The organism is Streptomyces arenae, assembly GCF_022343545.1.
In the GTDB taxonomy this organism is placed as follows: domain Bacteria; phylum Actinomycetota; class Actinomycetes; order Streptomycetales; family Streptomycetaceae; genus Streptomyces; species Streptomyces humi.
In genome coordinates this window covers 341,062-512,883 of sequence record NZ_JAKQYH010000064.1, presented here as the reverse complement: position 1 = coordinate 512,883, position 171,822 = coordinate 341,062, and the positions used below count along the sequence as shown (strand labels likewise).

The 171,822-nt window shown below is 71.8% G+C and carries 148 protein-coding genes, 1 rRNA gene, 1 pseudogene and 1 riboswitch (1 of these 151 only partly in view); of the genes and pseudogenes, 45 read left to right on the top strand and 105 right to left on the bottom strand.

Annotation, left to right across the window (positions count from 1 at the left end; all coding sequences use genetic code 11):
- Positions 1 to 304 (bottom strand): 16S ribosomal RNA (locus tag MB828_RS30230); the annotation flags it as partial.
- Positions 305 to 858: 554 nt separating this feature from the next.
- Between MB828_RS30230 and MB828_RS30225 the strand changes: the two genes are divergently transcribed.
- Positions 859 to 1,308 carry a PTS sugar transporter subunit IIA gene (locus MB828_RS30225; RefSeq protein WP_046732004.1) on the top strand — a complete coding sequence of 150 codons (450 nt, stop codon included), beginning with the start codon at positions 859 to 861 and terminating at the stop codon, positions 1,306 to 1,308.
- 110 nt (positions 1,309 to 1,418) lie between these two features.
- Positions 1,419 to 3,089, top strand: coding sequence for a phosphoenolpyruvate--protein phosphotransferase (gene ptsP / locus MB828_RS30220; RefSeq protein WP_301650933.1), 1,671 nt, complete (start codon positions 1,419 to 1,421; stop codon positions 3,087 to 3,089).
- 69 nt (positions 3,090 to 3,158) lie between these two features.
- Here the strand turns inward: ptsP and MB828_RS30215 are convergent, their stop codons facing one another.
- Together MB828_RS30215 and MB828_RS30210 are read right to left on the bottom strand one after the other, a co-directional pair.
- On the bottom strand, positions 3,159 to 4,052 hold the full coding sequence (locus tag MB828_RS30215; protein WP_301650932.1) for a hypothetical protein: 894 nt from the start codon (positions 4,050 to 4,052) through the stop codon (positions 3,159 to 3,161).
- 36 nt (positions 4,053 to 4,088) lie between these two features.
- Entirely contained in the window at positions 4,089 to 5,363 is a 1,275-nt protein-coding gene (locus MB828_RS30210; RefSeq protein WP_301650931.1) for an MFS transporter, read from the bottom strand.
- A 45-nt stretch (positions 5,364 to 5,408) separates the two neighbouring features.
- On the opposite strand from MB828_RS30210, the gene MB828_RS30205 reads away from it, so the two are divergent.
- Positions 5,409 to 6,728 (top strand): aminotransferase class I/II-fold pyridoxal phosphate-dependent enzyme, encoded by a 1,320-nt coding sequence (locus MB828_RS30205; protein ID WP_301650930.1) that lies wholly within the window; start codon positions 5,409 to 5,411, stop codon positions 6,726 to 6,728.
- 18 nt (positions 6,729 to 6,746) lie between these two features.
- Here MB828_RS30205 and MB828_RS30200 read toward each other — a convergent pair whose 3' ends face one another.
- Positions 6,747 to 8,714: an acetoacetate--CoA ligase gene (locus tag MB828_RS30200; RefSeq protein ID WP_301650929.1), complete on the bottom strand. Its 1,968-nt coding sequence runs from the start codon at positions 8,712 to 8,714 to the stop codon at positions 6,747 to 6,749.
- Positions 8,715 to 8,925: 211 nt separating this feature from the next.
- Between MB828_RS30200 and MB828_RS30195 the strand changes: the two genes are divergently transcribed.
- Positions 8,926 to 11,286 (top strand): glycoside hydrolase family 31 protein, encoded by a 2,361-nt coding sequence (locus MB828_RS30195; RefSeq protein WP_301650928.1) that lies wholly within the window; start codon positions 8,926 to 8,928, stop codon positions 11,284 to 11,286.
- Positions 11,287 to 11,296: 10 nt separating this feature from the next.
- Here MB828_RS30195 and MB828_RS30190 read toward each other — a convergent pair whose 3' ends face one another.
- Positions 11,297 to 11,830, bottom strand: coding sequence for an NUDIX domain-containing protein (locus MB828_RS30190; RefSeq protein ID WP_301650927.1), 534 nt, complete (start codon positions 11,828 to 11,830; stop codon positions 11,297 to 11,299).
- Between the two features lie 188 nt (positions 11,831 to 12,018).
- On the opposite strand from MB828_RS30190, the gene MB828_RS30185 reads away from it, so the two are divergent.
- The 5 genes from MB828_RS30185 (at position 12,019) to glpK (ending at position 17,992) form a co-directional block, all read left to right on the top strand.
- Complete coding sequence (locus MB828_RS30185) at positions 12,019 to 12,465, top strand: Zn-ribbon domain-containing OB-fold protein (RefSeq protein WP_301650926.1); 447 nt, start codon at positions 12,019 to 12,021, stop codon at positions 12,463 to 12,465.
- Positions 12,462 to 13,652 carry a lipid-transfer protein gene (locus MB828_RS30180; protein ID WP_301650925.1) on the top strand — a complete coding sequence of 397 codons (1,191 nt, stop codon included), beginning with the start codon at positions 12,462 to 12,464 and terminating at the stop codon, positions 13,650 to 13,652. The genes MB828_RS30185 and MB828_RS30180 overlap by 4 nt, the downstream gene beginning before the upstream one ends.
- 113 nt (positions 13,653 to 13,765) lie before the next feature.
- A complete protein-coding gene (locus MB828_RS30175; RefSeq protein WP_301650924.1) occupies positions 13,766 to 15,406 on the top strand; it encodes a GGDEF domain-containing protein in 1,641 nt (546 codons plus the stop codon).
- A gap of 306 nt (positions 15,407 to 15,712) precedes the next feature.
- Positions 15,713 to 16,450 carry an MIP/aquaporin family protein gene (locus MB828_RS30170; protein ID WP_133026099.1) on the top strand — a complete coding sequence of 246 codons (738 nt, stop codon included), beginning with the start codon at positions 15,713 to 15,715 and terminating at the stop codon, positions 16,448 to 16,450.
- A 21-nt stretch (positions 16,451 to 16,471) separates the two neighbouring features.
- Positions 16,472 to 17,992: a glycerol kinase GlpK gene (gene glpK, locus MB828_RS30165; protein WP_301650923.1), complete on the top strand. Its 1,521-nt coding sequence runs from the start codon at positions 16,472 to 16,474 to the stop codon at positions 17,990 to 17,992.
- Positions 17,993 to 18,052: 60 nt separating this feature from the next.
- Here glpK and MB828_RS30160 read toward each other — a convergent pair whose 3' ends face one another.
- From MB828_RS30160 to MB828_RS30140, 5 genes and pseudogenes are all read right to left on the bottom strand, one after another.
- On the bottom strand, positions 18,053 to 18,658 hold the full coding sequence (locus MB828_RS30160; protein ID WP_046731991.1) for a GTP-binding protein: 606 nt from the start codon (positions 18,656 to 18,658) through the stop codon (positions 18,053 to 18,055).
- Positions 18,639 to 22,313 (bottom strand): annotated as a pseudogene (locus tag MB828_RS30155) (hydantoinase B/oxoprolinase family protein). The gene MB828_RS30160 and the pseudogene MB828_RS30155 overlap by 20 nt, the downstream one beginning before the upstream one ends.
- A gap of 24 nt (positions 22,314 to 22,337) precedes the next feature.
- A complete protein-coding gene (locus tag MB828_RS30150; protein ID WP_133026097.1) occupies positions 22,338 to 22,733 on the bottom strand; it encodes a DUF742 domain-containing protein in 396 nt (131 codons plus the stop codon).
- Between the two features lie 9 nt (positions 22,734 to 22,742).
- Positions 22,743 to 23,177, bottom strand: coding sequence for a roadblock/LC7 domain-containing protein (locus MB828_RS30145; protein ID WP_046731989.1), 435 nt, complete (start codon positions 23,175 to 23,177; stop codon positions 22,743 to 22,745).
- On the bottom strand, positions 23,174 to 26,014 hold the full coding sequence (locus MB828_RS30140) for a sensor histidine kinase (protein WP_301650922.1): 2,841 nt from the start codon (positions 26,012 to 26,014) through the stop codon (positions 23,174 to 23,176). The genes MB828_RS30145 and MB828_RS30140 overlap by 4 nt, the downstream gene beginning before the upstream one ends.
- A gap of 442 nt (positions 26,015 to 26,456) precedes the next feature.
- Here MB828_RS30140 and MB828_RS30135 point away from each other — a divergent pair, with 442 nt between their 5' ends.
- A complete protein-coding gene (locus tag MB828_RS30135) occupies positions 26,457 to 26,924 on the top strand; it encodes a hypothetical protein (RefSeq protein WP_133026095.1) in 468 nt (155 codons plus the stop codon).
- Positions 26,925 to 26,960: 36 nt separating this feature from the next.
- Here MB828_RS30135 and MB828_RS30130 read toward each other — a convergent pair whose 3' ends face one another.
- The 4 genes from MB828_RS30130 to MB828_RS30115 form a co-directional block, all read right to left on the bottom strand.
- On the bottom strand, positions 26,961 to 31,556 hold the full coding sequence (locus tag MB828_RS30130) for a hypothetical protein (RefSeq protein WP_301650921.1): 4,596 nt from the start codon (positions 31,554 to 31,556) through the stop codon (positions 26,961 to 26,963).
- Between the two features lie 39 nt (positions 31,557 to 31,595).
- A complete protein-coding gene (locus tag MB828_RS30125) occupies positions 31,596 to 32,465 on the bottom strand; it encodes a hypothetical protein (RefSeq protein WP_133026093.1) in 870 nt (289 codons plus the stop codon).
- 133 nt (positions 32,466 to 32,598) lie between these two features.
- On the bottom strand, positions 32,599 to 34,125 hold the full coding sequence (locus MB828_RS30120) for a hypothetical protein (RefSeq protein WP_133026092.1): 1,527 nt from the start codon (positions 34,123 to 34,125) through the stop codon (positions 32,599 to 32,601).
- Positions 34,126 to 34,258: 133 nt separating this feature from the next.
- Entirely contained in the window at positions 34,259 to 34,954 is a 696-nt protein-coding gene (locus MB828_RS30115) for a GntR family transcriptional regulator (RefSeq protein WP_133026091.1), read from the bottom strand.
- 150 nt (positions 34,955 to 35,104) lie between these two features.
- Here MB828_RS30115 and MB828_RS30110 point away from each other — a divergent pair, with 150 nt between their 5' ends.
- From MB828_RS30110 to MB828_RS30090, 5 genes are all read left to right on the top strand, one after another.
- Positions 35,105 to 36,424 carry an MFS transporter gene (locus MB828_RS30110; RefSeq protein WP_301650920.1) on the top strand — a complete coding sequence of 440 codons (1,320 nt, stop codon included), beginning with the start codon at positions 35,105 to 35,107 and terminating at the stop codon, positions 36,422 to 36,424.
- Positions 36,421 to 37,260: a putative hydro-lyase gene (locus MB828_RS30105; protein ID WP_301650919.1), complete on the top strand. Its 840-nt coding sequence runs from the start codon at positions 36,421 to 36,423 to the stop codon at positions 37,258 to 37,260. Before MB828_RS30110 ends, MB828_RS30105 begins: the two co-directional genes overlap by 4 nt.
- A 19-nt stretch (positions 37,261 to 37,279) precedes the next feature.
- On the top strand, positions 37,280 to 38,038 hold the full coding sequence (locus MB828_RS30100; RefSeq protein ID WP_133026089.1) for a LamB/YcsF family protein: 759 nt from the start codon (positions 37,280 to 37,282) through the stop codon (positions 38,036 to 38,038).
- A 158-nt stretch (positions 38,039 to 38,196) separates the two neighbouring features.
- On the top strand, positions 38,197 to 38,814 hold the full coding sequence (locus MB828_RS30095; RefSeq protein WP_301650944.1) for a 5-oxoprolinase subunit B family protein: 618 nt from the start codon (positions 38,197 to 38,199) through the stop codon (positions 38,812 to 38,814).
- Positions 38,811 to 39,680: a biotin-dependent carboxyltransferase family protein gene (locus MB828_RS30090; RefSeq protein WP_301650918.1), complete on the top strand. Its 870-nt coding sequence runs from the start codon at positions 38,811 to 38,813 to the stop codon at positions 39,678 to 39,680. The genes MB828_RS30095 and MB828_RS30090 overlap by 4 nt, the downstream gene beginning before the upstream one ends.
- Positions 39,681 to 39,698: 18 nt before the next feature.
- Here MB828_RS30090 and MB828_RS30085 read toward each other — a convergent pair whose 3' ends face one another.
- From MB828_RS30085 to MB828_RS30065, 5 genes are all read right to left on the bottom strand, one after another.
- The gene (locus tag MB828_RS30085) at positions 39,699 to 40,550 is read right to left on the bottom strand and encodes an SGNH/GDSL hydrolase family protein (protein WP_301650917.1); all 852 of its coding nucleotides are present in this window, start codon (positions 40,548 to 40,550) and stop codon (positions 39,699 to 39,701) included.
- Positions 40,547 to 41,833, bottom strand: a complete 1,287-nt coding sequence (locus MB828_RS30080) for a glycosyltransferase (RefSeq protein WP_301650916.1) — start codon at positions 41,831 to 41,833, stop codon at positions 40,547 to 40,549. The genes MB828_RS30085 and MB828_RS30080 overlap by 4 nt, the downstream gene beginning before the upstream one ends.
- Entirely contained in the window at positions 41,830 to 42,960 is a 1,131-nt protein-coding gene (locus MB828_RS30075) for a glycosyltransferase family 4 protein (RefSeq protein ID WP_301650915.1), read from the bottom strand. The genes MB828_RS30080 and MB828_RS30075 overlap by 4 nt, the downstream gene beginning before the upstream one ends.
- A gap of 277 nt (positions 42,961 to 43,237) precedes the next feature.
- On the bottom strand, positions 43,238 to 44,656 hold the full coding sequence (locus MB828_RS30070; RefSeq protein WP_301650914.1) for a HEAT repeat domain-containing protein: 1,419 nt from the start codon (positions 44,654 to 44,656) through the stop codon (positions 43,238 to 43,240).
- 300 nt (positions 44,657 to 44,956) lie between these two features.
- Positions 44,957 to 45,349 (bottom strand): ankyrin repeat domain-containing protein, encoded by a 393-nt coding sequence (locus MB828_RS30065; protein ID WP_301650913.1) that lies wholly within the window; start codon positions 45,347 to 45,349, stop codon positions 44,957 to 44,959.
- A gap of 301 nt (positions 45,350 to 45,650) precedes the next feature.
- Between MB828_RS30065 and MB828_RS30060 the strand changes: the two genes are divergently transcribed.
- Positions 45,651 to 45,845: a hypothetical protein gene (locus MB828_RS30060; protein WP_046731976.1), complete on the top strand. Its 195-nt coding sequence runs from the start codon at positions 45,651 to 45,653 to the stop codon at positions 45,843 to 45,845.
- Positions 45,846 to 45,882: 37 nt separating this feature from the next.
- Positions 45,883 to 47,466, top strand: coding sequence for a hypothetical protein (locus MB828_RS30055; RefSeq protein WP_301650912.1), 1,584 nt, complete (start codon positions 45,883 to 45,885; stop codon positions 47,464 to 47,466).
- A gap of 126 nt (positions 47,467 to 47,592) precedes the next feature.
- Here the strand turns inward: MB828_RS30055 and MB828_RS30050 are convergent, their stop codons facing one another.
- Positions 47,593 to 49,092, bottom strand: coding sequence for a PLP-dependent aminotransferase family protein (locus MB828_RS30050; protein ID WP_301650911.1), 1,500 nt, complete (start codon positions 49,090 to 49,092; stop codon positions 47,593 to 47,595).
- A gap of 109 nt (positions 49,093 to 49,201) precedes the next feature.
- On the opposite strand from MB828_RS30050, the gene MB828_RS30045 reads away from it, so the two are divergent.
- The 4 genes from MB828_RS30045 (at position 49,202) to MB828_RS30030 (ending at position 52,650) form a co-directional block, all read left to right on the top strand.
- A complete protein-coding gene (locus tag MB828_RS30045; protein WP_071659698.1) occupies positions 49,202 to 49,855 on the top strand; it encodes a YczE/YyaS/YitT family protein in 654 nt (217 codons plus the stop codon).
- Positions 49,852 to 50,619: a glycerophosphodiester phosphodiesterase gene (locus tag MB828_RS30040; RefSeq protein ID WP_301650910.1), complete on the top strand. Its 768-nt coding sequence runs from the start codon at positions 49,852 to 49,854 to the stop codon at positions 50,617 to 50,619. The genes MB828_RS30045 and MB828_RS30040 overlap by 4 nt, the downstream gene beginning before the upstream one ends.
- A gap of 40 nt (positions 50,620 to 50,659) precedes the next feature.
- Positions 50,660 to 52,006 carry an MFS transporter gene (locus MB828_RS30035; protein ID WP_301650909.1) on the top strand — a complete coding sequence of 449 codons (1,347 nt, stop codon included), beginning with the start codon at positions 50,660 to 50,662 and terminating at the stop codon, positions 52,004 to 52,006.
- 269 nt (positions 52,007 to 52,275) lie between these two features.
- Positions 52,276 to 52,650, top strand: coding sequence for an RNA polymerase-binding protein RbpA (locus tag MB828_RS30030; protein ID WP_010046329.1), 375 nt, complete (start codon positions 52,276 to 52,278; stop codon positions 52,648 to 52,650).
- Positions 52,651 to 52,793: 143 nt separating this feature from the next.
- Here the strand turns inward: MB828_RS30030 and fxsA are convergent, their stop codons facing one another.
- The 4 genes from fxsA to MB828_RS30010 all read right to left on the bottom strand — a co-directional run bounded on the left by fxsA (position 52,794) and on the right by MB828_RS30010 (position 57,082).
- On the bottom strand, positions 52,794 to 53,357 hold the full coding sequence (gene fxsA, locus MB828_RS30025) for an FxsA family membrane protein (RefSeq protein ID WP_301650908.1): 564 nt from the start codon (positions 53,355 to 53,357) through the stop codon (positions 52,794 to 52,796).
- Positions 53,358 to 53,551: 194 nt separating this feature from the next.
- Entirely contained in the window at positions 53,552 to 54,346 is a 795-nt protein-coding gene (locus tag MB828_RS30020) for a polyprenol monophosphomannose synthase (RefSeq protein WP_301650907.1), read from the bottom strand.
- 575 nt (positions 54,347 to 54,921) lie between these two features.
- On the bottom strand, positions 54,922 to 56,526 hold the full coding sequence (locus MB828_RS30015; protein ID WP_301650906.1) for an amidohydrolase: 1,605 nt from the start codon (positions 56,524 to 56,526) through the stop codon (positions 54,922 to 54,924).
- 115 nt (positions 56,527 to 56,641) lie between these two features.
- A complete protein-coding gene (locus MB828_RS30010) occupies positions 56,642 to 57,082 on the bottom strand; it encodes an Lrp/AsnC family transcriptional regulator (protein WP_004002750.1) in 441 nt (146 codons plus the stop codon).
- 266 nt (positions 57,083 to 57,348) lie between these two features.
- Here MB828_RS30010 and MB828_RS30005 point away from each other — a divergent pair, with 266 nt between their 5' ends.
- Positions 57,349 to 57,807: a hypothetical protein gene (locus tag MB828_RS30005; RefSeq protein ID WP_301650905.1), complete on the top strand. Its 459-nt coding sequence runs from the start codon at positions 57,349 to 57,351 to the stop codon at positions 57,805 to 57,807.
- Position 57,808: 1 nt separating this feature from the next.
- Here the strand turns inward: MB828_RS30005 and MB828_RS30000 are convergent, their stop codons facing one another.
- Together MB828_RS30000 and MB828_RS29995 are read right to left on the bottom strand one after the other, a co-directional pair.
- A complete protein-coding gene (locus MB828_RS30000; RefSeq protein ID WP_301650904.1) occupies positions 57,809 to 58,912 on the bottom strand; it encodes a phosphotransferase family protein in 1,104 nt (367 codons plus the stop codon).
- Positions 58,913 to 58,926: 14 nt separating this feature from the next.
- Complete coding sequence (locus MB828_RS29995) at positions 58,927 to 60,027, bottom strand: hypothetical protein (RefSeq protein ID WP_301650903.1); 1,101 nt, start codon at positions 60,025 to 60,027, stop codon at positions 58,927 to 58,929.
- 147 nt (positions 60,028 to 60,174) lie between these two features.
- Between MB828_RS29995 and MB828_RS29990 the strand changes: the two genes are divergently transcribed.
- On the top strand, positions 60,175 to 60,417 hold the full coding sequence (locus tag MB828_RS29990; RefSeq protein WP_301650902.1) for a hypothetical protein: 243 nt from the start codon (positions 60,175 to 60,177) through the stop codon (positions 60,415 to 60,417).
- Here MB828_RS29990 and MB828_RS29985 read toward each other — a convergent pair.
- Positions 60,380 to 61,552: an acyl-CoA dehydrogenase family protein gene (locus MB828_RS29985; RefSeq protein WP_133026071.1), complete on the bottom strand. Its 1,173-nt coding sequence runs from the start codon at positions 61,550 to 61,552 to the stop codon at positions 60,380 to 60,382. The genes MB828_RS29990 and MB828_RS29985 overlap by 38 nt on opposite strands.
- 330 nt (positions 61,553 to 61,882) lie before the next feature.
- Here MB828_RS29985 and MB828_RS29980 point away from each other — a divergent pair, with 330 nt between their 5' ends.
- Positions 61,883 to 63,115, top strand: a complete 1,233-nt coding sequence (locus MB828_RS29980) for a glycoside hydrolase family 18 protein (RefSeq protein WP_301650901.1) — start codon at positions 61,883 to 61,885, stop codon at positions 63,113 to 63,115.
- A gap of 55 nt (positions 63,116 to 63,170) precedes the next feature.
- Here the strand turns inward: MB828_RS29980 and MB828_RS29975 are convergent, their stop codons facing one another.
- The 5 genes from MB828_RS29975 to MB828_RS29955 all read right to left on the bottom strand — a co-directional run bounded on the left by MB828_RS29975 (position 63,171) and on the right by MB828_RS29955 (position 68,244).
- Positions 63,171 to 63,830, bottom strand: coding sequence for a TetR/AcrR family transcriptional regulator (locus MB828_RS29975; RefSeq protein WP_133026069.1), 660 nt, complete (start codon positions 63,828 to 63,830; stop codon positions 63,171 to 63,173).
- A 65-nt stretch (positions 63,831 to 63,895) separates the two neighbouring features.
- Positions 63,896 to 64,036, bottom strand: a complete 141-nt coding sequence (locus MB828_RS29970) for an SCO1431 family membrane protein (RefSeq protein WP_343236213.1) — start codon at positions 64,034 to 64,036, stop codon at positions 63,896 to 63,898.
- Between the two features lie 95 nt (positions 64,037 to 64,131).
- The gene (locus MB828_RS29965; protein WP_301650900.1) at positions 64,132 to 65,517 is read right to left on the bottom strand and encodes a peptidase C39 family protein; all 1,386 of its coding nucleotides are present in this window, start codon (positions 65,515 to 65,517) and stop codon (positions 64,132 to 64,134) included.
- Between the two features lie 240 nt (positions 65,518 to 65,757).
- Complete coding sequence (locus MB828_RS29960; RefSeq protein WP_301650943.1) at positions 65,758 to 67,212, bottom strand: amino acid permease; 1,455 nt, start codon at positions 67,210 to 67,212, stop codon at positions 65,758 to 65,760.
- Between the two features lie 81 nt (positions 67,213 to 67,293).
- Entirely contained in the window at positions 67,294 to 68,244 is a 951-nt protein-coding gene (locus MB828_RS29955; protein ID WP_301650899.1) for a hypothetical protein, read from the bottom strand.
- A 246-nt stretch (positions 68,245 to 68,490) separates the two neighbouring features.
- On the opposite strand from MB828_RS29955, the gene MB828_RS29950 reads away from it, so the two are divergent.
- On the top strand, positions 68,491 to 69,111 hold the full coding sequence (locus MB828_RS29950) for a uridine kinase family protein (RefSeq protein WP_301650942.1): 621 nt from the start codon (positions 68,491 to 68,493) through the stop codon (positions 69,109 to 69,111).
- A 429-nt stretch (positions 69,112 to 69,540) separates the two neighbouring features.
- A complete protein-coding gene (locus tag MB828_RS29945) occupies positions 69,541 to 71,403 on the top strand; it encodes an AAA family ATPase (protein ID WP_133026063.1) in 1,863 nt (620 codons plus the stop codon).
- Positions 71,404 to 71,624: 221 nt separating this feature from the next.
- Here MB828_RS29945 and MB828_RS29940 read toward each other — a convergent pair whose 3' ends face one another.
- The 9 genes from MB828_RS29940 to MB828_RS29900 form a co-directional block, all read right to left on the bottom strand.
- On the bottom strand, positions 71,625 to 72,713 hold the full coding sequence (locus MB828_RS29940) for a hemolysin family protein (protein ID WP_301650898.1): 1,089 nt from the start codon (positions 72,711 to 72,713) through the stop codon (positions 71,625 to 71,627).
- The gene (locus MB828_RS29935) at positions 72,710 to 74,038 is read right to left on the bottom strand and encodes a hemolysin family protein (RefSeq protein ID WP_301650897.1); all 1,329 of its coding nucleotides are present in this window, start codon (positions 74,036 to 74,038) and stop codon (positions 72,710 to 72,712) included. Before MB828_RS29935 ends, MB828_RS29940 begins: the two co-directional genes overlap by 4 nt.
- A gap of 256 nt (positions 74,039 to 74,294) precedes the next feature.
- Positions 74,295 to 74,750 (bottom strand): PH domain-containing protein, encoded by a 456-nt coding sequence (locus tag MB828_RS29930; RefSeq protein ID WP_133026060.1) that lies wholly within the window; start codon positions 74,748 to 74,750, stop codon positions 74,295 to 74,297.
- A 14-nt stretch (positions 74,751 to 74,764) separates the two neighbouring features.
- Positions 74,765 to 75,613 carry an ATP phosphoribosyltransferase gene (hisG, locus tag MB828_RS29925; RefSeq protein WP_133026059.1) on the bottom strand — a complete coding sequence of 283 codons (849 nt, stop codon included), beginning with the start codon at positions 75,611 to 75,613 and terminating at the stop codon, positions 74,765 to 74,767.
- 44 nt (positions 75,614 to 75,657) lie between these two features.
- Positions 75,658 to 75,930 (bottom strand): phosphoribosyl-ATP diphosphatase, encoded by a 273-nt coding sequence (locus MB828_RS29920; RefSeq protein WP_030946750.1) that lies wholly within the window; start codon positions 75,928 to 75,930, stop codon positions 75,658 to 75,660.
- 34 nt (positions 75,931 to 75,964) lie between these two features.
- A complete protein-coding gene (gene ribH / locus MB828_RS29915; protein WP_301650896.1) occupies positions 75,965 to 76,450 on the bottom strand; it encodes a 6,7-dimethyl-8-ribityllumazine synthase in 486 nt (161 codons plus the stop codon).
- Positions 76,451 to 76,476: 26 nt separating this feature from the next.
- Positions 76,477 to 77,766, bottom strand: coding sequence for a bifunctional 3,4-dihydroxy-2-butanone-4-phosphate synthase/GTP cyclohydrolase II (locus tag MB828_RS29910; RefSeq protein ID WP_301650895.1), 1,290 nt, complete (start codon positions 77,764 to 77,766; stop codon positions 76,477 to 76,479).
- Positions 77,763 to 78,404, bottom strand: a complete 642-nt coding sequence (gene pnuC, locus MB828_RS29905) for a nicotinamide riboside transporter PnuC (protein WP_301650894.1) — start codon at positions 78,402 to 78,404, stop codon at positions 77,763 to 77,765. The genes MB828_RS29910 and pnuC overlap by 4 nt, the downstream gene beginning before the upstream one ends.
- On the bottom strand, positions 78,401 to 79,006 hold the full coding sequence (locus MB828_RS29900) for a riboflavin synthase (protein WP_301650893.1): 606 nt from the start codon (positions 79,004 to 79,006) through the stop codon (positions 78,401 to 78,403). The genes pnuC and MB828_RS29900 overlap by 4 nt, the downstream gene beginning before the upstream one ends.
- A gap of 155 nt (positions 79,007 to 79,161) precedes the next feature.
- Positions 79,162 to 79,292: riboswitch (FMN riboswitch) on the bottom strand.
- Between the two features lie 330 nt (positions 79,293 to 79,622).
- Between MB828_RS29900 and MB828_RS29895 the strand changes: the two genes are divergently transcribed.
- Positions 79,623 to 80,357, top strand: coding sequence for an SDR family oxidoreductase (locus tag MB828_RS29895; RefSeq protein WP_301650892.1), 735 nt, complete (start codon positions 79,623 to 79,625; stop codon positions 80,355 to 80,357).
- Between the two features lie 143 nt (positions 80,358 to 80,500).
- Here the strand turns inward: MB828_RS29895 and MB828_RS29890 are convergent, their stop codons facing one another.
- Positions 80,501 to 82,144 (bottom strand): ROK family protein, encoded by a 1,644-nt coding sequence (locus tag MB828_RS29890; RefSeq protein WP_301650891.1) that lies wholly within the window; start codon positions 82,142 to 82,144, stop codon positions 80,501 to 80,503.
- 123 nt (positions 82,145 to 82,267) lie between these two features.
- Between MB828_RS29890 and MB828_RS29885 the strand changes: the two genes are divergently transcribed.
- A complete protein-coding gene (locus MB828_RS29885; RefSeq protein ID WP_301650890.1) occupies positions 82,268 to 83,482 on the top strand; it encodes an MFS transporter in 1,215 nt (404 codons plus the stop codon).
- On the opposite strand, the gene MB828_RS29880 is transcribed toward MB828_RS29885, so the two are convergent.
- Entirely contained in the window at positions 83,442 to 83,900 is a 459-nt protein-coding gene (locus MB828_RS29880; protein ID WP_133026050.1) for an acyl-CoA thioesterase, read from the bottom strand. The genes MB828_RS29885 and MB828_RS29880 overlap by 41 nt on opposite strands.
- Positions 83,901 to 84,044: 144 nt before the next feature.
- Positions 84,045 to 85,313 (bottom strand): alginate lyase family protein, encoded by a 1,269-nt coding sequence (locus MB828_RS29875; protein ID WP_301650889.1) that lies wholly within the window; start codon positions 85,311 to 85,313, stop codon positions 84,045 to 84,047.
- A gap of 138 nt (positions 85,314 to 85,451) precedes the next feature.
- Between MB828_RS29875 and MB828_RS29870 the strand changes: the two genes are divergently transcribed.
- On the top strand, positions 85,452 to 86,831 hold the full coding sequence (locus MB828_RS29870) for a uracil-xanthine permease family protein (protein ID WP_301650888.1): 1,380 nt from the start codon (positions 85,452 to 85,454) through the stop codon (positions 86,829 to 86,831).
- 85 nt (positions 86,832 to 86,916) lie between these two features.
- A complete protein-coding gene (locus tag MB828_RS29865; RefSeq protein WP_301650887.1) occupies positions 86,917 to 87,603 on the top strand; it encodes a DUF5995 family protein in 687 nt (228 codons plus the stop codon).
- A 30-nt stretch (positions 87,604 to 87,633) separates the two neighbouring features.
- Here MB828_RS29865 and MB828_RS29860 read toward each other — a convergent pair whose 3' ends face one another.
- The 10 genes from MB828_RS29860 to MB828_RS29815 all read right to left on the bottom strand — a co-directional run bounded on the left by MB828_RS29860 (position 87,634) and on the right by MB828_RS29815 (position 99,141).
- A complete protein-coding gene (locus tag MB828_RS29860; protein WP_133026046.1) occupies positions 87,634 to 89,331 on the bottom strand; it encodes a flavin monoamine oxidase family protein in 1,698 nt (565 codons plus the stop codon).
- A 62-nt stretch (positions 89,332 to 89,393) separates the two neighbouring features.
- Positions 89,394 to 90,182 carry a carbon-nitrogen hydrolase family protein gene (locus tag MB828_RS29855; protein ID WP_301650886.1) on the bottom strand — a complete coding sequence of 263 codons (789 nt, stop codon included), beginning with the start codon at positions 90,180 to 90,182 and terminating at the stop codon, positions 89,394 to 89,396.
- Between the two features lie 146 nt (positions 90,183 to 90,328).
- Positions 90,329 to 90,721: a DUF742 domain-containing protein gene (locus MB828_RS29850; protein WP_301650885.1), complete on the bottom strand. Its 393-nt coding sequence runs from the start codon at positions 90,719 to 90,721 to the stop codon at positions 90,329 to 90,331.
- 7 nt (positions 90,722 to 90,728) lie between these two features.
- Entirely contained in the window at positions 90,729 to 91,184 is a 456-nt protein-coding gene (locus MB828_RS29845; RefSeq protein ID WP_301650884.1) for a roadblock/LC7 domain-containing protein, read from the bottom strand.
- Entirely contained in the window at positions 91,174 to 93,567 is a 2,394-nt protein-coding gene (locus MB828_RS29840; RefSeq protein ID WP_301650883.1) for a sensor histidine kinase, read from the bottom strand. Before MB828_RS29840 ends, MB828_RS29845 begins: the two co-directional genes overlap by 11 nt.
- Before the next feature lie 111 nt (positions 93,568 to 93,678).
- Positions 93,679 to 95,142 carry an HAD-IA family hydrolase gene (locus MB828_RS29835; protein WP_301650882.1) on the bottom strand — a complete coding sequence of 488 codons (1,464 nt, stop codon included), beginning with the start codon at positions 95,140 to 95,142 and terminating at the stop codon, positions 93,679 to 93,681.
- A 71-nt stretch (positions 95,143 to 95,213) separates the two neighbouring features.
- Entirely contained in the window at positions 95,214 to 96,278 is a 1,065-nt protein-coding gene (locus tag MB828_RS29830) for an ABC transporter ATP-binding protein (protein WP_301650881.1), read from the bottom strand.
- Positions 96,279 to 96,281: 3 nt separating this feature from the next.
- Complete coding sequence (locus tag MB828_RS29825; RefSeq protein WP_133026039.1) at positions 96,282 to 97,100, bottom strand: ABC transporter permease; 819 nt, start codon at positions 97,098 to 97,100, stop codon at positions 96,282 to 96,284.
- Entirely contained in the window at positions 97,085 to 97,984 is a 900-nt protein-coding gene (locus tag MB828_RS29820; protein ID WP_301650880.1) for an ABC transporter permease, read from the bottom strand. Before MB828_RS29820 ends, MB828_RS29825 begins: the two co-directional genes overlap by 16 nt.
- Positions 97,981 to 99,141 (bottom strand): ABC transporter substrate-binding protein, encoded by a 1,161-nt coding sequence (locus MB828_RS29815; RefSeq protein WP_301650879.1) that lies wholly within the window; start codon positions 99,139 to 99,141, stop codon positions 97,981 to 97,983. Before MB828_RS29815 ends, MB828_RS29820 begins: the two co-directional genes overlap by 4 nt.
- Before the next feature lie 236 nt (positions 99,142 to 99,377).
- On the opposite strand from MB828_RS29815, the gene MB828_RS29810 reads away from it, so the two are divergent.
- Positions 99,378 to 100,118 carry a GntR family transcriptional regulator gene (locus MB828_RS29810; RefSeq protein WP_301650878.1) on the top strand — a complete coding sequence of 247 codons (741 nt, stop codon included), beginning with the start codon at positions 99,378 to 99,380 and terminating at the stop codon, positions 100,116 to 100,118.
- A 177-nt stretch (positions 100,119 to 100,295) separates the two neighbouring features.
- On the opposite strand, the gene MB828_RS29805 is transcribed toward MB828_RS29810, so the two are convergent.
- The 4 genes from MB828_RS29805 to MB828_RS29790 all read right to left on the bottom strand — a co-directional run bounded on the left by MB828_RS29805 (position 100,296) and on the right by MB828_RS29790 (position 103,824).
- Positions 100,296 to 100,748 (bottom strand): Lrp/AsnC family transcriptional regulator, encoded by a 453-nt coding sequence (locus tag MB828_RS29805; RefSeq protein WP_046726552.1) that lies wholly within the window; start codon positions 100,746 to 100,748, stop codon positions 100,296 to 100,298.
- Positions 100,749 to 100,882: 134 nt separating this feature from the next.
- Complete coding sequence (locus tag MB828_RS29800) at positions 100,883 to 102,325, bottom strand: GuaB1 family IMP dehydrogenase-related protein (RefSeq protein ID WP_301650877.1); 1,443 nt, start codon at positions 102,323 to 102,325, stop codon at positions 100,883 to 100,885.
- Between the two features lie 152 nt (positions 102,326 to 102,477).
- Entirely contained in the window at positions 102,478 to 102,789 is a 312-nt protein-coding gene (locus MB828_RS29795) for a barstar family protein (RefSeq protein WP_301650876.1), read from the bottom strand.
- Between the two features lie 87 nt (positions 102,790 to 102,876).
- Positions 102,877 to 103,824, bottom strand: coding sequence for a Dyp-type peroxidase (locus tag MB828_RS29790; RefSeq protein ID WP_301650875.1), 948 nt, complete (start codon positions 103,822 to 103,824; stop codon positions 102,877 to 102,879).
- Positions 103,825 to 104,033: 209 nt separating this feature from the next.
- On the opposite strand from MB828_RS29790, the gene MB828_RS29785 reads away from it, so the two are divergent.
- Both MB828_RS29785 and MB828_RS29780 read left to right on the top strand, forming a co-directional pair.
- The gene (locus MB828_RS29785) at positions 104,034 to 105,332 is read left to right on the top strand and encodes an MFS transporter (protein ID WP_301650874.1); all 1,299 of its coding nucleotides are present in this window, start codon (positions 104,034 to 104,036) and stop codon (positions 105,330 to 105,332) included.
- A 57-nt stretch (positions 105,333 to 105,389) separates the two neighbouring features.
- The gene (locus MB828_RS29780; protein ID WP_301650873.1) at positions 105,390 to 105,992 is read left to right on the top strand and encodes a TetR/AcrR family transcriptional regulator; all 603 of its coding nucleotides are present in this window, start codon (positions 105,390 to 105,392) and stop codon (positions 105,990 to 105,992) included.
- Between the two features lie 121 nt (positions 105,993 to 106,113).
- Here MB828_RS29780 and MB828_RS29775 read toward each other — a convergent pair whose 3' ends face one another.
- Positions 106,114 to 107,157, bottom strand: a complete 1,044-nt coding sequence (locus MB828_RS29775) for a sugar-binding transcriptional regulator (protein ID WP_165941597.1) — start codon at positions 107,155 to 107,157, stop codon at positions 106,114 to 106,116.
- Positions 107,158 to 107,235: 78 nt separating this feature from the next.
- Positions 107,236 to 107,922: a ribulose-phosphate 3-epimerase gene (gene rpe / locus MB828_RS29770; protein WP_301650872.1), complete on the bottom strand. Its 687-nt coding sequence runs from the start codon at positions 107,920 to 107,922 to the stop codon at positions 107,236 to 107,238.
- 297 nt (positions 107,923 to 108,219) lie between these two features.
- On the opposite strand from rpe, the gene MB828_RS29765 reads away from it, so the two are divergent.
- The 3 genes from MB828_RS29765 to MB828_RS29755 all read left to right on the top strand — a co-directional run bounded on the left by MB828_RS29765 (position 108,220) and on the right by MB828_RS29755 (position 112,413).
- Entirely contained in the window at positions 108,220 to 110,439 is a 2,220-nt protein-coding gene (locus MB828_RS29765) for an MMPL family transporter (RefSeq protein WP_301650871.1), read from the top strand.
- Between the two features lie 91 nt (positions 110,440 to 110,530).
- Complete coding sequence (locus tag MB828_RS29760) at positions 110,531 to 111,739, top strand: sensor histidine kinase (protein WP_301650870.1); 1,209 nt, start codon at positions 110,531 to 110,533, stop codon at positions 111,737 to 111,739.
- A complete protein-coding gene (locus tag MB828_RS29755) occupies positions 111,736 to 112,413 on the top strand; it encodes a response regulator (RefSeq protein WP_301650869.1) in 678 nt (225 codons plus the stop codon). The genes MB828_RS29760 and MB828_RS29755 overlap by 4 nt, the downstream gene beginning before the upstream one ends.
- A 68-nt stretch (positions 112,414 to 112,481) precedes the next feature.
- Here MB828_RS29755 and MB828_RS29750 read toward each other — a convergent pair whose 3' ends face one another.
- Both MB828_RS29750 and fmt read right to left on the bottom strand, forming a co-directional pair.
- Entirely contained in the window at positions 112,482 to 113,909 is a 1,428-nt protein-coding gene (locus MB828_RS29750; RefSeq protein WP_301650868.1) for an RsmB/NOP family class I SAM-dependent RNA methyltransferase, read from the bottom strand.
- Between the two features lie 97 nt (positions 113,910 to 114,006).
- Positions 114,007 to 114,939, bottom strand: a complete 933-nt coding sequence (gene fmt / locus MB828_RS29745; RefSeq protein WP_301650867.1) for a methionyl-tRNA formyltransferase — start codon at positions 114,937 to 114,939, stop codon at positions 114,007 to 114,009.
- 233 nt (positions 114,940 to 115,172) lie between these two features.
- On the opposite strand from fmt, the gene MB828_RS29740 reads away from it, so the two are divergent.
- A complete protein-coding gene (locus tag MB828_RS29740; RefSeq protein WP_046726560.1) occupies positions 115,173 to 115,721 on the top strand; it encodes a hypothetical protein in 549 nt (182 codons plus the stop codon).
- Between the two features lie 360 nt (positions 115,722 to 116,081).
- Here MB828_RS29740 and MB828_RS29735 read toward each other — a convergent pair whose 3' ends face one another.
- The 14 genes from MB828_RS29735 to pyrR form a co-directional block, all read right to left on the bottom strand.
- Positions 116,082 to 118,232: a primosomal protein N' gene (locus tag MB828_RS29735; RefSeq protein WP_301650866.1), complete on the bottom strand. Its 2,151-nt coding sequence runs from the start codon at positions 118,230 to 118,232 to the stop codon at positions 116,082 to 116,084.
- Positions 118,233 to 118,518: 286 nt separating this feature from the next.
- Complete coding sequence (gene metK / locus MB828_RS29730; RefSeq protein ID WP_046726563.1) at positions 118,519 to 119,727, bottom strand: methionine adenosyltransferase; 1,209 nt, start codon at positions 119,725 to 119,727, stop codon at positions 118,519 to 118,521.
- A gap of 239 nt (positions 119,728 to 119,966) precedes the next feature.
- On the bottom strand, positions 119,967 to 121,196 hold the full coding sequence (coaBC, locus tag MB828_RS29725) for a bifunctional phosphopantothenoylcysteine decarboxylase/phosphopantothenate--cysteine ligase CoaBC (RefSeq protein WP_301650865.1): 1,230 nt from the start codon (positions 121,194 to 121,196) through the stop codon (positions 119,967 to 119,969).
- A gap of 73 nt (positions 121,197 to 121,269) precedes the next feature.
- Positions 121,270 to 121,542 carry a DNA-directed RNA polymerase subunit omega gene (gene rpoZ, locus MB828_RS29720; RefSeq protein ID WP_005319902.1) on the bottom strand — a complete coding sequence of 91 codons (273 nt, stop codon included), beginning with the start codon at positions 121,540 to 121,542 and terminating at the stop codon, positions 121,270 to 121,272.
- A gap of 51 nt (positions 121,543 to 121,593) precedes the next feature.
- Positions 121,594 to 122,187 (bottom strand): guanylate kinase, encoded by a 594-nt coding sequence (gene gmk, locus MB828_RS29715; RefSeq protein ID WP_301650864.1) that lies wholly within the window; start codon positions 122,185 to 122,187, stop codon positions 121,594 to 121,596.
- A 60-nt stretch (positions 122,188 to 122,247) separates the two neighbouring features.
- On the bottom strand, positions 122,248 to 122,571 hold the full coding sequence (locus MB828_RS29710; protein WP_003977346.1) for an integration host factor: 324 nt from the start codon (positions 122,569 to 122,571) through the stop codon (positions 122,248 to 122,250).
- A gap of 267 nt (positions 122,572 to 122,838) precedes the next feature.
- Positions 122,839 to 123,684, bottom strand: a complete 846-nt coding sequence (pyrF, locus tag MB828_RS29705) for an orotidine-5'-phosphate decarboxylase (protein ID WP_301650863.1) — start codon at positions 123,682 to 123,684, stop codon at positions 122,839 to 122,841.
- Complete coding sequence (locus tag MB828_RS29700) at positions 123,681 to 124,787, bottom strand: quinone-dependent dihydroorotate dehydrogenase (protein WP_301650862.1); 1,107 nt, start codon at positions 124,785 to 124,787, stop codon at positions 123,681 to 123,683. Before MB828_RS29700 ends, pyrF begins: the two co-directional genes overlap by 4 nt.
- 158 nt (positions 124,788 to 124,945) lie before the next feature.
- Positions 124,946 to 128,257 carry a carbamoyl-phosphate synthase large subunit gene (carB, locus tag MB828_RS29695; protein ID WP_301650861.1) on the bottom strand — a complete coding sequence of 1,104 codons (3,312 nt, stop codon included), beginning with the start codon at positions 128,255 to 128,257 and terminating at the stop codon, positions 124,946 to 124,948.
- A complete protein-coding gene (gene carA, locus MB828_RS29690) occupies positions 128,250 to 129,392 on the bottom strand; it encodes a glutamine-hydrolyzing carbamoyl-phosphate synthase small subunit (protein ID WP_301650860.1) in 1,143 nt (380 codons plus the stop codon). The genes carB and carA overlap by 8 nt, the downstream gene beginning before the upstream one ends.
- Entirely contained in the window at positions 129,389 to 129,958 is a 570-nt protein-coding gene (locus MB828_RS29685; protein WP_046726570.1) for a hypothetical protein, read from the bottom strand. The genes carA and MB828_RS29685 overlap by 4 nt, the downstream gene beginning before the upstream one ends.
- Entirely contained in the window at positions 129,955 to 131,241 is a 1,287-nt protein-coding gene (locus tag MB828_RS29680; RefSeq protein WP_133026020.1) for a dihydroorotase, read from the bottom strand. The genes MB828_RS29685 and MB828_RS29680 overlap by 4 nt, the downstream gene beginning before the upstream one ends.
- A 5-nt stretch (positions 131,242 to 131,246) precedes the next feature.
- Positions 131,247 to 132,227 (bottom strand): aspartate carbamoyltransferase catalytic subunit, encoded by a 981-nt coding sequence (locus MB828_RS29675; RefSeq protein ID WP_133026019.1) that lies wholly within the window; start codon positions 132,225 to 132,227, stop codon positions 131,247 to 131,249.
- A gap of 83 nt (positions 132,228 to 132,310) precedes the next feature.
- Positions 132,311 to 132,901, bottom strand: coding sequence for a bifunctional pyr operon transcriptional regulator/uracil phosphoribosyltransferase PyrR (pyrR, locus tag MB828_RS29670; RefSeq protein WP_301650859.1), 591 nt, complete (start codon positions 132,899 to 132,901; stop codon positions 132,311 to 132,313).
- 253 nt (positions 132,902 to 133,154) lie between these two features.
- On the opposite strand from pyrR, the gene MB828_RS29665 reads away from it, so the two are divergent.
- Complete coding sequence (locus tag MB828_RS29665) at positions 133,155 to 133,658, top strand: transcriptional regulator BldD (protein WP_020938842.1); 504 nt, start codon at positions 133,155 to 133,157, stop codon at positions 133,656 to 133,658.
- A gap of 249 nt (positions 133,659 to 133,907) precedes the next feature.
- Here the strand turns inward: MB828_RS29665 and nusB are convergent, their stop codons facing one another.
- The 13 genes from nusB to MB828_RS29600 all read right to left on the bottom strand — a co-directional run bounded on the left by nusB (position 133,908) and on the right by MB828_RS29600 (position 146,902).
- Positions 133,908 to 134,339 carry a transcription antitermination factor NusB gene (gene nusB, locus MB828_RS29660; protein WP_046726574.1) on the bottom strand — a complete coding sequence of 144 codons (432 nt, stop codon included), beginning with the start codon at positions 134,337 to 134,339 and terminating at the stop codon, positions 133,908 to 133,910.
- Between the two features lie 2 nt (positions 134,340 to 134,341).
- Entirely contained in the window at positions 134,342 to 134,908 is a 567-nt protein-coding gene (gene efp / locus MB828_RS29655) for an elongation factor P (protein ID WP_046726575.1), read from the bottom strand.
- Positions 134,909 to 134,960: 52 nt separating this feature from the next.
- Positions 134,961 to 136,067 carry an aminopeptidase P family protein gene (locus MB828_RS29650; RefSeq protein WP_301650858.1) on the bottom strand — a complete coding sequence of 369 codons (1,107 nt, stop codon included), beginning with the start codon at positions 136,065 to 136,067 and terminating at the stop codon, positions 134,961 to 134,963.
- A 234-nt stretch (positions 136,068 to 136,301) separates the two neighbouring features.
- Positions 136,302 to 137,129, bottom strand: coding sequence for a Pro-rich N-terminal domain-containing protein (locus tag MB828_RS29645; protein WP_301650857.1), 828 nt, complete (start codon positions 137,127 to 137,129; stop codon positions 136,302 to 136,304).
- Between the two features lie 152 nt (positions 137,130 to 137,281).
- The gene (gene aroB / locus MB828_RS29640) at positions 137,282 to 138,373 is read right to left on the bottom strand and encodes a 3-dehydroquinate synthase (protein WP_301650856.1); all 1,092 of its coding nucleotides are present in this window, start codon (positions 138,371 to 138,373) and stop codon (positions 137,282 to 137,284) included.
- Complete coding sequence (locus MB828_RS29635; RefSeq protein WP_301650941.1) at positions 138,370 to 138,873, bottom strand: shikimate kinase; 504 nt, start codon at positions 138,871 to 138,873, stop codon at positions 138,370 to 138,372. The genes aroB and MB828_RS29635 overlap by 4 nt, the downstream gene beginning before the upstream one ends.
- Positions 138,874 to 138,884: 11 nt before the next feature.
- Positions 138,885 to 140,069, bottom strand: a complete 1,185-nt coding sequence (gene aroC / locus MB828_RS29630; protein WP_301650855.1) for a chorismate synthase — start codon at positions 140,067 to 140,069, stop codon at positions 138,885 to 138,887.
- 163 nt (positions 140,070 to 140,232) lie between these two features.
- A complete protein-coding gene (locus MB828_RS29625; RefSeq protein ID WP_301650854.1) occupies positions 140,233 to 141,072 on the bottom strand; it encodes a shikimate dehydrogenase in 840 nt (279 codons plus the stop codon).
- A complete protein-coding gene (gene mltG / locus MB828_RS29620; protein WP_301650853.1) occupies positions 141,053 to 142,801 on the bottom strand; it encodes an endolytic transglycosylase MltG in 1,749 nt (582 codons plus the stop codon). The genes MB828_RS29625 and mltG overlap by 20 nt, the downstream gene beginning before the upstream one ends.
- A gap of 122 nt (positions 142,802 to 142,923) precedes the next feature.
- Positions 142,924 to 143,388 carry a Holliday junction resolvase RuvX gene (ruvX, locus tag MB828_RS29615; protein ID WP_301650852.1) on the bottom strand — a complete coding sequence of 155 codons (465 nt, stop codon included), beginning with the start codon at positions 143,386 to 143,388 and terminating at the stop codon, positions 142,924 to 142,926.
- Positions 143,389 to 143,402: 14 nt separating this feature from the next.
- Positions 143,403 to 146,075, bottom strand: coding sequence for an alanine--tRNA ligase (alaS, locus tag MB828_RS29610; RefSeq protein WP_301650851.1), 2,673 nt, complete (start codon positions 146,073 to 146,075; stop codon positions 143,403 to 143,405).
- On the bottom strand, positions 146,075 to 146,449 hold the full coding sequence (locus MB828_RS29605; RefSeq protein WP_301650850.1) for a hypothetical protein: 375 nt from the start codon (positions 146,447 to 146,449) through the stop codon (positions 146,075 to 146,077). The genes alaS and MB828_RS29605 overlap by 1 nt, the downstream gene beginning before the upstream one ends.
- Positions 146,450 to 146,461: 12 nt before the next feature.
- Positions 146,462 to 146,902 (bottom strand): DUF948 domain-containing protein, encoded by a 441-nt coding sequence (locus MB828_RS29600; RefSeq protein ID WP_133026009.1) that lies wholly within the window; start codon positions 146,900 to 146,902, stop codon positions 146,462 to 146,464.
- A gap of 151 nt (positions 146,903 to 147,053) precedes the next feature.
- Here MB828_RS29600 and MB828_RS29595 point away from each other — a divergent pair, with 151 nt between their 5' ends.
- Positions 147,054 to 149,219: an ATP-binding protein gene (locus MB828_RS29595; protein WP_301650849.1), complete on the top strand. Its 2,166-nt coding sequence runs from the start codon at positions 147,054 to 147,056 to the stop codon at positions 149,217 to 149,219.
- 27 nt (positions 149,220 to 149,246) lie between these two features.
- On the opposite strand, the gene rpsD is transcribed toward MB828_RS29595, so the two are convergent.
- From rpsD to MB828_RS29580, 3 genes are all read right to left on the bottom strand, one after another.
- A complete protein-coding gene (gene rpsD, locus MB828_RS29590; protein WP_046726586.1) occupies positions 149,247 to 149,861 on the bottom strand; it encodes a 30S ribosomal protein S4 in 615 nt (204 codons plus the stop codon).
- Positions 149,862 to 150,170: 309 nt separating this feature from the next.
- On the bottom strand, positions 150,171 to 151,526 hold the full coding sequence (locus MB828_RS29585) for a replication-associated recombination protein A (protein ID WP_133026007.1): 1,356 nt from the start codon (positions 151,524 to 151,526) through the stop codon (positions 150,171 to 150,173).
- 55 nt (positions 151,527 to 151,581) lie between these two features.
- Positions 151,582 to 152,238, bottom strand: a complete 657-nt coding sequence (locus MB828_RS29580) for a vitamin K epoxide reductase family protein (RefSeq protein ID WP_301650848.1) — start codon at positions 152,236 to 152,238, stop codon at positions 151,582 to 151,584.
- A 145-nt stretch (positions 152,239 to 152,383) separates the two neighbouring features.
- Here MB828_RS29580 and MB828_RS29575 point away from each other — a divergent pair, with 145 nt between their 5' ends.
- The 4 genes from MB828_RS29575 to MB828_RS29560 are packed head-to-tail and all read left to right on the top strand — an operon-like array spanning position 152,384 to position 155,908.
- Complete coding sequence (locus MB828_RS29575; protein WP_301650847.1) at positions 152,384 to 153,250, top strand: ABC transporter ATP-binding protein; 867 nt, start codon at positions 152,384 to 152,386, stop codon at positions 153,248 to 153,250.
- Positions 153,247 to 154,095 (top strand): ABC transporter permease, encoded by an 849-nt coding sequence (locus MB828_RS29570; protein ID WP_301650846.1) that lies wholly within the window; start codon positions 153,247 to 153,249, stop codon positions 154,093 to 154,095. Before MB828_RS29575 ends, MB828_RS29570 begins: the two co-directional genes overlap by 4 nt.
- Positions 154,053 to 155,288: a sensor histidine kinase gene (locus MB828_RS29565; RefSeq protein WP_301650845.1), complete on the top strand. Its 1,236-nt coding sequence runs from the start codon at positions 154,053 to 154,055 to the stop codon at positions 155,286 to 155,288. The genes MB828_RS29570 and MB828_RS29565 overlap by 43 nt, the downstream gene beginning before the upstream one ends.
- Positions 155,285 to 155,908, top strand: a complete 624-nt coding sequence (locus tag MB828_RS29560) for a response regulator (RefSeq protein WP_301650844.1) — start codon at positions 155,285 to 155,287, stop codon at positions 155,906 to 155,908. Before MB828_RS29565 ends, MB828_RS29560 begins: the two co-directional genes overlap by 4 nt.
- 30 nt (positions 155,909 to 155,938) lie before the next feature.
- Here MB828_RS29560 and hisS read toward each other — a convergent pair whose 3' ends face one another.
- Positions 155,939 to 157,201, bottom strand: coding sequence for a histidine--tRNA ligase (hisS, locus tag MB828_RS29555; protein ID WP_301650843.1), 1,263 nt, complete (start codon positions 157,199 to 157,201; stop codon positions 155,939 to 155,941).
- Between the two features lie 13 nt (positions 157,202 to 157,214).
- The gene (locus tag MB828_RS29550) at positions 157,215 to 157,928 is read right to left on the bottom strand and encodes an MBL fold metallo-hydrolase (RefSeq protein ID WP_133026000.1); all 714 of its coding nucleotides are present in this window, start codon (positions 157,926 to 157,928) and stop codon (positions 157,215 to 157,217) included.
- A 178-nt stretch (positions 157,929 to 158,106) separates the two neighbouring features.
- Here MB828_RS29550 and MB828_RS29545 point away from each other — a divergent pair, with 178 nt between their 5' ends.
- The gene (locus tag MB828_RS29545) at positions 158,107 to 158,928 is read left to right on the top strand and encodes a peptidylprolyl isomerase (RefSeq protein WP_301650842.1); all 822 of its coding nucleotides are present in this window, start codon (positions 158,107 to 158,109) and stop codon (positions 158,926 to 158,928) included.
- 135 nt (positions 158,929 to 159,063) lie between these two features.
- Positions 159,064 to 160,293, top strand: a complete 1,230-nt coding sequence (locus tag MB828_RS29540) for a DUF349 domain-containing protein (RefSeq protein WP_301650841.1) — start codon at positions 159,064 to 159,066, stop codon at positions 160,291 to 160,293.
- A 72-nt stretch (positions 160,294 to 160,365) separates the two neighbouring features.
- Here MB828_RS29540 and MB828_RS29535 read toward each other — a convergent pair whose 3' ends face one another.
- The 11 genes from MB828_RS29535 to pdxS form a co-directional block, all read right to left on the bottom strand.
- A complete protein-coding gene (locus MB828_RS29535) occupies positions 160,366 to 162,930 on the bottom strand; it encodes a RelA/SpoT family protein (RefSeq protein WP_133025997.1) in 2,565 nt (854 codons plus the stop codon).
- Between the two features lie 228 nt (positions 162,931 to 163,158).
- Entirely contained in the window at positions 163,159 to 163,707 is a 549-nt protein-coding gene (locus MB828_RS29530; RefSeq protein WP_301650840.1) for an adenine phosphoribosyltransferase, read from the bottom strand.
- On the bottom strand, positions 163,704 to 164,807 hold the full coding sequence (gene secF, locus MB828_RS29525) for a protein translocase subunit SecF (RefSeq protein WP_133025995.1): 1,104 nt from the start codon (positions 164,805 to 164,807) through the stop codon (positions 163,704 to 163,706). Before secF ends, MB828_RS29530 begins: the two co-directional genes overlap by 4 nt.
- A 3-nt stretch (positions 164,808 to 164,810) precedes the next feature.
- A complete protein-coding gene (secD, locus tag MB828_RS29520) occupies positions 164,811 to 166,577 on the bottom strand; it encodes a protein translocase subunit SecD (protein ID WP_301650839.1) in 1,767 nt (588 codons plus the stop codon).
- A gap of 144 nt (positions 166,578 to 166,721) precedes the next feature.
- On the bottom strand, positions 166,722 to 167,246 hold the full coding sequence (yajC, locus tag MB828_RS29515; protein ID WP_301650838.1) for a preprotein translocase subunit YajC: 525 nt from the start codon (positions 167,244 to 167,246) through the stop codon (positions 166,722 to 166,724).
- Between the two features lie 252 nt (positions 167,247 to 167,498).
- Entirely contained in the window at positions 167,499 to 168,572 is a 1,074-nt protein-coding gene (gene ruvB, locus MB828_RS29510) for a Holliday junction branch migration DNA helicase RuvB (protein ID WP_301650837.1), read from the bottom strand.
- 28 nt (positions 168,573 to 168,600) lie between these two features.
- Positions 168,601 to 169,206: a Holliday junction branch migration protein RuvA gene (gene ruvA, locus MB828_RS29505; RefSeq protein WP_301650836.1), complete on the bottom strand. Its 606-nt coding sequence runs from the start codon at positions 169,204 to 169,206 to the stop codon at positions 168,601 to 168,603.
- Positions 169,203 to 169,742 (bottom strand): crossover junction endodeoxyribonuclease RuvC, encoded by a 540-nt coding sequence (ruvC, locus tag MB828_RS29500; protein WP_133025989.1) that lies wholly within the window; start codon positions 169,740 to 169,742, stop codon positions 169,203 to 169,205. Before ruvC ends, ruvA begins: the two co-directional genes overlap by 4 nt.
- A 122-nt stretch (positions 169,743 to 169,864) precedes the next feature.
- Positions 169,865 to 170,617 (bottom strand): YebC/PmpR family DNA-binding transcriptional regulator, encoded by a 753-nt coding sequence (locus tag MB828_RS29495; protein ID WP_133025988.1) that lies wholly within the window; start codon positions 170,615 to 170,617, stop codon positions 169,865 to 169,867.
- Between the two features lie 51 nt (positions 170,618 to 170,668).
- Positions 170,669 to 171,271 (bottom strand): pyridoxal 5'-phosphate synthase glutaminase subunit PdxT, encoded by a 603-nt coding sequence (gene pdxT, locus MB828_RS29490; RefSeq protein WP_133025987.1) that lies wholly within the window; start codon positions 171,269 to 171,271, stop codon positions 170,669 to 170,671.
- Positions 171,272 to 171,277: 6 nt separating this feature from the next.
- Positions 171,278 to 171,822, bottom strand: partial view of a pyridoxal 5'-phosphate synthase lyase subunit PdxS gene (pdxS, locus tag MB828_RS29485; RefSeq protein WP_133025986.1) — the 3' portion only. It continues 361 nt past the right edge of the window; 545 of the gene's 906 nt are visible here — the last part of the coding sequence; its start codon lies off the right edge, out of view; it ends in the stop codon at positions 171,278 to 171,280.

Sequence of the window (171,822 nt, the reverse complement as noted above, 5' to 3'; positions counted from 1 at the left end):
GGCCGGTCGCCCTCTCAGGCCGGCTACCCGTCGTCGCCTTGGTGAGCCACTACCTCACCAACAAGCTGATAGGCCGCGGGCTCATCCTTCACCGCCGGAGCTTTTAACCCTCACAGATGCCTGCAAGAGTGTTATCCGGTATTAGACCCCGTTTCCAGGGCTTGTCCCAGAGTGAAGGGCAGATTGCCCACGTGTTACTCACCCGTTCGCCACTAATCCCCACCGAAGTGGTTCATCGTTCGACTTGCATGTGTTAAGCACGCCGCCAGCGTTCGTCCTGAGCCAGGATCAAACTCTCCGTGAATGTTTTCCCGTAATCGGGACGACACCACGAGAGCGGAACGACCGGAGGAATGATCCGACCGTTCACAGCGTCCTCGCTGTGTTATTTCTTCAAAGGAACCACGTCCCAGCCGATGTCGGCCGGAGACGGGGTATCAACATATCTGGCGTTGACTTTTGGCACGCTGTTGAGTTCTCAAGGAACGGTCGCTTCCTTTGTACTCACCCTCTCGGGCTTTCCTCCGGGCTTCCCTTCGGTGTCCCAAACTCTATCAGTGTTTTTCCGGCCTCCTGACCACCCTCCCGCAGGCATGCGGAAGATGATCCGAAGTTAGGATCTGATGAGTTTGGGTTCTGCCGACCGAGGACGCTTTTCCGCGCCGCTCGGCCCCAAGCAGGAGTACGACTGTACACGGGGCCTCGAAGGCCATGCAAATCCATTGGACTGGTGGTCTAGACCACTTGCTGGTAGCTTCCATGCGGAACCGCCACTTCACATGACATACGCTGCTGCTCAGTGCCGTCCGGGACAGGTAGTGACGGCCCGTAAGCAGCTCCACTCCTGGGAGGCTTCCCATGACCACCGTGACGTCCCCTCTCGCAGGACGCGCCATCGGACTGGCCGCGGTGCCCGATCCGGTCTTCTCCGGGGCCATGGTCGGCCCGGGTACGGCGATCGACCCCGCGCGCGAGCCTTCAGAGGTCGTGGCGCCCGTGGACGGGGTCATCGTCTCTCTGCACCCGCACGCGTTCGTCGTGGTCGACGCGAACGGCCACGGCGTCCTCACCCACCTCGGCATCGACACCGTCCAGCTCAACGGCGAGGGCTTCGAGCTGCTCGTCAACAAGGGCGACACCGTGAGCCGCGGCCAGGGCGTCGTGCGCTGGAACCCGGCCGCCGTCGAGGCCGCCGGCAAGTCCCCGGTGTGCCCCGTCGTCGCTCTGGAGGCCACCGCCGACTCCCTCGGCGACCTGCGCGAAGACGGCGACGTGAAGGCCGGCGACAGTCTCTTCACCTGGAACTGACCCGTCCGAGACGGACGACCTCGCCGCAGTGCCGTCATATGACGGAGCGGGCGGCGACCACCACAACCATCGCGGCGGCGGGACCCGCCGCACTATCGGAGACGGGTGAGATGGAGACAACGCTGCGAGGCGTCGGCGTGAGCCACGGAGTGGCGATCGGCGAGGTTCGGCACATGGGAACGGCGGTGCTGGAGCCGCCTGCCAAGCAGATCCCGGCGGAAGAGGCGGAGCGGGAGCAGGGCAGGGCCCGGCAGGCCGTGGAGGCGGTGGCCGCCGACCTGATGGCACGCGGCAACCTGGCCGGCGGCGAGGCCCAGGCGGTGCTCGAGGCGCAGGCCATGATGGCCCAGGACCCCGAGCTGATGGCGGACGTGGACCGGCGTATCGCCGTCGGCAGCACCGCCGAGCGTGCCGTGTACGACGCGTTCGCCGCGTACCGCGAACTGCTGGCCGGCGCCGGCGAGTACCTCGCCGGTCGGGTGGCCGACCTGGACGACGTGCGGAATCGTATCGTCGCCCGGTTGCTCGGGGTTCCGATGCCGGGTGTCCCGGACAGCGACGAGCCCTATGTCCTGGTGGCCCGGGACCTGGCGCCGGCGGACACCGCACTGCTGGACCCGACTCTGGTACTCGGCTTCGTCACCGAGGAGGGCGGGCCGACGAGTCACAGCGCGATCCTGGCCCGGGCGCTCGGTGTGCCGGCCGTCGTGGCGCTGCCGGGCGCCGGTGAGCTCGCCGAGGGCACGGTCATCGCCGTGGACGGCAGCACCGGCGACATCTTCGTGAACCCGAGTGCGGAGAAGAAGGCGGAGCTGGAGGCCGCGGCCGCCGCGCGCAAGGCCGCGCTGGCCGCCTCGACCGGTCCGGGCGTCACCGCTGACGGGCACAAGGTGCCGCTGCTGGCCAATGTGGGCGGGCCCGCGGATGTGCCGGCGGCCGTGGCCGCGGGTGCCGAGGGCGTCGGTCTGTTCCGTACCGAGTTCCTGTTCCTGGACGACAGCAAGAACGCTCCTTCCGAGGAGAAGCAGGTCGAGGCCTACCGTCAGGTGCTCGAGGCGTTCCCCGAGGGCCGGGTGGTCGTGCGGGTGCTGGACGCGGGTGCCGACAAGCCGCTGGACTTCCTGACCCCGGCCGACGAGCCGAACCCGGCGTTGGGCGTGCGTGGGCTGCGGACTCTCCTCGACCACCCCGACGTGCTGCGCACCCAGCTGACCGCGCTGGCGAAGGCGGCGGAGGGGCTGCCCGTCTACCTCGAGGTCATGGCGCCCATGGTGGCCGACCGTGCCGATGCCAAGGCGTTCGCGGACGCCTGCCGGGAGGCCGGGCTGCGGGCCAAGTTCGGCGCGATGGTGGAGATCCCGTCGGCCGCGCTGCGGGCGCGCTCGATCCTTCAGGAGGTCGAGTTCCTGTCGCTGGGGACCAACGACCTGGCGCAGTACACCTTCGCCGCGGACCGTCAGGTGGGTGCGGTGTCCCGGCTGCAGGATCCGTGGCAGCCCGCGTTGCTCGACCTGGTGGCGCTGTCGGCGGACGCGGCGAAGGCCGAGGGCAAGAGCTGCGGTGTGTGTGGTGAGGCCGCGTCCGATCCGCTGCTGGCCTGTGTGCTCGCGGGTCTGGGTGTCACCTCCCTGTCCATGGGTGCGGCGTCGATTCCTTATGTCCGGGCGATGCTGGCGAAGTACACCCTGGCCCAGTGCGAGCGGGCCGCGGCGGCCGCGCGCGCGGCCGACAGTGCCGACGAGGCCCGCGCGGCGGCTCAGGCGGTGCTGTCCGGCGAGTAGCCGGCCGCGGCCGGGCTCGGCTGTCCTTCCAGGGGCGCTCCACCTGCGGGTGGGGCGCCCCTGGCGCGTTCAGTGGTGGTGGCCCGCTGGCTTCTCCTGGGTGCCGAGGTCGGGTGGTGCGCAGTAGTCGACGTCGGATTCCGGGGAGATGAGGTCGCCGGATTCGATGTCGGTGCAGTAGGCGTCGAAGACCTCTCCGGCGGTGAGCGGAGCGAGGGTGTCGCCGCGCAGGCGCCAGCCGTAGACGCGGTCGGGGGTGCCCGGGGTGCTGGTTCGCATGACGAGCCCGCCGGGGCTGCGGGTGGCGAGGCCGAGGGCCAGGACGCTGGTGAATTCGAGGGTCTCGGCCTCGTCGAGCTGGGTGGTGCCTTCGGTGTCCTGGTCGGCGTGGAGGACGGTGACGAGGGTTTCGGGTGATCCGGAGATGCTGCACACGAGGTGCCGGTCGCCTGGTGGGGCGGTGTCGAGGATGCGGGTGAGGAGGTGGGAGGCGCGGGTGAAGGCGGCTCGTCCGATGTCTTCGCCGCAGGTGGGGCAGGGGCCGAGGCGGGCGAGGAGGGTGCTCGCGTACTCCCAGGTGGCCTGGCGTACCGCCTCGTCGACGAGGTCGGGGACGAGGTCGGTGAGGGGCCGGCCGTCGTAGGGGATGGTGGGGCCGGTGGCGGCGAGTTCGGCGGTGAAGCGGGTACGGCTCGCGGAGGCGTCCGGGTCGAGTCCGGTGTGGGTGCAGAACTCGGCGTATTCCTCGGGGTCGAACAGGGCGAGGGTGGTGTGGGTGCCCTCCGAGGCGCGGGTCCTGAGGAGGGCTTCGATCTGGTGGAGGTAGGTGAGGTGGTCGTCGAAGGTGAAGGTGCGGTAGCGCCGCATGGCGCGGAAGTCGTGTTCGTCGGTCAGCAGGCCGATGGTCCCGGCGATCTCGCGGCGCAGGACGCGTCGCAGTGCTCGGTGGTCGGTGCGCGCCATGGTTTTCCCCCTGTGTGCGGTCGATCAATCGGTCGATCAATGCTCACTCACCGTAACCGGCGCCACTGACAGTGAGGGTCGCGGCAGTCGGTCGCGGACGATCCGGTGCTGAATTCCGCAGGTCAGGGCGATGGCGACGCCGAATGCTGTCCAGCCGAGCGGGCCGGTGGCGATGGCGGCGGTGACGGCGAGTGGACCGATGCTGCGCTGGGCGGACTGCGCGAGGCCGTGGACGCCGAGGTAGGTGCCCTGGGCGCTGTCGGGTGCCAGGGCGACGGAGAGTTCCCAGGAGATGGTGGCGTGCAGCATCTCGGCGACGGTGAAGGCGGTGGCCGCGGCGGTGAGCAGGAGGACCGCGGTGAGGGTTCCGCCGGCTGCGGAGAGGGCCATCGTGGTGCCGCCGAGGGCGAACGCGGCGGAGAGCGGGACGAGGAGCCGGCGGGCGGCCTCGCTGCTGGTGCCGAAGCGGGCGAGCGGTACCTGGAGTGCCACGACCAGCACGTTGTTGAGGACGAGCAGCAGGGGTGCGAGGCCGTGCGGGACGTCGGTGCTGTGGGCGATGGCGAGGGGCAGGCCGATCTTGAAGACGGCGTCGTCGAGGAAGAGGACGGTGTCGGTGGCGACGTAGGCGAGGTAGGTCCGGTCGCGCCAGGGGTTGGCGGGCTTCTGGGGCTTCGCGCCGGTCCTGGAGCCGGTCACGATCCGGGAGGGTGAGGGGGGCTCACCGCAGCGCAGGGTGAGCAGGGCCGCCGCGACGAAGGACAGGGCGTCGCCCGCGAGGAGCCAGCGGTAGGCCGTGGTGGTGCCCACGGCGAGGGCCGCCGCGGCCGCGAGCCCGCCCAGGGCCCAGCCGGCGTTGGCGAGGGTGCGGCTGAGTGCCTGGTAGCGGACTCGGTCGGGTCCGGCGATGCGGGTGGCGTAGAGCTTGGTGAGGACGTTGGCGGCGCGGTCGCCGAGGGCGCCGACGGCCGAGACGGCGAGCAGCAGGGCGTAGTCGTCGGTGGTGAGGAGAGCGAAGGAGGCGAGGGCACGCAGGAGTTGGAGGGCGATCAGGACGCGGGTGAGGGGCAGGCGGTCGGCGAGGCGGCCGCCGAGTGGTGCTCCCGCGATGCCGATGGCACCCGAGAGGGCGGCGAGGGTGCCGACTTCGGCGAGGGAGAGTCCGGAGACGTAGGTGAAGTACAGGACCGAGACCGACGCCCACAGCCCGCTGCCGACGCGGTCGACCAGGGCGATGACGAGCATTCTGCGCCCGTCGCGGCCTCCGGGTATGCGTTCGGGCCGTTCGGTCGCGCCGGGCGTTCTCTGCACTGCTCCCCCTTGCCGGAAATTATGTACTGATACATACTTGCCAACGTGGTAACACAATATGGGATCACCGGTACGACAGCCAAGGGGATTGCCGCGTCCGTGGAACAGGGCGTGGCAGAGGGCGCGTTGGCCCCGGAGGCGGCGCTCCCGCCGGTCCGGCGGCTCGCGGCGGAGCTGGGGGTGAGTCCGGGCACGGTCGCGACGGCGTACAAGGAGCTGCGCGGGCGCGGGATCGTGGTCACGCGCGGGCGTGGCGGCACGGTCGTCGCGCCCGCTCCGGCGGTGGCGTCCAGGCGGCCGCCCAGGGTCCCCGCGGGGCTCCGCGATCTGGCCGGCGGCCATCCCGATGCCGCCCTGCTGCCCGGCCTGGTGCCGCCCTCGCGACTGTCCCCCGGCGCCCGGTCGCACCGTTCGGCACCCCGGCTCGCGAGGCTGGAGGAGGCCGTACGCGACTGGCTGCGGCCGGACGGCGTCCCGGTGGACCACGTGACGTTCGCGCACGGGGCGCTGGACCTGATCGGCCGCATTCTCTCCGTGGAGCTGCGGCCCGGCGACGCCGTGGCCATGGAGGACCCCGGGTACCACCATCTGCTCGACCTCGTCCCGGCGTTGGGGCTGCGGATCGTGCCGGTGGCCGTGGACGACGAGGGGATGCGTCCGGACGGTCTGAGCAGGGCGCTGCGCGCGGGTGTGCGCGCCGTGGTGTACAGCCCGCGGGCGCAGAATCCGTACGGCGGCTGTTTCTCGGCCGCGCGCCGGGACGCCTTGGCCGAGGTGCTGCGCAAGGAGTCCGACGTCCTGGTCGTCGAGAACGATCACGCGTCCTCGGTGACCGACGCCCCGCTGCACTCGGTGGCAGGCGCGGGCCTCGCGCGCTGGGTGCATGTGCGGACGGTGAGCAAGTTCCTCGGCACCGACCTGCGGTGGGCGGCGGCCGCCTGCGACGCGACGACGCTCGCGCGCCACGACGGTCTGCTGCTGCTGACGTCGGGCTGGGTCAGCCACCTGTTGCAGGAGACGGTTCTCGGGCTGATGACGGACACGGACACGCGCGCGTTGGTGGCGCGTGCGCGTGCGGCGTACTCAGTGCGCCGGGAGACGATCGCCGCGGAGCTCGCGGGGCGTGGGATCGCCTCGCACGGGGCGAGCGGGATGAACCTGTGGGTGCCCGTGCGCGACGAGTCGGCCGTGGTGAACGGCCTGCGGTCGTACGGCTGGTGGGTGGCGGCCGGGGCGCGTTTCCGGCTGTCGTCCGGCCCGGCGGTACGGATCTCGACCGCCGGTCTGGAGCCTGCCGACGCGGTGCTGCTGGCCTCGGACTTCGCCGCGGTGCTGGGCGAGTCCGAGGCCACCTACGGCGGCTGACCGCGCGCCGCGCGAGGGTCAGGCGCGCTTGCGGGCGAGGTCCTCGTAGAAAGCCAGCAGATCGAGGTTGTCGATGGAGCCCGGGTTGACGGCCTTCTCCAGGGGGGCGCCCTGGAGGAGCCGCTTCACCGGGACCTCGATGCGCTTGCCGGTGAGGGTGTGCGGGACGCCCGGCACCTCGATGACCTCGTCGGGGACGTGCCGGGGAGAGAGCTGTTCACGGATGGCCTGCTTGATGCGGTCCAGCAGGGCCTCGTCGAGGACCGCGCCGGGCGCCAGGTGGACGAAGAGGGGCATCCAGTAGCCGCCGTCGGGCTGCTCGATGCCGATGACCAGGGACTCCCTGATCTCGGGCAGCCGCTCGACGACCTCGTAGATGTCGGCCGAGCCCATCCGGACGCCCTGCCGGTTGAGCGTGGAGTCGGAGCGGCCGTGGATGACGACCGAGCCGCGCGCGGTGACGGTGATCCAGTCGCCGTGGCGCCAGACGCCGGGATAGGTGTCGAAGTAGCTGTCGTGGTAGCGGCTGCCGTCGGGGTCGTTCCAGAACCGGATCGGCATGGAGGGCATCGGGTTGGTGACGACCAGTTCGCCGACCTCGTCGACGACCGGGTTGCCGTGCGGGTCCCAGGCCTGGAGGTCGGTGCCCAGGCTGGGGGCCTGGAGTTCGCCGGTGTGGACCGGGAGGGTGGGTACCGCCCCCGCGAAGCAGGAGCACACGTCGGTGCCGCCGCTGACGGACGCGATCCAGAGGTCGGCGCGGACCTCGTCGTGCAGCCAGCGGAAGCCGTCGGGGGGCAGCGGCGAACCGGTGGTGGCGACGCACTGCACGCGGGAGAGGTCGAAGTCGCGGGACGGGTGGACGCCGGCCTTGCGGCAGGCCATCACATAGGCGGCGGACGTGCCGTAGAGGGTGGCTCCGGTGCGTTCGGCGACCCGCCACTGGGCGCTGACGTCGGGGTAGCCGGGGCTGCCGTCGTACAGGACGATCGTGGTGCCGGTGAGGAGGCCGGAGACGAGGAAGTTCCACATCATCCAGCCGGTCGAGGTGTACCAGAAGAAACGGCTTTCCGGGCCGAGGTCGCAGTGCAGGCCGAGCTGTTTGAGGTGTTCGACGAGGATGCCGCCCTGCGACTGGACGATGGCCTTGGGCAGACCCGTGGTCCCGGACGAGTAGAGCACCCACAGGGGGTGGTCGAACGGGACCTGTTCGAACTCGGGGTCGCTGTCGGCGGCGGTCAGGTCCGACCAGTCCAGGGCGCCCTCCGGCGCCGGAGTGCCGAGCAGCGGGATGTGCACGACCGCGCGCAGGGTCGGCAGTTCGGCGCGGAGTTCGGCCACGGTCACGCGGCGGTCGTGCTCCTTGCCGCCGTAGCGGTAGCCGTCGACGGTGAACAGGACGACGGGCTCGACCTGCTGGAAGCGGTCCAGGACGCTGCGGGCGCCGAAGTCGGGGGCGCAGGAGGTCCAGACGGCACCGACGGCGGCGGTGGCGAGGAGGGCGACCACGGCCTGCGGGATGTTCGGGAGGTAGCCGCTGACGCGGTCGCCGGGGCGGACTCCCAGGGCGCGCAGCCCGGCGGCCAGCGAACCCACCTGGCGGCGCAGTTCGGCCCAGGTGACCGGTTGGGGTTCGTGGGTCTCGTCGACATACAGGAGCGCGGGCTCGTCCGCGCGGGTGGCGGCGGCCCGCAGGGCGTGCTCGGCGTAGTTCAGGGTGGCGCCGGGGAACCACTCGGCGCCCGGCATGGAGCGGTCGCCGAGCACGCGCGCGTAGGGCGTCGAGAACCGCACGTCGAAGAAGTCCGTGAGGGCCTTCCAGAAGGTGTCCAGGTGGTCGACGGACCAGCGGTGCAGGGCCGGGTACCCGCCGTCGGCGGGTGCTCCGTGGTGGTCCGCCGCCCAGGACTGGAACCTGGTGATGCGTGCCTGGGCGATCCGCTCCGGATCGGGCTGCCAGAGCGGCTGGGGGTTCGCGGTCGACATGGGGCGGCTCCCGGGCTTCTGCGCTGGTGGGCGTGGGACGCGCACGGGCTGGGGTGTGCGCGTGACGCGGCTGACAGGGACGATGCCATGTGATCGACTTCTGCACCAGGGCGCTCCACATGGTCCGCGTCGTGAAGATGTGGTCCCGGCACGGGTGAACGGCAGTTGAACGGCGCGCATGTGTGGAGCGTGGAGTGGCAGGGTGAGCAGCATGGACGGTCGTGACCTGGTGCGTTCGGTGAGAGTGGTCGGTTCGAGGAAGGCGGCTCTGGGGTTGCGTACCGTACGGGCCGCGTGGCGCAGGCGGCGGATCGACGCCGCCGGGCTGCCCGCGCGGGGGGCGGAGCGCGCCCGGGTGCCCGGGCCCGTGCTGGGGGCGGAGCCCGGCCCGGGGGGCGGAGTGATCCGCTTCAGCCGCTCCGAGCTGCGGATCACGGTCGCCGTGAACGGAGCGGTCTTCTGGGGCTGGGACGGGGCCGGTCCCGAGCCGTCCTACGCGCTCGCGGGCCGCGGTCCCGAGCCCGACCCGCGGGCGGTCCTCGAACCGGACACGGACGGCGGCTGGCGGGTCGTGGCGGAGCGGGTGAAGGTCAGCGTCTCGCGGCACGGCGCGATCGAGGTGTGCACGCCCGGCGGCGTGATGCTGCGGCGGGATCTGCCGCCGCGGTGGTGGGAGCCGGTGGGCGGGGGTGCGGCACGCTGGGTGCAGCGCTCGGAGGTGGCGGCGGACGCGCGGTTCTTCGGGCTCGGCGGGCGGCCCTCGGGACCTCGGCTGCGGGACGGGACGTACCGGCTGTGGAACACCGATCCGGGGCACGCCTTCGGCCCCGGGGACGATCCGCTGTACATCACCATGCCGGTGCAGTTCGTGCTGGCCGACGCGGCCGCGCACCTGGTGTTCCACGACACCTCCTGGGACGGGACGGTGACCCTCCGGGCGGGTGAGGAGGGTGCCGGTTCCGGTCATGACCGGACCGGGCGGAGCGAGCTGCGCATGGACGGTGGGCCGCTGCGCTGCTGGGTGATGGTGGGCACCCCCGCGCGCGTGCTGCACACCTGGGCCTCGCTGACGGGTCCGCCGGCGCTGCCGCCCGCGTGGGCCCTGGGTCACCACCACGCCCGCTGGGGCTTCGGCAGCGAGCAGGAGGTACGGCGGATCGTCGCCGGCTACCAGGAGCGTGATCTGCCGCTGGACGCCGTCCACCTGGACATCGACCACTACGACGACCACCAGGTGTTCACCGTCGACCAGGAACGCTTCCCGAAGCTGCCGACCCTGGCGGAGGAGCTACGGCGGGACGGGATCCGGCTGGTGTCGATCGTGGACCCGGCGGTGAAGGCGGAGCCGGGCAACCCGGTCCACGCCGGCGGGACGGCCGTGGACGCCTTCGTGCGGGACTCGGCGGGGCGGCCGGTCGAGGGCGTGGTGTGGCCCGGGGAGTCGGTCTTCCCCGACTTCACGCACGCGCGCGTACGCAAGTGGTGGGGCGGTCTGTACGAGGAGCGGCTCGCCATGGGCTTCGCCGGGTTCTGGCACGACATGAACGAGCCGACGTCCTTCAACGCCTTCGGCGAGTCGACGCTGCCGCGCTCGGCACGGCACGCTCTGGAGGGGCGCGGCGGCGACCACCGTGAGGCGCACAACGTGTACGCGCTGTGCATGGCCCGGGCGGCCTACGAGGGGCTGCGGGAACTCGCGCCCAAGGAGCGCCCGTTCCTGTTCTCGCGCTCGGGCTGGGCCGGTATGCAGCGCTACGGCGGCGCCTGGTCGGGTGACGTCGCCACCGGCTGGCCGGGGCTGCGCGCGTCGTTGTCGCTGGTGCTGGGGCTGGGGCTGTGCGGGGTGCCGTACTCCGGGCCGGACGTGGGCGGGTTCGACGGGAGCCCGTCGCCCGAGCTGTTTCTGCGCTGGTTCCAGCTGGGCGCCTACCTGCCGCTGTTCCGTACGCACGCGAGCATGCGCGCGGGGCGCCGGGAGCCGTGGGAGTTCGGGACCGAGGTGCTGGAGCACGCGCGCGGGGCGCTGCTCGAACGGCGGCGCCTGCTGCCGTACTTCATGACGCTGGCGCAGCTGGCGAGACGCACCGGCGCACCCTACGTGCGGCCCTTGTGGTGGAGCGCGCCGGAGAACCGGGCGCTGCGTGACTGCGAGGACGCCTTCCTGCTGGGCGACGCTCTGCTGGTGGCGCCGGTGCTGGATCCGGGCGCCGACCGGCGTGCGGTGCAGTTGCCCCGGGGGCGCTGGTACGACACGCGGTCGGAGCGGGCCTACGAGGGTCCCGGGCAGGTCCTCGTGGACGCCCCGCTGTCCCGGATCCCGGTGCTCGCGCGCGCGGGTGCCGTCCTTCCCGTACGGGGCGAGGACGGCGGGACGCATCTGGAGGTGTGGGCGCCCGTCCGGGGCCGGACGGGCGGCGGGCTGGTCGTACCGGACGCGGGCGACGGCTGGGACGAGCCGGAACTCGAGCGTTATGTCGCCCGTTGGGAGGGCAGGCGGGTGGTGGTCCGGCGCGAGGGGGAGAACGGCGTGAGCGAGCCGTCCCGCCCCGTCCGGGTCAGGGGGCTGAGCTGAGCCGGAGGGCTCAGTAGCGGCCCTCGAACCACGCGCGGACGGCCACGCTGTGCAGGGGGAAGGCGAGTTCCTCGGCACGGCGCAGCAGGTGCCAGCCCTCCGTCTCGTCGGTCGCGCCCGACGCCGGGAGGCCTTCGGCCGGGCGCTCCGGGAGGAGGCCGAACAGCAGCAGGTGCCCGTCCGGGGAGCTCATGGCGTCGACGAGGCGTACGTCGCGGGCCGCCGCGTCGATGCCGGTCTCCTCCTTGAGTTCGCGGACGACGGCCTGCCGCCAGTCCTCGCGGTCGTCGACGAAGCCTCCGGGCAGCGCGACGCCGCCGCGTGCGGGGGCGACGGTGCGGGTGATGACGACCAGGGCGGTGCCCTTCGTGTCGTACACGGGCTGGAGGGCGATCGCCACCGGCAGCGGGTTGCGGTAGGCGGTGTGGCCGCAGGCCGGGCAGGTGCGGGGCCAGCCGGAGATGCCGTCTCCGTAGGCCGCTCCGCAGCTCGAACAGTGCGAGCCCGGAGCGGAGTTGGCAAGGGGGTGTTGATTTTCGGACACGCGCGGACTTTATCCGATCACGAGAACGTCGTCCTACGGTCGGGGGAACGCCTCCTTCCGGAAGTGAAGCGACACTGAGTGACCGGGACACCCGCCGGGGGGCACCGTTCGACGGCGCGGCCTGCCCAATTCGGGCGACCCGTGGCACACTTCTGACGTTCCGTCAGATCCAGTGCCCTGGAGGGACCATGTCGCGTACTGGCACGCCCGCGGTCGACGGCTGGTTCACCGGCGAGGGAGACGGCTTCAGGCTGCTGGGCACCCGCTGCGCGGCCTGCGCCGCGGTCTTCTTCCCGCGTGAGGACGTCCACTGCCGCAACCCCGGGTGCGAGGGCGGCGACCTGGTGGAGGTCCCGCTGTCCCGGCGAGGACGGATCTGGTCTTTCACCGACAGCAGATACCGGCCGCCGTCACCCTATGTGAGCGACCCGGAACTTCCGTGGGAGCCGTACACGTTGATCGCTGTGGAGCTGGAGTCCGAGCGGATCGTGGTGCTGGGGCAGGCGGTTCCCGGGATCACCGTCGCCGACCTGGCGGTGGGCACGGAGGTGGAGGTCGTCCCCGGCGTGCTGTACGAGGACGCGGAGACGACCTGGACGACCTGGCACTGGCGGCCGATGGGGGTGGCGGCATGACGACCGACGTGGCGGTGCTCGGCGTGGGCATGCACCCCTGGGGAAAGTGGGGTCGCGGCTTCGCCGAGTACGGGACGGCCGCCGCCCGCGCGGCCCTGGAGGACGCGGGGCTCCGGTGGCGGGACATCGGCTCGATCGTGGGCGCGGACACGGTGCGTGGCGGGTATCCCGGCTACGTCGCGGGCGCGACCTTCGCCAAGGCGCTGGGCTGGCAGGGGGCCCGGGTCACCAGCGTCTACGCGGCGTGCGCCTCCGGGGCCCAGGCCGTCGCCGCGGCACGGGCTCAGATCCTGGCGGGGCTCGCGGATGTGGTGCTCGTGGTGGGTGCGGACGCGGCGCCCAAGGGCTTCTTCCGGCCCGCGGGCGGAGACCGCCCCGACGATCCCGACTGGCTGCGGTTCCGGCTGCTCGGGGCGACCAACCCGGCCTACTTCGGGCTGTACGCCCGTCGGCGGATGGCCGTGTTCGGGGACACCCCCGAGGACTTCGCGCTGGTCAAGGTGAAGAACTCGGCGGCCGGGGCGGCGAATCCGTACGCCCGCTACCGCAAGCGGGTCACCGCCGAGGAGGTCGCCGCCTCCCAGGTGGTCGCCGATCCGCTGCGGCTGCTGGACATCTGCGCGACCTCGGACGGCGGGGCCGCACTGGTGCTGTCCAGCCTGGAGTTCGCCCGCCGGCGCGGGGTGGCGCGGCCGGTGCGGATCCGCGCGGTGTCCACGGTCACACCGCGCTATCCGAGCACGGTGCTGGACCTGCCGGACATCGCCACGGACTCGGCGGCCGTGACCGGCCCGCCGGCGCGGACCTTCCGGGCGTCGATCGCACGGGCCGCCTACGAGGAGGCGGGCATCGGCCCCGAGGAACTGTCCCTGGCGGAGGTGTACGACCTGTCCACCGCACTGGAGTTGCAGTGGTACGAGGATCTGGGGCTGTGCGCCGAGGGCGAGGCGGCGAAACTGCTGCGTGAGGGGTCGACGGCCCTGGGCGGACGCATACCCGTCAACACCAGCGGCGGTCTGGCCTCGTTCGGGGAGGCGGTACCGGCCCAGGCGATCGCCCAGGTCTGCGAGCTCACCTGGCAGTTGCGAGATGCGGCGGGTGAGCGGCAGGTGGCGCACGCGCGCGTGGGGATCACGGCCAACCAGGGGCTGTTCGGGCACGGTTCGTCCGTGATAGCGGTGCGCTAGCCGGCCCGGAGCGGACCCCACAGCTCGCACACTGGGCGTGACCACCCCAAAAGGGTGCGTGAACGTCTCATGAACTGCCCTTGGGCGGAGGCCCGGTGGGCCACCATGCTGCCGTGCCCTCCTGGACGGATGCTCTCCGTTTCGCCTTCCAGCCCGTGGTCAACCTGACGACCGGCGCGACAGCCGCACTGGAGATCCTGGCCCGCCCCGAGACCGGTGACATCCTCGCCGAAGCGCACCGGAACCCCGAACTCGACGGCAGGCTGGCCGTGCTGGCCTTCCGCGCGGCGGCCCGCAAGGAGACCCTCCTGCCGCTGCACATCAACGTGTTCGCGGCCACGCTCGCCGACCTCGGAGGCATCGGCCCGCTGCCCGGGGCGATCCGCGAAGCCGGACGGATGCCCTGGGAGGTCACCCTGGACATCGTCCCGCCGTACGCGCACGTGCCGCAGCGGGCCCTGCTGGAGGCCGTCACGGCGCTGCGCGGTCAGGGTTTCAGGATCAGTGCGGACGGCATCGGCGACGGGGACGTGCCCCTGCGGCTGCTCACCGACCTCTCCCCCGACCTGGTCAAGCTGGACGCCTCGCTGCTCGGCCGGCCTGCCGCGGTCCGGGCCATGCGCACCCTGTGCGAGGAACTGGGCGCCCTGCTGGCCGTCGAGGGCGTCGAGACGGAACGCCAGTACGCGGCGGCCCTCTCGGCCGGGGCCCAGCTGGCCCAGGGCGAACTGTTCGCACCGCCAGCCCGGATCCCGGTGGCGGACGTATACGTTCCGCCGCGCTCCCCCGCCGCCGCGCCGACGGCGCGCTCCGGACCCTTCGTACGGGAGTTCGTCAGACCCGCCGCGCTGCTGCCGGTCACCGCGTCGGCACTGCAGGTGCGGACGCTGCTGACCGGCTCCCCCGACGTCTCCGGCGTCCTCCTGGTGGACCAGGCGGGAGCCCCGGTCCGGTCGGTGCACAGGTCCCGGTTCCTGCTGTCCATGTCCGGCCGCTACGGGCACGCCCTGTACGCGGACCGTCCGGCCGTCAAGCTGGGCGACGCACCCCGCACGGTCGGTGTCGACGCGACCGCCTGGGAGGTGCTGGACGTGGTGGCCGTCGGCGGCCGGGACCGCGCCTCGGACGATGTGGCCGTCGTCGACCGGCTGGGGCGCTGTGTGGGCGTCGTACGCCTCGCCGACCTGCTGCGGGCGCTCGCGGAGACCCGGGTCGAGGAGGCGGCCGGACTGAACCCGCTGACGCGGCTGCCCGGTTCGGACGCGATCACCCAGGAGGCGGACCGGCGGGTCGCGGGCGGCCGGGGCTTCGCGCTCAGCTGGCTGGACATCGACCACTTCAAGCAGGTGAACGACGGGGCCGGCTTCGCCGCGGGCGACGAACTGATCCGCTCGGTGGGACGGGCGCTCCAGCAGGCCGCCACCGGGCACGCGCGCGTGGGGCACATCGGCGGCGACGACTTCCTGGTGCTGGCCGACGAGACGGGACTGGGTCCGGTCGCCGCCGTCCTCGATCTGCCCTGGTCGGCGGGCGGCCGTCCGGTCTCGCTCTCCCTGGCCACCGTCGTCTGCGGTCCGGGCAGTGTGGCCGACCACCGGCAGGCGGCCGCGTACCTGGCGCCGCTGAAGAAGGCCGCCAAGGCGCTGCCCGGGGCGAGTTGGGTGCTGGGGCGGGCAGGGCTGCCCGGGTACGAGATCCGGCACGGCTCGGGCGCGTCCTGGGCCCAGGCCGGTTACGCGGTGGTGGAACCGTGAGAACGGTTCTCCGACGGGTTGCCTGTCATCGTTGCGGTCGACGACCTTGACGCTCCCTGGGCGCCGGTGAAAACTTCCCGTGTCGGTCGACATCGCCGTACATTCTCGGCGTAATCAGGCACTGCGCCATGGGCTGCTCCTGTCTGAAGGCCCGTTCTCCCATGGGCGATTCGGCTGCTACGGCACGCTCGTCACGGACGCCGGGCGGGGCGCAGGACCTTCCCTGCCTTCGGCTGACGTCGCCAAGGGAACCGTTCCTGCTCTAAGCACCGGGGTCGATCCCCGGCCAGCGCCCTAGGAGCCGCCATGAGCAACGGAGACATATTCGTCGGCGAGGTCATCGGTACGGCCATCCTGATCCTGTTCGGTGCCGGTGTCTGCGCCGCGGTCACGCTCAGACACTCCAAGGCCCGGGCCTCGGGCTGGGTGGTGATCGCGTTCGGCTGGGGCTTCGGTGTGCTGGCGGGTGCCTACACCGCCGCCCCGCTGTCCGGAGGGCAGCTCAACCCCGCCGTGACCATCGGCATCGCCGTCGACACCGGCAAGTGGGGCAAGGTCTGGATCTACCTGCTCGGCCAGTTCGTCGGCGCGATACTCGGCGCCGTCCTGACGTACCTGGTCTACCTGGCCCAGTTCCAGGCCAACGTGCCCGACCCGGAGTCGGGCGAGGAACCGACGCCGACGCTGGGCATCTTCTCCACCATCCCGGAGATCCGGAACCCGGTCGCCAACCTCGTGACCGAGATCATCGCGACGGTGGCGCTGGTCCTGCCGATCCTCGCGTTCGGACTGACCAAAGGGCTTGGCGAGTCCGGCGTCACCGTACTGATCGTCTCGCTGCTCGTCGTCGGCATCGGGCTGTCGCTCGGCGGGCCCACCGGCTACGCCATCAACCCGACACGCGACCTGGGCCCCCGGATCGTGCACACCTTCCTGCCGATCCCCCACAAGGGCACCTCCGACTGGGGCTACGCCTGGATCCCGGTCGTCGGCCCGCTGGTCGGCGGGGCGCTCGCGGGCCTCATCTACAACGCAGCCTTCTGATCCAGCGACCAAGGGGTAGCCATGCCGGACACCGCCGAGAAGTACGTCGCCGCCATCGACCAGGGCACCACGTCGAGCCGCTGCATCATCTTCGACCACGGCGGCGCGATCGTCGCCGTCGACCAGCGTGAGCACCGCCAGATCTTCCCCAAGCCCGGCTGGGTGGAGCACGACGCCACCGAGATCTGGTCCAAGGTGCAGGCCGTGGTGGCGGGGGCGCTCGCCAACGCGGGGCTGCGCGCCGACCAGCTGAGCGCGCTCGGCATCACCAACCAGCGCGAGACGACGGTCCTGTGGGACCGGGCCACCGGCAAACCCGTGCACAACGCGATCGTCTGGCAGGACACCCGCACCGCCGCGCTCTGCAACGAACTCGGCGGCAGCGACGGCCAGGACAGGTTCCGCGAGCAGACCGGACTGCCGCTCGCCAGCTACTTCTCCGGGCCCAAGGCGGCCTGGCTGCTGGACAACGTGCCCGGGCTCCGGGACCGGGCCGAGCGCGGCGAGATCGCCTTCGGAACCATCGACTCCTGGCTGATCTGGAACCTCACGGGCGGCGTCGACGGCGGCCGGCACGTCACCGACGTCACCAACGCCGGGCGCACCATGCTGATGGACCTGGAGACCCTGCGGTGGGACCCCGCCATCCTCGCTGCCATGAACATCCCCGCGGCGGTCCTGCCCGAGATCAGGTCCTCCGCCGAGGTGTACGGCACCGCGGTCGGCCAGCTCGCCGGCGTGCCGGTGGCGTCCGCGCTCGGCGACCAGCAGGCGGCCGTCTTCGGGCAGGCCTGCTACGACGTCGGCACGGCGAAGAACACCTACGGGACCGGCAGTTTCCTGCTGCTCAACACCGGCGACCGGCCGGTGCCGTCCAAGAACGGGCTGCTGACGACGATGGGCTACAAGATCGGTGACGAGGCGCCGGTGTACTGCCTGGAGGGTTCGATCGCCATCACGGGCGCCCTGGTCCAGTGGTTCCGTGACCAGCTCGGCATCATCCGCACCGCCGACGAGATCGAGACCCTGGCCGCGAGCGTCGACGACAACGGCGGCGCCTACATCGTGCCGGCCTTCTCCGGTCTGTTCGCCCCCTACTGGCGTTCGGACGCGCGTGGCGTCGTCACCGGGCTGACCAGGTACGTCACCAAGGCACATCTGGCCCGCGCGGTCCTGGAGGCGACCAGCTGGCAGACCCGGGAGGTCGTGGACGCCATGTACCAGGACTCGGGGGTGCAGATCACGACCCTGAAGGTGGACGGCGGCATGACCGGGAACAACCTGCTGATGCAGCACCAGGCCGACGTGCTCGGGGTTCCGGTGATCCGGCCCCGGGTCTCCGAGACGACCTGCCTGGGCGCCGCCTACGCGGCCGGCCTGGCCACCGGCGTCTGGAACGACCTGGACGAACTCAAGTCGCACTGGCAGAGGGACGTCGAGTGGACGCCCGCCATGGAGGCGTCGGTGCGCGACCGTGAGTACGCCAACTGGCGCAAGGCGGTTGAGAAGAGCTTCGGCTGGCTCGCGGAGGACGACGCCTGACCCCCTTGGGACCACGGCCCGTACCCCGGTCGGCGGGGGTGCGGGCCGTGCCGCCGCCGCTCAGGTGGTGACGGCCTGCCGGTGCGCCGCCGCGTAGGCCATCGCGTGCTGTACGACGCCGATGAGCACCTCCTTGACCGACCCGCGGTCCCGGGCGTCACAGAGGACGACCGGTACGTCCGGGTCGAGGTCGAGGGCGCGGCGCACGTCGTCCACCGGATAACGGTCGGACCCCTCGAAGCAGTTGACGCCGACGAGGAACGGTATGGAACGCCGCTCGAAGTAGTCGACGGCGGCGAAACAGTCCTCCAGACGGCGCGTGTCGGCGAGCACCACGGCTCCCAGCGCGCCCTCGGACAGTTCGTCCCACATGAACCAGAACCGTTCCTGTCCGGGGGTGCCGAACAGGTAGAGCACCAGGTCCTCGCGCAGGGTGATGCGGCCGAAGTCCATGGCGACGGTGGTGGTGTGCTTGCCCTCGACGCCGGAGGTGTCGTCGACCGGTCGCCCGGCCTCGGTGAGCAACTCCTCGGTGCGCAACGGCCTGATCTCGCTGACCGCGCCGACCAGCGTCGTCTTGCCCACGCCGAAGCCGCCGGCCACGAGGATCTTGAGCGTGACGGGCTCGACCGGGGGCTTGCCGCGCTCAGATCGCCCGAAGATCATCGATCTCTTCTCCTGCTTGATGAGGGTCGTTTGCTTGCTGCGGGTCGTTTGCTTGCTGCTATTCGTTCTTGACGGAGCCGGGTGGCGGAGGTCCGTATCCGCCGCCGCCCGGGGTCTCGATGACGAGTACGTCGTCGGGGCCGACGTCCGCCGCGTCGCTGCCGCCGAGTTCGGTGACCGTGCCGTCCGCCCGCTCCACCCGGTTGGCGCCGAGCGCGCCGGGTGCGCCGCCCGCCATACCGTACGGCGGGACGCGGCGGTGCTGGGAGAGGGTGGAGACGGTCATGGGTTCGAGGAAGCGGATACGGCGGACCGCGCCGTCCCCGCCGTGCCAGCGGCCCGCGCCGCCGCTGCCCCGCCGCACGGCGAACTCGTCGAGGCGGACGGGCAGTCGCCACTCCAGGACTTCCGGGTCGGTGAGCCTGGAGTTGGTCATGTGGGTCTGTACGACGCTCGCACCGGGGAATCCGTCACCGGCTCCGGATCCGGAGGCGACGGTCTCGTAGTACTGGTGGCGCTCGTTGCCGAAGGTGACGTTGTTCATGGTGCCGGAGCCCTCGGCCTGGACGCCGAGCGCCGCGTAGAGGGCGCCGGTGAGGGCCTGGGAGGTCTCGACGTTGCCCGCGACGACGGCGGCCGGCGGCTCGGGCGCGAGCATCGAGCCGGGCGGTACGACGACGTCCAGCGGCCGCAGACAGCCGTCGTTGAGCGGGATGTCGTCGGCGACCAGGGTGCGGAAGACGTACAGGACGGCAGCGTTGACGACGGAGAGCGGGGCGTTGAAGTTCGTGGCGAGCTGCGCGGAGGTGCCGGTGAAGTCGATGGTCGCGCGCCGCCTGTCGCGGTCCACGCGCACGCGCACGCGCACCCGGATCACGGCGCCGGAGTCGGTCTCGTAGGCGTACTCGCCGTCGTCCAGGGTGTCGAGGACCCGGCGGACGGCGGCCTCGGCGTTGTCCTGGACGTGCCGCATGTAGGCCTGGACGACGTCGAGGCCGAACTCCTCGATCATCCGGCCGACCTCGTCGACGCCCTTGCGGTTGGCGGCGATCTGGGCGCGCAGGTCGGCGAGGTTGGTGCGGATGTTGCGGGAGGGGTGGCGGGCGTCGGCGAGCAGCCGGTGGGTCTCGGCCTCCCGGAACCGGCCGTCCTCGGCGAGCAGCCAGTTGTCGAAGAGGACGCCCTCCTCGTCGATGGTCCGGCTGTTCGCGGGCATCGAACCGGGGGCGATGCCGCCGATCTCGGCGTGGTGGCCGCGGGAGGCGACGTAGAAGAGGATCCGGTCACCCTCCGTGCCGAAGACGGGCGTGATCACGGTGACGTCGGGGAGGTGCGTGCCGCCGTGGTACGGGTCGTTGACGGCGTAGGTGTCGCCCGGACGCATCGAGGCGCCGCGACGGCGGATGACCTCCTTGACGCTGGTGCCCATCGACCCCAGGTGGACGGGGATGTGCGGGGCGTTGGCCACCAGGTTTCCGTCGGGGTCGAACAGGGCGCAGGAGAAGTCGAGGCGTTCCTTGATGTTGACGGACTGGGCCGTGGACTCCAGGCGGGCACCCATCTGTTCGGCGATCGACATGAACAGGTTGTTGAAGACCTCCAGCAGGACCGGATCGACTTCCGTGTCGAGATCGGAACTCTGCGTGACCGTCGTGCGTTCCAACAGCAGATGCCCGTCGTCGGTCGCCGCGGCCCGCCAGCCGTCGTCGACGACGGTCGTGGCACTGGCCTCGGTGATGATCGCCGGGCCGGTGACGGACACGCCGGGAGGCAGCTCCTCACGGCGGTGGAGGGGGACGTCGCGCCAGGCACCGCCGGTGTGCAGGTGGACGTTCAGCGGGGCGGCGGGACGGCCTTCGTACGGGGCGAGGGCGGACAGATCGGGGGGTGGGGTGATGCCGGTGGCTTCCACGGAGAGGGCTTCGACGACGACCGGGCGGTCGAGCGTGAAGGAGTACGTGGCGCGATGACGTTCTTCGAAGGCGTGTCTCATCGCGTCGGGCTCGCCGAGTTCGACGGTCAGGGCGGTGTCGGTGCCGTCGTAGCGGAGCTGGGCGCGGCGGGTGACCTCGACACGGTCCTCGGGTACGTCCTCGGCGCGCAGTTCGGCGCGGGCTGCGGCCTCCAGGTCGTCGGCGGTCTTGCGGACGCCGGGCATGGCTGCGGGCTCCAGAGGGACCTCGACGGACTGTTCGCGCATGGCGGTGGTGTCGGCGAGCCCGATCCCCAGCGCGGACAGGACGCCCGCCATCGGCGGCACCAGCACGGTGCGGATGCCGAGCGAGTCCGCGACCAGGCACGCGTGCTGTCCGCCGGCGCCGCCGAAGGTGGTGAGGGCGTAGCGGGTGACGTCGTGGCCCTGCTGGACGGAGATCCGCTTCACGGCGCCCGCGATGTTGGCGACGGCGATGCTCAGGTAGCCCTCGGCGACCTGTTCCGGGGTGCGGTCGTCGCCGGTCCGTTCGCGGATCTCTCGTGCGAGGTCGGTGAAGCGGGCGCGGACGAGGCCTGCGTCCAGGGGCTGGTCCCCGTCCGGTCCGAACACCTGCGGGAAGTGGGCGGGCTGGATACGGCCGAGCATGACGTTGGCGTCGGTGACGGCGAGCGGGCCGCCGCCCCGGTAGCAGGCCGGGCCGGGGTCGGCGCCGGCCGAGTCCGGGCCGACGCGGTAGCGGGAGCCGTCGAAGTGCAGCACCGAGCCGCCGCCCGCGGCCACGGTGTGGATGTCCAGCATGGGGGCGCGCAGCCGGACGCCCGCGATCTGGGTGGTGAAGACCCGGTCGTACTCACCGGCGAAGTGGGACACGTCGGTGGAGGTGCCGCCCATGTCGAAGCCGATCACCCGGTCGAAGCCGGCGAGCCGGGACATCCGGGCCATGCCGACGATCCCGCCGGCCGGTCCGGACAGCACGGCGTCCTTGCCGCGGAACTGTCCGGCCTCGACGAGGCCGCCGTTGGACTGCATGAACATCAGCCGCACACCTTCGAGTTCGTCCGCGACCCGGCGGACGTAGCGGCGCAGTACGGGCGAGAGGTAGGCGTCGACGACCGCGGTGTCCCCGCGCGGGACGAGCTTCATCAGCGGGCTGACCTCGCTGGACAGCGAGATCTGCGGGAAGCCGGTACGGGCGGCCAGGTCGCCGATCGCCCGCTCGTGGGCGGGGTGCAGGTGGCTGTGCAGGCAGACGACGGCCACGGCGCGGATCCCGTCGTCGTACGCCTCCCGCAGCGGGCCCGCCAGGGCGTCCAGGTCGGGCGGGCGCAGGACGGTTCCGTCGGCGGCGATCCGCTCGTCGGCCTCGATCACCCGCTCGTACAGCAGCTCGGGCAGGTCGATGCGGCGGGCGAAGATGCGAGGGCGGTTCTGGTAGGCGATGCGCAGGGCGTCGCCGAAGCCGCGGGTGATGACCAGGAGGGTGCGCTCGCCCTTGCGCTCCAGCAGCGCGTTCGTGGCCACGGTGGTGCCCATGCGGACGGCGTCCACGGGGTCGCCGGAGCCGGCGAGGAGTTCACGGACGCCCGCCACGGCGGCGTCGGCGTACCGCGCGGGGTTGTCGGAGAGCAGTTTGTGGGTGAGCAGCCGGCCGTCCGGGCGCCGCGCCACGACGTCGGTGAACGTACCGCCGCGGTCGACCCAGAACTGCCAGCCTGTCACGTCACTACTCCGCTTCCGTGCCGGTCACAGCGCCCGGAGGCCGTTGATCACGTCGCGCAGAATGCTCTCGTCCACCAGCTCGGCCGGGGGTACCGGCCGGTTGACATGGACGAGTTCACCGTCGACGAGGTCGCCGATGAGGACCCGGACCACTCCGATGGGCAGATCGAGTTCCGAGGCCAGTTCGGCGACCGACTGCGGGACGTCGCGGCACAGCTCGACGATGTCGACGTGTTCCGGGGACAGCATCCGGTCGTCCTCGGGGTCGTCCGCGTGGGGCTCCGTGACGACCACCGCGATCAGGTCGAGGCGGTGCTGGGCCGCACTCGTGGTGCGGCCGCGCGTCATGGCGTACGGACGGACGACCGGTCCGGCCTCGTCGTCGAACCAGTGACTTCTTCCCTGGACGTCTCCGCTCATGTCATCTCACTACCCGCCCGCGGGCAGATCGGTGCGTGGAGCGGCCCCCAGATGTACGCCGACCCGCTTGACCAGCAGAGTCATCTCGTACGCGACCTGGCCGACGTCGGAGTCGGCGTCGGAGAGGACGGCGAGGCAGCTGCCGTCGCCGGCGGCGGTGACGAACAGGAACGCGTCGTCGAGCTCGACGACGGTCTGCCGGACACTGCCCGCCTCGAAATGCCGGCCCACGCCCTTGGCGAGGCTGTGGAAGCCGGAGGCCACGGCCGCCAGGTGCTCGCTGTCCTCTCTGGTGAGGTCCTTGGAGACACCGGTGGGCAGGCCGTCGCCGGAGAGCACGACGGCCTTGCGGATGCTGGCCACCCGGTCCACGAGTTCGTCCAGGAGCCAGTTCAGCTCGCCCTTGTTCGTCGCCGTGTGGCCGGTCGTCTTCGGATCGGTCATCGACCGTCCCCCTTAGTCGTTCCTTGTGCTGTGCCGTTCCGGGACCCGTCGTCCGTGGCGTTCTCCTCACGTCCGCGCTGCCAGCCGCGCTGGAGCGAGGCCATGCGGCTGCGGACTTCGTCGGCGTCGCGCTCGACGGGTTCCGGTTCGCGCGGAGCGGGTCGTGCGGGGTCCTGCCGCAGCTGTGGGGCCAGGTTGGCCTGCCGTACCCGCCGGGGCAGCGGACGGGTGCCGGACTCGGCCTCCGGGGATGTGCTGCCGAGGGGCGGGACGGAGTCGTCGGTGCCGCTGCCGGCGGTGATCTCGGAGCGGCGGGCGCGCCGGGGCAGGGCGGCGGGCCCGGTGGGTGCTGCCGGAGCCGCCGGGTGGTCCGCGGCTCGCTCGGCGGGGCCGGTGGCGCCGTGCGCGGCGGGATCGGTGCGGCGGCGGGACGGCAGCGGGGCGAGTCCGCCCGGTTCGGGGCGGGCCGGGTCGGCCGGTTCCCGCTCGTCGGGCGTGGCGCGGCGGGAGCGCTGCTCGGTGACGGGCTTGCCGTGCGAGCTGACCAGCTTGGGCGCCCGCCGCCTGGGCAGCGGCACGGGTTCGCCGGGGCGCTCGTCGTGGAAGCCGTCCGCGCTCCTGAGCTCGGTCCCGGGCTCGGGCTCGTGCTGATGAAGCTCGCTCACGGCGGCCCCGGTGTCGTCTCCGGCCCGCGCGCGGGAGCGGCGAGGGCGGAACAGTCCGCCGCGTTCGCTGTCGTCACCCGTGAGGGCGCCCGGGAAGCCGTCCAGCGCGTCCAGGTCGACGGGGGCCTCCAGCTCCACCGGCCCGTCCAGCAGAGCGGCCGGCATGCCGGGCCGCTGCGCCGGTACCTGGGTCAGGGCGGTGGCGCGGCTCTCCTCGGCCGCCGGCTCCACGGCGGAGTGATCGCGGTCGAGGCGGAAGCCGATGCCGTTGGTGTCGGGGACGTCGTCGGTGAGCAGCACGTCGGGTATGAAGACGACGGCGGTGGTGCCGCCGTACGGGGACGGCTGGAGCGAGACGCGGACGTTCTGGCGCTGGGCGAGGCGGCTGACCACGAACAGGCCGAGCCGGTCGGTGTCGGAGAGCTCGAACTCCGGGGTCTCGGCGAGCCTGAGGTTGGCCTCGAGCAGTGCCTCGGCGGCCATGCCGAGACCCCGGTCGTGGATCTCCAGGGTGAAGCCGTTGGCGACGCGTTCGCCGACGACCTGCACGGCGGTGTGCGGCGGCGAGAACACCGTGGCGTTCTCGAGGAGTTCGGCCACCAGGTGGGTGAGGTCGGCGACGGCGGGGCCGGTGACGGCGACGCGGGGCAGCCGGCGTACCTCGATGCGCTCGTAGTCCTCGACCTCGGCGACGGCGGCGCGCACGACGTCCATCAGCTGGACGGGCCGGCGCCACTGCCGCGAGGGGGCGGCGCCGGAGAGGATCACCAAGCCCTCGGCGTGCCGGCGCATCCGGGTGGTGAGGTGGTCGAGGCGGAAGAGGTCGGCGAGTTCGTCGGTGTCCTCGGTCCTGCGTTCCATGGTGTCGAGCAGGGTGAGCTGCTTGTGCAGCAGGACCTGGCTGCGGCGGGCGAGGTTGACGAAGACCTCGGAGACTCCGGACCGCAGTTCGGCCTGCTTGACGGCGGCCTCCACGGCGGCGCGCTGCAGGGTGTTGACGGCCTGGCCGACCTCGCCGATCTCGTTCCTGTCGTACTCCAGGCGCGGGACCTCGGTCTCCACGTCGACCTGCTCCCCCGCGGACAGCCGTCGCATCACGCTCGGCAGCCGGACCCCGGAGGCCTCGTGCGCCTCCTGGCGCAGCAGCCGCAGGTCGCGGATGAGGGCGCGGCCGACCCGGACCGACATGACCAGCGAGAACAGGACGGCGACCAGACCGAGGACGCCCACCACCGCGGCCTGGACGATCACGCTGACGGCGACGGGCCGGATGCGGTTCTGGTAGCCGTCGGCGACCTGGTCGTCGAGTGTGCCCAGTTCCTTGAGGACGTTGCCGGCGGCGGTGTCCCAGCTCTTCGCGCTGACGTCGTCGGGCGTCCCGGAGCCGAGGGCGATCACGGACTGCTCCGCGGCCCGCAGCGGAGCGGTGGTGGCGTCCTTCCAGAAGCGGTCGAAGCGGTCGCGTTCCGACGCCGGCAGCAGCGGCAGGCTGGTGTCGTACAGGAGGGTGCGCTGGGCGACGAGGTCGGAGATCTCACGGGTCTCGTCGCGGGAGACCTTTCCGACCACCAGGGAGGAGCCGAGCAGGGCGTCCTCGCGGGAGAGGAGTTCCCGGGCGAGGGTGAGGTTGTCGAGGGCGTGGCCCTGCTTCTCCATCGCGACGTCGTTCATGCCGTCGAGGCTGGTGAGCAGCGCGTAGCAGGGGTCGACGAGGCGGTTGTACAGGTCGAAGGCCTGGGCGCGGGCGACGGTGCCGCCCTCGACGCTGCGGCGCAGGGGGGCGATCCCGTCGAACGCGTCGAGCACGGCGGTGAGGCGTTCGCTGTCGTCGGCGTTCAGGCCGTCGCGGACGTTCTCCTTCTTGGAGTTGCCGCGGAGCTCGGCGACCGCGCTGTCGGTGGCGGTGCGGGTGCGGCGCAGGGCGGCCAGCGCGTCGGCGGCGCGCGGGTCCGCGAGATAGACGAGGGTCTGCCGGCGTTCCTGCTGCAGGACCTGAATGGCGTCGTCGGTCGGGTAGCCGATGTCCTCGACGACGGTCGACACTTGGAACAGCCGGCTGACTTCGCGTCCGGTGAGCACGGCCGCGAAGCCCCAGACGGCGGTCAGGGACACCAGCGGCACGAGAAGCAGCGCCACGATCTTCCGGCGGATCGACTTCCCGCGAAAGCGCATGGCCTCCCCCAGCTCGACCCCCGTCGCACGGGGGTACATATGTGCGTCAACAAACGGCGCGAGCCTACTACCGCCACATGGATAACTCGAAGACCTGTCCGGACGGTGAACTTCCGCATCGGGGCCGGGACATGGCGGACAGACAGGACAGACAGGAGGAGTTGTCCGGGCATTGCGGGAGATTGCCACCGCGATCGCGTCGACTTCGCGCGAGTAGGTCGGGAACGGCACGAAGGATCAGTTGGCCGGAATTTTTCGCTGGTTGGGAATCTTCGGGCGAGTTCGTTCGTCCTTGTTGATGGGTGACGGGTATGGAATCGGCCACAGGAGCCGCATCCCGTACCCGGGCGGCGTAAAACAACGTAAGCCGGGCAGCCACTGGGGAGTCGGGGTCATCGGACCCCGGGGCAAAGGTCTGCCGGCGGTGGGGAGTGACACGTTGATGGGGACGGCTCAGCAGCGCTTGGCGTCCGAGGACGGTGCGGCGACGCGCTCGACGGTGCAACAGCAGGCGCAGTACCGGCCGTTGTGGGTCGAGGAGCCCGCCAAGCGGTACCGGATGCCGGATCCGGTGCGCACGGCGGGGGTGCGGGCGCTGATCATCATCTCGGTGACGCTGATCCAGGCCATGGTGGCGTTCTTCTGCACGATGGCGGAGTCCTGGCTGGCGTTCCCGATGGTGATCAGCAGTGTGGCAAGCACGGTGGTGGCCACCTGGAGCGTGGTCGACGTCTGGGTGACCCGCCAGGTGTGGAACCAGCGCAACGGCGTGGTCTCGGAACCGAGCAGTACGGCGCGGACGCTGCGCCGGGAGCGGCGCGCGGCCCGGCGGCAGGAACGCGCCGCCGAGCGGGAGCAGGAGCGGATACGGCGGCGCGGCGGCCGGACCGGGCAGCTGTCCCACCCCTGAGGCCGTCGCGGCGGCCCGGAGTCCGGCAGAAGGACTTCAGGCCGACGGCTTCTTGAACATCCGAGTGGCCGTGATCTCGCTGTGCACCGCCTCGCCGGCCCCCGGCTGCTGCGGCAGCCCGGGCCGGAGATGTTCCTCCACGCTGATGTACTTCAGACCGGCCCGTAGATCGGCGTCGTTGCGCAAGCGAATGACCAACGGGAACTCGGCCAGCGCGGTGGTGTCGAACAGACCGGTCGTGTAGAGCAGTTGCACGCCCAGCGCGTCCGACACGGCTCGCTGGAGCTCCAGCAGGTAGGTGGCGTTGGCCCGGCCGATGGGGTTGTCGAGGAACAGGGTGCCGGCGTGCCGGTGCTTGTCCCGCCCCCGGTCGTTGGACCGCAGCGCGGCCATCGTGCAGTACAGGGCGATCGCGGCGGTCAGCAGCTGCCCGCCGGAGAACACGTCGCCCATCTGCCCCACCGGCACCCGCTCCGCGCGCAGCACCGCGTCCGGCTTGAGGATTTCGACGGCGATGCCCTTCGGTTGCAGGGCCGCGCCGACACCTCGCAGCAGCAGGGACATTCCGTCCCGTCGCAGATCGGAGTTCTTCTTCACGGCCGCGCGGGTCGCCTCGTCGACGACCTCGCCGAGGCGTTCGGTGAGGGTGGCCTGGTCGGGCTCCTCGAAGCGGATGCGCAGGAACTCCTGCCCGGACCACTCGCCGAGCCCCTCGGGCAGCCGGGACAGCCGCTGGGCGGACCGCAGGGTGGCCAGCGCGGACTCCACCAGCCCGCGCAGCCGGTCCACGATCGAGTCCCGGTTCCGTTCCAGCTGGGCCAGTTCGTCGGTGAGTACCCGCAGCCGGGGCGCGAAGGCGTCGGCCCACTTCTGGGCGTGCTCGGGCAGCGCGGCGGCGGGCAGCTCACGGATCTGCTGCCGGGCGGGGGTGCGCACCGCCTCGTAGCGGGTGGAGTTGGCGTGCCGTACGAGGATGTCGCTCGCCTCGCGTACGGCGGCCTCGGCGGCGGACAGGTCACCGGCGCAGCCGCGCAGCGACCTGCGGGCCTCGGCGGCGGCCTGCCGGGCCTCCTCCGGGCTGCCGGGATAGGGCTCGGTCTCCCCCGGCTCGTCCTCGGCGCTGTGTTCGCGCAGCAGGTCGCGGAGCATGGCGGCGAGTTCGTCGAAGCCGCCCGCCGCGTCCTCGGCCGCCCGGTGGGCGTCGAGCAGCTCGGCGTGGGCTTCGCGGGCCTGGGTCAGCGCCTCGGTGCGGGAGGCCAGTTCGGCCGTGGTCGTGCGCAGCAGGGCCTGCGCGTGCTCGGCGTCGCGCGGCTGGAGTTCCTCGGGAAGCTCGGTGTGGGCCTCGCCGTCCTCGGGGGCGTGCCGTTCGGCCTCCCCGCGCAGCCGCCCGAGCTGCTCGCTCGCGGTGGACATGCGCGTCTCCAGGAGCTGCACCAGTTCCTCCGCGCGGGCGGCGGCGGCCTGCCGGGAGGGCCCGTCGGAGCCGTCCGGCGACTGGAGCAACTGCTCCGCGCGGGTGCGGACCTTGTTGCTCAGCCGGTTCAGCTCGGCGAGGGCGGCGCTGTCGTCGCTCTCCGCGCGGGCCTGCTCGGCCCGGAGGTCGGCGCCGACGCCGACCTTCTCGTAGACCTGGGAGGCGGTCCGGTAGGCCTCCCGGAGGGCGGGCAGTGAGGACTTCGGGGCGTCCTCGTCCGCCTCCGGTACGTCGTCGGGGGCGCCGGCGATCTCGGAGCGCTCGGCGCGCAGCGCACGGGCGGTACGGCGGGCGTCGTCGGCGGCCCGCTGGGCGCCGCGCCGGTCCTCGTCGGCGGCTCGCGCGCGCTCCAGGCAGGACTGGGCGCGGGCCTCCGACTCGGTGGCCTCGTCGGCGAGTTCGCGCAACTTGACCTGCCAGCCGGCCCGCTCCCGCAGCCGGAACGCGAGGCCGGCGAGGGCGTCGGCGGCACGCCGGGCCTTCTGGGCGGCCTCCTGCCGTTCGTCGCGCAGCCGCGCGGCCTCGGCGGCGGCCTCCTCGGCCTCGGACCGGACGGTCCGGGCCTCGGCCAGCTCGGCCTCGGACTCCTCGGCGAACACCCGCGCCTCCTGGGCGGCCCGCGCCAGCTCGACGAGCTGTCCGGCCGGACAGCCGGTGCGCCAGGAGGCGAGCCGGGCGGCCAGTTCACGGTCCTTGCCGAGCCGGGCGGCGAGGGCCCGGATCTCCTCGTCCCGCTCGGTCGCCCGTGCCCGCAGCGCCTGCCGCTCCTCGTCGGCGGCGTGCTCGTCGTGCATGGCCGGGTTCGGCGGTACGAGGAACACGTCGCCGGGGGTGGCGTCGGCGGGCGGGGTCGGCGCGAGCAGGGCGGCGGCCGTGCCGACGGCGACGGCGGAGCGCGGCAGCAGGGCCGCGTCGCCCAGCGCCTCGCGGGCCCGGGCGTGGGTGTCGGGGTCGGTGATGATGACGCCGTCGACCAGTTCGGGGCGGGCGGCGAGGACGCGCGCGTGGTCGGCGGGGTCGACGGCCTGTGCGAGATAGCGCCAGCCGGGCAGCGCCGGGATGCCGTGCTCGCCGAGGAACTCGACGGTGGCCAGCACGTCGGGTCCGGGCGGCAGCAGGCCGCCGTCACCGAGGGCGCCGAGGATGCGGGAGTCGTCGGCGGCCGCCGTGCGCAGCTCGAACAGGTGGCGCTCGGCGGAGCCCACGGCGTCGTCGAGGAGTTCGCGCAGTTCGTCGGCGAACCGGTCCAGTTCCTCGGGGGTGAGCGTGTCGTCGCCGCCCTCGTGCCGGGGCCGCGGAATGGTCGTACGGGAGCCGGTGAGGCCCAGCAGTTCGGCGAGCCGCTCCTCCGCGGCCAGGCCCTCGGCGAGCCGCTTCTCGGCGTCGTAGGAGCGCCCGGCCGCCGTCGCCGCGTCCGCCGCGCGGGCGGCGGTGAGTTCGGCGCGGGACTCGGCGGAGGCCGCCTCGCGGGCGAGTTCGGCCGACCTGTGGGAGGCCTCGCGGGCGGTGTCCCAGGCGGCCACGGCGCTCTTCTCGGCGTCGCTCGCGGCCAGGGCGGCCCGGGCCGGGTCGGCGTCGGGCGCGCTGTCGTCGAGCCAGCCCGCGCGGACCGCCTCGGCGGTCTCCTGCTGGACCTCGCTGAGGCGCTGGCGCAGGTGCCCCACCTCGCTACGGGCGCGCTGCGCCTCGGTGGCGGCGGCGGTGGAGTCCCGGTACGCGGAGTCGCTGACCTCCTGGAGCGCGGCGGACCGCTCCTCCTCCTCGTTGGCGAGGTTCTCGGCGTTCTCGGCGGCGGCGTGCAGGGCCCGTACGAGGTCGACGGCGGCCTTGGCGCGGGCGGCGAGGGCGGGGGCCGCGTCGCGTTCGGCCTCCTGGATGGCGGCGGCCACCCGGGCGACGCGGTCGGCGGCGGCGCGGTGCCGCAGTACGGCCTCGGCGGCCTGCCAGGCGGAGTGCAGGGTGCGCGCGTCGGCCAGCTCGCGCTTTTGTGCGGCGGCGGACTTCTCGCCCGCGGCCAGCGCCAGTGAGGCGTGCCGGTAGGCGAGTTCGGCGGCGATCAGCGCGCTGCGCTCGCGGGCGCCCTCGGAGTGGGTGACGGTGTGGGCGGCGGCCGTGACCCGCTGGGCGAGGTCGGCGGCGCGCGTCCGTTCCTCGACGCCCCGCGCGGACAACCGCCGGGCCAGCGTGCGGGTACGGCGTTCGGCGCCCGCGTGGATGTCACGCGCGCGGGAGCGTGCCTCGGCGGCCTCCACGATCCGCCCGAGCAGGTCCACCGAGCCGGCGGTGAAGTCCCGTTCGGCGATCAGTTCGGCGCGCCGTCCCAGTTTGTTGCCGAACCCGCCGACCAGGTCGGCGAGCCCGTCCGTGTCCCGGGTGTCGGTGACGGCGCGCAGCAGCAGGTCGGTGAAGTCGGAGTCCTTCTTGACCGCGAACAGGCCGGCGGCCTCGCCCTCGTCGGCGTTCATCTCCCGTTGGTAGCGGAAGAGCTCGGGGTCCAGGCTGAGGTCGCCGAGGTGCTCGATCCAGCGGTCGTGGATCTCCTCCCAGTGCACTTCGAGGTGCGGGTAGAACTTGCCCGCCTCGGTGATGGCGTCCCGGAAGCCCTTCATGGTGCGCCGCCGCCCCTGCGCTCCGGAGGCGCCCTCCACGGGCGGCCGTACGGCGGTGGACTCGGCGACCGGAAGACTGTCCAGGGAGAGGCCCGGCCCGGGCCGGAACGAGTACCAGGCCTCCGCGAACTTGCGCGGGTCGTTGGAGACCTGCCGCCCCCGCCACTCGCTGACCTTGCCGACGACCACGCACTCACCGGTGAGCGTGTGCTGCCACTCCAGGGCGACGTGCCCGCAGTCGTCCGCCAGCAGGAACTTGCGCAGCACGCCCGAGCTCGCGCCGCCGAGGGTGTTGCGGTGCCCCGGCAGCATCACCGAGAAGATCAGCTTGAGCAGCACCGACTTGCCGCCGCCGTTCTCCAGGAAGAGCACGCCGGCGGGCGCGGGCCGGCGCGGCGGGCCGACCGGCTCCTCCTCGAAGAACTCCGCCTGGGCGGGCGCGGGGTCGGGCACCGGTTCGCCGACGCCCCGCAGGTCCAGGACGGTGTCGGCGTAGCGCGCACCGGCCGGCCCGATCGAGTAGAGGCGGATCCGGGACAGCTCGTACATGGTGGACTCTCGTAAGACGTGGGAAAGGGTTCTGAGGGCTCAGGAGTGGAACGGCAGCCCGGCGTCGGCGACCAGGTCCAGGTCCTCGGTGTGCTCGGCGGGCATCAGCGTGGCCGTGCCATCGGTGACCGGGACGACGCCGAGTTCCAGCAGCTCGGTCATGGCGGCACCGCCGGCCATGTCCCGCACCTGGAGCTGGTAGCGGGCGGTCGTGCGGTAGGTGCCGCCCTGGTCGTCGCCGGTGCGCTGGAGGAAGCCGGAGTCGGTGAGGAAGGCGACCGCCTTGCCGATGATGCCGGTGGTGGAACCGGCCAGCCTGCGGGCGTCCTTGGTGGCGCCGGTCGCGCTGCGTCTGGCCCAGATCCGCCAGGCGGCCTCCAGGCCGGGCGCGTCGGTGGCCGGGTCGGTGTTCTCCCCCAGCTCCTCGGCACGCTCCTCCAGACGGCGGCAGGCCTGGCGGACGAAGGCGTCGACGCCGTTGACCGTGATCCGTCCGATGTAACCGTCGTCGGCGAGGTCCTCGGGGCGCGGGAACGCCAGCGCGGCGACGGCGAGATGGGCGAGCCCGTGCAGGAACCGGTCGCCCCCGTCCGCGGACGTCCGACGTGCGTAGTCGCCCATGCGAACGGCGAACACCGAGTCCTCGGCGGCGGTCACGGCCATCCCCGCGCGGGGCGACACCTCCAGCACCACCAGCCCGAGCCCGGCGGCCACGGCGTCCGCGAGCCGCGCGAAGGCCGGGTCCTCACGGTAGCGCCGCAGCAGTTCGGTGTACTCCTGATCACGGGCGGGCTGCAGCTTGGGCTGCAGCCCGAAGGCGACGAGCCGCGCGGCGTCGGCGGCATCGGCCGGCGTGACGGCAGCGGGCGCCGCCCCGGCGGACGCCTCAGCCTCGACGTACTCGCTCACAACGACAACTCCCTTGACTTGAGAACAGCGGTCGGCGCAAGCGCCCCGTAAGGGGCGCGGGGCCGTGTCGGATCTGCGGCTACCGCCGCGTGGGCGCGACCAGCCACAACGGACTCGCATCCGGCGCCCGGCATCAGGCCGCCTCGGTCCGATCCGCAGCCATCCCGACCGCGTCCAGCAAAGCCGTCCCCACGATCAGATCCGCCCCACCGAACTCGGGATCGTCCAGCTCGGTCCCGTCGTCCACCGCGAACAGCAGCTTCTCCTCGCCCTGCCGATACGCCGTACCCACCGCAGGACTGGCCGCGTGTACGGCCAACAAGGCCACCAGATAGGGCAGATCGGGATCGGACCGCCGTGCCTCCGCCAGCAGCCCCGACAGCCTCCGCGGGGCGTCGGCCGGGAGATCCAGCAGTTCCATCGCCGCAGCCAGCTGCTCCTCGCTGAACCGGCTGTCGTCCGGCGTGGCGATGAGGTCCGGCTCCGGCATCTCCGCGCCCAGGTGCTCCCGCTCCACGGGCGGCGTGAGCAGTATGTCGACGAGGTCGCCCACCCGGACCGACACCGGCGTCCGCAGCCCGGTCCCGCGCGCGAAGAACGCCCCCGTGACCCGGCTCGCCTGCTCCAGCGGCAACGGCAGCAGCGGCGCCAGGAGATGTCCGTACAGGTCCGTCCCGGACGTGGTCATGGGCGTCGCGAACGCCTGCCGGTCCTGCTCCGCGCGGAACAGCGGCCCGGCTTCCAGCAGTCGCGACTGCAACTGGGTGTGGCGTCGGATGCAGTCCTTGACGATGTCGACGAGCTCGGCGGCGCGCCGCTTGTTCTCGGCGTCCTCCGTCTCGTCACGGGCCTTGCGGATGTTGGTGAGGATCGCGTTCTCGTGCCGGTACCGGTCGGCGACGTGGTCCAGCGCCTCGGCGATCATGTCGGGCACGGCGTTGAGCCAGTCCACCGCGCGCACGTTGCGCCGGGTGGCCTCCAGGGCGCGGCGCAGGGTCTCCGAGTACTGCACGGTGCGGTAGCGGGCCTGCTCCGCGGCGAGCTGGGCGTCGGCGAGCCGGCCGCGGTTGATCAGCACCTCCAGCTTGACCTCGGCGGCGATCTGGGCGCTGGTGACGTCCGTGTCGAGGGCGCCGACCAGGACGTTGACGGCCTCGTCGGTGGTGCGGAGGTAGACCGTACCGCCGGGGCCGGGCACCTCCTCGATCAGCTTGAAGTCGTAGTCCCGGCGGACGTACGAACCGTCGGGCGCGAAGGTGCCGTACACCGCGCGGAAGCCGCGGTCCACGCTGCCCACGTTGATCAGGTTCTCCAGGACCCAGCGGGCGACCCGCTCGTGCTCGGCGGTGGGACGGTGCGGGGTCTGGGCGGAGATGCGGGGGATGAGCCGGGCGACGATCTGCTCGTGGTCGGCGCCGGTGTCGAAGTCCATGTTCAGCGTGACCAGGTCGATGGCGGAGAGGGCCACCTCGGCCATGCCGTACACCGAGTACTCGCCGGCCAGGTTCGCCTTGCGCGCGTCCAGGTCGTGCAGCGGCGCGGTGCACGCGAGCGCGCGCAGCCGCCGCGCCAGCCCTTCGTCGGCGGCCGGGCCCGGTGCCGGGCGCGGCCCCGCGCTGAGCTGGGGCGGAACGCTGTCCGTCGGTGCAGGCGAAGTCACGGTGCACAGACTAGGTCCTTGGTCTGACAACGGCCCAAACGGCGCGGGTGGCTCCGCCGGGAGCGCCGGGTACCACAGCCCGGTTCTCGGAGTGCGGCTCGGTGGGGGTTGATCGCGCAGTTCCCCGCGCCCCTCACGGGGCGCTGTCGACCCGGCGGCGGTAGACGTCCACCACGCGTTCCAGGGAGTCCGTGAGGTAGGTCTCGAGCAGGCGTTCCGCCCCGCGCCGGTCGCCGGTCCGGAGCGCCTGGAGGATCTCGCGGTTCCGGGCCAGGTACGGCTCGTGCAGGGCGTGGGGGTCGTCCACCACATGGAAGGCCAGGCGGAGTTCGGCGAAGACGCTGCGCATCAGTTCGTCGGTGCGTTCGCTGCCAGCGAGGGCGACGAGTTCCCGGTGGAAGTGGATATTGGCCGTGCCCACCGCTTTCCAGTCATCCGCGGCGGCCGCCGACTGCCCCTCGGCGACCGCCGCGGACAGGGCGTCCAGGGCGTACGGCGGCTCGCCGAGGCCGCGCACGACGGCGCATTCGACGAGGACACGGGTGCGGTAGATGTCCTCGACGTCCTCGACGGTCAGGACCCGCACGAACACACCCCGGTTGAGCTCGTGGACCAGCAGCCGTTCGTGGGTGAGCAGCCGGAACGCCTCGCGCAGGGTGTTGCGGGAGACCCCCAGGGCGCCGCCGATGCCGTCCTCCGACAGGCGGGTGCCCGGCGGGAAGAAGCCGTCGGCGATCCGGCTCCTGAGGATGTCGGAGACCCGTTCGGCGGTGCTGGTCCGCCCGAGGAGGGCGCGGTCGTCGGCCAGTCCCGTCAGCTGCTCTGCCATGCCCGGAATTCAACCGCAGACCCAAGAACGAAACAACGTAGGTATTGAGGGATCGTTGAACAATCCTCTACGGTGCTCATCACGCTCCTCATGGAACGGCTCCGCACTGCTCAGTTCCCGCACCCTCCGTCCCTCAACTGCGAGGTGCTCATGAGCACGACCCCTCCACCGCAGGCCGTGACCTCCGACACATCCCCGGCCAGGGGCGAACGCACCGCCGAGGACGGCGCGTTCGGCTGGCTGCGCGCCCTCGGCCCCCGCGGCCGACGCGCGTTCGCCGGTGCTTTCGGCGGTTATGCCCTGGATTCGTACGACTACTTCACCCTGCCGCTGAGCATGGTCGCGCTCGCGGCGTACTTCGGTCTGGACAGCGGCCAGACCGGCCTGTTCACCACGGTCACCCTGGTGGTCTCCGCGGTCGGCGGCGCCGTGGCGGGCGTCTTCGCGGACCGGGTCGGCCGGGTCCGGGCCCTGATGATCACGGTGATCACCTACGCGGTCTTCACGGTGGCCTGCGGTTTCGCCCCCACCTACGAGACCCTGCTGGTGTTCCGCGCGCTCCAGGGCCTCGGTTTCGGCGGCGAGTGGGCGGTCGGCGCGATCCTGGTCGCCGAGTACGCGAGCGCCCGGCACCGGGGCCGCACCCTGGGCGCCGTGCAGAGCTCATGGGCCGTCGGCTGGGCCCTCGCGGCGATCGTCTACACGCTGGTCTACTCGTTCGTCGGCGATGACATGGCCTGGCGGGTGATGTTCTGGACCGGCGCGCTGCCCGCGCTCCTCGTGGTGTGGCTGCGCCGCCGGGTGCACGACGCCCCGCAGGCGACGGCGGTGCGCGAACAGAACGCGGAGCGCGGCTCGTTCACGGCGATCTTCCGGCCGGGTACCGCCGAGGCACCCGGTCTGCTGCGCACCACGGTCTTCGCGGGTCTGCTGTCCACCGGCGTGCAGGGCGGCTACTACACGCTGGCGACCTGGATCCCGACGTACCTCAAGTCCGAGCGCGGGCTGTCGGTCGTGGGTACCGGCGGCTACCTGACCTTCCTGATCTCCGGTGCCTTCCTCGGCTACCTGACCGGCGGCCACCTCACCGACCGGCTGGGCAGGCGGCGCAACATCTGGCTGTTCGCGCTGCTGTCGGCGGTCTGCGTGCTGGCGTACGCGAACATCCCCGCCAGCGCCAACACGCTGCTCCTGCTCCTCGGTTTCCCGCTCGGGTTCTGCATGTCGGCGATCTTCAGCGGCTTCGGTTCGTACCTGAGCGAGCTGTACCCGACGGCGGTCCGCGGTACCGGGCAGGGCTTCACGTACAACGCGGGCCGCGCGGTCGGCGCGGTCTTCCCGACCCTGGTGGGCTTCCTGGCCGACAGCTGGGGCGTCGGCGGCGCGCTGGTCTTCGGCGCGGCCGGCTACGGACTCGCCGCCCTGGCGCTGCTCGGACTGCCCGAGACGCGCGGAAAGGAGCTGGAGTGAACCGCACGGAACCCGTCCTCGTGACGGAGGACCGCCCTGTCGTCCTGACCGACGGGCACGCGCACGCGTGGCGCCCGGAAACCGCCCGGGCCCGCTTCCGGGAGGGCCTCACGGGCGCCACCGCCGGCGTCGCGGCCGGCCACACGCAGGCCAACCTGATCTCGGTGCCCGCCGACTGGGCCTACGACATGCTGCTGTTCTGCCAGCGCAACCCCAAGCCCTGTCCGGTGCTCGACGTCACCGACGCCGGTGCCACGGGCACCGTGCTCGCCGAGGGCGCGGACCTGCGCACCGACCTGCCGCGCTACCGGGTCTGGCGGGACGGGGAGTTGACGGACGAACCGACGGATGTGACGGCGTACTGGCGGGACGACCTGGTGTCTTTCCTGCTCGGGTGCAGCTTCACGTTCGAGTGGGCGTTGGCGGGCGCCGGGGTGCCGATCCGTCATGTCGAGCAGGGCCGGAACGTGCCGATGTACGTGACGAGCCGCCCGTGCCGCCCGGCCGGGCGGTTGCGCGGGCCGATGGTGGTGTCGATGCGTCCGGTGCCGCCACGGCACCTGTCGGCGGCGATCCGGGAGAGCAGTCTGCTCCCCGCGGTGCACGGCTCCCCCGTACACTGCGGCGATCCTTCGGCGCTCGGCATCGCCGATCTCGGCCGTCCCGATTTCGGCGACCCGGTGGACGCCGATCCGGACGACATCCCGGTGTTCTGGGCGTGCGGGGTGACCCCGCAGGCGGCGGTGATGGCCTCGCGGCCGCCGTTCGCGATCACCCACGCGCCAGGTCAGATGTTCATCAGCGACGCCCGCGACGAGCAGTTCCGCGTGGCCTGACAGGAGAGACAGCGGATCCATGACCTCGATCGATCTGAACGCCGACCTCGGTGAGGGGTTCGGCCGCTGGCGGCTCACCGACGACGAGCAGTTGCTGTCCGTCGTCACCAGCGCCAACGTGGCCTGCGGTTTCCACGCCGGGGACGCGGCCACCATGCGGCGGGTGTGTGAGCTGGCGGCCGGACGCGGGGTGACGATCGGTGCCCAGGTGTCCTACCGGGACCTGGCGGGGTTCGGGCGGCGCGCGATGGACGTGCCGCCCGCCGAGCTGGCGGCCGAGGTGGCCTACCAGATCGGCGCCCTCGAGGTCTTCGCCCGCGCGGCGGGCTCGCGCGTGGCGTACGTGAAACCGCACGGGGCGCTCTACAACCGGGTCGTGCACGACGAGGAGCAGGCCGCCGCGGTGATCGACGGGGTGCGCCTCGCGGACGGCTCGTTGCCCGTCCTGGGGCTGCCCGGCTCCCGGCTGCTGGCGCTGGCCGGGCAGGCGGGGCTGCCGGCCGTCACGGAGGCGTTCGCCGACCGCGCCTACACCGACCAGGGCACACTCGTGCCGCGCGGGCACGAGGGCGCGGTGGTGAGCGATCCGGAGGCGGTGGTGGAGCGCTCCGTGGAACTGGCGCGCTCCGGGGCGGTCACCGCGCACTCCGGCGCCCGCATCGCCGTACGCGCCCGCTCACTCTGCCTGCACGGCGACACCCCGGGCGCCGTGGAGCTGGCGCACAAGGTGCGCGCACGGCTCACGGAGGCGGGCGTGACCGTGGCGGCCTTCGCATGAACACACCAGCGGAGACCGGCACCCGAACCGGAGCCACAGCCGGAGCCGGAGCCGGAGCCACAGCCGGAGCCGGAGCCGGAGCCACAGCCGGAGCCGGAGCCGGAGCCGGAGCCACAGCCGGAGCCGGAGCCGGAGCCGGAAGCATCATCCCCATGACCATGACCACCCACCTCGTGGGCGACGACGCCCTTCTCATCGAGGTCGGCTCCGGCGCGGAAGCGCAGTCCCTGCACGCCGAGTTGGTGCGCCGCCGCGCGGAGGGCTCGCTGACGGTCCGCGAGATCGTGCCGGCCGCCCGCACGGTCCTGCTCGACGGCCTCGACGACCCCGCCCGCCGGGCCGCCGAGCTGACCACCGCCGAGTTCACCCGCACTCCCCCGCGCGCGCTTGCCGCGGTCGAGCTTCCCGTGCGGTACGACGGCCCGGACCTCGCCGACGTCGCCGCCCACTGGCAGGTGTCCGAGCTGGAGGTGGCCCGCATCCACGGGGGCACCGAGTTCACCGTCGCCTTCTGCGGCTTCGCGCCCGGCTTCGGCTACCTGACCGGACTTCCGGCCCGCTACGACGTGCCGCGCCGGGCCACCCCGCGCACGGCCGTTCCCGCGGGCGCGGTGGCACTGGCCGGGCCGTACACCGGCGTGTACCCGCGCTCCTCGCCGGGCGGCTGGCAGCTGATCGGGACGACGGAGGCGGTGCTGTGGGACCACGCGCGCGTACCGGCCGCGTTGCTGGCGCCGGGGACGCGGGTGCGGTTCGTGCCGGTGGGGGACGAATGACGGACCGCGCGCTCGTCGTCGTACGGGCCGGGGCACTGACCACCGTGCAGGACCGGGGGCGGGCCGGGCACGCGCATCTCGGTGTTCCCCGGTCCGGGGCCCTGGACGCGCCCGCCGCGGCCCTCGCCAACCGGCTGGCCGGCAACCCGCCCGAGGCCGCGGTCCTGGAGACGACTCTCAACGGCTGTGCCCTGCGGCCGCGTTCCGCGGTGGTGGCCGCGGTCGCGGGCGCGCCGTGCCCGGTCTCGGTGGGCGGACGCCCGGCCGCGTGGGGCGCGCCCGTCGTGGTGCCGGCCGGGGAACTCCTGGAGGTGGGAGCGGTCGTGTCGGGGGTACGGAGCTACGTGGCCGTCTCCGGCGGGATCGCCGTCGAGCCGGTGCTGGGCAGCCGGGCCACGGACCTGCTCTCCGGGCTCGGTCCCGCCCCGCTGACCGACGGCACGGTGCTGCCGCTGGGCACTCCGGCGGGACCCCACGCGCGCGTGGACGTCGCCCCGCAGCCGTCCCCGCCGGCGGAACTGGTGCTGCGGGTGACGCCCGGACCGCGCGCCGACTGGTTCACACCCGAGGCCTTCCGGGTGTTCACCTCGCGCGCGTACCGGGTGTCGTCGGCGAGCAACCGCATCGGGCTGCGCACGGAAGGCCCCGCCCTGGAGCGGGCCCGTCCCGGTGAACTCCCCAGCGAGGGGATGGTGCTGGGCGCCGTCCAGGTCCCGCCGGACGGCCGCCCGGTGGTGTTCCTGGCCGACCATCCGACCACCGGCGGTTATCCGGTGATCGCGGTGGTCCGCACCACCGACCTCCCCGCCGCGGCCCAGGCGGCCCCGGGCATCCCGGTCCGTTTCGTGGCCGTGCGCCGGCGCTGAGCCGCCCCGGCGCCCTCCTCACGCGGCGTCGGCCGGGCGCTCCGGTGGCTGGAGGGCGGCCAGCGCGGCGGAGACGGCGGCCGACGCGCTGAGGTCCAGGCGGGCGCTGGTGCCCTTGCGGCGGTGCCGCATCTCGTCGAGGGCCAGGCGCAGCAGTTGGGGCAGCAGGTCGCGGCAGCGCCTGACCACCCAGGCGGTACCTGCGGTGGCCAGCCAGACCAGGCTCGCCTTCTTGGTCGGCGCCGGGAACTCGGGTTCCGCGGACGGCGCCGTCCCGGTGGCCTTGCCCAGCGGGGCGAGCAGGGCGTGGAAGCGGGCGGCCAGCTGCCGGTGGCCGCGCTCCCCCGGGTGCAGCCGGTCCGCGCTCCACATCGCGCGGTCGGCCAGCCAGGCCCCCTCGGACGCGTGCAGGTGGACGGCCCCGTACCGGTCGGACAGCGCGTGCACCACCGTGTTCACGGCACGCTGCCGGCGGGCCAGCGGGCGGGCCAGGGCGCCCGGGAGCCCGAGCATCGAGCCGGGGTCGGGCAGACAGGCCGTGAGCAGGGTCGCGCCCGACGCGGTGAAGGCCGCGTAGACCTGGTCCAGCCGTTCGGCCACCGCCTGGATGTCGAAGGTGCAGCGCAGGGTGTCGTTGACGCCTATGACGACGGCGACGATGTCGGGACGCAGTTCCAGCGCGACCGGGGTCTGGCGTTCCAGCACGTCCCGGGTCTGTGCCCCGCTGACCGCGAGGTTGGTGAAGTGCACGTCCCGTACGGCGAGTCCGCCGGCCAGCAGTGCGGCCCAGCCGCGCCACCCGTCGCCGGCGGGGTCGCCCACGCCCTCGGTCAGCGAGTCCCCGAGCGCCACGAACCGAACGGTTCTCATGCCACGCCCTCCGGCACGACACGGCGGACGGGTACCGCCGTCCCGCTCTCGTCACGGCGGCCGGGCGCCGGCGCGTCGTGGGCGTTCAGGAACGCCTCCACGGCCGTCCCCCAGTCGAAGCACTCCGCACGCGCGCGTGCGGCCTCCCGGCGCTCGGCGGCGGGCCGCTCCAGGAGCATCTCCACGGCGTCGGCGAACGCCTCCCCACGGTCGGCCGCGACGGCCCCCGCGGACCCGATGACCTCGGGCAGCGCGGAGGAGGCGCTGGCGACCACGGGCGTCCCGCAGGCCATCGCCTCCAGGGCGGCCAGCCCGAAGGTCTCGGCCGGTCCGGGCGCCAGACAGACGTCCGCGGACGCCTGGAGCGCGCCCAGGGTGTTCCGGTCGGACACGTGCCCGAGGAAGGTCACCGGCAGCCTGCGGTCCCGCGCCCGCTGTTGGAGACGTTCCCGCAACGGCCCGTCACCGGCGACGAGCAGCACCGCCCGGCGGCCGCGCCGCACCATCGCCTCCAGGGCGTCGAGCGCGGTGCCGGGCCGCTTCTCCACGGACAGCCGCGAGCACATGACGAGCAGCGTCTCGTCCTCGCGCGCGTAGCGTGCCCGCAGGTCGAGGTCGCGCAGCGTGGGGTGGCGGCCGGTCAGGTCGACACCCAGGGGAGCGCGTACGACGTTGCGGGCTCCGATCCGGATGAACTCCCGTTCGGCGAACTCGGTGGTGCACACCACGCGCGCGTAGGTGTGCGCCGTACGGAGGTTGAGCGCGTCGGCGGTGCGCCGGGACATGTTCTCGGACATGCCCCAGGTGCGCAGGACCCCGTCGGCGGTCTCGTGGGAGACCATCACGGCGGGGATCCGGGCACGCCGTGCCCAGCGGCCGGTCCAGCGCAGGGTGGTGCGGTCCGAGACCTCCAGGCGGTCCGGAGCGAGGTGTTCCAGCAGGGTCCGCACCCGCCGCTTGTCGACGAGGACGCGGTAGCCGCCGGTGCCGGGCAGCAGCGGGCCGGGCAGGGTGATGACCCGGCCCTGCTCCTCGTCCCGGTCGGAGTAGCGCTCACCGGGCACGATCAGGACCGTTTCGTGGCCGGCGGTCACGAAGCCCTTCCCGAGCTCGCGCAGCGCGGTGCGCAGCCCGCCCGAGGAGGGGGCGACGAAGTTGGCCAGCCGGACGATGCGCAGCGGAGCCGGCCCGCTGGACGGCGAGGCCGACGGGGAGGGCGACGCGGAGGCCGACGGGGAGGCCGAAGCGGAGGCCGACGGGGAGGGCGACGCTGAGGTGGTCATGCCGCCACCACCGGCCGGCGCGCCGCGAGCACGTCCTCGTAGTGGCCGATCAGCTGGTCCCCGACCGCGGCCCAGGTGCGGCCCTCGACGGTGGCACGGGCGGCGGCGCCGAACGCGGTCCGCAGGCGGGCGTCGGCGACGAGGGAGGCGACTGCCTCCCGTACGGCGCCGGCGTCGCGCGGCGGCACCAGGAAGCCGGTGCGGCCGTGGTCGACCAGGTCGATGGGTCCGCCGGCGGCGGGTGCCACCACCGGGACGCCGCTCGCCATGGCCTCCTGCACGGTCTGGCAGAAGGTCTCGAAGGGGCCGGTGTGGGCGAAGACGTCGAACGAGGCGAAGATCCGGGCGAGGTCCTCGCCGGTGCGGCGGCCGAGGAAGACGGCGCCGGGCAGGGCCTCGGTGAGGTGGGCCTGGCTGGGCCCGTCACCCACGATCACGACCTTGACGCCGTCCAGGCCGCACACCCCGGAGAGGAGTTCGATCTGCTTCTCGGGGGCGAGCCGGCCGACGTAGCCGACGATGACCTCGCCGTTCGGGGCGATCTCCCGGCGCAGTGCCTCGTCGCGGAACTCGGGGCGGAAGCGGACGGTGTCCACGCCCCGCTGCCACAGCTGGATTCTGGGCACCCCGTGGGCCTCCAGGTCGCCGATCGAGGCGGTGGACGGGGCGAGGGTGCGGTCGGCCGCGCCGTGGACGGACCGGATCCGCCGCCAGGCGGCCGCCTCGCCGGCGCCCACGTAGGTGCGGGCATATCCGGCCAGGTCGGTCTGGTAGACGGCGACGGTGGGGACACCGAGCCGGGCGGCGGCGGCCATGCCGCGGACGCCGAGGATGAAGGGGCTGGCCAGGTGCACCACGTCGGGGCGGTGCTCGATCAGCGCGGCGGCGAGCCTGCGGCTGGGGAGAGCAACGCGGACCTGGGGATAGCCCGGGAGCGGAAGGGAGGGGACGTGGACGACAGGGCAGGGCGCGGCGGCCGCGGCAAGCCTGTTTCCGGGGGCGGGGGCCGGAGCGACGACGAGGGGAGCGTGACCGCGGTCGACGAGGTGTCGGGCGGTCTGAAGCGCGCAGTGGGCCACGCCGTTCACATCGGGGGGAAAGGATTCGGTCACGATGACGACACGCATACCGGTGTTGTCGCCGCACTGGACGTGGGCGCGTCAAAGTGGATCTTTCCGGTTGTTAAACGTCCCATGAGCGTTGCTCTGCACACCCGAGCGGTCCAGCCGGTGTCCATGCCCGGCTGATCCGCCGGTCACCGTTCGTTCACCCGTCGGGCGGTCATACGCGCGTACGACGTGCGCGGGATCCCCAGTGGTTCCCGGAGTGAAGCCCTGTCCCCCGTGAAGCCGCGTCCCCGCGAAGCCGCGTCTCCCGTGCAGCCGTGTCCCCCGTGGTGTCGTGTCACACGGCGGGCGTGTCCGGTCCGATGCGGCTGCGTACGGCCGTCTGGACCTCGGCCTCCTCGGCGGGGTCGGCGGCGAGCCGGCGGAGTTGTTCGACGACGCGGGCGTCACCGGTCTCGGCGTGCCGGGCGGCGATCTCGCGGGTGGTCTCCTCGCAGTCCCAGAGGCATTCGACGGCGAAGCCGGTGGCGAAGGAGGGGTCGGTGGCGGCCAGGGCGCGGGCGGCGCGGCCGCGGAGGTGGGAGGAGGCGGTCTCGCGGTAGACGTGGCGCAGGACGGGAGCGGCACAGGCGATGCCGAGCCGTCCGGTGCCGTCGACGAGCGTCCAGAGGGTCGGAGCGTCGGGGCCCTCGCCGCGTACGGCCTCCCGGAGTGCCGCGAGGACCAGTTCACTGTCCTGGGCACCGCCCCGGCAGGCGAGCATCCGGCCGGCGGCGGCGCCGAGGGCGTCGGGCCGGCGGGCCCAGCCGCGGGCCCGGTCGACGGCGGCGATGCTGCGCATGCGTTCGAAGGCGTCGACGGCGGCCTCCACCACGGTGGCCGTGCCGTCGTCGACCGCGCCCTCGATCAGGGCGAGCGCGTCACGGTCGTTGCTGTCGGCGAGGTAGCGCAGCGCGGTGCAGCGGGCTCCGTCGGTGCCGCTCCGGGCGGCCCGGAGGATCTCCGGCCGGTCCTCGGGTCCGGCCACGGCGACCAGACACCGGGCGGCGGGCACATGGAGTGCCGCCCCCCGCTCGATGCCCTGCTGGGCCCACTCGAAGACCGCCTGCACGCTCCAGCCCGGACGGGGCCCGGCAGGTCGCATCTGGCGTTGCCAGCGGTCGAAGCAGCCGGTCTCCTGAGCGGCACGCACGCGCGTGGCGATCGACGCGCGGGGATCCTCGGCCCACAGTCGCCAGGGACGTGGTTCGAAGGCGTCGCGTACGGCGGCGGCCAGCTCGGCCTCGCCCTCGGCGTCGGTGGCGAAGCGGGCGAGCACCGGGGCGGCGAGGGCGCGCAGGCCCGCGTCGTCGTCCCGCAGGGCCAGCTCGTCCAGGGCCCAGGCCCAGTTGGTGCCGACTGCCGCGTACCTGCGCAGCAGTTCGAGCGCGTCCCGCCTGCCGTAGGAGGCGAGGTGCCCGAGCACGGCCAGCGCGAGGCCGGTGCGCGACTCCTCGGGGTCGAGGACGTCCTCGGGGTCGAAGAGGTGCGCCTCGATGGCGTCCAGCCCGCCGTTCAGGTCGAGGTAGAGCCGGGCGTAGTAAAGGGAGCGGTTCTCCACCTGCCAGTCGTGGCGGGGGTCGCTCAGCACACAGTGGTTCAGAGCCGCGAGCGCCTCGGCGCGCGGGGCGGTGAGCGCGTGCAGCGTGCCGTCGCCTCGGCCCCGCTGGAGCAGGCCGAGCAGCGTGCCGCTGGGCGCTATGACCGGATCGAACATGGGAAACAGCCTCACATCAAGCGTCGACGCAACCGGAGAACACGCACTACCTGGCCGCGTGACACAACGTCGGAGCGCCCGCCGTCTCTTGCTTGCTGTAGACCATTTCTCTCTGCCTCTCGTCAGTGGCCCATGCGGGCCGATCACGGCCCGCGCGGTGCGGCAACACCTGCCCAGCCATCGCGTCCGTGAATCACGACGTCATGATGACCCGGCACTTCGACCTGCCGCGACCGAAATTTCGGCGGCCCTGTACCGCCTCCCCCGTTTTGTGTCTTTTAGCTGGTCAGAACAGATGGGTCAGTGGGTACCGAACAGTTCCAGAAGGTCCGTCTTGCCGAACATCCGGGCGGTGTCGACGGCTGACGGAGTGCCCGCCGCCGGGTCCGCGCCCGCCTCGAGGAGCACTTTGATCACTTCCGCCTCACCTTTGAAGACCGCTCCGGCGAGCGGCGTCTGCCCTCGGTCGTTGACCCGGTCCGCCTCGGCGCCCCGGGCGAGCAGCTCACGCACCGCCTCGGCGTGCCCGTGGTAGGCGGCGAGCATCACGAGGGAGTCGCCGCGGTCGTTGGTGAGGTTGGCCGGAACGCCCGCGTCGACGTACGCCACGAGCGCCTCGGTCCCGCCCTGCCGGGCCAGATCGAAGATCTTGGTCGCCAGCTCCACGACCTCGGGGTCGGGGGCTTCGCTCATCGCCGGGACCGCCTCTCCTGTGTACTGCGGGGACTTGCGCGGACTTGCGTGGACGGAGGGAGCGTACGGCAACGGACGGGCCGCACGGCCGTACGAGTGATTCGCCAGCGTACTGGTTCAGGGTGCACATGACCGGATCTGTCCGAGGTAAAGATCACGGCAGCCACACGTCGAGAATGCTCCGCCAGCCGGGTGAAATCAACCGAAATTCACCCAATCGCACCTTTAATCATATGGATACCTGCTGTGATGCTGGAAGAACTCATGGTGACTGTCCCCCCTCGACACCAGGAGATCTCACATGATCCTCTCCATCTCAGGCGTCATCGTGCTCGGCATCATCGTCTTCCTCTTCTTCCGCAAGGACGGACTGAAGCCGTCGCACGCCACGGTCTCGGCGCTCTTCGGGTTCTATCTCGCGAGCACGGCCATCGCACCGAGCATCAAGGCGGGCGGCGAGAGCCTCGCGAGCCTGCTCGGCGGCATCAAGTTCTGACGGTCCTCCCGCCCGTACGCACCACCAGGAGACAGCAGTGGCCCGGCGCCCCCTCCCCCGCATCCTGAGCAACGGCACCGCGCAGCTCGCCCGAAGCCGGGAGCTGGCCCGGACGGCTGCCGACAACGCCACCGACGTCCTTCACCCGCTCATCACCGTCACCCGCGGACTGGGCAGGCTGGCCTCGGCCGGGCGGCAGAGGTGGGCACAGACCCCCAAGGACAAGCGCGGGCCACTGCTCTTCCTGGTGGCCTCGGTCGTCCTGGTCGTGGCGCTGGTGCCGTACGGACCGCTGCTCGCCGTCATCACCCTGATGGCGGCGAGCGCCTGGCAGGGCCGTGACCGCACCCCGCCCCCGCCGGAGGGCCCCGACGAGTCACAGACCGAGCGGCTCCAGTCCCTGTACGAGGCCCTGGTGCCGTACTTCTCGGCCGCCGAGGACCCGGCGCCGCTGTACGCACACGGCGGGGAGTGGGAGAAGGCCTTCCTCGCCCACGAGTTCGACGACACGGGCCGGATCGGCCAGCTGGTGCTCCGCTACCCCGCGTACTTCCCGGACGGCGAGCCCGCGGCCCGCGCGCAGATCGAGCATCTGCTCACCGCGAAGTCCGGGCGGGGCCGCGAGTACCACTTCGCGTGGGACGAGGAGGCCAACCAGCTCACCGTGACCGTCCTCGCCCCGCTGCCCACCGACATCGCGGCCCAGCGCTTCGTCACCGCGCCGGGCGAGACGGTCCTCGGCTTCACCGACCCCACCGAGGTCCTGCGCACCCTCCCGCTCGCGTACGGCGAGGAGCAGCGCGACGTGCCGCCGGTCGTCTGGCGCACGGGCGCCCGTTCCACCGAACCCCACCTGCTGGTCGTGGGCCGCCCCGGCAGCGGCACCTCGACGCTGCTGCGCTCCGTCGCCCTGCAGGCCCTCCAGTACGGTGACGTGCTCGTCGTGGAGGGCGGCGGCACCGGCGAGTACGCCTGCCTCGGCGGCCGGGACGGGGTCCTCGCCGTGGAGTGCGGCCTGACCGGGGCGCTGGCCGCCCTGGAGTGGGCCGCGCACGAGACGGAACGGCGGCTCATCGCCCTCAACCTGGCGCGGCAGGGGGGCCACCCGGCGCCGGAGGACTGCCGACGTCCGCTGTGGGTCCTGGTGGACCGCCCGAGCGCCTTCGTCCACCTGGCCTCGGCCGACGGCCACCAGGACCCGCAGGCCCTCCTCCAGGTCCCCCTCCGGCACGGCCGCGCGGCGAACGTCACCGTGGCGGTCGCCGAACACCTCGACGCCTCGGACGCGCTGAGCGAGGCGGTACGGCAGCACACCCGCGCGCGTGTCGTCCTCGGACCGGCGCTGCCGGACGAGCTGGCCGCGGTGCTGGGGGCGCCGCCGCACACGACCCCGCTGACTCATGTGCCACCGGGGCGGGGTTACGCCCGGCTGGGGCACGGTCCGGTGCTGCGCCTCCAGGTACCGGCGACACCGGACCCGTACGACGACGCGACGAGCGACGCGGACCGGGAGGCGGTGCTGGCGCTGCTGCCGCCCCTGCACGCGCCCGCCCAAGCGATACCGGTGGAAGCGGTGCCCGCGGACGCGGTGCCGGCGGAGGCGGCCGTCGCCGAGGGCTGACGTACCGGCCCTGGCCACCCACCCGCGGCCGGCCCGCTACGCCACGACCGAACCCCGGCCGGCCCGCTACGCCACGAACGAACCCCGGCCGGCCCGCTACGCCAAGAACGAACCCCGGCTGGGCCCCTACGCCACGAACGACCTAGGCGACTCGCTCCCCCCGCTGGCCCCCGACTCCACCAGACGTGCCGCCGCGGCCAACCGCATCGCCGCCTCCTCGGCCACCGCTCCCCCCACGGTGAACGGGAGGCGCACATACCCCTCGAAGGCCCCGTCGACCCCGAAGCGGGGCCCGGACGGGACCCTCACCCCCACCCGCTCGCCCGCCTCCGCGAGCCGGGAGCCGGAGAGTCCGCCGGTCCGCACCCACAGCGTCAGCCCGCCCTTCGGCACCTCGAACTCCCAGTCCGGCAGCTCCCGACGCACCGCGGTCACCAGCGCCTCCCGGTTCTCGCGCGCCTGGGCCCGGCGCAGGTCGACGGCGTGCGCCCAGCCCTCGGTGCTGAACAGCCAGTTCACCGCGAGCTGTTCCAGTACCGGAGTCCCCAGGTCGGCGTAGGCGCGCGCGGCGACCAGGCTGCGGATGACATCGGGAGCGGCCCGCACCCAGCCGATCCGCATGCCCGCCCAGAACGCCTTGCTGGCCGAGCCGACCGTGATGACCGTCGAGCCCGCCGGATCGAAGCCGCAGACCGGGCGGGGCATGGTCACGTCCTCGTCCAGCCACAGCTCGCTCATGGTCTCGTCGGCGACCAGCACCGTCCCCGCCGAGCGGGCCGCGTCCACCAGCCGGCGCCGCTGGTCGTCGTCGGCGAGCGCCCCGGTGGGGTTGTGGAAGTCGGCGACCACGTACGCGATCCGGGGCGCCGCGTCCCGCAGGACCTGACGCCAGCGGTCCACGTCCCAGCCGCCCAGCCCTTCGGCCATCGCCACCGGCACCAGCCGGGCGCCCGCCTCCCGCATCAGCTGGAGGATGTTGGCGTACGAGGGGGACTCGACGGCGATGCGCTCGCCCCGGCCGCCGAAGAGATGGCAGATGGCATCGATGGCGCCCATCGCCCCCGTGGTGACCATGATCTGCTCGGGCATGGTGGGGATCCCGCGGGCGGTGTAGCGCTCGGCGATCATCGAGCGGAGGATCGGGAGCCCCGCCGGGTAGTCACCGTGGGTGTGGGCGTACGGCGGCAGTTCCTCCAGCGCTCCCTGAACGGCCCGGGTCAGCCAGGGCTCCGGGGCCGGCAGGGCCGCGGTGCCCAGGTCGATCACCGAGCCGAGCGCTTCGGGGGGCAGTGGCTCCAGACCCCGGGCGGGCAGCGGGTTGCCCGCCGGGACCGCGGTCCAGCTGCCGGCGCCCCGCCGGGACTCCAGGAACCCCTCCGCGCGCAGCGCCTCGTAAGCGGCGGCGACAGTCGTCCGGCTGACGGACAGGGAGAGCGCCAGTTCGCGCTCGGCGGGCAGCCTGGCGGCGACCGGGACGCGGCCCTCGAGCACCAGCAGCCGGACGCCGTCGGCGAGCGCGCGGTAGGCGGGCGGCCGCCGGGTGCCGGGGCCGGCCGGGCGGTCCTGTTGCGAGTTGAGCAGCCGGGCGAGCTGCGCGGCTCCCACCGCCGAAGTCCACTGCGCCATGAGAATCAGTCCACCTTCCCCGAATTGGCCATGGATGGCTCTCCCTCCCAAGCCACAGAGTGACACGGGTCAGTCCACCTTTTCCACCTTTCCCATCGGGGGGTCCCCCTTGTCCACGCAAGGCCGTCTCGGGCGACGGTTGGTCCAGCTCTATGCCGGGCTCACGCTGTACGGCGTGAGTTCCGCCCTTCTCGTCGTGGCCGGTCTGGGTCTGGAGCCGTGGGGCGTTCTGCACCAGGGGCTCGCCGGGCACACCGGGCTGAGCATCGGCACGGTGGCGATCGTCGTGGGTGCGGCCGTGCTGCTCCTGTGGATCCCGCTGCGCCAGCGTCCGGGGCTCGGCACCGTCTCCAACGTGTTCGTCATCGGCCTCGCCATGAACGCCACCCTCGCCGTCGTCCCGGTGGCGCACGCGTTCGCCGTTCGGGTCCCGTTGATGGCGGCGGGCATCGTGCTGAACGGAGCGGCGACCGGTCTGTACATCGCGGCGAGTTTCGGGGCGGGGCCGCGGGACGGCCTGATGACGGGGCTGCACCGTCGTACCGGCCGGTCGATCCGGCTGATCCGGACGGCCATCGAGGTCGCCGTCGTGGTCACCGGTTTCGCGCTCGGCGGGACGATCGGAGTCGGCACCCTCCTGTACGCGGTGGCCATCGGACCACTCGCACAGCTGTTCCTCAAGGTGTTCGCCGTCCCGGCGGCACCCGGCCGCAGCACGGTCGTTGCCGCGGGGTCACCCGGGCAGGTCATACTGCGCAAGTGAGCACGCTGATCCGCCACCCGTACCTCGACCACCCCGGCCCCATCGCCTTCGCCCACCGGGGCGGGGCCGCGGACGGCCTGGAGAACACCGTGGCGCAGTTCCGGCGCGCGGTCGGCCTCGGCTACCGCTACATCGAGACCGACGTGCACGCCACGGCGGACGGCAGGCTCGTCGCCCTCCACGACGACACCCTGGACCGGGTCACCGACGGGGCCGGCCGGATCGCCGACCTGCCGTGGGAGGACGTACGGCACGCGCGCGTGGGGGGCCGTGAACCGCTTCCCCTGTTCGAGGAGCTGCTGGAGGAGTTCCCGGACGTCCGCTGGAACGTGGACGCCAAGGCCGAGCCGGCGCTCCGCCCGCTCCTCGACCTGATCGAGAAGACGGACTCCTACGACCGTGTCTGCGTCGGCTCCTTCTCGGAGGCGCGGGTGCTGCGCGCCCAGCGGCTGGCGGGGCCGCGGCTGGCCACCTCGTTCGGCACCCGCGGTGTGGTCGGGCTGCGGCTGCGCTCCTGGGGGCTGCCGGCGGCGGTGCGCCGCTCGGCGGTCGCGGCGCAGGTGCCCGAGTCCCAGTCGGGGGTCCCGGTGGTCGACCGGCGGTTCGTGCGCGCCGCCCACGCGCGCGGGCTGCACGTCCACGTGTGGACGGTCAACGAGGCGGAGCGGATGCACCGGCTCCTGGACCTGGGTGTCGATGGCATCATGACCGATCACATCGACACGCTGCGCGAGGTCATGAGGGACCGGGGCGTCTGGGTCTGAGAAGCGCGGCCGCACCGCTGCGGAGAGGGCGAGGGCACGGGTGGGCACCGAGACCGTGCGGACGGAGGCCTTGGACGAGGCCACCGAACTGCGGCGCGAACAGCGCGGATGGTATTTCTACGACTGGGCCTGCTCGGTCTACTCGACGAGCGTCCTCACCGTGTTCCTGGGTCCCTACCTGACGTCGGTGGCCGAGCACGCGGCGGACGCCGACGGCTATGTGCACCCGCTCGGCATCCCGGTCCGGTCCGGCTCCTTCTTCGCCTACTCGGTCTCCCTGTCGGTGATCGTCGCCGTGGTGCTGATGCCCCTGGTGGCCGGCGCGGCCGACCGCACCGGCCGCAAGAAGCACCTGCTCGGCGTGGCCGCGTACACCGGGGCCGCGGCGACGACCGGGATGTTCTTCCTGGACGGCGACCGCTATCTGCTGGGCGGCCTGCTGCTGATCGTCGCGAACGCGGCCCAGTGCGTCGCGCTGATGCTCTACAACTCCTACCTCCCCCAGATCGCGCCGCCGGAGGAACGCGACACCGTCTCCTCGCGGGGCTGGGCCTTCGGGTACGCGTCCGGTTCCCTGGTGCTCGTCGCCGACCTGGTCCTCTACTCGGCGCACGACTCGTTCGGCCTCTCCGAGACGGAGGCGGTCCGCATCTGCCTGGCCGGTGCCGGTCTGTGGTGGGGCCTCTTCGCCCTGATGCCGCTACGGCGGCTGCGCGACCGGGGCGGCCGGACCGCCGGGGCGACCGCGCCGGGGCTGCGTCAACTCGCTTCGACCGTCCGGGACATGCGACGTCACCCGTTGACGCTGTCCTTCCTGCTCGCGTACCTCGTGTACAACGACGGCATCCAGACGGTGATCTCCCAGGCCTCCGTCTACGGCTCCGAGGAACTCGGGCTCGGTCAGTCGACGCTCATCGGTGCCGTGCTGATGGTGCAGGTGCTGGCCGTGGCGGGCGCCCTGACGATGGGACGGCTCGCCCGGGCGTACGGGGCGAAGCGCACGATCCTCGGCTCACTGGTGGCGTGGACGGTGACGCTGGCGGCGGGGTACTTCCTGCCGGCCGGGGCACCGGTGTGGTTCTTCGTGCTCGCGGGCGGGATCGGTCTCGTCCTCGGCGGCAGCCAGGCCCTGTCGCGCTCGCTGTTCTCCCATCTCGTACCGCCCGGCAAAGAAGCCGAGTACTTCGCGGCGTACGAGGTGAGCGATCGGGGGATGAGCTGGCTGGGACCGTTGTTGTTCGGGATCACCTACCAGCTGAGCGGAAGCTACCGTTCGGCGATCATCTCGCTGGTGGCCTTCTTCGTCATCGGGTTCGCGCTGCTCGCGCGGGTACCGGTACGGAGGGCGATCCGTGAGGCCGGCAATCCGGTTCCGCACAGGATCTAGCACGGAAGATTTAGCGTTCAACGCGAAAGGGCGGTAGTGTACGCGTTTGGCCTGCCAGGCGTACCGTTACTGCGCGTCAAAGATGCCGAAACGCTGGGTGACATCTGTTAGCAGATGTGACAAACCGGGCGCTGGTGGGTACAACAAGGGGCGGCTACGACGGCGACGCATGACCCAGAACGGGAATCTTTACCGCCGACCGGACGTTGACCGGATGACGACGACAGCGACACCTGTCCTGTGGGCGACAAGCCCGGGAGGCACGATTCATGAGTGAGCGAGCTCTTCGCGGTACGCGCCTCGTGGTGACCAGCTACGAGACGGACCGCGGTATCGACCTGGCCCCGCGCCAGGCCGTGGAGTACGCATGCGAGAAGGGGCACCGGTTCGAGATGCCCTTCTCGGTCGAGGCGGAGATCCCGCCGGAGTGGGAGTGCAAGGTCTGCGGGGCCCAGGCACTCCTCGTGGACGGCGACGGCCCTGAAGAGAAGAAGGCCAAGCCCGCGCGTACCCACTGGGACATGCTGATGGAGCGGCGGACCCGTGAGGAACTCGAAGAGGTCCTCGAGGAGCGTCTTGCGGTTCTGCGCTCCGGGGCGATGAACATCGCGATTCATCCCAGGGACAGCCGTAAGTCCGCATAGTTCCGTTTAACGGGAAGCCGACACAACCGATCGAGGGCGCCGTACGTTCTGTGAACGTACGGCGCCCTCGGTTTTCGGCGTTTCCGGATCTCTTCGGCCTCTCCGGTTCTCGGCATCCCGGCGCGGGGCCCGCGCCGGCGGGGTCAGCGGGTCAGTGGCGGCCGCTCCCCCGCAGGCTCGTCACCCCGGTCCGGTCCGCCGTTCCTGATCACCTCGCCCTGGACCACCTTGCCGTCCGGGCGGTGCATACGGGCCTGCTGGAAGGCGTTGCCCAGGGTGCCGGGGGCGGCGGCGCGCAGTCTCCGGTCCAGGGCGCGTTCCGTGCGGCGGGAGACGGCCTTCTGGACCGGCGGCAGCAGGAGCAGCAGACCGAGGGCGTCGGAGACCAGGCCGGGGATCATGAGGAGCAGGCCGCCCAGCATCATCAGCCCGTTGCCACCGCCGCGCTCCGGGGAGCCGCCGCGCCGGATCGCCTCGTTGAGGCTCTGGAAGGCCCGGCGGCCGGCCCGCTTGATGACCACGGAACCGGCCACCAGGCCCGCCACGAGCAGCAGGAACACCGTCATCCCGCCGGCCGCGCCCGCGACCACCGTCAGCAGCCAGACCTCCAGCACCAGCCATGCCGCGAGACCCAGCGGCAGATATCTGGCGAGCCGGGAGCGGCGGGGCCGGGTGGTGTACGGAGGGGTCTGCGCGCCAGTCGTCATGCCCCCAGTGTGCCTGGGCCCGGCTCAGTGCGGGATAAGGGGATGATCAGCCGCATCTGTGAGGTTTCCTGGCCCCGGCCATGGGGGCCGCGGCCTGCGCCCCCTGGACTGCGGGCGCCCGGCCGCCAGGGCTCCCGACGTCGGTCCGCCAGGGCTGCCGGCGTCGGTCCGCCAGGGCCGCCGGCGCTCGGCCGCTAGGGCCGGCCGCCCTTGCCGGTGATCTTGCCGACCCGCTCGGTGACGCCCCACGAGGTGACCCGCCACAGGGCCTCCACCAGGATGTCCCGGCTCATCTTGGAGTCGCCCAGCTCACGCTCCACGAACGTGATGGGCACCTCGACGACGTGGAAACCGGCCTTGACCGCGCGGCGGGCCAGGTCGACCTGGAAGCAGTAGCCCTGGGAGGCGACCTCGCTGAGACCGAGGCCTTCCAGGGTCTCGCGGCGGAAGGCGCGGTAGCCGCCGGTGATGTCGCGCAGCGGGAGGTCGAGGGCGAGCCGGGAGTACAGCGAGCCGCCCCGGGAGATGAACTCGCGCGACTTCGGCCAGTTGACGACCCGGCCGCCGGGCACCCAGCGGGAGCCGAGTACCAGGTCGGCGCCCTTCAGCGCGGTGAGCAGCCGGGGCAGTTCCTCCGGCTGGTGGGAGCCGTCGGCGTCCATCTCCACGAGCACGCCGTATCCGTTGTCCATGCCCCAGCGGAAGCCCGCGAGGTAGGCGGCGCCGAGGCCTTCCTTGCCCTTGCGGTGCAACACCTGGACGTGGTCGTCCTCGGCGGCCAGTTCGTCGGCGAGCTTGCCCGTCCCGTCGGGGCTGTTGTCGTCCGCCACCAGAACGTGCGCCTCGGGGACGGCCTGGCGCACCCGGCCGACGATGGACTTGATGTTCTCCGCCTCGTTGTAGGTCGGAATGATCACCAAGGCCGTGCCGAGCGGACCGAACTGCCTACCCTGGGCCTTTGCCGCGAGGGTCCCGTCGCCGTCGTTCACTGCTGCCCCTTCATGTCGTACGCAGGGGTCCACCATAGTGGCCACGGCCTGCGCCGACGTGACGGCTCGTGCGTACGGTGGTGTCGATTGCACAAGAACGGGGTAAGGATGCCCGTTTCAGGCGGCCGCCATCCGGGTCCTGCCTGCGGATGGGGGCCCGGCGCTCTTCGGGCCGACCTGGGGCCCGCTGGCTGCGGGTCGACCGAAAGCCGTTGTCTACTGAGCTCCGGGCCCCACCCGGGTCGCACCTCCCGACCGGCCGGAACGTTCCCTCGTCGGCGCGGGCGCTGAGCCTGGCTCCCAGTGACGGTGCCCCGGTGCGGCACACCGTCCCTGACCCAGCGGCGCTTGCGGCGAGTGCGCGAACTGCTCCCCGGTCGGGCGTCCGGTGGTGGACTCCGCCGAACCTACCGGCCCCCTGCCGCTGGCTGTCAACAGCCGTTTGACCTGCATGAATACCCACAAACCCCTGGTCAGAGCGGAGGATGCGCAGGTCGCGCGACAGGCCGGCGGCCGATGATCACGACCACGCCACCCCGGGAGATCACTCGCCCGGCCGTACGAATGCGGTCCGCTCACTCGCCCGGTCGTACGAACACCGTTCGGCCGCCGACCACCGTGCGCAGGCAGACCGGCAGCTCGTGGCCCGGGGTCAGATCGGGCAGGCCGGGGGTGCCGGAGCGGGGGTCGGTGGACCAGCGGGCGACCCGGTCGTCCGGTGCCTGCACCACCAGTTCCTCGGTCCGCCAGACCGCGTAGTCGGCGGGCGCACCGGGCACCAGCACGCCGGCGTCGTCCCGGCCGGTCGCCCGCCAGCCGCCGCGGGTGTGCGCGGTGAACGCGGCGCGGACCGAGACGCGGTGCTCGGGCGTGTGGTGGAAGGCGGCGGCCCGGACGGTCCCCCAGGGGTCGAGCGGGGTGACCGGGCTGTCGGATCCGAAGGCGAGCGGGACCCCGGCCTTCAGGAGGGCCGCGTAGGGGTTGAGGGTGCGAGCCCGTTCGACGCCGAGGCGCTGGGCGTACATGCCGTCCGCCCCGCCCCACAGCGCGTCGAAGGCGGGCTGCACGGAGGCGATCAGGCCGAGTTCGGCGAAGCCGGCGATGTGCTCCGGCGAGAGCATCTCGGCGTGCTCGACCCGGTGCCGGGCGGCCCGGACGCGGGCGAGGCCGACCTTCTCGGCGGCGGTGCGCACGCCCTCCACGACGGCGGTCACGGCGGCGTCGCCGATGGCGTGGAAGCCCGCCTGGAGTCCGGCCTCGGTGCAGGCGACGACATGGGCGGCGACGGCTGCCGCGTCCAGGTAGGCGGCGCCGGTGTGGTCCGCGTCGGCGTACGGCTCGTGCAGGCAGGCGGTGTGCGAGCCGAGGGCACCGTCGACGAACAGGTCGCCGGCGGCACCGAGCGCGCCCAGCTCCCGCGCCTTCTCGGCGTCCTCCTCCGCCCAGTAGCCGACGACCCGCGGGCCGGAGAGTTCGGCGGCGAGGCGCAGCAGCCCGGTGAAGTCGGCCTCGGAGGAGATCTTCGGCCCGCCGCACTCGTGCACCGTGCCGATGCCGAGCGAGGCCGCGTGCGCGAGGGCGGCGCGCTGGGCCTCGGCACGCTGCGCGGGCGTCACGGCCGCGAACGCCGCGGCGCGCACGGCATGGTGGGCGTCGCCCGTCAGCGGGGCGTCCTGCCGGGCGGCCGGATCCGGGACCAGGTCCAGCAGGGCGGTGGTGACGACGGCCGAGTGGACGTCGATACGGGAGAGGTAGAGCGGACGTCCGCCGGTGGCCGCGTCCAGCTCGGCGCGGCTCGGCGGCCGGCCACCGGACCAGCGGGAGGCGTCCCAGCCGTGCCCGAGCAGCACCCGGTCCTCAGGGCGGGCCGCGGCGAAGTCCCTGACCAGCGTCAGGGCCTCGGCCGCCGAGTCCGCACCCGACAGGTCGAGCCCGGTCAGCGCGAGCCCGGTGGACGTGGTGTGGACGTGGGCGTCGGTGAAGGCGGGGGTGACCAGAGCACCGTCCAGGTCGACGACCTCGTCGACCCCGTCAGCGAACGCGTCGGCGGCTCCCTCGGACCCGACCCAGGCGACCTGCCCCCGCTCCACGACCATCGCGGTCGCGAACGGATCGGCGGGACTGTGCACCTCGCCACGCCGGAGGAGAACGGTCTTGTGCTGGTCGGCGCGATCACTCATAGGGAACAGTCTGGCGCCTCACACCGTCAGCCGTTGGACCGGGGGCTCCCGGAGGAACTGCGCGACCAGCCACAGACCACCCGCACCCGGCGAACGGCCGGCACCTCACCGGCGCTCAGATCCTCGGCGGCCGTGCCTCGTACGGCGTCGACAGCACCACCGTCGTCCGCGTGGACACCCCCGCCAGGCTGCGCAGCCGCGCCAGCAGCTCCTCCAGCTCATGGGGCGTGGCCACCCGTACCTTGAGGATGTAGTTCTCGTCCCCGGCCACACTGTGGCACGCCTCGATCTCGGGGACGCCGGCCAGCCGGTCCGCGATGTCGTCGGGGGCGCTGGGATCGAACGGTTTCACCGAGATGAACGCCGTCATGGGCAGCCCGACGGCCTCCGGGTCGACGACCGCGGCATAGCCGCGGATGACGCCCCGCTGTTCCAGCCGGCGCACCCGCTGGTGCACGGCCGACGTGGAAAGGCCCGTGGCCTTGCCCAGGTCCGTGTAGCTCATCCGCCCGTCCTTGACGAGCAGCTGCACGATTTGACGGTCGAGCTCCTCCATGGCGCAAAAGCTACAGGGCGCCCGATCTCGTCGGATACCTCAGCGGCGCAGGTCATAGCCGGTTCGTGATGTCACGGAGGGCAGGCTGTGGGTCGACTGAGGGACAAAAACACCGCACCGGGCACCTGCGAGCGGCATGTGACGAACGACACAGCCCCCGGGCGGGCTCTGTGATGGTCTCGTGATTACCGCCGAGACCGGACGGGAAGTGCTTGCTGTGGTCGAGGCCGCAGTGCCGTCACGGCCCAGCCCGAGGGGGAGTACCCATGCAGAGTCTTCAGCGCCCTGGTCGCACCACGCCCAAGCGCCCGCAGTTGGTCGTCGAGCCCGAGCCGGAGGGCGTCGAACCCGACCTCTACGAGGCCGAGGAACTGGACGCCTACGACACCTTCGAGATGTTCCGGGTGGTCTGCCCGGACTGCGCGCAGCCCATCGCGCTGCTGGCGGACGAGGAGTTCCTGCCGGAGCACGCGCTGTGCGCCTCGCCGTGGAACCCGTTCGGCCTGACGGTCTGTGCCGGTACGGGCCGCGCGGCCGCCGACGCCACGTCCGCGGACGAGTCGGCCGAGCCGCAGGAGCAGGACACCGCCCTCCTGCTCACCCTCCCGCAGGGTCTGGACTGGCGGACGCAGCCCTTCTCGCACGTCGGCGGCCCGGGCTCACGCCCGATGCGCGTGCCGGCGATGCGCTTCGGCGGCGGCACCGTCAGCCGTCAGGCCGCCTGAGTCACCGCACCTCACTCCAGTACCTGCCCTGCACCATGGCGCGCAGGCTGCCGTGGTGCAGGATCAGTGTGTCCGGATCCGCAGGGACGGCGGCCTCGCCGAAGTACACCTGCCGGTAGGCGATGCGCAGCATCACGATCGCGTGCCGCAGGGCGGCGTACAGGGTGTAGAACTCCATGTCCCGCGGGGTGTGGCCGGTCAGGCGGGCGTAACGGGCCTCGACGCGGTCGCGGCGCAGGAAGCCGGGCAGACCCGGCTGCCCGGAGGCGGCCGTGAGGTCCTGGAAGAAGCGGTGCAGGTACACGGTCCAGCCGAGGTCCACCTCGCGCGGGGCCGGTGCCGCCATCTCCCAGTCGAGGACGGCGACGGGGTCGAAGCCGTCGTAGACGATGTTGCCGATACGTGCGTCACCCCAGTTGAGGACCGGGGTGCCGGGCTCGTGCGGCCACAGTTCCGTCAGCCGGTCGAACGCGGCCTCGATCAGGGGTGAGCGGGCGAGTCCGTCCACCACCCAGTCGTAGTAGGCGCGTTGGGAACGGACGTGCCGGCTCAGCGCGTCGCCCTCACCCGGCAGCGCGAGGAACCCGGCCCGCGCCAGGGGGACCTGGTCGTGGACGCGGGCCAGCAGGCCGACCGACGCCGCTTCGAGGTGCTCGCGCTCGCCGTCGGTCGCCGCGTGCAGCCAGTTCCCCTCGTACGTGTAGGGCATGACGTCGGGCGGGACCCGCCCCGCCACCCGTGCCATGACGAAGAAGGGCGCGCCGAGCGGTTCCGGGTCCTCTTCGAGCCACAGCACCCGCGGCACGGGCACGTCCGTGTGCTCGCCGACCAGCCGCATGGTGCGGTACTGCCGGGTCATGTCGTACGAGGGGAAGACCGTGTACGCCGACGGGTCCGCCGCCAGCCTCAACGCGCATGCCCGGACGGGCGGTCGGGGGTGCTCGATGTCGAAGAGCAGGGTTTCGCTGGAGAGGCCGTTGGAGGCGGGCACGGTGACGTCGACGGCTCTGGCGCCGGGAAGCCGGGCGTCCAGCCAGGCAGTCAGCCGCCGCGCGAGTTCGGCGGGATCGCGGGTCGTGGTGCGCGGGCGCGGTTTCGCGGCCATGCCGGCCTCCTCGCTCAGGGCGCCACCGAGTCGAAGCCGGTGAAGCCGCTCGGGTCGTGTCTGCCGAACGAGCCGTGCTCGAAGATCCCGTAGCCGACGCGGCCGTCCAGACGGAACCGGGCGGAGTGGTCGGTGACGCCGTAGGCGGCGCGGGGATGCGCCGCGGTCATGTCGTAGGTACGGCGGTCGGTCCACCCCGGACCCTGCCAGGTGCCGTGCTGCCAGTCGTCGGCGGGCGGGTAGCCGGCGCCGACCGCGAGCGGCGAGGAGGCGAGGATCTCCACCTCCAGGTCCCGGGGTTCGCGCGGGCCGCCGAGGTGGACGACGGCCCGCTCCGGGTGCCGGGTACCGCTGCGGTAGCGGATCTCGGCCTGGGGCCAGCCGAGTTGGCGATCGGGGTGGCCGTCGCGGAGCAGGGTGGCGTCGTTGAGGGTGCGGTAACCGTCGGCGTCCTCCTGGACGACGACCATCAGGAAGCGGTCCTCGAAGCGGACCGGGGACCAGATCCAGTGGAAGCCCTCGGTCGGGTGCGCCTCGGCGAGCCGGCCGCCCTCCTCCCCCGGGATCGGCCGGACACCCCAGCTGCGGTCCCGGGTGCCCGTCCAGCCGCCCGGGTCGACGCGGAACTCCGCGCCGCCGGCCCGGATCACCCCGGAGACTTCCCCGGCCTGCACGAACCTGCGGCCCTCCAGCGTCAGCCGGTCACCGCGGCGCTGGAGGTGGTGCGGCTCCCACAGGGGCGGGAAGCCGGCGGTCCAGGTGAGGTCGTAGGAGACCAGGTCGTCGTCGCAGGCCAGGCGGAAGCGTCGGAGCGGCTCCGCCACCTCGATGCGCAGCGGGCCGACCGTCAGGCGCATCCGGTCCTCGCCGAGGGCGTCCGAGGCGCGGACCGCGTGCAGGGTGTCCCCGGTGCGCAGGGTGGCGTAGGCGTCGATCACACCGACGTTCGGATAGACGCCGAGGCCGAGGACGAGCAGGGCGGCGCCGGAGTGGTCGAGGACGTGGAAGATGCAGCGGTCGTAGGCGTTGCGGTCTCCGGTGGCGACGTGCCGCATGGAGAGCGGGACCTGGTGCACGGGGTACTCGTCGAGCGGTACGGGACGGTCGTCGGCCACGGCAGGCCTCCCCCGGTGGCTGGAGACGGTCCGGCTGACGGTACGTCAGAAGGCGTCGGGAGGCCAGATCCGGGAGCGGACGTCCGCGAACTCACGCGCGATTCGCGGGATCGGTGACCTGGGCGGCCGCCGCCGCGTTGGCCGGGCATGACGACCACGTACTCGGTCCTCGGCCGTCAGCGCCGGATCTTCGTCCCCCCGCCCGGGGCCTCGCTCCCGCCGCCCGCGCCGCAGGATCCGCCGATCTACCGCGAGTTGATGCGGGTCTGGGCCGACCGAGGCCGCGCCCTGCCGGGCCGCCACGACCCGGAGTGGGTCAGGCTGGCGGCTCCGACGGTCGTGCGGGGGCAGTTCAGCGGCTTTCCGGCCCTGCCACATGACGGGCGATGACCATCCGCTGGATCTGGTTGGTCCCCTCGACGATCTGCAGCACCTTGGCCTCCCGCATGTAGCGCTCGACCGGGAAGTCCGCGGTGTAGCCATAGCCGCCGAGTATCTGGACGGCGTCGGTGGTGACCTTCATCGCGGTGTCGGTGCAGTGCAGCTTGGCCATGGCGGCCTGCCGGGCGAACGGGCGGCCCGCGTCGCGCAGCCGGGCCGCCGCGAGGTAGAGGGCGCGTCCGGCCTCGATCTGGGTGGCCATGTCGGCGATCATGAAGCGCAGGCCCTGGAAGTCGGCGATGGGGTGCCCGAACTGCCGCCGCCCGGTGGCGTAGGCGACCGCCTCGTCCAGGGCGGCCTGGGCCAGGCCGATCGCGCAGGCCGCGATGCCCAGCCGGCCCGAGTCCAGGGCGGACAGGGCGATGGCGAAGCCCTGCCCCTCCTCGCCGAGGCGGCGCTCGTCCGGGACCCGGACGTCGTCGAAGTGGACCTGGGCGGTGGGCGAGCCCTTCATGCCCATCTTCTTCTCCGGCACCGCGCCGCTCAGGCCCTCGGCGTCGCCGGGGACCAGGAAGGCGGTGATGCCGTGCGAGCCCTCGCCGCCGGTGCGGGCCATGACCGTGTAGAAGTCGGCGATGCCGCCGTGGGTGATCCAGGCCTTGGTGCCGTTGATCACCCAGGAGTCGCCGTCCCGGACGGCCCTGGTGCGCAGGGAGGCGGCGTCCGAGCCGGAGGCGGGCTCGGAGAGGCAGTAGGCGCCCAGCAGGCCGCCGCCGAGTATCGCGGGCAGGTGCTCGACCTGCTGCTGCTTGGTTCCGTAGGCGGCGAGCGGGTAGCTCGCGAGGGTGTGCACGCTGACCCCGAGGCCGACGGTGAGGCGGGCCGCGGCCAGCTCCTCCAGGACCTGGAGGTAGACCTCGTAGGGCTGGTCGCCGCCGCCGTACTCGGCGTCGTACGGCAGGCCGAGCAGGCCTGATTCGGAGAGCAGGGTGAAGACCCCGCGCGGGAAGCGTCCGGCGTCCTCCTCCTCGGCCGCCTCCGGCGCGATCTCGCGCCGGGCGATGTCCCGGACCAGCGAGAGCAGGTCTCTCGCCTCTTCCGTGGGCAGTTGACGCTCCACCGGCTGCGGGTCGCGGTCGGACATGGCGTCGGTCTCCTCCCTGTCGGGCACCAGCGGTCACGGCCCATCGGGTAGGGGCTGCTCCGCCTGTCGTTCGGGTGCGGCCGAAGGGACGTTTCCGGGTCTCGGAAGCTGCTGACCTGCGGCTGCGCAGTGAGTATGCCCGATCGGGGACCTCCCGTCACCAGTTAACGACCGCTTACTTCCGGAATTCCAGGCCAACATCCCGCCGCATCGAAATTGGTCCGAACCATTGACCCTACTGGTCTAGTCCTCCTAAGGTTCATGACCAACGCTTTACCGCGTTCATGCCAATCGGCGCGCGTTCCCCTCTCCCCCAGGAGGAGACACCCGATGCACACTCCCCACCGCTCCCGGTTCCGGGCGCTGCTCTCCGCGGCCTGTTGTGCCGTCCTCGGTGCCGGCCTGCTGGCCGGCGCGGGCACCGCCTCCGCGGCCGCCCCGTCCGCCCCGCAGGTCAAGGCCGGCTCCAAGGTCGTCGGCTACTTCACCGAATGGGGCACCTACCAGCGCAACTACCTGGTCAAGAACGTCGAGACCTCGGGCTCGGCCGCGAAGCTCACGCACATCAACTACGCCTTCGGCAACGTGACCGGCGGCAAGTGCGCGATGGGCGACTCCTACGCGGCCACCGACCGCGCCTACACCGCCGCCGAGTCGGTGGACGGGGTCGCGGACACCTGGGACCAGCCGCTGCGCGGCAACTTCAACCAGCTGCTGAAGCTGAAGAAGAAGCACCCCAACCTCAGGATCCTCTGGTCCTTCGGCGGCTGGACCTGGTCGAGCGGCTTCGGCGAGGCCGCCAGGAACCCGGCGGCCTTCGCCCAGTCCTGCTACGACCTGGTCAAGAACTCCAAGTGGGCCGGCGTCTTCGACGGCATCGACATCGACTGGGAGTACCCGAACGCCTGCGGCAACACCTGCGACACCAGCGGGCGGGACGCGTTCCGGAACGTGCTGGCGGCGCTGCGCGCGAAGTTCGGGAGCAGTGCACTGGTGACGGCGGCGATCACGGCCGACGCCACCAGCGGCGGCAAGATCGACGCGGCCGACTACGCGGGCGCCGCCCAGTACGTCGACTGGTACAACCCGATGACGTACGACTACTTCGGCGCCTGGGCCTCGACCGGCCCGACGGCTCCGCACTCGCCGCTGAACTCCTACTCCGGGATCCCGACGGCGAACTTCTACACCTCGGCGACCATCGCCAAGCTCAGGGGCCTCGGCATCCCGGCGGCCAAGCTGCTGCTCGGCATCGGGTTCTACGGCCGCGGCTGGACCGGCGTCACCCAGGCGGCCCCCGGCGGCACCGCGACCGGCCCGGCGGCGGGAACCTACGAAGCGGGCATCGACGACTACAAGGTGCTCAGGACGAAGTGCCCGGCGACCGGCACGGTGGGCGGCACGGCGTACGCCAAGTGCGGCAGCGACTGGTGGAGCTACGACACCCCGGCGACCATCGGCACCAAGATGACGTACAAGAACCAGCAGGGCCTGGGCGGCACCTTCTTCTGGGAACTGAGCGGTGACACCGCGAGCGGTGAGCTGATCAAGGCCATCAACTAGCCCCCCGCACGGGGGCCTGGGGCGGGGGTACCACGAGACCTCCGCCCTTCGTGCGTCAGCCGTCCCGGCGGGCCGGGGCCGGGGCGGGGTAGGACGGGTCGAGCTCCTCGATGGCGCGGAGCGTGCCGCCGAGGGTCTTGACCAGCAGCTCGCACATGGTGTCGCGGGAGAGCCCGGGACGGTCGATCCACTCGAGGGTGGCGCCCTCCACGCTGCACAGCCAGGAGAGCAGGCCCATCCGGGCCAGCGGGGCGATGTCGGTACGGCCGTAGGCACCCTCGGCGATGGTGGCGACGATCGCCTCGCGCACCCCGTCCCGGATGGCGTGCACCTCGGTGTCGAAGCCGACCCCGCCGCTGACGATCGTGCGGTACGCGGCCTGGTGGTGCTCCGCGTACCGCAGATAGCTGTCGATGGTGCGGTGGACGCGGTCCACCTGAGGCAGTTCCAGACCGCTGGCGGCGTAGGTGACCAGGTCGGCGACGGAGTCCTGGATGATCGCCAGGTAGTAGCCGCGCTTGGACTGGAAGTAGTAGTAGATCAGCCCTTTGGCGACATGCGCCTGCCTGGCGATGTCGTCCATGGAGAGCGCGTCGTACGAGGTGTCGGCGAACAACTTCCGCCCGATGGCGATGAGTTCGGCGCGACGGGCCACCGAGCGCTCGGTGCCGCGCGCCCGCGGGCGGGCGGTGGCACGTTGTTGACTGATATTCAAATTCGACCCTGGTCTCAACAGGCTGCGGGACATCCGCAGTATGTCAGCTCGGGTCGCGCGTCAGGTCAGAGCAGCCCGAGTTGGGTGACCAGCATGGCGACGACCACGACCAGGGTCCAGCCCATGACATGTTCCAGAACCTTCGGGCCGTCGTCCTTCGGGCCGCCGGTACGGGCGCGGGCGGCGGTGGCGGAGTGCGTGGTCATGACGTCCACCATGCCACCGATTGCGGCTTTTGCGGCGGAGAGCTTGGTCACAGGACGGTGGCCCCCGGAGCGCCCGGGGCCACCGTCGTGGCTGGTCAGCGCAGGCCGACCGCCGCGAGCGCCTTGGTCTGGGCGGGCGTCGGGGCCGCCGGGAAGTACACGTAGCAGACCCCTCCGGTGCCGGACGTCACCTTGCCGCTGGCGTTGTAGCGTTTGGTCCGCAACCAGATGTTCTCGAACTCCCGCCGCGCGTAGACCCGCCGGACCGCGTCGTCGTCGGGCGAGAACGGGTCGTTGGCGATCACGTCGCCGTCCGCGGTGAAGCCGATCACCGTCATGAGGTGTCCCGAGGTGCCGTAGCCGGCCCCCGTGAGCTCGCTCGACAGGAACGACTGGGAGGTCATGGCCGGGATGCCCGCCGCGATCAGGGTCTCCAGGTCGGTGAGCGACCCCAGGCGGGTCACCACGCCCTGGAGGTCCTGGAAGGTGGCCGCGTAGGCGGCGTTGAACGGCCAGTTGCCGCAGCCGGCGTACTGGTAGTCGTAGGTGTAGCGGGCCGCGTGGCAGATCTGGGGGTCCGCGTACGACGGGTCGACCCAGGCCAGCTGGGCGGCGGTGAGCCGGCCGCCCCAGTACTCGACGATCATCTGCGACGAGGTGGGGCTGCACCAGGCCTCGCCGCCGTTGTCGTACTCCGGGTACTGGCCTTTGTGGATCTCCTGGGAGTACCGCGGGACCTTCAGTTCCCGGGCGAGACCCGGGGTGGAGGCGGGCACGGTGAAGCGGTCCGGGACGTCGGAGCCCATGGCGCCGAGCCGCCAGACGGTCGGGGTGAGCTGGGTGCCCGGCTTGCGGTAGAGGGTCAGGCGCAGCTGGTACGAGGCGAGGCGCAGGCCGGTGGAGGCGTCGCCGATGGCGAAGGTGTCCGTGGAGATGCTGCTCCTGCCGTCGCCCTGGCCGTCCACGGAGGTCCGTCTGATGTCCTGGTCACCGGCCGCCCAGCGGCCCATCACGTACCAGGGCGTGTCCGTGCCGTCGGAGTAGGTGCCGTGCAGTTCGACCTTGATCCAGGTGCCGGCCGGGGTGTCCGCGTTCCAGGAGGCGATGACCTCGGTGGCGGGGACGGCGACCCGGTGCACGGGGCCGGTCCAGGTGCCGTACTCCCAGGTGGCGGTCTTGCCGGTGTGGGGGTCGGTGTAGGAGGTGCTGCCCGCGGGGGTGCCGACGACCACACCGGGCCGGTCGCCGGCGACGGCCTCGACGCCGGCCGCGGTACCGGTCCGCCAGTCGCTGTAGGTGGTCCAGCAGCAGTACTCGACCTGGCTCGGGTCGGCCCGGCCGGTGCCGTCGGCGTCGGGGTCGCTCTCCGTCGCCGCGGCCGCGGGGACGGCGGGGACCACGCTCTGCGCCACGGCGGCCGCGGCGACGGAGGCGGCGGCTGCCAGCACGGTTCTGCGGGACGGCTGTTCGGCTCTGCTCATGGGTGAAAGACCCCCAGGGTGCGCGTCGCGGCTGGTCCGGGTGCGGGACTGTGCGCCCACTATGAAGCAGTCATCTGGCCCCTACCAGCACTTCCGCCCGAGCCACGCCCACCAATATTGGTCCTGTCCACTGAAAGGCCCCGGGGCCGGCGCGGGGCCGGCACCGGGGCGTCCCCGCACGGGGTGCCCGTACGGGGTGCCTGTACGGGGTGCCCGTACGGGCGTGTACTCGCGCAGGGGTCAGATGAGGTCCATCGCGGCGACCTCGTCGGGGCCGCCGTAGCTGACCGGACCCTGGAAGCGGCGGCGGGCGGTGGCGAACCACCACACCGTGGCGACGACCAGGACGACGGCGAGCGCGATCGGCGCGTAGTTGAAGGAGTCGACGGTGATCGGCGAGGCCTGCGGCAGCATGAACAGGATGCTGCTGAGCAGGATCCAGACCACCGCCAGCCAGCCGACCGGCCTGCTCCAGCGGCCCAGGTTCCACGGCCCCGGCTGGAACTCGTCACCGAGGCGCAGCCGCAGGAACACCGGGATGGCGTAGGCGAGGAACAGGCCGACGACGTTGACGCTGACGATCGCGGTGAACGCCGTGTGCGACCACCAGCCCGGCACCACCAGGGCGAGCGAGCAGGCCACGGCGAGCCAGACGGCCTTGACGGGCGTCCGGGTGCGGGGCGAGACCGAGTGCCAGAGCCGGGAGCCCGGCATGGCGCCGTCCCGGGAGAAGGCGAAGATCTGCCGGGTGTTGCTGGTGAGGTTGGCGAGACCGCAGAAGAGCATGGCGCCGATGACGACGAGCAGCATCGCCTTGGCCCAGCCCAGGCCGAGTCCGTCGATGAGGATCTGGACGGGCGGCGCGGAAGAGCTCGCCACCTTGGCGTAGTCACCGATGCTGTACACCAGGGCGAGCATCAGGATCAGGCCGGTGACCGCCGAATAGCCGATGGAACGGATGATGCCCTTGGGGGCGTTGACGGTCGCCTGAACCGTTTCCTCGGACATGTGGAAGCTGCCGTCGAAGCCGGTGAAGGTCCAGCTGGTGACCAGCAGGCCGAGCATGCCGCCGTAAAGACCGTTGGTGAAGCCGGTGTTGTTCACGAAATGCGTCACGAAGGACGCCGACTGATGATGGTCGGGCATCACGATCAGTGTGCTCACGATCACCACGAGTCCGATCAGCAGCCACCACACGGAAATCCGGTTCAGCACGGCGACGAGCTGGACGGTGTAGGTGTTGGCGAGCCCCTGGAGCACGATGATCACGGCCGTGATCAGCACCGTCTGGTGGGCGGTCGGCGTGTACGAGGTCCACTGGAGGGCGATGAACGCCTGGATGAAAGTGGCCGCCGCGTATCCGGTGGCGGCCGTACCGCCGATCTGGCCCACGAAGTTGAGCCAGCCCGTGTACCAGGACCAGGCACCCTTGTGGCGTTTGGCGAGCTTGCCGGCGGAGAAATACAGCGCACCGCTCGTCGGATAGGCGGAGGCGACTTCCGCCATGGCGGCGCCGATGCAGAGCACCATCACGCAGACGCCGATCCAGCCGAACACGAGAATGCGGGGGCCGCCCGCGTTCATACCGAATCCGAAAGAGGAGAAGATTCCGGAGAGGATATTGATGATGGTGAAGGAGATCGCGAAATTGTCGAACGCGTGGAATCGGCGGGTGAGTTTCCGCGGATAACCCATCGCGTGCAGGGTCGCGTCGTCGTCGAGCACGATCGGATCCGCTGTGCGTTCTGACACTTGCCGGCCTTTCGCTGGGCGTGACTAGGAGGGAACGGACAGGCCGCAGGCGCGGCGGGCCCGGGAGAGCTGGTCGGCGGGTTCGCCGAAGACGCTCCAGGGCATCCGGGAGGCGTACGGCCCCATGGCCGTGAAGACCGCCCGGGCCTCGAACTCGCGCCGGGCCATGACCAGCGCGTGCGCGAGGTAGGCCAGGTCGAGCACCGGGGTGAAGGGGTAGCCGGCCACCGCGGGCAGCCAGTTGCGGTAGATCGACAGGGCCGTGGCGCGCCACTGGGGCTGCTCCCAGACCCGCTCGGCGAGCAGCTGGGTGGGGTTGTGGCTCTCCACCAGCGCGACCAGGGGCAGCAGCCGCAGCACGGAGTCGGCGGGGGCGCGCTGGGCGAGGAAGGCGGCGACGTCCCAGGCCGCGTTGACCGAGCCGCCGTACCGGGCGAAGAAGAAGGACAGGAAGCGGTGGTGGGCCTCGCGGTGCCAGGGGTCGAGGCTGAGGGTGTGCGCGAACAGCCGCCAGGGGCCGGGCGGGGAGGTCAGCAGGCCGCCGGGGGCAGGGTCGTGCGGGCGGTGCAGCCGGGCCATGGCCAGCTTGGCGGCCCAGGGCGTGGGGTCGGCGGGGTTCATGGCGGCGGCCCGCTCGCAGGCGGTGAGCGCGATGCGCTCCAGCGCCTCGGCCCGCTCGTCGTGGGCGTCGGCCGCCCGGATGGCGCGCTGCACGGCGACCCGGGCCCACATCAGGGCGGCCTCGGGGCCGGGCTCCTCGGCCAGCCAGCGTTCGACCAGATCGGTGCCGGCCGCCTCGGAGGCCAGGACCAGGGAGCGGTGGGCGCGCAGGGCGAAGTCGGAACGCGTCTCGGCCAGGGCCTCGCGGGCACTCAGATATCTTCCGGCGCGTACGTCGACGCAAACGCTCGCCAGCAAGCGGTCATCGGCCGCCGGATGCCATACGTACTGCCCCTCGAATAACTCCGCGGCCATCTTCCCCTGTCCGTCCCCGTACGACGCGTGCACGCTGAAGGCACCCTACTCACGGCCGGGGAGGGCGGGAACGTCCGAATTCGACATATCGGTCAGCCGGTCGGAAATATTAATGGGGCCGACGAAGATCGGCCAGAAATTGGTTCAATGCGCTACTTCTTCGGGGCCGCGGACGTCCGCTATGCGCCGCACTACTAGAATGTTTCCGGAAAACGCCGCCCACCGCAGCACACCTCGGGAATCGTCATTCACCACCTCGCCACCGCGCTCCAGGGCCTGCCGCCCTCCTGCGGTCCGGTCCGCCTCGTCGCGGTCGACGGGCACGCCGGCTCCGGAAAGACCACGTTCGCCGGGCGGTTGGCCGCCGCGCTGGGGGGTGCGCCGGTGCTGCACCTGGACGACATCGCCAGCCACGAGGAACTGTTCGACTGGACCGGCCGCCTGCTGACCCAGGTGATCAAGCCGCTCGGCCGGGGCGAGACGGCGCACTACTCCCCCTACGACTGGCGCACCCGCCGGTTCGGTCCGCCCCGCCCGCTGCCGGCCGCCCCCGTGGTCCTGGTCGAGGGGGTCGGCGCCGGGCGCCGGGCCCTGCGCCCGTATCTGGCGCGGCTGCTGTGGATGGAGTTGCCGCACGAGGAGTCGTGGGCGCGGGGCAGGATCCGGGACGGCGCGGAACAGCGGGACTTCTGGGTCAGGTGGGTCGCCGCGGAACGCGACCACTTCGCCGAGGACCCGTCGAGACCGCACGCCGACCTCCTGGTGACGGGGACACAGCAGGGGTACGAGGTGCTGCCGGGGCCAGGATCGACAGCTGGACCGTACCAGGGCGTCACCCACCGTGACGGGCCGTCGGCAGTGTGCTGAACTTGTGAAGACGCGCCCCGAAGAAGTTGCCCGAGTACCTCAACTCGGCTTGACCCAAGGGTCGTACAGGTCTTACGTTCTCAAGGAGCGGCCGTTCGCAGCCGCCCACAGACGCGAAGCCCCCGGTTGTTCCCCCGTGATCGGGGGCTTCGTTCTGCCTTTTACCCCTTTTGCGCCTCTCACGCGCGCCCTGCTGCTCACCCACGGTCACCGTCCGGTGTGCGCCCCATCTGCTCCCACCTCGTCAAACGGCCTGTACGTCACCCTTCGGCAGGCGGTGGAACCGCAGGTACGATGCCCTCGGTGCGACCTTCGAACGGCTGCTTCGCGCACCTGCAACTCCGGTCCGCGGCACAGCGGTTCGACCAACGGCGGCCATCGGGGGGAGCCCGGGGGCCAACAACGGGGGCACGGTTTGTGGGGGACGTGATGGAATTCGGCACGCAGGGCCCCGAGGCCCCGGCCGACCTCGCCTGGCTGCGAGGCGTGGACGCCTACACGATGGGCGCCTATCCGCAGGCGGAGGAGGAGTTCCGCACCGCGGTGCGGATGGATCCCGGGATGGCCGACGCCTGGCTCGGCCTGCACGCGCTGCGCGTCGACACGACGACCGCGCTGCTGCGGATGTTCCGGCACCGGGACCGCTTCGGCGAACAGCGCGGCCGCCACCGCCGCACGCTCAACTCCTGGTACTGGCTGGGCTGGTGGGTGCAGCCGGTACTGGAGAGCCCGCGGGACCTGCTGCTGGCCCACGCCTCGCACTGGCTCGACGGCAGACACGTCCCGGAACTCGACCGGGCCCTCGCCGGACTGCCGCCCGTGGACGCCGACCACCACGTCCGCTTCCTGCACTCCTGCCGGGCCTACCTGGTCAAGGACTGGGAACAGCTGGTACGGCACACCGACCCGCTCCTCGACGATCCCCTGCTCGGCATCGAGGCGGGCCTCTTCGGCGGCATGGCCCGCGTCCGTCTCGAGATGTACGGCCAGGCCGAACCCCTGCTGTCGGCCGCGCTGATGCGGTGCCGCAGCGAGCAGCCGCAGCGCAAGGAGCTGCGCTACTGGCTGGCCCGGGCGCACGAGGGCACCGGCCGCAGCGCCGCCGCGCTCCCGCTCTATCGGGCGGTGCACCGGGTCGACCCGGCCTTCATGGACACCTCCGCCCGGCTGGCCGCGATAGCCGAGGGCGACGGGTACGACGACACGGCCGACTTCGCGTCGATCACGCTCACCGGGGCCGGGCAGGACGTCGTGGACGGGCCGGATCTGCTCGACCCGCTGTTCGGCACGGAGGGACGGGAGCTGCGGTTCGGCGAGGCCGAACCGCCGGCCGGGGCGATGCCGTCGGTGATCGACCCGGCGGTGCGCGAGAAGGTGGTGGCGTCGCCGCCGCTGCCGGCCGGGCCGACCGACCCCGCGTTACTCGAGGAGGCGCTCGCCGAACTGGAGCGCATGGTCGGGCTCGAGCCCGTGAAGCGGCAGGTCAAGGCGCTGTCCGCGCAGTTGAACATGGCCCGGTTGCGGGCCGGGCAGGGCCTGCCGGTGCAGCCGCCGAAACGCCACTTCGTCTTCTCCGGACCGTCCGGGACCGGCAAGACCACCGTCGCCCGGATTCTCGGCCGGGTGTTCTACGCGCTGGGGCTGCTGGGCGGCGACCACCTCGTGGAGGCGCAGCGGGCCGACCTCGTGGGCGAGTACCTCGGCCAGACCGCCGTGAAGGCCAACGAGCTCATCGACTCCGCGATCGGCGGTGTGCTCTTCGTCGACGAGGCCTACTCCCTCTCCAACTCCGGGTACGGCAAGGGCGACGCGTACGGGGACGAGGCGCTCCAGGTGCTGCTGAAGCGGGCCGAGGACAACCGGGACCACCTGGTGGTGATCCTGGCGGGCTATCCGGAGGGCATGGACCGGCTGCTGGCCGCCAACCCGGGGCTCTCCTCCCGCTTCACCTCCCGCGTGGACTTCCCGTCCTACCGTCCGCTGGAGCTGACCTCCATCGGGGAGGTGCTGGCCGCGGAGAACGGTGACGCGTGGGACGAGGAGGCGCTGGACGAGCTGCGCTCCATCGCCGGGCACGTGGTCGACCAGGGCTGGATCGACGAACTGGGCAACGGCCGGTTCCTGCGCACGCTGTACGAGAAGAGCTGCGCGTACCGGGACCTGCGGCTGTCGACGTACCCCGGGGTCCTGACGAGGGACGACCTGGCGACACTGCGCCTGCCGGACCTGATGCAGGCGTACGGAGAGGTGCTGTCGGGCCGGGGACCGCAGGACCCGTCGGCCGGGATGTAGGTGCGGGTGGGCTGGGGCCGGGGGTGGGGACGCTCACCGGCGCCGGCCGCGCGCCGCCCGCGCCCACCCTCCCCAGGTGAAAGACACGGCCGGGCAACGCGCCCCAAAGGGGCGCTGGGGGACCCCCGGCCGAAGGCTGGGGGAGGAACTGCGCGACCAGCCCCGACCGGCCCGCAGCTTCCCACGCCGCTCAGCCCCCGGCCACCCGCTCGCCACGGCGCTCAGCCCACCGGCACTTCCTCCGGCTCCCCGCTCACCCTCGGCTCCGGTGGCCTCGGTGCCGGCGGCCGGTCCCGGTGCGCCGGGTCCGTCACCTCGCCGACCAGTAGCTCCAGGACGTCCTCTAGCGCCGCCAGCCCCAGCACCCTGCCCTTCCCGTCGGCCACCTGAGCGAGGTGGGTCGCCGCCCGGCGCATCACCGTCAGCGCGTCGTCGAGGGGCAGCTCCGCCCTCAGTGTCGTCATCGGGCGCCATATCTGCTGCGGCACCGCCCGGTCCGAGTCCTCCAGGTCGAGTACGTCCTTCACGTGCACGTAGCCCATGAAGGCGCCGGACTCGGCGGCGACCGGGAACCGGGAGAAGCCGGTGCGGGCGGTGAGCTCGACGATCTGGCCCGGCGTGACCGACGGGGGGACCGTGATCAGGGACTCACGGCGCAGGAGCACGTCGGTCACCGGGCGGGAGCCCAGCTCCAGCGCGTCCTCCAGCCGCTCCCGCTCCTCGGGGTCGAGGAGCCCCGCCTGGCCGGAGTCCTCCAGCAGCCGGTTGAGCTGCTCGCTGGTGACGACGGCCTCGACCTCGTCCTTCGGCTCCACCCGGAAGAGCTTGAGGATGCCCTGGGCGCAGGCGCCGAGCGCGACCGTGATCGGCCGGCACACCCGGGCGAACGCCACCAGGCCGGGGCTCAGCCAGAGCGCCGCCTTCTCCGGTGCCGCCATCGCCAGGTTCTTCGGCACCATCTCGCCGATGACCAGGTGGAAGAAGACGACTCCGGCCAGCGCGATCACATAACCCAGAGGATGGATCACGCCCTCGGGCAGACGGGCCGCCTCGAACAGCGGTTCCAGCAGATGCGCCACCGTCGGTTCGGCCACCGCGCCCAGGGTCAGCGAGCAGACGGTGATGCCGAACTGGGCGGCGGCCATCATCTGCGGCAGGCGCTCCAGGCCGTACAGCACCTGGCGGGCCCGTGCGGTGCCCAGCGGTTCGATCTGGCTGCGGCGGACCGAGACCAGCGCGAACTCCGCGCCCACGAAGAAGCCGTTGGCGAGGACGAGCAGCCCGGCGAAGACCAGTTGGAGAACGCTCATCGGGCGGCCTCCGCGGTGACGGGGGCGATCCGGACCAGCCGGACGCGTTCGGCCCGGTAGTGGCCGACCCGGCGGACCGAGAGGCGCCAGCCGGGCAGTTCCGCGCGGTCGCCGGGCGCCGGGATACGGCCGAGCAGGTCGGCGACGAGTCCGGCGACCGTCTCGTAGGGCCCTTCCGGCACGTCCAGCCCTATCCGCTGGAGGATGTCGACGCGGACACTGCCGTCGACGTCCCACGCGGGCTTGCCGTCCTGGGAGGGGGCGGCGGCGAGCTCGGGCGCGTCGGGGCTGTCGTGTTCGTCGCGGACCTCGCCGACGAGTTCCTCGACGATGTCCTCCAGGGTGACCAGGCCGGCCGTGCCGCCGTACTCGTCGACGACGACCGCGATGGGCTGTTCGCTGCGCAGCCGGGCCAGCAGGGGCTGGACCGGAAGGGTCTCGGGGACCAGCAGCGCCTGCCGGGCGATCCGCCCGACCGGGGTGTGCAACCGGTCGTGCGCCGGGACCGCCAGCGCGTCCTTGAGGTGGGCCATCCCGACGATCTCGTCGATCTTCTCGCGGTAGACGGGGAACCGGGACAGGCCGGTGGCCCGGGTGAGGTTGACGACGTCCTCGGCGGTCGCCGAGTCCTGGAGCGCGCTGACCTTCACCCGGGGGGTCATGACGTGCTGGGCGGTCAGCTCGCCCAGGGACAGGGTGCGGACGAACAGGTCGGCCGTGTCCTGTTCCAGGGCACCGGCCTGGGCGGAGTGCCGGGCCAGCGAGACCAGCTCGCCGGGGGTGCGGGCGGAGGCCAGCTCCTCCGCGGGTTCCACGCCGAGGGCCCGGACCAGCCGGTTGGCGACCGTGTTCAGCGCGGCGATGACCGGCCGGAACAGGCGGGAGAAGCGGGCCTGCGGGCCCGCCACGAACCGCGCGACCTGGAGGGGCTTGGAGACCGCCCAGTTCTTGGGCACGAGTTCGCCGATCACCATCTGGATGGCCGAGGCCAGCAGCATGCCGACGACGACGGCGATACCGGAGACGGCGCCCTCGGGGAGGCCGATCGCGGTGAACGGGCCGCGCAGCAGCGCGGCCAGCGCCGGTTCGGCGAGCATGCCGACGACCAGGGAGGTGATGGTGATGCCGAGCTGGGTGCCGGACAGCTGGAAGGACAGTTCCCTCAGCGATTCGACGACCGTGACGGCGCGCTTGTCGCCGTCGGCGGCGGCCTTCTCGGCCTCCGGGCGCTCGACGGTGACCAGGCCGAACTCGGCGGCCACGAAGAAGCCGTTGGCCAGGATGAGCAGGAACGCGGCTGCCAGGAGCAGCAGGGGGGTGGTCATGATGCCGCCGCCTCCGCTTCGCCGCGGACTCCGCCGGGGCGGTCCACGGGATGTCGGGAGGGGGCGGCGCAGGTACTACAGGACGATCCGTCCATCGCCGGAGAGGGTCACTCCTCGGGTAGCAGGAACCCCTGTGCGCGGAGCGCGCCACAGGGGCGGAGGCGGGACGTGAAAAGCCTCCGCCAACAGATTAATCAAGACAGGGGCCGATGCGGCAGGGTCGGCGGCCCGGATACGGCCCCCAAGTTGCGTGATCTCAGCCCTGATGCTGCTCGGGGTCGTGGATCGCGTGGGCCTCGGCGAGGGCCCGCAGGGCCTTGGCGTCGGCGATGGCGCGCTGCTTGGCGATGCCGGGCTGGATGCCGAGCGCGGGCAGGCTGGTGCCGTCGCTGAGGTCGAGGAACACCCAGGGGTCACCCGGGCGGAGGTTCACCTGGAGGATCTCCGCCCACTGGAGATGCCGCTTGGCGGCGATGTTGACGACGGTGACCCCGGACTCGTCGGCGACCACCTTCACCCGGGCCAGCTGTGCCAGCACCCAGAAGATCAGTGCGCCGGTGACGACGAAGCTGAGCTTCTCCCCCGGACCGAGCTGCTCAAGGAGCAGCGCGACACCGGAGATGGTGACGAAGATCGCGACACCGGCGGTGAGCAGGATCACTCGCGTGTGGCCCGGCCGGAAGGTGACGGGCAGCGTGGGAGGCTCGGACATCTCTCGCGGGCCCCTCAGAGGCGGCAGGCGTGGATGGCCGTGGTCAGGATGGCGCGGGCACCGAGGTCGTAGAGGTCGTCCATGATGCCCTGGGCGTCCTTGGTGGGGACCATGGCGCGGACGGCGACCCAGCCCTCGTTGTGCAGCGGGGAGACGGTCGGCGACTCCAGGCCCGGCGTGAGGGCGACAGCCTTCTCCAGCTGCTGGACCCGGCAGTCGTAGTCCATCATCACGTACGTCCGCGCGACCAGGACGCCCTGGAGCCGGCGCAGGAACTGCTGGACCTTGGGCTCCTCGGCGTCCGCGCCGGTGCGGCGGATCACGATCGCCTCGGACTTCATGATCGGTTCGCCGAAGACCTCGAGGCCGGCGTTGCGCAGGCTGGTGCCGGTCTCCACGACGTCCGCGATGACCTCGGCGACGCCCAGTTCGATGGCCGTCTCGACGGCGCCGTCCAGGTGGACCACGGAGGCGTCGACGCCGCTGTCGGCGAGGTGCTTGCCGACGATCCCCTCGTAGGAGGTGGCGACCGTCTTGCCCGTCAGGTCGGCCAGGGAGTTCGCCGCTCCCGGCTTCGAGGCGAAGCGGAAGGTGGAGCGGGCGAAGCCGAGCGGCAGGATCTCCTCGGCGTTGGCGCCGGAGTCGACGAGCAGGTCACGGCCGGTGATGCCGATGTCGAGGCGGCCGGAGGAGACGTAGATCGCGATGTCGCGGGGGCGGAGGTAGAAGAACTCCACGTCGTTGACCGGGTCGACGATGCGGAGTTCCTTGGACTCCCGTCGCTGCCGGTAGCCGGCCTCATGCAGCATGTCCGCCGCAGGGCCTGAGAGGGAACCCTTGTTGGGGACGGCGATGCGCAGCATGGGGTCGGCTTCCTTTGCTCTGGGAGGGGGTGACGGCGGGTGGTTCACAGGTGGGCGTAGACGTCGTCCAGCGAGATGCCGCGGGCGACCATCATCACCTGGACGTGGTAGAGCAGCTGCGAGATCTCCTCGGCGGCCGCTTCCTTGCCCTCGTACTCGGCGGCCATCCAGACCTCGGCGGCCTCCTCGACGACCTTCTTGCCGATGGCATGGACGCCCTTGCCGACCAGCTCGGCGGTGCGGGACGTGGCGGGGTCGCCGTGGGCGGCCTTGTGCTGGAGCTCGGTGAAGAGCTCCTCGAAAGTCTTGTTGGACATGGTGAGCGCCAGACTACGCCAAATGCCGCCTCGCTCAGTGCCAGGGTTCAGATACTGAGCGGAGCGTGGCCGCCGTCGCCACCGCGGCGGTCACCGCCTCGTGGCCCTTGTCCTCCTGCGAGCCGGGCAGGCCGGCGCGGTCCAGCGCCTGCTCCTCGTTGTCGCAGGTGAGCACGCCGAAGCCGACGGGGACGCCGGTCTCGACGGAGACCTGGGTGAGGCCCTGGGTGACGCCCTGGCACACGTACTCGAAGTGCGGGGTGCCGCCGCGGATGACGACACCGAGCGCGACCACCGCGTCGTAGCCGCGGCCGGCGAGGACCTTCGCGGCGACCGAGAGCTCCCAGGTACCGGGGACCCGGAGCAGGGTGGGCTCGTCGATGCCCAGGTCGCGCAGGGCGCGCAGGGCGCCGTCCACCAGTCCGTCCATCACCTTCTCGTGCCACTGGGCCGCGATGACGGCGACCCGCAGGTCGCTGACATTGCGTACGGACAACTCCGGTGCACCCTTGCCGCTCACGTACGTCTCTCCTCAGTGCTGTTTCTCTACTGGTTCGCGCAGGTGGCCACGGCCGGCGTGTCCAGCCAGGGCAGGTCGTGGCCCATCCGGTCCCGCTTGGTGCGCAGGTAGCGGAGGTTGTGCTCGCCCGCCTGCACGGGCATCGGCTCGCGCCCGCTGATCTTGAGACCGTGGCTCAGCAGCGCGTCGCTCTTGTCGGGGTTGTTGGTCATCAGGCGGACGCTGCGCACGCCGAGGTCGGTCAGGATCCGGGCGCCCGCGCGGTAGTCGCGGGCGTCGGCGGGCAGGCCGAGTTCGAGGTTGGCGTCGAGGGTGTCGCGGCCGCGTTCCTGGAGTTCGTAGGCGCGCAGCTTGGACAGCAGCCCGATGCCCCGGCCCTCGTGTCCGCGCAGGTAGACGACGATGCCGCGGCCCTCTTCCTGGATGCGTTGGAGCGCCTCGTCGAGCTGGGGGCCGCAGTCGCAGCGGGCGGAGCCGAAGACGTCCCCGGTGAGGCACTCGGAGTGGACGCGGACGAGGACGTCCTCGCCGTCGCCGATCTCGCCGTGGACGAGGGCGACATGCTCGACGCCGTCGGCGGTGGAGCGGTAGCCGTACGCCGTGAAGGTGCCGTGCCGGGTGGGCAGTTTGACCTCGGCCTCGCGGCGGACGGTGGGTTCGGCGGACCGGCGGTAGGTGATCAGGTCCGCGATGGAGATGATCGTCAGGCCGTGCTTGCGGGCGAACGGGACCAGCTCGGGGAGGCGGAGCATCCGGCCGTCCTCGCCGGCGATCTCCACGATGGCGCCGGCGGGGCGCAGGCCCGCGAGCCGGGCGAGGTCGACGGCGGCCTCGGTGTGCCCGTTGCGGGTGAGGACGCCGCCGGGGCGGGCGCGCAGCGGGAAGACATGGCCGGGGCGGACCAGGTCGGACGGCTCGGCGGCACCGCCGGCCAGCAGCTGGAGCGTGGTGGCGCGGTCGGCGGCCGAGATGCCGGTGGTGACGCCGTGCGCGGCGGAGGCGTCCACGGAGACGGTGAACGCGGTCTTCATGGACTCGGTGTTGTCCTCGACCATCTGCGGCAGCCGGAGCCGGTCCAGTTCCTCGCCCTCCATGGGGGCGCAGATCAGGCCGCGGCACTCGCTCATCATGAAGGCGATGATCTCGGGGGTGGCCTTCTCGGCGGCGATGACGAGGTCGCCCTCGTTCTCGCGGTCCTCGTCGTCGACCACCACGACGGGGCGGCCGGCGGCGATGTCGGCGACGGCCTGCTCGACCGGGTCCAGGACGAGGTCGTCGATTCCGTGGGTGCTGTGGAGGACGGGTGCCGCGGTCATGCGGGTGCTCCTTCCAGAGCGGGCCGCGCGCCCTGGCGGGAGCGCTGCCACCAGTCGCGCATGCCCCACAGGACGAGCGCGCCGTAGATGACGTAGACGAAGCCGGAGAAGGCGTAGCCGTTGGCGAAGTTCAGCGGGACGCCGACCAGGTCGACCAGGAGCCAGGCGATCCAGAACTCGACCATGCCGCGGGCCTGGGCGTACATCGCGACGATCGTGCCGACGAAGATGTAGGCGTCCGGCCAGGGGTCCCAGGACAGGGACGGGAAGGCCTTGAAGAGCAGGGCGACGGCGACCGTGCCGACGGCCGCGGCGGCGAGCATCGCGGCGCGCTCGCCCCAGGTGGCGAAGCGGGGCACGATGTGGCCGTCACCGGACCGGCCCTTGTCGCGGTTCCACTGCCACCAGCCGTACAGGGCGACCACCATGACGACGACCTGCTTGCCCGCGCTGCCGGCCAGGTGGCCGTAGAAGGCGATGAACAGCACCAGGCCGGAGAGGAACTGCACCGGCCAGGTGAGCAGCGAGCGCCGCCAGCCGAGGGCGAGGGTGATCAGGCCCAGGATGTTGCCGATCATGTCCGACCAGATGATGTGCTGGTCGAGGAGGGTGAACGCCTCGGAGTTCAGCCAGTTCACTTGCCCGCTCCCTGTGTGTTCGCGAGCAGCCGCTCGACGTACTTGGCGACGACGTCGACCTCGAGGTTGACCGGGTCGCCGGGCTGCTTGTGGCCGAGCGTGGTCAGGTCGAGGGTGGTGGGGATGAGGCTGACGGTGAAGTAGTCCGGGCCCGCCTCCACGACGGTGAGGCTGATGCCGTCGACCGTGATGGAGCCCTTCTCCACGACGTAGCGGGCGAGGTCGGCCGGGAGCGAGACCTTGACGATCTCCCAGTGCTCGGAGGGGGTGCGGGCCAGCACCTGACCGGTGCCGTCCACGTGGCCCTGCACGATGTGGCCGCCGAGGCGGGAGCCGACGGCGGTGGGGCGCTCCAGGTTGACGCGGGAGCCGACACCCAGGGCGCCGAGGGAGGACCGTAGGAGGGTCTCCGCCATGACGTCGGCGGTGAACTCGTCGCCCTCGTGCTCCACGACAGTCAGACAGACGCCGTTCACGGCGATGGAGTCGCCGTGCTGTGCGCCCTCGGTCACTACGGGGCCACGGAGCCGGAAACGGGAGGCGTCGCCGAGGTTCTCGACGGCGGTGATCTCACCCAGCTCTTCGACGATTCCGGTGAACACTTCCCGGGTCCTCCTGCCTCAACGGGGCACGGACTCCGGGGCCTGTCGACGGACGACAGAATGTACGGGTGAACACACCGGTGCGACGCCGACAAGGCCTCGTCCGACATGGACGAGACCAGATACGGCGGCGTGCACATGTACATGCTCGCCCGCCGCGCACTGCCTCCCATCCGGACTTTAACCGTCGGTCCAGGAATTTCACCTGGTCAACCGGCCGCTGGAAGCGGACGGGTCGCGGACTGTAACCGCCGGTTCGGACTTTCACCGACCCCGGAGTGCGCTGCTTCTGGTACACCGCCAGTGTGCCACGCCCGATGGTGGTCCATACAGGCGAACGGTGTGGGCTGCCTCACAGCCCGTGTCGCTGGACTTCCCACGAGGACCGACGTGTGCGCAACGAGCGCCCACACCAGGGTTCCTGACTTTGATTCACCTCTATTGACCCTACTGGTCTAGTCCTTTTATGGTGCGAGCGAACCCGGCGGCGGTGACGACGGCCCTTGCCCGTCGCCGGGTCGCGCGCCGATGTCACATTTCGCGGGGTGCGCGCAGTCGTACTCGCCGGAGGGGCGTTCCGACCGGGAGCGCCCGGTGTCCGGAGGGACGGAACGACATGACCACGACCCTGGTGACCGGCGGAACCGGCACGCTCGGCCGGCTCGTCGCGGCGCGGTTGCGGGCGGACGGCAACGAGGTGCGGGTGCTCAGCCGGCACGCCCAGCCCTACGCCGTGGACCTGCGCACGGGCGGGGCCGGTCTCGACACGGCGCTGACCGGCGTGGACACGGTCGTGCACTGCGCGAGCACGCCGAAGGGCGGTGACGAGCGGGCGGCGGCCAACCTGGTCGCGGCGGCGCGGCGGGCCTCGGTGGGCCATCTGGTGTACATCTCGATCGTGGGGGTGGACCGGGTGCCGTTCGGCTACTACCGGGCGAAGCTCGCGGTGGAACGGCTGGTCGAGGAGTCGGGTCTCGGCTGGACCGTGCTGCGGACGACGCAGTTCCACGATCTGCTGGTGACGCTGTTCGAGGGGCTGGCGAAGGCGCCTGTGCTGGCGGTGCCGCGCGGGGTGCCCGACCAGCCGATCGAGGTGGCCGAAGTCGCCGACCGGCTGGCCGAGTTGGCCGCGGCGGGGCCGGCGGGGCGGGTGGCCGACATGGGCGGCCCCGAGGTGCGGTCACTGGAGTCGCTGGCCCGTGCGTACCTGAAGGCGAGCGGGCGGCGCCGGGCGGTGGTCGGGGTACCGCTGTTCGGCGGGGCGTACCGCGCCTTCCGGGACGGCGGCCACCTGACACCGGAACGGGCCGTGGGGAAGGGCACGTTCGAGGACTTCCTGACCCGCCGCTGACGGTCGCCTCGGGCGGACGGCCGGGTGCGGGCTGACGGTTGAGTGCGGGCCGACGGTTGAGTGCGGGCCGACGGTTGAGTGCGGGCCGACGGTTGAGTGCGGGCTGACGGCTGAGTGCGGGCCGACGGTTGGCCGGGGGCGGGTCAGCGGTCCGGAGGTGCGAAGAGGTCGTCCTGGGCGCTCTCTCTGGCGGTCAGCAGGGCGCCGCGCAGTACGGCGGCGCCGCCGAGGGTACTCGCCCGTACCTCCGTGGCCAGCGGGGACATCTTGCGCAGCCTTGCCTCGACCCGCGCGGCGAGCACGGCGCCGCCGGCAGGGCCGATCTCACCGCCGAGGACCACACAGCCGGGGTCCAGCACGGCGACCACAGCGGCCACGCCCACGGCGATACGGTCGGCGAGGGCATCGAGAAAACGCCCGGAACGCTCCACGGACGGGGCGGCCAGGGGCGGCGCGGGCCGGCTGTCGGGTGCGGGCACGTCGTGGCCGGGCGCGCAGTTCCCCGCGCCCCTGCGGGGCGCTGACAGGGCGCCGTCGGCTTCGAGGGGCGGTTGGGACGGGCGGCCCTCGGGTGCCGGCGCGTCGTGGCCGGGCGCGCAGTTCCCCGCGCCCCTGCGGGGCGCTGACAGGGCGCCGTTGGCCTCGGGGGGCGGTTGGGGCGGGCCGCCCTCGGGTGCGGGCACGTCGTGGCTGCTCGCGCAGTTCCCTGCGCCCCTGCGGGGCGCTGACAGGGCGCCGTCGGCTTCGAGGGGCGGTTGGGGCGGGCCGCCCTCGGGTGCCGGCGCGTCGTGGCCGGGCGCGCAGTTCCCCGCGCCCCTGCGGGGCGCTGACAGGGCGCCGTCGGCTTCGAGGGGCGGTTGGGGCGGGCCGCCCTCGGGTGCCGGCGCGGTGGGTGTTGTTCGGGTGGCGTGTTTCACCGCCTGGGCCGCGGTGTCGGATGGGGGCAGGCCGTACTGTTCGGCCAGTTGGGTGATCGCCGCCGCTCCCACCAGGGAGTGGAAGCCGCCCGAGCAGTCCGTGGCCGACGGGAGGGCTTCGGTGCCCGGGACCGGGAGGAAGCCGATCTCGCCGGTGCCTCCGGAGGCGCCCCGGCGCAGGCTGCCGTCGAGGACCACGGCGGCGCCGCAGCCGTCGCCGAGCCAGAGCAGGACGAAGGTGTCCCGGTCGCGGGCCACGCCCTCCCGCTGCTCGGCCAGGGCGGCCAGGTTGGTCTCGTTCTCGACGCTGACCCGCGCCTCGGGGAAACGCTCCTGGAGCGCCGCGACCAGGCGGCGGTGCCACGCCGGCAGCCCCGCCGAGTCACGGAGTTCGCAGGTCGCCGGGTCGATGAGCCCTGGCGCCCCGATGCCGACGGTGTGCAGCCGCCCCCCACCGGAGGCCTCCGCCTCCTTCACCGTCCGCTCCACCAGCGCCACCGCCTGCTCGACGGCCGCCGTGGTCCCCTCCTCCGGGCCGACCGGCACCGTGCCCTCGGCCAGCACCCGCCCCACCAGGTCGGAGACGAGGACCGAGACGCTGTCGGTGCGCACATCGAGGGCGGCGAGGTGCGCGCGGTCCGCGACGATCCCGTACAGGCGGGCGTTCGGCCCCCGGCGCTGCTCGCCGGACTCGCCGACCACCGCGATCAGGCCGGACGCGGCGAGCCGTTCGACGAGGTCGGCGACGGTCGGCCGGGACAGCCCGGTCAGCTGTTTCAACTGGCCTGCCGTCAGCGGCCCTTGCTGCTGAAGCAGGCTCAGCGCGAGCCGGTCGTTGATGGCCCGGGCGGTGCTCGGTGATGCGGGCATGACGGGCATCCTCCCAGAACATGCGGCCCGGGACGGCCACTTCGCTCCCTATCTATCAGGCAGGGTCCCTGATAGTTTACGGCGGGCAGCGGGGGCGGCACCCGGCCGGGGAGGGGCAGGACCATGGAAGACGTGAGCCACGAGCAGCACGACGTGAGGCGCGCGCGGTACGCCGTCGCGGCTGTGTTCACCGTGCACGGTGCGGTCACCGGCTCGTTCGCGACCCGGGTGCCGTGGATCCAGGACCATGCCTCGCTGGGCGCGGGACAGCTCGGCTTCGCGCTCGCGTTCGGGGCGTTCGGCGCCTCGTGCTCGATGCCGCTGGCGGGCCGGATCAGCCACCGCTTCGGCAGTCGCAACGCGATGCGCGGCCTGATCGCGCTGTGGACGCTGGCGCTGGTGCTGCCCGCCCTCGCGACGAACATGTACCTGCTGTGCCTGGCGATGTTCGTGTACGGGGCGAGCGCCGGCATGGCCGACGTCGCGATGAACGCGCTCGGCGTGGAGGTGGAGCGACGGCTCCGGAAGTCGATCATGTCGGGGCTGCACGGGATGTGGAGCGCGGGCGCCCTGATCGGTTCGGCGGCCGGCACCCTCGCCGCGCACCTCGGCTCGGACGCCCGACTGCACTTCACGCTGGCCGCGGCCACCCTGACGCTGCTGGGGATCCTGGCCGCCGGCTGGGTCCTGGATCTGAAGCCGGAGGCGGACGAGGAGCCGCCGCCGCGGTTCGCGCTGCCGCCGCGGTCGGCGCTGCTGATCGGCGCGGTGGGTTTCTGCGCGGTGTTCGCGGAGGGGGCGAGCCTGGACTGGTCGGCGGTGTTCCTGAAGAACCGGATGGAGACCTCGGCAGGGCTCGCGGCGGCCACCACCACGGGGTTCATGCTGACCATGGCGATCGCCCGGATCAGCGGGGACGCGGTGGTGAACCGTTACGGCGCGGTGCGTACCGTGCGCGGCGGCGGGGTGCTGGCCGTGCTCGGCGGTCTGCTGATCGTCCTCGCGGGGCATCCGGCGGTGGCGATGACGGGCTTCGCCCTCATGGGTCTCGGCATCGCGGTGGTCGTACCGCTGTGCTTCGCGGCGGCCGGGCATGCGGGGCCGAACCCCAGCCAGGCCATAGCGGGCGTCGCGACGATCACCTACACCTCGGGGCTCGTCGCCCCGAGCCTGATCGGCGGGGTCGCCCAGGCGACCAGTCTGGTGGTGTCGTTCGGCCTGGTCACGGCGCTGGCCTTCGGACTGGTCGCGTTCGCGGGCGTGCTGCGGTCCGGGGACCGCGGGGTGCGCGCGGAGGTCAGCTCCCGGCCCGCAGCAGTTCCCGACCCGCGGCCCTGAACCGCTCGCTCCACGGGGCCGGGCGCAGCGTGCCGGCGTCGAGCCGGACCAGGACCCGGGTGCCCTGCGCGTAGGTGACCGCGCCGTCCTCCGAACAGAACCGGAAGCCGTAGGTCAGGCCGGTGGTGCCGAGCCGTTCCAGCCAGAGGTGGACGGCGTAGGTGCCGGGCCGGGTGACCGGTGCCTCGTAGCCGATCCGCAGCTCCTTGACGGCGTTGCAGGCGTCCCCGGCCGCGGTCCAGTCGCCCTCGAAGACGAAGCCGTGCTCCTGCCAGAGCTCGGCCCAGGCCCGCTCGACCATCACCGGGTACCGGGCGTTGTGCAGCAGCCCGAGCGCGTCCAGGTCGTCGAAGTGGACGGTCACGGGGATCAGCCGGCCGTAGGACAGGGCGGGGGCGGCGGGGGCTTCGGCGGTCACGGGTGGGGCTCCTGAGCACGGGGACGAAGTGGTGGGGACACTCCATCCTAAGCGGGTGCTCAGGAGCCCCGGCCTGGAAGGGGCTGGTCAGCCCCGCCGCGGCCGGGAGGGCTGGTCAGCTCCGCCCCGGCCGGAAAGGTCCGGTCAGCCTGCGATGGAGTCCAGTTGCTCGGCGGCGGGCCGCAGGGCCCAGAGATCGCCGCCGGGCGGTGCCTCCAGGTACCGGAGCGCCCGCTGTGCCGCCCGGTCGCCCGCGTCGGCCGCCGCGTGCACGACGTCGGTGGCCGCGTAACGGTGGAATTCCAGCTCCGGGTGCGGCCAGGCGGCGGCCCCGGTGGCGGCGGGGAGCAGGTAGTCGACGGCCGCGGACAGCGACTGTCCGTCCGGACCCCGGTAGGCCCACAGGTCGACCCCGACATGCCGGCCGATCGCCGCGAGGCGGGTGTAGGCGACCAGGTCGAAGGTGGAGTAGTGCCAGCTCCGGGTGCGGGCCAGCTCCTGCGGCTGGCTGCCGTCACCGGCGATCTGCGGGTCGATCCGCTTCGCCCGCGCGTCCAGCACGGTCTTCCTGGCCAGCGCCCGGTCGCCGGTCGCGTGGGCGAGGGCGGCGAGCTGCATGTCGTAGAAGGTGCCGTGGTTGTTGGCGGCCGAGCCCTCCTCCTTCCCGAAGGAACTGTTCACCAGCCAGTCGCGGAAGTCCGTGTTCCAGCTCCGCATGCCCGCCCGGTCCGCGGCGCTCCAGCCGGGCGCCCCGGTGCCGAGGATCGCCAGCGCGTCGACCACGCTGGTGTACGACTGGGAGAAGTCGATGATGCCGATCGACCGGCCGTCGTACTTGCACGGGATGAACTGGGCGTGGTCCAGGTTCGGGTTCATCCGGGTCGCCGGGTCGAGGAACCAGGTGCGCAGCACCTGCCCGGCCTTCTCGGCGTAGGCCCGCCGGCCCGTGTAGTACCAGGCCAGGGAGAGGTCGTAGGCCGAGTCGAAGACCTTCTCCACGTCCTGGCGGTCGGTGCCGCTGTCGACCTCGGGATTGCGCTGGCCGTCCCGCTGGACGTAGGGGCAGCCCCAGGGGTTGTCGGCGGTGGGGGAGGTGGTGGGCCACCAGTAGGGGGCCTGGCTGAGGTAGTCGTGCACGTCACCGCCGGGGGCGGGCCGCGGTTTGTCGACCACTGTCCAGGGGCCCTGGTCCAGCCAGGCGTCGGCGCGGACGGTCAGGTCCCGGACGGCGCGGCGCAGTCGCGGGTCGCCGTCGTCGAGTCTCGCTCTGGTGCGCTGGAGGCGGGCGCCGTCGAGGACGGCGGTGTCCGGCGCCTTGGCCGCCCTCGCGGTCGCGTGGGCGGAGGGGACGAGGACGGCGCCGACGGCCGCCAGTGCCGTCAGGACGACGGCCACACGGGTTCTTCCACTCATCGAGCACTCCGATCGGACACACAGTCAATCAGGTACGTGAACACAGTTCATGAGTAGGACCGTGTGAGCGTAGAACCGCGAGGTAGCCCTGACAATGGTCCGGACCGACTTCACGTACGAAGAAAGCGAAGCCCCACCATGGATCTCGGCGTGCGCTGGAAACTGCACGGCGACGGACGTACCCCCGCGCCCGGAGCGGTGGTACGCCCCGACGAACGGCTCTCCTGGCCCCGCACGGTCGGGCTCGGCGCCCAGCACGTGGTGGCCATGTTCGGCGCCTCCTTCGTGGCCCCCGTGCTGATGGGCCTCGATCCCAACCTCGCGATCATGATGTCCGGCGTGGCGACCGTGATCTTCCTGCTGGCGACACGCGGCCGGGTGCCCAGCTACCTGGGCTGTTCGCTGTCGTTCGTGGGCGTGGCCGCGGTCATCCGGGCGCAGGGCGGCACCAGCGCCACGGTGACCGGCGCGGTCCTGGTGGTCGGTGCCGTGCTCTTCCTGATCGGACTGGCCGTGCAGCGCTTCGGCGCCCGGATCATCCACGCCGCGATGCCGCCGATCGTCACCGGCGCGGTCGTGATGCTGATCGGCTTCAACCTCGCGCCCGTGACCGCCTCCACCTACTGGCCGCAGGACCAGTGGACGGCGCTGCTGGTGATGCTCTTCACCGGTCTGGCCGTCGTCTGTCTGCGTGGTTTCTGGTCACGGGTCGCGATCTTCCTGGGCCTGGTCTTCGGGTACGTCCTCTCCTGGGCCCTGGACCGGGTCTTCGGCAGGATCCACTCGATGAGCCCGAGCGGCAAGGTCACCGACCACTGGCGTCTCGACCTGTCCGGTGTCGGCAAGGCCGACTGGATCGGGCTGCCGTCCTTCCACGGCCCGTCCTTCCAGTGGTCGGCGATCCTGGTCGCGCTCCCGGTCGTGATCGCGCTGGTCGCGGAGAACGCCGGACACGTCAAGGCCGTCGGCGAGATGACCGGCGACCCGCTGGACGACAAGCTCGGCACGGCGATCTCGGCCGACGGCGTCGCCTCGATGCTGTCCACCGCCGTGGGTGGCCCGCCCAACACCACCTACTCCGAGAACATCGGCGTGATGGCCGCGACCCGCGTCTACTCCACCGCCGCCTACTGGGCCGCCGCCGGCTTCGCGCTGCTCTTCGGCGTCTGCCCCAAGTTCGGCGCGATCGTGGCCGCGGTCCCGGGCGGGGTCCTCGGCGGCATCACGGTGATCCTGTACGGCATGATCGGCCTGCTCGGCGCCCAGATCTGGCTGCACGCCGAGGTCGACCTGCGCAATCCGCTGAACCTGGTCCCGGCCGCCGCCGGCATCATCATCGGGGTCGGCAACGTCAGAATGAAGTTCACCGACACCTTCTCCCTCAGCGGTATCGCGCTGGGCACGCTGGTCGTCATCACCGGCTACCACACCCTGCGCGCCTTCGCGCCCGCCCACCTCAAGGGCCAGGAACCCCTTCTCGACGAGGGAACCAGCTCCTACGACGACGCCCAGCCGTAGCCGTACGACGGCCGCGTTCGCCCGTTCCGGGGAAGCTCCGGGCCGGTCGGCACCCCCGCCGGTCCGGGCCTGGCACCCTTCCCCCATGGCGCAGCTGGCACACCTCACCGCTCCGGTCGGCACCGTCGTCTCCCGGATGCGCGCCCTGGACGAGGACCTGCCCGAGCGGGACGGTGTCGCGGTCTTCAACCGGGTCTACCTCACCGTCACAGAGGAGGTCGAACGGCGCCTGGAGGCGGGCCGGTTCGGAGACCCGAGAGCCGCCGCGACGCTCGACGTGCGGTTCGCGGAGCGGTACCTGGCGGCCGTGGACGCGGCGGCGGACGGCCACCGTCCGCCGGCCTGCTGGCGGCCGCTGTTCCAGTTCCGCCGCCACCCCGGGGTACGCCCGCTCCAGTTCGCGCTGGCCGGCATCAACGCCCACATCGGCCATGACCTGGCGCTGGCCGTGGTGGACGCCTGCCACACGCTCGACTGCGAACCGGCCGACCTGGAGGACGAGTTCGACCGGGTGGGCGACCTCCTGGTGTCGCTCGAGGAGCGGATCCGCGAGGACCTGATGCCGGGCCCCGACCTGCTCCAGATCGCCGACCCGCTGACCCATCTGCTCGGGTCCTGGAGTCTGGAGCGGGCCCGGGACGCGACCTGGTCGGCGGCGCGGGCGCTGTGGGCGCTGCGCCGGTTCGAGGACCTGGCCGAGGAGTTCGCCGAGCGGCTGGACGCGGCGGTCGGGCTCGCCGGCCGGATGCTGCTCACCCCACTGCGCGGCTGACGGACGCGTCCCGTGGGCCGTGTCTCCGGCTCAGTCCTCGGGGAGTTCGACCGGGGCGATCTCGTCGTAGACGTCACCGGGGCCGGGGTTGGTGGGGTCGGTCTCGCCACCGAAGTGGTGCATGACGCCCCAGACCGCGTTCAGCGCGGTCTGGACGGCGCCCTCGGCCCAGCCGGCCGTCCAGGAGATGTCGTCGCCGGCGAGGAAGAGGCCCCGCTTGTCGGCGGGCAGCCGGTCCTGCACGAAGTGCGTGAACAGGCGCCGCTGGTAACGGTAGTGGCCGGGCAGGTTGGCCTTGAACGCGCCCATGAAGTACGGCTCGTTCTCCCAGGAGACGGTCACCGGGTTGCCGATGATGTGCTTCCTGATGTCGACCTTGGGATAGATCTCGCCGAGCGACTTCAGCATGACCTCCATCCGCTCGTGCGCGGACAGCGGCAGCCACTTCAGGCTGTCGTCGCACCAGGTGTAGGAGAGGCAGATGACGGCGGGCCGGTCCGGGCCGTCGTCGAGGAGGTAGGTACCGCGGGTCATGCGGTCGGTGAGGGTCATCGACATGACGTCACGGCCGGTCTGCTCGTCCTTGTCCAGCCAGAACGGCCGGTCGACCGGCACGAACAGCTTCGAGGACTCCATGTAGTGGGTGCGCTCGATCGCGGTCCAGTGGTCGATCGGGAAGAGCGAGTCGTCGCAGGCGATCTTGGAGAGCAGCATCCAGGACTGGGCGGTGAAGACCGCCGCCCGGTAGGTGCGGATGTCGCCGTTCGCGTCGGTCACCGTGATCCGGTTGCCGCCGGTGCGGTGCAGCCGGGTGACGGCGGGACGCGGCTCGCCGTTCTCGTGCAGGGACTTCAGGGACGTCCCGTAGGCCCAGTGCACGATCTTCTCCGGCTCCCGCTCCCAGAGCCTGAGCGGCAGCTGCTGGGAGCCGCCGACGATACCGCGGTGGTGGTCGTCGGCCTCGGTGTAGACGACGCGCAGGATCTCCAGGATCGAGTTGGGGAAGTCGGTGTCCCAGCCGCCCGTGCCGAAGCCGACCTGGCCGAAGATCTCGCGGTGCCGGAAGGATTTGAACGCCTCGGATTCGCAGAGGAAGCCGTAGAAGGTCTGGTTGTCGAGCTTCTCCACGAGCTTCGACCAGATCTCGCGGATCCGCGGCACGTCCCGCTCGCGCATCGCGCGGTTCATGTCGGAGAAGTCGGCGCCCTCGTCGAGGCACTTGTTCCAGGCGGCCGCGACATCGCGGTAGACCTGCGGGAGGTCGGCGATCGTCTCGGCGTAGTGCGACTCGCCCTTGAGGTCGACCACGGTCGAAGGGGTCGCCTCCGCGAGGGGGTTGGGGAACGGCCGGGTCTCCAGGCCCACCAGGTCGATGTAGTGCTGGAGGGCGGTGGAGGAGGGCGGGAAGCGCATCGCGCCCATCTCCGCGGTCAGTTCGGGGTCGCAGCCCTCGAAGCCGACGGTCCGCAGCCGGCCGCCGATCTCGTCGGCCTCGTAGACGACCGGCTTCAGACCCATCTTCATCAGTTCGTAGGCCGCCACGATGCCCGACAGACCGCCGCCGACGACCGCGACCTCGGTGCCGTGCTCGGTGGCCGGGATCTGCCCGAGTCCCGCCGGGTGGGCGAGGAAGTCGTCGTAGGCGTAGGGGAAGTCCGGGCCGAACATGGTGATCGGCGGCTGCTGCCCGGCCGCGTGCTCGACGGCGTTGGGCACGGTGGACGTCATGGGGTACGGGCTCCTTGCGGCATGCGTGGGGTGGGGAACGAGCGGGGCGACGCGACGGAAGGTCAGACCAGGGAGCCGTAGAGGCCGGGGCGGCGGTCCTTCAGATACGGGTTCGCCGCGCGGGAGGCGGCGAGGAAGACCGGGTCGACGTCGGCGACGACGAGTTCCTCGCCGTGGCCGGCGCGGGCGCGGGCGACCCCGTCGGGTCCGGCCAGGGTGGAGAGCCCGAAGAACTCGAACTCCCCTTCGTGGCCGACCCGGTTGGCGTAGGCGACGTACATCTGGTTCTCCCAGGCACGTACCTGGACCATGGATTCGGCGACCAGCTGGAACGGGTGCATGTTCGCCGTCGGGACGAGGAGCACGTCGGTGCCGGCCAGGGCGTGGGCGCGGACGAGCTCCGGGAACTCCACGTCGTAGCAGATCATGATCCCGACGGTGAGGCCGTTCAGCTCGGCCTGGACGACCGGCTGGTCGCCCGGGGTGAAGTGGTCCGCCTCGAAGCCGCCGAACAGGTGGGACTTGCGGTAGTTCGCGAGCCGGCTGCCGTCGGCGGAGACCAGCTGGGCGGAGTTGTGCACGCGCTCGCCGTCGCGCTCCGGGTAGCCGTAGACGACCGCAAGACCGTGCCGGTGGGCCAGCCCGGCGATCGCCTCCGCGCTGTCCCCGTCGGCGGGCTCGGCGAGCCGGGCGATGTCGTCGCCGATCGCGTAGCCGGTCAGGAACATCTCCGGAGCGACGAGCAGCGCGGCGCCCGCGGCGGCGGCCCGGCCGGCGGCCTCGTCGAGCACCTTGAGGTTCTCGGCGGTCGAGCCGGGGCGGCCGGAGCTCTGGAGCAGGGCGGTGCGCATGCGGGGTCCTCGCCGGTACGGAGGGGGTTCTGGGGTCATTTAGACCGTACGGTCGGCGGCCCCGGCCGGACAAGAAGGAGCCGTTGCGTGCCGGTGAGCGGTTCGTTGCGTGATGCGGGGACCGGGCGGCGATTCGTTGCGCGCGGTCAGAGTTCCCGCAGGCGCGCCACGATCTGCTCCAGCAGCGCGGGGTCGGCGGCGGGACCGGCCGGCTCCACGCGGCGCGGCTCGTCGATCCGGACCAGGCCGGCCTCGGCCAGGTCGCCGAGCAGCACGCGGACGACGGTGAGCGGCAGGTCGGCGTCCGCGGCGAGCTCGACCACCGGGCGGGCCCCGCGGCGCACCAGGGCGAGCAGGGCGGCGCCGGCGTGCTCGACCTCGCGCCGGTCCACACCCGGGTCCGTGCCCGGGTCCAGGGCCGTGACCTGGGACATCAGGTCGACGGTGTGCCGGTCGGAGGGCTTGGTCCGGCCCCGGGTGACGGTGTAGGGACGGACCAGCGAGCCGGTCTCGTCCTCGTACCAGTGCTCGTCGCTCACCGCGGTGTCAGGGGGTCGTGCGGGTGGCCGCGTCCAGGTGGCCGCCGAGCCGGCGGACGAGCAGGGCCATCTCGTGGGCCAGCTGGCCGACGTCGGTACGGACGTCGCTGAGGACGGCGAGCCGGCTGCCGTGTCCGGCCGGGGTCACGAAGAGGTAGGCGTCGTCCAGCATCACCATGGTCTGCCGCACCTCCCCCGCCTCGAAGCGGTCGCCGGCGGAGCGGGCGAGGCTGTGGAAGCCGGAACAGACGGCCGCGAGGTGCTCGATGTCCCGCCGGCGCATGCCGTCGGAGTGGCTGAGCGGGAGCCCGTCGGCGGTGAGCAGCACGGCCTGGCGGACGTGGTCGGTGCGGGCGACGAGATCGTCGAGGAGCCAGCCGAGGCCGCTGCCGGGCCGGGCGCCGGACGGGTCCGCGGGCGTCCCGGGAGCGTCGGGGGTGTCTTTCCGGTCGTCACTGTTCATGGCCCGCGGGCTTCCTTTCCTGGGTGTCGGTCGGCTCCCCGGCTTCGACGGGCAGTCCCCTGCGGCCGCGTTCCAGGCCTCGCTGGAAGGCTCCGAAGACCGCCTGCATCTCGTCGGCGTCCAGGTCACGCGGGCCGGCCGGCTCCGGTTCCGCGCGCAGCCCGGGGGCGAGGGAGGCCTGACGGGTGCGGGTGGGCAGCGCGGGGGCGGCGCCCTGCGCGGCGGACCTCTCACGCGCGCCGTCGCCCACGTCGTCGCCGGGCCGGGCGTCGCCCGGAACCGCCCGCACCGGCCGCTCCCTCGCACCGGCGAGCGCCCGCCGCTCCCCCACACCCGCTGCGTCCGCCAAGCGCGCCACGTCCGCCATGCCCTCCATGCCCGCCATGCGCGGCACGTCCGCCACGTCCGCCACGCCAGCCGCCTCGGCCACATCGGCCACGTCCGCCGCGCCAGCCACGCCCGCCGCGCCCGCCTCCGCGGCCGCCAGGACTGCGGCCGGCAGCAGCACCACCGCCGTCGTGCCGCCGTACGGCGACTCCCGGAGGGTCACCTCGATGCCGTGACGGGCGGCCAGGCGGCCCACGACGTACAGGCCGAGCCGGTCGTGGCGGGTCGGGTCGAAGGCGCCGGGGTCGGTGAGGGTGCGATGGGCCTCGGCGAGCTGTCCGGCGTCGAGACCGAGTCCCCGGTCGTCGATCTCCAGGGTGAAGCCCCGGCCGACCCGGCCGGTGCGCAGGGTGACCCGGGTGTGCGGCGGCGAGAACACCGTCGCGTTCTCCAGCAGCTCGGCGACCAGGTGGACCACGTCGGCGACGGCGTCCGCGGCCACGCCCACCTCGGGCATCGGCGGCACCGCGACCCGCGTGTAGTCCTCGATCTCGCCGACCGCCGAGGCCACCACGTCGGCGAGCGGCACCGGCCGCCGCCAGCGCCGTCCGGGGGCCGCGCCGGAGAGGATGATCAGGCTCTCCGCGTGCCGGCGCATCCGGGTGGTGAGGTGGTCGATGCGGAACAGTTCGCTCAGCACGACCGGGTCGTCGGTGCGCCGCTCCAGGGTGTCGACGAGTTTCAGCTGACGGTGCACGAGGGCCTGGTTGCGGCGGGCGATGTTGAGGAGGACCGCGAACAGCCCGCGGCGGAGCGTGGCCTGCGTGACCGCGGCCCCGACGGCGGCCAGCCGGGCCCGGTTGAACGACCTGCCGACGTCCCCGATCTCGTCGTCCCCGGCCTCCCCGGCCGCCAACGGGGGCGCCTCGGTGACCGGGTCCACGTCCTCACCGGCGCTCAACCGCTGCATCAGGGCGGGCAGTTGCTGTGCGGTCAGCACATCGGCGGCGTCCCGCAGGGTCTCCAGCCGGCGCGAGATCCGGCGGGCTCCGCGTACCGCGAACCACAGGGACAGTCCGACCGCCACCAGCCCGGCCGCGCCGAACACGGCCGCCTTCGCCAGCTCCCGGTACGCGAACTCCCGGCCGCGCGCCCCGGAGTTCTCCGCCGAGCGGGTGCACAGCAGCATGTACTGCCTGACGGCCCGGTCGGTGGTCGACCGCCAGGTGTCGGCGGCGACGGCCGCACCGGCCCGGCCCGCACCCGCCCGCAGCAGCGCGTCCTCGCCGCTCACCAGCGCCCGGTACAGCGGTCCGTGCTGGAACCGCTCGAACAGCGTCCTTGAGTCGGCCGGCAGGTCTGGCACGTAGGTCCGTTCGAAGACGCGCCGGTCCTCGATCGTCGCGGTGAGGGTGTCGTACTGCCGGTCGGTGAGGCGTCCGGCGGCCCGTGCCCCGGCGACCAGCGCGTCCTCGCGCGAGACGAACTCCCGTACCCGCACCAGCTCGATGACGACCTGGGCCTCCCGGGCCAGCTGTCCGGCCTGGAGGGCGGTGAGGGTGGACTCGACGTCGAAGCCGGGTTCCACCAGCGCGCTGTAGCCGGCGACGGCGCCGTCCCAGGTGATCTTCCGGGACAGCACGCGCTCGCGCAGCTTCTCCAGCCCGCCGGTGGCGGTCACCATCGCGTCGAGGGCCCCGCGCTGCCGGGTGGTCAGACGCCCCCGGTCACCGTCCCGGACCGCGTCCCGCAGGGCGGTCACCGCCCGGTCGGTGCGCCGCTGCTGCTCCAGCAGGCCGGCGGCGGTCGCCGTGTCCGGGCGGGCGCCCAGGTAGGCGGCCGACAGCCGTCGTTCGATCTGGATCTGCCCGACCGCCGTGTCCACCGGGGTGCCGAAGTCGTCGTACACCCCCTTGAGCCTGATCAGCGCGCGGGGTTCGGCGGTCACGGACACCATGGCGAAGCTCCACAGGGCCGTCAGCGCGACGGCCGGGGCGAGCGCGAGCGCCACGACCCGCGCGCGGACGGTGGTGGGGCGGCCGAGGGGCCAGCGCATGGTTACCTGCCGGTGTTACCAACCAGTAAGACGGGGCCGGCACAACCTACGGGATGCCCGCCGCACCTCGCAATGGTTGCCCCGGGTAACCCCTGGTCAAGACCCGGTCGATCACGGTTCGACGGCGAACGTGGTGATGACGGCCGCGTGGTCGGAGGGCCAGTCGTTGTCCGCGACGGCGGGCCAGGGCGCCGGGGTGCCGGTGACCCAGGTCCGGGAGTCGAGCACGCGCAGCCCCCTGTGCAGCACGTAGTCGATCCGGTCCTGCGGCTCGGGCCGCCCGCTGCCGTCCTCGTGCACGGGGTGGACCGGCGACCAGGTGTGGCCGGGCGCCGCGGCCGGGTCCGGGTGCGCCTGCCGGAAGGAGTCGTGGAACCCGGCCTCCTCGGCGGCCTTCGTCACCGGCCACTCCATGTCCGGCCGGTCCAGGTGCGAGGGGCAGTTGAAGTCGCCCGTCAGCACCACCGGCACGGCACCGGCACGGTCACCGTCGCCGATCCACCGCAACGCCTCCCGCAGCTGTCCGAGCCGCACCTCCTCGTGGGCGATCAGCTCGTCCGCGCCGAGCCCGTCGAAGTGCAGCTCGTAGGGCCCGTACGGCGTGTAGTGCAGGTGCGCGGTCCAGACCTCGACCTCGCGGCCGGGCCGGACGGCGATCCGTACCCCGGTGGCGCCGTAGAAGCCGGTCTCCGGGTCGCCCAGGCGCGCCGTGATCGGGTGGCGGCTGATGATCCCGAGGTTCTCCCCCGCCGTGTGGTGGTGCCAGCCGAGGGCCTCGGCGAGTTCCCGGGCCGAGGTGCCCGCGGTCTCCTGGAGCCCGACGACGTCGGCGCCCACGTCCACGATGGTCTTCACCTGCTTGGCCCGGTGGTCGTCGATCCGGCTGCCGCCGAGCCAGAGGTTCCAGGACATGACCCGCAGTTCGGGTACGGCCATCTCGCTCAGCTCCTTCGGGGTGACTCCGACCAGCGTCTCCCGGACGGTCCGGCCGGGCGCGTCGCCGATCGGCGCGAGCGAGGGCACCGCCAGCACGGCGCACCCTGCGGCCTCGGCGGAGGCGACCCCGGTCTCGGTGTCCTCGACGGCCACACAGGCCGCCGGGTCGACGCCGAGCGCACGGCAGGCGGCGAGGTACGGGTCGGGGGCCGGCTTGGTGCGGCCGGTGTCGTCGGCGGTGACGGAGACGGCGAAGCGGCCGGGGCCGAGGGCGTCGAGCACGAGTTCCGCGACCGCGCGTGGGGACGCGGTGACCAGGGCGGTGGGGACGTCGGCCGCGGCCAGCGCGTCCAGCAGGTCGAGGGCGCCGGGGCGGGGCACGACGCCGGTGCGGACCCGGTCCGCGAACTCCCGGTGCAGCTCGGCCGCGAGGTCGGCGCCCGGCCGGCCGGTGCCGTCGGCCAGCCACTGGGCGGTGTGCTCGACGGGCCGGCCCAGCACATCGGGCTCGTCGGCCGCGTCGAGCGACCGTCCGGCAACGCTTTCCACCGCCTCCCACCACAGTCGCTCGGTGTCGACGAGCGTTCCGTCCATGTCGAACAGGACGGCCTGGAGCGGGAGTCGTGAGTGGGGGGTCACGTTGTTGTCATTCCTCACTGCTGGATGGATTCCCTCGGGTCGGGGCCGGGCCCCTGGGCGGCGTCCCGGGTTCACTCCCGGGCACGTTCCGCCACGAGCACCGGCCGCTCGGGCAGCGACACGGTCGCGGCGGATCCGGCGCCCAGCTCGGCGGCCTCGTGGGCGGGCAGGTCGGCCTTGGCCTCGGTGCCGTCGGCGAGCCGTACGGTGACCCGGACGACCGCGCCGAGGAAGGCGGTGGCGACGACGGTGGCCGTACCGGAGCCGTCCGCGCGCACCCGCACGGCCTCGGGCCGCACCAGGACGTCGACCTCGCCGGCGCCCGGCGCCTGTCCGTCGAACGGCAGCCGCTGCCCGAGCACCTCCACCCGGTCGTCCTTGACCGTGCCCGGTATCCGGCTCATCGTGCCCACGAACTCGGCGACGAAGGCGGTGGCCGGACGGCCGTACAACTCGGCGGGTTCGGCGCACTGTTCGAGCTGCCCGGCGCGCATCACGGCGACCCGGTCGGCGATGGACAGGGCCTCCTCCTGGTCGTGCGTCACGAACAGGGTGGTGATGCCGAGTTCCTGCTGGAGCCGGCGGATCTCCTCGCGGAGCGACAACCGGACCTTGGCGTCGAGCGCGGACAGCGGCTCGTCGAGCAGCAGCACCCGGGGCCGCAGGGCGAGGGCCCGGGCGAGCGCGACGCGCTGCTGCTGACCGCCGGAGAGCTGGTGCGGAAACCGCTCGCCCTTGTCGCCGAGCCCGACAAGGTCCAGCAACTCAGCGGCCCGCTCTCGCCGTTCGCCGGTGCGCACCTTGCGCATGCGCAGTCCGAACGCCACGTTGTCGACGGCGTCGAGATGCGGGAAGAGGCTGTACGACTGGAAGACCATGCCGGCGTCACGGCGGTGGGCCGGGACCCGGGTGACGTCCTCGCCGTCGACCAGGACCGCGCCGGAGTCGGGGTGTTCGAACCCGGCGAGCATGCGCAGGGCGGTGGTCTTGCCGCAGCCGGACGGACCGAGCAGGGCCAGGAACTCCCCCGGCCGGACGGTCAGGTCGAGTCCGTCAAGGGCGACGGTGGCACCGAACTCCCGTCGCAGGGAGCGGAATTCGACGGTGGCGGCCTTGTCGAGCGTGCTGACACTCATGGTTCAACCCCGGGAGGAAGCGGTTCGGTCACGGCCGCCGGCACCGGCGAGCGCGAGGAGCAGGGCCCAGGTCACCAGGAGACTGAGCACGGAGACGGCGACGGACATCTGGGCCTGCGAGCCGCCGACGTCGTAGATCCACACGGCGAAGGGCTCGAAGCCCAGCAGCCGGGCGACGGTGAACTCGCCGAGCACCAGCGCCAGGGTGAGGAAGGACGCGTTGAGCAGCGCCCCGCGCAGATTGGGCAGCACGGTCCGGACCAGCGCCTGCGGCCAGGAGGCACCGCAGCTGCGGGCGGCCTCGACGAGGGTGCGCACGTCGATCGCGCGCAGTCCGGCGTCCAGCGCCCGGTACACGAAGGGCAGCGCCATCACGACGTAGGCGAGGACCAGGACGACCGGGAAGTCCGGGTTCTGGACGGCGACGAAGGTCTCGAACAGCGGGGTCCGGGAGAGGTGGTCCGGCCCCCACTTCAGTACGGTGACGATGCCGGCCACGAACGCGATCGGCGGCACCACCAGCGGCAGCGAGCAGACGATCTCGACCACGGGCCGCAGCCTGGGCGCGCTGAGCCGCAGGGCGACCACGGCGGGCACCGTCAGCAGCAGGACGACGGCGATGGTGGCGACGGCCAGTTCGAGCGAGAGCAGCAGGCTGGACAGGAAGCCGTCGGCGGACACGATCTGGGTGTAGGCGTCGAAGGTGACGCCCTCGCCGGGCACGTCCACCGTGAAGAGCACGGAGGCGGCCATCGGGATCAGGAAGTACAGGGCGGCCAGGCCGAGTACGGCCCAGCGCCAGAGGTTCAGGCGTCGAGCCATCGGGCGCTCCGTCGTTGCAGGGGCAGGTACACGGCCATCACCAGGCCCGCCACCAGCACCATGTCCAGGCTCAGGGCGAGGGCCACGTTCTCCTGGCCGACCAGGACGTTGCCGGAGAGGGCGTCCGCGATCTGCAGGGTGACCAGCGGGACCGCGCTGCCGACCATGGCGGCGGCGGTGGCGTAGGCGGCGAAGGCGCTGCCGAAGAGCAGCACGAACCCGCCGAGCAGCGAGGGCGCGAGCACCGGCAGCGCGACGAACCGCCAGTACTGGACACCGGTCGCGCCGTTGTTGAGCGCGGCCTCCCGCCACTGGGCCCGCAGTCCGTCCAGGGCCGGGGTGATGGTGAGGACCATCAGCGGGATCAGGAAGTACAGGTAGACCAGGACCAGCCCCCAGAAGCTGTACAGGTCCCATGCGTGGTCCGCGAGGTGCAGGTGCACGGTGAGCACACCGGCGTTGCCGAGGGTCGCGACGAACGCGAACGCCAGCGGCACGCCGCCGAAGTTGGCGAGCACCCCCGAGGCGGTGAGCACGGCCTCGCGCAGCGCCCGGGAGCGCGAGCTGACCACGGCCTGCGCGAGTGGCAGCCCGAGGACGGCGGCGAGGACGGCGGAGAGCGCGGACAGCTTCACGCTGCCGACGAGGGCGGTGAGGTACGGCCCCTGGAGCGAGTCGCTCAGATTGCTCGCGGTGTAGGAACTCGTGCCGCTGGCCGGGTCCTTGACCGTGAAGGCGCCGTTCAGCATGGCCACGGCCGGCAGTCCGAAGGCGACGGCCGTGAAGGCGAGCAGCGGGACGACGGCGAGCCATCCGGGGGCGCGGCGCCGCCGCTTCTGGGAAGCGGCGGACGCCACGTCGGCCCGCGTGAGCGTGGCCGTCATCCGGATACGGCCTTCGACCAACCGGAGGAGAGGACCGTCTTGGCCTTGTCCTGCTGGGCCTCGGTCGGGAAGGACGGGGTGCCGGTGACCGCGGGGAGCTTGGCGGCGGCGGCCTTGTCGAGCGTGCCGGCCTTCTCCAGGGCGGACATCAGGACCGGGCGGGCGTACCCCTTGAGCCACAGGTTCTGGCCCTCGGTGCTGTACAGGTACTCCTGCCACAGGCGGGCGGCCGCCGGGTGCGGGGCGTCCTTGTTGATGGCCTGGGAGTAGAACTGGGCGTACTGGCCGTCGGTCGGGATCGACACCTTCCAGTCGACGCCCTTGGACTTGAACTCGTCGGCGTAACCGGCGTTGAGGTAGTCCCAGTCGATGGAGATGGGCGTCTCGCCCTTCTCGACGGTGGCCGGGGTGGACTCGACGGGCGTGTAGTTGCCGTTCTTCTTCAGCTTGGCGAAGAAGTCGAGGCCGGGCTGGATGTCGTCGAACGAGCCCTTGTCGGCGAGCGCGGCCGCGTAGACGCCGCCGAAGGCCGAGCCGGACTTGGTCGGGTTGCCGTTGAGGGCGACCTGGCCCTTGTACTGCGGCTTGAGCAGGTCCGCGAAGGTCGTGGGACAGGTCTTCACGCGCTTCGCGTCGCAGCCGATGGAGATGTAGCCGCCGTAGTCGTTGTACCAGCGGGCCTGCGGGTCCTTCTGGCCCTCGGGGATGTCGGCGTACGAGGTGACCTTGTAGGGGGCGAGCAGGCCCTGCTGGGCCGCGCTGAGCGCGAAGGACGAACCGAGGTCCAGCACGTCGGGCGCCCGGTCCTGGCCCTTGCGCGAGGTCACGGCGTTGATCTCGTCCTGGCTGGAGCCGTCGGGGCTCTCGTCCTCGATCTTGATGCCGTACTTCGCCTTGAAGCCGTCGATGATGGCGCCGTAGTTCGCCCAGTCGCGGGGCACGGCGATGATGTGCAGCGTGCCCTCCTTCTTGGCGGCGGCGATCAGCTTGTCCAGGCCGCCGAGGTCGGCGGCGGAGGTGGCGGTGGCGGCGCTCTTGCCACCGGACGTGGTGGACGACGCGTTGTCGGGAGCGGCGCCGCAGGCGCTCAGGGCGAGCGCGGCTACGGCGGCGAGGGAGCCGCCGAGGAGGGCGGTTCTCGGCAGGGACACGGTCACGGTCTCTCCAGGGAGTACGCACGAGGGTGGGGCGGCGCTGCGGAAGGCACCAGGCAACTTGTCTGAACAAGTTGGCCCTAGTACGCCCGCCGTGGGTTTCCCCTTCATGAACGGAGACGAAACTCCAGACCCTTATTCCCTGCACAATCCCGGCCGATCGCGGGCTGACACGAATCACCCGAGCACGTCGATTAGGCTGGTCACGCTGTGCACAGCCGCCTGATCAGAGGGGAAGCATGACGGCGCGACACGAGGAGATCGCCGACGAACTGCGGCGCGCCATCGACCGCGAGGAGTACACCGTCGGCAGCCGGCTGCCCGCGGAGACGGAGTTGGCGGCGCAGTACGGCGTCTCGCGCGGCACGGTCCGCCAGGCGGTCGCCGCGCTCACCTCAGAGGGGCTGATCGGCTCCCGGCAGGGCGCCCGCCGGGTGGTGCTGGCCAGCCGCCGCAGCCAGAGCTTCGCGGAGCTGCGCAGTTTCGCGCAGTGGGCGAAGGCGATGGGCCGCACGGCGACGGGGCACGTGGTGTCCCAGGAGTACCGGCCCGCCTCCCAGGAGGACGCGGTCCGCCTCCAACTGGCGCCCGGCACGCCGGTGTTGCACGTGCTTCGGGTGCGCGGGCTGGACGGCGAACCGGTGTTGCTCGAGCGGACGGTGTACTCCGACTGGATCGCCCCGGCGGTGGAGCCGATAGAGCCCGAGTGCCCTTCGGTGACCCAACGCCTCTACGAGGAGACGGGGTTGGTCTTCGCGTACGGCGAGCACGTCATCGACGCGGTGGCGGCGGGGGCACAGGACTCGGAGCTGCTGCGGGTCCGCCGGACGAGTCCGCTGCTGCGGGTGCGGCGGGTGACGACGACGCGGGAGGGGCGCCCGGTGGAGTGGTCGGACGACCGGTACCGGTCGGACGCGGTGAGCTTCAGCGTCCACAACTCCATCGACAGCAACGCGCTGGCGCGGAAGACCGCGGAGTAGGGGGTGGGGGGTCCGGTGGTGCGCCGGGTGCGGGCCGGTGGGGCTTGTTCGCGCAGTTCCCCGCGCCCCTTCAGGGCGCGGTACCACCGCCGGCCAAAGGGGCGCGGGGAACTGCGCGACCAGCCACGGACCACCCGCACCCGGCACAGGACCGGGCCCCCGCCCCCTCCTCCGCTCTCAGCCCGGCGCTCCTGAAGAGAACCGTCTCAGCAGCGGCGACAGCACCAGCACCGACTTGGTCCGCTCCACGAACGGCTCACCGGCGATCCGCTCCAGCACCCTCTCGAAGTGCCGCATGTCCGACGCGAAAACCTGCACGACCGCGTCGGCCTCACCGGTGACCGTCGACGCGGCCACCACCTCCTGGTACCGCTCGAGACCCCGCTGGATGGTCTCCGGAGACGTGTTGCGCCGGCAGTAGATCTCGACGAACCCCTCGGTCTCCCAGCCGAGGGCCGCCGGATCGACGCGTACGGTGAATCCCGTGATCGCCCCCGTGGCGCGCAGCCGGTCCACGCGCCGTTTCACCGCGGGCGCGGACAGGCCGACCAGTTGCCCGATGTCCGCGTAGGAGCGGCGGGCGTCCTCGGCGAGGGCGTGCACGATGCGTTCGTCGAGATCGTTCAGCAAGGGGTCGTTCAGCTCTCAGGCGGTGCAGGACGGGACGGCGGGCGGCCGTACACGAAGTAGAACACGGTCCTGACCGCCCACCCCACACCGAAGCGACCACGCCGCGCCCGAACCCGGCGCCTCCCGCGCCGCGGCTAGCTCCAGCTCGCGTGCAGCGGCTTGCCCTCCGCGTAGCCGGCCGCGCTCTGGATCCCCACGATCGCCTTCTCGGCGAACTCCTCCAGGGACCCCGCACCGGCGTACGTGCAGGACGACCGGACACCCGCGACGATCGAGTCGATCAGGTCCTCGACGCCCGGCCGGGCCGGGTCGAGGAACATCCGGGACGTCGAGATGCCCTCTTCGAAGAGCCCCTTGCGGGCCCGGTCGTAGGCCGACTCGTCGGACGTGCGGTTGCGCACCGCCCGTGCCGAGGCCATGCCGAACGACTCCTTGTACAGCCGTCCGTCGGCCGCCTGCTGGAGGTCGCCCGGCGACTCGTAGGTCCCGGCGAACCAGGAGCCGACCATCACGTTGGACGCGCCCGCGGCCAGCGCCATGGCGACGTCACGCGGGTGCCGGACACCGCCGTCGGCCCAGACGTGCTTGCCGTACTTCCGCGCCTCCGCGGCGCATTCCAGGACCGCCGAGAACTGCGGCCGGCCCACGCCGGTCATCATGCGGGTGGTGCACATCGCGCCGGGGCCCACCCCGACCTTGACGATGTCGGCGCCCGCGTCGATCAGGTCCTTGACGCCCTCGGCGGAGACGATGTTGCCGGCCGCGATCGGGACCTGCGGGTCGAGGTCACGGACCAGCTTGATCGCGCTGATCATCGACTCCTGGTGACCGTGCGCGGTGTCGATGACCAGCGTGTCGACGCCCGCGTCGAGCAGCTGCTTCGCCTTGCCCGCGAAGTCGCCGTTGATGCCGACGGCGGCGGCGATGCGCAGCCTGCCGTTCGCGTCGGTGGCCGGGGTGTACAGGGTGGCACGCAGGGCGCCCTTGCGGGTGAGGATGCCGGCGAGCTTGCCGTCGCCGTCGACGGCCGGGGCGTACCGGCGGTTGGCGGCGTCCAGCTTGTTGAACGCCTCGCGCGGGTCGATGTCCGCGTCGAGCAGCAGCAGGTCGCGGGACATGACCTCGGCGAGCTGGGTGAAGCGGTCGACACCGCTGAGGTCCCGGTCGGTGACGACGCCGACGGGGCGGCCGTCCTCGTCGACGACGACACCGGCGTTGTGCGCCCGCTTGGGCAGCAGGGCCAGCGCGTCGGCGACGGTCTGGTGCGGGGCGAGCACGATCGGGGTGTCGAGGACCAGGTGACGGCTCTTCACCCAGGTGATGACATCGGTGACCACGTCGATGGGGATGTCCTGCGGTATCACCACGAGTCCGCCGCGCCGGGCCACCGTCTCGGCCATCCGGCGGCCCGCGATCGCGGTCATGTTGGCGACGACCAGCGGGATCGTGGTGCCCGTGCCGTCCGGCGAGTCGAGGTCCACGGCCTGCCGCGAGCCGACCGCGGAGCGGCTCGGCACCATGAAGACGTCGTCGTACGTCAGGTCGTACGCGGGCTGGATGTCATTGAGGAAACGCACGTGCCGCACATCCCAGTCGATCAGAGGTGACCCCCGGACCGGCCGGCCAGGGGGAAGAGCACGTACCTCATTGTCCCATGGGCACCGGTATGTGATGCCCGGGACGAACATCCAGGCAGGTCAGGGACGCTTCGGAGGAAGCTCCAAGGGTGTCAGCCGAGCGCCAGGGCCACGGTGAGCGCGGGTTCGCCCGCGGCCGCCTGGGTGAAGACGTCCTCGGCGACCCGCCATTCGTCCGGCCGGGTCCGCGCGTACTCCTGCCAGCCGGTGACGACGACGAGGAGCCCGCGGTCGACAGCCTCGGGCGGCCACACCGAGGGGTCGCGGAGGCTGTCCGCGAGGGCGTCCCAGTTCCGGCCGAACCAGTCGGGCAGAGCCAGCGCGGACACGGCGCGGTCCATGAGACCGGCCTTGTCCCCGACCCCGGCGAGGTCGAGCGTGACCAGCAGCGGACTCGTCGTCATCTCAGCACCGTCCGGGAGGAGTTGGGGCAGTCACCGGGGTAGTAGATCCCACCGTCCGGTCCGGTGACAACGCGCCCCTCGGAGGGTTCACCGGGGCGCCGCGGGAAGGTCGTCCAGGAAGTCGCCGGACGGCACGAAGAAGAGCGTGCCGGTGACCGCCCTGGAGAAGTCGAGGATCCGGTCGTGGGTGGCGTCCTCGGTGCCGAGGAACATGTTGCGCAACATGTGTTCGGTGACGTCCGGGGTACGGGCGTACCCGATGAAGTAGGTGCCGAACTCGCCGCGGCCTGGGCTGCCGAAGGGCATGTTGTCGCGCAGGATCTTCTGTTCGGCGCCGTCCGGTCCGGTGACCGTGTTCAGGTCCTTGTGGGAGGCGGGCGCGTCCAGTTCGATGTTGGTGGCCTTGGTACGGCCGATGATCCGTTCCTGGGTCTCGACCGGCAGGGCGTTCCAGGCGTCGAGGTCGTGGACGTACTTCTGCACGATCACATAGCTGCCGCCGGCGTGCGCGGGATCCTCGGCGCCGACCAGCACGGCACGGCGGGCGGCGGCCCCGACCGGGTTCTCGGTGCCGTCGACGAAGCCCAGCAGGTCGCGGGCGTCGAGGTACTTGAAGCCCTGCACCTCGTCCTCGACGGTGACCGCGCCCCGCAGCCGGTGCATGAGTTCGGCGGCGAGCCCGAAGCACAGGTCGAACCGGGTGGCCCGGATGTGGAACAGCAGGTCGCCGGGGGTGGCGACCGCGGTGTGCCGGGGGCCCTCCAGCCGCTGGAAGGGATGCAGGCCGGCCGGGCGCGGGTGGTCGAACAGGCGGTCCCAGACGTCGGAGCCGATGCCCGCCACGCAGCTCAGGGCGGCTTCCGGGGCGCCGAACCCGAAGCTGCGCTCCAGCCCGCGCAGGTCGCCCAGCACGTCCCGGGCCGCCTCCTCGCCACCGGGGCGCACCGTGACCACGAGGAAGATCGCGGCGGTGGTCAGCGGGCTGAGCACCGGCTGCGGTCCGGCTCCCGGCTCGGGTTGGGGATCAGTGGTCAACGCGTCCTCCCGGTGCGATCGGCGCTCGGCCTGTCGTACACATCCTCGGGGCTGACGGCCGTCAGCCCGGGGAGACGCTCCCCGCGCCGGGTCACGACGGCCGGACCCCGTTCCCGGATTCTTTCACCACCACGGGAATAGACAGACCTGTCTACGCGGTTGAGCTGCTCAGATAGACAGACCGGTCTACTCATCGCGAAGGATCCCCGATGAACCACCTCGCCTCCCCCGAGCGAACCGAGCGAACGCAGCGAGCCAGGGCGCGCAAGCCGATCCCGCCCCGCGCGGCGTTCTACGTGCTCGCCTCCGTCGTCGTCTCCTTCCTCGCCGCGTCCAGCGCGCCCACCCCGCTCTACGCGACCTACCAGGCCGAATGGGGCTTCACCCCGATCACCACCACCGTCGTCTTCGGCGTCTACGCGATCGCCGTACTCTCCGGCCTGCTGGTCCTCGGCAAGCTCTCCGACCACGTCGGCCGCCGCCCGGTGCTGATCGCCGCGATCGCCGCCCAGGCCGCCGCGATGGTGCTGTTCGCCACCGCCTCGGGCGTCGGTGAACTGCTCGCCGGCCGGATCGTGCAGGGCCTGTCGACCGGCGCCGCGCTCGGTGCGATCGGCGCCGGGATGATGGACATCAACCGCTCCCGCGGCACGCTCGCGAACGCCTTCGCCCCGGGTCTCGGCACCGCGACGGGCGCCCTGGTCAGCGGATTCGTCGTGCAGTACCTGCCGGCCCCGACCCACACGATCTATCTCGGCCTGCTCGCCGTGTTCGCGGCCCAGGCCGTCGCCATAGCCCTGATCGACGAGACCGTGACCCGCGAGCGCGGCGCGCTGGCCAGCCTGGTGCCCGAGATCAAGCTCCCGCGCACGGTCCGCGGTGCCGTCCTGGCGACCGCCCCGGTCATGTTCGCCGTCTGGGCGCTGGCCGGGTTCTACGGCTCCCTCGGCCCGGCCCTGGTCCGCACGCTGGTCGGCTCCACCTCGGCCGTCTACGGCGGCCTCGGCCTCTTCGTGCTGGCGATCGTGGCGGCGAGCTCGGTCCTCGCCCTGCGCAACGCCTCGGCGACCACCGTCATGTACACCGGCGTCGCGGCGCTCGTCGCCGGGGTGACGCTCACCCTGGTGGCCGTCGCCCAGGGCCTGCCCGCGCTGTTCTTCGTCGGCACGGCCGTGGCCGGCCTCGGGTTCGGCAGCGGCTTCCAGGGCGGAATCCGCACCGTGATGCCGCTGACCAGGCCGCACGAGAGCTCGGGCGTGCTGTCCCTGCTGTTCGTCGTCTCCTACCTCGGCATGGGCGTCCCCTCCGTGCTCGCCGGTGTGCTGGTGGTGCACGGTGGCGGTCTGGTCTCCACCTCCGAGGAGTACGGCGCTGTGGTCATCGCCCTGGCCCTGCTGGCCCTGGCCGCCCTGCTGCTGCGCGGGAGGCCGCAGGGCACGCCGGGCGTACTGGCGGCCTCCGGCGGCTCCCCGGCCGTCGAGGCCGAACCCGCCCGCGCCTCCCGGTGACCGAACAGACCGGTCTGGTCGGCCCTACGATGGCGGAGTAGAGAAGGGTTGAGCGGCATGACGAAGACGTCGAGCGCCATGACAGCGAGTGCCAAGGCTCCCACGGCCCGGGAGCGGCTGCTCGCGGCGGCGAACGAGCTGTTCTACGCGGAGGGTGTGCAGTCGGTCGGGATCGACCGGATCATCGAGCACGCCGGGGTCGCCAAGGCCTCGCTGTACAACACCTTCGGCGGCAAGGAACAGCTCATCCGCGCCTACCTCGACTCCCGGCACGTCCGGCTGACCGAGCGGCTGCTGCGCGCCGTCGACGCCGCCGAGGACCCGCGGGACCGGCTGCTGGCCGTCTTCGACGCCCAGGTCGAGCTGTTCGCCCAGCAGACCTACCACGGCTGCGCCTTCGTGGCGGCGAGCGCGGAGGCCAAGCACGGCAGCGCCATCGAGGAGGCATCCGACACCGCCCGCGCCTGGATCCGCGCGCTCTTCACCGACCTCGCCCGGGAGGCCGGCGTCCCGGATCCCGAGGCGCTGGCCCACCAGCTCCACCTGCTGTACGACGGGGGCGGGGTGTCCGCGCGGATGGACCGGGACCCGTCGGCGGGCGCGGTCGCCCGCGAGGCGGCCGGCGTACTGATCGACGCGGCGCTGTCGAAGCGGCCCTGAGAACCCCCTCGGGCCGCGATCCGGCCTCCGCCGGGACCCGGACACGCGGAAGCGCCGCGGCAGCGTTGTCACCCTCGCTGCCGCGGCGCTCGTGTGCACGCCGACGGGGCCGCCGGGGATCTCAGAGGCCGTCCGGGTCCGCACGGTTCAGCGCGGGCTTCGGGGTGACACCCGCCGTCATCAGGTAGTCCGCGGCCGAGGTGTCGGTGACGAGGCTGGTGACCAGTCCTGACCTGAGCACCGCGTCGATCGCGGCCGCCTTGCGCTGCCCGCCCGCGATCGCGACGACCTCGGGGATTCGGCGCAGCTGGTCGGCCTTGACCGTGATGCATCGTTCCCCCAGGTCGCGTCCGACCCGGCGGCCGTCGGCGTCGAAGAGGTGCGCGGCCATCTCGGCGGCGACACCGAGCGTGGCGTAGTGCGCGCGCTCCTCGTCGCTGAGCATGTCGTGCACGGTCGAGATGCCGGGCTCCCAGGAGCCGATGGAGACACAGGCGACCGTGACCTTGTCGAAGTACTCGAAGGCCCGGGCGATCCCGGTCTGGTTGCGCAGCGCGGCCGCGGTGGCCGCGTCCGGCAGCAGCATCGGCGCGTAGATGGGGTGGGCGTCACCCCCCGACACCTGGGCGGCCCGCCGCACGGCCTCCACCGAGCCGCGCTCGGAGGTCCCCGCGTCGTACACGCCCGTCAGCTGCACCACCGTGCACGGCGGCAGCCGGTCCAGCGCCGCCGCCATGTGGATCGTGGACCGGCCCCAGGCGAGGCCGAGCACGTCCCCCTCGTTGACGAGTTCGCCGAGCAGGTCGGCGGCCACCTCGCCGAGGTTCTCGGGGTCGGGGGTCTCCTCCGCCTCGGCCGGGGACTCGACCACGACGGCGTGCCGCAGGCCGTAGCGGGCGCGGAGCGCGTCGGAGCGCTCGGCGTCCAGCTCGGCCGGCACCCGGATCTCGATGCGTACGAGATCCCTTTCGAGGGCAGTCTCCAGGACACGCGCCACCTTGAAGCGGCTGACGCCGAACTCCTCAGCGATCTGGATCTTGGACTTGCCCTCGAGATAGAAGCGGCGGGCCATGGCCGCCGCCTGCACCAGCTCTGCGGGTCCCATCCGCATGGCTGACCGGCCCGCCGACATACCCGACACGGCCATCTCCTCACTGCTGTTCACACTCTGGATACGCCGTTCATCCTTGCAGATCCGGCGCACTTGATCAGCCCTGATCGGAGCCGTTCACGTTCCCGTACCTCAGTGGTCGCACGCCCACGACGCCTGGGCGGTGGCCGTCTCCGCCTGGGTGCGCAGTGCACGTACCGCCTCTGCCGGGTCGTTTGCCCCGTACACCGCGGAACCTGCCACGAAAACATCGGCTCCCGCGTCCGCGCACCTTTCGATCGTCGATGCCGAGACTCCGCCGTCGACCTGGAGCCAGAGTTCCAGTCCGTGCTTACCGATCAGCTCCCGGGTGCGGCGGATCTTCGGCAGCATGATGTCGAGGAAGGCCTGACCGCCGAAACCGGGCTCCACCGTCATGATGAGCAGCATGTCCAGCTCGGGGAGCAGGTCCTCGTACGGCTCGATGGGCGTCGCGGGCTTGAGCGCCATGGAGGCGCGGGCGCCCTTCGCCCGGATCTCCCGCGCGAGCCGCACGGGTGCGGCGGCCGCCTCCACGTGGAAGGTGACGGAAGAAGCACCCGCCTCGACGTACTGGGGAGCCCAGCGATCGGGGGCCTCGATCATCAGATGGCAGTCCAGCGGGGTGTCCGTAGCACGGGCCAGGGACTCTACGACCGGCACGCCGAGCGTGAGGTTCGGGACGAAGTGGTTGTCCATGACGTCGACGTGGAGCCAGTCGGCGCCTTCGACCGCCTTCGCCTCGTCCGCGAGGCGGGCGAAGTCGGCGGACAGGATGCTGGGGTTGATCTGCACGGCCATGCCCCAAGCGTGCCATGCCCTGAGGGGTGCGGCCGAGTTGGGTTCGGAGGCGATGAAGGCCGGTCGCCCGGCAGCGGGTGAGTGGGGCTTGATCGCGCAGTTCCCCGCGCCCCCAGCCGGGCGGAGGCCGTCCTCCTGGCGACGTAGTACACGGGGCTCATCCTCGAGGATGAGGCCAGGGAACTGCCTTGGTGCCGTCGTACCAGGTGAGAGTGCGGGCGGTGGCACGATGCCCCGGCACCCCTCGCCGGGCCAGGCTGGTGACTCACCCGAGACCAGACCTGGAGATCCGTTCCCGTGGCTACTTTGCTCTATCGGCTGGGCCGTACCGCCTTCCGGCGGCGCTGGCTCGTGGCGTTGTTGTGGGCGGTGATCCTGGGCGGCCTCGGCTTCGGTGCCGTCAAGGCTCCGGCCGCCTCCGACAGCGGCACGTCCTTCATGCCCGGCATCGAGGCGCAGAAGGCGTTCGACCTGATCGGGGAGCGCTTCCCCGGCGCCTCCGCCAACGGCGCCAACGCGCGGATCGTGTTCGTCGCCCAGCACGGCGAGAAGGTGACCGCGGCCGACAACCGCGCCGCCATCGACACCTTCGTCAAGGAGGCCGACGCGGCACCTGAGGTCTCCGGCGCCGTGAACCCCTTCACCGCGAAAGCGGTCAGCAGGGACGGCTCCACCGCCTACGCCACCGTCAACTACAAGGTCAAGGCCGCCGACCTCACCGACGCGGACAAGACCGCGCTGCAGAAGGCCATCGATCAGGCCCGTGCCTCCGGCCTCACGGTCGAGGTCGGCGGTACGGCGCTCGCCGAGCAGGCGGCGGCGAGCGGCTCGTCCGAGGCCATCGGCATCGCCCTGGCCGCCGTGGTCCTGCTGATCACCTTCGGCTCCCTGGCGGCCGCCGGGCTGCCCCTGCTGACGGCCGTCATCGGTGTCGGGACCAGCATGCTCGGCATCATCGTGCTGGGCAGCACGTTCGGCCTGACCGCGACGACGGGGACACTCGCCTCGATGCTCGGACTGGCGGTCGGTATCGACTACGCCCTGTTCGTGGTCTCCCGCTACCGGGAGGAACGAGCCAACGGGCACGAGCCGCGCGAGGCGGCGGGCCTGGCTGTCGGCACGGCCGGTTCCGCCGTCGTCTTCGCCGGCCTCACGGTCGTCATCGCGCTCGCCGGGCTGTCCGTGATCGGCGTGCCCTTGCTGACGAAGATGGGCCTCTGCGCGGCGGGCGCCGTCGCTGTCGCCGTACTGATCGCCCTCACCCTGGTCCCTGCCCTGCTGGGCATGTGGCCCCATGCCGTCCTCTCCCGCACCACCCGCAAGCGCGGTCGGTCGAAGCCTCAGACGGACAATGTCGGTTCGCGCTGGGCCCGCTTCGTCCTGCGCCGCCCCGTGGCCGTGCTGGTGCTGTCCGTGGTGGGCCTCGGCACGCTCGCCCTGCCCGCCGCGCACCTGGAGATGGGCATGCCGGGCGCCGAGTCCAAGCCGACGTCGTCCACCGAACGGCGTGCCTACGACGACCTCGCGCACGGCTTCGGCGCGGGCTTCAACGGACCGCTGACCGTCGTCGCCGACGTCAAGGGAGCCCACGACCCCAAGGCGGCGGTCGCGCGGCTCACCAAGGAGATCACGGCCACCCGCGGTGTCGTGTCCGTGTCCGTCCCGCGTTTCAACCAGGCCGGCGACACGGCCTTGTTCTCGGCGGTCCCGGCCACCGGCCCGAACGACGAGAGGACCAAGGACCTCATCCACACCATCCGGGCGGAACGTCCCGCCCTGGAGCGGGGAACCGGCGCGACCTTCAAGGTCACCGGCAGCACCGCCATGGACATCGACGTCGCCCAGGCCCTCCAGGACGCGCTGGTGCCCTACCTCGCCGTCATCCTCGGCCTGGCCCTCGTCCTGCTGCTGGTGGTCTTCCGCTCCGTGCTCGTCCCCGTCAAGGCCGCCTTCGGGTTCCTGCTCAGCGTGCTGGCCGCCCTCGGCTCCGTGGTCGCCGTCTTCCAGTGGGGCTGGGGCGCGGGCCTGCTCGGCGTGGAACAGCCCGGGCCGATCATGAGCCTGATGCCGATCTTCCTGGTGGGCATCGTTTTCGGCCTGGCGATGGACTACGAGGTGTTCCTCGTCGCCCGGATGCGGGAGGCGTACGTCCACGGCGACCGCGCCCCGCAGGCGGTCGTCACCGGCTTCCGGCACAGTGCGCGGGTCGTCGTCGCCGCGGCCGTCATCATGATCGCGGTGTTCTCCGGGTTCGTCAGCGCCCAGGAGTCGATGATCAAGACGATCGGCTTCGGACTCGCCGTCGCGGTGCTCTTCGACGCCTTCGTCGTCCGCATGGCGATCGTGCCCGCCGTCCTCGCCCTCCTCGGTGACCGCGCCTGGTGGCTGCCCAGGTGGCTCGACCGGCTCCTGCCCCGCGTCGACGTCGAGGGCTCCGAACTCACCACAGAAGCCGGCGCCCATGGCACCGGGCCGGCCGATCTCCGGCCGCTGCCGGTGGAAGAAACCCGCGTCTGATGCCCGTATCACGGTGGCGGCACCACGTACCGAGGTGCCGCCACCTGTGGTGTGTGAGCATGACTTCCCGGACCACCCCTCTCGGAGCGCGATGAACACGATCTGGCAGCGCTGGGCGGCGCCTCGTCCTCAGGCGGCCGAGGCCGCGGCACTGCTCCTGCTGACCGCGGCGACGCTCTCCGGTGTCGTGGTCACCTGGGCCGTGTGGTTGAGATCCCCCTTGTGGCCGGCGCTCGCGCTGTCCGTCCTGGCCTGCGGCGCGGTGCACTGGCGCCGCACCCGGCCCCTGTCGGTACTGGCTGTCACCACGTTGTGCACCGTGGCCCAGGGAGCACTGGGCTATCTGCTGACGCCCCTCCTGATGGGGCCCCTCCTGACCGCGCAGTACTCCCTGAGCCTCCACAACCGGCGGCGCACCTCATGGAACAGCGCGGTGGTGGTCGCCATCGCCATAGTGGCCACCGGCCTCCTCGACACCCGGCTCAACCGTTCCCCGGTCCTCTCCATCGTCAACCCCACGGCCTGGGTACTGCTGTGCGGGGCCATCGGCGGTTATGTCCGGGTGCGCCGCGAATACGCCGCCGCCCGCTCCGAGCACGCCGTCCGGGAGCGCGAGGAGGAGGCCCGGCACCGGGTGTTCCAGGAACGGATGCGCATCGCGCGGGAGTTGCACGACGTGGTCGCCCATCACCTCACCCTCGCCGACGCTCAGGCCGCCACCGCCGCCCACCTCGCCCGGACCCATCCCGACCAGGCGCTCGACATGATCGGCATGCTGCCCGGGACCACTTCCGCCGCGCTACGGGAGCTCAAGGCCACCGTGGGCCTGCTGCGCCAGGACACCGACAACCAGGCCGCTGACAACCTGGCCCCCGCCCCCGGGCTGCGGGACCTGCCCGACCTGGTCGACGCCTGCGCGGCGGCCGGCCTGGCGGTGACCGTCACGGTCGACGGCAAGGCCGGCCGCCTGACCCCGGTGCTCGACCTGACGGCGTACCGGATCGTCCAGGAAGCCCTCACCAACGTCAGCAAGCACGCCGTCACCCCGGCCGCCGAGGTCCGCCTCGCCTACACCCCCCATCACCTCACCCTGACCGTCACCAACGACACCGGCCTGAGCCTCCCGCCGCCCTCCACCGCCCTCGACGGCGGCTTCGGCCTCATCAGCATGCGCGAGCGCGCCACCGCCGTGGGCGGCACCTTCCACGCCGGTCACCGCCCGCACGGCGGCTTCGAGGTCGCCTGCACCCTCCCGCTCGACAGCCGCGACGACAGTCCCGACGAAAGCCCACCGACATGACCATCCGAGTCCTGCTGGCCGACGACCAGGCGCTCCTGCGCGCCACCTTCCGCATCCTCATCGACTCGGTCGAAGACCTCACCGTGGTCGCCGAGGCCGCCGACGGACAGGAGGCTGTCGACCTCTCCGCCGAGCACCGCCCCGACGTCGTCATCATGGACATCCGCATGCCGCACCTCGACGGGGTCGCCGCCACGGCCGCCATCTGCGCCCGGCCGGAACTCGCCGGAACCCACATCCTCGTCCTCACCACCTTCGAGAACGACGAGAACGTCGCCAAGGCCCTGCGCGCCGGCGCGAGCGGCTTCCTCGGCAAGGGAGTCAGTCCCGAGATCCTGCTGGCCGGCATCCGCACGGTCGCGGCCGGCGAAGCCCTTCTCTCACCCACCGCCACCCAGGCCCTCATCACCCGTTTCCTGGCCACCCCCGACACCGACGGCTTCCTCGCCCTCCCCGACGCCGTCAAGGCCCTGACCGACCGCGAACGCGAAGTGGTCGCCCTGGCCGCCCACGGCAGATCCAACATCGAGATCGCCGACAAGCTGGTGGTGAGCCCGCTGACCGTACGCAGCCACATCCACCGCGCCATGACCAAACTGAACGCCCGCGACCGCGCCCAGCTCGTCGTCATCGCGTACCAGAGCGGCCTGGTCAAGCCACACCCTCACGGCTGACCCACGTACGGCAGGAAGCTGCTTGGGCATCTTGCCAGGGAAGAAAGTGAACAAGCCCGAGGGGCTCGTCAGCCGGTTCTGCGGATCAGGGAGAGGTACATCGCGTCCGTGCCGTGCAGGTGTGGCCAGAGCTGTACGTCCGGGCCCTCGCCGAGGTCGGGGACGCCCGGCAGGAGTGGGCGGGCGTCCAGGAGTTCCGTGTCCGGGCGCTGCTTCAGCACGTCCTGGACCACGGCCCGCGTCTCCGCCAGGTGCGGGGAACAGGTGGCGTAGCCGACCACACCGCCCACCCGGACCGAGTCGATCGCGGTGCGCAACAGGGCCCGCTGGAGCGGGGCGAAGTTGTCGAGGTCCTCGGGGCGGCGGCGCCACCGTGCCTCGGGGCGGCGGCGCAACGCGCCCAGACCCGTGCACGGGACGTCCATCAGAACCCGGTCGAAGGTGCCGGGCCGCCACGGCGGCCTGGTGCCGTCGGCGGCGATGACCTGGTACGGGCCCGGGTTGCCGTGCAGCGCCTTCGCGACCAGACCGGCCCGGTGCGGCTGCTTCTCGGAGGCGAGCAGCGAAGCCCCGCGTTCGGCGGCGAGCGCGGCCAGCAGCGCGGCCTTGCCGCCGGGTCCGGCGCAGCCGTCCAGCCACTTCTCGTCACGCCCCTCGACCGGCGCGTCGGCGAGCGCGCGGGCCACCAGCTGGCTGCCCTCGTCCTGCACCCCGGCCCGGCCCTCCTGGACGGCCGGGACGGCACCGGGCTCGCCGCCCTCGGCGAGCCGCACGGCGTACGGCGACCAGCGCCCCGGCACGGCCGCTTCCTCGCGGAGCAGTTCCTCGGTGGTGGACCGCCCCGGCCGGGCGACCAGCGTCACCTCGGGCCGTTCGTTGTCGGCTGCCAGCAGTTCCTCGATCCCGGCACGGCCGCCGCCCAGCGAGTCCCAGAGCGCGGAGACGATCCAGCGCGGGTGCGAGTGCACGACGGCGAGGTGGTCCTCGGGGTCGGCGTCGTAGGGGGGCGCGACACGGGCGATCCACCCCTCCAGGTCGTCCTGGGCGACCTTGCGGAGCACCGCGTTGACGAACTTGGCCCGGCCGTCGCCCAGCACCACCCGGGCGAGTTCCACGGACGCGGAGACGGCGGCGTGGCTGGGGATCCGGGTGCCCAGCAACTGGTGCGCTCCCAGGCTGAGCACGTCCAGGACCGGCGGGTCGACCTCGCGCAACGGCCGGTCCACGCACGCGGCGATGATCGCGTCGTACGTCCCCTGCCGGCGCAGCGTCCCGTACACCAGCTCGGTGGCGAGCGCGGCGTCCCGCCCGTCGAACTTCTCGGGCCCCTCCTTCTCCCGGGCCTTGCGCAGCAGCGGCGGCAGTACGAGGTTGGCGTACGCGTCCCGCTCGTCCACGGCACGCAGCGCCTCGAAGGCGAGGATGCGGACGGGGTCCTTCTGGGGACGGCGGTAGGGCTTGGCGGGTCTGCGCGGCCGCCGGGACTGCTCGCTCACGAAAAAGGTGCTCCGGGTACGGGAATGGTGCGGCCTTCCAGCGTACGCCGGGCACGTCGGAAAGCCGCCGCCGGGAGACAGCCGGGCGGAGGGGTGCTCAGCCGCCGAGGGTCTCCCCGGGGCCGATACGCACGCCGCGCGCCCAGTCGGCCGCCCGCATCGGCTTCTTGCCCTGCGCCTGCACCCACAGCAGTTCCACGGCGTACGACGCGGTCCCCACGTGCACGCTGTTCTTGCCGACGGCGATCTCGGCCGGCGAGAGACCGGTCCGCTCGGGCACCGGCGCGACCTGGATCAGCTTCAGCCGCTCACCGCGGAAGGTGGTCCAGGCACCGGGGGCCGGGGTGCAGCCCCGGACCACCCGGTCGACGCGCAGCGCGGGCGTCGACCAATCGACCCTGGCGTCCTCGACGGTGATCTTCGGGGCGAGGGTGATGCCGTCGGCGGGCTGCGGTACGGCCTTGAGCGTGCCGTCCTCGATGCCGTCCATGGTGGCGGCGAGCAGCCCGGACCCCGCGAAGGCGAGCCGCGTCAGCAGGTCACCGCTGGTGTCGGTGGGACGGATCTCCTCGGTGACGGTGCCGTAGACCGGGCCGGAGTCCAGGCCCTCCTCGATGAGGAAGGTGGACGCGCCTGTGATCTCGTCCCCCGCCATGATGGAGTGCTGGACGGGTGCCGCCCCGCGCCAGGCGGGCAGCAGCGAGAAGTGCAGGTTGACCCACCCGTGGACCGGCACGTCCAGGGCGACACGCGGCAACAGCGCCCCGTAGGCCACCACCGGGCAGCAGTCCGGCGCGATGGCCCGAAGCCGCTCCAGGAACTCCGGGTCGCGCGGCTTCGACGGCCGCAGCACCTCGATCCCGGCCTCCATCGCCCGCTCGGCCACGGGCGAGGCGACCAGCCTGCGCCCCCGTCCGGCCGGCGCGTCGGGCCGCGTGACCACGGCGGCCACCTCGTGCCGCCCGGAGGCGATGAGCGCGTCCAGGGCGGGAACGGCGACTTCGGGGGTACCGGCGAAGACGAGCTTCATGGGCGACTGGGGGCCTCTCGGACGACACCAACACGGGCGACGCACAAGTCTATGGCCCCGGTCCGGAGGCGGGAGAGCGCGGTGGTGCGGGACGCCCCGCACGGCGTACGCATATGCCCATACGCCCCCACACCGTGACCAGCGGAGCGCCCACGCGTTGGTCAAGGAAGAGTTGACCACACCGGGCCGCACGCGCGGCCCATTCCTTTCACGCCGGTTCGAGAGGCTTGTTCATGGCCGACCACGCAACCCACGACGCCCAGGCCCGGGCCAGCCTGCACTTGTTGGTGCGGGACATCGAGCGGGTCCGCCGGCAGGTGGACGCACTGCGTACGCTCACCGCCCAGTTGGGCAACGTATACCGCCCGCGCCGCTCCGGCCCGTCCACGGGCTTCGTCGTCTACGGACGCGCCCCCGCTCCGACGGTCCGGCTCGCCCAGGAGCTCCGGGACAGCGTCGAAACCCTGGTCACGGCCGCCGTGGACTTCGACCGCTCACTGGGCTTCTCGTGGGACGCGGTGGGCTCCGCGCTCGGAGTCACCAAGCAGGCGGTGCACCGCCGTTACGGCGCCCGCCGCGCCACGGCCCAGACCGCGGCGGTCCCCGAGACCGAGCGGCCGACGGAACCCTCGGGCACCCGTACGCTCAACGTGGGCCCCGGCCTGCCCACCGTGCCCACGGTCCCGGCCGCCCGCTCCATGCCGACCCAGCCCACCGCGGGCAGCCCCACCCTGCGTGACGAGGCCAGGCCGACCGCCTTCCCCGGCCCGCGCAACGGCTGACGCACCCGGCGCGAACACCCGCCACGGCTGACCGCAAGGGCTCACCCGCCCGCCCCCGCCCTCCCGGCAAGCACCCGGGAGGGCAGCCGCCTACCCCCGGCGGCCCCCGGTACCAACCCGATCTCGCCCCCCCGGTTTCACATCCCGGTTTCGCATCCCGGTTTCACCGCCCGGCTCATCACCCAGTTCCACCGCCCGGCCTCGCCACCGGCCTCATCACCTGATCTCGTCGCCTGGCCTCGCCACCCGCCCTCATCGCCAGGCCTCGCCACCCGATCTCGCCGCCGGGTCATATCGCCAGGCCTCGCACCCGGCCTCATGACCAGGCCTCGCCACCCGGTCTCTCAGCTCCCCGTCTCGTCAGCCGATGTCCGGTGGATCGATCCGTACGCGTACCGCCGTCTCGCCGGTCCCCCGTGCCATCCGCGCCGCCTGGGCGGACTTCAGGGCGGCCGCCAGGGCCGCGCCGCTTCCCGGGGGCACCCGTAGCAGCGCCCGCTCCCAGTGCTCCCCGGGTGGTGGCGCGCCTGTCCGCCGAGGCGCCCCGGCCCGCACCACGGGGAGCGGGACCGGTCCCAACAGCTCGGCTTCCGGGGGCAGTTCGGCCGTACCTAGGAACTCGGCCAGCGCCTGCGCAGTCCCCGACACCGCCGCCATCCGGGACACCGGCGGAAAGCCCAGCTCGGCCCGCTCGGCGAGTTCGCGCACCGCGTGCCCGACCGGATCCCACCGCACCAGCGCCTGCACGGGCCGCAGCGTCGGCTCCGCGACGACGACCACGGTGCCCCCCTCCCCCTGCGGCCGTACCAGCGCCCCGGCCGCCAGCCACCGGCGCAGCGCGTCCTCGCCGGCCCGCAGGTCCGGCCGCCCGAGCATGGCCCAGCCGTCCAGCAGGAGGGCCGCCGCGTAGCCGCCCTCGGCGACCGGTTCGGCACCCGGGGTGCTCACCACCAGCGCCGGGGTCCCCGGCACGGTGTCCAGCACGTGCTCCCGCCCCGAGGTCCGCACCGGCACGGCGGGAAAGGCGCGCCCCAGCTCCTCCGCGGTCCGTCGGGCCCCGACCACCTGGGCACGCAGCCGGAAGCCACCGCACGCCGGGCAGTGCCAGTCGCTCTCCTCACGCCCGCACCACCCGCACCGCAGCGCGCCCGCGTCCTGCCCCTCCAGCGGCCCGGCACAGTGCCGGCAGCGCGCCGGTTCCCGGCAGCGGGCGCAGGCCATCCGCGGGACGTAGCCACGCCGCGGCACCTGGACCAGCACCGGCCCGTGCCGCAGTCCGTCCCGGACGGCCTGCCAGGCCAGGGTCGGCAGCCGGGCGGCCCGCGCGGCCTCGTCGCGCGCGAGGTCGCCGTCCCCGACGGTCCGGACCAGGGGCGCGGTCCGCCGGACCTGCTCCCGGCCGGCCACCAGGGGCCGCGCCCAGCCGTTCTCGACCAGTTGCGCGGCTTCGACCGTGCAGCTCCAGCCCCCCAGCAGGAAGCCGCATCCGTCGAGCGCCGCGCGCAGCAGCAGCACGTCCCTGGCGTGCGGCTGGGGTGCGTGGGGCTCGCTGTGGCTGTCGTCCCCGTCGTCCCAGATGGCGACGAGTCCCAGGTCGCGTACCGGGGCGAACATGGCGGCCCGCGTTCCCACCACGGCCCGCACCGACCCGCGGCTGACCGCGAGCCACTGTGCGTACCGCTTCTCGGGCCCGGCGTCGGCCGTGAGCAGCGCGTGCCGCCCCGCGCCGAGCAGGTCGGTGAGCGCCGCGTCGACCCGGGCGGCGGCCCGTCCGTCCGGTACGACGACCAGCGCGCCGCGTCCCGAGGCGAGGGTGGCGGCGACGGCGCGGGCGATCTCCTCGCTCCAGTCCGGGCCCGGCAGGGTGTTCCACACCGCACGCGGTGCGCCGCCGGCGGCCAGCGACTCGATGAACGCGGGCCCGTGCTCGTACCGCGCCCAGGAGCCGGGGCCCGGTGCCGGGGGCGGCGGCAGCGGTTCCGGCGAGGGCCGCTTCTCCGCCCGTGCGCTGCGCGGTGGCACGGCGAGCTGGAGCACGTCGGCGAGGCTGCCCGCGTAGCGGTCGGCGACGGCCCGCGTCAGCCGCAGCAGTTCCTCGCCCAGCACCGGCTCGGGCGAGACGACCTGGGCCAGCGCGGCCAGCGGTCCGGAGTAGTCGGACTCGGCGAGCCGCTCGACCAGGAAGCCGTCGATGAGGCCCCCGCCCTCCCGGCGGCCGTCCCGCACCCGGTGCCGGCCGGCCCCGAACCGGACCCGGACCCGGACCCCGGGCTGCGCCTCGGCGTCCAGCTCGGCGGGGACGGCGTAGTCGAAGTACCGGTCGAGGTGCAGCACTCCCTTGTCCACCAGCACCCGCGCCACCGGCAGCCGTTCGGCGAGCGCGGCGCCCCGCCAGGTCCGCGGCTTGGCCCGGGGCACCTTGGCGCCCCGCACGCTCTCCCGGATGAGCGCGAGCTGCTCCGGCGGCGCCCCTTCGGCGCCCCCGCCCCCCTGCCCGTTCTCGCTGCTCACGCTTGCATTCTTACCAAACACCGCTGACAACGGCCGGGCCCCGGGGCACCCTTCCGCCTTCCCCGCCCCCATGTTCACGACTTACTACATCAAGGGGACGCGCGCGGACGAGGCGCCGCTCGTGGGGCCCGCCGGGGACACGAAACCGGCTGCGGAGGCCGCGCAGCCGCGCGTGCCGTGACCGGACGCCCCGATATCCGGCTCCCCCCCGGACGACGACGCCGGCTCCCGCGGCCACCTTTCGGTGGTCGCGGGAGCCGGCGTCGAATGCTCTGCCGGTGTCCGCCTAGAGGCCGGCGGCCTTGCGCAGGGCGTCCACCCGGTCGGTCTTCTCCCAGGTGAACTCGGGGAGCTCACGGCCGAAGTGACCGTACGCCGCGGTCTGGGCGTAGATCGGGCGGAGCAGGTCGAGGTCACGGATGATCGCGGCCGGACGCAGGTCGAAGACCTCGTCGATCGCCTTCTCGATCTTCTCGTGGTCGATCTTCGCGGTGCCGAAGGTCTCGACGAACAGACCCACCGGCTCGGCCTTGCCGATCGCGTACGCGACCTGGACCTCGCAGCGGGCGGCCAGACCGGCCGCGACCACGTTCTTGGCGACCCAGCGCATCGCGTAGGCGGCCGAGCGGTCGACCTTGGACGGGTCCTTGCCCGAGAAGGCACCGCCACCGTGCCGGGCCATGCCGCCGTAGGTGTCGATGATGATCTTGCGGCCGGTCAGACCGGCGTCGCCCATCGGGCCGCCGATCTCGAAACGGCCGGTCGGGTTGACCAGCAGACGGTAGTTCTCGGTGTCGAGCTTGATGCCGTCGTCGAGCAGCGCCTTCAGCTCCGCCTCCACCACGAACTCGCGGATGTCGGGGGCGAGCAGCGACTCCAGGTCGATGTCCGAGGCGTGCTGGCTGGAGACCACGACCGTGTCGAGACGGACGGCCTTGTCACCGTCGTACTCGATGGTGACCTGCGTCTTGCCGTCGGGCCGCAGGTAGGGGATGGTGCCGTTCTTGCGGACCTCGGAGAGGCGCTTCGACAGCCGGTGCGCCAGGAAGATCGGCAGCGGCATCAGGGTCGGCGTCTCGTCGGTGGCGTAGCCGAACATCAGGCCCTGGTCGCCGGCGCCCTGCTTGTCGAGTTCGTCCTCGTCGCCCTCGACCCGGTTCTCGTACGCGGTGTCCACGCCCTGGGCGATGTCCGGGGACTGCGCGCCGATGGAGACCGAGACGCCGCAGGAGGCTCCGTCGAAGCCCTTCTTCGAGGAGTCGTAGCCGATCTCGAGGATCTTGTTGCGGACCAGCGTCGCGATGTCCGCGTACGTCTTGGTCGTGACCTCGCCGGCCACGTGCACCAGGCCGGTGGTGATCAGCGTCTCGACGGCGACCCGGGAGGTCGGGTCCTCGCGCAGCAGCGCGTCGAGAATGGTGTCGCTGATCTGGTCAGCGATCTTGTCGGGGTGGCCCTCGGTCACGGACTCCGAGGTGAACAGGCGACGGGACACAACGCTCCCTGGGGTTGCAGCGGCTGCTGTCTGATCATTGGTGGACGACACGGGGGCTGCACCCGGGCGTCGTCCGAGAACAGTTTATCGGTCGCACTCGGCCGCCGGCCCACCTGTCTCGACACTCGGAAGTGCTGTGACCTGCGGCACGGGCATTCTGCCCAATGGTCGGCGGCCTTGACCAGAGGACCCGCACCGCAATGTCGTGTCCGGGAAAGTTGACATACGGCTGAAATAAGTTAACCCAAACGGGCCGCCACGAGATCCCAGACGGTGTCGGCGAGCGCCTCCTTCGGCCCGTGCGGTACCGGGGTCTCGCTGCCGTCGGCGCCCAGCACCACGGCCTCGTTCTCCTCGGAACCGAAGGTCTTGCGCTCCCCCACCTCGTTCACCACGAGCAGGTCGCAGCCCTTGCGCGCCAGCTTGGTCCGGCCGTTGGCGAGCACGTCGTCGGTCTCCGCGGCGAAGCCCACGATCACCTGTCCGGGCCGCGCCCGGTCGGCCGAGATCTCCGCGAGGATGTCCGGATTCCGCACGAGAACGATCGGTTCCGGTTCCTGGCCGTCCTTCTTCTTGATCTTCCCGGTCGCGTAGACCGCGGGGCGGAAGTCGGCGACGGCGGCGGCCATCACCACGGCGTCCGCGTCGGCGGCCGCCTTCAGTACCGCCTCACGCAGTTGCACGGCCGTACCGACCGGGACCACGTCCACGCCGGCCGGGTCCGGCAGGCCGGTGGTGTTGGCGGCGACCAGGGTCACCCGGGCGCCCCGCGCGGCGGCCGTACGGGCGAGGGCGTAGCCCTGCTTGCCGGAGGAGCGGTTGCCGAGGAAGCGGACCGGGTCCAGGGGCTCGCGGGTGCCGCCGGCGGAGACGACGACGTGGCGGCCCCTCAGGTCGGGCTCGGCCACGCCCCGGGCCAGGACCCGGCGGCACACCTCGAAGATCTCCGCCGGGTCGGGCAGCCGGCCCTTGCCGGTGTCGACGCCGGTGAGCCGGCCGACCGCCGGTTCGACCACGACGGCGCCGCGGCGGCGCAGCGTGGCCACGTTCTCCTGGGTGGCCGGGTGCTCCCACATCTCGGTGTGCATGGCAGGGGCGAAGACGACCGGGCAGCGGGCCGTGAGGAGGGTGTTGGTGAGCAGGTCGTCGGCGAGGCCGTGGGCCGCCTTGGCGAGCATGTCGGCGGTGGCGGGGGCGACCACGACCAGGTCGGCGTGCTGGCCGATGCGGACGTGCGGGACCTCTTCGACGTGGTCCCAGACCTCGGTGGAGACGGGGTTGCCGGAGAGGGCGGACCAGGTGGCGGCCCCGACGAAGTGCAGGGCGGAGGCGGTGGGCACGACCCGGACGTCGTGTCCCGACTCGGTGAACCTCCTCAGCAGCTCACAGGCCTTGTACGCGGCGATGCCGCCGCTGACCCCCAGCACGACCTTCGGCTTGCCCACCGGGCCTCCACTCGTCGAATCCATGACGCCATCACACACCACAGGCCCGGCAGTCGGCTGCCGGGCCTGTGGATAAGTCAACTGCAATACGAAAGTACTACTGCGCCGGGCCCTCGATGGCCTCGGAGGTCAGCAGACCCGCGTTGATCTCGCGCAGGGCGATGGAGAGCGGCTTCTCGTGGACGTGGGTGTCCACGAGCGGACCGACGTACTCGAGGAGGCCCTCGCCGAGCTGCGAGTAGTACGCGTTGATCTGACGGGCGCGCTTGGCCGCGTAGATCACGAGGCTGTACTTCGAGTCGGTGGCCTCGAGGAGCTCGTCGATCGGAGGGTTGATGATGCCCTCGGGCGCGGTGATGGAAGAGGACACGCTCTGCCTTCCGATGGATGGGAAAGATTCAGTCTGAATGATCGGCGACGATCACACAACGTCCATCAAGGCTAGCAGCTCGCGTGCCACGTCCTCGACGGAGGTGTTGACCAGCGTCTCGTCGAACTCCGGCTCGGCGGCCAGTTCGATCTTGGCCGCGGCCAGTCGGCGTTCGATCACCTCGGGCGCCTCGGTGCCGCGCCCGGTGAGCCTGCGCACCAGCTCCTCCCAGGAGGGAGGGGCCAGGAACACCAGCCGGCCCTCCGGCATGGTCTCGCGGACCTGCCGGGCGCCCTGGAGGTCGATCTCCAGGAGGACCGGCACCCCGGACTCCAGGTGCTCCAGGACGGCCGCGCGCGGCGTGCCGTAGCGGTTGCCCGCGAACTCGGCCCACTCCAGGAGCTCGCCGTTGGCGATCAGCTTGTCCATCTCGTCGTCGGAGACGAAGAAGTAGTGGACTCCGTGCTTCTCACCGGGACGGGGCCTGCGGGTGGTGGCCGACACCGAGAGCCAGACCTCCGGGTGTTCCTTGCGCATATGAGCGACGACCGTGCTCTTGCCGACCCCGGAGGGGCCGGAGAGCACGGTCAGTCGCGGACGTACGTCCGGGGGCTCGGGGGTCGTCCCCCGGAATGTTGCAGCCATGCAGCGATTATTCCAGCAATCGCAGGCCGTCCGGGACGGCCCTCCCGGACGGCTCGGCCATCAGGAGCCGGTGCTGCCGAACTCGCGCTCCAGGGAGGCGATCTGGTTGGAACCGAGACCACGCACGCGGCGGCTCTCGGAGATACCGAGTCGCTCCATGATCTGCTTGGCGCGGACCTTGCCCACGCCCGGCAGGGACTCGAGCAGGGCGGAGACCTTCATCTTGCCGATGACGTCGTTTTCCTGACCCTGCTTGATGACCTCGTGGAGAGAGGCGCCGGAGTGCTTGAGTCGATTCTTGACCTCGGCCCGCTCCCGGCGAGCCGCGGCGGCCTTTTCGAGCGCGGCTGCGCGCTGTTCAGGGGTAAGGGGCGGAAGAGCCACGCCTACGTCACCTCGGATGTCGAACTGTCGGATACGGACCGGTGAGGAACCTAGTCGCCCCACACCAGGGGAGCTACGAGCAACACGCTTGCCCGTTGACTCTGCTCGGAGACTAGCGGGCAAGTCCGCCGGAGTCAGCGAGAACAGCGGAAAAGTCCTGGTCAGCCTCCGTCAGGCCGGACATTTCAGTCATACTGCCCGCGATTTGAGGATGTATTCACGTTCAAGCCGTGGCCGGAACGCCCACGGGAGCACTTCTCGGAGTCGTCATCCACCTGCGACGACGTCCCGGATCTCCCCCGCGAACCGGTCCGCGGCCGCCCGCAGGGCCCCGACGTCGGGACCGTGACGCAAAACACCTCGGCTCACGTTTGGAATCACGTTGCGCACGGCCGCGCCGAACACCGCGGGCAGATCGGCGGCCGTCGCCCCCTGCGCGCCGACACCGGGTGCGAGGAGCGGACCGTTGATGGCGAGGTCGTACGACGACAGGTCGCCGACCGTGGCGCCGACGACCGCGCCGAAGGACCCCAGCGGCTCCTCCCCGGCGTTCTCGGCGGCCAGGTGCGCCAGCATGGTCGCGCCGACGGTACGGCCGTCCGCGCGCACCGCGTGCTGCACCTCCGGGCCCTCCGGGTTCGAGGTGAGGGCCAGCACGAACAGTCCGGCCCCGCTCTCCCGGGCCAGTGCGACGGCCGGGCTGAGCGAGCCGTAGCCGAGGTACGGCGAGACGGTCAGGGCGTCCGAGAAGAGCGGGGCGTCCTTGCTCAGGAAGGCCTGCGCGTACCCGGCCATGGTCGAGCCGATGTCACCGCGCTTGGCGTCCATGACGACCAGCGTCCCGGCGTCCCGCGCCTCCCGCACCACCCGCTCCAGAACAGCCACCCCGCGCGAGCCGAACCGCTCGAAGAAGGCGCTCTGCGGCTTCATGACGGCGATCCGGTCGGCCACCGCCTCGACGACGGTGCGGCTGAACCGCTCCAGGCCCGCCACGTCGTCGTCCAGCCCCCACTCGGAGAGCAGCGAGGCGTGCGGGTCGATGCCGACGCACAGCGGACCGCGTTCGTCCATGACGCGGCGCAGCCGCGCGCCGAAGGGCTCCAGGGGGCTCATACGGGCTTCCTCACGTCGGCGCCGACCGCGTCGGCGAGGGTGGCGTACGGGCTGGTGCGCAGACGCGCCGCGAGGCCCTTGTGGACGGCGCGGCCCCAGAAGGGCCCCTCGTAGATGAAGGCGCTGTAGCCCTGGACGAGCGTGGCACCGGCCAGGATGCGCTGCCAGGCGTCCTCGGCGTTCTCGACGCCACCGACGCCCACCAGGGTGATCCGGTCGCCCACGCGCGCGTAGAGGCGCCGCAGCACCTCCAGGGAGCGCTCCTTCAGCGGTGCCCCGGAGAGCCCGCCGGTCTCCTTGACCAGACCGGCGTCGGACCGCAGCCCGAGGCCCTCGCGCGCGATGGTGGTGTTGGTCGCGATGATCCCGTCCAGTCCCAGTTCCACGGCCAGGTCGGCGACGGCGTCCACGTCCTCGTCGGCGAGATCCGGCGCGATCTTGACCAGCAGCGGGACCCGGCGGTGGGCCACCACCCGGTCGGCGGCCTCGCGGACGGCGCTCAGCAGCGGCCTCAGCGACTCGGTGGCCTGGAGGTTGCGCAGGCCCGGCGTGTTCGGCGACGAGACGTTCACGACCAGGTAGTCGGCGTACGGCGCGAGCCGCTCGGCGGACTTCACGTAGTCGCCGACGGCCTCGGCCTCCGGTACGACCTTGGTCTTGCCGATGTTGACGCCCACGACGGTCCGGAAGACGGGCTCCCGGGTCGCGAGCCGGGCCGCGACGGTCAGCGAGCCGTCGTTGTTGAAGCCCATGCGGTTGATCAGCGCCCGGTCGGCGACCAGCCGGAACAGCCGCTTCCTGGGATTACCGGGCTGTGCCTCCCCGGTCACCGTGCCGATCTCGACGTGGTCGAACCCGAGCATCGACATCCCGTCGATGGCGACGGCGTTCTTGTCGAACCCGGCGGCCAGCCCGAAGGGCCCGTGCATCCGCAGCCCGAAGGCCTCGGTGCGCAGCTCCTTGTAGCGGGGCGCGAGCGCGGCGGCGACGAAGGTCCGCAGCACCGGGATGCGGACGGCGAGCCGGATCCACCGGAAGGCGAGGTGATGGGCCTGTTCCGGGTCCATCCGCTTGAAAACGAGATTGAAGAAGATCTTGTACATGGAGTCCTCATGCGGAGGGGGACACCGTCACCGGTGCCCCCCTTCATAGACAGCTGGGCAGAGCGCCCCGTCAGGGGCGCTGGGGGCGCCCCCGGCCGAAGGCTGGGGGAGGAACTGCGCGACCAGCCACAGCCGGCCCGCAGCCGAAACACGGCCTCTCAGTCCCTCGCGGCCGTCAACCTCTCCGCATGCTCCTGGAGCGACCGCACCCCCACGTCCCCGTGGTTCAGCGCGTCGATCCCCTGCACGGCCGCCGCCAGCGCCTGCACGGTCGTCAGGCACGGCACCGAGCGGGCCACCGCGGCCGTCCGGATCTCGTACCCGTCCAGGCGACCCCCCGTGCCGTACGGGGTGTTGACGATGAGGTCGACCTCGCCGTCGTGGACGAGCTGCACGATCGTCTTCTCGCCGTTCGGCCCGATGCCCTCCGACTGCTTGCGGACGACCGTCGCGTTGATGCCGTTGCGCTTGAGCACCTCGGCCGTCCCGGACGTGGCGAGCAGTTCGAAGCCGTGGGCGACCAGCTCACGCGCCGGGAAGATCATCGACCGCTTGTCGCGGTTGGCGACCGAGATGAACGCGCGGCCCTTGGTCGGCAGCGGCCCGTAGGCGCCGGCCTGCGACTTGGCGTAGGCCGTGCCGAAGACCGAGTCGATGCCCATGACCTCACCGGTGGAGCGCATCTCCGGGCCGAGCACGGTGTCCACACCCCGCCCCTGGATGTCCCGGAACCGCGACCACGGCATGACCGCCTCCTTGACGGAGATCGGCGCGTCGAAGGGCAGTTCGCCGCCGTCGCCGTGGGCAGGCAGCAGCCCCTCGGCGCGCAGCTCGGCGACGGTCGCGCCCAGCGAGATCCGGGCGGCGGCCTTGGCCAGCGGCACCGCGGTCGCCTTCGAGGTGAAGGGGACCGTGCGGGAGGCACGCGGGTTGGCCTCGAGGACGTACAGGATGTCCCCGGCCATCGCGAACTGGATGTTGATCAGACCGCGTACGCCGACACCGCGCGCGATGGCCTCGGTGGAGGCCCGCAGCCGCTTGATGTCGAAGCCGCCGAGCGTGATCGGCGGCAGGGCGCACGCCGAGTCGCCGGAGTGGATGCCGGCCTCCTCGATGTGCTCCATCACGCCGCCGAGGTAGAGCTCCTCGCCGTCGTAGAGGGCGTCGACGTCGATCTCGATCGCGTCGTCCAGGAACCGGTCGACCAGGACCGGCCGGGTGGGGCTGATCTCGGTCGACTCGGCGATGTACGCCTCCAGCCGGGTCTCGTCGTAGACGATCTCCATGCCGCGCCCGCCGAGCACGTAGGAGGGCCGCACCAGCACCGGGTAGCCGATCTCGTCGGCGATGGCCTTGGCCTCGGCGAAGGTGGTGGCCGTGCCGTGCTTGGGGGCCGGCAGGCCCGCCTCGGCCAGCACCCGCCCGAAGGCGCCCCGGTCCTCGGCCGCGTGGATCGCCTCGGGGGACGTCCCCACGATCGGGACGCCGTTGTCCTTCAGCGCCTGCGCCAGGCCCAGCGGGGTCTGGCCGCCCAGCTGGACGACGACGCCCGCGACCGGACCGGCCTGCTGCTCGGCGTGGACGATCTCCAGCACGTCCTCCAGGGTGAGCGGCTCGAAGTACAGCCGGTCGGAGGTGTCGTAGTCGGTGGAGACGGTCTCCGGGTTGCAGTTGACCATGACGGTCTCGTAACCCGCGTCGCTGAGCGCGAAGGACGCGTGCACGCAGGAGTAGTCGAACTCGATGCCCTGGCCGATGCGGTTGGGACCGGAGCCCAGGATGATGACGGCCGGCTTCTCGCGCGGCGCGACCTCGGTCTCCTCGTCGTAGGAGGAGTAGAAGTACGGCGTCTTCGCGGCGAACTCGGCGGCGCAGGTGTCGACCGTCTTGTAGACCGGGCGTACGCCCAGCGCGTGCCGCACCTCGCGCACGACGTCCTCGCGCAGTCCGCGGATCTCGCTGATCTGCTGGTCGGAGAAGCCGTGCCGCTTGGCCTCGGCGAGCAGGTCGGTGGTCAGCTCCGGCGCCCCGGCCAGCTCGTCGGCGATCTCCTTGATCAGGAACAGCTGGTCCACGAACCAGGGGTCGATCTTCGTGTACTCGAAGACCTCCTCGGGGGTGGCGCCCGCGCGGATGGCCTGCATGACGGTGTTGATCCGGCCGTCGGTGGGCCGTACCGCCTGGTGCAGCAGGGCCTCCTTGTCGCCGGGGTCGCCGACGAAGGTGAACTGGCTGCCCTTCTTCTCCAGCGAGCGCAGCGCCTTCTGGAAGGCCTCGGTGAAGTTGCGGCCGATGGCCATGGCCTCGCCGACCGACTTCATGGTGGTGGTCAGCGTGGAGTCCGCCTGCGGGAACTTCTCGAACGCGAACCGGGGAGCCTTGACGACCACGTAGTCGAGCGTGGGCTCGAAGGAGGCCGGGGTCTCCTGCGTGATGTCGTTGGGGATCTCGTCCAGGGTGTAGCCGACCGCCAGCTTCGCCGCGATCTTCGCGATCGGGAAGCCGGTCGCCTTGGACGCGAGCGCGGAGGACCGCGACACGCGCGGGTTCATCTCGATGACGATGACCCGGCCGTCCTCGGGGTTCACCGCGAACTGGATGTTGCAGCCGCCCGTGTCCACGCCGACCTCGCGGATCACGGCGATGCCGATGTCCCGCAGGATCTGGTACTCGCGGTCGGTCAGCGTCATGGCCGGGGCGACGGTGATCGAGTCACCGGTGTGCACGCCCATCGGGTCGAAGTTCTCGATGGAGCAGACGACCACGACGTTGTCGTGCTTGTCGCGCATCAGCTCCAGCTCGTACTCCTTCCAGCCGAGGATGGACTCCTCCAGGAGCACCTCGGTGGTCGGCGAGAGCGTGAGGCCCTGACCGGCGATCCGGCGCAGCTCCTCCTCGTCGTGGGCGAAGCCGGAACCGGCGCCGCCCATGGTGAAGGAGGGGCGCACCACGACCGGGTAGCCGCCGCCGAGCTCCTCGACGCCGGCGATGACCTCGTCCATGGTGTGGCAGATGACGGAGCGGGCGGACTCGCCGTGCCCGATCTTGCGGCGGACCTCCTCCACGACCTCCTTGAAGAGGTCGCGGTCCTCGCCCTTGTTGATGGCCTCGACGTTGGCCCCGATCAGCTCGACGCCGTACTTGGCGAGGACGCCGTTCTCGTCGAGCGAGATCGCGGTGTTCAGGGCCGTCTGACCGCCCAGGGTGGGCAGCAGGGCGTCCGGGCGCTCCTTGGCGATGATCTTCTCGACGAACTCGGGCGTGATCGGCTCGACGTACGTCGCGTCGGCGATCTCCGGGTCGGTCATGATCGTCGCCGGGTTGGAGTTGACCAGGATGACCCGCAGGCCCTCGGCGCGCAGCACGCGGCAGGCCTGGGTGCCGGAGTAGTCGAACTCGGCGGCCTGGCCGATGACGATCGGGCCGGAGCCGATGACCAGGACGGACTGGATATCGGTGCGCTTAGGCACGCTGGCCCTCCATCAGGGAAACGAAGCGGTCGAACAGGTAGGCGGCGTCGTGCGGGCCCGCTGCCGCTTCGGGGTGGTACTGGACGGAGAAGGCCGGCTGGTCGAGCAGCTGCAGCCCCTCCACGACGTCGTCGTTGAGGCAGACGTGCGAGACCTCGGCGCGGCCGAACCTCGTCTCGCTGACCTGGTCCAGCGGCGCGTCCACGGCGAACCCGTGGTTGTGCGCGGTGACCTCGACCTTGCCGGTCGTACGGTCCTGCACCGGCTGGTTGATGCCCCGGTGGCCGTACTTCAGTTTGTAGGTGCCGAAGCCGAGCGCGCGGCCGAGGATCTGGTTGCCGAAGCAGATGCCGAACAGCGGGGTCTTCCGCTCCAGCACGGCGGTCATCAGGGCCACCGGGCCGTCGGCCGTGGCCGGGTCGCCGGGGCCGTTGGAGAAGAACACACCGTCCGGGGAGACGGCGAACACGTCCTCCTCGGTGGCGGTCGCGGGCAGCACGTGCACCTCGATGCCGCGCTCGGCCATCCGCTGCGGGGTCATGCCCTTGATGCCGAGGTCGACGGCGGCGACGGTGAATCGCTTCTGCCCGACGGCCGGGACGACGTAGGCCTCCTTGGTGGCGACCTCCTCGTAGAGGCTGGCGCCCTTCATGTGCGGCTGGGCCTGCACGCGCGCGAGGAGTTCGGCGTCGGTGGCGATCGCCTCGCCGGAGAAGATGCCGGACCGCATGGACCCGCGCTCGCGCAGGTGGCGGGTGAGGGCGCGGGTGTCGATCCCGGAGATGCCGACCACGCCCTGCGCCACCAGTTCCGCGTCCAGCGAACGCTTGGCGCGCCAGTTGGAGGGCACGCGCGCGGGGTCGCGTACGACGTAGCCGGAGACCCAGATGCGGCCGGACTCGTCGTCCTCGTCGTTCCAGCCCGTGTTGCCGATCTGCGGGGCGGTGGCGACCACGATCTGGCGGTCGTAGGAGGGGTCGGTGAGGGTCTCCTGGTAGCCGGTCATGCCGGTGGAGAACACGGCCTCGCCGAAAGTCTCCCCCACGGCCCCGTAGGCGCGGCCGCGGAAGATCCGGCCGTCCTCCAGGACGAGTACGGCGGGAACCTGGTTGGTTCCCCTTGTGGAGGTCGTCATCGTTCGGCGCCTTCCGTGCTGTTGGTCTTGGTCATGGAGTTGATGGCGTCGACCCATTCGGTGTGCTCGGCCGCGTGGTCGGAGCGGAAACCGGAGTCGATCAGTTTGTCGCCGTGCTGCCAGGTCACCACGAGCAGTCCGCCCTCGGTGAGGACCTTGCCCGCGATGCCCTTGCCCAGCAGGGCCTCGCGGAGCGCGGCGGCGGGGATGAAGAAGTCGGTCGCGCCGGGGCGTACGACGTCCAGGCCCGCGTCGGTCAGGGTGAGCTCGGCCCGGCTGCGGGAGCCGAGGCCGCGGGCCACGATGCGGTCCAGCCACTGCCCGGCGGTGGTGGAGCCGTGGTAGCGGCCGCTCATGGTCAGTCTCACGGCACCGGGCTCCTCCGGCGCGCTGGGCAGCTCGGGCAGGTCGCCCTGGAGCGTGCCCCGCCATTTCCAGCCCTCGCGCATCAGCCAGTAGACGAGCGCGACGAAGAGCGCCAGGCCGACCAGCCAGCCGATGCGCGCGGCCCAGTCGGTGACCGCGGCCGACTTCTTCTCGTCTGCCAGCAGGATGAGAGGTGTCACGTGAGCTTCCCGTCCACGAGCGTCGCCTTGCCCCGCAGCCACGTGTGGGTGACACGGCCCGGCAGCTCGCGTCCCTCGTAAGGGGTGTTGCGGCTGCGTGAGGCGAAGCCCGCGGGGTCCACCAGGCCACGGTATTCCGTGTCGACCAGGGTGAGGTTGGCGGGCTCACCAGCCGAGACGGGACGGCCGTGGCCGGTCGCCTGTCCGATCCGCGCGGGCTTGACGGACATCCGGTCGGCGACGCCGGCCCAGGTCAGCAGGCCGGTGTCCACCATGGTCTCCTGGACCACCGACAGCGCGGTCTCCAGGCCCACCATCCCCATGGCGGCCGCGGCCCACTCGCAGTCCTTGTCCTCGTGCGGGTGCGGGGCGTGGTCGGTGGCGACGATGTCGATGGTGCCGTCGGCCAGGGCCTCGCGCAGCGCCAGCACGTCGCGCTCGGTGCGCAGCGGCGGGTTGACCTTGTAGACCGGGTTGTACGACCGCACCAGCTCGTCGGTGAGCAGGAGGTGGTGCGGGGTGACCTCGGCGGTGACGTCGATGCCGCGGGACTTGGCCCAGCGGACGATCTCGACGGAGCCGGCGGTCGAGAGGTGGCAGATGTGGACGCGGGAGCCGACGTGCTCGGCGAGCAGGACGTCCCGGGCGATGATCGACTCCTCGGCGACGGCGGGCCAGCCGCCCAGCCCCAGTTCCGCCGAGACGATCCCCTCGTTCATCTGGGCGCCCTCGGTCAGCCGCGGCTCCTGCGCGTGCTGGGCGACGACCCCGCCGAAGGCCTTCACGTACTCCAGGGCGCGGCGCATGATCACGGCGTCGTCGACGCACTTGCCGTCGTCGGAGAAGACGGTGACCCCGGCGGCCGACTCGTGCATGGCGCCCAGCTCGGCGAGCTTCCTGCCCTCCAGGCCGACGGTGACGGCGCCGATGGGCTGGACGTCGCAGTAGCCGTGCTCCTGGCCGAGCCGGTAGACCTGCTCGACCACGCCGGCGGTGTCGGCGACCGGGAAGGTGTTGGCCATGGCGAACACGGCCGTGTAGCCGCCGGTCGCGGCCGCTCGGGTGCCGGTGAGGACGGTCTCGGAGTCCTCGCGGCCGGGCTCGCGCAGATGCGTGTGCAGGTCCACGAGGCCCGGCAGCAGCACCTTGCCGGCGGCTTCGACGACCTCGGCGCCCTCGGCGGACAGCCCGGCGCCCACCTGGGAGATCGTCTCACCGTCGATCAGGACGTCCTGCGGCTCACCGCCGAGCACCTTCGCACCACGGATCAGGATCTTGCTCATGGGTCTTACTTCTCCTCGGTGGTACGGGCGTGACTGACGGCGGGTTCGTTGCCGCCGAGCAGGAGGTACAGGACGGCCATCCGGATGGAGACTCCGTTTGCGACCTGCTCGACCACGGTGCAGCGCTCGGAGTCGGCGACCTCGGCGGTGATCTCCATGCCGCGGACCATCGGGCCGGGGTGCATCACGATGGCGTGCTCGGGCATCTTCGCCATCCGGTCGCCGTCGAGGCCGTAGCGGCGTGAGTACTCGCGCTCGGTCGGGAAGAACGCGGCGTTCATGCGCTCCCGCTGCACGCGCAGCATCATCACCGCGTCGGACTTGGGGAGGACGGCGTCGAGGTCGTACGACACCTCGCAGGGCCAGCGCTCGACGCCGACCGGCACCAGGGTGGGCGGGGCGACCAGGGTGACCTCGGCGCCGAGGGTGTGCAGCAGGTCCACGTTGGAGCGGGCGACCCGGCTGTGCAGGACGTCGCCGACGAGGGTGATGCGCTTGCCGGCCAGGTCCTGCCCTATGCCGGCGTCCCTGCCGACGAGCCGGCGGCGCATGGTGAAGGCGTCCAGGAGGGCCTGGGTGGGGTGCTGGTGGGTGCCGTCGCCCGCGTTGATGACGGCCGCGTCGATCCAGCCGGAGTTCGCCAGGCGGTAGGGCGCGCCGGAGGCACCGTGCCGGATGACGACGGCGTCGACGCCCATCGCCTCCAGGGTCTGGGCGGTGTCCTTGAGGGACTCGCCCTTGGAGACGCTCGATCCCTTGGCGGTGAAGTTGATGACGTCGGCGGAGAGGCGCTTCTCGGCGGCCTCGAAGGAGATCCGGGTCCGGGTCGAGTCCTCGAAGAAGAGGTTGACCACGGTGCGGCCGCGCAGGGTCGGCAGCTTCTTGATCGGCCGGTCGGCGACCCGGGCCATCTCCTCGGCGGTGTCGAGGATCAGGACGGCGTCGTCGCGGGTGAGGTCGGCGGCCGAGATGAGATGACGCTGCATCTGTCAGGCTCCGTAGGGCAGTTCACATATCGGGAGATTGCGGGCAGGCCAGGGCGCGCCGGACCGGCGCGGGCCTCGGACTGCTACTGGGCCTTCGCGCCGAGCAGCACGGTGTCGCGACCGTCCTCCTCGGCGAGCAGGACCTTGACCGTCTCCCGCAACGACGTGGGGAGGTTCTTGCCGACGTAGTCGGCGCGGATGGGCAGTTCGCGGTGGCCCCGGTCGACGAGGACCGCGAGCTGGACCGCGCGCGGGCGCCCGATGTCGTTCAGCGCGTCGAGGGCGGCGCGGATGGTGCGGCCCGAGAAGAGCACGTCGTCGACGAGGACGACCAGTCTGCCGTCGATGCCGTCGCCGGGGATCTCGGTGCGGGCCAGCGCGCGGGGCGGGTGCATGCGCAGGTCGTCGCGGTACATGGTGATGTCGAGCGAACCGACCGGGATCTTGCGGTCGGTGATCTGCTCCAGCTTGGCGGCGAGCCGCCGGGCGAGGAAGACGCCGCGGGTCGGAATGCCGAGGAGCACCACGTCGTCGGCGCCCTTGGCGCGTTCGACGACCTCGTGGGCGATGCGGGTCAGCACCCGCGCGATGTCGGGCCCTTCGAGCACGGGCCGGGCATCGGACGCCTGAAGATCAGGCTTGACCTGCTTGTCCTGCTGTTCCTGCTTGTCCATACGAAACGGACCCCCTTCTCCGCCTCACGGGACGGACCTTAAAGGACGTCGGATTTGCGCCATCCACCGTAGCAGGTGGCGTCCGGGCCCCCGATCACCCCCTCGGCCTAACCGGCCATCGTCACCACGGAAGAGTCGGTGCGGACCATTCGGCTTGACGCAGGAGAGTAACGCTGCGTAACCTCACAGTGAGTTACCAGCCGCGCGGCAGGAACCAAGGCCGGCCGCGTCGACACAGTGTCCGGGGAGCTATATGTCCAGCGAATACGCCAAACAGCTCGGGGCCAAGCTCCGGGCCATCCGCACCCAGCAGGGCCTATCCCTCCACGGTGTCGAGGAGAAGTCCCAGGGACGCTGGAAGGCCGTGGTGGTCGGTTCGTACGAGCGCGGCGACCGTGCCGTGACCGTACAGCGTCTTGCCGAGTTGGCGGATTTCTACGGGGTCCCCGTGCAGGAACTGCTGCCCGGCACCACCCCCGGCGGTGCCGCCGAGCCCCCGCCGAAGCTGGTCCTCGACCTGGAGCGGCTGGCCACGGTGCCGGCCGAGAAGGCGGGCCCGCTCCAGCGCTACGCGGCGACCATCCAGTCCCAGCGCGGTGACTACAACGGCAAGGTGCTGTCGATCCGCCAGGACGACCTGCGCACACTGGCCGTCATCTACGACCAGTCCCCCTCGGTCCTCACCGAGCAGCTGATCAGCTGGGGCGTCCTGGACGCGGACGCCCGCCGCGCTGTGGCCACCCACGAGGACGCCTGACCCGCACCACGCCTGAGCAGAAACGTGCCGCCGGGGTGGCCGGAACTCAACGGTTCCGGCCACCCCGGCGGCTTTTTTCAGGTTCACGTCCTGAGCGACGCAGGTGCACGAGGCAGGGGCGCGAGGAACCGCGCGACAAGCCCCAGACGGCCGTCAGCCGCCCGACGACCGCACCACCCACCCCATTGGGCACAGGAACGCCGGAAGGCCCGCAGCAAGCAGCTGCGGGCCTTCCGGCGTTGTGTCGGCTCACGCCTCGCGGCGCAGCGACGGCTTCAGCTCCTTCAGACGCCCGAGGAGCCCGTTCACGAACGCCGGCGACTCGTCCGTGGAGAACTCCTTGGCCAGCTGGACCATCTCGTCGAGGACGACGGCGTCCGGTGTCTCGTCGGCCCAGATCAGCTCGTAGGCACCGAGACGCAGGATGTTGCGGTCGACGACCGGCATCCGGTCCAGCGTCCAGCCGACCGAGTACTGGGCGATCAGCTCGTCGATACGCGTGGCGTGTTCCGCGTAGCCCTCGACCAGCTGCATCGTGTACTCGCTGACCGGCGGCTGCCGGGTGTCGGTCCGGGACAGCCGGACCCAGTCCGCGAGCACGGTCAGGACGTCGGCCCCGCGCTGGTCGCCCTCGAAGAGGATCTGGAAGGCGCGCTTGCGGGCCGTGTTGCGGGCAGCCACGGTTAGCTGTTCACCCGGCCGAGGTAGTCGCTGGTGCGGGTGTCGACCTTGATCTTCTCACCGGTGGTGATGAAGAGCGGGACCTGGATCTGGTGGCCGGTCTCCAGCGTGGCGGGCTTGGTGCCGCCGGTGGAGCGGTCGCCCTGGACGCCGGGCTCGGTCTCCTGGATGGTCAGCTCGACGGCGGCGGGCAGCTCGACGAAGAGCACCTCGCCCTCGTGCTGGGCGACGACGGCCGTGAAGCCCTCGATCAGGAAGTTCGCGGCGTCACCGACGGTCTTCCGGTCGATGTGCAGCTGGTCGTACGTGTCCATGTCCATGAAGACGAAGTACTCGCCGTCCATGTACGAGAACTGCATGTCGCGCTTGTCGACAGTGGCCGTCTCGACCTTGACGCCGGCGTTGAAGGTCTTGTCGACGACCTTGCCGGACAGCACGTTCTTGAGCTTGGTGCGCACGAATGCGGGGCCCTTGCCGGGCTTGACGTGCTGGAACTCGACGACGGACCAGAGCTGGCCGCCTTCGAGCTTGAGCACCAGGCCGTTCTTGAGGTCGTTCGTGGAAGCCACGGTTGCGGAATCTCCTGGACTGACGTGGACGACCCCGGGGCACGCACCTTCCCTATAGTGCGAGCAGCTCCTTGGTCGTGATGGTGAGTAGCTCGGGTCCGCCGTCCGCCTCGGGGCGCACGACGAGCGTGTCATCGATCCGGACACCGCCCCGGCCCGGGAGGTGGACCCCCGGTTCGACGGTGACCGGCACGCAAGCGTCCAGTTTACCCATGGCCGAGGGGGCGAGCTGCGGGTCCTCGTCGATTTCGAGTCCCACACCGTGTCCGGTGAGGGGTTGCAGTCCCTCGGAGTGACCCGCGGAGTCCAGTACCTGGCGCGCGGCACGGTCCACGTCACGGCAGGCGGCACCGGGTACAAGGCTCTCCCGGCCGGCCCGCTGGGCGGCGAAGACCAGGTCGTACAGCTCGATCTGCCAGTCCGCGGGCGAGGTGCCGATCACGAAGGTGCGGCCGATCTCGCAGCGGTAGCCGCGGTAGGTGGCGCCGAGGCAGACGGAGAGGAAGTCGCCCTCCTCGACCCGCCGGTCGGTGGGGCGGTGGCCGCGGCGCCCGGAGTTCGGGCCGGTGGCGACGGAGGTGCGGAAGGCCGGGCCGTCGGCGCCGTGGTCGACCAGCCGGCGCTCCAGCTCCAGGGCGAGGTGCCGTTCGGTACGGCCGACGAGGATCGACTCCAGCAGTTCCCCGAGGGCCTGGTCGGCGATCTCGGCGCCGATGCGCAGGCAGGAGATCTCCTCCTCGTCCTTGACGACCCTGAGCTGCTCGACCGCGCTGCCCAGATCGGCGAGGCGCAGCCGCGGGGCGACCGAGGCGAGGGCGCGGTGCCGGGCCACGGTGAGGTGGTGTTCCTCGACGGCGAGGGCGTCGGTGCCCTGGGCGGCGGCGAGGCCTGCGGCGGCCACCGCGGGGTCGCCGGCGGGGCCTTCCAGAAGGTGCGGCCGGAGGGACTCGTCGACGCGGGCCCCGGTGGGGCGGTCGTCCAGCGGGCCGGGTGCCACGAGGAGGTCCTCGCGTTTCCCGAGCAGCAGGACGGAGCCGTGCGGGGCGGCGCCGGCGAGGTATCTCACGTTGGCGGGGCGCGAGATCAGCGCGGAGGCGCTGCCGCTGGCCTGGCAGCGGTCCCTCAGGCGGGTTCGGCGTGCGGCGTACACCTCGGACATGACACGAGCGTAGGAGTGCTGGGCGAATCGTGCCGGTCGAGGGGGCCGAGTGGGGTGCGGGTGCGGGGTGCGTGGGGGCCGAGTGGGGTGCGTCGTCGGGTGCGGGGTGCGTGGGGGCCGAGTGGGGTGCGTCGTCGGGTGCGGGTGCGTGGGGGCTTGTCGCGCAGTTCCCCGCGCCCCCAAGAAGGTGGGGGCAGTCACCGCCGCCCAAGAAGGTGGGGGCAGTCCCCCCGGCTACCAGTTCGGGGGGCTTGCTATTGCTCGGGCCAGGACCTCGTCCAGGACGTGGGCCGTGGTCGGTACGTCCAGTTGGGAGTTGTCGATGATCGGGAGGCCCGAGCCGTACCAGCCGGCCATGCGGCCGTGGATGCGGGCCACCTCCTCGTCGGTGAGGCGGCGGTTGCCCATGCGTTCCGCGTTGCGTTCCAGGACGACGTCGAGGCCGGGCAGGAGGACGACGGGCAGCAGCCCGGGGCCGACGTGGCGCTTCCAGCCGCCGAGCCCGACGACCGGACGGTCCGGGAAGACCGCGTCGTCGAGGATGCACGAGATGCCGTTGGCCAGGAAGTTGCGCGCGGCGAAACCGCAGGTGCGGCGGGCCAGGCGGTACTGCGCCTCGGAGTTGTCGTTCCACCCGGACTGGGGGTCGGCGAATCCGGCGCGGACCCATTCGCGGACGTCGTCGAGGCTGATGTGGGCGGTGGGGACCCGGCGGTGGTCCGCCCAGTACTTGGCCACGCTCGTCTTGCCCGCTCCGGCCGGGCCGATGAGGAGGACGGCCAGGGTGGTGCCCGCGGGGTCGGGCGCCGAGGTGGCGGCCGGGGGCACGGCGGGAAAGCCGACCGGGGCACCCGGCGGCAGCGGGACATGACCCGTGGTGTCCGGGGGCGGTGGGGTCGGGGGCAGCGGTGGGGCCGTGGGCTGCGGCGGCGCGACCGGGGGTGGCGGCACGGGCGCGGGGCCCTGGGGCGCTCCCGGGTGGTGTGCGGCCGGCTGCCAGCCGGTCGGTCCCTGCCCCGGCTGATGGGGCGGCGGCAGCGGAGATCCCACTGCGTGCTGCATCCGGTGCCACTCCGTCTCGTCATGTTCGGCCGCGCTCGTTACCGAACGGTACCGCCCCCGGTCGTCGTTTGGTGAAACGGCCGGGGGCGGCCGGAAGTGCCCGTGCCAGGAGGCGATCCGGGCGGAAGGAACACCCGCGGACACCCGCGGACCTAACTCCCGACCTCGCCGTACGCGGCGAGCAGCACCGCCGGGTCCGGGCCCTCCAGGACCGTCGGCTTGGCCAGGCCGTCCAGCACGATGAAGCGGAGCAGGTCGCCGCGGGACTTCTTGTCGACCTTCATCGTCTCGACCAGCTTGGGCCACTGGTCGTAGCGGTAGTGCAGGGGCAGGCCCACCGACTCCAGGATGGTGCGGTGGCGGTCCGCCGTCGCGTCGTCCAGGCGGCCGGCGAGGCGGCCCAGCTCGGCGGCGAAGTGCATGCCGACGGCGACCGCGGCGCCGTGCCGCCACTTGTAGCGCTCGTTCTTCTCGATGGCGTGGCCGAGCGTGTGGCCGTAGTTGAGGATCTCCCGCAGGCCCGACTCCTTGAGGTCGGAGGAGACGACCTCCGCCTTGACCCGGATCGACCGCTCGATCAGCTCGGCCGTGTGCGGGCCCGCCGGGGTGCGCGCGGCCTCGGGATCGGACTCGATGAGCTCCAGGATCGTGGGGTCGGCGATGAAGCCCGCCTTGATGACCTCGGCGAGCCCGGAGACGTAGTCGTTGACCGGGAGGGAGTCGAGGGCGGCCAGGTCGCACAGCACGCCCGCCGGCGGGTGGAAGGCGCCGACCAGGTTCTTGCCCTCGGCCGTGTTGATGCCCGTCTTGCCGCCCACCGCCGCGTCCACCATGGCCAGCACGGTGGTCGGGACGGCGATCCAGCGCACCCCGCGCAGCCAGGTCGCGGCCACGAAACCGGCCAGGTCCGTGGTGGCGCCGCCGCCCACGCCGACGATCACGTCGGAGCGGGTGAAGCCGGACTGGCCGAGCGCCTTCCAGCAGTAGGCGGCGACCTCGGCGGTCTTGGCCTCCTCGGCGTTCGGCACCTGGATGGCGACAGCCTGGTAGCCCTGCCCGGCCAGGTCGGCGCGGAGCGCGTCGCCGGTCTCGGCGAGCGCCTCGGGATGGATGACGGCGACCCGCTTGGCCTTCTCGCCGATCAGCCCGCCCAGTTCGCCGAGCAGCTGACGGCCCACCAGGACCTCGTACGGCTCGGTGCCCGCCGTGCCGCCGACCTGGATCCGGGTGACTGCCTCGCTCATGCTTCCTTCAACTCCAGTGCGTCCAGGGCTGCTTGGGTGACCTCTTCGGGCGTACGGCCGTCGGTCGCCACGACGGCCGTGGCGATCTCCTCGTACAGGTGCCGCCGCGCCTCCATCAGCTCGCGCCACTGTTTGCGCGGGTTCAGGGCGAGCAGCGGCCGGGCCGCGTTCAGGCCGGTGCGCTTGACGGCTTCCTCGACGTCCATCGAGAGGTAGACCACCCGCTGCCCGGCGAGCAGGCTCCGCGTGTCCGCGTCCAGGATCGCGCCGCCGCCGAGGGCGAGGACGCCCTCGTGCTCGGCCAGCGCGTCCCGCACCGCCCGCTTCTCGATGGCGCGGAAGACCGGCTCGCCCTCCGCCACGAAGATGTCGGCGATGGTGCGGTCCTCGGCGGCGACGATGTCCTCGTCGGTGTCCCGGTAGCCGACGCCGAGCCGCTCGGCTAGCAGCTGCCCGACCGTGGACTTGCCCACGCCCATCGGCCCGACCAGCACCACCATCGGCGCGGTGCTCACCGGATGGCCAGGTTCTCGAGGTACGACCGCACGTTGCGGCGGGTCTCGGGGACGGAGTCGCCGCCGAACTTCTCCGCGACCGCGTCCGCGAGGACGAGCGCGACCATCGCCTCGGCGACGATGCCGGCCGCCGGGACGGCGGAGACGTCGGAGCGCTGGTGGTGCGCCTGCGCGGCCTCGCCGGTCGCCACGTCCACGGTCTGAAGGGCGCGCGGCACGGTCGCGATCGGCTTCATCGCGGCCCGTACCCGCAGCAGCTCACCGGTGGACAGGCCGCCCTCGGTGCCGCCGGCCCGGCCGGAGACGCGCCGGATGCCCTCGGGCGTGCCCACGATCTCGTCATGGGCCTTGGAGCCGGGCACCCGGGCCAGCTCGAAGCCGTCCCCGATCTCGACGCCCTTGATCGCCTGGATGCCCATCAGGGCACCGGCGAGACGGGCGTCCAGCTTGCGGTCCCAGTGGACGTGCGAGCCGAGGCCGACCGGCACGCCGTACGCCAGCACCTCGACCACACCGCCCAGGGTGTCGCCGTCCTTGTGGGCCTGGTCGACCTCCGCGACCATCGCCTTCGAGGTGTCCGCGTCCAGGCAGCGCAGCGGGTCGGCGTCCAGCTTCTCGACATCGGCCGGGGTGGGGTAGGTACCCGCCGGGGCCTTCACGGAGCACAGCTCGACGACGTGCGAGACGATCTCGATGCCCGCGGTCTCCTTGAGGTACGACCGGGCGACGGCGCCGAGCGCCACGCGGGCCGCGGTCTCGCGGGCGGAGGCCCGCTCCAGGACCGGACGGGCCTCGTCGAAGCCGTACTTCTGCATGCCGGCGAGGTCGGCGTGGCCGGGGCGGGGCCGGGTCAGCGGGGCGTTGCGGGCGAGGCCGGCGAGGATCTCGGGGTCGACCGGGTCGGCCGCCATGACCTGCTCCCACTTGGGCCACTCGCTGTTGCCCACCATGATCGCGACCGGGGAGCCGAGGGTCAGGCCGTGCCGGACACCGCCGAGGAAGGTGACCTCGTCACGCTCGAACTTCATCCGGGCACCGCGGCCGTAGCCGAGCCGCCGCCGCGCCAGGTGGTCGGCGACCATCTCGGTCGTGATCGGCACGCCGGCGGGAAGGCCCTCCAGCGTCGCGACAAGTGCGGGACCGTGGGACTCCCCCGCGGTCAGCCAACGCAGCCTGCTCAACGATGCTCCTCAGTGCTCGCGCCCTGGTACTGCCCTGAGTACGCGTGTCCTCGCGTACGGCGACGGCCCGACCGGGTGCGCGGCCCCGGTCCGCCACCTCCGATCCTCCCACGTCCGGGGACCGGACCCGGCCGCCGGTCCAGCAGACGGACGCCCGGACGGGTCAGCGCTCGGCGAGGGCCTTCTCCCCAGCCCGGCGCATGGCGTCCAGGGGTGCCGGGGTGCGGCCGGTCATCTGCTCGACCTGGAGCACGGCCTGGTGCACCAGGAGGTCGAGGCCGCTCACCACGGCGCCGCCGAACATCGACCAGCGGGCCGCGAGTTCGGTCGGCCAGGGGTCGTAGAGCACGTCGAAGAGCGTCGTGGGCCGTTCCGGCACGGCTGCGGCGAGGGCGTCGGTGGTGCCGGCCGGCGTGGTGGCGACGACCAGCGGAGCACGCAGCGCCTCAGCCGCGTCGGCCCAGTCGGCGGTGCGGACCTCGACGTCGAGCCGCTCGCCCCACTCCCGCATCTCGGCGGCACGGGCCGCGCTGCGGACGTAGGCGACGACCTCGCCGGTGCAGATCCGGGCGAGTGCGGCCAGGGCGGAGGAGGCGGTGGCGCCGGCGCCCAGGACGGCGGCGGATTCGACCTGTTCGATACCGTGCTCGCGGAGCGCGGCGACCATGCCTGGAATATCGGTGTTGTCCCCGAGCAGGCGCCCGTCCTCCGTGAAGACGACGGTGTTGACCGCGTCCACCGAGGCGGCCGTCTCGCTGATCTCGTCGAGCAGCGGTATGACCGCCCGCTTCAGCGGCATGGTCAGCGACAGCCCCGCCCACTCCGGCCCCAGCCCCGCGACGAAGCCGGGCAGCCCGGCCTCGTCGACCTCGAAGCGCCCGTACGACCAGCCGGTGAGCCCGAGCTCGTCGTACGCGGCCCGGTGCAGCACCGGGGAGAGAGAGTGCCCGATGGGCTTACCGAGCACGGCGGCCCGGCGGGCGTCAGTGGCCCGAGGTGGCATTGAACTTGTCCTTGAGCTGCTGGAATTCCGCGTAGGTCTTGGCGAATTCGGTGTTGTTCTGGCCGTCGGTCGCCACGAAGTAGATCCAGCCGTCTTCGGTCGGATTCAGCGCCGCCTTCAGAGCGTCCTCGCCGGGGTTGCCGATCGGGCCCGGCGGAAGGCCCTTCTGGGTATAGGTGTTGTACGGGCTCCGGTTGCTGTTGATCTCCGACTCGCTGATGTGGATGTTGCTCGTACCCTTCAGGTAGTTGAAGGTCGAGTCGAATTGGAGCAAACGGTTCGTCTCGGTGTTCGTGGTCTTGAGACGGTTGTAGATCACTTCCGCCATCTTGCGGAAGTCGTCGTGGGTCTTTCCTTCGGCCTGGACGAGGCTCGCGACCGTGATGACCTGCAACGGATTTTCCAGGTCGTACTTCTTGGCCTCGGCCACCAGGTTGTAGTTGGCGTATTCCTCCTTGGCCGCCGCGACCATCTGTTTGAGGATCGCGTCGGGCTTCATGCCCTTGGCCGCGGCATAGGTACCCGGGTAGAGGAATCCTTCCAGCGGATCCATGATCTTGCTGTTGCTGTTCGCATAGCTCGGCAGACCAAGGTTCTTGTACTCGGCCTTTGCGATCTTCTTGCTGCTGCCCGCGGAAAGGCCGAGTTTCTTGTCCAGGGCGACGTACACGGCCGCCGCGCGCTCACCCGGCGTGACGACCACGCTGCTCTGGCTCGCCGGGTCGAGCATCAGGAGGACGCAACTCGCTGCGGACATCTCCTTTTTCAGGGTGTAGGCACCCGCCTGGATCGTGTCGCCCTTCGGGTTCTGCGACTGCGCGTGGACGAACGCGTCGACGCTCTTCACGACGCCGGCCTCCCTGAGCCGGCGGCCGATCTCGTAGCCGCCCGCGCCCTTGGGGATCTGGACGGTCACGATCTCGCCGTTGCCGCTGCCCGCGTAGTCAGGGGATGCGCCGAAACGATTTTGGTAGAAGTGCCAGCCGAAGTAGCCGACGGTGGCCGCGCCTCCGCCGAAGACCAGGCAGACCACCAGGCAGGCGAAGCCGTTGCGGCGCTTCTTGGCTCCTTCTCCGCCCTTGCCCTTCTTGCCGCCCCTGGGCTCCTTGCCGTCCTTGCCGCGGCCACCACCGCGGCGTCCCTTCGGATCGTCGTCGTCCTCGTCGTCCTCGTCGTCGGCACCCGTGAAGAAGGGGTGCTGCTCCTCTTCCTCGGCCACGGAGTCCTGCTGCGGTGCCGGTTCGGGTACCCGCCTGCGGCCGGGCGGCTCCGGCGGCGGGTAGGCGTCCTCGGTGCCGTAGAAGTCGGGCTGCTCACCGCCGTAGGCGACGGGTTGCTGGCCGTAGGGGTCGCCCGGGTCGGCGGCGTACGGCACCTCGCCGTGGGTGCCGGCCGCGTCCCAGGTGCCCTGGTGGTACTGCTGCGGAGCGTGGCCGGCGTACTGCTGGTCGTACTGCTGCTGCGCATGCCCGTCGGCGTACCGGAGTTGGCCCTGTTCGTCGTAGTACGCGTACTGCTGCTGGGCGTGGTGCTGGTCATACCCGCCCTGCGGGTGCTGCTCCCAGTCGCCGTACTGCTGCTGCGACTGCTGCGGGTAGTGCTGCGGCTGGCCGTCGTAGGGGGACTGCTGGCCCGCGTGGGCCTGCTGTCCGCCCCATCCGCCGTCCCCGTACAACGGGTCCTCCGGATGCCACGGTTCGGAGCCTGGGCCCCGGCCATACTCAGTCATCGATCCCCTAGAGCCGCGAGGCGGCACGTCACGCGGCTGGTGGGCCGGTTGCCGTTCCGCCTCTTGCTGTGCGGTGGCTGTTCGAAAACCATCGCATCGCGCGGAACGTTACCGTATCGCGATCAGATGACCACTTCGACGCCCTCACCGGGTGGTTTACCTGACACCCGTTCGGATTCCAGCGCCTGCTGAAGAATGATCACCGCGGCGGCCTGGTCGATGACCGATCGGCCCTTCTTGGACTTCACCCCCGAGGCCCGCAGTCCCTGACTGGCCGTCACGGTCGTCATCCGCTCGTCGACCAGCCGGACCGGCACCGGTTTGACACCCTTGGCCAACTCCTGGGCGAACGCCCTGACCTTGACCGCCGCCGGGCCCTCGCCCCCCTTGAGGGAGCGCGGGAGTCCGACGACGACCTCGATCGGTTCGTACTCCGCGACCAGTTGCCGCAGCCGGCGGTGGGCCGCCGGGACGTCCCGGCCGGGAACGGTCTCGACCGGGGTGGCGAGGATCCCGTCGGGGTCGCACGAGGCGACCCCGATCCGGGCGTCCCCGACGTCGATAGCGAGTCGACGTCCTCTGCGCATTTCCGACCGTTTCCTTACTTCGCGGTCTCGGTGACGAGGCGCTCGACGGCGTCGACGGCCTCCCCGATCGCGGCCGGGTTCTGGCCGCCGCCCTGGGCGACGTCCGGCTTGCCGCCACCGCCGCCGCCGAGCGTCTTGGCGGCGGTGCGGACCAGGTCACCGGCCTTGAGACCGCGGTCGCGGGCGGCGTCGTTGGTGGCGATGACCGTCAGCGGCTTGCCGTTGTTGACCGTGAACAGGGCGACCACGGCGGCGCGTCCGCCCTGGATGCGGCCCCGCACGTCGAGGACCAGCCGGCGCAGGTCGTCCGGGGTGGTGCCGTCCGGGACCTGCCCGGTCACCACGGCGATCCCGCGGATGTCCTTGGCGGACTCGACCAGACCGGCGGCGGCCTGGAGCACCTTCTCCGCGCGGAACTTCTCGATCTCCTTCTCGGCGTCCTTCAGCTTGCCGAGCATGGCGGAGACCTTCTCCGGAAGCTCCTCCGGACGGCCCTTGATCAGCTCCTGGAGCTGGGCGACGACCGTGTGCTCACGGGCGAGGAAGTTGTAGGCGTCGACACCGACGAGCGCCTCGATACGGCGGACACCCGAACCGATCGAGGACTCGCCGAGCAGCTTCACCAGGCCCAGCTGGGAGGTGTTGTGCACGTGGGTGCCGCCGCACAGCTCCTTGGAGAAGTCGCCGATGGTCACCACGCGGACCCGCTCGCCGTACTTCTCGCCGAACTCGGCGATGGCGCCCTGCTTCTTGGCCTCGTCGATGCCCATGATGTCGGCGCGCACGTCGAGGTCGCGGGCCAGCACCTCGTTGATCTTCTGTTCGACGTCGGTCATCACGGCGGTGGGAACCGCGGACGGCGAACCGAAGTCGAAGCGGAACCGGCCGGGCTGGTTCTCCGAACCCGCCTGGGCGGCGGTCGGGCCGAGGGCGTCGCGCAGCGCCTGGTGAGTGAGGTGGGTGGCCGAGTGGGCACGGGCGATGGCGGTCCGGCGGCGGGAGTCGATGGAGGCGTGGGCCTTGGCGCCGACGGTGACCTCGCCGACCTGGACGACGCCCTTGTGGACGTACACGCCGGGCACCGGCTTCTGGGTGTCGCGGATCTCGATGACGGCACCGGTGTCGACCTTGATCCGGCCGGTGTCGCCGATCTGGCCGCCGCCCTCGGCGTAGAACGGGGTGCGGTCGAGGACGACCTCGACCTCGTCGCCCTCGGTGGCGGCCGGCGAGGAGACGCCGTCGACGAGGATGCCGACGATCGTGGTCTCGCCCTCGGTGTCGGAGTAGCCGATGAAGTCGGTGGCACCGGTCCGGTCGGCGATCTCCCGGTAGGCGCCGGCGCCGGCGTGGCCGGTCTTCTTGGCCTGGGCGTCGGCCTTGGCGCGCTCCCGCTGCTCCTTCATCAGGCGGCGGAAGCCCTCCTCGTCCACCGAGAGGCCCTGTTCGGCGGCCATCTCGAGGGTGAGGTCGATCGGGAAGCCCCAGGTGTCGTGGAGCAGGAACGCCTTGTCACCGGCGAGGACCTTGCCACCGGCGTCCTTGGTCTCGGTGACGGCGGTGTCGAGGATGTTGGTGCCGGCCTTGAGCGTCTTGAGGAAGGCGTTCTCCTCGGCGACGGCGACCTTCTCGATCCGCTCGCGGTCGGTGACCAGCTCCGGGTACTGCTGGCCCATCATCCGGATCACGGTGTCGATCAGGTCGAGGACGACCGGACCGGTGGCGCCGAGCAGCCGCATGTTGCGGATGGCGCGGCGCATGATGCGGCGCAGCACGTAACCGCGGCCCTCGTTGCCCGGGGTGACGCCGTCGCCGATGAGCATCACCGACGTGCGCATGTGGTCGGTGACCACGCGCAGCGAGACGTCCGAGGCGTGGGCGTCGCCGTAGTGGACGCCGGTCAGCTCGGTGGCCTTCTTGATGACGGCCATCGAGGTGTCGATCTCGTACATGTTCTGCACGCCCTGCAGAATCATGGCGAGACGCTCCAGGCCGAGACCCGTGTCGATGTTCTTGCTGGGCAGCTCGCCGAGGATCTCGAAGTTGTCCTTGCCGATGCCCTCGCCGCGCTCGTACTGCATGAAGACCAGGTTCCAGATCTCCACGTACCGCTCGTCGTTGACGGCGGGGCCGCCCTCGACGCCGAACTCGGGGCCGCGGTCGTAGTTGATCTCGGAACACGGGCCGCAGGGGCCGGGGACGCCCATGGACCAGTAGTTGTCCTTCATGCCGAGGCGCTGGATGCGCTCCTTCGGCACACCGATGACCTCGTGCCAGATGCGCTCGGCCTCGTCGTCGTCCTTGTAGACGGTGATCCACAGCCGGTCCGGCTCCAGGCCGTAACCGCCCTTGTCCTGGGGCGTGGTGAGCAGCTCCCAGGCGTACTTGATGGCGCCTTCCTTGAAGTAGTCGCCGAAGGAGAAGTTGCCGCACATCTGGAAGAAGGTGCCGTGCCGGGTGGTCTTGCCGACCTCTTCGATGTCCGGGGTGCGCACGCACTTCTGCACGCTGGTGGCGCGCGTCCACGGCGGCTTGACCTCACCGAGGAAGTACGGCTTGAAGGGCACCATGCCGGCCGGGACGAGGAGCAGAGTCGGATCGTCCGCGATGAGCGACGCCGAAGGGACGACGGTGTGACCGCGCTCCTCGTAGAAGCTCAGCCAGCGGCGGCGGATCTCTGCCGACTCCATCAGTGGTCCTCATTCCGGTCGTACGAGTACGTCGTGGGATCGACGTACTTCGAAATCCTGCTGTTCTCGATGTACTTCGGGTCGTTGCGGTTGTTCTCGATGGCGGCGAGCCGCCGGGGTGCGGGCAGTCCGGGGTCCGTGTTGATGCCCAGTGCCTCCCCCAGCTCTTCCTCCCGCTGGGCCATGTTGTCGCGGACGTCGAGCGCGAAGCCGACCGCCCGGTCCCTGATCCGGTGACCGGTCTCCAGCGCCTTGTTCGCGGCGGTGGCGGCCAGGCTCTCCGGGGTCAGCTGCTTGAGCTTGCGGTTGACCTTGGTGGTGGCCCAGACGCCGGCGGCGACACCGGTGGTGAACCAGAACGAACGGCGGAACATATGGCCTGGCTCCTACTTTCCCCGGTTCTTCCGCCGCGCGGCGGGCACCGTCCGGCCCACGATCACGGTACGCCTGGGCTCCTTCACGGGCACGTCCGCCTTACGGCCGGACAGCGCCCGCCGCACCCCGTAGCCGAAGGCCGCGACCTTGACCAGCGGGCCGCCGAAGGTGGAGGCGACCGTGGTCGACAGCGCGGAGGCGTTCGACGTGACCTCCTGGACGTCGGAGGCGATCGAGTCGACCCGGTCGATCTGGGTCTGCGCGGAGCGTACGGCCGCGGAGGCGTCGGCGAGCAGCGGGACGGCCTGGTCGGTCACGTCCGCCACGAGCTTGGTGGTCGCCTTGAGCGTCTGGGCCAGCCTCGCCAGTGCGACGGCGAGGAAGGAGACCAGGATCGCCCAGAAGACGGCCACCAGGATCCCGGCCACCTCTCCACCGGACACTGCGCGCACCCGCTCCCTGAAACGTGCCTCAACATCGAAAAGTCTGCACCGAGCCTATCGCGCCGCCGGTGCGGCTCCGTACCGGATTACCGGGCGCGGAGGATGGAGTTGCCGGAAGGGATTGTACGGAACGAACACGGTTAAGTACGCTCCGTGTCCCATGCGAGGTCCTCAGCGCCCCGGCCCCTCGGCGGACGGCAATCTGCCCCTGGAACTGACCGCCTTCGTGGGCCGCACGGCCGAACTCGGTGAACTCGCCCGGGCCCTGGCGTCCGACCGGCTGGTCACGGTGACCGGGGCCGGCGGGGTCGGCAAGTCCCGGCTCGCGGCCCGGGCGGCGGCCGGCGCGGCGCCCCGGGACGGGGTGTGGCGGGTGGAGCTGGCGCCGGTGCGCGATCCGGAGTTCGTGGCCTACGCGGCCGTGGAGGCGCTGGGCCTGACCGACCACACCGCCCGGCCGCCGCGCGAGACGCTCGTCGAGCAGCTCGCCGGCCGCCGGGTCCTGCTGCTCCTCGACGGGTGCGAGCACCTGGTGGACGCGTGCGCGGAACTGGTGGCCGAGCTGCTGCGACGGCTGCCCGACCTGGCCGTGCTGGCGGTGGGCCGGCGGCCCCTGGGGGTGGCGGGCGAGCGGCTGTTCCCGCTGGCGCCGCTCGGCGAGGACGAGGCGGTGGAGCTGTTCGGCGAGCGTGCCGAGCGGCAGGGGCTGGACGTGCGGGGCCACGCGCAGGTACGGGAGGTGTGCCGGCGGCTGGACGGCATCCCGCTGGCGATCGAGCTGGCGGCGGGGCGGCTGCGGGCGCTGTCGCCCGGACAGCTGCTGGAGCGGCTCGACGACCGGTTCCGGCTGCTGACCGGCGGCGGACGGGACGGTCTCCCCCGCCACCGGACGCTGCGTACCGCGATCGGGTGGAGTCATGAACTGTGCACGCCCGCCGAGCGCCTGCTGTGGGCGCGGCTGTCGGTGTTCGCGGGGACCTTCGACCTGGAGGCCGCGGAGTACGTGTGCAGCGGGGACGGGCTGTCGCCCGAGAACGTCCTGGACGTGCTGACGGAGCTGCTCGCCCAGTCGGTGGTGTCCCGGGAGGGGACCCCGAGGGGCGTGCGCTACCGGATGCTCGACACCGTGCGGGCGTACGGCGCCGACTGGCTGACGGGCGCCGGGGACGCGGGACGGCTGCGGCGCCGGCACCGGGACTGGTTCATGGGTCTGGCGACCTGGTGCGAGCTGGACTGGTTCTCGCCCCGGCAGGGCGAGGTGGCCGAGCGGGTGGAGGCCGAGCTGCCGAACCTGCGGACGGCCCTGGACCACTGCCTGACCGAGCCGGACGAGGCCCATCTGGGCCAGTGCCTGGCGGGTTCGCTCTGGTTCTACTGGGTGGGCTGCGGCCGTCTCGCGGAGGGGCGGCGCTGGCTGGAGCGGAGCCTGGAGCTGGACTCGGGGTATCCGCGGTCCCGGCTGAAGGCGCTGTGGGTGCTCGGTTACGTGGCGATCCTCCAGGGGGACGCGGTGCCGGCGCTGGCGGCGCTCCAGGCGTGCCGCGCGGAGGCCGAGCTGGTCGCCGATCCCACGGCGGTGGCGTACGCGGAGCACCGCACCGGCTGTCTGGCCCTGGTCACGGACGACATGGCACGCGCGGAGACGCTGCTGCGCTCCGCGCTGACGCGCTACCGGGAGATCGGCGAGCTGAACAGCAACGTCCTGATGGGGCAGGTCGAGCTGGCGATGACCAGGGCGTTCCAGGGCGATCTTGCGGACGCGGTCCGGCTGTGCCAGCAGGTGCGCCGGGTCTGCGAGGACCACGGGGAGCGCTGGGCCCGGTCGTACGCGCTGTACGTGCTGGCGTACGCGGCCTGGCGGGACGGCGACCATCCGGGTGCCCGTGCGCTGCTCACCGACTGCCTGTTCCACGCGCACGGTTTCCGTGACCTGCTCGGCTCGGTCCTGTCGATCGAACTGCTGGCCCTGGTGACGGTGGGGCAGGGCGATCCGGCCGAGGCGGCGGTGCTCCAGGGCGCGGCCGGGCGGATGTGGCCGGCGGTGGGGCTGCCGCTGTTCGGCTCGGCCCACTACAACGCCCCGCACGAGCTGTGCGAGGAGGCGGCCCGGCGGGCCCTGGGCGACGAGCGGTACGCGGAGTGCGTACGGCAGGGGGCCGGTCTTGACCGGGTGGCGGCGGTGAACCGGGCGCTGGAGTACTTCGGGGCGCGGCCGTCGGCGGCCATGCCGGCGCCGCGCGGGCCGGTACGGCAGCGGCGGGACGGCTCCGACACGCAGAAACCCGCCGCCTCGCCCACCCGGAAGGGCGGGGAGACGGCGGGCTGACGCTGAGGTGCTACGCCGGGGCTGGGATCAGCGGGCGTAGTACTCGACGACGAGCTGCTCGTCGCAGATGACCGGAACTTCCTTGCGGTTCGGCTCGCGGTCCAGGCGGAACGCCAGGGCCTTGAGGTTCACCTGAAGGTAGCGGGGGGTCTCGCCGTCGGGGGCGAAGCCACCCTCGCGGGCGACCTGGAAGAGCGTCTTGTCCTTGGAACGGTCGCGGACCTGCACGACGTCGTCCGGACGGACCCGGAAGGACGGCTTGTCGGTCTTCTGGCCGTTGACCTGGATGTGGCCGTGGACGACCATCTGGCGGGCCTGGTAGATCGTGCGGGCGATGCCCGAACGCAGGACCAGCGCGTCGAGGCGGCGCTCCAGCTCGACGATCAGCGCCTCACCGGTCTTGCCCTGCACCTTGGAGGCACGCTCGTAGGCGCGGACCAGCTGGCGCTCGGAGATGTCGTACTGCGCACGCAGACGCTGCTTCTCCAGCAGACGGACCTTGTAGTCCGAGTTCTGCTTGCGGCCGCGGCCGTGCTCACCCGGCGGGTAGGGGCGGGCCTCGAAGTACTTGACGGCCTTCGGGGTCAGCGCGATGCCGAGGGCACGCGACTTCTTGACCTTGGGGCGGGACTGGTTCGCCACTGTCTCTTTCTTCCTTCTGGTATTCGGCTTGTCAGGGTTGAGGGAGGTCGCAATCCGCAGCCGGGGAAACCCTCCGGAGCCCGTTGCCGGGTCTGGTGGGCAGCCGCTCCCCTGGTCTGGGCACATACGTGCAGCACGCGAGTGGCCCACCGACCGGTACCGTCGCCTCAGGACGACGGATGGTGGTGGGCTGCCCGCGACACCGTTCGACGGTGCGCGACGCTCCTGGATCCCCCTCGCGGGGGTTCCGGCCGGTTGTCCCGCTCTGACTGCGCGGGACTCGGCACTTCGGGGCAGTCTACAGGCTGCTCAGGACCGCCTGCGACCGAGGTGCTTCCTGGTCCACTCGACGGCGTCGGCGTAGCGCGCCTCGGCGCCGTGCCGGGTCGGGGTGTAGTACTCGCGGTCCCGGACGGTGTCCGGGGCGTACTGCTGCTCGGCGATGCCCTCGGGCAGGTCGTGCGGATACACGTAGCCCTGGGCGTGGCCGAGCTTGGCGGCGCCCTTGTAGTGGCCGTCGCGCAGGTGCGGGGGCACCTGGCCGGCCAGTCCCTTGCGGACGTCCTCCAGGGCGGCGCCGATGGCGGTGGTCGCGGAGTTGGACTTGGGGGCCAGGGCGAGGGCGATGGTGGCGTGGCTGAGGGTGAGGGCGGCCTCGGGGAAGCCGATCATGGCGACGGCCTGGGCGGCGGCCACGGCTATGGGCAGGGCGTTCGGGTCGGCGAGGCCGATGTCCTCGCTGGCCGAGATCATCAGGCGGCGGGCGATGAACCGGGGGTCCTCGCCGGCCTCGATCATCCGGGCCAGGTAGTGCAGGGCCGCGTCCACGTCGGAGCCCCTGATGGACTTGATGAGGGCGCTGGCGACGTCGTAGTGCTGGTCGCCGTCACGGTCGTACTTGACCGCGGCCCGGTCGACGACCTCCTCCAGGGTCCGCAGCGCGATCTCCGTCTCGCCCTTGTCCAGGGCGGCGCCGGCGGCGGCCTCCAGGGCGGTCAGGGCCCGGCGGGCGTCGCCGCCGGCGATGCGCAGCAGGTGCTCCTCGGTGTCCGGCGGGAGGGTGACGGCCTCCTTGAGGCCGCGCTCGTCGGTGCGGGCCCGGCGCAGGAGCCCCCGGAGGTCGTCGTCGGTGAGCGGTTCGAGGGTGAGGAGCAGGGAGCGGGACAGCAGCGGGGAGATGACCGAGAAGTACGGGTTCTCCGTGGTGGCCGCGATGAGGGTGACCCAGCGGTTCTCGACCGCGGGGAGCAGGGAGTCCTGCTGGGCCTTGCTGAAGCGGTGGATCTCGTCGAGGAAGAGGACGGTCTCCTTGCCGTATCCCCCGGTGGCGCGGCGGGCGCCGTCGATGACCGCGCGGACCTCCTTGACCCCGGCGGTGATCGCGGAGAGTTCCACGAACCGCTTGTCGGTGGCCTTGGAGACGACGTACGCCAGGGTGGTCTTGCCGGTGCCGGGCGGCCCCCAGAGGATCACGGACGAGGGCCCGGCGGGACCGCCGCTGCCCTCGCCGACCAGTCTGCGCAGCGGGGATCCCGGCTTCAGCAGGTGCTGCTGGCCCACCACCTCGTCCAGCGAGCGCGGGCGCATCCGCACCGCCAGGGGGCTGCCGGACGGCTCCTTCTCCTGGCGTTCCTCTGCGGCTGCGGTGAACAGGTCGGGTTCCACGCTGAAACCCTAAATCACGCCACTGACAATCCCCGCCGGGCCGGTGGCCGGGCCGTCAGCTGGTCCAGAAGTCCCACCAGCGGGTCAGGACCAGCATGCCGATGATCCCGATGTGCAGGACCGGCAGCACCCAGGTGAACTCGCCGAAGAAGGACCTCAGCCAGTTCGGGGCCGGCAGGAAGCTCTTGCGGATGTTGAAGGAGGTCACGTACCAGAACATGGTGATCGTGGCGACCCAGGCCAGCGAGCACCACAGGCACAGCGCGTTGATCCGGTACAGGGACTGGAACTGCAGCCAGGTGCAGAAGGCGACACCGAAGAGCGTGCCGAAGTTGAAGGTGAGCCAGTACCAGCGTGGGAAGCGGGCGCGGGCCAGCAGGCTCACGCCGACGCAGATGACGATGCCGTAGCAGACCAGGCCGAGCATCGGGTTCGGGAAGCCGAAGGCGGCGGCCTGCTTGGACTGCATGACGCTGCCGCAGGAGACGACCGGGTTGAGGCTGCACCCGGGGGTGAAGGTCTTGCCCTCGACCTTGGCTTCCAGCAGCTTGAACTTGTCGATCGTGATGACCCACGCGGCCAGCAGCCCGGCGGCGCCCGTGATGATCAGCAGCAGGGCGAAGGCGAGACTGCCGCCCTCCGTACGGGGTGCCGCGGAGGTGTGCTCGGGCTCGGGTTCCGTGGAGACGTCCTTGACTGTCGTCTTGCTCATCACGCCGATTCCGTCTGTTTGAGAGTTGGAACTTCTTCGGGCAGGGGCCATTGTGCCGCACGGGGCGCCCTGTCCACCGTTCGGTGGACATAAGGAAGTACGCACGGTCGTCCCGGAACGCTCGGTTCTCCCCGACGCTCGGGGCATGACAGCACACGCGAACGAACTCGCGGTGGACGTCCGGGGGCTGCGCAAGCGGTACGGCGACGTGACCGCGGTGGACGGCATCGATCTGGGCATCCGGCGCGGCGAGGTGTTCGGCCTGCTCGGACCCAACGGGGCGGGCAAGAGCACCACGGTGGAGATCCTCCAGGGCAACCGGTCCCGGGACGCGGGCGAGGTCTCGGTCCTGGGCGCCGACCCGGCGACGGGCACGCGCGCGTGGCGGTCCCGGGTGGGAATCGTCTGGCAGGACGAATCGGCGCCCGCCGAGTTGACGGTCACCGAGACCGTACGGCATTTCGCGCACTACTACCCGCGGCCGCGCGACCCCGAGCAGGTCATCGGTCTGGTCGGTCTGGAGGCCAAGGCGGACAGCCGGATCAAGGCCCTGTCGGGCGGCCAGCGCCGCCGCCTGGACGTGGCGCTCGGTGTGATCGGGGATCCGGAGCTGCTGTTGCTTGACGAGCCGACGACCGGCTTCGACCCGGCCGCCAGGCGCCGCTTCTGGGACCTGATCCGGCTGCTCGCCGACGAGGGCACGACGATCCTCCTGACCACCCACTACCTGGAGGAGGCGGAGGCACTCGCCGACCGGCTGGCGATCGTCGCCCGGGGCCGGGTCGTCGCCGAGGGCGAGCCGGGGACGCTCCGGGACCGCCACGGCATCGGCGCCACCGTCGAGTGGACGGAACCGGACGGCACCGCGCGCGCGGAGCACACGGAGACCCCGACGAAGACGGTCGCCGCGCTCATGGGCCGCTTCGACGGCGAGATACCGGGGCTGCGGGTGAGCCGCCCCTCCCTGGAGGACGTCTACCTCCGCCTGACCGGACAGGAGGCCGCACGATGACCGCGCCGACCGCCGCGCCCGCGCGGACCCGTGACGACGCGGAACGCCTGCCGGGCGCCTGGACGACCGGACTGCGCCGGGGCGCCCTGGAGATCCGGCAGTTCTTCCGCCAGCGCGACCAGGTGGTCTTCACCTTCTCCTTCCCGGTCGTGTTCCTCTTCCTCTTCGCGTCGATCTTCCACGACGACGTCGAGGGCAGCGGGGTCACCGCCTCCCAGTTGTACGTGCCGGCCATGATGGCCTCGGGGATCATGTCGACGAGCTTCCAGTCGCTGGGCATCTCGATCGCGGTCGAACGCGACGAGAAGGTGCTGCGCCAGCTGCGCGGCACCCCGATGCCGCCGGCCGCGTACTTCCTGGGCAAGGTCTGGCTGGTCCTCTTCACGGGGATCCTCGAGACGGCGGTCCTGCTCGCCGTCGGCACCACCTGCTACGACGTCTCGCTGCCCGCTTCCGCGACGCGCTGGCTGGACTTCGCATGGATCTTCGTGCTCGGGCTGACCGGGTGCGCGCTGGTGGGCATCGCGGTCAGCTCGGTACCGAAGTCGGCGAAGAGCGCCAGCTCGGTGGTCGTACTCCCGTTCCTGGTCCTGCAGTTCATCTCCGGCGTCTACATCTCCATCGACACGATCCCCGGCTGGATGCTGGACATCGGCGCCCTGTTCCCGCTGAAGTGGCTGTGCCAGGGGCTGCGCGGGGTGTTCCTGCCCGACTCGGCGAAGGTCCTGGAGCAGGCGGGCTCCTGGGAGTTCGGCCGGGTCGCCCTGGTGCTGGCGGCCTGGTGCGTCGGAGGATTGGTGCTGTGTCTGCTGACCTTCCGCTGGACGAACCGACGCGACGGGTGACCCGATGGCGGGCGGCCCGTGACGAGCACGCCTGGGACCGCACCATCCGGGTCTGGGACGCGTACTTCGCTGTCGCCTGGGCGGCCACCCTGGCCTTCGTGCTCGGCGCGGAGCACGCGGGGGAGCCGGTCCGGGTCGTCGCGGCGCTGCTGCTCGTACCGCTGGTGCCCTGGTACACGGCGGTCGGGCGGGCGCTGATCCAGCAGGACGCGCCGGACGAGTCGCAGGCCGTGCGCTATCTGGCCGGGACGATGGCGCTGTTCCTGCCGTCGGCGGTGCTGGTCGGCGAGACGCGGCTGATGGCGTTCGCGCTGATTCCCCAGTGCTTCATGACTCTGCGGATGCGCAGGGCACTGATCGCGGTCACCGTGATCAACCTTGCTCCGGTGGTGGGCTGGGCGCTGCTGTGGCGCCCGCAGCCGGCGGACCTGTTCGCCAACTCCCTGTTCGCGGTGGTGACTCTGGTCTTCTCCGTGGTGATCGGCAGCTGGATCATCCGGATCATCGAGCAGAGCGCGGAACGGGCCGGGCTGATCGCGGAACTGGACGCGAGCCGGCACGAGGTCGCGCGGCTGTCGGCGGCGCACGGCGCGCTCGCCGAACGCGAACGCATGGCGCGCGAGATCCACGACACCCTCGCGCAGGGCTTCACCAGCCTGCTGATGCTGGTGCAGGCGGTGGAGGCGGAACTCGGCCACGATCTGCCGCAGGCCCGCCGGCACCTGGCCCTGATGGACCGGACGGCCAGGCAGAACCTCGCCGAGGCCCGCGCCCTCGTCGCCGGGGGCACACCCGCGGACCTGGCCGGGGCGTCGCTGCAGGACGCGCTGCGCCGGCTGGTCGACCGGCACGGAGCGGCCACGCTGGAGGTGACCGGCCCGGTACGGCCGCTGCCGGCCGGCGCCGAGGTGGTCGCCCTGCGCTCCTGCCAGGAGGGCCTGACCAACGCGCGCAAGCACGCGGGGAGTTCCGTGCCCGTCGCCATCCGCCTCAGTTACACGGACGAGGCGCTCACCGTCGCCGTCCACGACGACGGCCGCGGTTTCGACCCGGCCGCCGCGTGCTCCGGCTACGGTCTGGCGGGGCTGCGGGCCCGGGCCGCGGAGGCGGGCGGTACGGCGACGGTCCGCAGCGCGCCGGGCGACGGGACGACGGTGACGGTACGGCTGCCCCTCGGAGGGGGTCCGCTGTGATCCGGATCGTGCTCGCCGACGACCATCCCGTCGTACGGGAGGGACTGCGCGCGATGCTGAGCGCCGAGCCGGACCTGGAGGTGGTCGCCGACGCCTCCGACGGGCCGCGGGCGGAGGCGCTGGCGGCCGAACTCGACCCTGACATCGTGCTGATGGACCTGCGCATGCCGGGCGGCGGGGGCGTCGACTCGATCGGCCGCATGACCGAGGCGGGCCTGCGCTGCCGGGTCGTCGTGCTGACCACCTACGAGAACGACCGGGACATCCTGCGGGCGGTGGAGGCGGGCGCGGCGGGCTACCTGCTCAAGGACCTGCCCCGGAACGAACTGGCGGACGCGGTACGGGCCGCCGCGCGGGGCGAGACCGTGCTGGCCCCGTCGGTCGCGGCGCGGCTGGTGGACTCGCTCCGCACCCGGCCGGAGCGCCCGCGTCTGTCCGAGCGGGAGGTGGCGGTGCTGCGTCTGGTCGCCGAGGGCTGCACGAACGCGGAGGCGGGACGGCGGCTGTTCATCGGCGAGTCGACGGTGAAGACGCATCTGCTGCGGGCGTTCGCCAAGCTCGGGGTGGACGACCGGACCGCCGCGGTCACCTGCGCGATGCGGCTGGGCCTGCTGGAGTGAGGGGGCGGGCGGCCCCCTCACTCCGGGGGCTCAGCCCAGCCTCGACTCCAGCTCGGCCACGATCTCGTTCACGCCCACCGCGGTCTGCTCCCCGGACTCCATGTCCTTGAGCTGGACCACGCCCTCGGCGAGGTCGCGTTCGCCGGCGACGACCGCGTAGCGGGCCCCGCTGCGGTTGGCGTTCTTCATGGCGCCCTTGAGACCCTTGGCGCCGTAGGAAAAGTCCGCCGCGATGCCGACCCGGCGCATCTCCGTGACCTTCCCGAAGAGGACCCGGCGGGCCTCCTCGCCGAGCGGTACCGCGAAGACGCTGGTCGCCGAGGGGATGTCCAGCTCCACGCCCTCGGCCTCCAGGGCGAGGACCGTGCGGTCGACGCCCAGGGCCCAGCCGACGGACGGCAGCGCGGGGCCGCCGATCATCTCGGAGAGGCCGTCGTAGCGGCCGCCGCCGCCCACCGCGGACTGGGAGCCCAGGCCGTCGTGGACGAACTCGAAGGTGGTACGGGTGTAGTAGTCCAGGCCGCGGACCAGCTTCGGGTCGTCCTCGAAGGAGACGCCCGCGGCCGTGATCAGCTCGCGGACCTCCTCGTGGTACGCCTTGCACGCGTCGCACAGGTAGTCGCGCAGCAGGGGCGCGTCGCCGAGCTGCTTCTGGACCGACTCGCGCTTGTCGTCCAGGACGCGCAGCGGGTTGATCTCGGCGCGGCGCAGGGTGTCCTCGTCGAGGTCCAGGCCGCGCAGGAAGTCCTGGAGCGCGGCTCGGTACACCGGGCGGCACTCCTTGTCGCCCAGGCTGTTCAGCAGGATGCGGAAGTCGCTCAGGCCCAGCGAGCGGTACGCCTGGTCGGCCAGGATGATCAGCTCGGCGTCCAGGGCCGGGTCCTCCGCGCCGATCGCCTCGGCGCCGACCTGCGAGAAGTGGCGGTACCTGCCCTTCTGGGGGCGCTCGTAGCGGTAGTAGGAGCCGGAGTACCAGAGCTTGACGGGGAGGTTGCCCGTCTTGTGGAGGTTGGCCTCCAGGGCGGCGCGCAGCACGGAGGCGGTGCCCTCGGGGCGCAGCGCCAGCTTGTCGCCGCCCTTCGTCTCGAAGGCGTACATCTCCTTGGTGACGATGTCGGTGGACTCGCCGACACCGCGCGCGAACAGTTCGACGTTCTCGAAGCCGGGCGTCTCGATGTAGCCGTAGCCGGAGTTGCGCAGCGGCGCGGCGATCGCCTCACGGACGGCCAGGTACTTGGCGCTGTCCGGCGGGATCAGGTCGTACGTGCCCTTGGGGGCCTGAAAGGTGCTCACGGAAGGTCTCTCGTCACATTCCTCGTCGGGGAGCGGCATCGGCGTTCGCTCCCGGGCCGGCGGCCACCTGCCGCAGATACGGATTGGTGGCGCGCTCCTGGCCGATGGTCGTCTGGGGCCCGTGGCCGGACAGCACCACGGTGGAGTCGTCGAGCGGCAGGCACACGCGGGCCAGCGAGGCGAGCATGTCGTCCATGGAGCCGCCCGGCAGGTCCGTGCGTCCGATGGAGCCGGCGAAGAGCAGATCGCCCGAGAAGAAGACCGAGGGGATCTCGGCCGTCTCCGGCATCTGGAAGGTCACCGACCCCTTGGTATGGCCCGGCGCGTGCGCGACGGAGAACCCGAGTCCGGCCAGTTCCAGCCGCGCGCCGTCGGCCAGTTCGAACACGTCGTCCGGCTCCCCCACCGTCAGCTCGCCCATCAGCGGCATGCCGATGGACCGGCCGAGCGCCTTCTCCGGGTCGCTCATCATGTACCGGTCCTCGGGGTGGATCCAGGCCGGTACGTCGTGCGCTCCGCACACGGGGACGACCGAGGCCACATGATCGATGTGGCCGTGGGTGAGGACGACGGCGACGGGCTTGAGTCGATGCTTCCTCAGCGCTTCCTCGACACCTTCGGCGGCCTGGTGGCCGGGGTCGATGATCACGCACTCCTCACCGGCGGCGGGGGCGACGAGATAACAGTTCGTCCCCCAGGCCCCGGCGGGGAACCCGGCAATGAGCACGATCGTCCTTCGTTGTGTCGATTCGGGCGGCTACCAGCTGTGGTCCAGAGCCTACCGGCGCTGCCGTTTCCTCAGCGAACCCATATACGGTACGGGGCTACACGCAGTCGTCGGCTCACAAGACGCACAGCACGCACGCGTACCGGTCGGCATTCGACACGCATGAGGAGAGAACCCGGTGGTCAGCCAGGAGCAGCGGCGGCGTCAGCTCGCCCGGGAGAAGTTCTTGCGGCAGCAGCAGCGGCGTACCAGCGCACGGCGCAAGGCACGCATGCGCAACTCCGTGATCGCGTCCGTGCTGGGCGTGATCGTGATCGGCAGTGTCGCGCTGTACACGACCGGTGTGCTGAAGAACGATGACAAGGCCAACGCCAGCTCGGAGACGACGCCCAGCGCGACGCCCAGCGCCAGCAAGGCACCGGACCCGTGCGACAAGGCCGCGGCCGGCTCGGTGAAGAAGCTGAGCTGGAAGAAGGAGCCGGCGATGTCGATCGACACGTCGGCCGACTACACGATGAAGCTGGCGACCACGTGCGGTGACATCGGCATCGCGCTGAAGACGGCGGCCGCCCCGCACACGGTCAACTCGTTCGACTTCCTGGCCTCGAAGGGCTTCTTCGACCACACGAAGTGCCACCGGCTCACCACCAACGGCATCTACGTGCTCCAGTGCGGCGACCCGACGGGGACCGGCAGCGGCGGTCCCGGGTACACGATCCCGGACGAGAACCTGAAGGACAAAACCCTGAAGGGCGGTGTCTACCCGGCGGGTACGGTCGCGATGGCCAACACCGGCCAGAAGCACACCGGCGGCAGCCAGTTCTTCCTGGTCTACCAGGACAGCCAGTTGCCGGCCAGTTACACCCCGTTCGGCACGGTCGACGCGGCCGGAATGAAGGTCCTGAAGAAAATCGCGGCGGCGGGCGAGAACACCGGTCAGGGCGACGGAGCGCCCAACGCGACGGTCGTGATCAACAAGGCCACGGTCACCAAATCCTGAGCACCAACTGCGAAATTTCGGTCGCGCGGGATGCGGACAGGCCCCCCGCCGGTCGCCTATGTTGGCCGTGACGAAACTGTGGACGATGCCCGGGGGCGCTGAGGCCCTTCGCAGGCATCATGTGGAGGAGGCGCTGTGAGCAGCGACCCGTGGGGCCGCGTCGACGAGACGGGGACCGTGTACGTGCGTACGGCCGACGGCGAGCAGGTCGTCGGTTCCTGGCAGGCCGGCTCCCCTGAGGAGGCGTTGGCCTACTTCGAGCGCAAGTACGAGGGCCTGGTTGTCGAGATCGGCCTCCTCGAAAAGCGAGTACAGACCACCGACCTGTCCGCGAAGGACGCCCAGGTGGCCATCGACCACCTGCGGGAGCAGGTGGAGGCGCACCACGCGGTCGGTGACCTGGAGGCGCTCCGCAACCGGCTCGCGGAGCTGGTGAAGACCGTGGAGTCGCGTCGCGAGGAGCGCCGCGCGCAGCGTGCCAAGCAGTCCGACGAGGCCCGGCAGGCCAAGGAGGACCTGGTCGTCGAGGCGGAGCAGCTGGCCCAGTCCGACCAGTGGCGGTCCGCCGGTGAGCGGCTGCGGGCGCTGGTGGACACCTGGAAGGGTCTGCCGCGTCTCGACCGCAAGTCCGACGACGAGCTGTGGCACCGCTTCTCGCACGCCCGCTCGGCGTTCTCCAAGCGCCGCAAGGCGCACTTCGCGCAGCTCGACGCGCAGCGCGAGGACGCCCGCAAGGCCAAGGAGAAGCTGGTCGCCGAGGCCGAGTCGCTGTCCGGTTCCACGGACTGGGGCCCGACGGCCGCGCGCTACCGCGAGCTGATGTCGGAGTGGAAGGCGGCGGGCCGCGCGCAGCGCGAGCACGAGGACGACCTGTGGAACCGCTTCCGTGGCGCCCAGGACGTGTTCTTCGCGGCCCGTGGCTCGGCCTTCGCCGAGCGGGACGCGGAGCAGGTCGAGAACCTGAAGCTGAAGGAGGAGCTGGCCGCCGAGGCCGAGAAGCTCCTGCCGATCACCGACCTGAAGTCGGCGCGGTCCGCCTTCCGCTCGATCAACGAGCGCTGGGAGGCCATCGGCCATGTGCCGCGCGATGCCCGTCCGAAGGTCGAGGGCCGGATGCACACGGTCGACCGGGCCATCCAGGAGGCCGAGGAGACCGAGTGGCGCCGGACCAACCCGGAGGCCCGCGCGCGGGCCGCGGGTCTGACCGGCCAGCTGCAGGCCGCCGTGGACAAGCTGGAGGCGGGGATCGAGCAGGCCCGCGCCCAGGGCAACACGTCGAAGGCGGAGAAGCTCCAGCGTGAGCTGGAGGGCCGCCAGGCGCTCCTGGACCAGGCTCTGAAGGGCCTCCAGGAGTTCGGCGGCTAGTCGGTTCCACCCACGACGAGAGGGGCCCCGTACGTCGCGTACGGGGCCCCTCTCGTCGTGGGTCGCCGCCCGCTACGACCGGTTGCGCGCCGAGGTGACCCGGTAGACGTCGTAGACGCCCTCGACGCCCCGTACGGCCTTCAGGACGTGGCCCAGGTGCTTGGGGTCGCCCATCTCGAAGGTGAAGCGGGAGGTGGCCACCCGGTCGCGGGAGGTCTGCACGGCCGCGGAGAGGATGTTGACGTGCTGGTCGGACAGGACGCGGGTGACGTCCGACAGGAGCCGGGACCGGTCCAGAGCCTCGACCTGGATGGCGACCAGGAAGACCGAGGACTGGGTGGGCGCCCACTCGACGTCGAGGATGCGCTCGGGCTCCCGGGACAGTGACTCCACGTTGACGCAGTCGCTGCGGTGCACCGACACCCCGCTGCCACGCGTGACGAAGCCGATGATCGGGTCGCCGGGCACGGGGGTGCAGCAGCGGGCCAGCTTGACCCAGACGTCGTCGACGCCCTTCACGACCACACCGGGGTCCTGGTTGCTGCGCCGCTTGCGGCCGCGGGTACGGGACGGCGGGACCGCCTCGTCGATCTCCTCGGTGGCCGCCTCCTCGCCGCCGAGCGCCTGCACCAGCTTCTGCACGACGTTCTGCGCGGCCACATGGCCCTCGCCGATCGCCGCGTACAGCGAGGAGATGTCCGGGTAGCGCATCTCGTGCGCGAGGGTGACCAGCGAGTCACCGGTGAGGATGCGCTGGATCGGCAGGTTCTGCTTGCGCATCGCGCGGACGATGGCGTCCTTGCCCTGCTCGATCGCCTCGTCCCGGCGCTCCTTGGAGAACCAGCCCCGGATCTTGTTGCGGGCACGCGGTGACTTGACGAAGCCGAGCCAGTCCCGGGAGGGGCCGGCGCCGGTCGCCTTGGAGGTGAAGACCTCCACCAGGTCGCCGTTGTCCAGGGTCGATTCGAGCGGTACGAGTCTGCCGTTGACCCGGGCCCCTATGGTGCGGTGGCCGACCTCGGTGTGCACCGCGTACGCGAAGTCCACCGGGGTGGCACCGGCCGGGAGCGCTATGACGTCGCCCTTGGGCGTGAAGACGAAGACCTCGTTGCGGGACAGGTCGAACCGCAGGGACTCCAGGAACTCGCTGGGGTCCTCGGTCTCCTTCTGCCAGTCCAGCAACTGCCGCAGCCAGGCCATGTCGTTGAGGTGGTCGTCCTTGCCCTTGCCGGACGACTTCGGCACGTCGGTGCGGACCTTGGAGGCGCCGGCCACGGCCTCCTGCTTGTACTTCCAGTGCGCGGCGATGCCGTACTCGGCGCGGCGGTGCATGTCGAACGTGCGGATCTGGAGTTCGACGGGCTTGCCGTTGGGTCCGATGACCGTCGTGTGCAGCGACTGGTACATGTTGAACTTGGGCATCGCGATGTAGTCCTTGAAGCGCCCCGGAACCGGGTTCCAGCGCGCGTGGACGGTGCCCAGGGCCGCGTAGCAGTCGCGGACGGTGTCCACCAGGACGCGGATGCCCACCAGGTCGTAGATCTCCGCGAAGTCCCGGCCGCGGACGATCATCTTCTGGTAGACGCTGTAGTAGTGCTTGGGCCGGCCGGTGACGGTCGCCTTGATACGGGCGGCGCGCAGGTCGGACTGGACCTCGTCGGTCACTATGGCCAGGTACTCGTCGCGCTTGGGCGCCCGCTCGGCGACCAGGCGGACGATCTCGTCGTACATCTTGGGGTAGAGGATCGCGAACGCGAGGTCCTCCAGCTCCCACTTGATGGTGTTCATGCCCAGCCGGTGGGCGAGCGGCGCGTAGATCTCCAGGGTCTCGCGCGCCTTCTTCTCCTGCTTCTCGCGCTTGAGGTAGCGCATGGTGCGCATGTTGTGCAGCCGGTCGGCGAGCTTGATGACCAGGACGCGGGGGTCCTTGGCCATGGCGACGACCATCTTGCGCACGGTCTCGGCCTGCGCGGCCTCGCCGAACTTGACCTTGTCCAGCTTGGTGACGCCGTCGACGAGCAGCGTGACCACGTCGCCGAAGTCGCGGCGCAGGTCCTCCAGGCCGTACTCGGTGTCCTCGACGGTGTCGTGCAGCAGCCCGGCCATCAGGGTCGCCGGGTCCATGCCCAGCTCGGCGAGGATGGTGGTGACGGCGAGCGGGTGCGTGATGTACGGGTCGCCGCTCTTGCGCTTCTGGCCGCGGTGCCAGCGCTCGGCGACCTGGTAGGCGCGCTCGATCTGGCGCAGCGTGGCGTTCTCGATCTTGGGGTCGTTGCTGCGGACTATGCGCAGCAGCGGCTCCAGGACCGGGTTGTACGGGTTCGCGCGCTGGACGCCGAGGCGGGCCAGGCGGGCGCGGACGCGGTTGGAGGAGCCGGAGCGCGGGGGCGTGCCGGAGTTGGGGCGCACGGCCGGGCGCTCGGAGGACGGCGATCCCCCCGCCGGGGCGGAGTCCGGGCCGGGCGACGGTTTGGGGCGCGAGGTCTCGGCCGTCTTCTCGGCGGGCGCGGACTGGGCATGCTCGACCGGCCCACGAGTGTCGTTCTTCGTCTGAGACACGTTCTGCGCGGGCTTGGCCGCGGGCGCCGAGGCGGGCTCGGGCTTGGCGGCGGTCAGGGGCTGGGCCTCGTCTGGCAAGAGGGCTCCTCGTGCGCGATCCGGGTCCCCCGGTCAGGTTCCGGAGACCCCATGGTAGCGATCCTGGGCCATGTCATCCCCTGCGGGCCGGACCGAGGACCGTATACAGGAGAAACACGGGAGGCTGCCGAGGGATTCCAGCGGGGTGTCGAAAGCGTTGCGGGGTCCGCACACACGCGGACGGCCGCCCCCGGAAGGGGACGGCCGTCGTGGCGCTCGTACGGACGCTCAGACCTGGAGAAGGGCCTCCAGCGGCGCTCCGGCCAGGGCCGGCTCCAGGCGGGCGCGGCCGCCGAGGAAGCCGAGCTCCATCAGGACCGCGACACCGGCGACCTGGGCGCCGGCCCGGTGGATGAGCTGGATCGAGGCCTCGGCGGTGCCGCCGGTGGCCAGCACGTCGTCGACGATCAGAATCCGGTCGTCCTCGCCGAGGTCCTCGGCGTGCACCTCGATCTCGGCCGAGCCGTACTCCAGCTCGTAGGCCTGGCGCAGGGTGGCTCCGGGGAGCTTGCCCGCCTTGCGGACCGGGACGAAGCCGAGGCCCGCGCGGACGGCGACCGGGGCGCCCAGGATGAAGCCCCGGGCCTCCAGGCCGACGACCTTGGTGGCGCCGGTGCGCTCGGCGATCCCGGCGAGGGCGTCGGTGAGCGCGCTGAACGCGGCCGGGTCGGCCAGCAGCGGGGTGATGTCCTTGAACATCACGCCCTGCTCCGGGTAGTCCTCGACGTCCCGGATCCGGCTGAGCAGCAACTCCGTGATGTCTGCGAGCCCGGTCACCGGCGCTTCCCCGAGGGTCGGCCGCGGCCCCGGTTGGTGCGGGACGCGGGCTGGTTGCGCGGACCGACGACGGCCGGGGTGGCGTCCTCGGGCCCCTCGTCGCCCCGGGTGTCGGCCAGTTCGTCCTCGGCGGCGGCCTGCGCCCGCTTGGCGAGGACGCGCTTCTTCAGCGCCTTCATCTGCGGCTCGGCCTCCTTGAGGTCGGCGACGAGCGGCGTGGCGATGAAGATGGACGAGTAGGCACCGGCGGCGAGACCGACGAACAGCGACAGCGAGATGTCGTTGAGCGTGCCGGCGCCGAGGAAGCCGCCGCCGATGAACAGCAGGCCGGCGACCGGCAGCAGCGCGACGATCGTGGTGTTGATCGAACGGACCAGGGTGCCGTTGATCGACTGGTTGGCGATGTCGCTGTAGGTGAACCGGGTCTGCTTGGTGATGTCCTTCGTCTGCTCCTTGAGGCTGTCGAAGACGACGACCGTGTCGTAGAGCGAGTAACCGAGGATCGTCAGCAGACCGATGACCGTGCCGGGCGTGACCTCGAATCCGACCAGGGCGTAGATGCCGGTCGTGATGGTGATGTCGTGGATCAGCGCGACCAGGGCCGCGACCGCCATGCGCCACTCGAAGGCGATCGCCAGGTAGATGACCACCAGGACCATGAAGATCGCCAGGCCCTCCCAGGCCTTGTTGGCGATCTCGTCACCCCAGCTGGGGCCGACGAGGTCGGCGGCGATGGACTCCGGGTCCATCTTCATGTCCTTGGCCAGCGCGGTCTTGGTGCTGTCCGACTTGGCGGTGTCCATGCCCGCGATCTGGATGCGCAGACCGCCCGTGCCGAGCTTCTGCACGACCGCGTCGTGGCCCGAGGCCTCCTTCGCGTAGGTCTCCGCCTGGGCCACCGAGATGCTGGTCTTCGAGGTGGTGAAGACGGCGCCGCCCTGGAAGTCGATGCCCATGTTCAGACCGCGCACCGCCAGGCCGAGGATGGCCGTGATGGTGATCAGGATGGAGACGCCGTACCAGATCTTGCGCTTGCCGACGAAGTCGTAGCTGATCTCGCCGCGGTGGAGTCGGGCGCCGAGGTTGCCGAGTTTCGACATCGCTCACGCTTCCTTCGGGTCGACAGGGCCGGCGGGGCCGGCGGGACGGCGGGTGCGGCGCAGCGGGGGCTTGGCGCCCAGGCCCTTCGGGTCGAGCCCGGACCACTTGTGGCCGTTCGCGAAGAACTTGCGCCGGGCGAGCAGCGTCATCAGCGGCTTGGTGAAGAAGAAGACGACGACCACGTCGAGCACGGTGGTCAGACCGAGGGTGAACGCGAAGCCCTGGACCTTGCCGACGGTCACGATGAACAGCACGGCGGCGGCCAGGAACGACACGAAGTCGGAGACCAGGATGGTGCGCCGGGCGCGCGGCCAGGCCCGCTCGACGGCGGGGCGCAGGGTGCGGCCCTCGCGGATCTCGTCCCGGATCCGTTCGAAGAACACGATGAACGAGTCCGCGGTGATGCCGATCGCGACGATCGCACCGCAGACGGCCGGCAGGTTCAGCGCGAAGTGGATCGCCGGGCCGAGCAGCGCCATGATCACGTAGGTGAGGATCGCGGACACCATCAGCGAGGGGATCGCGACGACCGACAGGCCGCGGTAGAAGACCAGCAGGTAGATGATGACCAGGGCCAGGCCGATCGCGCCCGCGATCAGACCGGCGTGCAGCTGCTCGCCGCCGAGCGCGGCGGTGACGGTGGTGACGCTCTGCTCCTTGAAGGAGAGCGGGAGCGCGCCGTACGACAGCATGTTGGCGAGGCTCTGAGCCTCCGTCTGGGTGAAGCTGCCGGAGATCTCCGCCTGGCCGCCGGTGATGGACTGGCTGACGTACGGGCTGGAGACGACCTCGCCGTCCAGGACGATGCCGAACTCGTTCTGCGGCTGCTGGTTCTTGGCGAGTTCGGCGGTGATGTTCGCGAACTTCTTGCCGCCGCTGGAGTTGAAGGTCATCTGGACCTGCCAGCCGGCGGCGGTCTGCGTGTCGTAGACGGCCTGGGCCTTCTTGACCTCGGTGCCGTCGACGGCGGCCGGGCCGAGCACGTACTTGTACCAGACGCCGGAGATCTTGCCGCAGGCCACGGTGGAGTCGGTGGGCTTGGCGGCCTTGCCGGCGGTGGCGCGCTGGGCCGGCTTGGAGCAGTCCAGCGCGGTGTACTCGGCCTCCAGCTTGGTCGCCGCGGCGGAGGCGCTCGCGGAGGCCGAGGAGGACGCGGAGGGGCTCGCGGACGCGGACGGCGTGGAGTCGGCCTTCAGGGCGTCGGTGACGGCGCGGCCCTGCGAGGTGGCGGAGGACGACGGGGACGCGGAGGACGACCCGGTGGCCTTCTGGGACGCGCTGCTCGACGGGGACGCGCTCGGGGAGGCGCTGGAGCTGCCGCTGGAGGAGGCGCTCGGAGAAGCGCTCGCCGCGGCACCGGCGCTGGCCTCGCTGGCCAGGACCGGGCGGAAGTACAGCTTCGCGGTGGTGCCGACCTGCTGGCGGGCCTCCTCGGAGTTGGTGCCCTTGGGGATGTTGACGATGATGTTGCTCGTCCCCTGGGTCTGCACCTCCGCCTCGGACACACCGAGACCGTTGACACGGCGGTTCATGATCTCGACCGCGGTGTTCATGTTGGCCTTGTTGATCGCGTTCGGCTGGCCCGGCTCGTTGTGCGCCTGGAGCGTGATGCTCGTACCGCCGGCCAGGTCGATGCCGAGACGCGGAGTGGTGTGCCCCGAGGCGAACATCCCCCCGGTCAGCGCCGCGATGGCGATCAGGATGAGGGCCAGCGAGCGCCCTGGCTTGCTCTGGGCGCTCGCGCTCCGGCCCCTCTTAGGTGCTGCCACCTTCTCGTACTCCCTCTCGGGCCGCCGCGCGCCTGGTCGGCGGCCCGGTCGGCCATGACATGGTGTCGGGATCCCGTGCGGGAAACAGACGCGCCCGGGGTGCGGGATGCGCGCACGGCGCGCGCACCGCTCCCCGGGGCGTGACTACTTCGCGTCGGAGTCGCCGTCGGTCTTCTTCGGCTCTTCGCCTGCGTTCGCCTCGGTGGTCCCGGCCTCCTCGGCCTTGTCCTCGGCGTCCTTCCCGACCGTGTCGTCGGCGGCGTCCTTCTTACCGAGGTCGACGGCCTTGTCGTCGGAGGCGGCGGCAGCGTCGGCGGGCTCGTCGGTCTCGGTGAGGGAGGAGGCGTCGTCCGGGACGACGTCGGAGTCGGACTTCAGGTCGTGCTCGATGCCGTGCACGATGCGGTTGTACTCGTCGTCCGTGAGAACGGCGCCGATCGCGTTCTTCGCGAAGAGAAGGTCGACGCCCGGGCCGGCGTCGAGGAGGACGGTGTCCTCGCTGACTTCCTTGACCGTCGCGTACATGCCCCCGATCGTGCGGACACCGTTTCCGGGCTGGATCTCGTTCCGCATGTCTTTGGCCTGCTGCTGGCGCTTCCTGGTGGAGCGCGTCATCAGGAACATGGCCGCGATGAGGACGATGAACACGAGAAGAGGCAAGCTATTCACGGGACGGGGTTTCCTTCGCGCAGCCGCGGCGGTGAGCGGCCTGGATGATGGGGGTGTGGTCGGCGCCGCCCGCAAAGGCGGCATCGGCGGAGTCTAAGCGAGTCCGCGCGCATGGAACAACGTTCAGCATGGCACCTGGGTTCCTGCCCCGGCCAATGCCCCGCCGTCACGAAGCGATCACGTCTGCCGCCGGAGCCTGGCGGAGGACCGGCGGAGCCGTCAGCGGTGTCCGGCCGCTCCGCCGGGGCCGGGTCAGCTGTCGAAGAGGTCCTGCTGGCCGGTTCCGCCCGCCGCTCCGCGCGGAGCCGTCAGGCCCAGGTGCGCCCAGGCGGCGGGGGTCGCGACCCGGCCCCGCGGGGTGCGGGCGAGCAGGCCCTCGCGGACCAGGAAGGGCTCGGCGACCTCCTCGACCGTCTCGCGCTCCTCCCCCACCGCGACGGCGAGCGTCGAGAGGCCGACGGGGCCACCGCCGAACAGCTTGAGCAGCGCCTGGAGGACCGCGCGGTCGAGCCGGTCGAGGCCGCGTTCGTCCACCTCGTACACGGCGAGGGCCGCGTGCGCGATGTCGGGGGTGATCAGCCCGTCCGCCTTGACCTGCGCGTAGTCCCGGACGCGGCGCAGCAGCCGGTTGGCGATGCGGGGCGTGCCGCGGGAGCGGCCGGCGATCTCGGCGGCGCCGGCCGGCTCGATCTCGACGTCCAGCAGGTTCGCCGAGCGGTGCACGACCCGCTCCAGCTCGTGCGGCTCGTAGAACTCCATGTGCGCGGTGAAGCCGAAGCGGTCCCGCAGCGGCGGCGGCAGCAGGCCCGCCCGGGTGGTGGCGCCGACCAGGGTGAACGGGGGCAGTTCGAGGGGGATGGCGGTCGCGCCGGGGCCCTTGCCGACGATGACGTCGACCCGGAAGTCCTCCATCGCCATGTAGAGCATCTCCTCGGCGGGCCGCGACATGCGGTGGATCTCGTCGAGGAAGAGGACCTCGCCCTCCTGGAGGGAGGAGAGGATCGCGGCCAGGTCGCCGGCATGCTGGATGGCGGGGCCCGAGGTGATGCGGATGGGGGCGCCCATCTCGGCCGCGATGATCATCGAAAGGGTGGTCTTGCCCAGGCCCGGGGCGCCGGAGAGCAGCACGTGGTCGGCGGTGGCGCCCCGCGCGCGTGCGGCGCGCAGCACCAGGTCGAGCTGTTCGCGGACCTTCTCCTGACCGATGAACTCGCCCAGGTCCTTGGGGCGCAGCGCGGCCTCGACGGCCTGGTCCTCACGGTCGGCGACGGCGCCCACCAGCCGCTCCGCGTCGGCGCCGGTGTCGGTCGTGTCGTCCCAGTTCATAAGTGATGTGCCTCAGCGGTGGTGGGGGTCAGCGGGCGCGGTTGAGGGTCTGGAGGGCGGCCTTCAGCAGCTGGCCGACCTGCGGGGTGCCGCCCGCGGCCTCGGCCTGCGGGGCGACGGCGGTGACGGCCTCGTCGGCCTCCCGGGTCGCGTAGCCCAGGCCGATCAGGGCGGCGTGCAGCTGGTCGCGCCAGCCCTGGGTGACCGGGGCGCCGACCGCGGGGGCGCCGATGGGCTCGCCGAGCCGGTCCTTCAGTTCGAGGAGCAGCTTCTGCGCGCCCTTCTTGCCGATGCCGGGGACGGCGATGAGTGCCTTCTCGTCGCCCGTGGCGACCGCGCGGCGCAGCGCGTCCGGGCTGTGCACGGCGAGCATCGCCTGCGCGAGCCGGGGGCCGACACCGCTCGCCGTCTGGAGCAGTTCGAAGACCTGGCGCTCGTCGTCGTCCACGAAGCCGTACAGGGTGAGCGAGTCCTCCCGCACGACCAGTGAGGTGGCGAGCTTGGTCTGCTGGCCCATCCGCAGCCCGGACAGGGTGTTGGGCGAGCACTGGACGGCGATGCCGATCCCTCCGACCTCGACGACCGCGGAGTCCGGGGCGAGGGCGGCGACCGGGCCGCTGACGAAGGCGATCATGCCGTACGGCCTTTCGTTGCGTTGGCGGTGTGCAGGGCGACGGCCTGCTGGAGTCGGTTCTGGGCCGGGGCGCGCCAGATGTGGCAGATGGCGAGCGCGAGGGCGTCGGCGGCGTCGGCGGGCTTGGGCGGGGCGCTGAGCCGGAGCAGCCGGGTCACCATGGCGCCGACCTGGGCCTTGTCCGCGCGTCCCGAACCGGTGACGGCGGCCTTGACCTCGCTGGGGGTGTGCAGGGCGACGGGGATGCCCCGGCGGGCGGCGCACAGCATGGCGACGGCGCTGGCCTGGGCGGTGCCCATCACGGTCCGTACGTTGTGCTGGCTGAACACCCGCTCCACGGCGACGAATTCGGGCCGGTGCTCGTCCAGCCACTGTTCGATGCCCTGCTCGATGGCGACGAGTCGACGGCCGAGTTCGGCGTCCGCGGGCGTCCGTACGACCCCCACGCCCACCATGGTGAGGGGCCGTCCGGCGACGCCCTCGACGACCCCGACACCGCACCGGGTCAGCCCGGGGTCCACCCCCAGTACGCGCACGCGCCCCCTCCTTAGGTCACCTGTTTGTGCAGGCTATCCGGTACCACCGACAACGGCCGACACGACGAAGGGCCGACGGGTGTGTCCCGTCGGCCCGTTCGGTCCGTCAGCCCGCGGCGGCGTTACGCGTCGACCTTCTCCATGACCTCGTCGCTGACGTCGAAGTTGGCGAAGACGTTCTGCACGTCGTCGCTGTCCTCGAGCGCGTCGATCAGCTTGAAGATCTTCTTGGCGCCTTCCTCGTCCAGCTCGACCTGCATGGTCGGGACGAAGTTGGCCTCGGCGGAGTCGTAGTCGATCCCGGAGTCCTGGAGGGCGGTGCGGACGGCGACCAGGTCGGTGGCCTCGCTGAGCACCTCGAAGGACTCGCCCAGGTCGTTGACCTCCTCGGCACCCGCGTCCAGGACGGCGCCGAGGACGTCGTCCTCGGACAGCTCGCCCTTGGGGACGATCACGACGCCCTTGCGGTTGAAGAGGTACGACACCGAGCCGGGGTCGGCCATGGAGCCGCCGTTGCGGGTCATGGCGACGCGCACGTCGGAGGCGGCGCGGTTGCGGTTGTCGGTGAGGCACTCGATGAGCACCGCGACGCCGTTCGGGCCGTAGCCCTCGTACATGATCGTCTCGTAGTCGGCGCCGCCGGCCTCGAGGCCACCGCCGCGCTTGACCGCGGAGTCGATGTTCTTGTTCGGGACCGACTGCTTCTTCGCCTTCTGGATGGCGTCGTAGAGCGTCGGGTTGCCCTCGATGTCGACGCCGCCCATCCGGGCCGCGACCTCGATGTTCTTGATCAGCTTCGCGAAGAGCTTGCCGCGCTTGGCATCGATCACGGCCTTCTTGTGCTTCGTCGTAGCCCATTTAGAGTGGCCGGACATCTGCCTGTCTCCTTCGCGTAACCCATCCAACAACGAACGCCAGAGATCCTACTAGGACTCCGTTGCCCGGTTCGCGTGCACCATGTCGACGAACAGGGCGTGCACGCGGTGGTCACCGGTCAGTTCCGGGTGGAACGACGTGGCGAGCGCGTTGCCCTGGCGGACCGCGACGATGTGGCCGCCGTGCTCGGCGAGCACCTCGACGTCGGCGCCCACGGACTCGACCCAGGGGGCGCGGATGAACACGCCCTCTACAGGATCGCCGTCGATCCCGCGCACGTCGACCGCCGACTCGAACGACTCGTTCTGCCGTCCGAAGGCGTTGCGGCGCACGATCATGTCGATGCCGCCGACGGTCTCCTGGCCCGAGCGCGGGTCGAGGATCTTGTCGGCGAGCATGATCATGCCCGCGCAGGTGCCGTAGACGGGCAGGCCGGCCCGCACGCGCGCGCGGAGGGGTTCCAGCACGCCGAACAGGGCGGCCAGCTTGGAGATGGTGGTGGACTCGCCGCCGGGTATGACCAGGCCGTCCACCTCGGCGAGTTCCTCGGGGCGCCTGACCGGCCTGGCCACGGCGTCGGCCGCGGCCAGGGCCACGAGGTGCTCCCGGACGTCACCCTGGAGTGCGAGCACTCCGATCACGGGAGTGGTCATCGCTGGTTACCAGCCCCGGTTCGCGTAACGCTCGGTCTCGGGGAGGGTGTCGCAGTTGATGCCGACCATGGCCTCGCCGAGGTCGCGGGACGCGTCCGCGATGATCTTCGGGTCGTCGTAGAAGGTGGTCGCCTTGACGATGGCGGCGGCGCGCTTGGCCGGGTCGCCCGACTTGAAGATGCCGGAGCCGACGAAGACGCCCTCGGCGCCGAGCTGGCGCATCAGGGCGGCGTCGGCCGGGGTGGCGACGCCACCGGCGGAGAACAGCACGACCGGGAGCTTGCCGAGCTCGGCGACCTCCTTGACCAGCTCGTAGGGGGCGCGCAGCTCCTTGGCGGCGGCGTACAGCTCGTTGTTGTCGCAGCCGCGCAGCTTGGCGATCTCGCCCTTGATCTGGCGCAGGTGGCGGACGGCCTCCACGACGTTGCCGGTGCCGGCCTCGCCCTTGGAGCGGATCATGGCCGCGCCCTCGGCGATGCGGCGCAGGGCCTCGCCGAGGTTGGTGGCGCCGCAGACGAAGGGGGTGGTGAACGCCCACTTGTCGGAGTGGT

What these genes read in the sequence shown, in the direction of transcription:
- MB828_RS29885 (WP_301650890.1), top strand. Translation starts at nt 82,268, where the DNA reads ATGGAAGACGTGAGCCACGAGCAGCACGACGTGAGGCGCGCGCGGTAC.
- MB828_RS30185 (WP_301650926.1), top strand. Translation starts at nt 12,019, where the DNA reads ATGTCGCGTACTGGCACGCCCGCGGTCGACGGCTGGTTCACCGGCGAG.
- MB828_RS29970 (WP_343236213.1), bottom strand. Translation starts at nt 64,036, where the DNA reads ATGACCACGCACTCCGCCACCGCCGCCCGCGCCCGTACCGGCGGCCCG.
- MB828_RS30000 (WP_301650904.1), bottom strand. Translation starts at nt 58,912, where the DNA reads ATGGCCGCGAAACCGCGCCCGCGCACCACGACCCGCGATCCCGCCGAA.
- pyrR (WP_301650859.1), bottom strand. Translation starts at nt 132,901, where the DNA reads ATGGACAAGCAGGAACAGCAGGACAAGCAGGTCAAGCCTGATCTTCAG.
- MB828_RS29780 (WP_301650873.1), top strand. Translation starts at nt 105,390, where the DNA reads ATGACGAAGACGTCGAGCGCCATGACAGCGAGTGCCAAGGCTCCCACG.
- MB828_RS30010 (WP_004002750.1), bottom strand. Translation starts at nt 57,082, where the DNA reads ATGGAGGAGCTCGACCGTCAAATCGTGCAGCTGCTCGTCAAGGACGGG.
- MB828_RS29825 (WP_133026039.1), bottom strand. Translation starts at nt 97,100, where the DNA reads ATGGCTCGACGCCTGAACCTCTGGCGCTGGGCCGTACTCGGCCTGGCC.
- gmk (WP_301650864.1), bottom strand. Translation starts at nt 122,187, where the DNA reads ATGGCTGCAACATTCCGGGGGACGACCCCCGAGCCCCCGGACGTACGT.
- MB828_RS29955 (WP_301650899.1), bottom strand. Translation starts at nt 68,244, where the DNA reads ATGGCCGCGGAGTTATTCGAGGGGCAGTACGTATGGCATCCGGCGGCC.
- MB828_RS29895 (WP_301650892.1), top strand. Translation starts at nt 79,623, where the DNA reads ATGACCACGACCCTGGTGACCGGCGGAACCGGCACGCTCGGCCGGCTC.
- MB828_RS30005 (WP_301650905.1), top strand. Translation starts at nt 57,349, where the DNA reads ATGCAGAGTCTTCAGCGCCCTGGTCGCACCACGCCCAAGCGCCCGCAG.
- ruvX (WP_301650852.1), bottom strand. Translation starts at nt 143,388, where the DNA reads ATGCGCAGAGGACGTCGACTCGCTATCGACGTCGGGGACGCCCGGATC.
- MB828_RS29890 (WP_301650891.1), bottom strand. Translation starts at nt 82,144, where the DNA reads ATGCCCGCATCACCGAGCACCGCCCGGGCCATCAACGACCGGCTCGCG.
- MB828_RS30085 (WP_301650917.1), bottom strand. Translation starts at nt 40,550, where the DNA reads ATGAGAACCGTTCGGTTCGTGGCGCTCGGGGACTCGCTGACCGAGGGC.
- MB828_RS30195 (WP_301650928.1), top strand. Translation starts at nt 8,926, where the DNA reads ATGGACGGTCGTGACCTGGTGCGTTCGGTGAGAGTGGTCGGTTCGAGG.
- MB828_RS29990 (WP_301650902.1), top strand. Translation starts at nt 60,175, where the DNA reads ATGACGACCACGTACTCGGTCCTCGGCCGTCAGCGCCGGATCTTCGTC.
- carA (WP_301650860.1), bottom strand. Translation starts at nt 129,392, where the DNA reads ATGACGACCTCCACAAGGGGAACCAACCAGGTTCCCGCCGTACTCGTC.
- MB828_RS30080 (WP_301650916.1), bottom strand. Translation starts at nt 41,833, where the DNA reads ATGACCACCTCAGCGTCGCCCTCCCCGTCGGCCTCCGCTTCGGCCTCC.
- MB828_RS30180 (WP_301650925.1), top strand. Translation starts at nt 12,462, where the DNA reads ATGACGACCGACGTGGCGGTGCTCGGCGTGGGCATGCACCCCTGGGGA.
- MB828_RS30100 (WP_133026089.1), top strand. Translation starts at nt 37,280, where the DNA reads ATGACCTCGATCGATCTGAACGCCGACCTCGGTGAGGGGTTCGGCCGC.
- glpK (WP_301650923.1), top strand. Translation starts at nt 16,472, where the DNA reads ATGCCGGACACCGCCGAGAAGTACGTCGCCGCCATCGACCAGGGCACC.
- MB828_RS29665 (WP_020938842.1), top strand. Translation starts at nt 133,155, where the DNA reads ATGTCCAGCGAATACGCCAAACAGCTCGGGGCCAAGCTCCGGGCCATC.
- MB828_RS29830 (WP_301650881.1), bottom strand. Translation starts at nt 96,278, where the DNA reads ATGAGTGTCAGCACGCTCGACAAGGCCGCCACCGTCGAATTCCGCTCC.
- MB828_RS29945 (WP_133026063.1), top strand. Translation starts at nt 69,541, where the DNA reads ATGGAATTCGGCACGCAGGGCCCCGAGGCCCCGGCCGACCTCGCCTGG.
- MB828_RS30135 (WP_133026095.1), top strand. Translation starts at nt 26,457, where the DNA reads ATGGGGACGGCTCAGCAGCGCTTGGCGTCCGAGGACGGTGCGGCGACG.
- rpe (WP_301650872.1), bottom strand. Translation starts at nt 107,922, where the DNA reads ATGGCCGTGCAGATCAACCCCAGCATCCTGTCCGCCGACTTCGCCCGC.
- MB828_RS30225 (WP_046732004.1), top strand. Translation starts at nt 859, where the DNA reads ATGACCACCGTGACGTCCCCTCTCGCAGGACGCGCCATCGGACTGGCC.
- MB828_RS29965 (WP_301650900.1), bottom strand. Translation starts at nt 65,517, where the DNA reads ATGAGCAGAGCCGAACAGCCGTCCCGCAGAACCGTGCTGGCAGCCGCC.
- ptsP (WP_301650933.1), top strand. Translation starts at nt 1,419, where the DNA reads ATGGAGACAACGCTGCGAGGCGTCGGCGTGAGCCACGGAGTGGCGATC.
- MB828_RS29570 (WP_301650846.1), top strand. Translation starts at nt 153,247, where the DNA reads ATGACCGCGCCGACCGCCGCGCCCGCGCGGACCCGTGACGACGCGGAA.
- fxsA (WP_301650908.1), bottom strand. Translation starts at nt 53,357, where the DNA reads ATGACGACTGGCGCGCAGACCCCTCCGTACACCACCCGGCCCCGCCGC.
- MB828_RS30070 (WP_301650914.1), bottom strand. Translation starts at nt 44,656, where the DNA reads ATGTTCGATCCGGTCATAGCGCCCAGCGGCACGCTGCTCGGCCTGCTC.
- MB828_RS29855 (WP_301650886.1), bottom strand. Translation starts at nt 90,182, where the DNA reads ATGCGCACCGCCCTGCTCCAGAGCTCCGGCCGCCCCGGCTCGACCGCC.
- MB828_RS29680 (WP_133026020.1), bottom strand. Translation starts at nt 131,241, where the DNA reads ATGAGCAAGATCCTGATCCGTGGTGCGAAGGTGCTCGGCGGTGAGCCG.
- MB828_RS29910 (WP_301650895.1), bottom strand. Translation starts at nt 77,766, where the DNA reads ATGACCGCGGCACCCGTCCTCCACAGCACCCACGGAATCGACGACCTC.
- MB828_RS29935 (WP_301650897.1), bottom strand. Translation starts at nt 74,038, where the DNA reads ATGACCACCCCCCTGCTGCTCCTGGCAGCCGCGTTCCTGCTCATCCTG.
- MB828_RS29785 (WP_301650874.1), top strand. Translation starts at nt 104,034, where the DNA reads ATGAACCACCTCGCCTCCCCCGAGCGAACCGAGCGAACGCAGCGAGCC.
- MB828_RS29820 (WP_301650880.1), bottom strand. Translation starts at nt 97,984, where the DNA reads ATGACGGCCACGCTCACGCGGGCCGACGTGGCGTCCGCCGCTTCCCAG.
- MB828_RS30075 (WP_301650915.1), bottom strand. Translation starts at nt 42,960, where the DNA reads ATGCGTGTCGTCATCGTGACCGAATCCTTTCCCCCCGATGTGAACGGC.
- MB828_RS30160 (WP_046731991.1), bottom strand. Translation starts at nt 18,658, where the DNA reads ATGATCTTCGGGCGATCTGAGCGCGGCAAGCCCCCGGTCGAGCCCGTC.
- fmt (WP_301650867.1), bottom strand. Translation starts at nt 114,939, where the DNA reads ATGAAGCTCGTCTTCGCCGGTACCCCCGAAGTCGCCGTTCCCGCCCTG.
- MB828_RS29645 (WP_301650857.1), bottom strand. Translation starts at nt 137,129, where the DNA reads ATGCAGCACGCAGTGGGATCTCCGCTGCCGCCGCCCCATCAGCCGGGG.
- MB828_RS30090 (WP_301650918.1), top strand. Translation starts at nt 38,811, where the DNA reads ATGACGGACCGCGCGCTCGTCGTCGTACGGGCCGGGGCACTGACCACC.
- MB828_RS30150 (WP_133026097.1), bottom strand. Translation starts at nt 22,733, where the DNA reads ATGAGCGGAGACGTCCAGGGAAGAAGTCACTGGTTCGACGACGAGGCC.
- MB828_RS29810 (WP_301650878.1), top strand. Translation starts at nt 99,378, where the DNA reads ATGACGGCGCGACACGAGGAGATCGCCGACGAACTGCGGCGCGCCATC.
- MB828_RS30030 (WP_010046329.1), top strand. Translation starts at nt 52,276, where the DNA reads ATGAGTGAGCGAGCTCTTCGCGGTACGCGCCTCGTGGTGACCAGCTAC.
- MB828_RS29840 (WP_301650883.1), bottom strand. Translation starts at nt 93,567, where the DNA reads ATGCGCTGGCCCCTCGGCCGCCCCACCACCGTCCGCGCGCGGGTCGTG.
- MB828_RS29635 (WP_301650941.1), bottom strand. Translation starts at nt 138,873, where the DNA reads ATGGTGGTGCTGGTCGGGCCGATGGGCGTGGGCAAGTCCACGGTCGGG.
- MB828_RS29930 (WP_133026060.1), bottom strand. Translation starts at nt 74,750, where the DNA reads ATGTCCGAGCCTCCCACGCTGCCCGTCACCTTCCGGCCGGGCCACACG.
- MB828_RS29795 (WP_301650876.1), bottom strand. Translation starts at nt 102,789, where the DNA reads ATGACGACGAGTCCGCTGCTGGTCACGCTCGACCTCGCCGGGGTCGGG.
- MB828_RS29740 (WP_046726560.1), top strand. Translation starts at nt 115,173, where the DNA reads ATGGCCGACCACGCAACCCACGACGCCCAGGCCCGGGCCAGCCTGCAC.
- MB828_RS30095 (WP_301650944.1), top strand. Translation starts at nt 38,197, where the DNA reads ATGACCACCCACCTCGTGGGCGACGACGCCCTTCTCATCGAGGTCGGC.
- MB828_RS29650 (WP_301650858.1), bottom strand. Translation starts at nt 136,067, where the DNA reads ATGTCCGAGGTGTACGCCGCACGCCGAACCCGCCTGAGGGACCGCTGC.
- MB828_RS29940 (WP_301650898.1), bottom strand. Translation starts at nt 72,713, where the DNA reads ATGAGCGTTCTCCAACTGGTCTTCGCCGGGCTGCTCGTCCTCGCCAAC.
- MB828_RS29700 (WP_301650862.1), bottom strand. Translation starts at nt 124,787, where the DNA reads ATGTACAAGATCTTCTTCAATCTCGTTTTCAAGCGGATGGACCCGGAA.
- MB828_RS30130 (WP_301650921.1), bottom strand. Translation starts at nt 31,556, where the DNA reads ATGTACGAGCTGTCCCGGATCCGCCTCTACTCGATCGGGCCGGCCGGT.
- MB828_RS30015 (WP_301650906.1), bottom strand. Translation starts at nt 56,526, where the DNA reads ATGAGTGATCGCGCCGACCAGCACAAGACCGTTCTCCTCCGGCGTGGC.
- MB828_RS29960 (WP_301650943.1), bottom strand. Translation starts at nt 67,212, where the DNA reads ATGGGTTATCCGCGGAAACTCACCCGCCGATTCCACGCGTTCGACAAT.
- MB828_RS29755 (WP_301650869.1), top strand. Translation starts at nt 111,736, where the DNA reads ATGACCATCCGAGTCCTGCTGGCCGACGACCAGGCGCTCCTGCGCGCC.
- MB828_RS29760 (WP_301650870.1), top strand. Translation starts at nt 110,531, where the DNA reads ATGAACACGATCTGGCAGCGCTGGGCGGCGCCTCGTCCTCAGGCGGCC.
- secF (WP_133025995.1), bottom strand. Translation starts at nt 164,807, where the DNA reads ATGTCGAAACTCGGCAACCTCGGCGCCCGACTCCACCGCGGCGAGATC.
- MB828_RS29985 (WP_133026071.1), bottom strand. Translation starts at nt 61,552, where the DNA reads ATGTCCGACCGCGACCCGCAGCCGGTGGAGCGTCAACTGCCCACGGAA.
- MB828_RS29580 (WP_301650848.1), bottom strand. Translation starts at nt 152,238, where the DNA reads ATGAGCAAGACGACAGTCAAGGACGTCTCCACGGAACCCGAGCCCGAG.
- MB828_RS29870 (WP_301650888.1), top strand. Translation starts at nt 85,452, where the DNA reads ATGGATCTCGGCGTGCGCTGGAAACTGCACGGCGACGGACGTACCCCC.
- pyrF (WP_301650863.1), bottom strand. Translation starts at nt 123,684, where the DNA reads ATGAGCCCCCTGGAGCCCTTCGGCGCGCGGCTGCGCCGCGTCATGGAC.
- MB828_RS29595 (WP_301650849.1), top strand. Translation starts at nt 147,054, where the DNA reads ATGCGAGGTCCTCAGCGCCCCGGCCCCTCGGCGGACGGCAATCTGCCC.
- MB828_RS30140 (WP_301650922.1), bottom strand. Translation starts at nt 26,014, where the DNA reads ATGCGCTTTCGCGGGAAGTCGATCCGCCGGAAGATCGTGGCGCTGCTT.
- MB828_RS30115 (WP_133026091.1), bottom strand. Translation starts at nt 34,954, where the DNA reads ATGGCAGAGCAGCTGACGGGACTGGCCGACGACCGCGCCCTCCTCGGG.
- MB828_RS29575 (WP_301650847.1), top strand. Translation starts at nt 152,384, where the DNA reads ATGACAGCACACGCGAACGAACTCGCGGTGGACGTCCGGGGGCTGCGC.
- pdxT (WP_133025987.1), bottom strand. Translation starts at nt 171,271, where the DNA reads ATGACCACTCCCGTGATCGGAGTGCTCGCACTCCAGGGTGACGTCCGG.
- MB828_RS30060 (WP_046731976.1), top strand. Translation starts at nt 45,651, where the DNA reads ATGATCCTCTCCATCTCAGGCGTCATCGTGCTCGGCATCATCGTCTTC.
- MB828_RS30200 (WP_301650929.1), bottom strand. Translation starts at nt 8,714, where the DNA reads ATGTCGACCGCGAACCCCCAGCCGCTCTGGCAGCCCGATCCGGAGCGG.
- ruvA (WP_301650836.1), bottom strand. Translation starts at nt 169,206, where the DNA reads ATGATCGCCTTCGTCAGCGGCCCGGTCGCCGCCCTCGCCCCGGACTCC.
- MB828_RS29625 (WP_301650854.1), bottom strand. Translation starts at nt 141,072, where the DNA reads ATGCCACCTCGGGCCACTGACGCCCGCCGGGCCGCCGTGCTCGGTAAG.
- MB828_RS30110 (WP_301650920.1), top strand. Translation starts at nt 35,105, where the DNA reads ATGAGCACGACCCCTCCACCGCAGGCCGTGACCTCCGACACATCCCCG.
- hisG (WP_133026059.1), bottom strand. Translation starts at nt 75,613, where the DNA reads ATGCTGCGCATCGCCGTCCCCAACAAGGGTTCCCTCTCAGGCCCTGCG.
- MB828_RS29605 (WP_301650850.1), bottom strand. Translation starts at nt 146,449, where the DNA reads ATGTTCCGCCGTTCGTTCTGGTTCACCACCGGTGTCGCCGCCGGCGTC.
- MB828_RS29495 (WP_133025988.1), bottom strand. Translation starts at nt 170,617, where the DNA reads ATGTCCGGCCACTCTAAATGGGCTACGACGAAGCACAAGAAGGCCGTG.
- MB828_RS29845 (WP_301650884.1), bottom strand. Translation starts at nt 91,184, where the DNA reads ATGAACAGTGACGACCGGAAAGACACCCCCGACGCTCCCGGGACGCCC.
- aroB (WP_301650856.1), bottom strand. Translation starts at nt 138,373, where the DNA reads ATGAGCGAGGCAGTCACCCGGATCCAGGTCGGCGGCACGGCGGGCACC.
- MB828_RS29980 (WP_301650901.1), top strand. Translation starts at nt 61,883, where the DNA reads ATGCACACTCCCCACCGCTCCCGGTTCCGGGCGCTGCTCTCCGCGGCC.
- MB828_RS30050 (WP_301650911.1), bottom strand. Translation starts at nt 49,092, where the DNA reads ATGGCGCAGTGGACTTCGGCGGTGGGAGCCGCGCAGCTCGCCCGGCTG.
- MB828_RS29860 (WP_133026046.1), bottom strand. Translation starts at nt 89,331, where the DNA reads ATGACGTCCACCGTGCCCAACGCCGTCGAGCACGCGGCCGGGCAGCAG.
- mltG (WP_301650853.1), bottom strand. Translation starts at nt 142,801, where the DNA reads ATGACTGAGTATGGCCGGGGCCCAGGCTCCGAACCGTGGCATCCGGAG.
- MB828_RS29675 (WP_133026019.1), bottom strand. Translation starts at nt 132,227, where the DNA reads ATGCAGCGTCATCTCATCTCGGCCGCCGACCTCACCCGCGACGACGCC.
- coaBC (WP_301650865.1), bottom strand. Translation starts at nt 121,196, where the DNA reads ATGGATTCGACGAGTGGAGGCCCGGTGGGCAAGCCGAAGGTCGTGCTG.
- MB828_RS30170 (WP_133026099.1), top strand. Translation starts at nt 15,713, where the DNA reads ATGAGCAACGGAGACATATTCGTCGGCGAGGTCATCGGTACGGCCATC.
- alaS (WP_301650851.1), bottom strand. Translation starts at nt 146,075, where the DNA reads ATGGAGTCGGCAGAGATCCGCCGCCGCTGGCTGAGCTTCTACGAGGAG.
- MB828_RS30215 (WP_301650932.1), bottom strand. Translation starts at nt 4,052, where the DNA reads ATGGCGCGCACCGACCACCGAGCACTGCGACGCGTCCTGCGCCGCGAG.
- MB828_RS29920 (WP_030946750.1), bottom strand. Translation starts at nt 75,930, where the DNA reads ATGTCCAACAAGACTTTCGAGGAGCTCTTCACCGAGCTCCAGCACAAG.
- MB828_RS30145 (WP_046731989.1), bottom strand. Translation starts at nt 23,177, where the DNA reads ATGACCGATCCGAAGACGACCGGCCACACGGCGACGAACAAGGGCGAG.
- MB828_RS30065 (WP_301650913.1), bottom strand. Translation starts at nt 45,349, where the DNA reads ATGAGCGAAGCCCCCGACCCCGAGGTCGTGGAGCTGGCGACCAAGATC.
- ruvB (WP_301650837.1), bottom strand. Translation starts at nt 168,572, where the DNA reads ATGAACTGGGACGACACGACCGACACCGGCGCCGACGCGGAGCGGCTG.
- MB828_RS29865 (WP_301650887.1), top strand. Translation starts at nt 86,917, where the DNA reads ATGGCGCAGCTGGCACACCTCACCGCTCCGGTCGGCACCGTCGTCTCC.
- MB828_RS29875 (WP_301650889.1), bottom strand. Translation starts at nt 85,313, where the DNA reads ATGAGTGGAAGAACCCGTGTGGCCGTCGTCCTGACGGCACTGGCGGCC.